Raw genomic sequence first — 230,686 nt, forward strand, 5'->3', positions numbered from 1 at the left:
CTAGGACACCGCCCTTTCACGGCGATAACCGGGGTTCGAATCCCCGTGGGGACGCCAGATTCGATGGCGTTGCAGTAGAGCAGCGTTAGCAGTGCATGGGTTTGAGCCACTGGCTCGAATCATGGAGTGGTAGTTCAGTTGGTTAGAATACCGGCCTGTCACGCCGGGGGTCGCGGGTTCGAGTCCCGTCCACTCCGCCAATATCAAAAGCCGCCTTCGGGCGGCTTTTGTTTTTTGTCTGCCCGGATGACTGTCGCCTCCAGTTTTTACTGCATGTGCCGTAGTCTCTGCATTGGGGCGTACTGTAGAGTGTTGCCGCGACAGGAGCGGACATGGTGAAACCACAAAAATATCGTCTAGGCGAGTTGCTGGTGCAGCAGGGCCTGATCTCGCCGGTGCAGCTTGAAGCGGCACTTGTGCAGCAAAAGGATAGCGGTCGAAAACTCGGCAGGGTGCTCGTTGACAGCAACATCGTTACCGAGGAAGGCATCTCGACCGCGATTGCCAATCAGCTCGGGATTCCTTTCCATGATTTGCGCGAGAAGGATGTTGATCCGGCGATCGTGAATCTGTTGCCTGAAACCATGGCACGGCGCTTCCGGGCTATCGTGCTGGCCGATCAAGGCAAAGGCTATCTGGTCGGGATGGCCGATCCGTCGGACGTGTTTGGCTACGACGAGATTGCGCGGGCTCTCAAAAAAGACGTCGAACTTGCCGTGGTGACCGAGGGGCAACTTCTCTCGGCCATTGACCGTCTGTATCGGCGCACTCAGGAAATCACCGGTCTGGCGCATGAGTTGCAGAAGGATCTTGGCAACGCGTACGTGGATTTCGGCGGACAGGGACTCGATGCCAGCGCCGAAGATGCTCCGGTGGTCAAGTTGCTGCAGTCGATCTTTGAAGATGCCTACCAGATCAAGGCATCTGATGTTCATATTGAGCCGCAGGAGCTGAGGTTGCAGATCCGCTTCCGGATCGATGGCGAGATGCACCTGCAGACAGAGGTGGACAGCCGCATCAGCCCTGCACTGGTGTTGCGCCTGAAACTCATGAGCGGGCTGGATATCTCAGAAAAGCGCTTGCCGCAGGATGGTCGTTTCAACGTCAAGATCAAGCAGCAGAGTGTCGACATCCGCCTGTCGACAATGCCGACCCAGTACGGTGAATCGGTCGTCATGCGCATCCTGGCGCAGAACAGTGGCTTGCTTGATCTGAACCGGATCGGCATGCCTGATCATATGCTGGAGCAGTACCGGCGCATGATTCGCCACTCTTTCGGCATGATTCTGGTGACCGGGCCGACTGGCAGTGGCAAGACCACCACGCTGTACGCCTCGCTGGCTGCGCTGAATGCGCCGAACACCAAGATCATCACCATCGAGGACCCGGTCGAATATCGCTTGCCAGGCATCAGTCAGGTGCAGGTCAATGACAAGATCGACCTCAGCTTTGCACGGGTGCTGCGTTCAACCCTGCGTCACGATCCGGACATCGTGCTGGTTGGCGAAATGATCGATCAGGATACGGCGCAAATCGGGGTGCGGGCGGCAATGACCGGGCACCTTCTGCTTTCCACGCTGCATACCAACGATGCGGCCAGCACACCAGCGCGTCTACTCGACATGGGTGTGCCCCAGTACCTGCTGTCGACCACTTTGCTGGGGATTGTTGCCCAGCGTTTGGTGCGGGTCATCTGTCCGGCCTGCAAGACCCATTACACGCCCGAGGCGATCGAAACCACATGGCTGCGACAGGAGCTTGGCGATGCTGCGGCCGAGGCCCCGTTGTGGCACGGGCGGGGCTGTTCGCAATGCAACATGTCCGGCTATGCAGGGCGCGAGGCGGTGTATGAGCTGCTTGAAATGACACCTTCCCTGGCTGACGCACTCAATCGCGGCAATGCCGATTTCTCGCGTGCTGCCCGCCAGCAACTGGCGGGCAAGACCATGCGTTCACATGCTGTGGCGCGTGTTCTGACCGGCAGTACCACGATCGCTGAAGCCATGCGCGTCAGCGCCCAGATCGACGAGTAAGCCGCCATGCCCAGCTACGCATACAAAGGACGTGATGCCCAGGCCAAGCTGGTGCAGGGCGTGGTCGACGCACTGGATAGCCCTGCGGCGGCGGATCTGCTCATCGGACGTGGCATTACCCCTGTAGACATTGTCGAAGACCAGCCGCGTGAATCGATCTTTGCGGGCTTGTCCGTGGGCAGAACGCAGATCAGTGCTGAGGACATCATGTTCTTCAGCCGTCAGATGCACACCCTGATCAAGGCCGGGGTGCCCATGCTCCAGGCATTGGGGGGGCTACGGGATTCGGCGACCCATCCTGCGTTTGGCGAAATGCTCGGGCAACTGCGTGAAAGCCTCGACAGTGGTCGCGAGCTTTCCATCGCCATGAAAGATACCGGCGCTTTCGGTAATTTCTACATCAGCATGATCCGTGTGGGCGAGATGACGGGACGCCTGGACCTGATCTTTCTCCGCCTGTTCGAGCATCTTAATTTCGAGAAAGAAATGCGCGCCAAGATCAAGGCCGCTTTGCGGTACCCGATATTTGTGGTGATTGCCCTGACGGCAGCGTTGCTGGTGATCAACTGGCTGGTGATTCCTGCATTCTCCGGCGTATTCAAATCGCTGCACACAGAACTGCCCCTGATGACCCGCATCCTTATCGGGTTTTCGGAGTTCTGTACCAGCTACTGGTACGTGCTGATAGGCGTCGCACTGGCCGCGGCATTCGGCGCCCGCGCATTTGTTCAAACGCCGGGAGGGCGCCTTGCATGGGATCGCTGGAAACTGCAGCTGCCCATTGTCGGGGAGACCGTGCGCAAGGCCACGCTGGCCCGGTTTGCCCGCAGTTTCTCGCTCTCGTTCAAGAGTGGGCTGCCGGTGATTCCGACTTTCGGCGTGGTGGCTGACGTGATCGACAACGCTTTCATCGCGGCCAAGCTTGACCAGATGCGGATCGGTGTCGAGCGTGGCGAAAGCATCCTGCGTACAGCGGCATCTGCGCGCATTTTCACGCCGGTGGTACTGCAGATGATTGCGGTGGGCGAAGAGTCGGGCTCCATCGATGATCTGTTGATGGAGATCGCCGAGATGTACGAGCGCGAGGTTGAGTACGAGATCGACAACCTGTCTGCGCGTATCGAGCCGATCCTCGTCGTGTGTCTGGGGGCGATGGTGCTGGTTCTTGCACTGGGCATCTTCCTGCCGATCTGGGATCTCAGTTCCGCCATGCTTGGCAAACACTGAAGAGCACGCCATGCGCAAGGGCCTCTTTGGTCTGCCGCTGTACGAAGTCGCGGTATTGGCCGTGATTGCCGCGGTGATTATCGGCGTGCTGGCCGAGCGGGCTGACAGTTTGCTGGAACGCGCGGAAAAAACCGCCGTTGATACGGCCGTGATGAACATGCGCAGCGGCCTGCGTCTGGAAATGGCGCGCCGAATTGTGGCCGGCGAGCGCTTGCGTGATCTGGCAGGGACAAATCCGTTGAGTTTTCTGGAGGCGCCGCCTGTCGGACATATTCCTGCAAATTTGCCAGATTTGGCAAAAACGGTAAAATCGGGCTTGTGGCAGTACAAAAGCGACGAAAACGCACTTTATTACGTACCGCAGCGGCGACGACATCTCAAGATGCAGCAGGGCAATGTCGATAAGACACTGGTCTGGCAGGTGCTACCGTCAACGTCTGATGGTGAACAGGTGGAAGTCGTGCTCATGACGCCCTATTGGTGGTTTTGAAACAATTGAATGTTGTTCTGTGAGGAGAGTGGATCATGAAAAAGCAAAGCGGTTTTACCCTGATCGAACTGGTCGTCGTGATGGTTATCCTGGGCATTCTGGCTGCTGTGGCCATGCCGAAATTCATCGACATGTCGGCTCAGGCGCGTGAAGCCAAGTTGAAGGGCGCTCTGGGAGCGGTCAATTCCGCCATGGCCCTGACTCATGCCAGTTCACTGGCTAGCAACAAGGCGGGCGATGCTACCAGCACGGTGACGGCCGAAGGCCAAAGCATCAACATGGTCTATGGTTACCCCGCATCGAGCGCCACTGGCATTCAGCTGGCGGCAGGCCTGAGCACGACCGACTACACGATCACCCCTGGGGCTACCACGACCATCGCCGTTCCCGGCGCGACGACGGCAGCCAACTGCCAGATTACCTATACGCCGGCCTCAGAAGCGGCTGGTGTGATTACTGCTGCTACGGCCACCATTCCGGCCACTCCGGACTGTAAGTAAGCATCTTGGGGGCGTCCGTGGGCATATTGCCCGCGGACGGCTTCTTGCGGCCTTACGTGTGCCTGCCTTGTCCGGAGAAAAACCAAGCGGAGACGTTCACAGTGCGCACCAGTTCCGGATTCACCCTTCCTGAACTCGTCGCCACCCTCGTCATCATCGGGATCATGGCGGCGGTGGTTGTGCCGCGTTTTGCCAGCCAATCCGATTTCGATGCCTTCGGTTTTGCCGAGCAAACGCGTGCAGGCCTGCGCTTTGCGCAGAAAACCGCCATCGCCAAGCGTCGTCAGGTGTGCGTGGTGATTGCCGGCAACAGCCTGAGCCTGAGCTTCGCAACGAATTTCAACGGTGCCTGCGACCGGGATGTGTTCGGTCCGGCCAGCAATCAACGGTATGTGCTGGACGCGACCAACGGCATCGCCATCACGGCAGCCAATTTCAGTTTTGATGCCCTTGGGCGGCCCAGTGCCGGCCAGGCGCTGAGCGTGACCGGCGGCAGCGCCGCAAAGCTCATTACCGTCGAGGCGGAGACCGGCTATGTGCACTGAGCCACGCGCCTCGCACGCCCAGCGCGGGATGACGCTGGTCGAACTGGTCGTGTTCATCGTGATTGTTTCGGTGGGGCTGGCCGGGATTCTGGGGGTGCTCAATCTCACCACGCGCACCAGCGCGGATCCGATGCTGCTGAAGCAGCAGGTGGCGATCGCGGAGTCGCTGCTGGAGGAGATCGAAAGCAAACCCTTCACCTGGTGCGATCCGGATGATGCCAATGTCACCACGGCAGGAAGTGCTACAGATTGCAGCTTGCCTCAGGGCCTTGGCTCGACGACAGGAGATGCCCGCTACGACCAGCTTTCACCCTTTGACAACGTGGCTGACTATGACGGCCTGGAGATGAAGGAGGACGGCATCCTGAATCCGTCTGATGGCACGCCCATTGCGGGTTTGGGCAGCTACAGGGCAAAGGTTTCGATCAGCACGGCAGGGGCCGCCCTGGGTTTGCCCGCGGATGCCGCCCTGCAGATCGACGTGACGGTCGGTGCCGCCGGCATGCCCGACATCACGCTGACCGGCTACAGGCTTCGCTATGCGCCCAATGTACCCTGAGCGCTGCCTGAAGAGCCGCACCCCGCCTGCCTCTTCAGGATGCAGGCTGGAGAGGCCCGCCCGGCGCGGGTCTGCGGGCGGCTTCACGCTGATTGAAATGGTCGTGGTGATGACCATCACCGGAATTCTAGTGGCGATTGTCGCCGTGTTCATCCAGCGCCCTATGCAGGGGCTGGTCGACAGCACCCGGCGCGCCGCGCTGACCGATGCGGCGGATACCGCCGTGCGCCGGATGAGTCGCGACATTCAGCGGGCACTACCCAACAGCGTGCGCGTCGTGCAGAGCAAGGCGAGCTGGTACATCGAATTCCTGCCCGTGCTGGCGGCCGGGCGCTACTGTGAGGCCGCCGATTGCGGTGCCGCGCCGCTGACGGCCGGTGTGCCCCTCAACAGTTTCAGCTTTGCCAATCCGGCGCCGGTCCTCAATCCTGTTCCGGCGAATGCCGAAGTCGCGATCTACAACCTTGGCAGCGATCCCCTGAATGCCTATGCCGGGGGGAACTCGGTGGCGCTGGCCAGCATCGCCGGCAATCTGATCACGCTGGGCGGCAGCAAGGCCTTCCCGTTTTCCTCGCCGGGCAAGCGTTTCTTCATCATCGGCAGCCCGGTCAGCTATGTGTGTACCAGCGGCGGCACGCTCACGCGGGTGAGCGGGTATGTCAAACAGGCCACTCAGCCGACCACTGCCTTGCCTGCTGGAAGTCTGCTGAGCGGCAATGTGGCGAGCTGCGCGGTGAACTACCAGCAAAGTGCCATCGACCAGTACGGCCTGCTTTATCTCTCCTTGCAATTGAGCCAGAACGGCGAAAACGTGACGCTGACCCATGCGATCCAGATCAATAACACGCCCTGATGGAGGGCCGCTTGTGGCGGACCTCTGCAGGCTGGCTGGCTGCAGGGCAGTGCTGCGCGCGGCTATGCGGGGTGGCAACCTGAAGATGCCCGCCCAGCGCGGCTTCGTACTGGCCAGCGCGATTTTTCTGCTGGTGATCATGGCGGCGCTGGGCGCCTTCATCGTGCAGGTTTCGGTCGCCAGCCAGACTGCCAGTGCACAGGACGTGCAGGGCGCCCGCGCCATGCAAGCGGCACGCCTGGGGGTTGAAGCCGGCCTGTATGCCGTGCAGATCAATGGCAACTGCCCCGGCGGCACCCTGGCGAATGTTCCGGGGCTGACCGGCTTCAAGGTTTCATGGGCCTGTGCCGATAACCTCTTTGTCGAGAACGGCGAGACCAGGCATCTGTGGCAGATCACCGCAACGGCATGCACGACAAATGGCGCAATTTGCCCCTCGGCCACGCTGGCCGAATTGCAGAGCGCCGATTACACCGAACGCCAACTGGTGGTGGTGACCGAACGATGATCTACCTGCGACGCTTCGTGCTGGGATGTCTGCTGAGCCTCGTGCTCGGCAGCGCACCGCTGTGGGCGGCGATCAGTGTTTATCCTGGCGTAGCCGAGAACCTCACCGGCAACGGCAGCGTCACGCCGTCGCCTTCCGGCAGCGCTCTCAGCGGAGATGTGCTGATCGCCCAGATCGTGACCAAAGCGGCGGCAAGCATCACTGCGCCGAGCGGCTGGACACAGGTGAACAGCGCGAGTACGAGCCAGAACGGCGTCCAGCAACGCATCTATTACCTGAACCTCGGTTCGGCGCCGGCTGCCAGTTATACGTGGATTATTGCCGGTAACTCCGCCAACAGCACGGCTGCCGTGATTTATGCCGTGCGTGGGGCGGAAACCGCCAATTGCGGCACAGCCAGCACGACCAACTGCGCGGGCAGCCTTCAAAGTGGTGGAGGCAATCAGATCATTGCGCCAAACATTCAGTCTCAACCACCGACCTACCCGGCGGGCAGCCTGCGTATGGCTTTCTTTGCCTCGAATGATGGCAGCACTTCCATTTCGCCCAACAATGAAGGCGGATCGACCGACGGGGTTTATTACCGTCCGGGAGCCGGTTCAACCGGCGTCGGCATACATGCCAGCTATTACTTGCTCACTTCCGATTCCAATGGTGGTCAGCAAACCGCCTCCCTTGGAGGAAACGAGGGCAATATCGGCAGCACCTTCATCCTCAAGGCCATGTCTGCGCCAGTCCTGACCTGCGTCAGCGACAACTTCAACCGCAGTACCGGACTGGGCAGCGATTGGGTGACGGCCCGCATCTCTGGCAATTTCACGCCAGCAGTGGTCAGCAACCGCTTGCGTCTGACCGACACTGCCGTCAATGAGTCAACGGCCGTCAGCTTTCAGCGCCTGTTCCCGGGAGCCGGCAACTATATCCAGCTGACTTTCAAGTATTACGGTTACGGAGGTTCGACCGCTGACGGCATCGCCATGATCCTCTCCGACAGCAGCGTCACGCCACAGCCAGGAGGTTTTGGTGGTTCGATGGGTTATGCGCCCAAAGGAGCTACTCCGGGCTTTGCCGGCGGCTGGCTGGGGGTGGGGCTGGATGAGTATGGCAATTTTTCCAACAGTACCGACAGTGGCGCTTGTGCCCCCGGGGTTACGTCCTGTGCGACGGGGCGTGTTCAGCAATCGGTAGGTATTCGTGGTTCGGCTTCGACCTATTACTGGCTCGCCGGGACCAGTACTTTGAGTCCGACGGTGAGCAACAGTACCGGTCATCTCTACCGCGTGACGGTGGACTCCCGGATTTCCGGGCGGGCCATGCTGAGTGTGGAGCGGGATACGAGTGGAGCGGGGACCAGCTACACGACCTTGATCAACGCCTTCAACGCTGCTGCCGCCAGTGGTCAGGCAGCGATTCCGGCGAACTTCATCCTGTCGCTGACCGGCTCTACCGGGACATCCACGAACAATCACGAAATCGATGATCTGCAGGTTTGTGCCCAGAGCATGAACCCGATGACGCCGCAGATCGACCACTATCGTTTTACTGTGACAACCACACCGCTGACCTGCACCCCGGCCAGCGTGACCGTAACCGCCTGCATGGATGCTGCGTGCTCGACGACCTACAACGGCAACGTGACTGCCACGCTCACGCCCACCGGCTGGGTCGGTGGCGATACCCAGACTTTCGCCGGTAGTGGCGCCAGTCTGAACCTGTCGAAAACCACTGCCGGAACCTATACGCTGGGGGTGAGCGGTTCGACTCCGCAAGTCAAGGCATTCAGTGCCTCACTGTGCTCGATCAATGGCAGTGCGTATTCAAGCAATTGCGCGCTGACCTTTGCTGACGCCGGCCTGCTGTACACCGTACCGGCACAGACTTCCGGAGTGACATCGGCATCTGTTACCGTCACCGCGGCGAAGACCGACGACGTCACGAGAAAATGTGTGCCAGCCTTCACCGGCAGCAGAAACATCAAGTTCTGGTCGAGCTATGTCAGCCCTGACAGTGCTGCGATCACCGGTACGCCACAGATCACGCTGAACTCGAGCGTGCTGTCGACCAGCGCAGCCAGCCCCACTACAGTGCCCCTGACGTTTGATGCGGGTGGGCAATCGAGCTTTACGCTGCGCTATCCCGATGCCGGACAGATCTCCTTGAATGCGCGCTACGACGGCAGTGTAGCGACTGTTGATAGCGGGCTGGTGATGCCTGGCGGCAGTACGTTCCCGGTGGTGCCTTTTGCGCTGTGTGTCGATAGTCCGGATGCCAGCTGGAACTGTAGTGCCACAACCCAGGCGCTGGCCGCGAGCTGCAGCAGATTCACTTCTGCCGGAACGGGGTTCAATCTGCGTGTGACGGGCAAGGCCTATGGTAGCGGGGCGGATAGCTGTAGTTACCCGAGTACGCCCAACTACAAGCAGAGCAGCATTCCCCTCAGCTCCAGCGTGTTTGCTCCCAGCCCCGGCATGGATGGCGCTTTGAGCGTGGCAAGCATCAACATCGTCAGCAATGGCACAGCGACAGTCAGTACCAGCGAAACAGAGGTGGGTGTATTCAATATCGTCGCCACGCCTGCGGCGGGAAACTATTTTTCTCAGACCGTGCCGGCAGGTAGCGGCCGCTTCGGGCGCTTCACGCCAGCAGGGTTCACGGTCGGTGGCACGCTGACCAATCGCAGCGATATCGCCGCCTGCAATGCGGTTCCGGCGGACAACACCTTCACCTATCTGGGCGAGCCGATGAGCGCGACGGTAACCCTGAATGCCGTGAATGCGGCGGGTACCATTACTAAGAACTACGTCGGCAACTTTGCCCGCCTGAATCTCGCTCCTGTATCCAGCATGGGTAGCAATGGTCTGGCCTTCGGAGCGCAGAGCGGAGCAACATTGCTCAATTCACGCCTTACCGCGAGCTGCACGAATTGCCCGGCGTTCAGCGACGGAAGTACGACTCTGAGTACCAGACTGATTGTTCAGCGGGCCAGCGGCAGCGCGGTCGACGCTCCCTTTGATCCGGCCCGCATCGGTCTGACCATCAGTGATGCCGACAGTGTTGCCGTTCGCAGCCCCGACTACGACTGGGATCTGAGCGGGACCAGTGAAGGCACGCTTCTGGGCACGACCAAGCTGTATTTCGGCCGCATGCGAGTGGAAAATGCCTACGGTTCTCCCTTGCTCAGCCTGCGTGTTCCGGCACGGGCGCAGATCTGGAATGGCACGACCTTCGTGAAGAATCTGGCCGACAGTTGCACGCCGCTCACTGTGCCCGCAAGTACGGCGGTTACCACTGCGACGGCGCCTGCGCTGTACTGCGCAGGAGGCGTTGGACTTTATGGTGGTTTGAGCGGTGTGAATGGCAGCGTCAGCGGCGGAGCGCTTTTGAATGGTGAGGCCAGCACTTCCGGGAATCCGGGCATCCTGTTGTCCAAACCGTCGAATAGCGGAGGCGGTTACCTTGATCTCGTGCTTTCAGTTCCGGACTATCTGAAGTACAACTGGGATGGAGTGGATCAGGCTCTGCCTGCCTGCAGTACGCCGGGGGACGGTTATCTGCATGACGACAATCCGCGTGCCCGGATCCGTTTCGGTACGCGACGCAACGACAACATCATCTACTTGCGGGAGGTCTACTGATGCTTGCCGCGAAAGAAAAGGAAAATGGTCGTTACATGAAGCTCGGAAAGCTTTTCGGCCGCAGCCGCCGATCCAGCCAGTCTCCGGTGAACCTGGCAAGCCTGCCGGGGTGCGCGGTGGCCGTGCAACTGGCGGCTGTTTCTGCCGGTGACAAACCCCGGCTGAGTCTGGCGCGTTACCTTGCGAGCAATGCTGCGCCAGGAGTGCGACTGGATCAGATGGTCCGCGAGGTGCGGCTCAAGGACGCAGACCTGAACATCCTGCTCGACGGGATGGATTACCAGTTCCTGCAGATCGAGCTTCCTTCCGTACCGGAAGAGGAGTTGCGTACCGCCGTGCGCTGGCAGGTGAAAGACATGCTGCGGCATCCTCTGGATGCGACGACGCTGGATGTGCTGCCGCCACCCGATGGTGGCGTGGCGGGCGGACGGCGCCTGAGCGGCTATGCAGTTGCAGCGGCAGACAATCTGATACGCGAACGCATGCTGCAATTTCGTGCTTATGACTCGGATGTCGCCGTGATTGATGTGCCGGAAATGGCCCAGCGCAATCTGGCCGACAGCCTGGAGGAGTCAGGCCGGGCGACTGCGGTCTTGTCAGTCACTCCTTCGGGTTGCCTGCTGACGGCGAGTCGTGCGGGGGAGTTGTATTTCACCCGCAATTTCGAGTTGTCTACGCAGAATCTTGCCGCTGCTCCGTTGCCACGACGTGATCAGTTTGATCGCCTCGTACTTGAATTGCAGCGTTCGCTTGATGTGCTGGAGCATCAGCTCTCGTTCCTGTCGGTGTCGGCGCTGTGGATTGCTCCGTTTGCGCATAGCGAGGAGTTGTTGAGTCTGTTGATCGAAACACTGTACGTGCCGGTCAAGGTCATCAACCTGGCCGATATCTTCGACTGCAGCTACTGTCCCTTGCCTGCAGAACCGGATCAGCAGGCTGCGCTGGTGCATGTTCTGGGCATGGCGTTGCGTGGTGTGGAGATGGCGTCATGAAACGGCAGATCAATCTCGTCAATCCGGCCCTGCTGCCACCCAAACCATTCTTCCAGTTCAGAAGCATGATGCTGGCGCTGGGTGTGCTGGCGGCAGGCTTGCTGCTGCTCGGGACATTCATGCTGTCGCGGCTGGGGGCTTACGAGGCCGCTGCCGCGCAGGCGCAGGAGCGCCTGCTGGCCAAGCAGGAGCAGATGAAGCAGCAGGAGAAGGTACTGGTCAGGCGGCAGCCAGACCCGCAAGTCGCTACGCGTCTGGAGGGTTTGCGCACCGAGCAGGAGGACTTGCAGCGCATCGATCAGGCGCTGCAGGCCGATGGTTTACCGGGGCAGGGTACCGACAAGGCCGCGAATGCGTCGGCATATCTGTATGAGCTGGCGCGTCAGCCTCTGCCGAATGTATGGCTGACGGATATCCAGCTGCGCGGCAAGGACATCTCGCTGCAAGGCATGGCGAGCAATGCGGCTGCGATTCCTGCCACACTGAGTTTGCTGAACCGCCTGCCGGCATTTCAGGGGCAGAACTTTGCTGCCTTCGAGGCCGGACGCAAATCGCTCACCACGGCAGATCCGGCCAAACCGGTTGAGGTGTTGAGTTTCCGGTTGGAATCTGCTGCAGCCAGGGAGACTGTGCGATGAAAAAAGCCTGGCTCTATTTAGCGGATCATTTCGATGCGCTCAAGCCGCGCGAGCGTGTTGCGATCTTCCTTGCACTGACGGCCATGCTGGTCGGGCTGTTCTTTGTCCTGGCCTTCAATCCGGGTTATGCCCGTTATCAGAAAGCGCGTGCCAGCCTGCAGCAGAGCGAGCAGGAGCTGCTGGCGATGAGGGCTGCCGAGCTGGGGCTGCTGCAAGGGGCAAGTGCGGATCCGGATGCCGATGCCAAACGCCAGATCAGCCGCCTCAGTGAGGAAAATGCGACGTTGCGGAGTTCGCTCGCCAGTACCCAGGCGCGTCTGGCCAGCCCCGAAAAAATGACCGGGATGCTGCACGACCTGATTGCGGCACAAAAGGAACTGGAGCTGGTTTCGCTACGCTCCATGCCACCGGAAGATTTGCTGAAGGCGGCAAGTGGAGACAAACCGGCGGCTGTAGCGGCGCAGAGTGTGTACCGCCATGGCATTGAACTGAGTGTGCGTGGCGACTATCAGGCGCTGGCCAACTATCTGCGCAAGGTCGAGAGCCTGCCCTGGAAAATTCATCTGGCGGAAATGAGCCTGAAGGTGGACAAGCACCCGCACGCCATCATGACGCTGACCCTCTACACCCTCAGTCTGGAGCGCGCATGGCTAAGTTTCTGAGCGCCTTCCTGTTGCTCGCCGTGCTTCCTGCGGCGGCACAGACCGGGCCATTTTTTGACCCGACCCGCCCGCCCGCGTCCGTGCTGGCGCCCCAGGCAGAGGTGACCAGCCCGCAGGAGGCTCCATTGCTGTTGCAATCCGTGCTGCTGTCCCCGCAGCGCCAGGTCGCTGTCATCAGCGGCCAGAGCGTGCTCGTGGGGCAGGCCATTCGCGGTTACCGGCTGCGCATGCTGACGAACCGTCAGGCCGAGTTGCAGGGACCGCAAGGGCGCCTGACCTTATGGCTGATTGCCCCTCTTGATTCCAATCCCTCGCCTGCCGTGGCGAAAGTGCCCCCTTCTCAGGGAGACCGAAAATAATGAATACCCGAAACCTGCTCTGGCTGTTGTTGCCTCTTATGGCGGCGTGTGCGTCATCGTCCGCTCCCTACAACAAACCCAAGGATGCGATTCGCGCCGAGATGGCTGCGGCGGCGCAGGCGGCAGCATCTGCTCCGGCCCCGGCCGGCCCCGGTTCCGAGCTGTATCCATCCATGCGTCTGGACATGCCGCAGGCGGTACAGAAGGCACTGGAGCCGCGCTTCGATCTGGTCGTCAACGATGCTCCGGCACGTCAGGTATTCCTGAGCATGGTGGCGGACACTCGTTACTCGATGCTTCTGCCCAATGATCTGGAAGGCAGCATCACCGTCAGCCTCAAGGACGTAACCTTGCCGGAAGCGCTGGCTGCCCTGCAGCAGCTCTATGGTTATGAATACCGCATCCAGGGCAATCGGGTTTTCATCCAGTCGCGCGGGCTGCAGACGCGGATCATGAAGGTCAACTACCTGAATGCGGTACGCAGGGGCGGCTCGGATATTCGCGTGATCTCCGGCTCGGTCGGAGACTCGACGACCACGACCTCAGGCAGTCAGAGCGGTTCGACCAGCAGTAACCAGACTGCCTTCGTGACCAGCAAGATCAGCACTACGGGGCAGAGTGATTTCTGGTCCGAACTGGCGCAGGTGGTGAAATCCATCGTGGGCGATCAGGATGGGCGCAGTGTGGTGGTCAGCCCGCAAAGTGGCGTGCTGGTGGTGCGTGCCACACCCGGCGAACTGGCGCAGGTTGAAAGCTTTCTGACGGCTTCACAACTGTCGCTTGAACGCCAGGTGATCATCGAGGCCAAGATTGTCGAGGTGACCCTCTCCGATACGTTCCAGGCCGGCATCAACTGGGCCGCCTTTGGTGGCAACCGCATCACGGTTGGCCAGCTTACCCCGGGCAGTCGCATCACGCAGAGCGGCAGCATCACGACTGCGCCAATCTCCAGTAACCCGCTGCGGACCCTGGAGAACGCCAGTGATGCCGCTGGAGCGATGTTCGGTGCGGTACTGCATGCTGCTGATTTCTCGGCCGTGATCAATCTGCTGGAGCAGCAGGGGCAGGTGCATGTGTTGTCCAGCCCGCGCGTGGCGACGCTGAACAATCAGAAAGCCGTGCTCAAGGTTGGTAACGATGATTTCTTCGTGACCGAGGTCAGTACCAATTCCTCGACCAACTCGAACGGGTCTACCAATGTCTCCCCGAAACTGACGCTGCAGCCATTTTTCTCGGGGATCTCGCTGGATGTGACACCGCAAATTGACGAAGTAGACCAGATCACCTTGCACATTCATCCGATGGTCAGCAAGGTGAAAAGCGTGACACAGGAGATCGATCTGGGCTCGCTGGGCAAATTCAAGTTGCCACTGGCCTCCAGTCAGATCAGCGAGATGGATAGTGTGGTCAAGGCTCTGGATGGTCAGATGGTCGCGCTGGGTGGCCTGATCCGGCAAACTTCCGGCAATACCGATTCGCAAGTACCCGGTGTGGGTGAAGTGCCGCTGGTGGGCAACCTGTTCAAGCAGCAAAGTCGCGATTCCGAACGGCGGGAGCTGGTGATCCTGCTGCGCCCGACCGTGATCCAGGCCGCTTCAAGCTGGGCAGACGACATCACCCGGAGTGACACGCGTGTGCAGCGTCTGCTTGATGAACGCGGCACCTCGGGGAGCCGCGCGCGATGAGCTTCTTCAGCCATGTCGCCCTGAAAGCCTTGCTGCTGGCCAGTTTACAGGTTGGCATCGCGCAGGCTCAGACCCCGCCTGCCTCTGCGACAGACGAGAAGGTTCAGGCTCCAGCGTCTGCCAAAACCAGAAAAGCTCGCAATCAGCAACGTGTGCGTCTGCCCCAGACGCCGGCCATAGCACCGGTAGGCGATATTCATGAACAGGTGCTTGCCCGCCTGCGCAATGGCCGGGTCAGCGAAGCTCACGCCTTGCTGCGCGAGCGTTTGCGTGTTGCCCCGCAGGATCTTGTTGCCTGTCGCTTGCTGGCGTCCCTGTTGCTGGATAGCGGGCAGCAACATGAAGCGATTCAGGTGCTGGCTGCAGGTCAGGCACAAGCTCCGCAGAGCACGGATATCGCCCAGGCGCTGGCGCGCCTGCAAGCAGGACAGGGGCAGTATGGTGCTGCCGTGCAGACGCTGGAACGCAGCATTACGCATGCACAGCAGAACGCAGAGTATCTTGCCTTCATGGCAGTCTTGACGGCACAGGCAGGGCAACCGGGGCAGGCGATATCGCTGTATCAGCAAGCCCTGCAGCTCTTGCCGGAGCAGGGAAGCTGGTGGCTGGCGCTGGCGGCAGCACAGCAAGCCAGCCAGGACAGGGCCGGCGCGCGCAACAGCTACGAAATGGCGCTCAACACGGTTCTGGACGACGGGCAGCGTCTGCAGGCACGCCGTGGTTTGCGACAGTTGACGCCCACGTTGCCTTGATCTCGATTAAAGCGGACTTATACCAATAGCAAAAACTCGAATTGGTCAGGCTATGTCTGAAGGCATAGGATTCGGTCAAGCACTCGGTTTGAGTGTCTCACCCCCAAAACCAGACACAGAGAGGCTGAATCATGGTACCCACCTTTGGATTGTTCGAATTCGAATCCGCGCGCAAGGCTTTTGTTAGCCTGGAAGATCAGGAACGCTCCGGCTATCTGTCCGAAGTCGTGCTGCAAAGCACCGAGTTTGGCGCCGGCAACCGGAACGAAAGCGAAGCCAGCAAGATCGCTGCGCAGTCGCTGTTCAATATGTTCTGAGCCTGTTGCAATCGTCGAAAAGCCCGCTCGCAGCGGGCTTTTTTTATTGCCGATCATCACGCAAGGCCGACTTTTCCTGCCGTGCAGCGAAAAAAACCGCGGCAGTCATCAATCTGGCTGCCAACACGGCGAAGTTCCGATCTATACTCAGCGCACCGTTGCAGGCGCTTCATTTCATTTTCACTTCCACTTTCCAAGAGGAGATTTGCATGAACAAGTCCGAACTGCTGGCAGCTATTGCCGAAAAAACCAATCAGTCCAAGGCTGCCACCGGTGAGTTCCTTGACGCAACCATCGCTGTGATCGAAGCAGCTGTTGCCTCCGGCGACCCGGTTGCCCTCGTTGGCTTCGGCACCTTCAAGGCCGCTCCGCGCGCTGCTCGCGAAGGCAAGAATCCGAAGACCGGTGAAAAGATCAAGATCGCCGCAACCACCGTGCCGCGCTTCACAGCCGGCGCTGGCTTCAAGGCCCTGGTTGCCGCTGGCAAGGCCAAGAAGGCTGCCAAGAAGTAAGCTTCGCTTTACCTGCTTACCCGAACGGGGCGCCTCTGGCGCCCCGTTTGTTTTGGTCTTCCCATTCCGTTCTGGCTACTGGCAGACCTGCCCAAAGGGGCAGTAAATGCCTCGTTGATCAAGTCAATTCTCTGCCTTGCCGTTAAGCCTGACACCTACCGGATGAAGTGGGTACGTCAACCTCTTGGGTTTGACGTAATGACCAACACGCGGCGCATTGCAGCCTGGCGCCCAGGGAGTGATGCGCGATGCATGAAGTTCCCGGAAAGTCGGGGCGTACCACCGGTTTGCCTCTTGCTGGCGGCCTGATTCTGGCCAATCTCCTGCTGATGTGTGTGCTGGCTCGGCACTGGGGATGGGGTTTGTTGGCAGGGCTGGTGATAGGCGCTTTGTTGCTCTGGCGTCTGTGGCCGAAAACCTCCCGGGCGGAACCGCCGCGAGTCGAGCCTGGGCTTGAACCACCGCAGACTGATTCAGCGCACCGGTATTTCAGCATTGTGCATGGCGTGGTGCCTCTGTGGCGGCGGCATGTCGTGTCCGTTCAGGAGCAGATCCGTGAGGCTGTCGAAGCGTTGACGACCCGGTTCGCCAATCTTTCTACACAACTTCGCCAGGTGGCTGGCGGCGACGCTGGGAGCAGCGCCGCACTGTCCGCAGTGACGCGTGCTGAAGACGGCTTGCAGCAGATATCTGTCACGCTGGGCAAGACCCGTGAGGTGACCGATACGCTGGTGCGCGAGATCGGGCTGGTCGCTGCTCACATGGACAGTTTGCGGCAGATGGCCGAACAGGTCGGAGCGATTGCCAAACAGACCAACCTGCTGGCCTTGAACGCGGCGATAGAAGCTGCCCGGGCTGGCGAGGCCGGACGCGGATTTTCTGTCGTGGCTGACGAGGTGCGCAAGCTCTCATCGCAGTCGGCCGAGGCCGGCAACAGCATCAGCCAGACGGTAAGAACAGTCGAAGACTCAATGCGGCAAGCCCTGGAGCAGTCCCGCCGGGTGGCGGATGAACAGCAGGAGATGGTGCACGAGTCTGAGGTGACTGCCCAGCGGATCGTCAGCGAATTCCAGAGCGTTACCAGTGCCATGCAGCACGACATGGCAGCTTTGCAGCAGGAGCGCCAGACCGTGCAGGCTGATGTCGAGCAGGTACTGATCAGCTTGCAGTTCCAGGACCGTATCAGTCAGATCATCGAGCATGTCAGTGCCGACATGTCGCGCTTTGATGAGTTGTCGCAAAGCGTAGCGGACCGCGGTTTTGCTGAGGTGGAGATGACTTCGGCAGAGGACTGGCAAGCACAGCTGGCGGCAAGCTACACCATGCTTGAGCAGCACCAGGTGCATCGCGGTGAAACCGGGGCGAGCAAAGCCGTTCCCGCAGCGAACTCGATCACATTTTTCTAGTTTCATGGAAACCACTTGTCATGGCAAAGACCATTCTGATAGTTGATGATTCGATGAGCTTGCGTACCACGCTGGGGATTGCCCTGAAAGGCTCCGGCTACGATGTCGTTGAGGCGGTGGATGGCAAGGATGGACTGGCCAAGCTGGATGGCCGCAAATACAACCTGATCATTTCCGACGTCAACATGCCAAACATGGATGGACTTAGTTTCGTCAAAGCGGCCAAAGCCATGGCGGGTTACCGCTTCACACCGGTGCTGATGCTTACGACCGAGGGCGACGCGGGCAAGATGGCCGAAGGCAAGGCGGCCGGTGTGCGTGCCTGGGTCATCAAGCCCTTCCAGCCCCCGGCTTTGCTGGATGCGGTTGCCAAACTGGTTTCAACATAGGGAGACGGAAATGGCTCTTACCACCCTGGCGCCAGGACCGGCTATGCACATCGGCTTGAGCGGCGATCTGACCATTGCAGAGGCCGCCGAAACGCGTGATGCGCTGGCTCTGGCACTCACTACCTCCGAAACCCTGGATCTGGATCTGGGGGCTCTGGAGAACATAGATGTGGCCGGTTTGCAGGTACTTCTGGCGCTGCTGCTCGAGAAGCATCCTGTACGTCTGACCAATCCTTCCGAGGCGCTGCGCAAAGTGGTCGGGTTATTGCATATCGAGGCCTTGCAGAACCGCCTGCCAAATTGATGATCCTCTTGCCGGGAGACTGTTCATGATTGACATGAAGGCGGCGCGAGGCGCGCTGATCGAAGAGTCGCGCGAGCTGCTCGACGCCATGGATGCGGCCTTGCTGGAACTGGAGCAGGGCGGGCGCAGCTCCGAGCATATCAATGCCGTATTTCGAGCAGCACATACCATCAAAGGGTCAGCGGGGCTGTTTGGTCTGGACCTGATTGTCGGCTTCACTCATGTGATGGAAAGTCTGCTGGTTCGCGTGCGCAATGGCGAAATTCCGCTGGACCCGGATCTGCTGTCCCTGTTGTTCGATTGTGGCGCTTATATCCGCAGCCTGATTGATTCACTGGCGGACAATGATGACCCGACCGATCCAGACCCCGTGCAGCGTGCGGGTCTGCTTGCAGGCTTGCACGCTTGTCTGGGCGATGCTCCGGCGCTTGCTGACAAGAGCGGTGATGCGGAAGCAGTGACGGGTGGAGTGAACCGCTGGCGTGTCCATCTGGATTTTTATGCCGATGCACTTCGCGACGGAATGGACCCCCTGTCGTTCATCCAGTACCTTGGGCGTCTTGGTGAAATCCTCTCCGTGCGTACCGATAGCAGCCAGTTACCGGCCTTGGCTGATCTTGATCCGGAGCGTAGTTACCTGCGCTTCGAGGTCGAGCTGGAGTCTGCCGCGAGCCGCGATGAAATTGCGGCCACCTTTGAATTCGTGATGGATGGCAGCGACATCCGTATCGAACAATTACCTGCGCAGACGGAAATTCCGCTGCCTGTGGCTGGCGAGGTGCACCTGGCTGACATTGATCGGGCTCCGGTCGTTGAGCGCCGCTTGGGCGGGCGTCAAACGCTGGTCAAGGTGGAAGCACGCAAGCTCGATGAACTGATCGACACCGTTGGTGAACTGGTGATTGCTGCAGCCAGTGGGCGCATGTTTGTAAGCAAGAAGCAGTTTGATTCCGTTCACGAAGTGATGAGCGAGATCGAAAAACTGGTTGAACAGATCCGCAACAAATCACTGAACCTGCGCATGACGCCGATTGGTGATGTCTTCCAGCGTTTCCCGCGCATCGTGCGCGATGTGGCCAAGGATCTTGGCAAGAAGATTGATCTGCAGATCAGTGGAGCCGATGCCGAACTTGACAAGGCCATGATTGAAAAACTGGCTGATCCTCTTTTGCATATCGTGCGCAATGCTATCGATCATGGCATCGAACCGGTCGATCAGCGTCTGGCTGTTGGCAAGGCGGCTGAAGGCAAGTTGCGCCTGCACGCCTATCAGGACTCCGGCAACATCGTTATCGAAGTCAGCGATGACGGACGTGGCCTCAACCAGACACGGATTCGTGCCAAAGCCGTCGAACAGGGTCTCATTGCTCCGGACGCGGTGCTGGACGATCAGGCGGTCTTCGCGCTGATTTTCCATCCCGGCTTCTCGACAGCGGAAAAAGTCAGTGATCTGTCCGGGCGTGGTGTCGGCATGGATGTGGTCCGGCGCAACATCGAGCAGTTGCGTGGCGAGATCGAGATCGAATCTGATCCCGGGCAGGGCAGCATTTTCCGCATCCGCCTGCCGCTGACGCTGGCAATCATCGATTGTTTCCAGGTTGCGGTGGGAAGTGCCAATTTCGCGATTCCGCTGGAGCTGGTCGTCGAGTGCATCGATCTTGAAGATGAGCTGGATGACTACAGCATCGTCAATCTGCGTGGTGAGCCGCTGCCCTACATCACCTTGTCCGAAATATTCGGCATAGCCCCCCTGCCATCCGCCACTCGCTGCATGGTGGTGGTGCAAAGCGGGCGGCGGCGGGCCGGCATCCTTGTGGACCGCTTGGTGGGCGAACTGCAAGCCGTGATCAAACCGCTGGGCTATCTGCTGCAAGGTGTGCGTGGGCTTGGTGGTGCAACGATTCTGGGCGATGGCAAGGTCGCCCTGATTCTGGATGTTCCTGCCTTGTTGGACCTGACTTCGCAACAGGAGGCCGGCAAGGTGCGTCAGGCTGAACGTGGCGGCGAAAACGTTTCGATTTCAATTCAGTAGTGGGAGAACAACATGAAACTCATCTACAAAATGCTGCTCCTGGTCATTTCGGCACTCGCAGGGATCGCATTCCTGACTTGGTTTGCCTCCAACGAGATGGGCAAGATCTATACCGCCGCAAATTATGCCAATGAAAATTCTGTTCCTTCACTGCAGACCACGAATGATGCAATAGACCCGTACGCCAAGAATCGCGTCCTGCTGTGGCGTCTGGCCATTTCGACCGACCAGAAGGATCGTGACAGCCTGCAGAAAGACATGCTGGCCAACGAGCAGAAGATCAACAAGGCGCTCGACGAGTACGAGAAGATGATCTCGGACGCCAAGGACGGGGAGAACTTCAAGGCACTGAAGAGCGCTTTTGGTGAGTACTTCGGTTTCAAGAACAAGGTTGTCGAACAGGTCAAGGCGACCAATGCCGAGACCCTTAACAAGACCGAAAAGCTGGTGGTCCTGATGAAGGAGCATTCCATCTACACAGCCAAGCTCTCCAAAGCCTTCGACGATTTGCAGACCTACAATGCGGCGCTCGGCAAGAGCATGGCGGAGGAGGCGCAGAGTGTGCGCTCCCGTGCCGGAACGGTTTCGCTGTTGGTCTCGGGGATATGCCTGCTGCTGGTTTTCGGGGTCGGGGCTTATGTGATTGTCAGCGTATCGCGTCAGCTTGGTGGTGAGCCGGGTTATGTGGCTGAGATTGCGCGTCAGGTTGCGCAAGGAAATCTGGCCCTGGATGTGAAAGCCAAGCACAAGGCCAGTGCATTGGGCGCCATGAAAGTAATGGTTGAGCGCTTGTCGATCGTGATGAATCAGGTGCGTGCGTCGGCGGACGCGCTGGCTTCCGCTTCCGAGGAACTGGCGTCTTCGTCGACCTCGCTGGCGCAGAACTCCGGTAACCAGGCCGCGAGCGTGGAAGAAACCAGTGCCTCCATGGAGGAAATTTCGGCAACGGTGATGCAGAACGCTGAAAACGCCAAGGTGACTGACGGGATTGCTTCCAAGTCCGCAGACGAGGCCAAGCAGGGTGGTGCTGCCGTGGCGGATACGGTGGCCGCCATGCGTCAGATCGCCGAGAAGATTGGCGTGGTGAACAGCATTGCCTACAAGACCAATCTGCTGGCGCTGAATGCTGCAATTGAAGCCGGGCGTGCCGGCGAACATGGCAAGGGCTTTGCCGTGGTGGCGTCCGAAGTCGGCAAGCTGGCCGATCGCAGTCAGGCCGCCGCCGAGGAAATCAGCGCCTTGGCAGGCAAGAGCGTATCCCTGGCCGAGCGGGCCGGTACCTTGCTGAACGAAATGGTGCCATCCATCAGCCGTACCTCGGATCTGGTGCGCGAAATTTCTGCGGCGTCTGGCGAGCAGCAGAATGGCGTGACCCAGGTCAATCAGGCAATGAGTCAGCTGGCGCTGACCACGCAGTCGAATGCAGCAGCGTCCGAGGAACTGAGTGCGACGGCCGAATCCATGAGTGCCCAAGCGCAGGAGTTGCAACAGGCCGTGAAATTCTTCCGTTTGCGTGCGACTGGCGGAGAGCCCTTTGCTGCGCCAGGTGAGACCGGCAAAGCTGTACAGCGGCCGTCGGTCGAGTCTGCGGTGACAATCAAGAACAGCCATCCGGGCGAAATCGACGAATCCTCCTTCACCAACTTCTGAGGTGCACCATGGCTGCAGACGAACTTGCTTCGCGCCGCTATCTCACCTTCAGTCTGCACAAGGAGGTGTTTGCGGTGCCGGTCGGCCCGATACGCGAGATCATCGAGTATCCCGGTGTCACCGAAATCCCGCTGGCCCCCGATTTCCTGCGCGGGGTCATCAACCTGCGTGGCTCGGTGGTGCCGTTGATCGATATTGCTGCGCGTTTCGGGCGTGGTGCTTCGGAAATCACCTGGCGCACCTGTGTGATCATCTTTGAGACTTCACAGGAAGACGCCCTGCATCAGATGCTGGGCATCATGGTGGATACCGTGTACGAAGTTGTTGATGTGCCGGCCGCCCAGATCGAGCCGCGTCCTGAATTCGGGACCGTGATGCGTACCGAATTTGTCGATGGCATGATCAATCGTAACGGCAAATTCATCATCGTTCTCGATATCGACAAGGTGCTGAATGCACAGGAACTCAAACGCCTGATTGAGTCCAGTGCTCCGGCAATCGCGCAAGAGCCGCCGCTTGTAACGGAAGCCTGACGGAGAACGGCTTTGGATATGGCCCTGGACGTGCCCGTGCTGAGATTGTCCGAACAGAGCTTCGGCACCCTGCGGATGCTTTTCGAGCGGGAGAGCGGCATCCGTTTGCGTGACGAAAAGCGCACGCTTGTCGTGAGCCGTCTGCAGGCCCGGCTTGAGCAGCGGGGCATGCGCTCCATGGAGGATTATTGTGCCCTGCTGTTGCGCCCGGCGGAGCAGGAAGAGCGACAACGGATGGTGGATGCGCTGACGACTCACGAAACCTATTTTTTTCGTGAGCCACGTCATTTCGAGCATCTGGCACAACAGGCCTTGCCTGCACTGACCCAGCGTCCCTTGCGGATCTGGAGTGCGGCCTCCTCCACCGGAGAAGAGGTCTACAGCCTGGCCATGACGCTTGCGGAAACCCTCGGGCCGGCAGGCTGGGAGCTGCTGGGCAGCGATATTTCCACACGCGTGCTGGACGTGGCGCAGCGTGGTCTGTATGTGCTCAACCGGCTTGAATGCATGCCCCGGATGTTTTTGCAGAAATACTGCCGGCGCGGTTTCGGCCAGTACGAAGGGCAATTGCTGATCAACAGCAGCTTGCGGGCGCGCACACGATTCCTGCGTCACAACCTGCTGGATGCCAGCAACCCTCTTGGCTCGTTTGATGTGATTTTTCTGCGCAATGTGCTGATCTATTTTGATCCGGAGCGCCGTCGCTATATCGTGCGCAACATGATCTCCCGCTTGAATCCAGGCGGTTTCATTTACTTCGGCTCGTCCGAGTCGGTAAGTGGCAGCACGGAAGGGCTGGAGTCTGTTGCTTCCTCCGTGTTTCGACGCCCAATGCAAAGGATGAAACCATGATCCGTGTAATGATCATTGATGATTCAGCGGTGGTGCGCTCGGTACTGCAGGAAATCCTGCAGAAGCATCACGGCATTGAAGTCCTGGGGACTGCACCGGACCCCATCTTTGCATTGCAGCGCATGGAGCGGGCCTGGCCTGACGTGATCGTGCTGGATGTCGAGATGCCGCGCATGGATGGCATCACCTTCCTCAAGAAGATCATGGCCGAGCGGCCGACGCCTACCGTGATCTGCTCCTCGCTGACCGAGGCTGGAGCGGAAACCACCCTGCAGGCGCTGGAGGCTGGTGCCGTCAGCATCATCACCAAACCCACCACGAAACTGACGGAATTCCTGCGTGATTACGAGGAGGAATTCATCAATGCGGTGCGTGAGGCCTCCGTTGCCCGGCTCGGAAACATCCGTCCGATAACTCGCAGGTCTGCAGCCCCGACGGCGCCGCCGCGCCCGGCCCCTGTGGCCAGCGGCGGAGCGGGGGCACGCGAAAAACTGACGGCGGATGCGGTCCTGCCTCCATCGGTCGGGCGTACGGCCATGGTCCGCACCACCGAACAGATCGTTGCGATCGGCACCTCGACAGGCGGCACCCAGGCGCTGGAGTATCTGTTCACGAATTTGCCGGCGACGACGCCCGGCATTGTCGTCGTGCAGCACATGCCGCCGATGTACACCAAGAGCTTTGCCAATCGCCTGAATCAGCTCTCGCAACTCACCATCAAGGAGGCAGAGACGGGCGACCGGATCCTGCCCGGACATGCCCTGATCGCCCCGGGCGGCAAACACATGCTGGTTCGGCGCAATGGTGCGCAGTATGACGTGGAGGTGGTGGACGGGCCCTTGGTCTCGCGACACAAGCCTTCTGTTGACGTGCTGTTCCGTTCGGTCGCGAAATCTGCCGGTGGCAATGCGCTGGGGGTGATCATGACCGGTATGGGAGATGACGGCGCGCGTGGCATGAAGGAAATGTTCGATGCCGGTGCCCGCACGGTGGCGCAGGACGAAGCCAGTTGCGTGGTTTTCGGCATGCCCAAGGAAGCCATCAAGCACGGTGGCGTGCACGAAATCATGGGGCTGGAAGACATTCCGGCCCGTCTGCTGGGGCGTGGCGGATCACACTGAGCAATGGGCGTTCATCTGCATCCCCTTCTTCAATTGCATGGCGCGCTTGTCGTGGATGACAGCGCGGTACAGCGCATGAACGCAGTGGAGGTCCTGCGCCAGGCCGGTATCCATCGCGTCTATGAGGCAGCGGATGGTCTGGCCGGACTGGAGGCGATTCGCAGCCTGTTCCCGCCGCCGGCCCTGCTGGTGGTGGATCTGGAGATGCCCGGCATGGATGGCATCGAGATGCTGCAGACCCTGGCGACTGAAAACTACCGGCCTCCCGTGCTGATCGCCAGCGCCACGCATGCTTCACTGGTGGCGTCGGTGGAAACCATGTGCCGCGAACTGGGCCTGCCGATCCTGGGAGCGTTTGAAAAGCCCTTCACGGCCGAGGTGCTGCAGCGTGCGCTGCTGTCTTTTGATCATATTCTGGATGTGCGCCAGCAACATCGCCGCACCGAAACCGAGATCAGTGCCGACGAGGTCAGCGACGCACTCGCCGCCGGCCAGATCCAGCCACACTATCAGCCCAAGATCTGTCTGCAGACGGGACAGGTGCTGGGGCTGGAGGCGCTGGCACGCTGGACCAGTCCGAGCCGGGGCATCGTGTCACCGGCCGCCTTCATCCCGGTGGCGGAAGACAATTGCCTGATCACCGCGCTGACCCTGAGCATGCTCGGCGCCGTCCTGCCGCAGAGCGTGCAGTGGCAACATCAGGGATTCACGCCCAGCATCGCCGTGAATCTCTCGGCCTTGTCGCTGACCGAACGCAATTTCGTCGATGAAGTCATCAAGCGTACGCGCGAGGCCGGTGTCGCTCCGGAGAAGATCGTTATCGAAGTGACCGAGTCCGCCCTGATCTCCGACATGGGAGCAGGTCTGGGAGCGCTGGGGCGCCTGCGCCTGAAGGGTTTCGGTTTGTCGATGGATGACTATGGCACCGGCTTTTCCACCACCCAGCAGCTCTCGCGCCTGCCGCTGACCGAACTCAAGATCGACCGCTCTTTCGTGTCCAACGCGCCGGACAAGGCCAGCCTGCGCACCATTCTCGCTTCGGTGGTCCGCATGGGGCTGGATCTGGGCCTGAATACGCTGGCCGAAGGTGTGGAAACCGAGAGCGAATTGCGCCTGCTGCAGAGTCTGGGCTGCCAGCAAGTGCAAGGCTTCCTGCTGGCCAGACCTATGCCCGGCGATGCTGTGCTGCCCTGGCTGGAGGAAAACGGTGAGCGTGTCCGGGCCCTGGTTGCCGCAGGTTCAGGCGCGGTCTGAGTGAGCGTGCTTAGCCGGATCTCACACGGCTTTAACTCGTTTTTCCTCAGTACGACAAGCCTTCACGCACGATCTTGATAGCCTTCCGGCGGTGGTTCGGGCCAGCCTGTTGCTACCCGCCACTCCCTCTGGAGGCGTATCAAATCATGAGTCTGAATTTCCACACGGCCCGCCGGGCATTCCTGAATCTGGGCCTGGTGACGGGGCTGGCGCTATTGACGGCCTGCGGTGGCGGATTGGGGAGCACCAGTGACGATGAGCTCAGTATCGATACGCTGACCTGGTCGCCTTCTGCCCCCACCAGCGGAGTTCCCGTGTCCGCCGTGGCAACGGTCAGCTATTCCGGCACGATCACCTCCAGCGACATCAGCTACGCCTGGACCCAGACCTCCGGCCCCAGCGTCACCCTGGTCAACAGCACTGCCGCCACGGTCTATTTCACCGCGCCGACGGTGAGCACCAGTTCTGAGATCGTCCTCACCCTGACCGTCAGTGCCAACGACGTGAGTGCCTTGAAGAGTGTGACCATCACGGTCAGCCCCTGATTCGGGATTTTCACCCGGTATCGTGAAGACCCGCTTCTGGCGGGCTTCTTCAAGGCATGGCCGCGCACAGTGGCGTCGGGCAAGGCTGAGCGCCGGTGCATGCTGAAGAGTGAGGCGGGGTGCGGGTGTTCAGGCATGTCCGCTGCGCCTCTCGATCAGGTTGAGATCGTCTTCTGATAACGCCGGATCGCTGCCAGCGAGCCGGCCGCGCTGTGGCGGATCTGGCTGTCGTCGTAACGATGCTCTGCGCCCACCGGGCAGGCACTGCGTGCCGTGCAGCCCAGCGCGCAGGTGGAGTCCGGCGCGAGTCGGCCGGCGTTGCAGGCGGCCAGATTGACCGTGCCACCCGCCAGCGCATTGGCCGGGCAGGCGGTGATGCACGGCTTGTCAGCACAGCCGTCGCAGGGGTAGCCGTTGTCGACCGGTGCGGATGCAGGCAGATCCGTATCGGTCAAAATCACCGCGCGATAGGCAAACCAGCTGCCCCACACCGCATCAATGCCGACCATGAAAGGCGCAGCCCGATGCCAGCCGGCAATCTTGCCCAGGCGTTGCAGGCCGATGTGCTGCGAGCCGAGGCTCTGCGGAAACACGAAGCGCGCGCGTGTCGCCGGCAAGGCTTGCGCCAGCCAGCGCTCCACCGTGCGCACGCTGTATTCGTCGATCGGGTGTGCGCTGCGGATGCCCTCGGCCTGCACGCATTCCCACAGGCGTCGCCCGGCGTGGCCAAACAGGATCAGCTGGCGCTCATGTGCGGCGGGTTGCAGCGGCGCGAGCAGCTCGGCGGGCAGGTCGGCGAGATTGAAAACATGCTGGCGATTGAGGCCGGCGTTGTTCAGAAAATCTGCGCCGGGAAGCGGCTGATTCATGTCGCCGGGCCGCGCCGGATGCCTTCCAGCACCATGAGCGCGGCATAGGCATCGTTGGCGGCGTAGAGCAATTGCGCTGCTGAAAGCTCGCGCAGCGCCCAGTTTGTGGTGGTGATTTTTTTCGATTTGTGAAAGCGCTGGCCGAGGACCAGGCCGACCGCCGCGCGCACGCCCATGTCGCCGCTGTAGCCGCCCTTGCGGAAGATGATGTCCAGATCCAGCACGCCCGCCAGCGTTACGCCGAATTTCTGGCGCATCTGGCTGTTGTCCGACTTCAGGCCAAAGCCCGCCTTGATCAGCGCGGCCGATTCGAGCAGCGGCGTCACGGCTGCGCGGCATGCTGCGTGATGCGTCTGGAAGATGAAAGCCTTGTCGGCCAGCGCGAACTGCAGCACGTGCGGCCCGTCGCTCACATCGCCCACGCGGAAAGTCGGGCGCGATTCCGTATCAAAGCCCGCGCTGCCTGCGGCCAATATCTCCGCACACGCCGACGCAAATTCCTCCTCCGTGGCGGGCACGACGATCTGCGCCAGCGTCAGCGCCGGGAAAGGCGGCAAGAGCGCGGTTTCTTCTTTTGACGGGCCTTTTTTTTTCATCGACATTCCCGCTCAGATCGCCTTGCGGCCGATGAACTGGATGACCGAAGCGTGCCCCGTGTGGTGCGAACCTTCGATCACCTCGCGCTCGATGTGCTGCAACAGCACCGGCTCCAGTCCCGCAAAGCCTTGCGTGATCTTGGCCAGACTCATCAGCATGTCCACATCTTTCGGCCCGCCACTGGCGTAGGCCAGCTGCTCCTCGGCATAGGCTTCCAGCTGCACCAGGCCGCCGGGCACCAGACTGTCCACCAGCAGCGGATAGAGTCGCCCGCGAATGCTGCCCGGCAGGTGGGCGAAGATCGATACCACCGCGCCGTACTGCGCCGGGGCGGGGGTGAATTGTGCGAGATCGGCCACTTCTGTGTGAATCTCGACATTCCGCGCACTGGCCAGCGCCTGCGCCTTGCGCAGCCCGACCGCTGAAGCATCCACGCCCAGCACCTGCAGCCCCAGCCCGGCGAGGAAGACTGCATTGCGTCCTTCTCCCTCGGCCAGCGACAGCACCGGCCCGCTCAGGCGATGAGCATGCTCGGCAAGAAAACTGTTCGGCGCAGTGCCATAGACATACTCGGTGGCGGCGTAGCGTTCATCCCACATGGTGGTCTCCGGACTGGGGAAACGGGGTCATCAGCGTGCTCCTTGTTGCGGTGGGTGGGGGTTGCCGGATTATGACCGAAACCTCAGGAGGCGCCGAGATCATGTCAGGTCCACTGACAAGCGCAGACCGCTGCTGCGATCGCTTGGCCTGCCGGTTCGGTCTGTCACGCGCGAGGCTTCATTTTTCCGGATGAATCTGCAAGTTTCAGGATGAATCAGGAAGCTGAAATGGCATGAGACTGACATAGTCCGAATCACCTTCAGCCGCTTCAGTGGCAGCCAGGAAGGGATTTCTGCAGCAAAGATCATCGTTTCCAAAATCACTCTGGTGAGGGCCGGCAGACCGCTGCCGTGGCGCTTGCCTTCCTGTCAGGAGTATTTCAATGATTCCCTTTAAAAAAGCGGCAACACCGCTGCTGGTATTCGCCATGCTGGCAACAATGGCGGCGTGTGGCGGTGGATCCAATGATGACGACGACCAGAGCGGCGTGTCCGGCCGTCCCGGCAGCAGCTCGTCGTCTTCGAGCTCTGGAGGCTCATCCTCATCCAGCTCCAGCAGTTCGTCGTCGAGTTCGAGCAGTTCCTCCTCGTCGAGTTCCAGCAGCTCCTCGTCTTCAAGCTCCAGCAGTTCCTCGTCTGGTGGTTACACCCCCAACGGAGGTGAGGTGGCGTACTACATCAAGATGAATAATGCGGGAGGCGATCTGCCGTTCTCTGCCACGACCTGGTATTGCGTGCGGGACACGCGGACTGGCTACGTCTGGCTGAGCTATCCACTGGAAAAACTGGTGACCGGTATTTCCGACAGCAAGGGACAGCTGACAAACTACACGGCCAAGTATCCGGGTGGTAGCGGGGCCGGAGCATATGGCGACGCCAACGATGCCACCGGCGTGGCGGCGAAGGTCAATGCGCTGCATCCCTGCGGCAAGAGCAACTGGGCGCTGCCGACGCCGCTGGAAGCCGACAGTCTGTGGCAGATCATGGGCTCGGGCCCGGCGATCAATACGGCCTATTTCGAAGGTCTCCGGGACAGTATCCAGAGCGGTACTCTGAGCAACGGCACCGCGTTCAGTGAGGTTGATATCTGGACCAACTTTGAAAACACGGGAACCGATGAGACGTCGCTGGGCTCTGGTGGTGCAGAAATGTATTACTCGGCAGAGACGCGCCCGGCGGGTTACCACGGCACCGGGGTGTCACGTGGCGGAACATACGAAGTCATGTTCCTCGCCAAATAAGGTGCGGCTGAAAGCCTGATGCCGTAATGCAGTTCTGTCGCACGTCCTGCATGGGCTGAACCGGGTATCAATGGTATTTTGCTGTGACGACGCGGGGGCATTTTGCCCCCGCCGTTTTTCCCATGATGACCTTTGGATGGGGCTTGGCCAAGCGCAGGTGTGCCAGACATTCCGGCCTCCGGCTTGCGTGGCAGACTCAGTGTTCGTCGTGTGCGCAGATGTGCTTCGGCGTGGTGTTGAAGCCGCTGTTGGCCGCAACGAATTTGCCTTTGTCCGCCAGAAAGTCGACCAGTGCGGCCGCGTCCATCCCTTCGGCGCTGCAGGTGTGAAAGCGTGCTTCACGGCCAAAGCGCTCGACGATTGCCGCGCACAGGCTCTGGCGGGTGTAGGCCTCGGCCTGATCGAGCATCATGTGCAGGACGGCGTGACCATGAATGGATTCAGACATTGCTTCGGACTCCGGATTGAATGTGGACAGGCCGAAACTAGCATGAAGCGTTCCCGGCTTTTGCATTTACGAGTGCAAGCCTGAAGCTTTCCGGGGGTTTAACCCCGCCTTTCTGCACTGCATGCTGCAGAGCCGCTTCTGGCAAGGCGCGCAGGGCAGTGGGCCGCAAGTGCCGCTTGCAGTCTGGCTCGCAGGGTGGGCCTCCTGAAGAAGCCCGCCGGATGCGGGTCTTCAGAAGGGGCGGGGGCGTGCAGCAGCAAACAGGGCGAAATGCCGACGGCCATTTCGCCCTGCAAGGGTCCGGAAATCCGGTTGACGTGCCAGACGGGTTTCTGCCTGCGTCAGCAGCGGAAGCGGCTCACCAGCTCGCTCAGCGTGCCGGCGATTTTCTCCATGCCCTTGGCCGTGTTGGCGGCTTCCTGAATCGCACCGGCGTTGGTTTCGACCATGCTGGCGATCTCTTCGACTTTCTGCGCGATGCTGTTGCTGGCCATGCTCTGCTCGCGGGTCGACACGCTGACGTCGCGCACGCGCTCCAGGGTCAGGCGGGTGCCATCCTGAATCAGGCGCAGCGAGGCCGCCGCCGCTTCCGCCGCCTGCACCCCGGCTTCCACCTGGGGCAGGGCGTCGTTCATGACTCCGACCACGCTCACAGTTTCCGTCTGGATGCCGGCGATCATGGTCTCGATCTCCAGCGTGGCAGACGCCGTGCGTTCGGCCAGCTTGCGTACCTCGTCGGCCACCACGGCGAAGCCGCGTCCGGTTTCGCCCGCCCGCGCCGCCTCGATGGCCGCGTTGAGCGCGAGCAGATTGGTCTGCCCGGCGATTTCCTTGATCACGCCGGTGATCGACGAAATCTGTCCGGCCCGCTCCTCCAGTTTGTGGATGCCATCGGAAGCGCCGCTGACGCTGCCGGCAATATCCCGGATCCGCCCGGCGGCGGTTTCCACGCGCGACACGCCTTCCTCGGCCATGCGCACGGACTGGATCGAGTTCTCCTCCGAGTCGCGGCTATTGTCCGAGATGTGATTGATGCTGACCGTCATTTCCTCGATCGCCGCCGCCATTGAAGAGGTCGCTTCGGCCTGGCGCTGCGAGGCGTCGGCCACGTCGTTCGATACCGTGCTGATGCTGTCAGCGTCCTGCACGAGTTGTGTGGCAATCCGGCCGATGTCGGCCACCATCTTGCGCAGCGCCGCGACGGTCTCGCCGATGGAATGCAGCATGCTGCCGCGTGGCGCATCCGGCATGTGTCCGCTCAGGTCACCTGCCGCGACACGATTCATGAAGGCGATCGCCTCGGTCGGCTCGCCGCCCACCTGGCGCATCACGCCACGCGCGATCACGTAACCGAAACCGCCCAGCGCGAGCAGCAGCACGAACGCGAGTGACAGGTCGATCCACAGGCGCTGGGTCAGCTCCTTCTCCATCTTGTCGATGTAGATGCCGGTGCCGATCATCCAGCCCCAGGGCTCGAACTTCATGACGAACTGCAGCTTGGGCACCGCCACGTCGCTGCCCGGGCGCGGGAAGGACGATTCCACAAACGCGTGTGGCTGACTGGCGATGGCCGCCAGCAGATCCTTGACCGGATAGCCGCCCTTGCCATCGCGGATCTTCTCGCGCAGATCCTGGCCGATCAGTTCCTTCTTGATGTGGAAGAGATTCACCCCTTCCAGGTTGTAGATGTAGAAATACTCGGTCTTGCCATCCGCCCCGCCGTAGCGGAAGCCGGCCGCCGCCTCCAGCGCAGCGGCCTGGGCCTGCTCGCGGCTGAGCTTGCCGGCCGCCTCCTGCTCCTGCAGCCGGGCGATCGTGGTGTAGAGCGCTTCGGTGACGGAGCGGATCTCCAGTTGGTGCCCCGCCGTCAGGTTGCGGCGGGCGTCCATCATCGAATAGGTGATCAGGACCAGTGTGCCGATCACCGAAATGGCGACCAGCAGCATGATCTTGGTTTTGAGTTTCATGTGCTCAAGCATCGGTTTGCCTCTTTTATTGGCCGATCAGGCCTTTGTTGATACGCGCTCCGGAAAGGAGCTGTGCGATTCAGATCGGCAATTTAACGGCAAGCGGATACCCACTCTTGCGTCAGGGTAAACAGGGCTGGACGCTGGTGTCTTGCAGAAGAGGGCTGGAGAGTGGCTTGTGGCAATGGTCTCCGGCATGCCTGTGCGGAGAGGCTTGTCAGCAAAGGATTCCAGCGAAGGCTGTCTGCAGAGTAAGGCTGCTGGCGGCTCTTCAGGCACTCTCGGGATGGCGGGCGCGTGATCACGCCCCGGAACTTTTCAGGAGCCAGGCCGCTGGGCAGCCCGCGCCGGGGTCATGAGGAAGCCGTCAGCGGCCTTCTGCTGCGCGCTTTGCGGCGCCAGATCGCGTAATAGATCAACCAGACCGGGAAGATCACCAGATTCATGACGAGAAAGGCACGCCAGCCTTCCGCGAAACCCTGGTTCAGGGTCACCGCCAACGCCACAAATTCCGCCCAGACCAGTGGCCCGATGATGAACATGACGAACCAGGTCTTCCTAACCCAGGGCTTGTGCTCCGTGCTGATGCTGGCCACCGCGTGCGCCTGGTCGATCGACGACTGAAAAGGGTCGCTGGGGCGATAAATGTAGGGCGTTTCATCCAGCGGCTCTGGCGTCTCCGGCTTCTCCGCCACCCGTGGTTTCGATGGCGTCAGGAAATCGGCCTGCGGGCCGTCGCCGGGCATTTCGACATAGACGTTACCGACCTTGATGCGCTGACTCATGGTGTCTGGAGGCAGAGTTTTTCGGAAAGGAATGATAGGCGCAAAAGCCCGCCGGAAAACAGCCGGATCATCGGGAAAGCGGCGGCGCCGTTGGCATACCGGAATGCGGCGGGTGCAACGCATTGTCGCGTGGATGCGTTTCTCGCCAGCCAGCCGAAGACCCGCATCCAGCAAGCCTCTGCAGGCAAGCATTCTGCGAGAGCGTATGCAGCAAGGCGGGTGGCGTGGCAGGGCTGGAGAAGTCCGTCGGGAGCAGGTCTTCAGGGGGCTGGGGACTCTGATCGTTTCCACGCCCTGCGTGGAAAGGTGACGCGCGGCGTTTTGTGCTTGAGTTTGTTGGGCGCCAGTTCGGACGCAGGTGCGATCAAAAAAAGCGCCCACTGCGTGAGCAGTGGGCGCCGTTTCCCCGAAGCTGACAACACACTAAGAAGCCACTGCGGAGGAACCCTTGATCAAGGCTTGGCAGCGATCCAGTCGCTGGCCAGACCTTTTGCGCAATCTTCTTTCTTCTTCGCGGCGGCTTTTACCTGTGCCGGCTTTGCGTCTTTGGTCAGAGCAGGAACAGGACAGGTATAAAGTGGTTTGCCCTTATATGTCCACTGGCTCATACCGTCCTCGCGCTCGATGATTTGGTAGTCTCCCCCTGTCCTGTCTTCCGGCGCTGCAAAAAGGGGGCTGAATACTTTCAGGCAATCACGTACGCAAGCACTCTTGTTGGCCGCGTCTTTCTTGTATAGATAGGTTATGTCGCCGGAATTTGTGACCAGTGCATCCCCCTTGATTACCACAGGAGCGCTTGATGCCGGAATGCTGGGAGCGGAGCTGCAGGCCGCCAGAACAGCAAGACAAAGAAACGAGGCCGCGACGCCGTAGAATTTCTTCATGATTCTCCTCCTTATGTTGATGGTATTTTTCTGACCATAACCAGAAGCAATGGTTGGCCGTATTATTTCCCCAACAGGAGCGGTGCGCGTTATCGATTTTTTTTAACAACCATAATTAAAAAATTCAGATACGCCAGATCAATGTTCGGTGCCTGCTTGAGCTGCAGTGGGAAACCGGACGCAGGAGCGCCCAGCAAAGCGCTTCCACGCGGAGCGTGGGTGCGATCAAAATGTTTTTTAGCCCGCAGGCCGAAGACTCTCATCCAGCAAGCCTCTGCAGGCAGCCTTTCTGCGAAGGCGCATGCAGAAAGACGGGGGGCACGGCAGGGCTGGAGAGGTCCGCCGGGCGCGGCTCTTCAGGCTGTGGGAACGATCATTGGTCGTCAAACGGGAGCTGATGCCGATGGATAAGGCACCGGCTCGGGCGTGACTTGAGGCTCCTTGAACTCGCCTATGTAGTAATCGAAGCCAGGTGAGGCGATGATGTTGATCAGCAACTGCCCTTTCTTAAGGGTTGCCTCGCGCGTAAATATCTTGCCTGTCTTGATTGTACGTTCCTGCTGCACCTGTTCGATGTTGATGCTGGCTGTGACGTGAACGCCGTCGTTGAACTTGCAGTTGATCAGGGCGCCGTCTTCTTTGGTGAAGCCACCCATGCAATTGTATGTCGAGTATGCGGAGTGAGGTTTGATGGCGTCCTTCATGAAATAGCGTAGCCCCGAATAGTCGAGTTCGAGTTCCTGAAATGGAGCAGGAAAGTTCTGCATGGACTGCACCAGAACAATCCGGTGGCCCAGATGCGCCATGGCTTGCGCCTGCCTTGCGTTGATGGCTTGCTGCTGTTCTGGGGTCCGCTTGATTGGTGTGGCACAGCCACCGAGCATGATGGCTATACAGGTAAAAAGAGCCAGTTGGCGCACGTCGACCTCCTTATTGATAGGGGAATTGAAAGGCCCAAAAAACAAGGCGCCCTCGGCGCCTTGTTTCGTTTCAGCGATGGATCACCCGCAGGTTCCGACCGCCCCGCAAGCGGTGCAGAAGTCACACCCATCCTTGCGGATCATGGTGTGGTTGCCGCACTCGGGGCAGGCCTTGCCTTGCATGACCTGGGCTTCTTCCTTGTCGCGCGGGGTTTCGAGGATGCCCATTTCGCGGATCGGATAGCCTTCTTCGTCCAGCACGCCGAGCATGGCGTAGCGGTGGATGACGAGGCGGGCAAGATAGGCGACGGTGCTGGGCCAGTTCTGTTGCTTCTGGCTGCCCGGCACGCGGGCCATGAAATCGCCAAGGGGTTCCGGGTAGTTCAGGAGCTTGCGCAGCTTCATGCCGATCCAGGCCGGGTCGACGACGCGCATGTCGAGCGAGAGCAGGCGGGCCAGCCCATCCAGAGCGCGCGGGTAGTTGCCCGAGAGCCACATGGAGTAGGGGCGGGTCTGGGACTGACCTCCGGGGCCGTCCGGCAGGGTGATTTCTTTCAGGCCGAGTACGAAGTCTTCGCCGGTGGCCGGATTCTGGATGTCGACCGTCCAGGACAGGGTGCCGTCGGCGCCGGTCTTGGGCTCGGTGACGCTGAACACGGCATCGCGCACCGGGGTTTCGCCTTCACCTTCGAAGGTGCCCAGGGTTTCGCAGCGGTAGCGGATGATCTGGGCGAAAGCAGCCACAACGCCGGGCATGCGCTTGTGTTCGCCATGCGGGGGGAAGGGCAGCTCGAAGGAGTTTTCGCCGACGGTATGGGCGAGCATGTCGAGCTTGAGCTTGAGCCAGGCGCGGTCGTTGGCGCGCATGTCCATCGACAGGGTCTTGGCGACGGCTCCCAGACCGCGCGGCTGGTCGGCGCCATTGACCCACACTTCGAAGGGCTTGTCGTGGCCGGGGCGACCGTTTTCGGCCTGACCGACGAAGATCGCGAACGAACCTTGCGGGCTGTTGAGCATGTAGGTCCACGACAGGTTGCCGTTGGGCAGCTCGGGGCGGTTTGGCCAGCGCAGGCTGGAGAGCACGGGAGCCGGCAGGTGCGGGATGGTCAGGCGGCGGTTGGCATCGCTTTGCAGGGAGCCGAGCTGCACATCTTGCGGGGCTTTCTTGTCTTCGCCACCGGCCGGGGTGCTCGGGCCTACCGACAGGACGGAGCCGAGGATGCTGTTCGGACGATAGGTGGCGAGCCCCTTCAGGCCGGCCTTCCAGGCGCCCATGTAGAGGTCTTCGAAGTCTTCGTACGGATAGTCTTCCGGCACGTTCACGGTTTTGGAGATGGCAGTGTCGATGCACGGGGCCACGGCGGCAACCATGTCCTTGTGCGCGGTGGCGGAGAGTTCCAGCGCGGTGACGAAGTAGTCCGGCAGCTTGCTGGTGTCGCCACCAAGGTGCTTGTACAGGCGCCAGGCGTAGTCTTCGACGGCGTATTCCTTGTGGGTGCCGTCCACCATGCGTTTCTTGCGGGTGTAGGTCCAGGAGAAGGGCGGCTCGATGCCGTTCGAGGCGTTGTCCGCGAAGGCCAGCGAGATGGTGCCGGTGGGGGCAATCGACAGCAGGTGCGAATTGCGCAGGCCGTGCTTGCGGATTTGCTCTTTTACCTCACTCGGCAGGCGCGAGGCGAAGTTGCCGCCGGAGAGATACATGTCGGCGTTGAAGAGCGGGAAGGCGCCGCGTTCCTTGGCCATCTCGACTGAAGACAGGTAGGCCGCATCGCGCATGACTTCGCTGATCCGGGTAGCCATGGCGCGCGCTTCCTTGGTGTCGTAACGCAGGCGCAGCATGATCAGGGCGTCGCCCAGACCGGTGAAACCGAGACCGACGCGGCGCTTGTTGGCAGCCTCTTCGGCTTGCTGCGGCAGCGGCCAGTGGGTGACGTCCAGAACGTTGTCCAGCATGCGCACCGAGGTGGCGACGACCTTGCCGAAAGCGACTTCGTCGAACTTGGCCTTTTTGGTGAACGGGTGCTGGATGAAGCGGGTCAGGTTGATCGAGCCCAGGCAGCAGCAGCCGTACGGCGGCAGGGGCTGCTCGGCGCAGGGGTTGGTGGCCTCGATGGTTTCGCAGTAGTTGAGGTTGTTGTCCTTGTTCATGCGATCCAGGAACAGGATGCCCGGCTCGGCGTGATCGTAGGTGGAGCGCATGATCTGCTCCCACAGATCGCGGGCGCGCACCTTGCGGTACACCCACTGACCGTCTTCGCGCTGGTAGGCGCCAGCGGCCTTGAAATCGGCGGCTGGCTCGGCCTTGTGGGCGAGTTCGACGTCGCCGTCCACTTCCACGGCCTGCATGAAGATGTCGCTGACACCGACCGAGATGTTGAAGTTGGACAGGTCGCCGGAATCCTTGGCGTGGATGAAGGCTTCGATATCCGGGTGGTCGATGCGCAGTACGCCCATCTGGGCGCCGCGGCGGGCACCGGCGGATTCGACTGTTTCACACGAGCGGTCGAACACGCGCATGTAGCTGACCGGGCCGGAGGCGCGGCTCTGGGTGCCACGCACCTGGGCGCCGACCGGGCGGATCGAGGAGAAGTCGTAACCCACGCCGCCGCCGCGACGCATGGTTTCAGCGGCATGCGAAAGAGCGGTGTAGATGCCGGGGCGGCCGTCGACTTCTTCGGTAATCGAATCGCCCACCGGCTGGACGAAGCAGTTGATCAGCGTAGCGGCCAGCGAGGTGCCGGCGGCGGAGTTGATGCGGCCGCCGGGCACGAAGCCGGCAACCTGGGCGTCGAAGAAGCGTTCTTCCCACAGGGCGCGCTTGTCTTCAGCCTCTACTGCCGCCAGTGCGCGGGCGACGCGACGACGCACATCCGTAACCGAGGCTTCATTCCCCTTGGCGTATTTTTCCAGCAGGATTTCACCGGAAATTTCCTGTTCTGCGAGGGTTGAAACGGCTTCGTCGCGGATCACAGCGTCCATCGTAATGACTCCCTTGGTGGTTTTGTTAGTCTGCGGCGCCGTGCTCAGAGTGGGTAGCCCGGCCTGTGGCGTCGCAGCGAGATGATCGTGTGAGAATACTACATCTAGTTGAAGAACTCTAGATTGATACTATAGGTAGGTGGTCTGCCCCAAAGGGAAGGCGTGCGCAGCGGCTGCTGGCGCGGCTTGCGGAGGAGGCTGCCCGGCAGGTCGCGCCGGGCAAGGCTTGGCGAGGGTCGGGTAAAACCCGTACGCACCCGGGCGCTCTATTGGATGCGCTGAAGCTGGTAAGGGTTCAGGCCAGACCGAGGGAACCCATGACGGATTCGAGCTGGGATTCGCAGTGTTCGCCGAATACCGGCATCAGGGCCAGATCGACCCCGGCAAGATCCGGGGCGATATCGCTGAGCAGCGGGCAGGCGGCTCCGGCCGCTTCACCGCGCTCCAGACATTCGGATGCCGAAATGGCGAGATTCAGGCGGGCGGCTTCGGCGGTGTGCTCGCCGCCTTGTTCAGGGGTCAGCTGGCACCCGATGATGGTGCCGATGCCTGCGGGCAATTGCCAGGCGGCACACAGGGCGGCGCCGACTTCGCTGAAGTCGCAGCCGACGATGCTGCGTTCTTTTTCGGCCTGGGCAAGGATGCCTTCGCCCGCCGTATCGAGCACGATGCCCATCAGGTCCGGCACGGCGTGATACATGACCAGATGGCCCATGTCGGACAGCAGGCCGATCACGAAGGCACGCTCGGCATCGCGTTCGCCGAGACTGCGGGAGAATTGCCGGCACATCAGGGCGCGGCGGATGCTGCCACGCCAGAAGCGCCCCATGTCCATGCGGTGCGGGCGGATGCCTTGAAAGGCTGTGGCCAAGGTGCTGGCCAGCACGATTTCGCCAACCTGATCGAGCCCGATCAGGCTGATGGCGCGGGAGAGGGTTTCTATCTTGCGTGGAAAACCGTAGAAGGCACTGTTGGCCATGCGCAGCAGCGAGGCCGTCAGGGAAGGGTCGCTGGCGATCAGGTCGGCGAGGTCGCCGATGTCGAGATCCTGATCAATCAGGGCCTGGCGGACTTTGTAGTACAGGTCGGGCAGACTGGCCAGATGTTCCTGGCTGGCAACGAGTTCCTGTGCAAGACGCATGAATGCCTCCCCTGTGTGCCTGCGCTGGGTGGCAGACTTGGTTTGAGCGGGGCATTATGGACCGGAAAGTTCGTGTCTGGAACAAAAGCCTGCGTCCGGACCGGCGCGGCGGTTTCGGGCGCAAATGCGCCAGGCCGCCTCAGGCGTGGGTTTCAGGGCCGAGCATGCGTTCGATGATGGAGATCCGGTCCCTGACGATGAGTTTGCGTTTCTTGAGCCGGCGCACGACCAGTTCGTCTTCATCCGGGGCCAGGCACAGACGCGAGATGGCATCGTCCAGCTCGCGGTGCTCGGCGCGCAGAGTGTCCAGACGGTGATTGAGGTTCATCGCGTTTTCGAACATGTCGCTCATCGGTTTGCTCCTCGGTGTTTTTATTTTTCTGAGACTGCCTGACTCTGATACAGCCTAACTCAGGGGACAGCATGAAGCACTGAATCGAAAGGGCACAGACACAACTCTTAACACCGCGCACTTGAGAAATGCCTTCGCAGCGCCGATATGAAGCTCAAGGGCAGGCATTTCCCGGCCCGACTTCCGTCCGAAATATCAACGTTGGAAGGAGGGTTACCATGCATATCGTATTGAACAATCCAGCGCTCTATGTCGTGGCCTACCCTTCGGTCGGGGCCATCGAAGTCATCGACAAACGCAGGGCCCGTGGCGGTTTGCTGGCCGGGGATACCGCCTTGCGCTTTCGTCGTGAACTGGAAAGCGCAATGAGTCAGGGAGACGACTCCAGCGAGTTCGATCTGTGTCTGGATGGTTACGATGCCCTGCTGACACAGCCGGCGATTTATCAGTAAAGGCCCATTCCACGCATACCGCGCCTGTGGCATCCTTGTTTGCATGAACAAGGCCTTTGTCAAAGAAGGCAGTGACGACGATGAAGACGACGTTGCTGCCGCTGCACCTGCGCTGCCGCCGGGCAGCAAGTATTACATCACCCGGCGCGGTTTCAACCGCCTGAAGGCGGAGCTTGACCATCTGGTGCGTGTGGAGCGCCCGGAGGTGGTTTCGATCGTGTCCTGGGCGGCGTCGAATGGTGATCGCTCCGAGAACGGTGACTATATCTACGGCAAGCGCCGGCTGCGCGAGATTGACCGGCGCATCCGCTTCCTGATCAAGCGGCTGGAGTCGGCGACCGTGGTCGACCCGGAAGCACAGGAGAATCTTGATCAGGTATTTTTCGGTGCGACGGTCACGGTCTGCGATCAGGAGGGCGAGGAAGCCACCTACCAGATCGTCGGTGTGGACGAGACGGATGCGGGCAGCGGACTGATCAGCTGGATTTCGCCACTGGCGAAGGCGCTGATGAAGGCGCGCGAGGGCGACACAGTGCGTTTTGCCAGCCCGGGCGGCATGCGGGAGCTGGATATCCTCGAAATCAGATACGTCTGAGCATGAGTCACCGGCGAGGCCGTGCTGCGCTGGCGGCAAGGCTTGAAGAGCCGCGTCCGGCCTTGTTCTTCATGTAGGTGTTCTGAAGAACCGCTCCTGATCTTGCTGTGCAGGCATGTGCGCTGAAGACGCTTGCCAGGTGCGGCTCTCCGGCCGTCATGCGGACGCTCCCGGCTCAGCGCCTATTTTCGCCGTCGCCGGATCACCTGGGCCCGCAGCGGCAGTGCGAAGATGAATTGTGCCCCTTCGCCGGGCGCGGCCTCTGCCCAGATCTGGCCGCCATGGCGTTCGATGATGCGGCGTACCGAAGCCAGCCCGATGCCCGTGCCGCCGTAGCCTTGATCGCCGTGCAGTTGCTGGAACGGCTGGAACAGGCGTTTGGCGTGTGCCATGTCGAAACCGATGCCGTTATCGGCCAGGGTGAAGCGCAGGAATTCGCCTTCTTCCCGGGCGCTCAGGCGGATGATGGCCGGGCGTCTGGCGCGGGTGAATTTCCAGGCGTTGTGCAGCAGGTTGGACAGCGCGTTGCGCAGCAGCGCTTCATCGCCCTCGGCGCGCATGCCTGGCTGTGCTTCAAAGATGACTTCGCGCCCCGGGCTGTTGATGCGCAAATCGTCCACGATTTCCTGGGCCATGCCGGACATGTCTACCTCACGCACGGTCAGCGGTGCGCGCGATACGTTGGCCAGACTGAGCAGTTCATCGATCAGCTCGCCCATGCGCACGCTGGCGCGATAGATGCGGTCCAGATAGTCGCGGCCCTGTGCATCCAGCTGTGCGCCGAAATCCTCCCTGAGTGCGTGGGCAAAACCGTTGATGGCACGCAGCGGCGCGCGCAGATCGTGTGAGATCGAATAGCTGAAGGCGATCAGCTCGCGGTTGGATTGTTCCAGCTCGGCAGTGCGGCGGCCGACACGCGCTTCCAGATTGCTGTTGAGCCGGCCCAGTGCGGTGCGCGCCTGCTCATGACGCTTTGCATCGGAATGGATGAGCCAGGAAACCAGTGCGAGCAGGATCGCCAGTGCGGCCACCCCCATGACCAGCCGTTGCTTCATGGCCAGAAAACCGGCGCGGGCCACATCGGTAGGGCGTGAAACGACGGCAATCAGCGGCAGGTCGCGGAGCAGGCGGAAGACCCCGATGTGGCGGCTGTCGCCGAACTGGTAAGTGGTTTCAAAGGTGACCGTGTTGCGGTCGCGCGAGGCCTGGGCGAGCAGGCTGGCGAAGTCTGGCGGAGCTTCGTCGCTCTGGGCCGGGAAGTGCAGCAGCAATACGCCGTTGAGGCTGAGCAGGCTGAAGCGATCCTGGGGGGTAAGCTGGGTTTCGCGAAAGAACTCATTGAAATCCTGGGTGGCCAGCAGTGCAAATGCGCTGCCCAGCACATCGCCTTGTGCGTTGCGGGCGCCCTGTTCGATGGGGATGAACCAGTTGCCGGAAGCATCACGGACCGGCGGGTGGATGAAAATGCGCGAGTCGGTGTTTTGCCGCCAGTACGCGAGTGAGGCTTGTGGCAGGGCGGGCAGGGAGGCATTGCCACGCTGGCGCAGGCTGAACAGCTCGGTGCCGGCGGCGTTGTAGGCGGCAAACAGGCGTAACTGCGGCGTGCGCAGCATGTCTTCGGCGGCTTGCTCCTGCAGACGTTTGGCCAGCAGGGCAGGGTCCGTTTTCTCCTGTGCAATCAGGGTGGCGAGGTTGCGCAGGGCCTCGCCGGCCTTGCTGAAGGTGTGAGCGACGTGTTCGTTCTGGGCGCGGGCCAGGCTGGCCAGCTCGGTTTCCTGGATGCGCTGCTGGCGTACCCAGTCCTGAGTGATCAGGGCCCAGGCGCCAGCCAGGATGATGGCCATGATCAGCAGATATACGCCGGCAATCGTGAGGGCTGAGCGGAAGAGCGAACTTGTCTGCTCCGCGCGGTCTGGCGAAGCTGAAGAGGAAGGAGCGCTGTGGCGAGAGTCGGTCTGGGTGGTGTGCAAAGACGAGGCCCCGTGGATGGATAATGAGATCGCCCGCCAAAACGGACGGACTTGAAATTGCACGGGTCGCCTCAATATCCCCGGATGTTAACAAAAGCCTTACCGGAGGATAGCAAGCATGACTGATCGGGCAGCATTTACCGCTGAAAAACGTGGTTTCCAGACCGAAGTGAAGCAACTGCTTCATCTGATGATCCACTCGCTGTACTCTAATCGTGAAATCTTTCTGCGCGAGCTGATTTCCAATGCGTCAGACGCCTGCGACAAGCTGCGCTTTGAGGCCCTGGACAACGCCGCGCTGTTCGAGAGCGATTCGGACCTGAAGATCCGCGTAGCTTTCGACAAGGCTTCGCGCACCCTGACGATTTCGGACAACGGCATCGGCATGAACCGCGAGGAGGCGATCAACCACCTCGGCACCATTGCCAAATCCGGCACCAAGGAGTTCTTCTCGCGTCTTTCTGGCGACCAGCAGAAGGATGCCAGCCTGATCGGCCAGTTCGGCGTGGGCTTCTATTCGGCCTTCATCGTCGCCGACAAGGTGACCGTGCTGACCCGCCGCGCCGGTGATGCGGCGGAGGCCGGCGTGAAGTGGGAGTGCTCGATGGCCGGTGACGAAGCTGGCGAATACTCGGTCGAGCCCTATATCAAGGCGCTGCGCGGCACCGACATCATCCTGCATCTGCGCGAGGATCAGGATGACCTGATCTCCGGTTACAAGCTGCGCAGCATCATCCGCAAGTATTCGGACCACATTGTCCAGCCCATCCTGATGCAGAAGGAGGAGTGGGACAAGGACAAGGCCGAGAACGTCCTCAAGGATGAAGACGAGACCATCAATCAGGCCAACGCATTGTGGACCCGCTCCAAGAACGACATCTCGGACGACGACTACAAGGCCTTCTACAAGCACGTCTCGCACGATTTTGAGGACCCGACCGCGTGGACGCATTCCAAGGTGGAAGGCCGTCACGAATATACGCAGCTACTCTACATTCCCAAGCGCGCGCCCTTCGATCTGTGGGACCGCAATCCGCGCCACGGCCTGAAGCTTTACGTGCGCCGCGTGTTCATCATGGATGATGCCGAGAAGCTGCTGCCGCACTACCTGCGCTTCGTGCGCGGGGTGGTGGACTCGGCCGATCTGCCGCTCAACATTTCGCGTGAAATCCTGCAGGAGAGCAAGGACGTCGACACCATTCGCGGTGGCTGCGCCAAGAAGGTGCTGGGCCTGCTCGAAGACATGGCCGCGAACAGGGCTGAGGATTATGCTGCCTTCTGGCGCGAATTCGGCCGCGTGCTCAAGGAAGGTCTGGGCGAAGACCACGCCAACAAGGACAAGCTGGCCGGCCTGATGCGCTTTGCCTCCACGCACACCGATACGGCGGATGAAGGCGTCTCGCTGAAGGATTACATCGGCCGCATGAAGGAAGGCCAGGAGAAGATCTACTACGTCACGGCCGAGAGTTTCAACGCCGCAAAGAACAGCCCGCACCTGGAAGTCTTCCGCAAGAAAGGCATCGAAGTGCTGCTGCTGTCTGACCGCATCGACGAGTGGGCGATTTCCTATCTGACCGAATTCGAGGGCAAACAGATCGTTTCCGTGGCCAAGGGCGGCCTGGATCTGGGCGCGCTGGAGGACGAGGAAGAGAAGAAGAAGGTCGAAGAGCAGGCTGAAGAGTTCAAGCCGCTGCTGGAGAAGGTCAAGGCTTCGCTGGGCGAGCGCGTCAAGGAAGTGCGCGTGACGCACCGTCTGACCGACAGCCCGGCCTGCCTGGTGGTCGATGAAGACCAGATGGGTGCCAACCTGGCGCGCCTGCTCAAGGCGGCCGGACAGAACATCCCGACGGCTGCGCCGATCCTCGAGATCAACCCGGAGCACCCGGTGGTGGCTCGCCTGAAGCGTGAGGATGCAAAGTTTGACGACTGGGCCGCCGTGCTCTTCGATCAGGCCTTGCTGGCCGAAGGCGGCACGCTGGATGATCCGGCCAGCTTCATCAAGCGCATGAATCAGCTGATGCTGGATATGAGCAAGTAATCTGCGTCTTCCCGCTACAAAAAAGGCCGCTTGCGCGGCCTTTTTTTACGTCTGGCTGTCTGGAGACCCGATTCTGGCGGACCTCTCCGGCATGCCCTGCCGAAGAGGTCCGCGGGACGCGGGTCTTCAGGCAGGTGCTTACCAGTCGTCTTTCTCTTTGGCTTTGGCCGCCGGAGCTTCGGTGCTGCCGGCGGCGGCTTTGCCGGCGCGGGCCGGAGCGGCTTTCTGGCCGGCCGGAGCAATGGCGGCGGCGACATCATCAGCCGCCTTCGCAGTGCTGGCAGCGAGGGCTTCGCGGATCTGCAGGGCGCCTGCCTGAATGCCGTCGAGTTTGACCTGCACGTTTTCCAGGGTGGCGTAGGAAACGTTCGGGGTGACACGCTTGATAACCAGTTCGCAGCAGTCGTATTCCATGTTGCCGAGCGACTGACCGGTCTGCGGGTCCTTCAGTTCCTTGCCCAGCAGGTAGACGCGGTAGCGACTCTTTTCCTTCAGTGCGGCACCGCCCTGGCTGAGCACGACCTCGTTGCCATTGCGTTCGACGATGGAGATCGGGAAGCTGCGCAGCAGGATTGCTTCAACTGCTTTCTTCACGATATCGGCCTGCATGTCGGCCAGCGTCTTGTTGGCGTCGATGCCCGAGCCCAGCGTAGTCGGCGCGATGGAGGGGGCGCTGCCTTGCAGGGTGCTCGATTGCTGGATCTGGCGCGTGGCGACATTCACCATGCGTTGCGAGACCGACCAGCCGCCGGAATAGCTGACCAGCTCACGATCAGAAGTCTGCAACTGGCGAGCGTGGCGTTCATAGGCCAGCGAGTTGATCTCGCCGATCCAGATCAGGTCGGCGCTGAGCGCCTGACCAAGCTTGGCGATATCGGTATTGACGGTCTGTCCGGAGCCGATCATCTCCAGCTCGTTCTGGATCTCGTCGTCAAACTGGCGGTCCAGCACGGTGAAGCGGCCGGTCTGAGCCAGCGCGTCGATGATCTGGCGCTGCAGCGGCTCCAGCACCTGGCCGGCGGGCACCGCGCGGCCACCGATGTTGAAACTGCCCTGCTTGCTGCGCAGCGGGGCAACCACGATCTTGATCTTGCCCGCGTCAGCCGGCGCCTTGAACTTGGCGATCTTGGCCTCGATGTCGACGGTGTAGCTGCCACCCTTCTTGTCCGGAGCGGTGACGTTGAGCACCTTGAACGAGGACACCAGCCCGCTGGACTGGGTGATGATCTGTTCGGCGAAGGCCTGACCCTGCAATTGAGCGGTAGCCTTGGCGCTGTCGTGTCCTTGATCGGAGTAGACATCCACTTGTGCCGTCGCCTGGGCAATGACGTTGAGGTTGGCGCTGGACGCATCAACGGCGACACCGTTGACCTGCATGACGGCAGATTTCAGTGCTTCATTGACGGCGGCGCCGGGCGTCATGCCCACGCCTTTGGTGGTGACGGCAACGTGCTCGACGCGACCGACATCCGGAATGTTGCCGGTGGTGCTGGCCGCTGCGGCGGGAGCGGATACGGCAGGTGCCGGGGTGCCGGCATTCTTGTCACCGCAGGCGCTCAGCGCGCACAGCAGCAGGGCGGACAGAAGAAGGCGTTTCATGTCTGGAAATCCTTGGGGAAAATGAAAAACGGGGCGCGACGCAGTGGTCGGAGCCCCGTTCTGGCCTGGGCGCTTACGCTCAGATCATGCTGGTGGCGTCGCTGGCTTCTTTCGGCACCGGGATGTTGTTGGTCTTGGCGAAATCGATCGAGCTCTTCAGGGTGCTGCCCAGATTCTTGATCGAGTCCGGCAGGCTCTTGACGATGAACAGGGCCGAGTTGGTCGAGGCGCCGATTGCCGTCGGGCTCGGTTTGAAGCCTTGAGCCTCCTTGCCCATGCCGACGTACTTGATGATGCCGCGGCCCAGATCGGCCATGCCATCGCTGAATTTCTTCTTGCTGGCGGCGTCCATCTCGACCTTCTGATCCTTGAACTTCGCTTCCAGCGCCTTGCTGCTGTCTGTCTGCACCTGGCTCGACTCTTTCAGCGAGTCAGTGGTCGCACCTTCGGTCAGGTTCTTGCCGGCCAGCTCGGCCTTGGCGGCTTCATCCTTGAGGCCCACGGCGGTGAGCATCTTCACATCAGCCGAGTTCACGTCGCGGGCGCCGCCGACGTAGCTCTTGACGATCTGTTCGGAACTCACGCTCGAAGCGGCGCTGTCGCCGCCGATGCCGGGCAGCTTCATGCCGCCGAATTGGGCACAGGCCATGCCGGATGCTGCGCTCAGGGCCACACCGACCATCATCGCCAGAAATTTGCTTTTCATGTCACTTTTCCTTGTTTGCTAGTTAGCTCAAACACCGGCACGGTAGTCTGACGGGGATGCCGGCACATGCCCCGTCAGCAGATCCGGATTCTCGATTCTCAGCGAATGCCGGCAGCGTTCAGGCGGCTGACGACTTCACGGGCGGCCGCCAGCGAAGCATCCTTGAGAGCCTTGCCGGAGGCGCTGGCGTTGTCTGCGCCCAGGCCCGCGTATTGCACGGCCGGCACCGAAGCGACTTCGCGCGGCAGCTTGCCGGACACGTCGAGGACGCGACCGGTGACGGTAACGGCAACACGTTGCATGCCGGTAGCGTCGTCCTGCATCGGTGCGCCAACGTCGAGCGTGGCCAGCACCAGATAAGGAACCTGAGCATTGCGCAGGGCAGCGACAACACCGCGCAGGGTGCCCGGGGCGAGGTCATTGCCAGTCGAGAAGTCCTGGTTCACCGCCTTGATGTCCTTGTCTTCGAGCACGAATTCCGGCTCGGCAACCTGGAACCCGCCTTGCGAGAACACGCTGGTGATCGAGGTCTTGGTGTTGTTCATGGACAGCAGGCGATAGCTGGTGTCGTCTGCCTTGCGGGTGGTGCTGCCGCCGGTTTCGACCTTGATCGAGGCCTTGGCCGTGACGCTTTCCGACGATTTCTTGTTCGCTGCGGTGGCCACCGCGTTGCCGCGCACGACTTCACCTTCGGCGCCCTTGACGGACTTGGAGCGATCCACCGAGGCTTCACGCTCGACTTCGGCACGTTTCACGACGCGGTCGTCAAAGGAACGCACGCTCGATACTTCGCGACCGACGAACACATAGACGAGCTGGGAGCGCTCGGCCTGAGCTGTCTTGGATGTGGCACTGGAGCCGCGGATGGTGCTGCGCAGCTTGGCAACGTTGATCTCGACGCGGACTGCGACCGAATATTTCTTGGCGCTTTCCTGGTTCTGTTCGTTGATGATGGTGGTGCTGAGGAGGAACTTGTCGAGATTGGCTTCGATCTTCGGCTGGATGGCTTCGAAGTTCTCGGATTCGGCTTCCCCGGCTTCGGCGAAGTAGCGTTCGACAGCGGAGACCTGGGCGGCCTTGTAAGCCTTGTCCTTGTCACCGGCGGAGAGGCTCCAGCCATAGGTGGCGGTGCCGGTGCCCTTGGAGGTCACTACCTGGGCCAGACATTGGGTGGACAGGATCAGCCCGGCAAGGGCCACGAGAAGCTTCTTCATTTGCATTTCCTCAGAATGTCACGAGCGGTTTCGACTTGCGATTTGATGTCCTTGGCGGAGGCGGCGGCCACCAGCCATTTCTGGTCGGTTTGCGCGCCTTCGATCAGGAAGGGGGTGAATTTCTTGTACAGGCCATTGATGGCGTCGGAGTAGGCCGGGAAGTCGTCGGCACTGACCTGGGTGGCCGGCACCACGCTGGATTCCCCATTCTTGATGTCGGTATTGATGAATTCAGTGCCCAGTGACGGCTCGTAGAAGCGCAGGCTGGAGTAGACGCCATACACATAAGCAATGCCGACATTGGTTTCGTCGGTCTTCTTTTTCACGAAACCGTTGAGCTTGAGGTCAAACAGGTAATCGCCTTCCGCGACCTTGAGCTTGAAGTCATCGCCATTTTCCAGCCGCATCATCATCACGCCACCCACGGCACCAATGCTGTTGGGCAGCAGCGGCACGCCGGTACGGGCGGACAGGATGGAGGCGTAGGCGTCCGCCATCAGCGTCGCGGCAGCCTTCGGGTCCTTGCGCAGAGGCGCGGGGAATTGAGCCAGGGCTTCCGGCGACACTTCAACCTTCTTGACCTGCAGGCTCTTGGTGCCTTCCTTCGGCAGTTCGGCCGTGGCAAGGCGTTTGGTGAACAGGCTGATCAGACTCTGACCATCCTGACCCGCGAGCTGGGTTTCAACGAAACTCTGCAGCCGGGCCTCCGACGGTGCGGACGGCGTGGCGTCAAAGATGACCGTGCTCAGGGGGTAGGTGCGGATGACCGCCTGTGCCTTGTAATCGAAAATCAGCAGGTTGCCGCGCAGATTGACGAAGGTTTTGTAGTAGCTGCCGTAGTTCTCACTCGAAACGATTTCATCGGTGAGCACCAGAACGGCCATCAGGGCCTGATCGCTGTTCTTGAGATTGACCAGAGAGCTGGCAGGGCGCAGTTCCAGTGCAGGATTGCTGATGCCCTGACTGCGGCTGATGACCTGTGCGGAGAGGTTGTTGCCCGCGCCGGCTGCTTTCAGTTTTTCGAATACCTTGAAACTGTAGGGGAAGCGGGCGGGAGCGGTCTTGAAGTCGCCGGCGAAGGCAAAACCGGCAAGAGTGGCTTCAGCGGCATGAACCGCGGGTGAGGAGAGAACAGACAAGGCGCAGGCGAGCGCCATAACAGCAGACAGGAACTTGCTCATAAACCACTTTGCAGGAGGGTTGGTAAGTGGGGCGCCATGCCTTGGACATGGGCGAGGCGTGGATCATACCGGGCGGATACGGGAAAACATGTAAAGAAATGCCTGCCCAAAAGGGCGGGCGTATGGCGAGCATGGGGAGCGGCACTATTCCATGCCGCGCCGGACGATAAACATGAAGAGTCCGGCAGGCGAGATTTTGGGGATAAAAGGCGGGATTGGGCCGCCCGGAGTCTGGGCAAAGGGCGAAGCGATCAGCCTAGGCGCAGTTTCATGATCAGAATGAAAAGCGCCAGTATCAGGGTGATGAGGTTGGCAATGATGATGGGCCAGGCCTGCAGCAGGATTCCGTACGCCAGCCAGAGAAAGACACCAAAGGTGAAAATGCTGTACATGCCCAGCGAGACACCATGAGCGGAGCGGGTTTTCCAGGTGAGCCAGGCTTGCGGAACGAAGGCAAGGGTCGTGCAGAAGGCGGCGAGATAGCCGATCAGGTCAGTCATGATGCGCGGGACGGCAGGATGGGCGCTGATTCTATCAGGCCCGACGCCAGCGGCTCTGGGCGGGCAGGTGATGGGCGAGAAAGTCCATCTGGTCGGCCAGGATGTTGCGGTTGGAGAGGATCAGGTATTCGGCCTTGTTGGGTACATAGGGGGCAAAAAGCAGCATCATCCGCGCCTGTTCGGGGGTGTTGCCGCCCTTGCGCTGGTTGCAGGCCCGACAGGCGGTCACAACGTTCATCCAGGTATCTGCGCCGCCCTGGGATACGGGCTTGACGTGATCGCGGGTGAGCCGCGTACCGGTCAGCTCGTGGCCGCAATACGCGCAGATATGGCGATCGCGGTGGAAAAGCTCGCGGTTGGTCAGAGGGGGCGTCTGGAGCAGATTGCGCGTGCTCAGGGCCTTGCCCTTGATTGCGATGATGCTGTTGGCTGTAATGACGGAGCGGTTGCCGGTCTTGCGCGAGGTGCCACCGAGGAAGGTGAAGCAGGCATCGCCGGCGTCCCAGGCAACCATGTTGCGGGAGTAGTAGAAGATAGCGTGCTGCCAGGTTACCCAGCGGTGCGGCTGGCCTTGGGCATCAAGCGTGAGGATCAGCGGGCGACGCTCGCGGTGGAGAGGACGGACTTCGGGACGATGCTCGGGCGTGCGCATGGGTGTGTCGCCTGGTTGGGGCCTCGCTTGACCACATATCAACAGCACTATTCATTGCATCCTGCAACCGACAAGCTAATCGCCTTGAACCGAATAATCAATCCTCTTGTTGTCCGCATGTCACGCCCGTGGGCTCCCTGGCAGCGCGTGCTGCTGGCTGGCGTGGCGGCGTCCGTTCTGCTGCATGGCGTGGCAATGGATTTGTGGCGTGGCAGTGCAGGTCTGAAAGCGGCATCTGGCGGGGCTTCCGGGCTGGCCCCTCTGCAGGGCCGCTTGCACAAAGGATCTGCGGATACGCTACCTGCAGAGCAAGCTCCGACGCGGCTTGTGGAGGAGTCGGACATGGTGCGTGCGGCTGCCGGGCATGAATCGCCGACCTTGGCACAGAGCCCGCGCGAAAACTCTGCGGCGGGTGTGATGAAGCAGACCGCAACGCCTGATGCGCCACTTCCGGTGATGCCGGGCGTGCGTCCGCTCTCGGTGACGGAGGGGCTGGTTGCCTATCGCCTGGATCTGCTTGAGGTGTTGGCTCCCTCAACGGAACTGCCGGCGCCTTTGCGGGTGGGGTTGTCGGTACCGGCCGGGCCGGGCGTTGCTCAACTGACGTTGCGGCAGTCGTCTGGCGATACCCGGGTCGATCAGCTCTGGCAGGATGACATCATGAAGGCCTTGCCCGAAGTCGAGGTGCCTGCCGTACTGGCCGGCCGGGCGTTCGAGCTGGAGCTGGTGTTCGAGCCTTGAGAGCGGCGATCAGCTCAGGGCGCCCAGGGTCTCTTCGCGGAAGTGGAAGCTGCCTTGTGCCCGATCCTTGAAATAGTGACGCAGGGAAAGGCTGATCGAGCGGAAGGAGAGTTCATCCCACGGGATCTCGTGCTCGGCAAAGAGCCGGGTTTCCAGCGACTCCTCCCCGGGAGCAAAGTCCAGATCAAGCAGGCGGGCACGGTAAAGGATGTGGACCTGGCTGATCTGCGGGATATTGATCAGCGTATACATTTCGTTCAGTTCGATGCGGGCGCAGGCTTCTTCCCGGGTTTCGCGCACGGCGGCTTCGCCGGTGGATTCACCGATTTCCATGAATCCTGCGGGCAGGGTCCAGAAACCCATGCGTGGCTCGATTGCACGGCGGCACAGCAGGATCTTGTCTTCCCATACAGGCAGGGCGCCTACAACCAGCTTCGGATTCAGGTAGTGGATGCTGCCGCAGGCAATGCAGACATGACGCGGGCGCTGATCCCCTGCCGGGATGCGCAGGCTGACTTCAGCGCCACAGGCAGAACAGTATTTCATTGCAGGCGATCTTCTGACCGGACGGAATGGTTACATTCTATCTCAGGCGTTGGGTGAGGCCGACAATCGAATATGATTGGCACCAATTTGGGATTTGGAGCAAAGTCCCGCAAATTTCTGTTGCTGATAACCTTATTGCATCTTCGGATGCCGCCATGATCAACCGTCTCGAAATTCACAACACTTGGAACGACGTGGTGCCAGCCTGGAAAATGGTCTGGCAGGATTGTCACGACCTTGAGCGCTGGGCCGCTTTCATGCTGCAGTGCGATCGTCTGCTGGCGCTGGCCAAGGAAGAGGGGCTGACGGAGCTTGAAGACGCCTTGCGTCCGCTGGCCGTATTGCTGGCGAATGTGAAGGAGCCGGGGGAACAACAGAAATCGGCGGTTGATTTGCTGCTGCCCCATATCTTTGCCGTTGTGCGCGATGCCTGCAGCCTGGCTCCACGCCGTTTGGCGACAACCAGTCCGATCGAGGATGATGCCCTGCCGCTGGTGGTGATGCTGACTCCCGAACCGGATTCGGTGCAGGATCTGCTCCTGCAGATGGAGCATTATGGCTATGCCTTCAAGGTCTTTTCGAATTATCGGGAAGGCTTGCAGGCCGCGTTAAATCTGCGTGCCGTGGCGGTGGTGATGGAAATCGGCAATGGGCTGAACGCCAGCCTGGCACAATTTGCGGATCAGATCTGTCGTAAAGGCATCAAATGGTTTGCGATGTCGCGCAAGGGCGATTTTGCCCTGCGTCTGCAGGCCGTCCGACATGGCGCTCAAGGCTTCTTTCTGGAGCCGCTGACCATCAATGCCCTGGTTGATGCGGTTGATCCGCTGGCCTATATGGCCAAGGAAGACCCTTATCGGGTGCTGGCGCTGGATGACTCGGCTACCGTGCTGGCATCGATCCAGAAAGCGCTGGAGCAGATTCCCAATCTCAGTTTGCGCACCATTCGCCAACCCGACCTGGTGCTGGAAACCTTGCTGGATTTTTCTCCCGATGTGCTGCTGCTGGATTTCCACATGCAGGGCTGCAACGGGCTGGAAGTGGCGAAAATCATTCGCCAGAACAAGGCTTTCGAGTCGATACCGATTGTCTATCTGACCAGTGAGACAAGCGAGGACGTACAACTGGAAGCGATGCGCCATGGTGGTGATGACTTCCTGACCAAGCCAATCAGTCAGGCGCAACTGGTCAATACCGTCATCAGCAAGGCAGAGCGTTATCGTGGCTTGCGCAAGCTGATGGTCGAAGACAGCCTGACCGGTCTGTTCAATCACATCAAGACCAAGGCGCTGCTGCAGCAGGCGCTGCTGCAGGGGGAACGTCAGCAGTTGCCGGTGTGTTATGCGATTCTGGATCTGGACCATTTCAAACGCGTCAACGACACCTATGGTCATACCGTGGGGGATCGGGTCCTGAAAACCCTGGCGCGCTATCTCAAGCAGCGCTTGCGCCGTGCCGATGTGGTGGGCCGCTATGGTGGTGAAGAGTTTGTCGTGGTGTTCTTCGAGGCATCCCAGGAGCAGGCGCTGGAGCGTCTGAACAGCATCCGCGAGGGATTTGCCCAGATCTATCATGCCTACGATGAGGGTATTTTCTCGGTTACCTTCAGCGCCGGGCTGGCGGCCTTCCCCGGCTACACCAACATGATGGAACTGATGGTAGCTGCCGACAACGCGCTTTACGCTGCCAAGCGCGCAGGGCGCAACTGTGTTGTGCCGGCCAGCCGTTCCGGCGCCTGAAAGGGCTGCATAGGCCAGGCCCCGATCAGTGGTACTTGCTGCTGGTCAAGTCTCCTCACGCCATGCCGTAAATGTCGCAAAGGGGGCGTCGTCTGCCGCGGCAGAGCGCCCCGCGTCGTGGCATGAAACTTCCCTGAACACTTCCGGCTTGCAGCATATGGCGCCTCCTATTGACGTTTCCCGTTTTGAGCAGCTCAAGGCTTCTGGCGATCTGCCTTCTCCCAAAGGCGTCGCGCTGGCCATCATGCGTCTGACCCAGCAGGACGATGCTTCAATGGCCGATCTTGCCCGGGTCATTCGCTCCGATCCTGCCTTTGTCGGCCGCCTGATCAAGGCTGCGAACGGCATCATTGGCTACGGCCGGCGCCCCATCGCGTCGGTGCAGGATGCCCTGACCATCCTTGGCCTGCCTGCCGTGCGCAACATGGCGCTGGGTTTCTCTCTTTTGTCGCATTACCGCAGTGGCGCTTGCGAAGGGTTTGATTACACCCGCTACTGGTCATTTTCGTTGCTGGCGGCGGTCGCAACCCAGACGGTCACACTGCGTACCCGTGTTGCCGCCCCGGATGAGACGTATTGTCTCGGTCTGCTCGGGCGTGTGGGGGAACTGGCACTGGCCACGCTGTATCCGCATGATTACACCAAAATTCTGGGTGATGCCCGGCACGAACCACAGCGGCTGGCCGAACTCGAGGCGAAGGTCTTTGCGATGACCAATGCCGAGCTGGGGGCGGCTATGCTGGCGGATTGGGGCTTGCCACGCCTGTTTACCGATGCGGCGTACTGCATGGCGGCCGGGATTGAATGTCCGCAGCCTGAGGGTTCGCGTGATGCCACGCTGACCCAGACGCTGATGCTGGCTCGTCAGTTGGGCGATCTGTGTCTGGCCTCAGAGCCGGAGCGCCCGGCCTTGCTGCGCAGGGTGCGCCTGGCGGGCTCCCGCTTGTCCTTCGATGACGAAACGCTGGCAACCCTGTCCGATGGTGTTGTGGCTGAATGGGTTGAATGGGGCTCCCTGCTTAATGTGCATGCTGAGAAGTTGCCTCCCTTTGAACATCTGGCCCGGGAGGCCGAATCCTCCTCCCCGGTGCCAACGGAGCCGGCCGGAGAGCCGCCGGTGACGGAGGTCAACGAGGGCGCGGTTGAGGATGCCCATCACGAACGGTTCTTGCGGGTGCTGGTGGTTGAGAGTGATGCCGCTGTGCGCAGCAATCTCAAGCAGACTCTGCTTGAAGGCGGTTACGACGTGGCCGAGGCCGGCGATGGCTATATGGCCGCCGAAATGGCCCTGGACTTCCATCCGGACATGATGTTGCTGGGCTGGAAACTGCTTGATATCCAAGGTGGGGAGCTCTTGCGAACCTTGCGCAAGACGCGGATTGGCCGTTCGATCTATGTGGTGGTAATGGGGGAAGATGCTTCCGAAGAAACCGCCATTGCCGCTTTTGACGCGGGCGCCGATGATTTGTTAGCCAAGCCGGTCAACCCGCGTTTGCTGCTGGCAAAGATCCGTGCCGGTCGGCGCCTGGCCGCACTGCATTACGAAATCGAGCGCGATCGTGAGGAAATCCGTCATTTTGCGGCCGAGCTTGCCGTGAGCAACCGGCGCTTGCAGGAAGTGGCACTGATGGATCCGCTGACGGCATGTCCTAACAGGCGCTTTTTCACGGACCGCCTGGCGCAGGAATGGGCGGTGGCTGTGCGCAGCTCACGAGCCTTGTCCTGCCTGATGCTGGATGTTGATAATTTCAAGGCGATTAATGACACCTATGGCCATGATGTCGGCGATTCGGTGCTGCGGCAGGTGGCGGCAGCGATTCGTAGTGCGCTGCGCGGACACGATCTGGTGGCCCGGACCGGAGGCGATGAATTTGTTGTGCTGTGCCCGGACACTGCGATTGAGGCCGCAATGACCTGTGCGGAGCGGGTACGGCGTGCCGTGGAGGATGCTCAGATTTCTTCAGGGCTTTTGCATCTGAAGGTAAGCATCAGCGCAGGGGTGGCTTCGCGAGACCAGAGCGTGGTTGATGCGGATAGCCTGCTCAAGCGCGCCGATCAGGGACTTTATAGGGCCAAGCAGGATGGCCGTAACCGCGTGGCCGCCGTTCAGTTAAAGCCTCATGCGGCCGGGGTTGCATGAGGTCGCAGTAGTTCCGGGGTCAGGGGATAAAAAAATATTGGTGAAACCCTAAAGTTTCCAAAAACCTGTCCGTTAGGGTAGGACATACGATCCTGATCCACTTCCTGCTGCCCTTTAATCTGGTCTTCATGTTTGGCATGTAAGAGGCTTTCTTACGTGCTGTTCGTCGTTCACTGCTACATCTTTTTCCGACGCCGCCTGATTGGTTGTCGCCCCCTTGCCGTGGAGAATCCACTCCCATAGAGCCCGGAAACAGGGCTTCCCCGCAGGGCGTAGAGGAGGTGGATCATGAAGATGGATATCGGCAATGAAATTCGGGAACTCAATCTGTCCTATTTGATGCTTGCGCAGCAAATGATCATGGCTGACCACGCGGGCGCCATGTTCAAGCTGGGCATTGGTGAGGATGTGGCGGAAATCATCGAGAACCTGTCTCCGGCGCAAATTCTGCGTATGGCTTCCAGCGACATGTTGCTGTGCCGCTTCCGTTTTGACGACACCTTGCTGCTCAACCTGCTCGGGAATCATGGCCGTGAAAATGCAGCAGCCCGCATTCACGCTACCATTCTTGCTGCAACCAAGCCTGTTGAGCATCTGGCCTGAGAGTCGGGAGCACATCATGCGAATGAAAAGTCTTGTTCAGGATGCGCAGGAAACCCGGCTGGCGATTGAAATGATCGAGTTGGGTGCGCGCATGCAGATGCTGGAATCGGAAACGGGTCTGTCGCGTGAGCGCTTGCTCAAGCTTTACAAGGAAATCCGCGGAGAGTCGCCACCCAAGGGCATGCTGCCCTTTTCGACCGACTGGTTCATTCCATGGCAGCAGAATGTGCATGCTTCGCTGTTCATGTCCATGCGCGGGTTTGTGACCCGTAACACAGAACTGAAGGGGCTGGATGCGACATTGCAGGCTTTTCGCATGTACCGTGAACAGGTCGAGTCTATGCAGCTTGATCAGGTTCTGAGCCTGACCCGGGCATGGACGCTGGTTCGCTTCTTTGATGCAAAAATGCTGCAACAAACACGTTGTACCTGCTGTAGCGGGGAATTTGTTGCGCACGCTTACGACCCGACGGGCAGCTATGTGTGCGGGCTTTGTCACGTGCCGGCACGCGCTGGCAAGGGCAAGAAACCGATGCGCGAAGATGTGGTTGGAGCTGTGGCCTGAGAATTGCGGTGCGGTTTCAACGGGAAAACGCCGGTATTGACCGGCGTTTTTTTTGCTGCTTCGGGCAGTCAAGTTTTCTTGGTCGGGGCCGATACCTGTAATGGTTCGAGACAGTTTTCCGGTTTGAAGCGGGTCTGTCACGCGAAGGATACGGATCGGGTTACATGCCCGGTTCACAGCACGGGGTTTGAGCAATGCTCCTGATTGTCGGCTACGTCATCATTCTTGCGGCTTCGGTTGGCACTTACGCGGTGCACGGAAGCCTGGCGGCACTGTTTGTGCCGATGGAGTACTTGGCCATAGTTGGGCTGACCATTGGCGGGCTGGTGGCCGGCAACTCGACAAAAAATCTCAAGGCCGCCATCGGTGCCTTGCCGACGTTGTTCAAGTCATCTCCCTACAACAAGGCTTTTTACGTTGAAGTCCTGGCAATGCTTTTTGAAATTCTGGCCAAGGTACGCAAGGAAGGTCTGATGTCGATCGAAAATGATATCGAGAATCCTGAAGCGAGCCCGATTTTCACCAAGTACCCGGCTTTCCTGCATGATCATCACGCTCTCGAATTCCTGTGCGATTACCTGCGCATGATGGTGGGCGGCAACCTGAATGCTTTCGAGCTTGAAAACCTGATGGACGTCGAGATCGAGACCCATCACCACGAGGCGCATGCCCCGGCCCATATCTGGGCCAAGACCGGGGATGCTACGCCGGCCTTCGGTATTGTGGTCGCGGTGATGGGGGTGGTGAATGTGATGGGGTCGGTCGGGGAACCGCCCGCCGTGCTGGGAAAGATGATTGGTGGGGCGCTGGTGGGTACCTTCCTGGGGATCCTTGTTTCATACGGGTTCGTGTCGCCAATTGCCTCGCAGTTGGAACAGAAATCCGACGAAGGGAGCAAAATCTATCAGTGCATCAAGACCGTCTTGCTGGCAAGCATGAGCGGTTATGCGCCACAAGTAGCGGTGGAGTTTGGGCGCAAGGTGCTGTTTTCTACTGACCGGCCAGGTTTTGCTGAACTCGAGAGCGAAATCAAGAGCCGTAAGAAATAAGCGATGCGATGCAATAACTCTCTGCTTCCAAGGGATTAATGTTCCGTCATGGCCGATAACCAGCAACCCATTATCGTCAAGCGCATCAAGAAAGGCGGCGGCGGCGCACACGGCGGCGCCTGGAAGATTGCCTATGCAGATTTCGTGACGGCGATGATGGCCTTCTTTCTGCTGATGTGGTTGCTTGGGTCGACCACCAAAGGGGATCTGAAGGGGATTGCCGATCACTTTCAGTCGCCACTCAAACTGTCCATGGCCGGCGGACCGGGTACCGGATCGTCCAATTCACCTTTGTCGGGCGGCGGCACGGATCTGACCAAATCAGTGGGGGATGCGGCGCGTGGAGACTACAAGGAGCCGCGCAAGATCAGTGAGGTCAAGGTGATTCCAGCGGACTCCACCATGTCGCCTGGGGAGGCCAAGAAGCTGACTCCCGAGCAGCAGGCCGCGCTGGAGAAACAGGCTGCGGCAAAAATGCAGCAGGAAAAAGCTGAGCGTCTGCTGCTGCAGGATGTGAAAGCCAAGGTTGAAGCAGTGATTGAAGCCAGCGTCAACTTGCGCCAGTTCAAAAGTCAACTGCTTCTCGACCTGACCTCTGAGGGCTTGCGGATCCAGATTGTGGACGAAAAGAATCGTCCGATGTTCGACACCTCCAGTGCCGACATGAAGCCTTACACCAGAGAGATTGTGCGAGCGATCGGACAGGTGCTGAATCAGGTGGAAAACAAGGTCAGCATTTCAGGGCATACCGATGCTGCCCAGTATGCGGGCGGTAGCCGCGGGTTCTCGAACTGGGAGCTTTCTGCCAATCGAGCCAACGCCTCGCGCCGGGAGTTGATTGCTGGAGGGATGGATGAACGCAAGATCATGCGTGTGGTTGGCCTGTCTTCGACCATCCCGCTGGATCGGAATGATCCGTACAGTCCGATCAACCGGCGCATTACCCTGATCGTCATGAACAAACGTACCGAAGAGGCCATTCTGCAAGAGGGGCGTGATCTGGATGTGAATGCCAGTACGCCGGTTGAACCGCAGCCCATCGTGGATGGCGCGCGGGAGGAACTGACTCGTCCTGTGCTTGCGCTGCCTCCACGAGCGCGGTGAGAGAGGCCGGGAATGGGGATTGACCTGAGTAAATTCCTGCAGTTGTATTTCGACGAAAGCACTGAATGCTTGCAGGTCCTGGAGTGCCAGTTGCAAGGCGCGTCGCAGTTGTCGCCGAGCGCGGCAAGCATGCGTCAAACGATACGTGCAGCTCATTCGATCAAGGGAAGCAGCGGAGCTTTTGGTTTTGATGACGTGCTCGAATTGGCACAGGCGCTGGAGCTGGCATTGCTGCAGGTTGAACGACAGGAAACCGTCATGAGTCTGGCGCGCCAGACCCTGTGCCTGGAAGCGGTTAATGGATTGCGGCAGCTGCTGCAGCGGCGTCAGCAGGGGCTTTGCGGAGATGCTGCTCTGGCAGCCGCGATTGGCGGGCGTCTTGCGGCATGCCCGGTGGACAGGGCCGCTGCATGCGGCTGAGCGAGCAGGGGCTTGAAAGGGATGGGACGAAATGGATAACAGCAAACCAGGTTTGCGCAAGCCTTTGCCGGTGGGAACTCCTGTGCGGGCAACGACAGGCGTTTCATCGCCTTTGCCGTCGCGTTCTGCTTCCGGCATGACGGGCTCAGGTACGCCGAATCCGCGTCAGGGGGTCATGGATGCCCTCAAGCGTATCGATACAGGGCTGCGTGAATTCGAGTTCACCCCTCAGGATTTCGAGAGGGTGCGCAGCCTCATTTACAAGCACGCCGGAATTTCCCTGTCGCCAGTCAAGCAGGATATGGTCTACAGCCGTCTGGCGCGACGTTTGCGCGCGCGTGGGATGAAGCGCTTTGGCGAGTATCTCGACCAGCTTGAGCGCAGTGGCGACGCCGCGGAGTGGGAGGCTTTCGTCAATGCGCTGACAACCAATCTCACTTCGTTCTTCCGCGAATCACATCATTTTGATCTGCTTGCCGAACAGATGCGCAAGGCTGCGGATCGGCGTCCATTCAAGATCTGGTGCTGCGCGGCGTCTACAGGCGAAGAGCCTTATTCGCTGGCAATCACCGCCTGTGAGGTCTTCGGCAATAATCCGCCAGTGCAGATCACCGCCTCTGATCTGGATACGAATGTGCTGGCGCAGGGACAGAAAGGTGTCTACACCGCTGACAGGGTTGAGCGCATGGAGAAAGAGCGTGTGCAGCGTTTCTTTTTGCGCGGAACGGGTGATCAGGAAGGTCATGTGCGGGTACGCCCCGAGTTGCAGCGTCTGATTACTTTCAGGCAGATCAATCTGCTTGAGCCGGCTTGGCCCTTGCGGGAGAGTTTTGACGCGATATTTTGTCGCAACGTGATGATCTACTTCGACAAGCCTACGCAGTACAAGATTCTCGAACGCTTCACCGGGCTGCTCCAGCCTCAGGGGCTGTTGTATGCGGGACACTCCGAAAACTTCATCCATGCCGTCAGTCTGTTCAAATCGCTGGGGCGTACGGTGTACGCTAAGGCCGACTCGGGCTTGACGGCGGTCGGACGCAAGCCCTGAGGTTCAAATCGTGACAACCCGGGTTCTTGTGGTGGATGATTCTGCGCTGATGCGGGCCGTGCTGGTTGAGGTCATCAATGCGGCACCGGATCTGCATGTCGCGGGAACCGCTTGTAACGCCCTTGAGGCCCGGGAATTCATCAAAACCCTGAATCCAGACGTGATGACGCTGGATGTCGACATGCCGCATATGGATGGGCTGGAGTTCCTGGCTCAGGTGATGCGCTTGCGGCCAATGCCGGTTGTAATGGTTTCGGGTCTGACCGAAAAGGACTCGGAAACTACCTTGCGTGCTCTGGAATTGGGGGCGGTAGACTTCGTCTCCAAACCCAGAACCGATCCGGTCGGGAATATTCATGCGTACGCTGACCAGATCTGCGAAAAGATTCGGGCGGCTGCTCTGTCTCGCAAGCATTTGGGCCAGGTGCCAAGCCAGCTTCGGTCCCCCGTCCTGTCGAGCATTCCGGGAGCTCCGCTTACCGCTAAAGTTTTGCAGGAAAAGCTTGTGCTGATCGGTGCTTCAACCGGAGGGACTGAGGCAATTCGTGAGGTGCTGATACGTTTTCCGGAAAGAATGCCGGGCATCCTGATCGTTCAGCACATGCCGGAAATGTTCACGACCTCTTTCGCTCGCCGGCTGGATGGTTTGTGCAGTCTGCATGTAAAGGAGGCAGAGCATGGCGAGCGGGTCAAACCAGGGGTTGTCTATCTCGCTCCGGGGCATTCGCATCTGATGGTTCGACGGGTGTCCGGGGGATTTCAGTGTGAGCTGTCGCGTGAGAACCCAGTCAATCGTCACCGTCCCTCGGTAGAGGTGTTGTTCAACTCGGCTGCTGCACAGGTCGGACGCAGTGGTGTAGGGGTGATGTTGACGGGGATGGGGAAGGATGGTGCTCAAGCCATGCTGAACATGCGTGAAGCGGGCAGCTACAACATCTGCCAGGATCAGGAAAGTTCGGTTGTATGGGGGATGCCGCGAGAGGCGACAATCAATGGTGCTGCGCATGAGGTGGCCTCCTTGCGCGAGATTGCAGGACGGGTGATGCACTCTCTGCGGGGTGTCTAGAGTTTCCTGCTGGCGTGGATACCCGATGTGCCCGAGAGTGCGGCTGGCGGCTGGTGCCGGGAAGCGCGAGTATGCTGACAAAAGCCTGTGTCCGACTCCTTAACGTAGTCGAGTGAAAGATATTCACGCGCGCAGCAAGCGGCAGATGACGGATTTCAGGATAATGTCGCCTGTTCAAGCAGATTGCTGCGATGTCGTAATTCGTATGGAAGCGTGGAAGCGCTTGCGAACGCCGGCATCACTGTCCGAATACGTTTTGCAACTGGAGGTTTTCGATGGATGCTCAAGTCACGATGAATGACGCACACGCTGTGCTGCGTCTGGCTGGTCGCTTCGATTTCAAGGCGCACCGCGAGTTTCGCGATGCTGTCGATTCACTGCTTGGGCAGGCGGGAACCCGGCCGCTACAGGTGGATCTGAGCGAAGTTTCCTATCTCGACAGCTCGGCATTGGGCATGCTGCTGATGCTGCGTGACAAGGCAAAGGCTGCCAACAAGGATGTTGCGCTGATCGGAGTAAAAGGCAGTGTGCGACAGGTACTGGATATTGCCAATTTCTCCAAATTGTTTGCAATCAGCTGATTCTTGTTCCCATGCGTCCTCCCTTGTGCTGTACACAGGGGAGGTCGGGGCATGCGATCCTTGATTGCATGCATCGTCTCCGGCCGGAATTCTTCGGCCATATGAGTTTGCCCGGACGGGCTGACTTCCTCTGCGCTCCATTCGTTCGATCCGGCCCAATAAGTTTTGTTGATTGGTGTTGGCCTCTGCCCTCAAGTTGCAGCCGTTACTTACCGTTATCCGTTCGGGGTGTCGGTGTTGTACACATGGTTTCCTGAGCTTGCCTGCAAGGCGGTAATCCTTCTGCAAGCAAAGCGTGATGGGTGCTGGCGAGGCCTCAAGTTTGCAAAACAGGAGCCGTAAAATCATCAGGGGCTGCGCTCTGCGGGTCAGCACCTGACTGGGAAGAATCAAATAGCGGAGAACACCATGTCGGAATTGCTGAAAAACATTGATGCGAGAACCCGCCTGGCCGGGACCAACAAGCTTGAGATCCTGCTGTTCTCTCTGGGAACAGACGTGCGTACCGGGCGCAAGGAAAGTTTCGGAATCAATGTATTCAAGGTCCGCGAGGTGATGCGGACGCCTCCGATTACGGCTGCGCCAGACATGCAGCCCGGTGTGGAAGGCATGGTGTCATTGCGTGGTCAGTTGGTGCCGATCGTGGATCTGGCCAAATACAGTGACATAGACCCCGAGGGTAAGCGCGAAATCATGATCGTGACCGAATACAACGGACACACACAGGGATTTCTTGTTGAAGGGGTGGATACCATCCTGCGCCTGGATTGGTCTCAGATGCGAGTGCCGCCGGAAATGATGACAACCAAGCTTGGCGGATTGGTGACTGCGGTGACCGAACTGGATGATGGCCGCCTGATCATGATGCTGGATGTTGAACGTGTGTTGGCCGAGACATCGCGCTATGACGATGATTATTTGTTCAAGGACATTCCACCCATCGGGCGCGATTTTTCCGTGCTGTTTGCCGATGACTCATCGGTAGCGCGAAAACAGATCGAAAAGACTCTTAATGTTCTGGGTGTGCGCTATGTTTCAACAGTCAATGGTCGTGCTGCATGGGATGAACTGGAGCGAATTGCCAGGCACGCCGAAGCGACGGGTCGCAAGGTATGGGAAGTTTTGCATCTGGTGCTGACGGATGTCGAGATGCCAGAAATGGATGGCTACATCCTGACCAAGAAAATCAAGAGTGATCCCCGTTTTGATGGAGTGCCGGTGCTGATGCACTCTTCCTTGTCCAGCATGTCCAATCAGACTTTGGGCAAATCGGTCGGAGTGGATGGCTATGTGCCGAAATTCGAACCGCATCGGCTGGCTGATGCCATACGCAGGATGCTGGCACCGGATCAGGTTATTGAAACCATCTCCTGAAGCAGCGAACAAGGGGTAAACATGGAACATGCAAACACAAATCTGCTGGAGTCGGTCGACGCGCGGACCAAGCTCGCCGGATCGAACCGCATGGAGATTCTGCTGTTTTCGCTGGGGACCAGCGAAACATTCGGCATCAATGTTTTCAAGGTGCGTGAGGTGTCAAAGACTCCTTTCATCACCAAAGCTCCGAATATGCCAAGCGGGGTCGAAGGCTTGATTTCCTTGCGCGGCAATGTGATTCCGGTTTTGTCGCTGGCCAAGATAATCGGCATAGCCAAGCCCGGTCAAGGGCTGGGCAATTCGATGATGGTTACTGAGTACAGCAAGCGGACATTGGGGTTTCTGGTGCATGACGTCGACCGGATCATCCGTGTCGAGTGGGACAAGGTACGTCAGCCGGAAAACATGGCAGGCTCAACCCAGAATTACATTACGGCGATAACCGAATTGTCAGATGGAAAGCTTGTATCCATCCTGGATGTTGAGACCATCCTGTCGCAAACTTTTGGTGAGGCGCCGGTGGGGCAGATAGCTGCGCTGGAAAGAGATGTCGAAGCGAATCTTTTCTTTGTGGATGACTCTGCTATTGCGCGTAAGAAAATCGCTGAAGTGCTAGACAAGCTTGGCGTACGTCATAAGCATGCACTCAATGGTCTGGAGGCATGGACGCGACTGGATGGAATGGCAGCACATGCACAGCAGCAGAAGCGCAAACTGTCAGATGAGATAAACATGATCCTGGTGGATGCAGAGATGCCGGAGATGGACGGGTATGTCCTGACGCGCAACATCAAGAGCGATCCACGCTTTGACGGAATTCCTGTGGTAATGCATTCATCATTATCTTCCGAGGCCAATAGATCCATGGGGAAAGCAGTTGGTGTTGATGCCTATGTGGCAAAGTTTGATGCGGAAATACTGGCCGAGACCTTGCGCCCGTATCTTTTGAAGGCCCACAAGGATTAATCCGGAGAATACAAATCATGTCGGATCCAAAAATGAAATTCCTGGTGGTGGACGATTTCTCGACGATGCGTCGCATCGTCCGGAACCTCCTCAAAGAGTTGGGATATACCAACGTGGATGAGGCGGAGGACGGAGTCGTTGCCATGCAGAAGCTTTCTGCCGGAGGCATTGATTTTGTCGTCACGGACTGGAATATGCCAAACATGACGGGAATCGAACTGTTGCGTGCAATTCGGGCCAATGCGCAGATCGCTCATCTGCCCGTGCTGATGATTACGGCTGAGGCCAAGAAGGAGAACATCATCGAAGCCGCCCAGGCCGGGGCTAGTGGCTATATCGTCAAGCCTTTCACGGCAGCAACGCTGGCAGAAAAAATGGCCAAGATTTTTGAAAAAATGGGCAAGGGTTGATCTGCGCGAATTGCAAGAATGAGATTGCGCGGGCGATAGCCCATTGAAGCAAAGGCATTTACAAGACTTAGGAGCCGATACCATGGCCAAACGCCTGAAAGCGGACGAATCTGGCGACAATGATGATTTGCAGGCGCTGTTTGATTCCATTGCAGAAACTGCAAATACTCCAGCACCGGTGGCAAGCCCGGTGGTGGTAAACGCGGTTGCAGCCGTGGTGCAAGAGGCAGGAGACTCTGATGAGTTGCAGGCGTTATTCGACAGTGTTGTCGGTGGCAAGCCTGTGGAAGCTGAGGCTCCGGCAGTGAATGAGCAAGGCGTCAATATCAAGGAAGCCGTTGTTGCTTCATCTCACATGTCGGCAGAGGAGCGTCATCAGCAGGCCTTCCTGCAGATCGGTCAGCTGACTCGTCTTCTGCATGACACGATCCGTCAGCTGGGCTATGACCGCATGCTGGAGGAGACGGCAGAGAAGTTGCCGGATGCGCGCCAGCGCCTGTCTTATATATCGCAGATGACTGAACAGGCAGCGAGCCGCGTTCTTAATGCGACGGATATAGCCAAGCCGATTCAGGACCGGATAGAGGAACGAGCGACTGAACTGGCTACGCGCTGGGATAAATTGTATGACCGGAAGCTGTCGGTGCTTGAGTTCAAGGAACTGGCCGGCGAAACGCGAGCTTTTCTCGGACAGTCTGCCAAGGACAGCAAGATGGTTAACGAGCAGTTGCTCGAGATCATGATGGCGCAGGACTTCCAGGATTTGACCGGACAAGTCATCAAGAAGATCGTGGATATGGCCTCCAAGATGGAGGACGGATTGCTCAAGGTTCTTATTGACATCATGCCGGAGAGCAAGCGCGTTGCCGCTGAGGACGGATTGCTCAATGGACCTGTAGTCAGTTCGGAAGGACGTGATGATGTGGTGACCAGTCAGGAGCAGGTTGACGATCTGCTCGATAGTCTGGGGTTCTGAATGGGGCCGGGGTTACCCGGAGTGGCGCAGTGAAGTAACTACGGTACCGGAGTCTGCTATGAGCGATTTCGCGGGAATGGAAGACCTGCTTCAGGATTTCCTTGTTGAAGCGGGAGACCTGCTGTCTGGTGTGGATAACAAGCTGGTCGACCTGGAGCGCAATCCCCATGATCTGGCGCTGCTGAACGAAATATTCCGGGGATTTCACACCATCAAGGGTGGCGCTGGATTCTTGAATGCCAGTGAACTGGTGACTTTGTGTCATCTCACGGAAAACCTGTTCGACAAGTTGCGTACCAATGAAATGCAGGTGACGCCAGACATGCTGGATGTCATCCTTGGTGCGACGGCAACGGTACGGAGCATGTTTGGCGATTTGGAGCGATCCTTGCAGCCCGGGCCTGCGACTCCGCAGCTGATTGAGCAGTTGAAGCAGGCTTTGGCAGGGCAGCTTAAAGGGAATTCGGCTGCTCCCAAACAGACCGCTGCGCAGGCTGCGGTGTCGGTGCCTGCTGTTGCAGGCGGTGAGACAGAGCCGGACTGGAATGCGTATTACCAGGCTGTGACAGGAGTAGAGCCTGTCACTGGCAATCTGCCTGTTGTGGATACAACGGCAGAATCCGATGAGCCGCATCTGAATGAAACGGTTGCAGAGCAAATCATTCAGGCGGCAGTCGGGCGCCGGACTACAGACAAGCCGGGTTACCAAGGCCCTGCCGGCGGACGTCGTGAGGGTGAGCGTCAGCGTGATAACTCGATCCGCGTGGATACCTCGCGTCTGGATCAGGTTCTGAATCTGTCGGGTGAAATCGGTCTGACCAAAAATCGCCTGACTGCTCTGCGTAGCGACATCCTTAACGGCAAGAATGATACGGATACGCTGCACGCACTCGATTTGGCGGTGAGCCAGCTCGATTTGCTGGTGTCCGATTTGCAGAACGCGGTCATGAAAACGCGGATGCAGCCGATTGGCCGTCTCTTCCAGAAGTATCCCCGGATCGCGCGTGATCTTGCACGCTCGTTGGGTAAAGATGTCGAAATGGTACTCGAAGGTGAAGAGACCGAAATCGACAAGACCATGATCGAGGATCTGTCCGATCCAATCATCCATCTGATCCGTAATGCAGTTGATCACGGGATCGAATTGCCGGGTGAGCGCATGACCATGGGCAAGGGCGAGAAATCCTTTGTCAAGCTTGAGGCACGCCAGGAGGGCGATCACATCGTGATCGTAGTGGCGGACGATGGGCGTGGCATGAATCCTGAGCGCTTGCGCGCCAAGGCATTGGAAAAGGGCCTCATCTCTGATGAAGAGGCCAATACGATGGACGAGCGCCAGAGCTTCAACCTCGTCTTCCTGCCCGGCTTCTCGACGGCCAATGTCGTGTCAGACGTATCCGGTCGTGGTGTGGGCATGGATGTGGTGCGGACCAATATCCAGAAGCTCAATGGTTCGATCGATATCCGCTCTGTGCAGGGCAAGGGGACCGAGTTCATCATATCGTTGCCGCTGACTCTGGCAATTTTGCCGGTGCTGCTGGTGTGTCTGGAGGATCAGCCTTTTGCTGTGCCGCTGTCGATGGTGCGCGAAATTCTGCCTATCGATCCCAAGGAGGTGCAGGAGCTTGGCGGACGCGCCACCATGGTGGTGCGTGGCGAGGTTTTGCCGATAGTTACTTTGGCTGCTTTGTTGGGCTGGCCGCAACAGCGGGTGCCAGAGTATGGCGTGTTGATGCAATCGGCTGAGCAAAGCTTCGTGCTGGCTATTGACTCCTTCGCCGGCCGCGAGGATGCCGTGATTAAATCACTCTACGACTTCCGCCCCAAAGGCGTTGCGGGCGTTACCACACTGTCCAATGGTCAGATCGTTCTGATTCTCGACATGAAGGAGTTGCTAGGCAGCATGGGCGAGCAACGCGTGGCTACCCGCGCCCAACTCTTGCTGGAAGGGCAGATCGCCGCCGCGGCCTGACGGGGTTGCGCTACATGCGGAAAAGGCGGGAGCGATCCCGCCTTTTTGCTTTTCTCATCCTCCGGGAGCCGCATGCAGCAAGCCTGTGCAAGCATGTGTGCCGGGAGGCCGCGCCCAGAGCGGGTCTTCAAGGACCTTCTGGTTTGTATCAGTTTGATTCATTGAGCCTGTTTTGCCTGCCTAGCGTGCTGTCGTTGTCTTGCTAGCGGCCTGTTTCTTGCATAGGATCGAAACAGAACGCTTGTACTTTAGTTATACGAGGCTGGCTGTGGCACCGTTTGAATTTGACTTTGATTTTGAGCACTGGCGGGGCTTGGCCGAAGCGGATCCTCGCGCTTTTTTTGCTGCCCGTGAAGAGGTCCTGGCGCGTTTCATGGCTGCCGCGCCAAAGCGTTTGAGTGGCGAACTGCACGCATTGCAGGCGCTGATTGATCATTCGCGTGCCGAAGCAGGATCACCTGTTAATTCATCCCGCCTGCTTTTGGGCATGATGGCGGAACACTTGGCGGCCTTGTCAGGCCACATGACCCAGTTGCATCGACAGTCGACGATCCTGACCGCCAGATTGCCACCTGTCGTGGGCGAGTAGCGAGGACACGGCCGGGGTCGCTCCGGTATCATTGGTGGCAAACCAACAGCCTGCCATTCCGATGCTATTTCCCAGTCTTGATGATTATGTGGGCCATACTCCGCTGGTGCGTCTCAAGCGCCTGCCGGGGGAGCTGGCCGTTCAGAAAAACAATGTGATTCTGGCCAAGCTTGAGGGCAATAATCCTGCCGGATCGGTGAAAGACCGACCCGCGCTGTCGATGATCATGCATGCCGAACGCCGTGGTGACATCAAACCTGGCGATACCCTGATTGAGGCGACGAGTGGCAACACGGGCATTGCGCTGGCAATGGTTGCGGCAATGCGCGGGTATCGCATGATTCTGGTTATGCCTGAGAATCAGAGTGTGGAGCGCCGGCAGAGTATGCGTGCTTTTGGTGCGGAGTTGGTGTTAACTCCGCGCGCGGGAGGCATGGAGCTGGCCAGAGACATGGCTAACCGGATGCGTGATGAAGGACGTGGCACGGTGCTTGACCAGTTTGCCAATTCTGATAATCCGCTGGCTCATTATGAAGGAACCGGTCCGGAGATCTGGGAGCAGACGGGGGGCAAGGTGACCCACTTCGTCAGCAGCATGGGAACTACTGGCACCATCATGGGCGTCTCAAGATTTCTCAAGGAGAAAAATCCTGCGATCCAGATCGTCGGTTGCCAACCGGAGGAGGGTGCTCAGATTCCCGGTATCCGCAAGTGGGCAGACGCCTATCTGCCCAAAATTTATGATGGACAGCGCGTTGACCGTATCGAATCGGTAGCCCAGTCCGCTGCTGAGGAGATGACCCGCCGGCTGGCCAGTGAGGAAGGTATTTTTGCCGGAATTTCCTCCGGAGGTGCCATGAGTGTGGCTGTGCGCATTGCCCAGGAAGAGCGCGATGCCGTGATTGTGAGCATTGTGTGTGACCGGGGCGATCGCTACCTGTCGACCGGCGTGTTTCCTGCCTGAGCCTTCTGATCGTGAAGCCTGCCCTGATTTTTTCTTTGACGGCGGTGCCTGATGTTGACGGATTACGACGTCTGCACTCTTTGCCTGCCGAGCTGTCTGCTCATGAAGTTGCCGAGTTCGCGTATCAGCGTCGTCGTGCCGCTGACGTCGGAGACTGTTTGCCGCCACACCAGCAGCGAATAGTGCATATTTCCATGATCCTGCGGGAAGGTGGTCTCTTGCGCCTGATCAGCCTCTCAGGAGAAGAATCAAACATTCTGCAGTCTTTTTACGACCTGGCGAGTAATGTCGGGCAAATTCTGGAGTGGTCTGGCGTAACAGGACAGGAGGCGTTGCCGGCGGCGACCATTCTGCGTTGCCGGGCCATGCAGCGGCATCTTCCAGCCATTCCAGGAGGAGTTCCAGTTATTGATCTGGCTGCGTTGCTGGCCAGTCCGCTGTCGCCTGAAACATTGCCACTGTACGAGATGGCGACGCTGTCTCAGCTGCCATTTCCCAAGGAAAAGAGCCAAGAGGATGTCTGGCAGGCTTTCCTCAGCGAAGGGGTGGAGGGCGTTGAGGTGTCCAATGAAATCCGGGCTCTCACGGTCTATCAACTCTGGTTGCGTTACAGATGCATGTGTGGCGAACTGGATGCAGCGGCCAGCTTGCAGGAACTGGCTTTGCTTCGCCAGACTTTGCGAGACTGTGCAGCCCCGCATCTGCATGCTTATCTGGCAGCCTGGTCTGCCTGTGCCGACTGAGGCAGCTGTTTCCGATACAACCCGAAGCGCTCAAGAAGACGTCCTCGTCCTCGCTGGGTCTGCCAGACGTTCTCCCATGCAGGCCCCGCTTCCGGAAGCGAGCGTTTGCCGGTGGAGTAGGCTAGCAGCAAAGAGCAGCGTGAGCGTGCCGCCGAGCCTGTTTCCAGTTTGATGTCGGTGAAATAGTAGAGAGCAGCTCGCTGGGCGTCACCGGCATCCAGGCTAGCAACACAACCATTTCCGTAGTGTCGGATCTGACGGGAGATCTCATTGGCGATCGGCCGATAATTTTTGTCGTAATCAAACCAGTTCAGCCACAGCGTGGTAGCCAGACCCCAACTTAGAGTTACCCCCAGTGCCCAGTGAACTGCTCCGCGTAACTGAAAAAACGGGATGCGCAAAATCGCAACGATCCAACCCACGGACAAAAGTGCTGCCAACAGCAGTTCATGCCAGTGCCAACTGGGCTGAAAGCCTGGTAGCAAGCGTAGTACGTTGCGTGAGAGTGGTACCGGCCAGCCGAAATTCAGGGCACTCCAACTCAGCCACAAGGCAATGCCCAATAGCGAGAATGTGATCAGACCGAACCAGTCGAAAGCATTGGCGGCGCCACGACGAAGACGGCACAGCTCACCTGCTGCCATCAGGATAAGGGCTGGCAATAGAGGAACTACGTTGGCCGGGCGCATTGCGCCGGTTGTTACAACCAGGGTCAGCGCCAGAAGTGCCGCCGTGAGTGGCAAGGCATGACCGAAGGCCAGAATGCGGCCACGGCGATGCCAGAGAGACCACAGCACCACCGGCCATAGTGGCCAAGTGAACCAGCCGATCAGATTGGACACTGCACCAGCCCGCTGCAGATGACCCGCATGCGGACTGATGGCTGCCAGTTCCCGTCCCCACCATATGGCAAGATAATCGGCTTGCCAGACTGACAAGGCCAGTGGCCATAGCAGCAGCAGCAGGGCGAGCGGCCATATTGCGTGCCGATAGGCAAACAGAAAAGCGCGCGAGCGACATTCTGCTTCAGTCGCGGGGAGTATGGCCCAAAGCGGCAAGCATAGTGCCAGCCCTGGCAGTCCTCCGGCGAGGAAGGCTGCCCCGCTTGCCGTGCCTGCGATCAGAGCCCCTCGAAACGGCGCCGTGCGCATATGCGCCAGACCGTAAATGGTGGCCGCCAGGCTGGCCGCCACCAGAACCTGTGGCTGCATTTCATGGGCATGAATCAGCAGTCCGAGTGAGCCTAATGCCAGCATGGCTGCTGCTGAGGCGGCTTCGCGACCATAGAGTTCGCGAGCGGCAAAGCGCAGGAATACAAGCAGCAAGGTGAGCGCGATCACTCCCCCCAGACGGATTGCGTCATGCAGAGGAAGTAGCCAGCCGAGCAGGCTGCCGCTGAGAGCTCCCAGCCAATGCAGCAGTGGTGGCCAGTCGAAGTAAGGCACACCGGCGATCTGCGGAATGAGCCAGTTGCCTTCGCGCAGCATGCTATAGGCGACGCCTATATGCAGTGCGTCATCACCTCGCCATGGTGCATGGCCGAGATTGCCGGGCAGCGCATAGGCGATGAACAGCAGGATCAAGGCCCAGTTGGGGACATGGATCGCGGGTTTGCTGCTTGGGAACTCGGTAAATGGCGTCGCTCGCATGGGTCCGGACGGTGACGAGAGTATTTGGACGGGATTGTACGGCTTCGGCGGGTCTCAGGTTGGCTGAGAAGGCCTGAAAAAAAAGGCAGCCACAGGGCTGCCCTTTTCTGCAAAGTGCGCCGGATCAGGCACGCTTGCCGTATTTCTGCTTGAAGCGCTCGATGCGGCCTGCCGTGTCCATGACCTTTTGCTTGCCAGTCCAGAACGGGTGGCACTCGGAACACACTTCAACGTGGTAAGCGGGTTTGCCAAGGGTGGAGCGGGTGGTGAAGGAATTGCCGCAGGAGCAGGTAACCTTCACGTCAGCGTAATTCGGGTGGCCTTCTGTTTTCATGTCGATTCCTTGTTGCGCGGATGGCGGATGTGACCACCCTTGAAAAATAAGACGGCGATTGTCGCAGGAAAAGCCTGTGACTGCAAGCTGATCAGCGGCGCATGGCGTCGAAGAACTCGCCGTTGTTCTTTGTCTGGCGCATCTTGTCGAGCAGGAAGTCCATTGCATCAAGGTCATCCATGCCATAGAGCAATTTGCGCAACACCCAGATCTTCTGCAGGTTGGCGGGCTCAATCAGCATTTCTTCGCGCCGGGTACCGGAGCGATTGACGTTGATTGACGGGTAGATGCGTTTCTCGGACATGCGGCGATCCAGATGGATTTCCATGTTGCCCGTGCCCTTGAACTCTTCGTAGATCACTTCGTCCATGCGGCTGCCCGTGTCGATCAGCGCAGTGGCGATGATGGTCAGCGAGCCGCCTTCTTCGATATTGCGGGCGGCGCCGAAGAAGCGCTTGGGCTTCTGCAGGGCGTTGGCATCCACGCCACCCGTCAGAACCTTGCCTGAGGCTGGCACCACGGTGTTGTAGGCGCGAGCCAGACGGGTCAGCGAGTCGAGCAGGATGATCACATCCTTTTTGTGTTCGACCAGGCGCTTGGCCTTCTCGATGACCATTTCGGCCACCTGCACGTGGCGCGTGGCAGGTTCATCGAAGGTTGACGCGACAACTTCGCCCTTCACCGAACGCTGCATTTCGGTCACTTCTTCCGGGCGCTCGTCGATCAGCATGACAATCAACACGGCTTCCGGGTGATTGGCGGTGATGGCATGCGCAATGTGCTGCAGCATCACGGTCTTGCCGGACTTTGGGGGAGATACGATCAGACCGCGCTGGCCCTTGCCAATCGGCGCGATCATGTCGATCACGCGGCTGGTGATGTTCTCTTCACCGCGCATCTCGCGTTCCAGTTTCAATGGCTGGTTCGGATGCAGCGGGGTCAGGTTCTCAAACAGGATCTTGTGCTTGGACGCTTCGGGCAGCTCGCCGTTGATCTTGTCCAGTTTCACCAGTGCGAAATAGCGCTCACCGTCTTTCGGCGTGCGGATCTCGCCTTCAATGGTGTCGCCGGTATGCAGATTGAAACGGCGAATTTGCGAGGGCGACACATAGATGTCATCCGTGCCGGCCAGGTAGGAAATGTCGGGCGAACGCAAGAAGCCGAAGCCGTCCGGCAGGATTTCCAGAGCCCCGTCGCCGAAAATCGGCTCACCTTTTTTGGCGCGATTGCGCAGCAGTGCAAAAACGAGTTCCTGTTTGCGCAGGCGGTTGGCGCCCTCGATGTCGTTGGCTTGCGCCATTTCGAGAAGCTGGCTGACGTGGAGAGCCTTGAGCTCTGACAGATGCATGGACAAACCCTGAAAAGAGATGTGCGGGTGAAATGGTGGCGTCGATCAGGACAGCCTGAATACCGGAACGGAGGGGGAGGGTAATTTCTCGGAGTCGAGAGCCGTGATTTACGCGCAGAGGGAGAAACCCTGAGTGAAACGGCGCGTTACGGCTTTAATTGGCCGGAACTGTAGCGATTCAGTTCCGGCCTGTCAAACGTTAATGTCAGAGATTTGCGTCGATGAAAGCCGTCAGTTGCGACTTTGACAAAGCGCCGACTTTGGTGGCTTCCACATTGCCGCCTTTGAAAATCATCAGGGTCGGAATGCCGCGGATGCCAAATTGTGCTGGCACAGCCTGATTTTCATCCACATTGACCTTGGCGACCACCAGTTTGCCAGCGTATTCCTTGGCAATGTCGTCGAGCAGTGGAGCGATCATCTTGCAGGGGCCGCACCATTCGGCCCAGTAATCGACCAGCACGGGCAGCTGGGATTGCAGCACGTCGGCTTCGAAGCTGCTGTCGGAGACGTATTTGATTTGCTCGCTCATGATTCCTCGCAATGAATGTCTGGCCATGGGGGACGCGGGGTTGGGGAATTGCGTCAAGGTTTGGCCGATGAGGTTCAATCCTATCCAAATTGCCCCCCTGATGGAAGCTTGAACGGCCTATCGGGCTGATAGATCAGGACTCTGCCCAGCCACGGCTGCGGGTCACGGCTTTGTGCCACAGCTGTATCCGGCTGGCTGCTTCGTCGCGCGAGATGGCTGGGCCAAACACCCGTTCTGCCTGCCATTGCCCGGCTACTTCACTTTCGCTGGCCCAGATGCCGGACGTGATGCCAGCCAGATATGCGGCGCCCAGTGCGGTGGTCTCAGCCACGCGTGGCCGGATTACCGGCACGCCGAGCAGGTCGGCCTGGATCTGCAGCAGCAAATCGTTGCTGATGGCGCCACCATCCACCCGCAGGGCCTCGACGCTCTGACCTGCATCGGCCTGCATGGCTTCGATCAGTTCAGCCGACTGGAAGGCGATGGCATCCAGTGCTGCACGGGCTACGTGAGCACGAGTGCTGCCACGGGTGAGGCCGAACAGGGCGCCGCGAGCCTGCGGGTCCCAGTGTGGCGAGCCCAGACCGACGAAGGCAGGTACGATGACCACGCCGTCGCTGTTTGGCACGCTGCGCGCCAGCGGCTCGATCTCGGCGGCGCTGCGGATCATCCCCAGGCCATCGCGCAGCCATTGCACAAGCGCGCCAGCGATGAATACGCTGCCCTCCAGTGCGAAGGCCGGTGTGCCGCTGGTTTGCGCTGCCGCCGTGCCGAGCAGCCCGTGTGATGATGTTTTCAGGGTACTTCCTGTGTGCATCAGCATGAAACAGCCGGTGCCGTAGGTGTTCTTGACCATGCCGGGTTTGTGACATGCCTGGCCAAACAGGGCCGCTTGCTGGTCGCCGGCAACGCCACCGATGCGGATGGATGCGCCCAGCCACTCCGTGTCGGTCTGGCCGAAATCGCTGGCCGAAGGCTGCACCTGTGGCAGCACGGCACGCGGTACGCGCAACAGATCCAGCAATTCGTCGTCCCATGTGTTGCGGTAAATGTCGAAGAGCAGGGTGCGGGCGGCGTTGCTCGGATCCGTGGCGTGCACGCGGCCGTGAGTCAGGCGCCAGACCAGCCAGCTGTCAACGGTGCCAAAGGCCAGTTCTCCGCGTTCGGCCCGTTTGCGGGCCCCCGGTACGTGATCAAGAATCCAGGCGAGTTTGGTACCCGAGAAATAGGGGTCCAGCAGCAGGCCGGTGCGCTTGCGGACCAGCGCCTCGTGCCCCTCTGCCTTGAGTCGTGCGCAGACGTCGGCCGTGCGGCGGTCTTGCCATACGATAGCGTTATGGATTGGCCGACCGCTGGAGCGTTCCCACACCAGCGTGGTTTCGCGCTGATTGGTGATGCCGATTGAAACCATCTCGCGTGCCTTCAATCCGGTCTTGCTCAGGGCCAGACGAGCTGTTTCAAGCTGGCTGTTCCACAGAGTTTCCGGGTCGTGTTCCACCCACCCCGGTTGCGGATAGAGCTGCGGAAACTCCTGTTGGGCCATGCCAACCAGATTGCCACGGGCATCGAAAATCACTGCGCGGGAACTGGTGGTGCCCTGGTCAAGTGCGAGGAGGTAGCTCATCCGTACATTCTTTCTGCGTGGCGGGATGCCGGATTATGCCGTCAGGGCGCGGAGTAGAATACCCGGCTCTGAAAGAGCCCGCGCGTGAACCGTTACTTCATCATTCCGCGCGCCGAACTGCAGCCCTATGTTGATCGTCTGTGGGGCTGGGAAAGTGAGGCGCAGCTGCAATTGCCGCCAATGCTGCCAGGTACGGGCGCCGAGTTGCTATTCCACTACGGCACGCCGTTTACGCTGCAGAGCGCCGGAGCCGAGTGTCTGGACCTCGGCCCGGCTCATCTGCTGTGTGCCCGTCGGGCGCCACACAGACTGCTGCCACAAGCGGGGTTGGGCTTCATTTCGGTGCGTTTTCGTTCCGGCGCCCTGCGGCATTTCTGCCCTGTTCCGCTGCAGGCGGTGCAGGATGAGGCCGTCCCGATCCGGGAGCTCTGGGGGCACGCCGGGCTGGATGTAGCCTGTCGCGTGGCAGAGGCCGCCGACAGGGCATCTCGCGTGAGCATCCTCGAAGACTGGCTACTGGCCTGCCTGCGCGAGCATGGCAAGGCGCAACCGGCCATGGAGGCGGCTCTGCGACAGCTCTACTATCAGCATCGCAGCGTGCGGGTAGAGGCACTGGCGGACCAGCTGGGCATGAGCCGGCGCCATTTCGAGCGGGTTTTTCGCGAGCAGATCGGCATGACGCCGAAGGCCTTCCAGCGTACTGCGCGCTTTCACCTGACGACACGCGATCTGCTGCTGAGCACACCGGCCGATTATCTGGCTTCCGCGCTGGATCACGGCTACTACGACCAGGCTCATTTCATTCACGACTTTCAGGCTTTTGTGGGGGCTTCGCCGGTCGCGTTCCTGAAGTTCGCCAGCACTGTGGCGCATTTTTACAATCCGCCGCTTTTTACCCCCGATACAGTTCCTCTGCCGCGCTGAAAGGCGTCACTGAGAGAGGTCGAAATGATTGTGCTGAGTGCTGTATTCCAGGCAAAGCCTGGGCGTGAATCGGACTTGAAGGCAGCCCTGTGCGCCATGATCCCCGAGGCCCGCAAGGAGGCCGGGACACTGGTGTATACCGTGCATCAAGCCCATGACGATGCCGGTAAGTTCTTCTTCTACGAACAGTTTCAGGACCAGGCCGCGCTGGACCTTCACATGGCTGCGCCCTATCTGAAATCCCTGCTGGATCGCGTGCCGGAGCTCTGTGCCAGTGCCCCTGTGGTCACGGCTTATCAACGCCTGGCTTCGCTTCAGGATTGAATCGTGCGCCGCTCAGGCGGCGGCCAGTTTTTTCAGGATGCGCCGCCGCGCCATGCGCGCGGTGGTGGTCCAGCCAAGCTGGTACCAGCGCCAGGTCATGATGATGCCGCGCGCCCATTCGTCGGCGATGTAGCCGATCCAGATACCCGGCAGACCCATGCCGAAATGCACCCCCAGCAGCCAGGACAGACCGGCGCCGAACACGAAGTTCGAGACCACGCTGAACTTCACCGGGAAGCGCACGTCGCCTGCCGCGCGCAATCCGCCCATCAGCACCACATTGAGGCAGCGCCCGGGCTCCAGCAGCAATTCGAGGATCACGATGGTGGTGATCAGGCTCACCAACTGCGGGTCGTTCGCCAGCCAGCCGATGGCGGCCGGCGTGATGAAGCAGCTGGCCATTGCACCGGCGACGGTGATGCCCATCGCAATCCACAGGGTTCGCCACAGCGTGGCGTTGGCCTCCTTGAGCTTGCCGGCGCCGACCAGGTGACCAATGATGATTTCCGAGCCGAAACCCAGCGACACCATGTACATCGTTACCCAGCTTGCCGCCTGCATGCCGTACGCGTGCGAAGCCAGGGCACTGGTGCCCATACCGGCCGCCATCGACACTGTCATCAGGAAGGCGACCCGGAAGGCTATCTTCTCTCCCGCACTGGGCAGGCCGATATGCAGGATGCCGGAGAGTGGTCCGCGTGCCAGCCGGAACAGATCCACAGGCGCCAGCCGGATATGCAGACGCCGCAGCCACAGCATGCCGAGCAGGGCGATCACGACCACGCGCGAGAGCACCTGCCCCCAGCCCAGCCCCATCAGCCCTTGTGCCGGGATGCCGGCAAAACCGAAGACCAGCGGAAAGCTGATGGTGACCTGCAGGACGTTCATCGCCATCGTCAGGCGCATCGAATCCTTGGTGAAGGTATAGGCGCGGAGCACCGAGACCATGGTGATGAAAATGGAATCCAGCGCCAGCCCTGCTCCGATAAGGACGAAGAAGGGAATGGCCAGCTCGAACAGCTCCGGTGGCAGGCGCAGCACCTTGAGTGCCTGCGCAGGCGCAAAACCCACCAGGGCCATCGCGATCAGGCCTGTCCACACCGAAGCGGCCAGTCCGGCGCGCGCTACATCGCGCGCGCCAGCATCATCACCGCCGCCCTTGTGCTGGGTCACCACCACACTGGTACCGATGCCGACCACGCGGAACAGCCTGTCGAAGATACCGCGCAACTGATTGGCCAGGCCATACACCGCCACGGCCGGGGTGGATACGTGGCCGGCCATCCATAGCCCCAGCGTGCCAATGGCCATCATCAGCAATTGTTCAATGAACATTGGCCAGGTGATGGCGAACAGATCGAGTTTGTTTTTATGCTTCATGGGTGAGTAAAGAAGGAGGGCGATGGCGCGCGCGACGCAGTTGCTGGTCGGAGGAAAAACCTGCGATTTCGGCTGCCCGCACCCGGCTTGCACCCTGCTTGATGGCGCGTTCGGCAACGGTCAGACGGATATTGCGCAGGTAATCGAGTGGCGAGACCCCGGTATGTTGCGAAAAGATTCGCGTCAGATGGCGAGGCGACACGCAGCCGGCCGCGGCCATGGTTGTGATGTTCCACGGCTGTTGCGGGTCGGCACAAATCGCATCCTGCACACGATGCACTGCTGCATGCAGGTGGTTGCGGTGGGCGAGAAAAGGAGAAAGTTCCGGGTCCAGCGGTCCTCGCCGCAGGTAAACCACCATGCTTTGCGCCACTCTGGCGGCGCAGGCGGGGTCGATGTGCCGGGCTATCAGATGCAGGGCCAGGTCGATGCCCGCTGTCACACCGGCACTGCTGGCAACGCAGCCGTCCTCCACGAAAACATGGTTTTCGAGCACTTCTGCGCGCGGAGCCAGCGCGCGCAGACGCTCTATCTGCCCGTGGTGAGTCGTGCAGCGGCGTCCGTCGAGCAGGCCGGCCGCTGCTGCATACAGTGCGCCCGCGCAGATCGTGATGACCTGTTGCAGATTCGGTTTGACGGCCTGGCGCAGCCAGCTGACGATGCTCCTGTTCTCTTTGTCGGCACCCACGCCAAGATCTCTCGCCCAGCCTCCCGGCAAGACGATCCAGGCGTTGTCTGGCAGCACCCCGGGCAGCGCTTCCAGCCCGGCGAACTGCAGACCGACCGACGATTTTCCGCAGGCGTGTGGCGCGACAAAATGCATATCGAAGCGCGCCGTTTCGCCTCGCTTGATGAGCTCCTGATTGGCAAAGCGCAAGGCGTCGGCCGGCCCTGCCACATCGAGCAGCAGACAGTCCGGCATCATCACGAAATAGACCGGGATGGTCTCAGGCAAACAGGCTCTCCTGGGCGCGCTGCAAGGCTTGTGTCACGGTGGTGATGGTAGCAAAACGCCCGGCCAGCACTGTTTCCGTATGGCGGTAGATATCGGCCGGGCTGAGCGTTTCGTTGCTGAGCGGATGCTGCATGGCGAAGGTCAGTGTCGCTTCGGTTATGAAGTCCACGCGGAAGCCTTCATCGCTGGCGTGGCGCGCTGTCGTTTCGCAGCATTGCTCGGTGCGGATGCCCGCAATCATAAGCCGGCTGATCTCCTGCTGGTGCAGCCAGGAGACAAGATTCGTGCCCACCAGCGAGCTGTGGCGCGATTTGTGCAATTCGATGGCCGGTAACCATTGGGCGAACTCTTTCATGCAGCGCACATGAGGCGAGGTTGGCGAGAACGGGCTGTCGGCTGGAGCATCGAACGGTGCGTGAAGAATCCGTACCAGCGGAATGCCCTGCGCTGCGCATCCGTCGAGCAGGGCCGAAGCCCGCTCGACGAAGCGGGGCAGCTCAGCCTCGCTCCAGAAAGGCCGCTGACGGAACGATTCCTGAACGTCGATGAATATGAGTGCGGATTTCATGACTGGGTCTCCTGTAACGGGAGCGTTCATTTTTGCTTTTGCGGGGCGCGCTCGCCATCCTTCAAAAGACGGCTTCCGGTCAAAAACGGCCATTAAGGCAACTGGCGCAGCCGCTGTGATGGGGCTACGCTTGGCATGGACTCATTCGTATCGTCTTGGGGGAAATCATGAAAAGTTGCGTGCTGGTTTGTGGGACCGCTTTGAGCCTGCTGAGCGGAGCAATTTGTGCCCAGAATTTCGACATGCCCAAGCGCAAGCCGGGGCAATGGGAAATCAAGATGGAGTCCGCCATGATGCGCGGCATGGTGACGACCATGGAGCAGTGCATCGACGAGAAAACGGATGCCGAACTGCAGAAACAGAGCATGCAGGGGCAGGGCAAGAATGACTGCAAGCTGACGTCCAGCAAGAAGACGGCCAGCGGCTGGGAATTCGATACCGTCTGCAAGCAGGAGCAGACCACCATGACGGCGCATTCGGTGATGAGTGGCGATTTCCAGAGCGCTTACCAGATGGATAACACCACGACCTTTACCCCGCCACTGCAGGGCATGAAGGAAATGAAGAGCACGATGAAGGTGCGTTATCTGGGCGCCTGCAAGGCTGACATGAAGCCGGGCGACATGACCGTGAATGGCATGAAGATCGGGCCGGCCGGAGCAGCCGGGCAGCCGAAGATGAGCCCGGAAGAGATGAAGAAGATGATGGAGGCCATGCAGAAAATGAAGCAGTGACGCGCCTCGGCCCTGCACCGCAAACGGCCCGCCTCTGCGGGCCGTTGTGTTTGCTGGGGTGTCAGCTTTGTTGCGGACTGACCTTGGCCAGCCAGTCGCCTTCCGGCGGGCGATGCAGACGCATCGCGGCGATCAGCTTTTCCGGGTCGTCCGAAACGTGCAACTGGTCCAGATGCACCTGCTTCACGAAACCGGCGTCCACCATGTGCCGGATCAAGCCCAGTAGTGGGTCGAAGAAACCGTTCACATTGAGCAGGCCGATCGGCTTGCGGTGAATGTGCAATTGCGCCCAGGTCATGATCTCGAAGAGCTCATCCATCGTCCCCAGCCCGCCGGGCAGGGCGACGAAGCCATGGGCGCGATTGGCCATGGCCGCCTTGCGCGTGTGCATCGAATCCACGATGACCATTTCGGTGGCAAACGGATGCGCCAGCTCGCGCTCGGCCATGAATTCCGGGATCACGCCATAGCTCTTGCCGCGATGGGCATGCGTGGCATCGGCCACCACGCCCATCAGGCCGACATGACCGCCGCCCCACACCAGCTCGATCTGATGCTCCGCCAGGGTCTGGCCAAAGGCCCGTGCAGCTTCGCGGAAGGCCGGGTTGTGGCCCGCAGAGGCACCACAGAAAACGCAGAGAGATTGCATCGTGGAGAGGCGCGCAGGAAAAAGGAGTGGGGAGCGTAGCGGCGCAGGTGCCGGGGCGCAAGTCTGATGATGGGTTGCCCGGATAAGCGCATGCGGCGGACCTCTCCGGCAGGCTTGCCCTGACAGGTCCGCCCCTTGCGGCTCGCCAGAGAGCCTGCCTGCAGAAGCCCGCCAGAAGCGGCTTCGCAGGAAGGGTACTGCGCGGGCTCAAGGCATCGGAAAACGGGCGCACAGCGCCTGTGTTTCGGTGGCGACCTGCGCGATCACGGCGTCGTCCAGCCCGGCGTCGACCACGCGGGCAATCCAGTCGGCGATGCGCCGGAACTCGGCCTCACGGAAGCCGCGGGTGGTCATGGACGGCGAGCCCAGACGCAGGCCGGACGGATTCTGCGGCGGCTGGTCGTCCCAGGGCACGGCGTTGTAGTTGGTGACCAGGCCGGCGCGATCCAGCGCTGCCGCCAGGGGCTTGCCGGCAATGCCCTTGTTGCGCAGGTCGACGAGCACCAGATGATTGTCGGTGCCGCCGGTCACGATCTCGAAGCCATGCTCGATCAGGCCCGCTGCCAGCGCGCGGGCGTTGGCCACACATTGCGCGGCGTAGTCCGCAAACTCGGGGCGCAGGGCTTCGTGCAGGGTGGTGGCGATGGCGGCGGTGATGGCGTTGTGCGGCCCGCCCTGCAGGCCGGGGAACACGGCCTTGTCGATTTTTGCGGCGTGCTCGGCGCGACACAGGATCATCGCGCCGCGCGGCCCGCGCAGTGATTTGTGGGTGGTGGTGGTAACCACGTCGGCATACGGCACCGGCGAGGGATGTGCGCCGCCAGCGACCAGCCCGGCAAAGTGGGCCATGTCCACCATCAGGATCGCGCCGACTTCATCGGCAATCGCCCGGAAGGCAGCGAAATCGAGCTGGCGCGAGTAGGCCGAGTGGCCGGCGATTAGCAACTTCGGGCGGTGTTGCAGGGCCAGTTCGCGGATGGTGGCGTAGTTGATCAGGCGGGTTTCCGGGTCGAGCCCGTAGTGCACCACGTTCCAGTACTTGCCGGTGATTGAAGCCTTCGAGCCATGCGTGAGGTGGCCGCCGTGGGCCAGTTGCATCGCCAGCACCGTGTCGCCCGGCTTGAGGAAAGCGAGGTAGATGGCGAGGTTGGCCGGCGAGCCTGAGTGCGGCTGCACATTCACATGCTCGGCGCCGAACAGCATCTTGGCGCGGGCGATGGCCACGCGCTCGACCTGATCAACCAGCTGCTGGCCTTCGTAATAACGCGCGCCGGGGTAGCCCTCTGAATACTGGTTGGTGATGCGCGAGGCACTGGCTTCGCGGACCGCAGCGGAGGCATAGTTTTCCGACGCGATCAGGCGGATCTTGTCGTGCTGGCGCGCGTCTTCGGCGGCAAGCAGGGCGGCGAGCTGCGGATCGGTGCTGGAGAGTGAAGCAGCTGCCGGAGTGGCAGTGATGACGGGATATTGCATGGCGACCTCCACAAGGAGAGTTCGCTGGTCAGGGCGGCGGCCGTTCAGGGGCGCATCCCGCTTGACCAGCAGGAAAGCGCCCAGACGCACGGCTTCTGCAGGCCTGAGCCTGCGTCCGCACTTCCTCGGGGTGTCGCCTCCCCTGCGGATCAGTCGATCCGGTTTGCGTCAGTCATGCGGATGGGCAGAGTGTGGCCGATGGCGCGGCGGGAGGCAAGGGGGCCGTGCTGACGCCGGGCGTTCCTGTTCAGCGACAAGGCAAGTGTCTGATTACACGGCGTCTGGCCGGAATGCAGGGGATGACTGTCGCCGTCAGGCGACGCCAGGAATTCGGGTGGATTTTTCAAGACATTGATTTGTAAGTGAATTGTTGTTTGGCACATGCCTTGCAATATGTGGAGCACCCCGCAGCCTGACGCGGGGCTCCCTCAATAACCAAAAGGAGTGCCCAATGTCTGATCAAGACTTTCGCAAGAACATCCGTGCCGTGCTGACCGTTTCGGCGTTCGCCCTGCTGACCGGCCCGGCCCTGGCGGCGAGTCTGGTGGCTTTGAATCAATCGGATTTCAAGGCGCTGGATGCCAATCAGGATGGCTATATCGACATGAAAGAGGCGGAAGCCATGCCGCAGCTGAAGGCGCTGATGAAAACGGCGGACAAGAATCGCGATGGTCGCCTGTCCGAAGCCGAGTTCCTAGCCATGGCGAAGGGCGAGGAGCCGCGCAGCTAGCCTTCGCAATCTGTGCTGGTGGCTCTCCGGTGCAACGGTATTGCCGTGGAGCCGCCTGCAGCGGCGCTGTCCAGCCTGCTCCGCGCCAGCGCAAGCGGGCATGCGGTGTTACGGGCAGCATGGCTGGAGAGGACCGCCCCATGCGGCTTGCAGGCAAATCGTTGGCGAAATAATCGCCAGCGCTGGGCGCCGGCGAGCAAGCGTGGGCGTTATTGCGTGATGATGCCCGCGCCGGCAGAGGCTTCGCTCGACGCGGTGCTTGAGCTTGCGCCGATGCACGAATTGGCTGCGCCTCCTTGGGATATGCCAATGCTGTTGCACGTCCAGTTGTGGTGGCCGTAAGTCCCGCCCGAACTCGAAACGAAGGCTTCGCTGTAACGATCACCTGCGACATGCGTTGCCACCCCCGACTTCCATTGCTGTAGCTTGATGCTCAGCGCCGTGATCCGGGCGTTTGCATCGGTCGTGACCTGGAAGTAGAAAACCCGCACGGAACTATCGGTGCTGGCGTAGGTGTTGATGCCGTCGGAGAAGGAGAAGGATTCCAGGCTGGCGCTGATGTCTTGATTGGTCAGGTTTGCGGCCAGGGGAGAGGCAGGCTTGAAGCTGCCGTTTACGCCCATTGTCGTGCTGTACAGTGAGCAGGTGCCGGCGCTGCAAAAGGTGTAATTGCTGACGGAGGTATATTGGCTGGCAACGCTGACAGTGCTTGCCGAGCCCGAAGTCGGGGGGATGCCGGAGCTGCTGCTGCCGGTGCCGCCATCACTGCCGCCGCCTCCGCCTCCGCAAGCGGTCAGCAACAGGCTGAGAAGGAGAGCGCTCAGGGCGGTTTTCAGGGTGTTCAGCGCGGTGTGCATGGCATTCCTTGAGCAAGGGGTGAGCTATCCGGGCTTCTGGCCCGGCGCGGGTCTGCAAACCGACCCTGTTTCGAGCGTGGATGTTAACCGCGGCAGCTCGGGCAGGGCAAGGTGAATTCCGCGGGCATTTTCCGTGTGTCGTTTGCCATGCCGCAGCATGGCAGGGACGGGCTCAGATCAGGTCGGCGTTGATGACGGTCTTGAGCACCGTCTGCAACTCGCCTTCGCGCTCGCGCAGCTGGAACCACCACAGCGCGCCCTTCTTGAACGACAGCGCGCTGTCGTCATCACGCAGCAGGATCGAGGCGACCTGACCGAGCGTGGGCTGATGGCCGACAACCAGCACGGCGCCGCCCACATCGGGCCAGCCAGCGGCGTCGAGCAGGCTCTGGGGCGTTGCGTCCAGCCCCACGGCGGGGCTGATTTCGTAGCTGTGGCCCCAGGCTTCGGCGGTCTGGCGTGTGCGCGTGGCCGGGCTGACAAGGATGCGCAGCTCGGCAGGCGCATGTGCATCAAGCCAGTGCGCCATGCGCTGGGATTGCTTCAGTCCGCGCGGGGTGAGGGTACGGGCATGGTCCGGACTGCCTTCGCCGGCATCGGCGTGTCTCCATAACAAAAGATCCACTTCATTCTCCTGGCGCAGAGGGCGCTGTAGGCCGGCTTCGGCCCGAACTACGGGACCGGCGTTTGCTCGGGTTGCGTCATTGCTTCAGCAACTTCGCACAGCGCGGCAGGATACGGTGGCGAAGTTTCAGGCTTGTTGCGGCCTGCCAGCCGGCGACAAAGGCTACAGCTTCGCCCAGGCATGGATCCTCGGTGGCCCAGGCGCTCAGGCGCGGCATGGCCTCAGTCAGATCGTGCAGCCGACCCAGTGCGGATTGCAGACGGGCCAGTTTTTCCAGCTGGCGCGCGTTGGATTTGGCTGGAAAGAGTGGTGCGAAACTCTCGGCCGCGTGGCGGATGCGTTTGATCGCGATGCGCAGGGCGTGCAGGCTGGCCGGGCTGCGTTCGGCTTGCGCCGTGGCCAGGCAGTCGCGCCCCTGTTGATAGAGTTTGAACAGGGCCTTGGCGGCCAGATCGGCCAGCTCCGGCTGCCTGGCTGGGGCGGGCAAGGCGTGTAGCGCACGGCTCAGGTTCAGCAAGGCGACTCCCGCACCGGGCGCGGCCAGCGCCTGCTTGACAGCTGCCGTAGCGGCGCTGGCTTCATGGCGGGCACGGGCCAGCAAGGGCGGCAGGCGGCGATCGGCATCGCCTTCACAGGCGGCGAGCAGGACGTCATCGTAGAGTACGCTCAGGTCGCGCGCAGTCGCCAGCTGGCGGGCTTGCGCGCCCAGCGCGGCGTGCCAGTGGGTGACGAAATCGGCCGGCAGCACCGGGGCGAAAATGCGGATCAGGCTGCGCAGCCGGCGCAGGGCAAGACGCAGCTGATGGATGAATTCCGGGTCATCGTGTTCAAGCGCGCCATGCTGATTGGCGGCCCAGACGGTAAGGGCCTGGAAAGCCGCGTCCGTAAAGGCTTGCAGGGGGGCTGTTTGCAGATCCGGGTGGAGCGCGGTTGCGCGGACAGGCTTGATGGTTTCGCCGCGAAACAGCGCATAGCCGCGTGCGGCCTTGCTCGGGTCATAGGGCAGCAGGGGCAGGCTGGCGGCCAGCTCACAGGCAATCGCCAGCAGGTCGTCGGCACTGCCGCTTTCCAGCTCCAGCTCCAGTTCGCTGATGGGGTCGTGACGCCCGTTCGCGCTGACTTCACCGCTGTCGATCATCGCCAGCACGCGCACGCCCTCGCGCGGCGTCAGCACAAAAGTCTCACGCCGGAAATGGGTGGTGAACAGCGGCACGATGGCGTCGCGATGTTTTTCAAGCAAGCGGCGCGGGGTTTCGGCATCGACGGCGGAAAAATCGAATTCCTCCGTGAAGGCCTGTTCCCATTCCGGCCGCGAGGACAGCCCGCCCAGCGACTCGGCCGCGCATTTCACCGTCTGCAGCCACTGCTTGCCGGCCTTGCGGGTGCGCAGCGCAACGCGTTTGGCCGACAAGGCCAGATCCGGCGTGTCGTAATAGGTGTTGATCAGGGGCTGCGCACGGCCGAGCCGCTCGGCCTTGAGCAGCAGCGGGTGGCGCAGGACCGCCGCGCGGGCGGCAGGCGGGAAGGCGAGCTTGAGTTCGATTTCGTTGGCCATGGCGAGGAGCCTGTAAGCAGAGGCCGCGAGTCTAGGCCAAAGCCTGGAGCTGCGCCATTCGGGCGACTGCGGGGGGCCGCAGGGCCGCCTCCCGCCTTGTTCTGCGGCATATCCGCCGGGAGAGCCTTGTCTGGCGGACTTCTCTGACATATACGGCTGAAGATCAAAGCCAGACGCGGCTTGCCGGGCCTCAGTCTGCTGCAATCCAGTGCCCGCTCTTGCCGCCTTCCTTCTCCAGCAGGCGCACGGATTCGATCACCATGCCACGATCCACGGCCTTGGCCATGTCATAGATGGTCAGCAGGGCCACGCTGGCGGCGGTCAAAGCCTCCATCTCCACGCCGGTGCGGCCCACGGTTTCGGCGGTGACGGCGCAGTCGATAGCGCTGGCTGTTTCGTCAATGCTGAATTCGACGGCCACACGGGTCAGCGGGATCGGATGGCACAGGGGGATGAGCTCCGAGGTGCGCTTGCTGCCCTGGATCGCGGCGATGCGGGCGATGCCCAGCACGTCGCCTTTTTTCGCGTTGCCACTGCGGATCATGGCCAAGGTTTCAGGCTGCATGCGGATGCGCCCGGTGGCCACGGCGCGGCGAGCGGTTTCAGTCTTGGCACCGACATCAACCATGTGGGCCTGGCCGTCAGTGTCGAAATGGGTGAATTCGGTGGTCATCGAGGTGGCCTGGTGGTGGCTCCGGCTTTGCTGGTTTTTACCCGGCAGAGCGGGGAGGGCTGTTGAACGAATCCTTGCGGGCATTATCATAGCCGGATGCATAGAATTCTTCCGATAATGCGGCGCGCGCTGGCAGGCGGGCTGATTCCCGTCCTGCTGCTGCAGTCGGTCGCAGCGCAGCAGTTGCCGGATCTGGGCGATCCGGCCCAGGCCTCCCTGACACCGGCGCAGGAAAAGCGCATTGCCGAGGAGGTGATGCGCGAAGTCCGCTTCCGCGAACCCAGCTATCTGGATGACCCCGAGGTGGAGGAGTACATCAGCTCCATCGGGCGCCGGCTGGTCGCCGGGGGCGTGCCGCAGAATCAGGACTATCAGTTTTTTGTGTTGCGCGATGCGACCATCAACGCCTTTGCCATGCCGGGCGGGGTGATCGGCATCCATACCGGGCTGATCGTGACCTCGCAGGCCGAGTCCGAACTGGCCGGGGTGATGGCCCACGAAATCGGTCACGTCGAGCAGCACCACATGGCGCGCATGCTCTCGCGTCAGGGCAACACGACGGCGATGCTGCTGGCGTCGATCCTGATTGCCGTGCTGGCCGGACGCAGCAGTCCGAATGCCGCAGGGGCGGTGCTGGCGGGCGGTCAGGCCGCCGCCATCCAGAGCCAGTTGAACTACTCGCGCGATTACGAGCGCGAGGCGGATCGTGTCGGCTTGCAGATCCTGAGCGCCGGCGGTTTTGATCCGCAAGGCATGCCGAATTTCTTCGAACGCATGTTTCAGCATACCCGGATCGTGGAGAACAATGCCCCGGCCTACCTGCGCACCCACCCGCTGACGCAGGACCGGATTGCCGACATCGCCGGCCGGGTGCGTCAGATGGGGGCCCGGCCGCAGACCGATTCCGTTGATTACGTGCTGGTGCGCGCCAAGATCGAGGCACTGCAATTCGGTCCGCAGAACGCGATTGCCCGCTTTTCTGCGCGCCCGGCCAAAACCGTGGCAGAGCAGGCCGCGCGCGGGTATGGTCTGGCGCGAGCCTGGCTGGCGGAGCACAAATTTGCCGAGGCACGCAAGGAGCTGACCCAGTTGCAGGCGCTCAAACTGGATACCTCGATGATCGCCATGCTTGCCGCGGACCTGGCCCGCGCCGAAGGTCGCCCCGACGAAGCCGCGCAGGCGTGTCATGCGGCGATTGCCCGCTACCCGGCGCGTCAATCCCTCGTATACTGCGAGGCCGAATCCTGGCTGGCAGCGGACAAGCCACAAGAGGCGCTGAAAGCCGTGGATGGTCCGTCGCGTTACAACCGCCAGGATTACCGCCTGTACATGCTGCAGGCCAAGGCCAACACCGCGATGGGGCGTGATACCCAGGCGCACCGCGCGCTGGCTGAAGCCTATCTGCTGCAAGGGGATCTGGGCGGCGCCATTGATCAGCTGGAACTCGCCCAGCGTGGTGGTGGCGGCGACTTCATCGAACAGGCCTCGATTGACGCGCGCCTGCGCGAATTGCGCGCTTACATGAGTGCGGAAATGAAAAACCGGGAGCGCTGAGACGCATCCCGGAGAAACAAGGGGAAAGAAGAGCATGGATTACTCCGATACCGAGCTGGATGTGCGCGGCCTCAAATGCCCGCTGCCCATCCTGCGCACCAAGAAGGCGCTGGCGGCGATGCAGTCCGGCCAGGTGCTCAAGGTGCTGGCCACCGACCCGAGTGCCGTGAAGGATTTCGAGGCCTTCACGCGCCAGACCGGCCACGAAATGATCAGCTCGACGACCGGCGAAGGCGAAGAACTCGTTTTCCTGCTGCGTCGCAAGTAAGGCGTACCCCTTGGCTCTGAAAGCAACAGTCTTCAAGGCGGACGTCGGGATTGCCGATCTGGACCGCCACTATTATCAGGACCACGCTCTGGTCCTGGCCCGCCACCCCTCCGAAAACGACGAGCGCATGATGGTGCGCCTGCTCGCTTTCATGTTGAACGCTTCCGAAACCCTTGAGTTTGGTCGCGGCATCTCCACCGATGATGAGCCCGCCTTGTGGGATCGCGATCTCACTGGCTCGGTGCAGCACTGGATCGAAGTCGGCCAGCCCGACGAGCGTCTCATCCGTCGCGCCTGTGGCAAGGCCGACAAGGTCAGCGTGTACGCCTTCGGGCGCGGCGTCGATCAATGGTGGCAGAGCAATGCCGCCGCCCTGGGCAAGCAGGACAAGCTCACCGTCTGGCGTCTCACGCCGCAGGAGTGTGCCGACATGGCCAAGCTTGCCGAGCGTGGCATGAAGCTGCAATGCACGGTGCAGGATGGCCACGCGATGATCGCGGCAGATAGCGACACCCTGCACATCCAGCCGCAGCGGCTGACCGAGGAGCGTTGAGATGGAGATTGCGATTCTCGGCGCCCTCGGGCTGTTGATCCTGATGGTAGTCTGGCTTGGCCTGCGGCTGGGCAAGCAGGCGGCGACCCAGCAGACCCAGAGTGATGCGCTCATCCAGCGCATGGAGGCGGCGCAGGGCAACAGTCATCGGGCCATGCTCATCGATTTTGCCGCCGGGCTGGATCGTCTTGGGGATCGCATGATCGCCGCGCATACCGACAGTGCCGAGCGCCAGCGTGCGCTGGTGGCCGAAGAGTTGCGCGCGACGCGCGAGGCGATGCAGGCGCTGAACGTGGCCCTGCAGGGGTTGGTGACGAAGCAGGGCGGCGAGACCGCGCAGAAACTTGCCGAGCTGGCCGCCACCCTGATCGCCAGACAGGAGCAGCTCAAGACCGAGATGCTCACACAAACCCTCGAAAAACTCGCCGAAGCGGCGCGGGCCGACCGCGAGCTGCTGCAGGACGGCTTGCGCAAGGCTTCGTTGCAACAGGCTGAAACGACCGAGACGCTGACCCGCACCATGAACGAGCGGCTCGATGCAATTACCGGGGTGGTCAATCAGCGGCTCGACGAAGGCTTTGCCAAAACCAATGAGACCTTCACCAACGTGATGACGCGGCTGGCGGTGATTGACGAGGCACAGAAGAAAATCGGCGACCTGACCGTGAATGTGGTCAGCCTGCAGGAACTGCTGGGCGACAAGAAAGCGCGCGGCGCCTTCGGCGAAGTGCAGCTTGAAGCGCTGGTGCAGAATGCGCTGCCGCCGGACGCTTATGAATTCCAGTGCCAGCTCGCCAGCGGCGTGCGTGCCGACTGCATGCTGCGTTTGCCCGAGCCGACTGGTCGGGTGGCGGTGGACTCGAAGTTTCCGCTGGAGAATTACCACCGCATGTTCGAGCCGGGGCTCGCCGAAACCGACCGCAAGGCGGCCGAAAGCCTGTTCAAGCAGGACATCAAGCGGCATGTCGACGCGATTGCCGGCAAATACATCGTGGCCGGCGAAACTGCCGATGGCGCGGTGATGTTCGTGCCGGCCGAAGCCGTGTTTGCCGAGATCCACGCCTACCACCCGGATCTGGTCGGTTACGCCCAGAACAAGCGGGTATGGATCGTTTCGCCCACCACCCTGATGGCGGTGCTGAACACCGCACGCGCGGTGCTCAAGGACGTGGAAACCCGCAAGCAGATTCACCTCATCAAGGATGCCTTGGGCAAGCTCTCGAAGGACTTCGGCCTGTTTGATCAGCGCATGCAGAAGTTGGCCGACCACATCCGCCTCGCGCACAAGGATGTGGAAGATGTGCACATCTCCAGTCGCAAGATTTCCAGCCACTTCCAGAAGATCGAGAAAGTCGAGCTGGACGAGGTCACGCAGCTTCTGACCGCTCCCGACGAAGGCTAGATCTTTCAGCAGCCCCAGTTGCTCAGTCCAGGCTGGCGTTGAACACGAAAGGGACACGCACGGCGTCGCCGGCTTCGCCACTGGGCAGGCAGCGCCATTGCATGGCTGCGGCGCTGGCTTCGGCTTCAAAGTAGCCGCGCGGACTGGCTTCCACGATCTCCACGGAACGTACCCTCCCGTCAGCCTCCAGATGGAGGCGCAGCAGTACGCGTCCGTGATCGATGTCGTCATCGGATGCGCGCCGCGGGAAGATGGGTTTGATCTGCTGCGGGCAGCGCTGGCGAAGAGGCATGTCGGCCAGAGGTACCTGGCCGGACAGCGGCGCCGCGCCTGAGCCTGCAGGCAGGGTGGCGGGAGAAGTAGACGCGGCGGGCGTTCCCGGCATGCCTGCCTCGACAGGTCCGCCGGATGCGGCTTGCGGGGCAGGGGTCTGCGCTGCAAGTAGCGCGACCGGGGCTGGATGACTGGGGGCCGGTGTGGCAGCAGCACGGGCGTGTGCCGGTGGTGCCGGCGGGGGCGTGGGGTTGGTCGCCGGTGGAGCCGCCGCGGCAGCGGCAGGCGGGTTGCCATGCAGGGCCACGGCCAGCCGCTCGGGCGGAGGCGTGCGCACCCAGGGACGGGTGATGGCGGCCAGCGCGGCGAGCATGCCGAGCGTGATGGCAATCGAGACCGACCATGCGATGGGCCAGCGCAGCCAGCCGCGCTGCCACAGGGCAGGGCGATGCGGCCGGACGTGTTCGGATGGGGCAGGCAGGATGAGCATGGCAGGCGCCGAGTGTAAGATTCGGGGGCTGATAATTCCATCCTGACCGACAAGTAATTCCAGTCTGCAAGAAAATCGAGGCTTTGCCTTGCCGTGCTCCAGCTGTGTCTGCGCCCGGTCTTCGCGTCCCGTTTCATTGCAGGCTGGAAGAATCGCGCACAAGCCGGACTCCGCCATGCCCATCATTTCTGAAATTGCTGCCCGCGCAGCGACCCTGACCGAAATCCGCCGCGACATTCATGCTCACCCCGAACTGGCTTTCGAGGAGATGCGTACCGCCGATCTGGTGGCTTCGCTGATGGAGCGCTGGGGCATCGAAGTGCATCGCGGCATCGGCCAGACTGGCGTGGTGGGGGTGATCAGCAAGGGCAAGTCGGGCCGCGTCATCGGCCTGCGTGCGGACATGGATGCATTGCCCATCGAGGAGGCCAACCGCTTCTCCCATCGTTCGCGCCACCCCGGCTGCATGCACGCCTGCGGGCATGACGGGCACACCACGATGCTGCTGGGGGCTGCCGAATACCTGGCCGAACACCGCAACTTCGACGGCACCGTGGTGCTGGTGTTCCAGCCGGCCGAGGAGGGCCGCGGCGGCGCGGCGGCGATGATTGCCGACGGCTTCTTCGAGCGCTTTCCGGTCGACGCCATCTTCGGCATGCACAACTGGCCGGGCATGCCGGTCGGGCGTTTCGGCATTACGCCAGGCCCGGTGATGGCCAGCGCGGACCGCTTCGACATCCTCATCAAGGGGCACGGCGGTCACGCCGCCATGCCGCATCTGACCATCGACCCCATCGTTGCCGGGGCGGCGCTGGTCAGCGCGTTGCAGACGATTGCCGCACGCAGCATCGATCCACTGGATGGCGCGGTGGTGTCGGTCACCCAGTTTCACGCTGGCGAAGCCTACAACGCCATTCCCGGCCAGGCCTTGCTGCAGGGCACGACGCGGGCCTTGCGCCCGGCGGTGCGCGAGGCCACCTGGGCGCGCATGCAGCAGATCTGCGACGGGATCGCTGCCGCACAGGGAGTGAGCATCGAGCTCAAACGTTTCGAAGGCTATCCGCCGACCATCAACACTGTGACCGAAGCCGAGCTGTGCCGCGCCGTGGCGGGGGAGCTGGTCGGTGTGGAGCAGGTCGACTGGGCCTTGCGGCCGAGCATGGGGGCCGAGGACTTCTCGCATTTCCTGGAGCATCGCCCCGGCTGCTATGTGTGGATTGGCAACGGCCCCGGCGAAGGGGGCTGCACCTTGCATAACCAGCACTACGATTTCAACGACGACAACCTTGTGCTGGGCGCCAGCTACTGGGTGCGGCTGGTCGAAAAACTGCTGGCAGTGGGGTGAGCTCAGCGGCGCCGGACTGAGCAGACTGACGCGCCGACCGTTCGTCGGTAATGAACGGCGCGGGTGACGACAGGGCGTGCCGGAAAGCCTTGCAGCTTCTCGTTGGCGCTGCCTGTAGACCCGCTCTGCGGCTGGCTTTGCCGGCAGGATGGCTGAAGAGGCCCACCAGGCGCGGGTTTTCATCAGGTTTGCTTATAAAACCATCCCGGGATTTGATTGGGGTTTACCCTTGGTCTGTTGCACCATCATGGCGAGCGTGCGGAACCAGGGACTACCTTGCGCGCGCTGATCCTGAATGATTCATTACCCCAGTGTGCACGCCATGATCCGACGTCTTGTTTCCCTCGCCCTCATCCTGTCTTCGCTGAGCCTTGCCGCCCGTGCTGCCGATCTGGCCGCCTGGTCGCCGCAGCCTGAAGAACACCCCACCACGATTGCCCTGCAAGGCATGCTCAGCCGCGTCAAGGAAAGCATCGGCCGTTTCCAGCCGAATCTCCTGCCGGTGGCAGCGGCATCGAACCAGAACAAGCTGATTGCGGGGCTGCAAAGCGGTGAAATCGGTGTGGCCGTGCTGACGTCCAGCACTGTGTCGCGTCTGGCGCCACAGGCCAAGATGCTGGCATTGCCGTTCCTGTTCCGCGATGCGAAGCAGATGTTCAAGCAACTCGATGGCGAGGTAGGTAAGGAACTTGAGCAGGCCATGGCCGACAAGGGCATGATCGTGCTCGGCTGGTACGACGGCGGCTCGCGTTCTTTCTACATGCGCAATCGCCCGACGCGTTCGGTGAGCGATCTGGACGGACTCAAGGTGCGCATTCCCAACCGCGCTGATCTGCGCGAAACAGTCAGTTCGCTCGGCGGTCAGCCGCAGACCCTGGCCTACCACGAAGTGAATGCGGCGTTCGAGTCCGGCGCCATTGATGCGGCCGAGAACGACCTGCTGTCCTACGAAGCCGATCAACACTACAAGCGCGCCAAATTCTTCATCACCAGCAACCACGCCGTGCAATACGAAACCTTGGTGGTTTCCGCCGTGATCTGGAACAAGCTCAGCGACGCCGAGCGTGCCGGCCTGCGCGAAGCAGGGCATGATTCGGCTCTGGCCGATCGTGAAATCTGGGCCAAGCGCATGATCGCCGCGCGCACCCGTCTGGAGAAGGAAGGCGTGAAATTCATCGAGCAGCGCGACAGCACCGCCTTTGCCTCACGCGTCGCTGCCGCCTACAAGCCCTGGATGGAAAATCCGGCCACCTCGCCGCTGCTGCTCAAGCTGATGACCGCCAGGAGCTGATTCCTTTCCGGGCTTCATCGTGTTGCCGCCTGAAGGGGTACTGGCACACGGAGGACATGGCCCCGCATGCAGTCGCATGGCGGGGCTTTTTCTTGCTGCATTGCGGAACTCTTTGGCGATGAATGTATCGGAGCAGGAGTAAAATCGCGCCTTGCTCATGTTTCAAGCCTGTTCAGGCTCATCGCCCGGAGTTTTCATGATTCGTCGTTTGCTGCTGGCAGCCAGCCTTGCCCTGCCTCTTTGCTCTTTTGCCGCCTTGCCGGTCCCCCCCGAAGTAGCCGCCCGCAGTTACGCCTTGTTCGATGCACAAAGCGGTCAGACTCTTGCCGGCGCAAACGCCGATACGCGCATCGAGCCGGCCTCGCTGACCAAGCTGATGACCGCCTATCTGAGCTTCAAGGCGGTCAAGGAAGGCCGTCTCAAGGAAGATCAGCTGCTCACCCCTTCTGTGCGCGCCTGGAAGATGCAGGGCTCGCGCATGTTCGTCGACATCAAGGTGCCGGTGAGCGTTCATGAGCTTCTGCGCGGGGTGATCGTGCAGTCTGGCAACGACGCCTGTGTGGTGCTCGCCGAGGCAATTGCCGGCAGCGAGGAAGCCTTTGCCGGGATGATGAATGCCGAGGCAAAACGCCTGGGCCTGCTCAATACCAACTATGCCAACAGCACCGGCATGCCGGATCCGCAGCAGTACACCACGGCCAATGATCTGGTGAAGATTTCGCAAGCCATCATTCGTGATTTTCCCGAGTTCTACCCGATCTACTCGATCAAGCAGTTCACCTACAACAAGATCAAGCAGGACAACCGCAATCTGCTGCTCTACCGCGACCCGGATGTCGATGGCCTGAAAACCGGCCATACCGAATCGGCTGGCTACAACCTCGTGGCTACCAGCAAGCGTGGCGGGCGCCGGGTGATTTCGGTGGTGACCGGCACTACCGGCATGGAGGAGCGTGCTCGCGAGTCCGCCAAGCTGCTCGACTGGGGCCTGCTCAACTTTGAAACCCCGCGCGTGTTCAATGCGGGTCAGGAACTGCTCAAGGCGCCGGTCTACAAGGGCGCGGCGCCGGAAGTGACCGTGGGTTTGATGGCTGACCAGTACGTCAGCGTGCCACGTGGCAAGGTGGGCGAAATCCGTCAGGAAGTCACCCTGCGCAAACCGCTGATCGCGCCGCTGACTGCGGGTCAGGAAATCGGTGTGATGCGTCTGACGCTGGATGGGCAGGCGCTGGCCGAATATCCGTTGAGCGTGATGCAGGCCGTCGAGCAGGGCAGCTGGTGGCGCCGTCTGATCGACACCATCCGTTTGTGGTTCGCCTGAAATAGCGCGTGAGGTGCGGCCTGCGGGCGACACTTCACGCACGTTTTCAATCCGCCCCGGGAACGCGTCGCGAGTCATGAACTGCGCGCGCTTCCCGTTGCGGGCATCGTGTGCTGCACGCCTCTTGCATCCGTGACTACGTAGCCCCTCGTACAGCCCCGCCCCGCCTGCCTCTCCGGTCAGGCTGCCGGCACAGGTCCGCTGCACGCGGCTCTGCAGGCCCCCCTCCTGCAAACCCTTATGGCGGGCGCGTAGCGGAACAAATCGGGCTATCCTGCGGTCTGCCTGACATCTCTTTGCTTTCTCCTCACGTCTGCCCGCCATGCACACCCTCCGCCTTGCTTTCCAGATGCTGCGCCGCGACCTGCGCGCCGGTGAACTCAGCCTGCTGGGGATCGCCCTCTTTGTGGCGGTGCTGGCGCTGACCAGTGTCAGCTTCGTCACCGGGCGTGTCGAACAGGCGCTGGCGCGTGATGCTACCCAGCTGCTCGGTGCCGACGCGCTGATCTCGGCGGATCATTCCGTGCCCGCGAGCATTGAAGCCGAAGCTGCGCGGCTGGGCCTGCGCATGGCGCACAGCATCACTTTCAACAGCATGGCCACGACCGAAGCCGGCGCCCAGCTGGCTGCCGTCAAGGCCATCGAGGCCGGACACCCGCTGCGCGGCAGCCTGCTGATCGCCAATCAGCCCGGCGAGCCGGGGCGCGAGGCCGGGCGCATCCCGGTGCGGGGCGAAACCTGGGTTGATGAGCAATTGCTCAACACGCTGCAACTCAAGCCCGGCGACATGCTGGAGCTCGGTTACCTGAAGCTGCGCATCGGCGCACTGGTGACTTACGAATCCGACCGCGGCATGGGCTTTTCGAGCTTCTCGCCACGCGTGCTGATCAATGCGGCCGATCTGCCGGCCAGTGGCTTGCTCGTTGAAGGCAGTCGTGCGCGCTATCGCCTGCTGCTGGCGGGTGATCTGCCGGTCGTGAAGGCCTTCGAAGCCTGGGCCAAGCCAAAGCTTGGGCGCGGTGAAGAACTTGAAAGTCTCGACAACGCGCGTCCCGAGCTGCGCAGCGGGCTGGACCGCGCCGGCCGCTTCCTGCGTCTGACCGCCATGCTTGCCGTGGTGCTGGCCGCAGTGGCCATCGGTCTGTCGGCACGGCGCTATCTCATGCGCCATCTGGATGGTGCGGCAGTGATGCGCTGCGTCGGTGCGCGGCGTGGCCAGCTGCTGGCCCTTTATCTCTACGAATTCCTTGGCTTTGCAGTGCTGGTTTCCGCATTCGCCTGCCTTGCCGGCTTCGGCGTGCAGGCGGTGCTGGCGCAACTCGCCCTGAGCCTCGTAAAAACCGCCTTGCCTGCGCCGGGCTGGCTGCCGGTGCTGCACGGCCTGCTCGTCGGCTTGGTGCTCACGCTGGGCTTCGTGCTGCCGCAACTCCTGCGTCTGACCGGCGTGCCGCCGATCCGCGCGCTGCGCCGCGAATGGGGCGAGATGGGCGCGGGCAGTTCCGCCTTGTGGGCCATCGGTGCCGCCGCGCTGGCCGGCCTGCTGCTGTGGATGGCAGGCGACTGGAAACTGGGGCTGGCGGTGGTCGGCGGCTTCAGCGTGGCGATTGCACTGTTCGTGGGTGTGGCCTGGCTGCTGCTGGGGCTTTTGGGGCGAACCCGGGCGATGTCGGTCAGCTGGGGCTTGCGCTATGGCATCGCCGCCTTGTACCGGCGCCGCGCCAGCAGCGTGATCCAGGTCGTTGCCCTGGCGTTGGGCCTGGCCTGCATCCTGCTGCTCGGGCTGGTCAGCCAGGATCTGCTGGCCGGCTGGCGCAAGCAGCAGGCGCCGGATGCGCCAAACCGTTTTGTCATCGGCATCCAGCCCGAGCAGCGTGTGCCGCTGGCTGACACACTGGTCAGAAACGGTCTGCCGGCGAATCTGCAGCCGATGATTCGCGGGCGCCTGATGAGCATCAACGGCCGCCCCGTGTCGGCCAGCGACTACCCGGAAGAGCGCGCGCGCAATCTGGTCGAGCGCGAATTCAACCTGTCGCAAGGCAGCGCCTTCCCTGCCGGTAACACGATTGTCAGCGGTGCCTGGCATGGCGAGGCGAAGGAGCCGGTGTTCTCGATGGAGCAGGGCGTGGGCAAGACGCTGGGCATCCAGCAGGATGATCGTGTCGAGTTCCAGATAGCCGGCCAGCGTGTAAGTGGCCGCGTGGGCAGCGTGCGCAAGCTGGATTGGGATTCCATGCGCGTGAATTTCTTCTTCATCGCCGCGCCCGGCCTGCTCGACCAGATGCCAGCCAGCTATATCACCAGCTTCCATCTCGCGCCGGAAAAAACCGGCGTGGTGCGCGAGCTGGTGGGAGCTTTCCCGAATATCAATGTCATTGATGTGGCTGCCGTGCTGGCGCAGATCGAGAGCTTCGCCGGCCGGCTGGCGAGCATGGTCCAGTTCGTCTTCGCTTTTGCGCTCTGCGCCGGCATCATCGTGCTGCTCGCCGCCCAGCAAAGCACGCACGACGAGCGCAGCTACGAGATCGCCATCCTGCGTGCCTTGGGCGCTCGCAATCATCAGGTGCGCAGTGCGCTGCTGGCCGAATTCGCCGCGCTGGCCGGGCTCGCCGTGCTGCTCGCCGGTCTTGCCGCGCTGGGCATCGGCTGGGGGCTGGCGCATTTCGTATTTGAAATGGATTTCGCCCCAAGGCTGGGCCTGCTTGCGCTGAGTGGCGTGGCCGCGCTGGCCGTGATCGTCGGCTTCGGCTGGCTGGGCGTGCGCGGCGTGTTGCGCCAGCCTGCGCTGGAAGGGATTCGTGCCGCTTTGTAAGGGAGTCAAATGAGTTCGATACTGATCGCGGCTGGGCGTGCCCTGCGCAGCCTTACCGAACCCGGTGTGCTCTGGCACCTGCTGTGGCCCGCGCTGCTCTCTGCCCTGGTGTGGGTCGTGCTGGGGGCTCTGTTCATCGACGATCTGGCTGCAGCGGGCGAGGCCTTGCTGCCGGGCCTGCCGCTGCTGGGGAAATGGTTTGTGGCCGGTGGCGCCTGGGCGCATCTGGCGGTGAGTGGTCTGCTGCAGATACTCTTGTGGCTTCTGCTGCTGCCGCTGATCTATGCCAGTGCCTTGCTCTTGATCGCCACGGTGGCCCTGCCGCTGATGCTGGAGCGGGTGTCGGCGCGTGATTATGCCGGGCTGCAGCGTCGCGCCGGCGGCTCGCAATGGGGCAGCCTGCGCACCAGTTTGCAGGCCGCGCTGTCCTTCATCGTCTTGCTGCTGCTGAGCCTGCCGCTGTGGCTGATTCCCGGCGCCGGGCTGGTGATTTCGGTGCTGCTTTCGGCGCGCCTGAACCAGCGCTGCTTCAGCTACGACGCGCTGATGAATCACGCCGACGCCGATGAGCTGGTATTGCTGCCGCAGCGCTGCAAGACGGATCTGCGCCTGCTGGGCATCTGTGCAGGGGTGCTGGCTTTCGTGCCGGTCCTGAACTTCGTGGTGCCGGCCTGGAGCGGTTTGAGCTTCGTGCATTACCTGCTGGAGGCGCTGCGCCGCGAGCGGGCACGGCCGCTGAAAGACATTCCACAGGAGTAAAAGCATGGCATTCGGCGCAATCATCATCGGCGATGAAATCCTCTCCGGGCGGCGGCAGGATAAACATTTGAGCAAGCTGATCGAGCTGCTGGCGGTGCGTGGCTTGCAGCTCTCCTGGGCACGCTATTGCGGTGACGAGCGCCCACGCTTGATCGAGCTGCTGCAGCAGAGCATGGCGACCGGCGACATCGTTTTTTCCTTCGGCGGTATCGGTGCCACGCCGGATGATCACACGCGGCAGTGCGCGGCCGCTGCGGCGGGCGTGGAACTGGCCCTGCATCCGGACGCGGAAGCAGCGATCCGCGCGCGGTTTGGTGCCGAGACTACGCCGCTGCGCCTGCGTCTGGGGGAATTTCCGGTGGGCAGCCGGATCATTCCGAATCCCTACAACCGCATTCCCGGCTTCGCGCTGGGCACGCACCACTTCCTGCCGGGTTTCCCGGAGATGGCCTGGCCAATGGTGGAGTGGGTGCTGGACAACTGGTTCGCCGGATTGCATCACACCCGGCCGCACAGCGAGGAGTCGATTCTTGTGTTCGAGGCCCGCGAAGGCGAGCTGATCAGCTTCATGGAGGCGTTGGAGGCGCAGCACGCGGTGACGATCTTCAGTCTGCCCAGCCTGAGTACGCCGAGCCAGCGCGGCCACATCGAGCTGGGCGCCAAGGGTGAGCCCGCCGTGGTGGCGGCGGTGATGGGCGAGATTCGCGCCGAGATGACGCGGCGCGGCTTCGAGTGGGCGGCGGCGCAGGATACGCGGCCGGCGGCCTGATTTTTATCGATCAGTCTGGAGAGCCGCTTCCGGCGGGCTTGTACGGGCAGGGGTGCTGGAAAGGTGCGCCGGTGGCGGGTTTTACGGCATGCATGCCGCAAATGCTTGTCAGAGGCTGGTCTTGGGGTAGCGCCGCCTTTTTCGCCTTTTATGTTCCTGCCCGCTCTGCCGCGGTGCTTTCCAGCTGGGTCTTGAGCTGGGGCCAGAGCAGTTCAAGGCTTTGCATGTCCTGCTGGTCGGCGTTGGCTTCGAGGACGGTGGCGAGCTCCAGCAGGTGGGTGTCGCCGGTGTAGTGGGCGCCGCCGCGAATGCTGTGGAACTGGCGGGCCAGCGTGACGAAATCGGCAGCGCTCAGTGCGCGCTCGATGTCGCTGATGCGGCTGGGCAGTTCGGCGTCGAACATGGCCCGCAGATGGGTCTGGAAATCACCCTTGCGGCTGCCCGGGGTGTAGCTGCCGTCCGTTTTCCCGAGTTTGCCGGCTTCATTCTGGCGTGCGATGTGGGCGGCCAGCATGGCGTGCAGCTTGCGCTCTTCGATGGGCTTGGTGAGGAAGTCGTTCATGCCGGCGGCGAGGTAGCTCTGGCGGTCTTCCTCGCTGGCGTTGGCGGTCAGCGCGATGATGGGGATCTGCGGGTTGCGCACCTGCAGGCCCTCCACGCCGCCAGCCCGGATGGCGCGAGCGGCCTCGCCGCCGTCCATGCGTGGCATGCGCCCGTCCATGAGGACCAGATCGTAGTCGCGTTGCGCCAGCGCGGCGACGGTGTCCAGTCCGTCTTCGACGATGTCGACGTGGTGCCCCATCTCTTCGAGCAGATTCTGGATGATGAGCTGATTGGTGGGCGAATCTTCGGCACACAGGATGCGCAGTTCGCGGCTGTGGCGATCCAGCGGCGCCAGTGAGCTAGCGGTTTTCTGGCGGCTGATCGGCATGGGCAGGGCGAAGATGAAACTGCTGCCGACGCCGAGCGTGCTCTTCACGCTGATCTTGCCGCCCATGGCTTCGACCAGTTGCCGGCAGATGGCCAGCCCCAGACCGGTGCCGCCGTATTTGCGCGTGGTCGAGCTGTCGGCCTGCTGGAATTGCTGGAACAGGCGTGGCAATACGTCGGCGGCAATGCCGATGCCGGTGTCTTCCACGGTGAAGCGCACCGTGCACAGTTCGGCGGTGTTGATCACGTTCTCGACCCGCACGCAGATCTCGCCGTGTTCGGTGAATTTGAGGGCGTTGCCCACCAGATTCATCAGGATCTGGCGCAGGCGGGTCGGGTCGCCGCGCACGCCTGGCGGTAGGGCCGGGTCGAACTCCAGGCGGAACTGCAGGCTGTGGGCCTGGGCGTGTTCGTGGAAAACCTGCAGCGCTTCGCTGACGATGTCGCGCAGATCGAAGTCGATATTTTCCAGACTGAGCTGACCGGCTTCGATTTTCGAGAAGTCGAGGATGTCGTTGATGATCGCCAGCAGGTGCTCGGCGTTGGCCAGACAGATCATCAGCTTGTCGTGAGCGCTGGCGTTCAGGGTTTCCTTGCGCAAGGTGATGCGCAGCATGCCGATCAGGCCGTTCAGCGGCGTGCGGATCTCATGGCTCATGCTGGCCAGAAACACGGACTTGGCTTCGCTGGCCCGCGCGGCGCGCTCCTCGGCCTCGCGCCAGCTGGTGATGTTGAAGTTGGCGCCGACGATGACCGGATGGCCTTCGGCATCGATGCTGCTGCGTTTGGAGATCAGGCGGTAGGTTTCCTTGCCGGTCACCGAATGACGGCGTTTCTCTTCCTTGAGAATGGTGTCGCCCGCCAGAACCTGGCGGTCTTCGGCGTAGACCATCTGCACGTGTTCGTCTTCGGCGCGGAACATCTCCGGAGTGGCGCCGATCAGCTCGGCAGCGGGGCGCTGCTGATCCTGCGCGAAGGCCTCGTTGACCATGATGTAGCGGCTGGCGGCGTCCTTCACGTACATCGGCTGCGGGATCACGTCGATGAGGCGCTGGGTGAAATTCTGCACGCGCTCGCGCAGCTCGCGTTCGCGCTGCAAGGCCCGCTGCAGGCCGCGCTCGGCAATCTTCCAGCGGGTCAGATCGAAATGCGCACCGACGATGACGGGCTGACCGGAGGTGTCGGTGGACATGCGTTTGGAGACGATGCGGAAAACCTCTTTTCCGGTGAGCGGGTGGGTGCTGTGCTGTTCCTTGAGGACTTCACTGCCCGCAAGCACCTCAGTATCTTCGCGGACCGACGTTTCGCGTGCCTCCGGGTCGTTGGAGAGTTCGCGTGCGGTCAGTCCGAGGATGGCCTCCTGCGGCTTGCCGCGTTCGGCCGCAAAGGCCGCATTGACCATGATGTAGTGACCCGCCGCATCTTTTACGTACACCGGGTCGGGAATCATGTCGAGGATGCGCTGGATGAAGACCCGCGTGTCCTGGTGGAAGGATTTTTCGCGTTCCAGGGCGGCCTGCAGTTCGTGTTCGGCGCGCCGCCAGGGGGTGATGTCGAAATTGGCGCCGACGATGACGGTCTGCCCTTCGGTATCCTCGCAGGCGCGTTTGCTGATGATGCGGAAGCGCTCCTGGCCGGTGTCCGGATGGGGGATGTGTTCTTCCTTGTACACATCCTGTCCGCTCAGGACGCGTGCATCTTCGGCCTGTACCCGGTCGGATGCGTCGGTCGTGGCCCAGGCGCGGTGGTTCAGCAGTTCCTGCATCGAGCGGCCGCGTTCGCGGGCGAAGGCTTCATTGACCAGCAGGTAATAGCCGTCTGGCTTGCGCACATATACCGGGCTGGGAATCACGTCGATCAGGCGCTGGGTGAAGGCTTGCACGCGCTCGCGCAGATTGCGTTCGCGCTCGGCGGCGGCAGCCAGATCGTGCTGCGCCTGACGCAGCTCGGTGATGTCGAAATGCGATCCGACGATGACCGGCGTGCCCCCGGCATCCAGGCAGGTCCCCTTGGTGATGATGCGGAAGACCTCCTGACGGGTGATGACATGGGTCTTGTGCTCTTCTTTCCACAGCGGCGTGCCCGCCATCACAGCCTGGTCTTCTTCGTATTGCTGGCGCACCGATTCCGGGTAGCCTGGGGCGATGCCGTTGCTGCCCACCAGTTCTTCCCGCGAACGCCCCTTGTCGCGGATGAAGGCTTCGTTGACCAGCAGGTAGCTGCTCTCGCTGTCTTTGAGATAAACCGGATGCGGAATGACATCCAGCACGCGCTGGAAGAAAGCGTGAGTGGCGCGATGGGCAGCCTGTTCCGCCTTCAGGGCCATCTGACCCTGCCGTGATTGCCGCTGCAGGATCAGCAGGGCGGGCAGTACGCAGACCGCCACGCAGATGAGGAGTGCCAGCCATGTCGGCGGGGCGAGCAGCAGCAAGCCGCTGACCGTGCCGGCAACACAGGCTGACCACAGCAGAAGGGCACGCAAGGGACTGTTCATGTTCTCCGGGTGAGGCGGGCTGCACGCCCAGGCGTGGGTGCTGACTTGATTCTACGGCAGTCGGGAGCCAGTCGCCCTCAGGGGAAACAGAAGTTTTGAAAGCGTCTGGTGAGGTCTGGTCAGAGGCTCTGGATAAGGGGTGTCCGGAGCCCCGCTCCCGGTGTTCTTCTTCGGGCAGGTGTGCGCAAGAGTGGCGTGAATGGCGGGTCTCGCGGCATGCTGGCTGGAGATCCTTGTTGGAAGCGGCTCTTGGGGCATGCCGCCAGTGCCGCTGTTCAACCCTCCAGCAGCTCGATGGTCCGGGTCAGCGCCGCGTGAAGCTGAGCTTCGCGAATGGGCTTGGTGAGGTAATCATCCATGCCGCTGGCCAGATATTGTTCGCGGTCTTCGTTGCTGGCGTTGGCCGTCAGGGCCACGATGCGGACGGCCGGATTGCGCACCGGAGCGTCGGGCAGGCCGCCGGTGCGGATGGCGCGGGTGGCGTCGGCGCCGTCCATTTCGGGCATGCGTCCGTCCATGAGCACCAGATCGTAATCTTTCCCGGCCAGGGCATGGATAGCGGCCAGACCAGATTCGACCATGTCGACGCTGTGGCCCATCCTGAGCAGCTGGGTGCGGATGATGAGCTGATTGACGCGGACATCCTCGGCGCACAGCACATGCAGCTTGCGCTGATGCGGCGGCAATTCAGCGTTGATTGCGGCGGGTGGGGCCTGGCCGGGCGCCAGCTGCAGGTCGAATTCAAACGTGCTGCCTGCTCCCGGAGTGCTGAACACGCTGATCCGGCCGCCCATGGCCTCGACGAGCTGGCGGCAGATGGCGAGCCCCAGGCCGGTGCCGCCAAAGCGCCGGGTGGTGGAGGTGTCAGCCTGCTGGAACATCTGGAACAGTTTCGGAATTTCTTCCGCAGCGATGCCGATGCCGGTGTCACGGATGCTGAAGAGCACCTGCTGGCGCCCGTTGCACGGCGGATTGGCGCGGACACCAACGCTGATCTCGCCCTGTTCGGTGAATTTGAGGGCATTACCGATCAGGTTGATCAGCACCTGACGGATACGCGTCGGGTCACCGCACACGTGTTGCGGGATCTGCGGGTCCAGCTCCAGGGTCAGGTGCAGGGCGCGTTGTTCGGCCTGTTCGCGGAAGCTCTGCAGCACCTCGCGAACCGTCGCCTGCAGGTCGAAATCGATCTGCTCCAGCTGCAGCTGGCCGGCTTCGATCTTCGAGAAATCGAGGATGTCGCTGATGATGGCCAGCAGCGATTCCGCGCTGGACAGGCCGGTTTCCAGTCGCTCGCGGGTTGCCGGCTCCAGTGTCCGGTCCGTGATGGCAAGTTGCAGCATGCCGATCACGCCGGACAGCGGCGTGCGGATTTCGTGGCTCATGGCTGCCAGGAACTGCGACTTGGCGGCGCTGGCATGCTGCCAGCGCAACTCGGCTTCGCGCCAGGCGGTGATGTCGAAATTCGCGCCGACGATGACCGGGTGACCATCCGCATCTTCGCAGCTGCCCTTGGAGATGAAACGGTACACGTCTGCGCCGGTCACCGGATGCTTCATGCATTCTTCCTTGGCAATGACCAGTCCGTTGAGGATTTCCAGGTCTTCATCCACAACGCGCCGGGCATGTGCCGGGTCTTTGGACAGATCGAAGGGAGACTTGCCGATCAGCTGTTCGGCGCTGAGCAGACGATGCTCGCAGAAGGACTGGTTGACCAGCAGATAGCGGCTGTTGGCATCCTTCACGTAGACCGGTTGCGGGATCACGTCGACGAAGCGCTGCATGTAGGTCTGGGTGCGCTGGCGCTGGGCAACTTCGCGCTCCAGGGATTCCTGCATGCGGATCTCGGCCTGGCGCAGGCGGGTGATGTCGAAGTGCGCACCGATGACCAGAGGCTTGCCATCGGGAGCGTGGCACAGGCGTTTGGACACCAGGCGGAAGCACTCTTCGCCGGTCACCGGATAGGCTGTGTGCTGTTCCTTGGAAACGATGCCGCCTTTCAGGACTTCGGCATCCTCACTCGAGATCAGACTGGAGGCCTGCGGGTTCGGCGAGAGATCGTAAGAACTCAGGCCGATGATTTCGCTGGCCGGGCGGCGGCGCTCCTCGGCGAATGCGTGGTTGACCCACAGGAAACGGGCCTGCGCATCCTTGATGTAGATCGGTTCGGGAATCGCGTCGATCAGGCGCTGGATGAAATCATGCACCTCGGCCGATTCGACAGATTTGGCCTTGCGGGTCTGGCGCGCCAGGCGCAGGCCGGGCAGCACCAGCGCGCCCGCCCCCGTGAGGCACAGCGCCAGCAGCGGCGGCAGGCCCAGCAGGTGGATGCCGCCAGCCAGTAGCAGGGCGATTGAAAAAGACAGGGCAAGCCAGGGCCATTCCGTTTTCATGTCTGGGCAGCAGGCTGGTTGAGGGGGAGGGGGCGTTGCAACTGTTCGCTGGTGCGCCTCAACAGCTCTTCGAGGCGCGCTTCATCAATCGGCTTGGTCAGGAAATCGTTCATGCCGGCAGCCAGATATTCGTCGCGATCTTCCATGCTGGCATTGGCGGTGAGTGCAATGATCGGGATGCCGGGGTTGCGCACGTTCATGCCCGGCAGGCCGCCCTGGCGGATGGAGCGGGTGGCGTCTGCGCCATCCATTTCAGGCATGCGACCATCCATCAGCACCAGATCGAAATCCGTTTCAGAGAGGGCCTGAACGGCCGCGATGCCGTCTTCGGCAAAGCTGACCACATGCCCCATGTTTTCCAGCATGGCGCGGATGATCATCCTGTTGATGGCCGAGTCTTCGGCGCACAGGATGTTCAGGTGCTGCGCGGTGCGCGGCGCAGCGTGCGTTGCCGGAGGCTCGGCCGCACTGCCGGCAAGCAGCGGCAGGGTGAAGCGGAAGGTGGTGCCGACGCCTTCTTCGCTTTGCACGCCGATCACGCCGCCCATGGCTTCCACCAGCTGACGGCTGATGGCCAGCCCCAGCCCGGTGCCGCCGAATTTGCGCGCGGTGGCGGTATCGACCTGCTGGAATTTCTGGAACAGGCGACCCAGTGCTTCGGGCGGGATGCCCATGCCGGTGTCACGCACGGCAAAGGCGATACGCCCATCGCCTTCGTCATGGTCGACGTCAACGATGACTGTGATGCGCCCGCTCTGGGTGAACTTGATTGCATTGCCGATCAGATTGGTGAGCACCTGACGGATGCGTACCGGGTCGCCCTTGACCCAGCATGGGACCTGCGGGCCCATGTCCAGACCGAAGCGCAGGCCTTTGCTCTGCGCGGTGTGACGCATGATCCGGGTGGTGTCGTCGAGCAGCTTGTGCAGGTCCAGATCGATCTGCTCGATCTTGAGCTGACCCGCCTCGATCTTCGAGAAATCCAGAATGTCATTGATGATGCCCAGCAGCGACTCGGCGCTGGATAGCCCGGTCTCCAGATAGTTGCGGGTGCTGTCGGACAGTGTTGTGTCACGCATGGCCAGACGCAGGGTGCCGATCACGCCGGAGATCGGCGTGCGGATCTCATGGCTCATGTTGGCGAGGAAGGCTGATTTGGCCGAGTTGGCGCTCTCGGCGGCTTCCTTGGCCTGTTGCCAGCGGGCTTCTGCCTCGCGCAGCGAGGTGATGTCGGAGAGCACACCGATGCGCACCGGCTCATTTTCGGCGCCTTCGCTGATCGTATCGAAGAGCACGAAATGCCGGATCTGGCCCATCTCGGTGGGCAGGCTCAGACTGCGGTGATGGATCTGCATATCCTGACGGTTGCGGGGCAGATCTTCGAGTGGAATTGTCTCGGGCAGCGGCGGCAGGCCCATGCCTGTGCTGCTTGCCCCGATCAGGCGTTCTGCCGGAGTGCCGAGCAGGCGTGCGAGGGCACGGTTCACCATCACGAACTGGCCGTGCAGGTTTTCGACAAAAAGTGGCGTGGGCAGTGCATCGAATACGGCCTGCAGGAAATCCAGCAGGCGGGTCTGGTTCTGCAGGGCGCTTTGCAACGCATTCTCGGCCCGGCGCCAGGGGGTGATGTCGAAGTTGGCGCCGACGATGACCGTTTGCCCGTCGGCATCCAGACAGGATGTCTTGGAAATCACACGGAAAGAGTCCTGCCCGGAGTAAGGATGCACGATGTGCTCTTCCTTGCTCACCACTGCGCCGTCGATGATCTGCTGGTCTTCGCGCTTGACCAGGGCTGCATAGTCCGGCGTGGCGCCGAGCTCTTCCGGCGTGCGGCCGAGGAGTTCAAAGGCGGCTTTGCCACTGTCCCGGACCATGGCTTCATTGACCATGAGGTAGCGGCTGGCGGCATCCTTCACATAAACCGGCTGCGGGATCACGTCGATCAGGCGCTGGTTGAAGGCCTGGGTGTTCTGGCGCAGGGCCTGTTCGCGTGCCAGGGCTGCCTGCAGTTCGCGTTCGGCAAGCTTCCACTGCGTGATGTACAGGTGCGCGCCCACGACCACCGCATGACCGTCGGCATCCACGCAGCGACGCTTGCGCACGATGCGGAAACATTCTTCACCGCTCACCGGCAGGGTGGTGTGCTGCTCCTTGTTGACCTCGCCGCCGGCCAGCACAGCCAGATCCTCGCGCGCGGCCAGTGCAGCAGAGTCGGTATCGCTGGCGAGATCATCCGAGGTCAGGCCGAGCAGGCTGGCCTGCGGGCGGCCGCGTTCGCGCGCGAAGGCCTCGTTAACCATCACGAAACGGCGATTCTCGTCTTTCACGTAGACCGGATCAGGGATCACGTCGATCAGGCGCTGGACGAAATCCTGCACGCGCTGACGCAGGTTGCTCTCGCGCTGCAACGCATCCTGCAAACCATCCTCGGTCTGCAGCCAGTGGGTGGTGTTCAGGTTGCAGCCGACGATGATGGCGCTGCCGTCGGGAAGGTGGCACAGGGTCTTGCTTACCCGCAGGTGACGCTCCCGCCCGGTGACCGGATTGGGTTCATGCACTTGCTTGATGGCCGGTTCGCCCGCCAGCACGCGCTGGTCTTCGGCGCGTACCCGGGCGCCGTATTCCTGGCCAAAGACTTCCTCCGGGCTGTGCTGGATGATCTGTTCTGCCCTCAGGTCATGCTCGGTCAGAAAAGCCTGGTTGACCAGCATGTAGCGGCTGCTCCGGTCCTTCAGATAGACCGGCTCGGGGATCAGGTCCAGTACCGTCTGCAGGCTCGTCCAGACATCGTCCGCCGGCCGGCGGCGGAGCACCGCCAGCAGCAGGGGCGCCAGCGCCGCACCCGTGCCCAGCAGCAGTGCAGGAGCAGGTGCCAGCCCGAGCCCCAGTGCCAGTGCGCCGCCCAGCGTGGCACCGGCAGCGGCCTGAAGCAGGCGGAGCAGATCGATATTCATGGGTTCGGAAAACCTTGTGCGCAAAGTCGGGTCATCTTTCTGCTTATCGGCAGGAGGCGGCCCGGTCTTGACCACTGCGGGGCCAATCCATGCTGCCCGGAAGGGTTGTTACTCGCAGATGACGGAAGTATCTGAAGAGCCGCGTCCGGCGGCCCTGAGCCGGCTGGCATGCCGGAGAAGCCCGCCAGTCAAGCGTCTTGCGGCATATGTGCTGGAAAGTCTTGCCCGAAGCGGCTTCCGGAGCATGCCTGCGGACCTTTCCTGGCCGGTCTCTGCATACCTCAAGAATTACCGTCACCCTGACGATAAGCGTGAGAGAACCTGGCTGGCAGCCTGCCGCCGCTTGTGCGAGAGAGCGTTTGATGGACTTTTCTGACTCCCGGCGTGAAGCCAGGATCCTGATTGTCGACGATTCGCCTACCAGCATCCGTCTGGTCAGCCATTTCGTACGGGACATGGGCTCGGTGCACTTTGCCACCAGTGGTGAGGCCGGGCTGAAGATGGCCATCGATCTGTGCCCGGACCTGATCCTGCTGGATATGGAAATGCCCGGCATGGACGGTCTGGAAACCTGCAGCCAGATCAGGAAAAACGCCGATCTGCTGGATGTGCCGGTGATTTTCATCACGGCGCACAGCAGCGTCGATCAGGAAGTGGCCGGTTTTGCCGTCGGCGCCGTGGATTTCATCGGCAAGCCCTTGTCCGAGCCCATCGTGCGGGCGCGGGTGCGGACCCACCTGACGCTGAAGCAGCAGAGCGATCTGCTGCGCGAACTGGCCATGCGCGATGGCCTGACCGGCATTCACAACCGGCGGGCCTTCGATGAGCGCATGGTGCTGGAGTGCCGGCGCCACCGGCGTACGCCCGGCTCGCTGGGGCTGGCGATCATCGATATCGACAATTTCAAGGCCTACAACGACTTCTATGGGCATCAGGCGGGGGATGCCTGCCTGCGCGAGGTGGCGCAGCTCATTGATGCCAGTGCCCGGCGTCCCGGTGAAATGGCGGCACGCTACGGCGGCGAGGAGTTCGCCGTGATCATTCCCAGTTGCAGTGTGGAGGAGGCGCAGCGTTACGGCGAATACCTCGCCGCCCAGGTGCGGGCGCTGGCCTTGCCGCACGAGGCTTCGCCGCCGGGCGTGGTGACCGTAAGCATTGGTGTGGCGGCGGGGGCGCCAGAGTCCGAGCAGGCCGATCAGCAGCTTCTGGCGTTTGCTGATGCCGCCCTGTATCGCGCCAAGGACGCCGGACGCAATCGTGTGATCGTTGCGGGGGATGCGCAGTGAAGCCCCCGCTGCCGGAGGCTTCGCGCGAAGTGCCTGCCTCCGGCGCGCGCAGCGAACGTCTGCGCCATGGGCTGCCCTGGCTGGTGCTGGCGCTGTGCCTGCTGGTGACGCTGCTTGGCTGGCGCGTAGCGCTGCGCTATGTGCAGCAGCATCGTGAAAGTGCGTTCCATGAAGCCGTGAGCGGAGCACGTCACGACATCGAGCAGCGCATGGAAAGCTATCGCCAGATCCTGCTGGGGGCCGGCGGACTGGTGCGGGCCAGTAACGATGTGAGCCGCGAGGAATTTCGCGCCTACTATCAGACCCTGCAACTGGAGCACCGCTATCCGGGGCTGGTCGGGATCGGTTATGCCATCGTGTTCGGACCGGAAGAGCTGGCCGCGCACGAGCGGCGCATGCGCGCTGAAGGCTTCGCCAATTACCGGGTGTTGCCGCCGGGGCGGCGTGAGCGTTACAGCGCGATCATCTTCGGCGAGCCGATTGACGTGGGTGACAATCAGCGCGCACTGGGGCTGGACATGCTGACCGATGAGTCCCGCCGGCAGGCCATGGAGCGGGCACGGGATACAGGCAACACCGCACTGACAAGCAAGCTGCGCCTGTTTCTGGGCGCGGACGCAGCCAACCAGACCAGCGTGATCATGTACGTGCCGGTGTATCGCACCGGCGCACCGGTGGCGACTGTCGAGGAGCGCCGCAAAGCACTGATCGGCTACACCTTTGCCGGATTCCGCATGGATGAACTGATGCTCGGCATCTTCGGCCAGCAGCAGAATGCCGATCTGGACCTGCGACTCTATGACGGTGATCAGATCGAGCCCGGCAAGCTGCTCTACGATTCTGTCGTGCATGCGCAACCGGACCTGCCGGACGCCGGGAAGACCCTGCATTCGGAGGTATTGCTTGATCTGCCTGGCGGAATGTGGACTGCCGCGTTCAGTGCCCGGGCACGCCTGATCGAAAACACCTCCAGTCGCCTGCCGGACCTCACGCTGTATGGCGGCCTGCTTCTGGACGCAATGCTGTTTGCCCTGCTGCTGCTGTACGGCCGCTCCGAGCGGCGCATTCTGGCCAAGGCACAGGAGAAGGCCGACGCGATGACATCCGAGTTGCGCGCCAGCGAGGGGCGCTTCCGCCTGGTGGTGCAGGCCAGCCCGGGCGGCATCCTGCTGGTTGACCGGAGCGGATGCATCGAGATGGCCAATGTCCAGGCCGAACGCATGTTTGGCTATGAGGAGGGAGGCCTCACCGGCGTGGCAGTCGAAGCCTTGATGCCTGCCGAACTGCGTGGCGGACATCAGGCCCTGCGCGAATCCTACATGCTCTTTCCGACCAGCCGGGCCATGGGAGCAGGGCGGGAGCTCAGCGGTGTGCGCCGTGATGGCAGCGAACTGGCGCTGGAAATAGCCCTCAGCCCGGTGCAGACGGAGCGCGGCCAGATGGTGCTGGCCGCGCTGACCGACATTACCGAGCGGCGTGCCGCCGAGCAGCATGTGGTGGCGACGCGCGCCTTGCTGGAGGGGGTGATCGATTCAGCCAGCGAATTCTCAATCATCGCGACCACCATGACGGGGCTGATTACCGTCTTCAATACCGGCGCGCAGCGCATGCTGGGCTACTCTGCCGAAGAAATGGTGGGCAAGCAGACGCCGGCAATCATCCATGATCCGGATGAACTGCGGGAGCGGGGTGAAGTGCTGTCGGCCGAATCGGGCGAGCGCATCGAAGGGTTTGAAGTGTGCATGCATGCGGCCCGTGCCGGGCGTACCGAAGCGCGCGAATGGCGCTACATCCGCAAGGATGGCAGCGCTTTGCCGGTCAATCTGACCGTCAGCCTGATTCATGGGCCGGGGGGTGAAGCGGTGGGCTTCATTGGCATTGCCTATGACATCAGTGCCCGCCGGCAGACTGAATGGGCGCTGGCTGCCGCACGTGATCATGCCGAGGCGACCAGTCGTTCCAAGAGCGAATTCCTCTCCAACATGAGTCACGAGATCCGCACCCCGCTCAACGCCGTGCTGGGCATGGCGCAGCTGCTGGGTTTCAGCAAGCTTGATGGCGAGCAGCGCGAGTATCTGCGCATGATCGAGGTGTCCGGCAAAACCCTGCTCGGCATCCTCAACGACATCCTGGATTTCTCCAAGATCGAGGCTGGCCGGCTCGATCTGGCGCCTGCGCCGTTCTACATGCAGGACATGACCGACGCGCTGGCCGACATCATGCAGTCGAGCACGGTCAACAAGGATCTGGATCTGTCCATCGACATCGATCCTGCCGTGCCCTCCAGCCTGCTCGGTGATCAGTTGCGCCTGCAGCAGATCCTGATCAATCTGCTGGGCAACGCGATCAAATTCACCCAGCAAGGCGAGGTGAACCTGCGGGTGCAGCTGGTCGAGATCCGGGGCGACGATGTGCAGTTGCGCTTTACCGTGCGCGACTCCGGCATCGGCATGAGCGAGGAGCAGATCGGACGCCTGTTCATCCCGTTCTCGCAGGCCGACAGTTCGATGACGCGCAGGTTTGGCGGTTCCGGTCTGGGGCTGGCGATCTGCAAACGCCTGGTCGAGATGATGGGAGGCCAGATCGGGGTGAGCAGCATGCCGGCACGCGGCAGCAGTTTCCGGTTTACCGTCTGGCTCAAACGCGTGCCGCAGGAGCAGGGCATGCTGTCACAGTCACTGGCCGGGCTGGAGGTGCGCGACCTGTTGCTGGTCGAAGCCAGCTCGACTGCCGTTGGCTCGATCGCCTCGGCCGCCGGAGCGCTGGGAGTGAGCTGCGAGAGCTGTGCCAGCGAGTCCGAAGCCATGGCATGCATCATCACGCGTGGCCGGGTGCACGATGTGGTGCTGATCGACTGGAACATGCCTGATCGTGGCCGCGATCTGCTGCTGTCGCAATTGCGTGGCAAAGCTTCGACGCGTCATGCCATCGTGCTTGGAATTTCTTCGGTGTATGGGCGTGAGGCCATGAGTGGCGATCCGCTGGCCGTGTCGCTCGATGGTGTACTGATCAAGCCGGTTACCAGCTCAACCCTGCTCGACAGCGTCATGCAGGCCTGTGCCAAACGTGACAGTGCGCGGGATCTGCGCAAGCTGATGCAGGTGCCCGAGCTGCAGTTGCGGGCCCGCTCGCTGCGCGGCGCACGCCTGCTGCTGGTGGAAGACAATACGATCAACCAGATGGTTGCGCGCGGCATCCTGCAGCAGGCCGGCGCCATCATCGATATAGCTGGCAACGGGCAGGAAGCCGTTGAACAACTGCGCCGCCACCCCGGCCTGTACGTGATGGTGCTGATGGATGTGCAGATGCCGGTCATGGATGGCTGCACGGCGACCCGCCTGATCCGCAGCGAACTGCAGCTGAGACTGCCCATTGTGGCCATGACTGCCGGGGTGCTGCAGTCGCAGCGCGAAGAGTGCATGGCGGCAGGGATGACGGATTTCCTTTCCAAACCGCTGGATGCCCAGCTGACCATCGACACGCTGGAGCGCGTGCTGCTTGGCGCGGGGTATCGTCCCGCCGGTGTGCCGGAGACCGATCCATCTGCCCGCGCAGCGGTGGGCGCGGCGCTTGCCGCAACGCCCGTCGAAACCGTGCTGGAGGAGCCCATTGAAGGCGTGGATCAGGCGACTGCGCTGGCACGCATTGGCGGGAACCAGGCCTTGTATCGTGAATTGCTGCTGCAGTTCCGCATCGAGGCCAGTGAGGTTTTCGCGGCCACCCGGCGTTTTCTGGATGAAGGCGCGCTGCGTGACGCAGGGCGGGGCTTCCATACCCTCAAATCCACCGCTGCCAGTGTCGGGGCGCTCGCCCTGGCCGAACTCGCGCGTGGCGCTGAAGCGGCCGTGCAGGCCGGCGACATCAGGCTGGCGCAGCAGCATCTGGAAACAATCCATGATGAGCTGGAACGCCTGTTGCCGGCCATTTCGCGCGCTCTGGAGCAGAGCCGGCTGTCGCCGGCACAGGCCTCTTCTGCGGTCATGGGGGTGGATCGGGTGGCCTTGCAGCAGTTGTTGCAGCAATTGCTCAGTCACGATCTGGACGCGCTGGACGCCTTTGAATACCTGCGTGCCGGTCTGCCTGGCGTCTTCGGCGCGACCGATGCCGAACGCCTGACCCTGCTGATTAGCGGGCTGGATTTCGATCCGGCCGCCGCACTGCTGGAGAAGCTGATCAGTCAGAGCTGAACGCGGGCTGCAGAGCCGCGACGGGCAAGGTTTTTCGGCATGGTACGCGCAAGACTATTGTCTGGCGCTGGTTTTCAGCATGCCTGCCTGCAGAAACCCGTCAGATGCGGCTTTCCGGGCAGGCCACAGAAACTGGCAAAACCCGCGATCATCAGGCAGCCCTCATGGCAGGCCCATCGCTCCTTGCGCGGGCCCCGCAGGTCTGCGCTGGCAAGGTCGGCCGAAACTTTTCCTCCGCACGCCGTCCTTCTTTAAAATGCGCGCTCACCTCTGACGCGTCGCCCTCATGTCCAAGCTGCTCGAAAACCTCAACGCCGAACAACTCGCCGCCGTGACCCTGCCGCCGCAGCCGGCACTGATTCTGGCCGGGGCCGGCTCTGGCAAGACCCGCGTGCTGACCACCCGCATCGCCTGGCTGCTGCAGACCGGTCAGGCCAGCCCGGCCAGCCTCCTTGGCGTGACATTTACCAACAAGGCGGCGAAGGAGATGCTCACGCGCCTGGGCGCAATGCTGCCGATCAACACCCGCGGGATGTGGATCGGCACCTTCCACGGCCTCTGCAACCGCATGCTGCGCGCGCACTACCGCGAAGCCGCACTGCCGCAGACCTTCCAGATTTTGGACACGGCCGATCAGCTCGCCGCGATCAAGCGCCTGCTGAAAACGCTTAACGTCGATGACGAGAAATTCCCGCCGCGCGAGCTGCAACACTTCATCAATGGCAACAAGGAAGCCGGCCATCGCCCGCCGCACGTCGAGGCCTGGGATGACTACACCCGCCAGCGCGTCGGCCTCTATGCCGAATACGAGGCACAGTGCCAGAAGGAAGGCGTGGTCGATTTCGCCGAGCTGATGCTGCGCTGCTACGAATTGCTGGAGCGCAACGAGCCGATCCGCCGCCATTACCAGAACCGCTTCCGCCATATCCTCGTTGACGAATTCCAGGATACCAACCGCCTGCAGTACCTGTGGTTGAAGATGCTCGCGGCCTATGGTGCGGAGAATCAGAGCGCGGTGTTCGCGGTGGGCGACGATGACCAGAGCATCTACGGCTTCCGTGGTGCGGAAGTCGGCAACATGCGTGACTTCGAACACGAGTTCAAGGTGGCCGCCGTCATCCGTCTGGAGCAGAACTACCGCTCGCACGGCAACATCCTGGATGCGGCCAACGCCATCATCGCCAACAACAGCGCACGCCTGGGCAAGAATCTGTGGACCGATCAGGGCAGTGGCGAGCCGATCCGCGTGTACGAGGCGGCGACCGATCTGGACGAGGCGCGCTGGATTGTTGAGGAGATCCAGCAGCTGATCCGTGATGGTGCTAGCCGCTCGGACATCGCTCTGCTCTATCGCAGCAACGCACAGTCGCGCGTGCTGGAACACCAGCTTTTTTCCAGCGGGGTGGCCTACAAGGTGTATGGCGGCCTGCGCTTCTTCGAGCGTCAGGAAATCAAGCACGCACTGGCCTATCTGCGCCTCCTGGCCAACCCGGATGACGACACTGCCTTTCTGCGCGTGGTGAATTTCCCCACGCGAGGCATCGGCGCCCGTTCGCTGGAACAATTGCAGGACGCCGCGCGCAGCTTCAATACCAGCCTGTATGCGACGGTGCCGCATCTGGCCGGCAAACCGGGCGTGGCCATTGGCGCCTTTGTGCGCCTGATCGAGGAGATGCGCCAGATCACCAGCGAATTGCCGCTCTACGAAATCGTCGATCACATTCTCGACGCTTCAGGCCTGCGCAAGCATTACCAGGCCGAGCGCGAGGGTCAGGAACGCCTGGAGAATCTGGACGAACTGGTGAGCGCGGCACGCTACTTCATCAACGAAGCCGATCAGCCGGTGGCTGAAGGTGAAGAGGCGCTGCCGGGCGATCCGCTCTCGCGCTTCCTGGCGCACGCCTCGCTGGAGGCCGGCGATCATCAGGCCGAGGCCGGGCAGGACGCGGTGCAGCTGATGACCGTGCACGCCGCCAAAGGGCTGGAGTTCGACGCGGTGTTCATCACCGGCGTGGAAGACGGGCTCTTCCCGCATGAACAGAGCATGAATGACGTGGCGAGTCTGGAAGAAGAGCGCCGCCTGATGTACGTGGCGGTCACCCGCGCGCGTCAGCGTCTGTACCTGACGCTCGCCCAGAGCCGCATGCTGCACGGCCAGACGCGTTATGCGATCAAGAGCCGCTTCTTCGACGAGATTCCCGAGCAATTGCTGAAATGGCTGACCCCGCGCGTGCAGGCCTGGAGCGCGCCTTCACGTTTTGGTGGCGCTCAGGGCTCCACACCGACGTATCAGAGCGAATCGGTGTTCTCCGCTGCGCAGCGTACGCCGCCGCAGAAGAGCCGCGATCTGGATGGCTTGCGCATCGGCCAGCTGGTGCGCCACGCCAAATTCGGCGAAGGCGTGATCGTGGCGGCGCAAGGTAGCGGCGAGGATGCCAAGGTGCAGATCAACTTCGGCGCCGGTGTGGGCATGAAGTTGCTGATGCTGAGCATCGCCAAGCTCGAAGCGGTTTGACGCCGCTGCAGTTTGCGCAGACCGATCTGTGAGGGTGGCTGGAGAGCCGCTTGCAGCGGTCTTCTTCAGGTGGGTGGTCTGAAGAAGCTTTGCCTGTCTGAGTTTTCCGGGGTTGAGGCTGGAGAGCCTTGCCAGAAGCGGGTCTTGAGCGACCCTTCCGATCTATTCAGCCTTCCGCTGCGCGCAGTGCGTTCCACAGCGCTTCCAGCGCCGTGGCGGCGCCGCAGCGCCAGGTAACATCGGCGAAGCGGCTGACTTCGGTGGGAGTCGGATTGATTTCCACTGCCAATGCGTCGAACTGTCTGGCCGCCACGAAGGGCTGGGCGATGTAGGGAAAGACGCTGGTCGTGCCGATCGAAAACACCAGGTCGTAGCCCTCATCCAGGATCTGTTCCAGTCTCTGCACGGCGGGCTTGGGCAGGGCCTCGCCGAACAGCACCACGGCCGGGCGCAGATGGCCGAGGCAGTGCGGGCAGGGCGGCGGCAGCGTTTTCAGCCCGCTGTAATCGCTGCGCGTTTCATGGTGACCGCAGTGCGGGCAGTAGAGTTCGAACAGGTCGCCGTGAATCTCGATCAGATCGGTGCTGCCGGCCTGCCGGTGGAAACCGTCGATGTTTTGCGTAAGGACGGTGGTGGGCACGCGCTCCTGCAGGGCGGCGATGATGCGGTGGGCGGCATTCGGCCTGGCGCCGCGGCAGGTGGCCTCGATCTGCGCCAGATGCTTCCAGGTGATTTCCGGCTGGATCTCCATCACCTCGCCGGAGAGCGCGACTTCAATGGGCAGGCCGTCATCGGTGTGCTGATCGTTGTACAAGCCGCCAATGCCGCGATAGGTGGGCAGGCCGGAGTCCGCTGAAATGCCTGCGCCGGTGATGAACAGCACCCGGCGGGCGCTGGCGAGGCGGGTGGCGACTTGGTCGAGATCAGGCAGGTCGGTCATGGCGTGCTCCTGAAGGTGTTGCCCTGCGGTAAAAATTCCGGTTTCAAACGGTGGCTGGTCGGCGCAGCGTCGCCCACAGCAATCCTGTAAAGAGTAGCGCAGCCACGCCCGAGGAGGCGACGCCAGCCTGCCAGAAACCGGCCAGCCCCTGCGCGGAGATGCCGAATGCATCCACGCCCCGGTAGCACAGCCACCAACCGCCGGCCAGGCCCACTCCCCAGAAGCTGAATACATGCACGAGCATCGGCAAGGTGGTGATCTTCAGCCCGCGCAAGGCTTGTGCGGCGATGGTCTGAGCCGCATCGAAAAGCTGGTAGAACGCGATCAGCCCGACCAGACCCCAGGCGGCGTTGCGCACCGCCGGGTCCGGCACGCTGGCGTTGATCAATGGGGTCTGCAACAGCCACAGGGTGATGCCGACCAGCATCGAAATCGTGCAACCCAGCGCCATGCCGGCGCCTGCGGTGCGGCGCACACGTGCCCAGTCCCGCGCGCCGGCAGCCTGACCGACCAGCGACAGGGTGGCAATCGAGATCGACAGCGGCAGCATGTAACAGGTGCCTGCGAAGTTGCCGAGCAGGCGATTGGCGCCCACTGCCTCGGCACCCAGACCGGCAACGAGCAGGCCGATCAGCGCGAAACTGCTCATCTCGACAAAGGTGGACAGCCCGATCGGCAGACCCAGCTTGAGGTGCTCGGCGAGCAGTGACCAGCGTGGCCCGCTCCAGTGACGCAGCAGTTTGAACTCGCGGCTGACGGGCGAGCGGGCCAGATACACGAGCCCGATGATGGCCAGCAATGTGGTGTTGAGCGCCACTGACGCCGCGCAACCGACTGCGCCAAGTGCGGGCAGACCCAGCCACCCGAATGCCAGCGCTGGCGCCAGCAACACGTGGCTGCCGGCATTTGCCAGCCCGAAGAACATCAGCATGCGCGGGCGGCCCAGCGCGTTGAGCATGCCCCCGCAGGCGCGATACACCAGCGTGCCGGGCAGGGCCAGCGCCAGCACGGCGAGATAGGCGCGTGTACGCTCGGCCACGGCCGGGCTGACATCGTTCATGGTCAGCAGCCAGTCCGGCGTAGCGAGGATCAGGCTGCCAACGAGAGCCAGCGCGAGACACAGCCACAGGCCTTGCTGCAGCGTAGCCGGCAATTGCTCGAAGCGTTTTGCGCCGACGTGATGCGCGGCAATCGGGGTGAGCCCCTGCACCACCCCGGCGCCGGCGAGCATGACGGACATGTAGAGCCCCGCACCGATGCCGACAGCGGCCAGATCGATGGTGTCGACGCGGGCCGTGATCAGGGTGTCGACAATCGCCGTGCTCATCGAGGCGAGCTGGGCAATCAGGATCGGGCTGGCGTGTTTCGCGATGGCCCGGAGGATGGAAAAATCTGGCACACCCGAAGTGCGTGCGGGGCTCAAGCGGCCCTCTCCACGACGCTCTCTGCCTCAGGCGGGGAGGTCTCGGCGCATCGGGCTGCCTTGCTGCTTGCACACTGATGCCATTTGGCGCGCCAGTACAGCGTGGCCAGTGTTGCCAGGACGGTGGCGCCCATCAGCCAGGACGCCACGGCCTGCCAGAAGCCATGCGGATCGCCTGCCAGCGGGTATTGCTGACCAAGGCCGCGGAAGGCGATGTAGCCCGTGAGGACGGCTTTCACCGGCGGGTATAGCGCAGCGATGGCGGGCGTGAAGCTGATCAGCAGGCCGCCGCCAATCGCCAGGACATCGCCAAAACGGCGCACGCGCGAGCGCGGTGCGAAGCCGGCTTCCACCCGCAGGAACAGCGCGACAATGGCGCAGACCAGTGCAGCGACCGGGCCGGCAGCCATGACCAGTGCCCAGGCGGCTGCGGCAAGCATGAAGGCACCGGAACCGAGCGTGATCAGCTGGTACCACAGGGGCTTGATGAAAATGATGGCGGGCAGGGTGATCAGGAGTGCAATCAGCGCGGCCACTGCCCAGCGACGGGATTTGCGGTGCAATACATCGCCCTTGAGCAGGACGGCAACTTCAGAAGTGTTCATGGGGTGAGAGTGTACGGGGGCGGATGGAATGTGGGAAGTCGCATGTTGGGGATTGGAGCGGGCGATGGCGGCGAAGTTTCCGGCTGTGCGCCCTTATTCTGTTGCTGCCCGCTCAGTCGCATGGGACGGACTTCTTCCGCATGCCTGCCTGAAGAGGTCCGTGGCAAGCCAGTCTTCGGGGCGTCACCCATGCGGGCGCTGCCTGAGCGAAGTACCGACCTCGCCTGTAGCTTGAGGTACCGATTGCCATGAACTATGCAGACCTTGTGATTTTGGTATTGGATCAAAAACCACTTTTGCGATAGTGTCACGATATGGGCGCTGACAGCTTTGCTGGAGGCCCTCTCTCCCCGTCCAACCACTCAGGAGTGTTCTCATGAAAGCCAAGAAAGCCGTCTCCGCCAGCAAGATCGATATCGGGATTTCGGAAAAGGACCGTGCGGCGATTGCAGGTGGCCTGTCCAGGCTGCTTGCCGACAGCTTCACCCTCTACCTGATGACCCACAACTTCCACTGGAACGTGACCGGGCCGATGTTCAACAGCCTGCACGTGATGTTCATGGGCCAGTACACCGAGCAATGGAACGCGCTGGACATCATTGCCGAGCGGATCCGCGCGCTGGGCGTGAAGGCCCCGGGCAGCTATGCCGAATACGAGAAGCTCACCACCATCGCGCCGGTCAAGGGCGAGCCGAAGGCTCTGGAAATGATTGCCCTGCTGGTGTCCGCGCAGGAAGCCACCGCCCGCACCGCACGCGGCCTGCTGGAGCTGGCTGACAAGGCCAACGACCAGCCAACCATGGACCTGCTGACCCAGCGCCTGGACGTCCATGAAAAAACGGCTTGGATGCTGCGCGTGCTGCTCGAAGAGTGATCCACGACGCTTCCACACAACGGCACATCCCTCCGGATGTGCCGTTTTTCTTTTCCCCCTTGCCCGTCAGGCGCAGCTTGGGCATAGTCAGCGCCCGCTTCGCTTTCCGGTTTCCCCTTCCCGAACATGCTGCCCTCGATCGAACTCCGCATTGCCACCGAACTCGCCGCCCAGCCGCGTCAGGTCATCGCCGCCATCGAACTGCTCGACGGCGGCGCCACCGTGCCCTTCATTGCGCGCTACCGCAAGGAAGTCACTGGCGGGCTGGACGATACCCAGTTGCGCACGCTGGAGGAGCGCCTGGGTTATCTGCGTGAGCTGGAAGAGCGACGCAGCGCGGTGCTCGCCAGTATCGAAGAGCAGGGCAAGCTGACGCCGCAATTGCGTGCGGATGTCGAGAATGCCGAATCCAAGCAACGCCTCGAAGATTTGTACCTGCCCTACAAGCAGAAGCGCCGCACCAAGGCGCAGATCGCCCGCGAGGCCGGCATCGAGCCGCTGGCCAATGCCTTGCTGGCCGACCCGACTTTGAAGCCGGAAGACGTCGCCGCGCAGTATCTGAATGTGGACGCCGGCTTTGCTGACGCCAAGGCCGTGCTCGATGGCGCGCGCCAGATCCTGATGGAGCGCTTCGCCGAAGATGCGGCACTGGTCGGCAGCCTGCGTGAATACGTCAGCGAACATGGCCAGGTGCGCGTGACGGTGGCTGAGGGCAAGGAGAACGACCCCGAGGCCGCCAAGTTTCGTGACTACTTCAACTATTCCGAGAAGCTCGGCAACATTCCCTCACACCGTGCGTTGGCCTTGTTCCGTGGCCGCAACGAAGAATTCCTGCGTGTGAAGCTGGCGCTGGATACCGACCCGGAAGATGGTTCGCGCCCGGCGGAGCCGAATCCCTGCGAGCGCAAGATTATGGTCGCCGCCGGCATCAAGGACCAAGGCCGCGCCGCGGACAAATGGCTGGTCGATACCGCACGCTGGACCTGGAGCGTGAAGCTGGCACTCTCGATGGATCTGGACCTGATGGGCAAGCTGCGTGAGCGTGCCGAGGAAGAGGCGATCCGCGTCTTCGCCCAGAACCTCAAGGCTCTGCTGCTGGCCGCGCCGGCCGGCGCCAAAACGACGATGGGCCTCGACCCCGGCATCCGCACCGGCGTGAAAGTGGCGGTGGTGGATGCCACCGGCAAGCTGCTGGAAACGGCGACGGTCTACCCGCACGAGCCGCGCAAGGACTGGGACGGCTCCCTGCATACGCTGGCCAAGCTGGTTGAGAAGCATGGCGTGCAACTGATCGCCATCGGCAACGGTACGGCCAGCCGCGAGACCGACAAGCTCGCGGGCGAGGTGATCAAGCGTGTCGGCCAAAACGCCAATGCGGCGAAGGTCACCAGCATCGTCGTGTCCGAAGCCGGTGCCTCGGTGTATTCGGCCTCCGAACTGGCCGCCAAGGAATTCCCCGAACTGGACGTGAGCCTGCGCGGCGCGGTGTCCATCGCTCGTCGTTTGCAGGACCCGCTCGCCGAGCTCGTGAAGATCGAGCCCAAGGCCATCGGCGTCGGCCAGTACCAGCACGACCTGAATCAATCGAAGCTCGCCAAGTCGCTCGATGCGGTGGTGGAAGACTGCGTGAACGCCGTGGGCGTGGATGTGAATACCGCGTCTGCCGCATTGCTCACGCGCATCTCGGGCCTGAACACCACGCTGGCGCAGAACATCGTCGCGCATCGCGATGCCAACGGTGCTTTCGCCAGCCGTGCCGCGCTGAAGAAAGTGCCGCGCCTCGGCGACAAGACTTTCGAGCAGTGCGCGGGCTTCCTGCGCGTGACCGACGGCAGCAACCCGCTCGATGCTTCGGCGGTGCACCCGGAAGCCTATTCGGTGGTCGAGAAGATCCTCGCCGACGTGCAGAAGAAAGCACGCGAGCTGATTGGTGATTCGGCCACCCTGAAAAATCTGGATGCGCGCAAATACACCGATGAGCGCTTCGGCCTGCCGACGGTGCAGGACATCCTGCGCGAGCTGGACAAACCCGGCCGTGATCCGCGCCCCGAATTCAAGACGGCCTCATTCCGCGAAGGTGTGGAAGCGCTGAAAGATCTGGAAGCCGGCATGCTGCTCGAAGGCGTGGTCACCAACGTCACTGCCTTCGGCGCCTTCGTCGATATCGGCGTGCATCAGGACGGGCTGGTGCACATCTCGGCGCTGTCCAACCGCTTCGTGAAAGACCCGGCCGAGGTCGTGAAGGCTGGCGACATCGTCAAGGTGAAGGTGGTCGAGGTCGACCTGCAACGCAAACGCATCGCGCTGACGATGCGGCTGTCCGACGAGGTCGTCCGCAAACCTAATACTGATGCGGCTGGGCGAGGCGCTGCCCCGAGAGGCAAGCCACAGGCGGCTTCCCGGGCACCTGAAAAGGCGCCCGCCAACAATGCTTTTGCCGCGGCGTTTGCCAAGGCGAAGCGCTGAGCCGCTTGCGGCGGGCTTCTTCAGGCATGCCGGCTGGACAGGCTTGTCCTGCGCGGACTTTGCGGCACGTGCGCTGAAAAGCCTTGTCCGGTGCGGGTCTTGAAGCGCCTTCTGTTTCGTCAGCCTGGCTGGCCTAGCGTGAAAAGCCCTTCGCGTGCCGTGCGGGCAATCGCTTCGGTGCAGGGGTGGGTGATGCGTTTCTGGACCGTGATGGCGTAGTAGGCCTGTTCGATCTCCTGTGTGCGACCGATTTCCTGCACTCCGAACTGGTTGCAGGTTTCCGCGCTGAGTACCGAGGGAGCCATGAAAATGCCGTGACCTTCGCGGCCGAAGGCTTTCATCAGACCGCTGTCATCGAACTCGGCGACGACACGCGGACGGATCTGCCAGGAGCGGACGAGTTCCTCGCATTGCCTGCGCACGGCCGAGTCTTCACTGAGCAGCAGCATGGGCGCGCCATGCAGACATTGCGGAAAGGGCTTCTCCGCGCAGCGTGCAGCCAGGGCGGGCGCGGCGAAGAAGGCCATCGGTGAGGCTCCCAGCCGATGGCTGAAGGCTTTTATGCTGTAGCCGGACGGGACCGGGCTGTCGGTCAGCACGAGATCCAGACGATGCACCGCCAGTTCGGACAGCAGGCGGTCGATGCGCCATTCGCGGCAGATCAGGTGGACCGGAGTGTCCAGTGCCAGCACCGGCATCAGCAGACGCTGGACGATCGCATTGGGCAGGGCATCGGCCACGCCGACGCGGAACTCCATGGATTGGCCTGCCGCGCTGTCGTTGGCGAGCATGTCCTCCAGCTCGTTGCCCAGCGAGAAAATCTCCCCGGCATAGTCCAGCGCCAGCTCACCGGCTTCGGTGAGGGCCAGCGTGCGCCCGGCCTTGCGAAACAGCGGTTTGCCAAGCTGCTCTTCCAGCAGCTTGATCTGGCCGGAGAGGGTCTGTGGCGTGGTGTGCAATTGCTCGGCCGCGCGTAACACCCCGCCGGAGGTGGCGACTTTCCAGAAATAGAAGAGGTGTTTGAAGTTCATTGAATGTTCGCAAAAAACGAAGTGTTGAGTGTTTTTATTCGAATATACACGATGATATCCAGGCCTTAAAGTGAGCCTGTCGCTGCGGGATGTGCGCAGTGCGGCGTCACGTAACTTTGAGGAGACAGATCATGAAACTTGCCATTCAGACATCCGGAATTCCCATGGACGTCGATGTGATCGGCCATATCGAGCGTCGCGCCGAATTTGCCTTGTCGCGTCTTGGTTTGTACGTGCAGCAGATCAAGGTCAGCCTGATCGATCTGAACGGCCCGCGTGGCGGAGTGGACAAGCGCTGCCAGTTGCAGGTTCAGCTTGCCGACGAGACGCCGGTCATCGTCACCGAAACGAGCGCTGATACCTATGCCGCGATCAATCGGGCTTTCAGCGTAGCCAGTCGTCTGGCATCACACCGCATCGCGCGGCGTGTGATGAGGGCACGCCGGAGTGATGTCATCCGGCGGGAGTTTCCGCAGATCGTCAGCTGAACGAACCCTGCGGAGCCGGCCCGGTCATTCCCTTGCACCGGGCCGGTTTGTCAAAGCGCCGGGCGACGCTGTCGTGCCGCGCAACAGTTCTGGCCAGGCAGTGCGGATTCATCCGGCGGACTATGCTGAAAGCAGGCGACACGCTTGGCGTGCCGGTGTTTGACTCACTTACAGGAGAACATCATGCGCAAGATCCTGCTCGCGGTGGATGGCTCGGAGCATTCAGACAAAGCTGTCCAGTTTGTGGTCGATTTCTGTCGTGAACACGGCCCGCTTGAAATCCATCTGCTCACCGTTGAACCCAAGCCAGAAGGCTGGCAGACGCATGGCATGGAAGCAGAGGCGATCAAGGCTCAACTCAAGATGCATTGCCATGCCGTACAGCAATCCGCACATGCCTTGCTCCAGGATGCCGGGCTGAATGCACAGGCGCATTTTAGGGAAGGCAATGCGGCCGAGACCATCGTGCTGGAGGCCGGCAAACTCGGTTGCGATGTCATCGTGATGGGCTCTCGTGGCCTGGGCGCCTTCTCCGGCATCACTCTGGGTTCGGTGACGCGCAAGGTGCTGCATCTGGCGCAGACCCCGGTGGTGTGTGTCAAATGATTGCAGGATCCCGGAACGTGGCCCGGCCTGAGTGAAGCCCCGGCTTGTCTTGCGATAGGAGCATGTTTGCAATACCGCGCCGGTAAAGAATGAAAAAGGCGGAGGTCTTTCGACCACCGCCTTCAAGTTTTGCTTCCATTGATTACTGGCTGATGGAAATGTTGGTGAATGTGACAGTGCTGCCAGGAGAGGCAATTCCTGATGCTGCGAAGACTCCAACGCTTACCGCGTCCGGAAGATTTGTGAAGGTTGTGGTTGGCGTACTTGCAGAACTCGCATACGTAACGCCTCCGTCAGTGGAGTAGTACGCAGTAACGGCCTGACCTGTGCGAACCAGTTTCAGTACCAGCAAGGCGCCTGGTGTTACAGCGGTTGTTGTGCCGTTGAAAACGTTCTTGGACACAACGCCACTTGATCCGCTGGTTCCCACGGTGGTGCGTGCAGCATGGATAGGCAGATAACTTCCAGCTGTCACGACTCCGATTGAAGATTGTGCGTAGAGCGGCGCCGTTGTCGAACTGCCGCTAGCACAGTCGCACAGCATGATGCCGGTGCGGTACTGATGGCTGGTACTTGCCTTCAACTCTGTGCTAATGCTTGATACGACCGCAGTCATGGTGAAGTCGCCAGTGATGCTTTGTCCGGCAAAGGAAAATCCATCCATGCTGCTTTCGAGTTTGCCCTTGATGGAGGTAAGCGTGACGTCAGAGCCATTGATTACGGCGGAGCCGCTTGGAGCCGAGGTCGTGCCACCGAAAGTATTGGCTTGATACGTCAATGAGAGAACAACAGGGCTTCCGCCGGAAGAGCTGCTTGAGGAAGTGCCACCTGACGAACTGCCACCTGACGAACTGGACGACGAACTACTTGAAGAGCTGCTCGACGACGAGCTGCTCGAAGAACTGGAGCTTCCGGCAGGTGGGGTGATGCTGAGCTTGCCGACGCCGGCGCCGTTGGGGACGAGGGTCGGAACGTCGGCGGCCGCATCCAGCGTATAGGCGTAGGGGATGCTGACCGAGGTGGTCGAGGTCAGGACGGGGCCGGCCGGATGCATTTCGTTGGCCTCCGCGGACCAGGTGACGCCGGCTCCGAAGATGTTGCCGCTCAGGTCCCAAAAACCCATGTCGTTCGTGTAGAAGGTGCCGATCGGGTTCTTGGCGTTGGTGAAGTAGTTGTTTTCCGCCTTCAGCTTGCCGCCCATGCGCGGGTTCATCCCCGATTCATTGAGGCCATCGAAGTAGTTGTTGTACGAGTGTGCCGTGGCGCAGCGCAGCAGTGGGGTGCGCGAATCGATGTTCTGATAGTAGTTGTGGTGATAGGTCATCGGGCCGTTGTCGCAGTCCGTGTCACTGGAGCCGACGAGGCCGCCGCGCCCTGAGTTTTTGAGAATGCTCCAGGAGAGCGTCACGTACTTGGTGCCGGCTTTCATGTCGAACAGGGCGTCATAGCCTGCGGATTCGCCGCCTGAGGCTTCCAGTGTGACGTGGTCGACCCAGACGTTGGAGACGGTACTTTCCATGCCGATTGCGTCGCCTCCGTTGGAAAGGGGCGTGCCGGATTTCTTCACGTTACGCACATGTACGTTCTGGATGATGATGTTCTTCGCATCGCGGATGTGGATGCCGATCTGGTCGAAGATCGCGTTGCTGCCTACACCGATGATGGAAATGTTCTGGATGCCCTTGAGCTCGATGACATCCGCAGCCGTGTTGCATTGACCGCTTTGCGCAGTGGTGTTGCCGTGGTTGATGGTGCCGTTCACATAGATGATGCGCGCTGCAGTCTTGCTCGTGCGGGAGCAGAGCGCGGCATTGAGTTCGCTGCCGGTGCTGACGGTGACGCTGTCACCGCCGGCTCCGCCCGTTGTGCCACCGTTTTCCGTTGAGAAGCCAAGCTGCTGATTAACGATGCTCGTGCCGCCCGATGAGGAGCTGGAGCTGCTGGAGGACGTGACGCCCCCGGAGCTGCCACCTCCACTGCTGCCCCCGCCGCCGCAGGCGGCGGTCAGGGTGAGGGCGATACATAGGGCCGAAAAGCCCAGACCGTGTGTATGTTTCATGACTCCTCCTTGATTTGTTTGTAAGACAAAAGCCGGTTTTGATACCGATCTCAATGGAGGAGACTATATAGGTGTTTGTCCTACAAAAGAACTGGTTTGTCAGGAAAATCAGTGGTTTGGGAGCTATTTTTTTACATTGAAAAAGAGCATGTGGAGGCAGCGTGAATGTCTTGATCAGAATTGCTGTTTTTGTTGCTGCATGAGCGGCGGGGCTGTATGAATTGGCAGGACAGGGGAGGTCGGCAGGGTAGGCCTGAAGATCCCCGACTGGCGTGCTTCTTCGGCATGCCTGTCTGTTGAGTGGGGTTTCAAGACCTTCTTCAGCTCGCCTGTCTGGAGAGCCTTGCTGGATGCCGCTCTCCAGGTGCCGTTAGTACACCCCGCCGATTATCAGGCAGGGGCTGTGCTGCTGATCAGCGTCCGGGTGTAGGCGCTGCGTGGCGCGGTGAGGATTTCGTTGAGCGGGCCGGATTCGATGACCTGGCTGTCCTTCATCACCATCACCGTGTGGGCCATGGCGCGGATCACGTCGATGTCGTGGGTGACGAGGATGTAGGCGAGCCGGTAACGGCGCTGCAGATCGGCCAGCAGCTTGAGCACCTGTTGCTGGATGGTCACGTCCAGCGCGCTGGTGGGTTCGTCCAGCACCAACACCTGCGGCCGCAGGATCAGGGCGCGGGCAATCGCGATGCGCTGGCGCTGGCCGCCGGAGAATTCGTGCGGGTAGCGGGCGAGCAAGGGTTCGACGCGTCCGGCTTCCTGCAGACTGACGTCTTGCAGTGCGGCCACGATGCGATTGCGGCGCTCGGCTGCAGTGAGTTTCGGGAAGTGGATTTCCAGTCCCTCGCCGACGATCTGCTCGATGGTCAGGCGTGGCGAAAGCGAGGACAGCGGGTCCTGGAACACGACCTGCAGACGCTGGCGCAGGCTCTGTTCCTTTTTACGGTCGGTCCAGCTGTCGCGACCCAGACGCATCGTGCCAGTGGCCGGAATCAGGTTGAGCAGCGCAAGTGCCAGCGAAGTCTTGCCCGAGCCGGATTCGCCGATCACGCCCAGGGTTTCGCCAGGGGAGAGCTGGAAGCTGGCAGGCGCTACCGCACGGAATGAGCCCTTGCGCAGCCAGCCCCGGATGCCGGGGATGGGTACCGGGTAATCCACGCAGATGCCCTCGGCGGAGAGCAGCGTCCCGCGGGCCGCTTCAGCCACATCCCTTGCAGGCCGGCTCTGCACAAGCTTCTGCGTATAGGGGTGCTGCGGATCGGCCATCAGCGCGGCTGCCGGGCCTTGCTCGACGAGAATGCCGTGTTCCATTACCGCCACCTTGTCGGCAAAGCGGCGCACCAGATTCAGGTCGTGGGTGATCATCAGCACGGCGAGCCCGCGCTCGACGCGCAGCTCGTCGAGCAGATCGAGGATCTGATGGCGGATCGTCACATCCAGCGCCGTGGTCGGCTCGTCGGCGATCAGTAGTTTCGGCTCGCAGGCCAATGCCATGGCGATCATGGCCCGCTGGCGCTGACCGCCGGAGAGCTGGTGCGGATAGCTGTCGATGCGCCGCGCCGCTTCGCTGATACCCACGCGTTCCAGTGCGGCAATCGCGGCGCTGCGCGCATCCCTGGCGTTGAGGCCTTTGTGCAGCTGCAAGGTCTCGATGATCTGGCGGCCGATGGTGAGAACCGGGTTCAGCGCGGTCATCGGCTCCTGAAAGATCACCGCGATTTCGCCGCCGCGCACTTGCTGCAGCTCGCGCGCTTGCATGTTTAAAACTTCTCGGCCTTCGAACTGGATGCTGCCTTCGAGGCGTGCGGATTCCAGCAAGCGCAGGCAGCTCATGGCGGTGACGGTCTTGCCCGAGCCGGATTCACCGACCAGCGCGAGTTTTTCACCCGCAGCGAGGCTGAAGCTCGCCTTGTTCACCACTTGGCGCGTGCCGAAGTGGATGGAGAGATCGCGGACTTCGAGCAGGTTCATTGCGCGTCCTCCACGACCTTGCGCGGGTCCAGCGCATCGCGCAGGGCATCGCCGATCAGCACCAGCAGGAGCAGGGTCAGTACCAGTACGCCGATGGTGGAGAGCGATATCCACCAGGCATCCAGATTGTCTTTCCCCTGGGCGAGCAGGGCGCCGAGACCGGGGGTGTCCGGCGGCATGCCGAGGCCGAGGAAATCCAGACTGGTCAGGGCGCCGATGGCGCCCGCCATTTCGAAGGGCAGCAGGGTGACAACAGGGGTCAGGCTGTTCGGCAGGATGTGGCGGAAGATGATCTTGCGCTTGCTCTGGCCGAGTGCGCGGGCAGCGCGCACGTAGTCCAGCGTGCGGTTGCGCAGGAATTCGGCCCGCACATAGGCGGCGATGCCCAGCCAGCCAAAGGCGGCTATGAGGAGCACCAGCAGCCAGAAGCTGGGAGAGAACAGCGCCGAGAAGATGATCAGCATGTACAGCGTGGGCATGGCGCCCCAGATTTCTGCGCCGCGCTCCATCGTGATGTCGGTCCAGCCCGCGAAGAAGCCCTGAATGGCGCCATAGCACAGGCCCATCAGGGTAGTCAGCCCGCACACCAGCAGGGCGAAGCACACGGACAGGCGGAAGCCGTAGAGCAGGCGTGCGATCATGTCGCGGCCACGGTCGTCGGTGCCGAGCAGATTGTCGCTATCCGGCGCTGCCGGGCTGGGGGAGTTGGCGAAATAATTGATGCTGCGGTGGTGATAGGGATTGAGCGGGAAGATTGCGAAGTTGCCCGCTTTCTCGAATTGCGCACGGATGAAGGGGTCGTGGTAATCCGTGTCGCTATCGAAATCACCGCCAAAAGTGGTTTCCGGCAGGTTCTGGACGATGGGGAAATACCACTGGCCCGCGTAGCGCACCAGCAGCGGTTTGTCGTTGGAAAGGACTTCGGCCGCTAGGCTCAGGGCAAACAGCAGGCTGAACAGCACGAGGCTCCAGTAGCCGACGCGATTCGCCCGGAAACGTTGCCAGGCGCGGCGGGTGGGGTTTTGCGAGGTGGCTTTGCGGGTCTCAGTCATACTTCACCCGCGGATCAACCCACAGATAGGCGAGGTCACGAATCAGGGTGGTGACAAGGCCGATCAGGGTGAACAGGAAGAGGCTGCCCAGAACTACCGGGTAGTCCCGGCGGATGACGGATTCGTAGGAGAGCAGGCCGAGCCCGTCGAGCGAGAACAGGGTTTCGATCAGCAGCGAGCCGCCGAAGAAGGCACCGACAAAGGCCGCGGGAAAGCCGGTCATGATCGGGATCAGGGCGTTGCGGAAGACATGCCGCCACAGCACCGTGCGCTCGGAGAGCCCCTTGGCGCGGGCGGTGAGGACGTATTGCTTGCGGATTTCTTCGAGCATCGAATTCTTGGTCATGATGGTGATGACCGCAAAGCTGCCCAGCACCATGGCGATGACCGGCAGGGTGATGTGCCAGAGGTAGTCGGCGATCTTGCCCGCAAGGCTCAGCGTATCCCAATCGCTCGAGACCAGTCCGCGCAGCGGGAACCACTGCACGAAGCTGCCACCAGCCACCAGCACCAGCAGGATCACGCCCATCACGAATCCGGGGATGGCATAGCCGAGCAGTACGGCGAAGGTGCTGGCCAGATCAAAGCGGCTGCCCGCGCGGATCGCCTTGGCTATGCCCAGCGGCACCGAGATGCCGTAGGTGAGCAGGAAGGTCCACATGCCGAGGCTGATCGAGACCGGCAGCTTTTCGCGGATCAGCTGCCAGACGCTCTTGTCGTGATAGAAGCTCTTGCCCAGATCGAAGCGCAGGAACTGTCCGAGCATCTGCACGTAGCGTTCATGGGCTGGCTTGTCGAAACCGTAGAGCTGCTTGATCTCGGCAATCCGCTCGGCATCCACGCCCTGCCGGCCGCGATAACCGGCTCCGCCTTGCGACGGACCTTCGCTGGCCGCGTTGCGCCCTTGCAGCTGCGACACCATCTGCTCCACCGGCCCGCCAGGCACGAACTGGATCACCACGAAAGTGATGGTCAGCACCCCGAGCAGGGTGGGGATCATCAGCAGCAGGCGTTTGAGGATGTAGGGCCACATAAGGCGGTGAAGGCTGAAAGGTGAAGGGGCGTGGGGTTATTTTGTACTCAGTCCTTTTGGGACGAGGCCCACCAGCTCGATACCACCCAGCTGTCTGCCTGATAGTACTTCGGCATCACGGCGGGTTGTGCGAACTTGCCGGCGCGCCAGCTTACTCGGTAGCTCTGGGCGTACCAGTGTGGCACGAAGTAGTGGCCGAAGCGCAGCACGCGGTCCAGGGCGCGCACGCGGGCGACGAGATCCTTGCGCCGGGTGCTGGCCACGATCTGGTCGACCAGTGCATCGACAGCAGGGTCGCGCACCCCCATCAGGTTGCCGGAGCCTTCCTGGTCGGCCGAACTGCTCTTGAAGCGATCCTGCAGTTCGGCGCCCGGCGCCTCGCTGCCCACCAGACGGATGCTGGTGATGTCGAAGTCGAATACATCCAGACGTTTCTGCAGCAGGGCGAAATCCGCCAGCTTGTATTCGGCCTGCACGCCCAGCTTCTCCAGCGCCTGCATGTAGGGGGTAACGATGCGGCCCAGACTGCCGCCACTATCCAGAAATTCCAGTGTGAAGGGCTCACCCTGGGCATTGCGCAGGGCGCCGTCACGGTAAGTCCAGCCAGCTTCGGCGAAGAGGCGGCGGGCTTCGCGCAGATTGTTGCGCAGGCTGCCCGGCGGCGTGGTGCTTGGCGGTACGGGCACCGGCTGGGTGAATACCTCAGGCGGCAGCTTGCTGCGCAGGGGCTTCAGAACGGCCAGTTCGTCGGCGTCGGGCAGGCCGCTGGATTCAAAATCGCTGGCGTTGAAGAAACCACGCACACGGGTATAGCTGTTGTAGAAGAACTGGCGGTTCATCCACTCAAAGTCCATGGCCAGAGCAATGGCCTGGCGCACGCGCGGGTCGCGCAACTTGTCGCGCCGGGTGTTGAAGAGGAAACCCTGGAAGTCGCCGGCGTTGCCATGCTTGAGTTCCTGCCGGATCAGCGTGCCCTGATCGAAGAGCTTGCCGGTATAGACGCGGGCCCATTCGCGTGCCGAGAAGACCTGGATGTAGTCGAACTCGCCGGCCTTGAAGGCCTCAGTCTGGGCGGTCGTGTCCTTGTAGATCTTGTAGGTGACGCGATCGAAGTTGTAGAGCCCGCGCCGCACGTTAAGATCCTTCGCCCAGTAGTCGCTGCGGCGCTCGTAGCTGATGTCGCGGCCGAAATTCATTTTGCCGATCCGGTAGGGGCCGCTGGCGATCGGCAGGTCGGTGACGATCTTGTCGAAAGCCTTGCCCGCACCCCACTGGCGCGAGAACACCGGCAGACCTCCCACCATCAGCGGCAACTCGGCGCTGGGGCGTTTGAAATCGAAGCGCACCAGACGCTCGCCGAGCACCACGGCTTGCTTCACGTCGGCATAAATGTTGCGGAACTGGGGGGCGGCCTGCTTGCTCATCAGGCTGTCGAAGCTGTGCTTCACATCAGCCGCCAGCACTGGCGAGCCGTCGTTGAAGCGCGCCGCCGGGTTGAGGCGGAAGGTGGCCGACAGGTGATCCGGCGCCACGCTCACGTCTTCGGCGAGCAGGCCATAGGCGGTGGTCGGTTCGTCCAGTGTGCCGGTGAGCAGACTCTCGAACATCATGTCCGACAGTGCCGGGGGCGAAGTGCCCTTGAGCGTGAAGGGGTTGTACTTGTCGAACTGGGTGACGCGGGTGGGAGCCACCAGCGTAATCTCGCCGCCTTTCGGTGCGTCCGGATTGGCCCACTCGAAGTGCTTGAAGCCCGGTTTGTACTTGATGTCGCCGAACTGGGCGTAGGCGTGGGCAGCGAGCGCGCTGCTGCACTCCACTGCCGCCAGCAGTGTGATCAATGCCAGTCGGGTGATGTGCAGCAGTTGCATTTCAGCGTTTTGCCAGTTTGTACTCGATGGCATCCACCAGTGCGCGCCAGGAGGCATCAATCACGTCGGTGGATACGCCGATGGTGGTCCAGGAACTGTCACGGTCGGCCGATTCGATCAGCACACGCACCTTGGCGGCAGACGCCTGGTTGGAATCCAGCACGCGCACCTTGTAGTCGGTGAGTTTCATCTCGCGCAGCTCCGGGTAGAAGCGGTCGAGTGCCTTGCGCAGGGCCTTGTCCAGCGCGTTGACCGGGCCGTCGCCTTCGGCGGCGGTGAGCTCGTCTTCGCCGTCGACATGGATCTTGATCATCGCCGACGAGTTGTTCACCCCGTCCAGTGCGGGCTCGTTGACCATGACCCGGAATTGTTTGAGATCGAAGGAGGGTTTGAACTTGCCGAGCATCTTGCGCACCAGCAGCTCGAAACTGCTTTCGGCACTCTCGAACTGGTAGCCCTCGTGTTCAAGTTCCTTCAGGCGTTCGATGATCGTGCGGGTCTCGGGTGAGTCCTTGCCCAGCGCCGGGTCGATTTCATTGATCTTGCCGAGGATGGTGGCGCGCCCGGCGACTTCACTCATCAGGATCTTGCGTGCGTTGCCCACCGTATCCGGCGTGATGTGCTCGTAGCTCACCGGATTCTTGTTGACCGCATCGACGTGCATGCCGCCCTTGTGCGCAAAGGCGTCACCACCCACGTAGGCGGCCTTGTCGTTGTGTTCCATGTTGGCCACTTCGGAGACGAAGCGCGCCATCGGCGTGAGCGTGGCCATATTGGCCGACGGGATCACCTCGAAGCCGAGCTTGAGCTGCAGGTTCGGGATGATCGCGCACAGGTTGGCATTGCCGCAGCGCTCGCCAATGCCGTTGATGGTGCCTTGCACATGGGTGGCGCCGGCCTGCACGGCACGCACGGAATTGGCGACCGCCAGTTCGCAGTCGTTGTGGCAGTGAATGCCGACCGATGTGCCGGGGAAGCGGGCGACCACGGTCTGGGTGATCGCGAAAATTTCGTCGGGAAAACTGCCGCCATTGGTGTCGCACAGGGCGAGGTTGTCGGCACCGCCTTCCACTGCTGCGCCAAGCGCTTGCAGGGCGTAATCCGGGTTGCTCTTGTAGCCGTCGAAGAAGTGCTCGGCGTCGAAGATCACTTCCTTGCCCTTGCCCTTCAGGAAGGCAATGGTCTCGCGGATCATGCGCAGGTTCTCATCCAGCGTGGTGCGCAGGATGGCGGTGGCGTGGTAATCCCAGGTCTTGCCGAAGATCGCCACGGCAGGGGTGCCGGCTCCCAGCAGCGAGGCCAGTTGTGTGTCTTCCGCCGGATTGGCGCCGACCTTGCAGGTGCTGCCGAAAGCGGTGATCTTCGCGTTGCGCAGATTCAGTTCGCCCAGACGGCGAAAGAACTCCAGATCCTTGGGGTTGGAGCCGGGGTTGCCAGCTTCAATATAGGCAATGCCCAGCTCGTCGAGCTTGCGCACGATCTTGAGCTTGTCTTCCACCGAGAAGGAAATCCCTTGCGCCTGACTTCCGTCGCGCAGGGTGGTGTCGTAGGCAAAAACCTTGGTATTCATGATCTTGAGTCGAAAAGTTCGGGGCTCGCCGCAGGCTGCGACGGACCCCGAAATTACCACAAAAGCCTCTGTTTCCGAAGGCAGGCGGAGCTATTGGGTTTATAGGCGGGAAGGGCTTTCTGACGCCCTTCCTGAAGCCGTGCTGGCTCTTTCAGATGCCATTCATAGGTCGTGCAGTGCTTCAAGTGCCGCGCAGGCTGCCTGACGACAGGCCGGCGTGGCGCGGGTCAGGGGCAGGCGCAGCCGGGCGCTGCACCGCCTCTGGCGGGCCAGGACAGCCTTGACTGGCGCCGGGTTGGGTTCGGCAAAACAGGCGCGGATCAGTGGCTGCAACCTTGCCCCAAGGTTCCGTGCCTCGTCCAGCTGCCCACTCTGCAGCAGCCGGTGGATGCGAACCCACAGATCAGGGCGCAGGTGGGCTGACGCCGCAATGGCTCCGTGCGCACCCAGACACAGTGCGGCGAAAAACTGGCTGTCCTCGCCGATCATCACGCGCAGCGGGGTCTCGTGGATCAGGCGCATCAGGTGGTCCACGCTCGCGCCACACACCTTGATACCGGTGATGTTCGGGTGGCGGGCCAGTGTTTGCAAGGTGTCCAGCTCGATATTTACACCGCTGCGATACGGGATGTCGTAGATCATCAGAGGCCGCTCGCTGGCCTCGGCGATCGCTTCGAAGTGTCGTCGCAACCCCTCCTGGCCGGGGCGCAGGTAAGGTGGTGCGGTGACCAGCAGGCCGGCAGGCTCCAGTCGGGCCAGCTCGCGCGCTTCCTGCACGGCGCTGCGGGTGTCGCTGTGGCAGAGGCCGGCCATCAGCGGATAGTCCGGACCGAGCTGGGCTCGCAGGGTTTCAAAAACCGCGATGCGCTCCGCCGGCGAGAGCGAGCAGCCCTCGCCGGTGGTGGCGCCGCTCACCAGACCGGTGATGCCCTGATCGGCCAGATGGCGGGCAAGCTGTGCCAGCGCAGCGTGATCGATGCGTTCGCCGGAAAACGGCGTGACGATGGGAACCCAGATACCTTGAAATGTGTGCTGCATGATGACCTCGCATGAACGTTGAAAAGAAGCGTTCCGTCGATCGGGTGACCGGGCGAGGCTTGTGGGGAAAACAGCGATGGTGCATCAAGACCCGTCCGGCATCCGCCCGACGGGTTGAAACAGCCCCGTCAGTGGCGGAGTTGTTTTTTTGCTTTCAGACCGGCATGGCGTGTCTGCAGCACACAGGCGGCCAGCGCACGCGGGGAGCGGGCGGGCAGGCTGGGTGTGATGGATGCAGGCATGGGACGTTCCGGGCAGAAAGTGTGTTCATGGTGCACTGCACTTGTTCGAAGCGTCAACAGGGCCGGCTTCCGGGTAAACTCCAGGCCATGCCAGAAGCGTTATCGCCCCCTGCCGAAGACTTCTCCCGCCGCGCCCGTCACGAGCGGTTGCTGGTGCTTGGCGTGTGCGTGCTGATGTCGCTGCTGTTGCACCTGATGCTGGTCTGGTTGTGGTCCGGCTATGGCGGAGCCGGGGTGAAGGTGGCGCGCCTGCGAGCGACATTCCGTTCGATGCCGGCCGCTCCCTTGCCCGAACCGTTGCCAACGCCCGTTGCTGCAAAAGAGCCGGTGCCAGAGCCTGTCCGGAGAGCCGCTTCTGACAAGGCTCTTCAGGCTGGCAGGCCGGACATCCCCTCACCGCAAGCATCTCCGGATGTATTGCCTGAAGATCAAGGCGGGGGGCGGCTCTCCGAGTATGTACCGGTGGAACTTCTGAGCGTGAAGCCGCGCTTTCTGGTTGATCTGCGAGAGTACATTCCCGCCTCGCTGGATGCCAGCGAAGCAGGCAGCATCGTGTTGCAACTCCTGATCGGTGCGGATGGCGAGGTGGACGGCGTGCAGGTCGAAAGCTCTGAACTCAGCCCGCGCGGCACCCGGCGCTTCATCCAGCGTCTGGATGCCCTGAAGCTTCAGCCGGGTCTGCACGATGGTCAGCCGGCCAAGGCGCGCTGGCGCATGGAGTTCAGTTTCAAAGCCCCGACGGAGTGAGCGGTATGAAACAGGTTCTGATGGTGCTGACTCTGGTCTTCATGCTGACGGGCTGCGCCACGTTCGATCCGCACGGTGTGCTTTCGCGCCATATCGGCAATGCGGCTCCGGCCAGCGGCAAGCTCGATTCCGTCGGTCGTGCCGAGGCCTTCGACTTCGTGTGGAATACCATCAACGCCGGCTACCTTGATCCCACATTCAAGGGCGTGGACTGGAAAGCGGCGGGTGAGCGCCATCGCCCGCTGGCGCTGAATGCCGCCGATGACGCGGCGTTCTGGAAACAGCTTGACCTGCTGACGGCGGAGTTGCGCGACGCGCATACCCGTGTGGAGTCGCCGCAGCGCTTCAAGGAAATCCGCGAACAGGCCGGCATCAGCCTCGGCGTGTTGCTGACCGAGATGGATGGGCAACTCGTCGTCGAGCGTGTGGGCTCGGCCTCTGAGGCCTGGCTGGCCGGCTTGCGCCCCGGCGCGAAAATCCTGCGCATCCAGAATGAAATGGCCATCGACTGGTGGCGGCACACGCTGGCTGCCGCACGCGAAGGATCAACACCCTGGAACCGTCAGCGCCATGCCAACAACGAATTCAACACAGGCAAGGCGGGCGAGGCTGTCGCCATCGAGTTCGAGCGCCCGGACGGCAGCCGCGTTTCTACAACGCTCGCGCGCAACCGCGTTTCCGGCAAACCCGGCGTGCTGGCGCTGAAGCTTTCCAGCGGCCTGGGCTATCTGCGCTTCTCGGCCTTTCATGAATCCATCCGTGGCGAAACCCTCAAGGCGCTGGAAGGCTTGCGGGATACCCGCGGCATCATCCTTGATCTGCGCGACAACGGCGGTGGCTCGACCTTCTTTGCCCGTGCGCTGGCTGAGCAATTCGTCAGTGGCAAACATGAGGTGGCCCGTGTCAGCACCCGCTCTGGCCGCCCGGTCACTCTGCTGTTCGGCATGCTGGATCTGATCAAGCCTGAATTCATCCTCGAAGGGCCTGAAAAACCGCTCAGCCAACCGCTGGTGATCCTGATGAATCCGGCCAGTGCCAGCGCCAGCGAACTCACCGCGACCGCGCTGCAAAGCCTCGGTCGGGCGCGCATCATTGGCGATACGTCCTGTGGCTGTCTGCTGGGTTACCTCGGCTATGCCAAGGTGCCCGGCGGCGGTGCACTGGCTTTCAGTGAAATCGGTTTCGAGTTCAGGGATGGCCGGCGCATCGAAGGCATCGGCCTGATTCCGGATGAGGTTGCGCGTCCCACGCTGGCGGATCTGGCCAGCGGGCGGGACGCGTCATTCGAGGCGGCGGTGGCCTGGCTTGCGCAAAAGCAGGGCGGCTCCGAATTGACCCCGCCGGCGTCACCAGAGCCTTTGCCTACATCCCGAGATCCCTGAGCAGATCGTCGTGATCGTTTGACTGTGTCTGCTGCGTGGCTTGTGCGGGCTTTGCGTTGGCTTGGGCAATCAGCTCGTCCGGGTCCGGAGCGTCCTGGGGTTCGAAGTCGTAGAGCTTGATGAATTCGGTCTGGTCGATGGCCAGTTCGAGATAGAAAATGTTGTTACGGCCCGTGAAGAAGGTCGCGCGGCGGCTCTGGGGGGTGTCCAGATTGGTGTCCACCGCCAGCATCACCTGTTTGTTGATGACCAGCATCTTGGGCTGGTTCTGCGTGAGATGGGTCTGGAAGTCACGCGCCACCTTGCCGGTAAATTCGCCGACGATCTGGTTCATCAATTCACCCATGACATTGCTGACATCATCCGAGGTGTGCGAGCTGGCCAGTTCCTCCCTCGCCATGCCCATGTTCAGCATGTAGTTCTCGTACAGTTCCATGGCAGCCTGAGCCGAGAAATTGATGACGACGAGACCTGAAAAACCTCCATCCAGCAGCACGAAACAGCCGATGTCCGGTTTCAGACTGGTCTTGGTGATGCGCTGGACCATGCCGGAGTAGTGGATCTGGCTATGTGTTGCGGCGGTCAGAACCTTGCTCACCGAATTGCACAGGATCATCAGAATGTCTTCGGTCCCGAATACAACGGAATAATCTTTGGCGCTCATGATTTCAGTGGTCCTGAAGTGAAAGGGAGCCTGTGCCATACGCCAGGCATGGTTCTTTATCGGCCGTGAATGCCAAGAGTTGAGCCGCCTTGCGCGGCATGGCGCAGCGCGCGCTGAACCGCCGCCTGATACGCTAGTATGGCCGTGTCCCTCCCTTTGCATCCGATCCATGCCATTTCCCTTCCTCGTCCGCAGAGCATTCCCGACCGTCAGGAAATCGAGCGGGTCGGCCTGGCTGGCCGTGGGTGTGCTGGGGTGTCTGGGTCTGGGCGTGCTGCTGATCGGCTTGATCCCGGCGGTAGAGGGCAGCTTGTACTTCCATCCGGGACAAGACCCTCTGTGGCGCGGGTTGCTGGCGCAACTGGTGCATGTAAATCTGGCGCACATGGTCCTGAATCTGGTGACGCTGCTTGGCGTGGGCGGCATGGCGCTGGCTATCGGCCGGCTGTGGGGGCTGCTGGCGTGCCTGATGCTCAGTGCGTTGGCGGTCTGTTTCGGGCTGCAGGCCGAACAGCCGCCGCTGGCCTGGTACGCAGGCTTGTCTGGAGCCTTGTACGGGGCAGGGGCCTGGTTGCCGCTGGCCGTCGCTGAGCGTGCCGCGTCGCGTTCGATCCAGGCGCTGGCGGTATTGATCTGTCTGGCAATCGGCGCCAAGGCCTGGCTGAGCCTCAGCGCGGGCGGTCTGCTGGCGGGGGTGTCGGTTGCGTCCAGCTCCCATGTGTATGGTTACCTTGGCGGCCTGTGTTACGCCGTCTTCCGGGGCGTGCCTGTCATATACCGGCGTTGGCACATGAGGGGCGATGTGACCGATCAGTGAGATTGCGCCAGTGCCGTCAGCTTTGCGCTCAAGGCTTTGGTGTAGGCCGGGAATTCATGCACGTCGTTGTGGCTGGCTTCCGGCAGGATCAGCAATTCGGCCTCCGGGCGCAAGGCCTTGATCTGCTGGCTGTGTTTCACATTCACCAGCGGGTCGCGTGCGCCGTGGATCAGCAGGATCGGCTCGGATACCTGCGCCAGCCATTCATCGCTGCGCATCGGGTAACGCGTGGCAAATGACGGTACCCACGGGAAGTGGTCGCGGCCCAGTTGTACGAAACTGCTGTAGGCAGACACGAGAATGAGCTGCGCCGCATCGACTTCGGTGGCAAGTTTGACGGCCAGGCCGCTGCCCAGCGAGCGGCCGTAGATCACGATGGGTTTGCCGGCGTATTCGGGAGTGATGCTGTTCCAGGCAGCGCGCACGTCGGCATGCAGCTGGGCTTCGCTTTCGATCCGACCCGTGCTCTTGCCGAAACCGCGGTAGTCGATCATGAACAGATCGTAGCCTGCACGCCGGTAGAACTCGGTGCTGGGCAGCCAGATATCCAGATTGCCGGCATTGCCGTGCAGGAAGAAGATCAGGCCCTTCGCATCCGGCTGACGAAAATGCAGGGCTGACAGCGTGGCGCCGGGCACCTCGATCTGGCGTTCGATTACATCCGGCTTGTTGAAGCGGAAATCCGCGGCGAGTTTTACCGGATAGAACAGCAAGGCCTCTTGCCGCACCAGCATTGCTGCAATTGCCGCGGCATACAGCAGAAACAGCCCGAGCAGCACCAGCAGCGCGTTGCGCAACCAGACATGGCGGAGTTTTCCGGCGAGCTCGCTGGCGATGGTCATGGCTGATTCCGGCAGGATGAAAACCGCCATGGTACGAGCATTGCTCCGGATCTGCTTCCGCTATCGGGTGCTGGCATCCGGTCCGTATTTGATGCCTGGGCGTTACGAGGGCTTGCGACTGCGAGCAGGCTTGCGCGGTTTGCCGATGGTGGCTGCGTCCTGATGTGCGCGTTCCAGGGTGCGCAAGCGCTCGTCATCATCGTGTTCGATGAAGAAACCGGCTTCCTGCGCATCCATCACCTGCCTGATCGCCACCTCATCGGTGGTGCCGTATTTCTCGGTGATGAGCGTGGTGACTTCGTCCAGATATTCTTCGTAGCTCATGGGCATGGGATTGATCTCCGGAATCAAAGACGGCGGACCTTTACGGTCTTGCCCTTGATGCGCCCGGCGCCGAGTTTGCGCACGGCATCACCCGCGAGGCTGCGTTCGACCGCGACGTAGGTGGTCTGATCGGTCACATTGATCTTGCCGACCTGTTCGCGCGTCAATCCCGCTTCGGCGGCCAGCGCGCCCATCACATCGCCGGGGCGGATCTTGTCTTTCTTGCCGCCGAGGATCTGCAGCGTGCTCATCGGTGGCAGCAGTGGCGCTTCGTCGGTGACGACCAGCGACTCCAGTGTATGCCATTCGGGAGTGATGCCGCTCAGGCGGGCGATGTCGCCGACGCGGCGCTTGTCCGGCTCGCTGGAGAGGCTCAGCGCCCAGCCGTTCTGGTCGGCGCGGCCGGTGCGGCCCACACGGTGGATGTGCACCTCGGGGTCCGGCGTGATGTCGACGTTGATCACGCATTCGAGCTGGTCGATATCCAGCCCGCGCGCGGCCACGTCGGTGGCGACGAGTACCGAACAGCTGCGGTTGGCGAAGCGGATCAGCACCTGATCGCGCTCGTGCTGCTCCAGCTCGCCGTGCAAGGTCAGCACATGAAAGCCTTCGCTGCGCAGTTGTTCGAACAAGGCCTTGCACTGTTGACGTGTGTTGCAGAAGGCCAGCGTGCTGGTCGGTCGGTAGTGGCGCAGCAACTGGCCGACCGCTTTCAGGCGGTCGTCATGCACGACTTCGTAGAAGCGCTGGCGGATCTTCTCCGGCTCGTGGGTCTCGGCGAGCTTCACTTCCTGCGGATGACGCAGGAACTGCGCGGCCAGCTTCGCGATGCCGTATGGATAAGTTGCGGAGAAGAGCAGGGTCTGGCGGCCGGGGGGGCAGTGGCTGGCGACCCAGCTGATGTCGTCGAAGAAGCCCATGTCCAGCATGCGATCGGCTTCGTCCAGCACCAGGGTCTTGAGGCCGTCGAGCTTCAGGCTCTCGCGCTGGATGTGGTCCATCAGGCGGCCGGGTGTGCCGACCACGATGTGTGCGCCGTGTTCCAGGCTGGTCATCTGCGCGCGCATCGGCGCGCCGCCGCACAGGGTCAGCACCTTGATGTTGTCCTGCGCGCGGGCGAGGCGCCGGATTTCCTGCGCGACCTGCTCGGCCAGTTCGCGTGTCGGGCACAGCACCATGGCCTGTACGCCGAAGTGGCGTGGATTGAGGCGGGCGAGCAACGGCAGGGCGAAAGCGGCAGTCTTGCCGCTACCGGTCTTGGCCTGCGCGATGAGGTCGTGACCGGCCAAGGCCAGCGGCAGGCTGGCGGCCTGGATCGGCGTCATCTCGAAGTATTCAAGCTGTTGCAGGACGGCGAGCTGTTCGGCGGAAAGCGGCAGATCGGCGAAGGCGCGGCTGAGTGGCGCCGGCGGCGTGAGGGCGTCGCTCATGTTCAGTGCGTGGTGCGCGGGCGACCCGGGCGACCGAATTGCTTGTTGTTGGCGCGGGCGATCTCGCGTTCCTTTTCCTTGCGCGCTTCGAACTTCTCCGTTTTGGTCGGTGCCGGCAGGCTGGCGCGCCAGGCGATGATGGCTTTGCTCAAATCCAGCGCGGCGGGCTGCACTTCAGGGTGATCCGTGCCGGTGTCGAAGCTGGCGAGTTTTTCCTTGATGCGGTAGGCCTGCTCATTGGTGTCACCCTTCTTCGAGGTGCCCGCCAGCAGGCGTTCGGCATCGACGCTGAGGGTGTAGCCATCGCCTTGGGCGACGATCAGACCATGGCTGGACAGACGCGCGAAGGCGCCGAGCAGTTTGCTCTCGGAGGGCAGCTGAGGCTGGATCATGGCGACGGCGACCACGATTTCATCGATGACTGCCGGCTTGCGTTTGGAGGCGAGAGTAATGGCCTGAAGCAGGAGCACATCGGCGTCGTGGATCTGTTGCATGAGCGGTTTCCGGAGAAGGGTTCTGAAAGTTGACATGCGAGGGTAGCCGATTCGGCGTTGTCGCGCGGAAATTTATCATGGCGGCGGCAGATGTAAAACGGTGCAATGGCGCGTTGGTCCAATGCGGCAAGGCGCTATTCTTCAGGAGAAAGCTGCGGTTCAAATGTATGGAGTCTTCCTTTGCGTGCGTTGATAAGTCTGTCTGTGCTTGGCATGAGTGGCTGCGTGATCATGACGCCGAGCGCCGAACTCAAGGCGCTCGAATTGGTGAGTATCGTCGTGACGAACGCTGCCGTCACGGCGCCGTCGGCTCCTGGAAATGCGGTGGTTCATCCTTACGAACGTTTTGATGGTGCCTGTATCGAGCTGAATCCGAGTTCTAATGTGGCCGATTTTGTCCCTGCCGTGCAGGTTGAATTGGCCAGGCATGGTGTGAGTAGTCGGGTGTATGGGGCGAATTTCCCTGAGACTTGCCGTTATTCAATTCACTATGTGACCCAACTGGAGTGGGGGCGGCACTGGTTCAGCCCGGAGTACGTCGCCTATATGAGCGCAGCACGGATTGAGCTGCGTGAGCATGGTCAGGTGCTGGCGGCGGCAAGCTACAAGCCAAGTATTCTGGGCTATGACAAGTGGGCGAGCACGCAGGAAAAGATCGCTCCAGCGGTACGTGTCGTTGCTTACGGAGTTGCCGAGGTGAGCGCATCGCCGGCGGGGAGTGGTCGGAGGAAGATCGTAAAGAACTGAGTCTTGGCGAGCCTGAAATGGCGGGAGTAATTATTTATGAACATTCGTTCCGTGAATCACTACGTGCCGCGCAGTGATGTGCAAAATGCGGCGGCCACCATTGAATCCCGGGTACAGAAGTTCGGGGATGCGGTGGTTGACACCCTGGCGGTAGGAGCTGGCGTGGCGGTAGGTACCGTTAGCAGTGGTGCGCAGCTGGGTGTAAAAGCGGTAGGCAAACTCATCGACACCTGGATCTAGCCGTCTTCGCAGATCGTTCGGCCTACCACACAACCAGTGAATCGGTGAGCATTCGCTGCAGCCAGCCGCGTGACGCTGTGTCCGAGACCATGCCGGTGCTTATCTGTTCGAGTCGGGCGTCGATCACGTCTGCCGAGGCGACCGTGCGGCCGGTCTTTATATCCGCCGGGTCAACCACGCCCGAGAAGCGCAGGGTATTGGTCGAGCCGTTGAAGGCGATACTCTTTTCGCCGGCGACAACAAGGTTGCCATTGGGCAGCACATTGATGACTGACGCGGCCAGCTTTCCCTTCAGCTTGTTGGTGTTTTCCGTGTTGCCCTTGCCTTCGAACGAGTCGCTGCCACTGGCCGAGGCGTCGGCATTGATGATGTCGTTGAGCAAGCTGCTGATCGTTTTTGCTCCGCCCGGCCCCTTGGTGGCGACCTTGTTGGCGCGGCTGGTAGAGGTGCCCGACTTATTGGTGGCGCTGAGGGTTTCAGAGATGTCGATCTTCAGCGTGTCACCAATGTGACTGGGTTTGCTTTCCGCCTGGAACATCACCATCAGCGAAGGGTTGCCGGGTTGGTAGATCGAGCCGGAGTTGGCCTCCCGTTCAATGCTCGCAAGCTGCTGGATCGGGCGGTTGGAGGTTGGGCCGCGTACCAGGTTGGCGTCGCTGGAGCATGCGCCCAGGATAGAGGACACGATGATCATGCTTGTCGGAGCGAAGTCTCTGAAGAGGCCCGAAGCCACATTCGCCCTGCACATGCACCTGGAACTCAAATGGCTACCCTTTTTCTTGCTGGATTCTTGATGATCCGATTGTGTGGGCAGGCAATGTTAAAAGATGTACGTGAATTCAATTTCCTGCAAAGGTGGTGTTGTCCTGCTTGGCAGCGTAGGCCGGGCGCTCAGTGGGGGGCGGGTGGCGGGATGATGCGTAGAACATCTGGCGGCCCGTCCTTCCTGATGATCTGGAAACGGCCCGGGCGATAGCTGGCGGGGATGCTCAGACGCAGGGCTTCGACCCAGGCATGTAGCTCGGCACGCTTTGGCGTTGAACTGTAAACCACCCAGCGTTGCCCCGCCGGGCGCGCCGGCAATCTGGCGGCAATGCTTGCGGGCTCATCCGTAAGGTGGGCCGTGAATACGTCGTCCGTGGCTGCCTGACGGGCGAGATCCTCAGGCGGCAACTCACGGGACGGTGCTGCCGGAGCTGGCATGGTTGCAGCAGGTGCGGGCGCCGCAGCCTTGGCCACGGCCGGGGACGGTGCGGTGGTGGAGGGGGCCGCATACTCATGTGTTTCAGCCAGCCTGCCGCGTGCCTCCGGTGAAACAGGCTGCTGTCGCTGTTCAGAGCGGTCCTTGTCGCTGGAGGCGATGGATTTTTTTGCGGCCAGATGGAGGGGCTCGTTTCGGCGCTGTTCTGCCGGCGCCGCTTCGCCAAGGGCGCGCTCACGCCGGGGGCTGACTTCTTCCTTGATGAGGGGGGCTGGAGGCGCGCTTGCGACGGGCCTCTCCAGACTGCCTGCCTGCGCAGGCGCCACGGGTGCGGCTGACGGGGATGGAGGGGCGGAGAGCAAGTCTGCATGCGGCTGTGCGGAGAACTCTCCGGCAGCGATGCTTGCCGGGACGGGCGCGACCAGATGCGCGGGCGGACCGATTTCGGCAGCAGGATCGGCCGCATTGGCGCGCTTTGCTTCCTCGATTGTCTCCGTCTGTGAATCAGTGAGAGGACGGGCCCGGGCTTTTTCGAGCGCGCGCTGCTGATCGAGTGCGTTGGCCCGGTCAAGCGCCCTTTGTGCTTCAGCCAGCGAGTCCTTGGCTGTTTGCGCAAGATCGGGTTCTGGCGTGACGGGTGGGCGCGAGCGTGATTCAAGCGCCGAGCGGAAGGCTTCCTGCACCGCGAGTTGCTGCGTGTCCGGCTGGTGTTTGAGAACGAGCTGGGTGCCCACTGCAGAAAGGATAAGTGCCAGCGCCGCCAGACGCAGATCAAACCAGCTGAAGCCCAGAAAAACGGGTTTGCGGGCGGGTTTCACGGGCTTGGCCGGCGTGGCGGACCCGGCCTGTTGCTGCAGCCATTCTGCGGTGGCCGGCTGGAGATCCGCTCCCAGCGTGGCTTGCGGGCTCTCCCCTCTGGAGATTTGCGCCAGTATTGCTTCACGGCGGGGGGCCTGTGCAGCATCAATGCTGGCGGCCATCTTCAGGAAGCTGGTTTCGAGGCTGGCGGGAGGCTCGAAACCTGTAATCGCGGCCTCGGTAGTGCTCGCTGCGTTATCTGCGGAGGCTTGCGCGGCGCTGGCGGCGGCGGCGAAGCTGGCTTCCAGCGAGGCTGGCGCTGCGTACTCGGGCAGCGCGCGCAGCAGCGCGACCAGCCGCCCCGACCCGGCGAGGAAGTCGTCGACGGCGTGGCTCACGCCGCCTCCTCCAGCTCGCGACGCAGGCGTGTGAAGGCGTAGCGCAGGCGGCTCTTCACCGTCTCGAAACCTTCGCCGACCGTGTGGGCGACCTCTTCCAGGCTCATGTCGGAGAAAAAGCGCAGCACCACCACCTCGCGCTGGCTGGCAGGAAGCTGAAGCAGGGCTTGATGCACGCGGGCGAGATTCTGGCGCAGGTCCAGCTCGGCCTCCGGAGTCAGGTCCTCCGCGGGTGCTTCAGGCCGGGTTTCATCCAGCTCCGTGCGCAGGCTCTCGCCGGCCGAGCGGCGCAGGTCCAGCCACAGATTACGCGCGATCTGGAACAGGAAGGTGCGGAAGGCAGCTTGTGGTTTGTAATCGGCACAGCGCGTCATGAGCTTCTCCCAGGTGCGCTGGGCAATGTCCTCGGCTTCAGAGGTATTGCCCTGGCACTGCCAGGCGATGAAGTTGAACAGCGCCCGGTTGTGGCGGCGGAACAGTTCGGTAGCCGGCGCTTCGATGATGCCGCTGGCCACCAGCAGCATCAGGTCTTCGTCAGGCAGCGCGCTGATGGCGCCCCCGGTCTGGCCCGTTTGGGCCAGACCGCCCCCCGGGGGGGCGATGCCGTTCTTGGGGCGGCCCGGCGAATGGCTTGTAAGCTCGGCGGCATTCTTCATGCCGCGAAGTATAGCTCTCGGCTCTGCCGCCAGAAAATCCGTCCGGTCCGGGTGCCGGCAAAGCCGGCTACACGACCCGAACGGTTGATGGCCTGTACGTCTGCCGCGTCACTTCACCGTTTTCGTCTCCAGCGCGCCGGCCAGATCCACCAGCCGCAGGAACTCGCCGCGGTAGCCGTAGCGATCCTTGCCGATATTGGTGGCGGCCAGCTCGCGCGCATCACCGAGTTTCCACGAGCCGGTGTATTTGCCGCCACGCAAGACCTGCCCGAAACCAGCCACCGCGGTGGCGAAGCGGAATTCGCTGCTGGCCTTGTCCAGCGGCTGGATGGCACTGCGCTGCAGGGCGAAGTCGATCAGCTGGCTGGTGCTGGCTTCAGGCTGTTTGTAGCGCAGCTTGAGGTGGCCGAGTTCGCTGGCGAATGCCCCATCGCTGCTTGCCTGCGGGGCGTAGCGCAGGGCATCCACGCTGCCCCTGGCGCCGGCCAGCGTCAGCTCATAGAGGGCAGTCACGGTGTGGCCCGCGCCGATGTCGCCGGCGTCTACCTGATCGTTGTTGAAATCCTCGCGGGCGAGCTGGCGGTTTTCGTAGCCGATCTGACGGTACTCCCTGACCACCGCCGGGTTGAACTCGATCTGTACCTTCACGTCTTTGGCGATCGTTGCCAAGGTTGAAGTCATTTCATTGACCAGCACCTTGTGGCCTTCCATCAGACTGTCGATGTAGGAGTAGGCGCCATCGCCCACATCGGCGATCTGTTCCATCATGCGTTCGTTGTAGTTGCCGGTACCGAAGCCCAGCGTCGAGAGCGAGATGCCGCTCTTGCGCTTCTCCTCGATCATGCTCTTCAACTGGCGGTCATCCGACACGCCGACGTTGAAGTCGCCATCGGTGGCGAGCAGGATGCGGTTGATGCCGCTCTTGATGAAGCTTTGCTGAGCTGCGCTGTAGGCGAGCTGGATGCCGGAGGCGCCGGCGGTGCTGCCGCCCGAGCGCAGCGCGTCGATGGCCGCATTGATCGTGGCCTTCTCTGCGCCGGAGGTGGGCGGCAGTACGATGCGTGTGCCATCTGCATAGGTCACCAGCGAGATGCGGTCCTGCGCGCGCATCTCGTTCACCAGCAGCTTGAGCGAGGATTTCAGCAACGGCAGCTTGTCCGCACTGTTCATCGAGCCGGACACATCGACCAGAAAGACGAGATTGGCGGGCGGCAGGTCCTGCTTTGCTATGTCCTGCCCCTTGATGGCGACACGCAACAATACGCGCTCATGGTTCCACGGAGCGGGAGCCATTTCCGTATGGACGGCAAACGGCCGACCATCCCTGGGCAATGCGTAGTCGTAAGGGAAATAGTTGATCAGTTCCTCCACGCGCACTGCATCGGCAGGTGGCAAGCGCCCGGCATTGAGCATGCGGCGCACGTTGCTGTAGCTGCCGGTATCCACGTCGATGCTGAAGGTCGACACCGGCGCTTCGGCGACGAGTTTGACCGGGTTGTCCTTGATTTCGCCATAGCGTTCGCGGTCTTCGCGCTGCTGCTGGAGGATTTCGTATGTGACGGGGGCCGGCATGGTGGCGTAAGCCAGCTTGTCTGCAGCGATTTCGCGCTTCATCTCGTGCATCCTGGCGGGACTGCCCGGCGCTGGTGCAGTCACCGCGCGGGCAGGATATGGCGTGGGTTTGGCGACGGCTGGCGCTACGGTTTCGATACGTGCGGCTGGCGTTTGCGGCGGAGGGCTGGATTGGCCCGGGGTGGCATCCTGCTGGGTCACGGCACAGGCGGCGAGCAGGGCGGCCAGCAATGCTGCGAGCAGACGTGGAAAGGTGCGAGGTTTCATGTTCAGTCTCCATCTGGGTGAAAGCCGCTGCGCGGCTTCTGGACGCCTGCCCCATTCCCCGCGGGAAGTGCAGGGAGAGCGCAAAGCGTTTGCGTGGAACTGAAACGGGTGAGGGCGGGAAAGTGGGTTGTCGGGTTATCGGGTTATGGATCTGCCGCAAGCAGCAAGCCCCGGATCGGCCCGAGGAACGGGCTTGTCACCTCAGGCTGCTTGCCGCCAGAATCCCGGCTCTGCTTCTGCTACCGGAGATGTGTCGTGCGTATCCTTTCCCTGATCGCTTTGGGCCTGGCCCTGAGCCTGCAAGTCGCCCAGGCGGCTCCCGAGATCCGCCCCGAGAAATGGGCGCGGCCGGTGATCGATACGTCGGTGGGCAACCTTTTTCAGGTGGCGCCGGACCTGTTTCGTGCCGAACAGCCCGGCAAATCGGACATCGCCGATCTGAAGGCGCTGGGAGTGAAGACCTTCATGAACCTGCGTGAGTATCACAGCGACTCTGTCGAGTTCGAGAAGCAGGGCTTCACCCTGCTGCGCCACCCGATGGCGGCGGGCTCGGTGAAGGCTGATGATCTGGTGACCGTGTTGCGGCAGATTCGCCAGGCACCGAAACCGGTGCTGGTGCATTGCTGGCATGGCAGTGACCGCACGGGTTTCGTGATTGCCGGCTATCGTCTGGTGTTTCAGGGCTGGAGCAAGGCCGAGGCGATTGACGAGTTGCGCCGCGGCGGCTTCGGCTACCACGAGCGGACCTATCCGAACGTGAAGAAAACCATCGAAGCGCTGGATGTGGAAGCGCTCAAGCGCGCGGTACTGGAAGACCGGACTGCGGCGGCTCGCTGAAGAGCCCTCCGCAGGGCTCAGTCGACGGTGATGCTGAGGTTTTCGCTGTCGGACAGCCCCTTGGCCTCCACCTTGACGGTGAAAGATACGGTGGTGTTTTCCGACGGCGCCTTGAACCGCAGCACCGAGCTGTTGCCAACCTTTTCAATGCTCAGGTTGCTGACTTCCTTGCCGCTGTTCTGGTGCCAGGACCAGTCCATGTCGTCGTCGCTGATGTTGCCAGTGCTGGAGGCGCGGGCCGTGACGGTGACGTCGGCGTCATTGTTCGCATGGCTTGGGGCATCGACCGAGTAGATCCACAGACTGTTGAGGATGTTCTCGACGCCGCCACCGCCGCAGGCCGCCAGCAGACTGATGGAGGCGAGTAGGGCAAGGCGGCGCAGGGTGCGACGCAGATTCGGGTTTGCAGGATTCTTCATGATGGGCTCCTGAGGATCAGGGACGATCCGTGATGACTATGCCCTGATTATGTCAGACGTGTCGCAATGTTGCCGGGTATCATCACGAACTTGCCCGGAAAGCCTTGTGTGACAAGGGTTTCAAGCGAGGCCTCGTGTCATCTGGCTTCAGCGCTCGATCTGCCGGCAGAGGGGCTGCAAAACAAGGTCCGGTGCGGCTTTCCGGGCAGCGAAGAAATGGCACGGGAATCTGCTGTATCTGTGGCTGGCGTCGCGCTGCAAAAAACCGCACACTTGGTGCGAAACCACAACCAATCTCTCTGGACTTCAGATGCTTCCCCGTTGGCGCGTCATTTATCGCTGGTATCAGGACCATCAGGTCGGCGTGCTTGATCTGGTGGCGCTGGCGATCGCCTGCGTGCTGGTGTGCGGGCTGTACTTCTCGACAGAGGTGGCGGCAACGATGCTGCAGTTTGCGCGGGCACATGCGTCCTGGCGGCTTGAGCCGATCCTGCTGTGTCTGGCGACGACCTGGGGCTTTCTGGCGATTTTTGCCTGGCGCCGCTGGCGTGATGTGACCAGCCTGCTGGAGGCGGCCGATACGGATCCGCTGACCGGGCTGGAAAATCGTCGCAAGACGGTGCGGATACTGGCCCACGAATTCGATCGGGCCGTGCGCTATGGGCGTCCGCTGTCCTTGGTGATCTTCGATATCGACCACTTCAAGCGCGTCAATGACAATTTCGGTCATCCGGTGGGGGATGAAGTGCTCAAGGCCGTGGCACGGCGCATCAAGCGCAAGATGCGGCTATCCGATCATCTTGGCCGATGGGGGGGAGAGGAGTTCATCCTGATCTGCCCGGAAACCGATGAAGCCGGGGCGACCCGCATTGCTGAACGCATGCGCCGGGCGATCAAGCAGCGCAGCATGGGACGGGTCGGACGAGTGACGGCCAGTTTCGGCGTGAGCACCTATCGCGGCAATGGCGATTACGAAAACCTCATCGAGCAGGCCGATCACTTCCTGTATGTCGCCAAGCAGGGCGGCCGGGATTGCGTGATGAGCGCCCACGCGGTCACGCGGATAGCCAGCCCCGGCGAAACGGGCGCGACGGATCGTCTGGCGCGACGCCAGGCTTGAGGCGGTGCCTCCCCCGGCTGTCAGGGGCGTTGGTCGGGGCGCGGGCGCGGCATCCCGGAGAGGATGCGTTCCCAGTAGGCGGCGCGTTGCACAGGATTTTCTACTGGCTCCAGCCAGACCAGTTTGCCGTTCTCGCTCATGGATGTGCGTGGCGCGTCTTTCAGTGTGTTGGCCAGGCCCTGTTCCTGTGTGAGCTGGGTCGCGACCGATGGGCTGAGCATGTGATTGATCCAGGCTTCAGCGAGTGAACGGTCGGGGGTGCGGCGCATGATGGCCCAGCAGTCCAGCCAGGCCAGCGCACCTTCATGCGGAACGATGTAACCGATATCGGCGCCCGCGCGGCGCAGTTCCTGAATCTGCTGATCACCATAGTTGGCGAAGATCAGGGCGACCTCGTGCTCCTGAAACAGCTTCACGGCCTCTTCCGGTGTGCTGTAGAACTTCAGCACGTTATCGCGCAGCTGCAACAGACGTTCAAGCACCCGGCGGAACTGTTCCGGATTCAGGTGGAAGGGGTCACGGTAACCCAGCGCCAGTGCGGTAAGACTGAAATTGTGAGCGCCACCGTTGTAAGCCAGCACCTTGCCGCGATAGCGTGCATCCCACATGGCATTCATCGAGGTGGGCGGGGGCGTGACAAGCTTGCGGTTGTAGATCAGCCCCATGCCGGCATAGGTGTAGGGGATGGCGTAAATGCTGCCATCCATGCTGATGCCGGGGATGTTGGCAAGCTTGCGGAAACGCGCAAGCTGTTTGCGGGTGTTCGGGATTCTGTCTGCGCGGATCGGGGCGACCAGATCAGCGTCGATGTAGCGTTTCAGTTCGGCCGTATTCACCGCCAGCAGATCGAAGCCGCCACCGGCGTCGCTGCGAGCTCGCTCCCAGAGTTCGTCATCAGAGCTGATGACGGTGACTTCCACCGTGGCAGCGTGCCTGAGTTCAAAGGCACGCACGGCTTCCTGGCTGACGTATCCCGGCCAGGCCAGAATGCGCAGAGTCTCGCCGGCCTGAGCCAACGGCATCAGCAGTGCAAATGTCGCAAGCAGCAGGATTCTGGGCATCTTCAAACCGGTATCTGACATGGCGGGGCTGAGGATTCAGCCCCTTGAACCGTGAATCTTATACGCTGAAGCGGCTGACTGCCGCTTGCAGCGAGTGCGACAGCTCCTCGAGCTGGCGTGCCGTTTCGGCCGAGCCTGCGACGGCAAGGCTGGTTTCCTCCACCATCTGGGCGATGCGTTCGACCTGCTGGGCGATGCTGTTGCTGGCCAGGCCTTGTTCACGGGTGGCGTCTGCCACCTCGCGGATGCGATCCAGGGTCATCTCGGCACCGGCGCGCATTTCGCGCAGGGATTGCGCGGCGGCTTCGGTCGAGGCAACTCCGGAACGCGCCTGCGGCACGGCGGACTCCATGACCTGCACTGCGTCTCGGGTTTCATGCTGGATAGTCTCGACCATGCCGGTGATGTCGGCCGTAGCCTGGGTCGTGCGCTCGGCCAGCTTGCGCACCTCGTCGGCGACCACGGCAAAGCCACGGCCCTGTTCGCCGGCGCGTGCAGCTTCGATGGCGGCATTCAGGGCGAGAAGATTGGTCTGCGCGGCAATTTCCTTGATCACGTTGGCGATCGAACCGATTTCGTCTGTCCGTTTGACCAGTCCGCTGATGCGCTCGCCCGCCTGGGTGACGGTGGTCGAGATGTCCGAGATCACGCCGACGGCACTGTTAGCGCGTTTCTCGCCTTCGATGCCGAGCTGGGTGGCATGTTGCGACTCGCGCTCGGTCTGGTTGGCGTTGTCGGCAATGTGATTGACCGCGACGGTCATTTCCTCGATGCCTGCCGCCATCGAACTGGTGGCCTCGGATTGCTGCATGGCGGCATCCGACACCTGCTGTGATGTTTGTGCGACCTTGCTGGCGTTGCCGTTGAGTTCGGTCGAGGTGGTATGGATGTCGTGGATCAGTACGCCAAGTCCGCTCAGCATGTTTTTCAACTGGGCCAGAACGCTGTCCGGAGCGCCGTTCACCTGGAAACGGGTACTCAGATCGCCATCGGCGGCCTGCTGCATTATGCCCATCAACTGCACCGGCTCGCCGCCGAGCTGGCGCACGATGCTGCGTGCGGCGAATGTACCGATGCCGCCCGCCAGCAGCACGGCCAGCAGACTGACCAGCCCGTAGCGCAGTGCCTGGCGGCGCAGTACGACATTCACGTCATCCACATAGACGCCGGTGCCGACAATCCATTGCCAGCCCGGTACCGCGGCGACATAAGCGAGTTTCGGATGTGCCTCGGTTTGTCCGGCACGCGGGAAAACGTAATTGATATAGCCGCTGCCTGGCCCCTTGCCCGTGCTGACGATGGCATCCCAGAGCTTGAAGCCGGCCGCGTCGGTCTTGCCAAGCATGTTGTGGCCTTCGATCTTGGTATTGCCGGCCACCATCACGCCATTGCCATCGAAATCGTAGATAAAGAAGTAATCGTCCTTGGCAAAGCGCTGATGGATCAACGCTTCCTTGACCTGTTTCTGGGCTTCGGCGCGCGAGAGTTTGCCCTCGGCTTCGAGCTTCTGATAATTGCCGACAATGCCGCTGGCGACCTCGACCAGATGCTTGATACGTTCCTGGTGGCCGCTCATGACCGTGGCGCGGGATTCGATCAGGGCAAACGCGGCGAGCAGCAGCAGGCCGAGCAGGGCCGCCGCGATCACGAGGGCAAGACGGGTTCTGACGTGCAGCTTTTCCAGCGAGATCATGATCTTCTCCGCGTATGGGATGCCATTCATCTTTTACGGTGGCCGACGTGAAAGACTTGAATGTCTGTGTGGGCATTCTGAAACGTGGCGTGCAGCAAGCCTTTTCAGGCATGCAGGCTGAAAAGCCCCGCCCATGGAGGATGTACAGGCACGGGTGTTGCAGACCGAGGCTGGATGCGGCTCTTCGGGAGGTGCGCTTGCGGATTGCTTCAGGTGAAATGTAACGGGGGGGGCAGCGGGCGGGGCATCACACCCCGCCTGTTTCCTGTGCTCAGACGCTGAACCGGCTGACGGCGGCCTGCAGTGAGTTCGACAAGGTTTCGAGCTGGCTCGCCGTTTCGGCTGAACCAGCCACAGCCTGGCTGGTTTCTTCCACCATCTGGGCAATCCGTTCGACTTCCTGGGCGATGCTGTTGCTGGCCAGCCCCTGCTCGCGGGTCGCATCGGCGACTTCGCGGATGCGCTCCAGTGTACCTTCGGCACTGATGCGCATTTCGCGCAATGACTGGGCGGCGGCGTTGGTCGAGGCGACTCCCGCCTGGGCCTGTGGTACGGCAGATTCCATGACTTGCACGGCATCCCGGGTTTCATTCTGGATGCCTTCAACCATGCCACTGATCTCGGCAGTGGCCTGGGTGGTGCGTTCGGCGAGCTTGCGCACCTCGTCGGCAACTACCGCAAAGCCGCGCCCTTGCTCGCCAGCGCGGGCGGCTTCGATGGCAGCGTTGAGTGCCAGCAGATTGGTTTGCGCAGCGATTTCCTTGATCACACTGGCGATCGAGCCGATTTCATCGGTGCGTTTGACCAGCCCGCCGATACGCTCCCCAGCCTGGGTGACCGTGCTGGATATTTCCGAAATCACGCTGACGGCACTGGCTGCCCGTCTCTCGCCTTCGATGCCAAGCTCTGCGGCACGTTGCGATTCGCTTTCGGTCTGGCGGGCGCTGTCAGCAATATGATTGACCGCGACGGTCATCTCTTCGATGCCTGCAGCCATCGTACTGGTGGCCTCGGATTGATGCGTGGCGGCATCTGAAACCTGATGCGAGGTTTGTGCGACCCGACCAGCATTGGCATGAAGCTCTCCGGCCATGATGTGGATCGTGCGGACAAGTCCGGAAAGCCCATCCAGCATCTGCTGGAGGCGGCGCAAGACGCTGTCTTGATGAGATGTGGTGTCGAATTTCTGCCGCAGATCGCCGTTGGCTGCCCGACCCATGATCTCCATCAGGCTGGCGGGCTCCGCTCCGAGCTGGCTGACGATGCTGCGCGAAATAACGAAGCCGGCGGTCAGCATCAAACCAAGGATCAGCAAGGCCAACAGGCTGTAGCTGATGGCTTCGCGCCTCACGGCAGCAGACACATCATCCACATACACGCCGGTGCAGACCAGCCATTCCCAAGGAGCAAAGGCCTTGACATAGGAGAGCTTGGGAACCGGTGTCGTGTCCTTGCCGGGTCGTGCGAAAACGTATTCGGAAAATCCGGCCCCCCGGGTGGTGCCAGCCTTGACCATTTCGTCGCGGAACAGTTTGCCGTTGGCATCCGGCTTACCCGTCTGCAACTGACCTTCCAGTGAGGGATTGGTGCCGTGAGCCACCATGACGCCTTTGTAGTCGTAGACGAAGAAATAGTCTTCTTCACCGAAACGCAGCGCCCGCAAGGCTTCTTTGGCTTTGGCCTGAGCCTCTTCACGGGACAGTTTTCCGCTGGCTTCCTGCTTCTGATAATGGTCGACCAGACTGACTGCGGAACTGACCAGATGCTGGATGCGTTCGCGGTGACGCTCCATGGCAGCCTGCTGTACACCGATCACGACGAGGATGGTAAAGATCACAAAACCTGCCAGCGCAATGGCTGTCAGCAGGGCCAGACGGGTGTTAACCTTCAGGCGGCTTAACAAAGCAAACATTTTCTTCTCCGGGGAAACGCCTCTTGTGCTGGCCGGCAAGATTGGCAAGTCATGACCAATGGCCGAAGAAGAGGCATTCCCTTTTATCGGATAGGGAAAACACTTACTTGAGTCAATTCGTGTGTCAGGACAACTGCAAGGCAATCCTGTTGTCGCGAGCAGGAAAACGGGCTTTCGCTTCAGCGGCTGCGTATGCGCAGGGCAAGCTGCAGGAATTCGTCCCACACATCCCCTTTGCCCAGGCCCTTGGCCAGACGGTCGACGCGAGCGGCGTGCATCAGGGCCGCGCGCAGGCTGCCGCTCTTGAGGCGCTGCACAGCGCGTTTGACCAGATTCTGGCGTGGGCCGAAGACGCGCTCGGCCTTCAGTGCTGCATCCACGCTCTGGCCTGCATCCATTGCGGCGCGCACATTCGCCAGCGTGCGGATCTCGTTGGCCATGGTCCATAGCACCAACGGCGTTGCTGCGCCTTCGCCCTTGAGGCCTTCGAGCAAACGTGCACAGCGTGGCGCATCACCTTCGAGCAAGGCGGTGCGCAGTTTCTCGGTGTCATAGCGCGCTACGTGCAGCACGGCGTCTTCAACCTGTTCCAGCGTCAGTTCGCCCGGGTTGTAGAGCAGACCGAGCTTCTGGATTTCCTGATGCGCAGCGAGCAGATTGCCTTCAACGTGGCCGGCGATGAATTCCAGGGCATCGCGTGCAGCGCTCTGCTGCTGGCGCGCCAGCCGGCCGGCGATCCATTGCGGCAGCTGGGCAAGCTCGGGGGCATTGCATTCGATGACGGTACCTGCCTCGCTCAGCGCCGTGAACCAGACCGCCTTGCGCACCGTCCAGTCCAGCAGGGGCAGGGTGATCAGGGTGATGTCGGTGCCGTGCGGATCGAGTTCGCGCGCCAGGCGCGTCAAGGCTTCGCCCCCCTGTTTGCCGGGTTTGCCATTGGGAATGCGCAGGTCGATCAGCTTGCGCTCGCCGAACAGCGAGAGATTGCCGGCGGAAAGGCCGAACTCGTCCCACTTGAAGTACTGGTGGGTTACCTGCACCTCGCGCTCTGTGACTCCCTGCTGACGGGCTGCGGCGCGGATCGCGTCGGCCGCCTCGATGACCAGCAGCGGTTCGTCGCCGTGCAGCACGTAGAGCGGCGCCAGATCCCGTTGCAGGTGGGTGGCCAGTTGTTCCGGACGCAGATTCATGCGTCAGCTCAGGGAGTCGCCGGAGCAGGCTTCGCAGAGGCCAGACGGCGCATCAGCTGCTGCACCAGATCGTTTTCCATGTCGCGATAGAGCAGGGCTTCTTCCTGCTCCTTGGCCAGTTCCTGGCCGGTGGCGAAGGTCACGCTACGGTAGATGTAGATCTCGTTGAACGGCATGACTTCCTTGCCTTGCTTGTCCAGCAGGCGGAAACCGAAACGCTGGCGCAACTCGTATTCGCGCACCGTCCCTGTCGAGGACAGTGACAGGATGTGTTTCTCCTTGGCATCCCTGACCACGACCATGCGCACCTCGGCGTCAGTCACTTTGTCGACCACTTTGGTACTGCCGCTGGTGGCGATCTGGCGCTTGATGGCTGCGGCCAGATCCGAGTACTGGTTCATTTCCAGATACAGCGTGGCAAATGGCAGCGGTTGCGGGCCGCGCAGGTGGAAGCCACAGGCGGAGAGCGAGACCAGCAGGACTGCGAGCAGGATTCGGCGGAGCATTTTTTTCCTTCGGTAGTAGCCCGGATAAGCGAAGCGCCATCCGGGAATCTGCCTGAAACCCCGGATGGCGGCTGCGCCTTGTCCGGGCTACGGATTACACAACGATATTAACAAGCCGGCCCGGCACGACGATGATTTTCTTCGCCGGCTTGCCTTCCATGAATTTCTGCGCGGCTTCGGACGCAACCGCGAGGGCTTCGATCGTCGCCTTGTCGGCAGCAGCCGGTACCTTCACCGAGCCGCGCGTCTTGCCCAGCACTTGCAGCACCAGCTCGATTTCGTCCTGCACCAGCGCGGCGTCCAGCGGCTCCGGCCATTGGGCGGAGAGAATGTCTTCGCCATAGCCCAGCACGGCCCACAGGCTGTGGGTGATGTGCGGGGTGATCGGCGAGAGCACGCGCAGCAGGATGCCGAAGCATTCCTCAATGACTTCGGCGGCAATACCCGTGTCGCGAGGCGCTTTTTCCAGTGCGTTGAGCATCTTCATGCACGAGGAGGCCACCGTGTTGAACTGTTGCTTGCCCAGATCGTAGTTGGCCTGTTTCAGGTTCAGGTGGATTTCGCGGCGCAAGGCGGCGAGATCGTCCGGCAGCTTGGTGTTGGCGAGTTTGCGCTGACCGGGGATCTGCGGCTTGATCTGGCTGGCGAAGACATGGCCGAAGGCCCACACGCGTTTGAGGAAGCGGTAGGAGCCTTCGATGCCGGCATCCGACCATTCGAGCGTCTGCTCGGGCGGCGCGGTGAACATCATGAAGAAGCGCGAGGTGTCGGCGCCGTACTGCTCGATCATCGCGTTCGGGTCGACGCCGTTGCGCTTGGATTTCGACATGGTGCCGAAACCGCCGTAATCGACCGGGTTGCCATCGCGCACGGCCGTAGCGCCCGTGACGCGACCCGCCTCATCCTTCTGCAGCGTGACTTCTTCCGGCGCGAACCACTCGATGCCGGTCTTGTCGGAGCGGCGCGAGAACAGGTGGTTCAGCACCATGCCCTGGGTGAGCAGGCGCTTGAAGGGCTCGCGGTAATTCACGAGCTTCAGGTCGCCCATCACCTTGGTCCAGAAGCGCGAGTAAAGCAGGTGGAGGATGGCGTGTTCGATGCCGCCGATGTATTGATCCACCGGCAGCCAGTAATTGACGCGCTCATCCACCATGGCGCCGTCATTGCCGGGCGTGGCGAAGCGGGCGTAGTACCAAGAGGAATCCACGAAGGTGTCCATGGTGTCCGTCTCGCGGCGGGCAGGCTTGCCGCAGCATGGGCAGTTCACATTCAGGAAGTCCGGGCGCTTGTGCAGCGGATTGCCGGAGCCATCCGGCACGCAGTCTTCGGGCAGCACCACCGGCAGTTGGTCGTCCGGCACTGGCACCGAGCCGCAGTCGTCGCAATGGATGATGGGGATCGGGCAGCCCCAGTAACGCTGGCGCGAGATGCCCCAGTCGCGCAGGCGCCACTGGGTCTTCTTCTCGCCTGCACCCTTGGCGGCGAGGTCATCGGCAATTGCGTTCACCGCGGCTTCGTAGCCGAGGCCAGCGTACTTGCCGGAGTGGATGCAGGCGCCGTCCTTGCTGCCGTACCACTCTTGCCAGGCGTCCGTCGAGAAACTCTTGTCTCCGACTGCAACGACCTGCTTGATCGGCAGGCTGTATTTCTTGGCGAAGCCGAAATCGCGTTCGTCATGCGCCGGCACGGCCATCACCGCGCCATCGCCGTAGCTCATCAGCACGTAGTTGCCGACCCAGACTTCGACTTGTTCGCCGGTGAGCGGATGCGTGACGAAGAGGCCGGTCGGCAGGCCTTCCTTCTCCATGGTCGCCATGTCGGCTTCCATGACCGAGCCGGATTTGCACTTGGCGATGAAGGCGGCGAGTTCCGGGTTGTTCTGGGCGGCGTGAGTGGCGAGCGGGTGCTCGGCAGCGACGGCGCAGAAGGTCACGCCCATGATGGTATCGGCGCGCGTGGTGAATACCCACAGCTTGCCGTCACCGATCAGAGCACCGCTCTCGTCCTTGATCTCGTGCGGGAAGGCGAAGCGCACGCCGGTGCTCTTGCCGATCCAGTTGGCCTGCATCAGGCGCACGCGCTCGGGCCACTGGTCCAGCGTGTCCAGATCGTTCAGCAGCTCGTTGGCGTACTGGGTGATGGCGAGGTAATAGCCGGGGATTTCGCGCTTCTCGACCACGGCACCGGTGCGCCAGCCGCGGCCGTCGATGACCTGTTCGTTGGCCAGCACGGTCTGGTCGACCGGGTCCCAGTTCACGGTCTGGGTCTTCTTGTAGGCGATGCCCTTTTCGAGCATGCGCAAGAAGAGCCACTGGTTCCACTTGTAGTAGTCAGGCTTGCAGGTGGCGAGCTCGCGGCTCCAGTCGATGGCAAAGCCCAGCGACTTGAGCTGGCCCTTCATGTATTCGATGTTGTCGTAGGTCCACTTGGCAGGCGGCACCTTGTTGGCGATGGCGGCGTTCTCGGCGGGCAGGCCGAAAGCGTCCCAGCCCATGGGCTGCATCACGTTGTAGCCGCGCATCTTGTGGAAGCGGGTCAGTACGTCGCCGATGGTGTAGTTGCGCACATGGCCCATGTGCAGCTTCCCGGACGGGTACGGGAACATCGACAGGCAGTAGTACTTGGGCTTGCTCGCATCCTCGACGGCCTTGAAGGCGGCGGTGCGTTCCCAGAATTGCTGGGCGACTTGTTCGGTGGCGGTGTGATCGTACTTTTCCTGCATGGACGACATGGCGGACCCGGTCTGTGATTTTTTGCGAATCGCGCATTTTAGCAGGCCGGCGCTGCGCTCAGGCCATCGATTCTGGCCTCACATCAAGCATTGCCTGAAAAGCCGCACGGGGCGGACTTCTTCAGCATGCCTGCCTGAAGAGGTCCGCCCCATGCGGATGCGAAGAGAGGCGTTTTAGCTGCCGCTGATCAGGCGGAAGGCGAGTGCTGGCACGAAACTGCCGGCGCTTCCCGCGCAGCCGTCCGATTCGCCGGGGGCTTTGAGCCACAGCGACATTTCCGGCTGGCCGCCCAGCGTGTGCACCTGGCTCACGCTGCCGATCTTGCGTCCGGCCGGATCGCACCATTCACTGCCTAACGGGCCGTTGCCGTTGCGGCTGGTGTCGAGCACGAAGGGGCGCGTGCTGACGCCTTTGCCGACCAGCGCGGTATTGATGGCCTGACCGTGCGAGGTGAGCTCGCTGCTGGCGCGGTAGTTCGACACATTCAGAGCAAAGCCACGGGCGCGGGCCACACCGGCGTTGACCAGACGCGTGGCGGTTTCGTCGGGGGTTTTCCAGTTGGAGTGGCCGGCGTCAATGTACAGCCAGGCGCCCTTGGCGTTGGCGGCGAACTGGTCGACGGCGTAGTTCAGCAGGACCAGACGTGCCGCGCGATCGGCGTCCGAGGGCAGGCAGTCGAGCTGCATCAGTGCGTCCGGCTCCAGGATCACCAGCGCCGGCTTGGTTCCGATGGCGCTGGCGAAGGCCGAGATCCAGGTCTTGTAGGCATCGCCACCGCTGGCACCGCCGGCGCTGTAAGAGCCACAGTCGCGGTTCGGGATGTTGTAGGCGATCAGGATGGGCAGCTTGCCGGCGCTGCTGGCGGCGGTCACGTAGCTGCTCACGGCAGAACCGATGTCGCCGCTCCAGCCGCCGAACCATTTGCCGGTGGCCTGGCTGGCGATGGCGCTGTTGATCGACGCGGTGCGCGAATCGCCGGAATTGGCCGCCACCCAGACCTTGGCCTGCGAGTTCGGGTCGACATAGAAACCGCTGGTGAGCGAAACCGGGTTGCCGCTGCCGGAGGAACTGGACGAGGATGAGCTCGATGAAGAGGAGCTAGAGGAACTCGACGACGAGCTCGACGACGAACTTGAAGATGAAGAGCTCGAAGACGAAGAACTGGAGCTTGAGGATGAACTCGACGAGCTGCTGGAAGAGGACGAGCTTGACGAAGAGCCAGACGCAGCACCACTGCCCGACGAGCTACCAGAACTCTCGCCTCCACCACCACCACCACCGCCGCAGGCGGCGAGCAACAGACACAGGAGCACCGGCAGGGCGCTGGAAACGGATCGGAGACGGGGTGCGTGCATGAGCGGGCTGCAAAAATGGCTGAAGACCCGCAAAGTGTGATTTATTTAACAACTAAGTAGGTGTTTGTCCGACAACTGGCCTGCTGCCGAGGCGTGGCCGGCATCCATTTGGCGTGGTCTTATTGACCGGCACTTGCTTGCAGACCCGCTTCCGTACTGCATTTCAGAGCAGGCATGCTGAAGAGGTTGATCGGACGCCAGTCTGCAGGGGGATGGTCTGAAGATCCTGTTCAGGCGCGGGTCTTGACGGGGTTGTCCTCAGGCCTTGTTCTTGAGCGTCTGCAGTTCCCGCTCCGCCAGACGCAGTGGGGTGATGTTGAAGTTGGCGCAGACGATGACTGGACGGCCTTCGGCGTCTTCGCAGGCGGTTTTGGCCACCAGGAAGAAGCGTTCCTCGCCGGTGTGCGGCAGGATGTGGTGGTCTTCCTTGAGCAGATTCTGACCGGCCAGAACGGCCAGGTCTTCCTCGCGGGATTGTTGGGCGCGCAACCGGTGGTCGGCAATGGCACCGGCCAGCAGTTCCGGCTGATCATGGTATTCGGGGTTGGCTTCGCACATGGCGATGGCGACCTCTTCCATGCTGCGGCCGATGATCTGGTCCAGCGAGTGCAAGCGGCGGTGGTTCAGGAAGGTCTGGTTGGCCAGCAGATAGCGGCTGTCCGCGTCCTTGACGTAGAACTCGTCGGGAATCAGGTCGATCAGACGCCGTGTGAAGGCCCGGGTGCGTTCAAGCAGGGCTTTTTCGCGTTCCAGTGCCTGGCTCAGGTCGCGCTCTGCCAGACGCCATTTGGTGACATCAAAGAAGGCCGTGACAATCGCCGGCTGGCCTTCGGCATCAAGACAGCCCCCCTTGTAAACGGTGCGAAAGCGCTCGGCTCCGGTGATGGAGTGGAAATTGTGTTCTTCCTTGACCAGGGTTTCGCCGGCGAGCACTTCGCGATCCTCCTGCAGCGATAGCAGCGCCCGCTCGCGCTCGCCATCCTGTGTTCCCAGGCGGGCGCCAATCATCAGCTGGGCCACCTGGACCGGGTCCTTGCCCAGCAGCTCTTCGCGCGAACGTCCGCGTTCGCGCACGAAGGCTTCGTTGACCATCAGATAACGACAGTGCGAATCCTTGACGTGTACCGGCTGGGGGATCACGTCGATCAGGCGCTGAACGAAAGACTGGACCCGCTCGCGATGATCTACCTCGCGCTGCAGGGCCAGTTTGAGATTGCGCTCGGCCATGCGCCAGGGGGTAATGTCGATATTCGTGCCGACGATGACGGCGCGGCCTTCGGCGTCTTCGCAGGCCTGTTTGCAGACGATGAAGACACGCTCCTTGCCGGTCTGTTCGTCAGTGATCTGCTCCTCGCGGAAAACCGACATGCCGTCGAGCACGCGCAGATCTTCCTGATTGGCCATCGAAGCACGGGCCGGGTCGCTGAACAGGTCAAAGGTGCTGATGTCGACCAGATCTTCACGCCTGCGGTTGTACAGGGCGCAGAAAGCAGTGTTGAACTGTGTGTAATGACTGCCGCCGTTCTCTACACGTTTGATGTAGACGGGCTGCGGGATGACATCTATCAGCGTTTGCACAAAGGCCTGGCTGCGGGTCAGGAGGATCTGTTCGCGCGCCAGCAATTGGTCCAGGCTCTGGTTGTTGCCGCTCAGGTTCTCCCACTGCAGCAGTATCTGGCGAGCCCCGTCGGGCGCACGCAAGGGCTGTGCATGAACGCGCAGAAGGACCGAGCCTTGCGTACGGGGCAGCAGGGTCTCGGTGCTGTGGCCAGTGCCGGCGAGTGCTTGCTGGTGCTGCGTGCTGATGAACGCTTGCCAGGTTTGCGGTAGTGCAGACCAGAGTGCGCCAGGGAGGCAGTCCGGAGGCAGCCCGGCCAGCGCCAGAAAGGCCGGGTTGGTTTCCTGCACGTGACCCGTGGAGTCCAGCAACAGAGCGGGCAGGGCGCTGCCGAGCAGTGCCTGGCGCGCTGCCGCCAGGCTGTCCTGCAGTGCCTGCTCCTGCTGCTGCAGGATGTGCCGGAGAAGCAGGAGCATGAGCAGCGCAGTGAGCGGGGCTGCCAGCCAGCCCGGCAAGGCCAGCAGCCATGCCAGAACGGCCACGCCGAACGCAATCAGCCCTCCTGCCAGTATTCGCTGTCTGTTCATGAGGCCTTCCCGTTTTTATCCTTCCATCCACACTGTTACACAAACCTGCCGGCAGGTCACGGCGCCTTATTTCAGGGCGCAGAGCTGCCATGCCGGGGCAGGTTCAGAACTTCATTCATTTCTGTCAGATCATGACTGACGCAGACGATGACCTGCCGCCCGCTCATGTCGGTACATGCCGTCTTGGCGATGACAACGCTGTGATCTTCTGCGTCGCCAGGTCTGCGACGTCGAACTTCCTTGACGACGGCCTTCCCGGCCAGAGCCTCAAGATCTTCCGCGCGGGCTTCTGCCCAGCGTTGCTGCAGCGCAGCCTTTGCTTGGGCAAGGTCTGCCGGATGCTCGCGCAGCCAGGGGTCGAGGTCGAGATGAGCGTCGCCAATTTCCGGTGCGGTGCGACCGATGACTTCGGCCGCATCATGCAGATGACGGTGGCGCAGATAGACCGGATTGACCAGCAGGATGCGGCTGTCGGCATCCTTGATGCACAACTCCTGCGGGATCATGTCAATCACGCGCTGCAGGAATTCGCGCATGTGTTCCATCTGCCGGCTTTCACGTTGCAGGGCGCGATCCAGTTCGCGCTGGGCATTGCGCATGTCGGTGATGTCGAACATCGAAACGACGATTATCGGGTGTCCGTCCGGGTCTTCGCAGGCGGTTTTGGTCACGATGCGATCGTGGAGGACGCCGTTCTGGTCGGGGCTGTTGTTTTCTTCCTTGCGCAGCGGGGTGCCGGCGAGTACGGCCTGATCTTCCTGAAGTGATCGGCTGGCGCGCCGCTCCGCTTCGGGCAACAGACCGGAGCTGAGGGAGACTACCGCCTGTGCGATCTGTGCGGCGTCGTGGTTCAGCAGTTCTTCGCGGCTCTTGCCCCGGCTTTGCACGAAGGCTTCATTGACCATGACATAGCGGCTGTTGGCATCCTTCAGGCAGACCGGGTTGGGGAAAACGTCGAGCAGGCGTTGTACGAAAGTCAGGGTGCGGTGGTGTTTTTCCGTCTCGCGTCTGAGGGCGGCCTGCAGATCGCGCTCGGCCAACCGCCAGGGCGTGATGTCGATGTGGGTGCCGACCAGCACCCGACGTCCTTCCGGGTCGACACAGCTTTGCTTGCTGACAATGATGTAGCGGTCTTCTCCGGGTTTCTCCGGGCTGGCCGTGAATTCCTCCTTGAAGATCGGGGCGCCTGCCATGACCCGCGCGTCCTCCAGCGCTATCGTCTGGGCATTCAGGCTGCTGAGTCCGACTTCATCTGCCCGGTGGCCAAGCAGTTTGTCTCTGGAAATGCCGTGTGCGGCGCAGAAGGACTCATTGGCCAGCGTGTAGCGACCCGTGTCGTCCTTGACATAAACAGGGCGCGGGATCACATCAATCAGGGTCTGGATGAAGCGTTGCGAGCGGGTGCGCAGGGTGTGTTCGTGTTCCAGTGCGGCACTGACGCTTTCGTTGCTGGCGGCCAGGTTCTCGCACCATAGCAGTACGCCGGACTTGCCATAGGCATCGCGCAGGCGGGTGGCGCTCAGGCGCAGGAGCATGGCCGGCGCATCTTCTGCGGGAGCGAAGAGGCGCTCTTCCGGAGTGGATTTGCCGTGCTTCAGCGCCTGGTGGGCATGGCTCTCCAGCCAGCCTTTCCAGGCGGGAGGGAAATCGCGCAGGCTGTGTACATCGGCTGGAATACCCACCAGTGCACGGAATGCGCTGCTCAGACTGCGGATCTGTTGCACGTCGTTCAGCGTCATCAAGGCCAGACCGACGACATCAAGGGCCGCTTGCTGAGCCGCGTCTGCCTGTTTGCATCGCCACAGGCGCCAGACCAGTGCGACGAAGAGCAGCAGTCCGGCGGCGACAAGGATATGTGGATCGCCGTCGACCAGCAGCTCCCCGGCCGCGCCAGCGTTGGCTGGCTCCGCCGAGATCAGGGCGAGCAGCAGAGACAGGAGGAGAAACCGAGAGGGCATGCAGACCTCGCGCAAGGCATTGCCAGGGGGCGGCGGGTGTGCAGGTTAACGTCGCCGGGCGCACGGGGCTTGAGTGCGAAAGCGGCGTTCAAGAGGGCAGGGCCGCAACCGGTTACCAGGAAGTCGTCAGGGCCTGGCTGGAGAGCGGCTTGGGGCAAGGGTCTGCAGGCTGGCTTGCTGCAGAACAAGCATGGACAAGGCTTTCCCCGATGGGCGGCTGAAGAGGCTTGTCAGGAGCGGGTTTTCAGGCTGATGCTGCGGGACGGCTTTCAACGCAAGACGAGATTGTCCCGGTGGATCAGCTCTGGCTCTTCAACGTAGCCGAGCAGGGTTTCAATCTCGCTGCTGGCATGACGGGCGATCCGCCGCGCCTCTGAACTGGCGTAGTTGGTGAGCCCGCGCGCCAGCTCGGCGCCAGTCTGGTCGCGACAGGCAACCGCAGCGCCACGACCGAATTCGCCTTCCACACTCACTACGCCGATCGGCAGCAGACTGGCGCCGCCTTTCAGTGCTTTGACCGCGCCTTCGTCAAGCACCAGCGAGCCGGCCAGTTGCAGGTGGTCTGCCAGCCACTGTTTGCGGGCGGCCAGCGGCGTGCTGCTGGCGTAGAGCAGGGTGCCGAGGGCTTCGCCCCTTGCCAGACGCAGCAGCGGATCGGTTTCGCGTCCCGACGCGATCAGGGTGTGCGCACCGGAGCGGGCGGCGCGTTGCGCCGCGCGGATCTTGGTGATCATGCCGCCGCGCGAGATGCCGCTGCCGGCGCCGCCGGCCATGGCCTCATATTGACGGTCTTCGGCCTGACCTTCACTGATCAGCGTGGCGGCCGGGTCGCGGCGCGGGTCGGCGGTGTACAGGCCTTTCTGGTCGGTGAGGATGATCAGCGCATCGGCTTCGATCAGATTGGCAACCAGCGCGCCCAGCGTGTCGTTGTCGCCGAACTTGATTTCGTCGGTCACGACCGTGTCGTTTTCATTGATGATCGGCACCACGCCCAGTCCCAGCAAGGTGGATAGTGTGGAGCGCGAATTCAGGTAACGCAGGCGATCGGCCAGATCCGCGTGGGTCAGCAGAAGCTGCGCGGTCTTCAGGCCGTACTGGTTGAACGCACCTTCGTAAGCCTGCGCCAGCCCCATCTGGCCAACCGCGGCGGCGGCTTGCAGGGCGTGGGTTTCAGCCGGGCGCTCGCTCCAGCCCAGACGCTGCATGCCAGCGGCAATCGCTCCGCTGGACACCAGCACGATCTCGCGGTCTTCGGCGCGCAGGGCGGCGATCTGCCGGGCCCAGTCGCCGATGGCGGCCAGATCCAGACCGGCACCGTTGTTGGTGACGAGGGCGGAGCCTACTTTGACGACGAGACGGCGGGCGTTGCGAATGGCGTTGCGCATGGTGTTCAGGGTGCGCACCGCGCACCGTCGTGCAAGGGTTGAGAGCAGGATGGTGCGCAGTGCGCACCCTAAGGTTTCAAACGATCAGCGAGCGTAAATGATCTCGCCGTCGTAATCATCATCCTCGTCGTCGTCCTCATCGTCATCATCATCCGAGCCGATGGGGAAGGCTTCCGGGCCGCCATTGATGGCCGCCAGTTTTTCTTCTGGCGTGAGCTTGGGCTGAGCGTCGAGGAAGTCCTGAATCGCGAAGATCAGCTTTTGGCAACCTTCGCCATTGATGCCAGCGATGGCAAACCAGCGTTCCGGCTCGCCGTAGGCATCGAGGAAGGCGCGGATGCGGGTCTCGCGTTCTTCCTCGGGAATCAGATCGAGCTTGTTGAGAACCAGCCAGCGGGTCTTCTGGTAGAGCAGTTCGTCGTACTTGCGCAGTTCTTCGACGATGGCTTTGGCTTCGTGAACCGGATCGACTTCCGGATCGAAGGGCGCGAGGTCGACGAGGTGCAGTAGCACGTTGGTGCGTTGCAGGTGGCGCAGGAAACGGTGGCCGAGGCCCAAGCCTTCGGCGGCGCCTTCAATCAGGCCGGGGATGTCGGCGATGACGAAGCTGCGACCTTCGCTGGTACGCACAACGCCCAGATTTGGCGCGAGTGTGGTGAAGGGGTAACCGGCGACCTTGGGCTTGGCTGCCGAGACGGCGCGAATGAAGGTGGATTTGCCGGCGTTGGGCATGCCGAGCAGGCCGACGTCCGCCAGCACCTTGAGTTCGAGGGCGAGGCTGAACTGCTCGCCCGGCTCGCCATTGGTTTTCTGGCGCGGGGCGCGGTTGGTGCTGCTCTTGAAATGGATGTTGCCCAGACCTCCCTTGCCGCCTTGGGCGATCAGCACGCGCTTGCCGTCTTCATCCAGATCGGCAATCAGTTCGCCGGTCTCGTGATTCTTGATCAGCGTGCCGACCGGCATGTGCAGCGTCATATCCTCGCCGCCCTTGCCGTAGCAGTCGGTGCTGCCGCCTTTTTCGCCGTGTTCGGCACGGAAGGAGCGGGTGTAGCGGAAATCCACGAGGGTATTCAGGTTGCGGTCGCCCACGGCGTAGATGCTGCCACCACGGCCACCGTCACCACCATCGGGGCCACCGCGGGGGATGAACTTTTCGCGACGGAACGAGGCATTGCCGTTGCCACCATCGCCGGCGAATACTTCAATGCGTGCTTCGTCGTAAAACTTCATGTTGTGTAGTCCGGAATGATTACTGCGGGTGAGCCTGCGACAGGCTCAAAAACAAAAAGCCCCAACGCGGCGCGAAGGGGCTTTCCTGCAATCGCGCGGAAGCTGATTAAGCCTGGACTTCCGGAACGATCTGAACCGTGCGACGGCGGTTGGCGCCCTTGATTACGAACTGCACGCGACCCGTCTTGAGTGCGAACAGGGTGTGGTCCTTGCCGATGCCGACGTTTTCGCCCGGGTGGTATTCGGTACCGCGCTGGCGAACAAGAATGTTGCCTGCGAGGACGAGTTGACCACCGTAGCGCTTGACGCCGAGTCGTTTCGATTCTGAGTCGCGGCCGTTACGTGAACTGCCGCCTGCCTTTTTGTGTGCCATGGCGTATTAGCTCCTGCTTAGGCCGAAATCACGTCGATGCGGATTTCGGTGTAGTTCTGACGGTGACCCTGGTGCTTCTGGTAGTGCTTGCGACGACGCATCTTGAAGATCTCGATCTTCGCGTGACGACCTTGCGACAGAACAGTAGCCTTGACACTTGCACCAGCAACCAGCGGCGCGCCGATTTTCACGGAATCGCCTTCGCCGACCATCAGAATCTGGTCCAGCGTGATTTCAGTGCCAACGTCTGCAGGTATCTGTTCTACTTTGATTTTTTCGCCAGCGGCAACGCGATACTGCTTGCCACCGGTTTTTATGACCGCGTACATGTTGGACTCCAATTACAAAGAGCGTGGAAAACCAAGGATTATGTTGATTCAGAAGGGGAAAGTCAAGGCTAATCTGCTTGCGTCTTGACGGTGCTGCGGCGCTCCTCATACCATCGCGCCTTTCCCCAAGCCCCTGCGTGCCCGCCTTGCAACTCGAACAACTCTACGCACCGCTCGCCGCCGACATGGAAGCGGTCAATGGCGTCATTCGCAAGCGTCTGCATTCTGACATCGTCCTGATCCGTCAGGTCGCCGAATATATCATCAGCGCCGGAGGCAAGCGCATGCGCCCGGCGCTGCTCCTGATGGTGGCAAATGCACTCGGCTATCGGGGCACCCATCATCATGAACTGGCGGCTGTAATCGAATTCATCCATACCGCCACACTGCTGCATGATGACGTGGTGGATGAGTCTGACCTGCGCCGTGGGCGCAGCACGGCGAATGCCATGTTCGGTAACGCGGCTGCTGTCCTAGTCGGCGACTTCCTGTATTCGCGCTCCTTCCAGATGATGGTTGAAGTTGAAGACATGCGTGTGATGCGTGTCCTGGCTGACGCAACCAATGTGATTTCGGAAGGGGAAGTGCTGCAGTTGATGAACGTTCACAATGCCGATGTGACGGTTGAAGCCTATCTGCAGGTTATCCATTACAAGACAGCGATGCTGTTTGAAGCGGCGACGCGTCTGGGCGCCATTCTTGGTGGTCAGGATGTTGCCGGGCAGGATCGCCTGGCTGCATTTGGCCGGCATATCGGAACGGCGTTCCAGTTGATCGACGATGTGCTGGATTATTCCGGAGACGAAGAGGCGACGGGCAAGCATCTGGGTGACGATCTGGCTGAAGGCAAGCCGACCTTGCCGCTGATTCATGTGATGCAGCACGGCACGACGACGCAGGCTGCATTGGTGCGCCAGGCGATTGAAGAAGGGGGGCGCGAAGCTTTTCCCGAGGTGATTGAGGCGGTCAAGAGCAGCGGTGCGCTGGAGGCCACCTGCATGTTTGCTCAACATGAGGCTGATCAGGCGGCTGAGTTGATTTCTGATTTGCCGGCTTCCATTTTCAAGGATAGCCTGCTACAATTATGTTCTTTCGCAGTTGCGCGAAAATTTTGATGTGCCGCAGCAACAGCAAGAAATAACGGGGTGTAGCTTAGCCTGGTAGAGCGCTACGTTCGGGACGTAGAGGCCGGAGGTTCGAATCCTCTCACCCCGACCAGAATACGGCTGAATTGCCGACAAAAAAGCCACGCAAATGCGTGGCTTTTTTGCTTTCTGTCGGGTCTGCTAAGCGGTGCGTACGATGCTGAAAGGTCCACACCCTTGGCTGGTCGGCATCAACTCGATGAAGTTGATGTTTACATGGGCAGGCAGTGCGGTACTCCAGTAGACCGCTTCGGCGACATCATCGGCGCTCAGCGCAACGGTATTCGCATAGACGCCGGCGGCTTTGGTTTCGTCGCCGTGAAAGCGCACCGTCGAGAACTCGGTGCCGCTGCACATGCCGGGCGCAATATCGGTGACGCGCACGGGCATGCCAACGAGATCAGCACGCAGATTCAGGCTGAGCTGGCGGACAAAAGCTTTGGTTGCACCATACACATTACCGCCGGGGTAGGGGTAGTGACCTGCGACTGATCCGAGATTGACTATGTGCCCGCCTCCACGCTCGACCATGCCGGGTAACAGCGCGTGGGTCATGTACATGAGCCCTTTTACGTTGGTGTCCACCATCTGTTCCCAGTCGTCGAGCGAGGCGCGCTGAGCGGGCTCCAGCCCAAGAGCCAGCCCGGCATTGTTGATCAGGACGTCAATGGCGGTGAATCCGGAGGGCAGATCGGCGAGCACTGCATTGACGGCGTTCTTGTCGCGCACATCAAGTACTGCAGTGTGTAGTGGCAATCCGGAAAACTCTTCCTGTAAAGCTTGCAGGCGCTCGGCGCGACGGCCAACCGCAATGACGTGATGGCCCTCACGTAGATAGCGCCGGGTGATGGCTGCGCCGAATCCGGCGGTGGCGCCGGTAACAAATACGATCATGGAGTGCTCCTGTGAACCTTATCCAGAGAAGAGGATGAAGCCTAACGCAATCGGGTGTCAGGTATCCAGCTGGGTTGCAGCAAGGTCAGGTGGATTGCAGGCCTGGCTGTTGCCAGCCAAGCGTGATGAGAGCCTGGGTCAGTCGGGTAATGGCTTCGGCGCGACTGACATTGCCGGACAGGCTGAATTCCGTAGTGGAGACCAGTGCTTCCCGGTTGGGAGCGTGATTGGCGTGATGATTGAACAAATACAGACCGTAGCCTTGCTCGTCGGTGCCAACAATACCGTAGCGCCGACTGCCATGGATGCCGCGGATCCACCAGGACCAGCGCGGCGCGAGGCCGCTGGGGCAGTGGCTGGTTGATTCAATCTGGAAGCTCATGTCGCGGAGTAAGTTCTGGCTGCAAACCAAAAAGAATGAATCTAGGGTAAACCTGTACTTTGTTGCCAGTGTTAAATTGCAAACTAGTGCAAGTTGTTGATCTGCAACAAATTCATCTGGTGACGCGACGCATGGCTGATGTGCGTGCTATTCTCCGCGCTCGTTCAATCCTCGCCGGTACAGGCCGGCGAAGCATATGAGTCTGGCCTTGGCCTTGTTGTTGCTGGTCGTGCTGAATGGCGTTTTCGCCATGGCCGAGATAGCTGTTGTGTCTTCACGCAAGGCGCGTTTGCAGAAGCTGGCCGATGACGGCACGCATGGAGCCAAAGCAGCTCTGCGTTTGCATGACGACCCGTCCAGCTTCCTGTCGACCGTTCAGGTCGGCATTACTTCAATCGGGATTCTCAGCGGTGTAGTGGGGGAAGATGCTCTTGCCACCCCGATAGCTGAGTGGTTGAACACCTTTGCCGTGCTTGAACACTATGCGCGCCCGATGTCGGTAGGTTTGGTTGTCGTGTTCATCACCTATCTGTCAGTGGTGATCGGCGAGTTGGTTCCCAAGCGTCTGGCCCTGCTGGCTCCGGAAACCATCGCTTCCATCATTGCTCCACCGATGACTGCGCTGGCCCGTGCAACGCGTCCTCTGGTTTGGTTGTTCTCCTTCTCGGGAGATCTGATCCTGCGGCCCTTCAATGCCCGGCGCTCCGGCGAGCCGCCAGTTACCGACGAAGAGATCAAGGTGCTGATGGAGCAAGGGGCCGAGGCTGGTGTGTTCCATGAGAGCGAGCAGGAAATCGTGTCCAACGTTTTGCGTCTGGATGAGCAGCGTATCGGCACGATCATGACTCCGCGCAAAGACGTGATGTTTGTTGATCTGGATGAGCCGGAAGAGGTTCGCCGGACGATCGCAGACAGCGAATACGGACGTCTGGTTGTATGCCGGAGTGGCCTGGAAAACGTACTCGGTGTGTTGCATGTGGCTGATTTGCTCAAACCTGCGCTCAAGGGCGATGCCCTGGATGTCGAGGCGGCCATCCGCCCCGCATTGTTTGTGCCGGATACGGTTACAACCTCACAGCTGCTCGAGAATTTCCGCAAGACTCGCGGTCAGTTCGCGCTGGTTGTTGACGAGTATGGCGATATGGAAGGGGTGGTATCCCTGACGGATGTGCTGACCTCCATCGTTGGCGAACTGCCTGCTGACAACGAAGAAATCGACTCCGATGTGGTGCAGCGTGAAGACGGCAGCTGGCTGCTGGATGCTTCCATGACGGTTGAGCGTTTTTGTGACACGTTCGACGTGGACGAATTGCCTGGCTCCGATACCGGGGGATTTCACACCATTGGTGGCTTCGTGATGCATCAACTTGGCCGCGTCCCACGCGTTGCAGATCATTTCGAATGCTTGGGCATGCGCTTTGAGGTTATGGATATGGATCGTCACCGGGTCGACAAGGTACTGCTGACCGTGCTCGCCATCCCCACCTCCAGGGACGAACAGAGCAGCGACAGTTAGGGTTTGCATTCTCCGCCTCTGGTTGCTGCCATTGGCGTGTTTTTCTCCCTTTCTCCTCGAAGAGCCACGCCAGACGTGGCTCTTCTTCTTTTTGTCCGGCTTCGCAGGGCAAGCCTGCCCGCATGGGCAAGCGCTCCGTAATTGTGCGATGACACTACAAAACTGGCTTTAGATACGGCGGAGGATGTCGTTACGGTGCTGGTATGTGTAGCGCCGGCAATGCCGCCGCGTCGACAAGCCAAGTAGCGGGGGAATTCATGAAATCGATACTGCTGGTGGATGATTCGGCCACCGTACTGCTCAGTACTTCGAGCATTCTTGGCAAAGCGGGCTACGAAGTGCACAAGGCGGCTTCGGGTGATGAAGGGCTCAAACTTCTCAAGGACACACTACGTCCCAATCTGATCATCACTGATCTGAACATGCCGGGCATGAACGGTATCGAGTTCATCAAACAGGTTCGCTTGCTGCCCATGCTCAAGTTCGTGCCGATCCTGTTCCTGACCACTGAGTCGCAGCAGGCCAAACGGGCCGAAGCCAAGGCTGCTGGTGCTTCTGGCTGGCTGGTCAAACCGGTTACGGCTGATGAACTTACCTCCACCATCAAGCTGGTCATGAAATGAACACACAGCCGCTTGATTGCCATCGCTGCTTCATTTTGCGTGTGTCGCTGGTTTCTCTGGGCACTGCCGCAGTGATCGGCTTTTGTGCCTGGCTGGGCTTCGACTGGCTCAACCCCAGACTGCAGAACTGGTTTAGCCTTTCTTCCAGGGGGGCTGCTCTGCTGGTGGTCGAGCTGGCTGTGTTGCTGGCTTTTGCTGTGCAATTTGCTGTGTCGCTGATTCTTTTCCGTGATCCCGCTTTTGGTTTGACCTCACAAGGCAAGAAAACCGAGACTGACCTGCTGCAGACCTGGCAGAAACGAGTTTTGCCGGTCCGCGAGGAATTACTCCGTTTTCCTTCGTTCCAAGGGGTGGTGCGCCAGCAATTGGGGGCTGTCAGCACCGCGACCGAGGCTGCAGCGATGCGTATCATGGAGCGCTTGCAAAAGGTGGATGCAAAACTGAGTGATCTGAACGATTACATCGCGGGCTTCCATTCGGAATCTGAGCACCTGATGAGTACCTCGCGTGAGGGAATGGCACAGAACCAGAGCCGGGTTGATCAGATGCAGCGCTATATCTCGGAGCGCGTGGATGAGGCTTCTGAAGAGCAGCGCAAGATTGCCGAGATCGTGGCAGATGCGCGCGGGTTGGGCAGTCTGGTTGATCTGATCAAGCACGTTGCCGGCCAGACCAATCTGCTGGCGCTGAACGCGGCGATCGAAGCCGCGCGTGCCGGTGAGGCCGGACGAGGCTTTGCCGTAGTTGCCGACGAGGTGCGCAAGCTTTCCGTGCAGACCGAGCAAGCCGTGGTGCAGATCCGTGATGGCATCCTCAAGATGGCCAATAGTGTCGAGGAACAGTTTGCCGAGGCTCTCTCACACGACGTGCAGAAGGAAGAGGTTGTCACGCTGAAAGATTTCGAAAGCCAGCTCACCGAAATGGGGGTGCGCTACAACTATCTGGTCATGCGCGAGTGCGAGACGGTGGAACTGCTGCGGACCACCAGCGAGGATTTGACCCGTACCTTCATGGATGTGATGGCAGACATTCAGTTTCAGGATGTGACACGGCAGCAGGTCGAACATGTGGTTGGCGCGATGCAGGGGTTGGCGGGGCATCTGGCGCAAATGGCCGGAATACTTGACCCCTCAAGTCAGGAGGCGCCACCGCTAAAACCCCTGGCTGAAACCCTGGACCAGATGTTCTCCGGCTATGTGATGGATGGGCAGCGTGATGCACATGTTCAGGCTCTGGGACAAGGAAGCCCGACATCCAGTAGCGGGCCCAAAGTGGAGTTGTTCTGAACGATTCAGGCAGGAGCTGTGGACATGACAGAAACGGCAAGCAATCCAGTTGAACGCATCGTCCTCGCGGGCGGCCTGAACATCTACAGTGCAGCGGGCATCAAGACCCAGCTGCTTCAGGCGGTCGAGACTGCCAGCCAAGTCGAGCTGGACCTGCTCAAAGTCGAGGAGCTGGATACGGCGGGACTGCAGGTTCTCGTGCTCGCCAAGCGCGAGGCCGCCAGACGCGGGCATGAACTCCGGCTTGTGGCGCACAGCGATGAGGTGCGGGAAGCTCTGGATTTGTGCGGCATGGTGGGCTGGTTTGGCGATCCATTGCTGATTCCGGCTGATACCGTTGCAACAGGGAGCTAGCCATGGACCCGGTACGTGAAGCCTTTATCGCCGAATGCAACGAGCTTCTCACCGTGCTTGACGAGAGCCTGCTGGCGCTGGAAAAGGATACCTCCAATCCTGATCTCATCAATGCCATTTTCCGTGCCGTGCATACCATCAAGGGAGGCGCCGGCATCATCGAGTGCCGCTTCATTGAGAGTTTCGTACACGTTCTCGAAAACGTGCTGGATGACGTACGTGAGGGGCGTCTGGGAGTCGAAAGTGCTTTGCTTGATCTGATGTTCAGCTGTATTGATCAGGTACGCGCACTGCTGCCTTTTGTCGTTGATGAAACCAGTCAGCCTTCGCAGGCCTTGCTGGAGCAGAGTGCAGCCTTGCACGCGTTACTGCACAAGGTGACGGGAAGCGAAGCTGTGCCGCCTGCCGGCAGTGCTCTGGTTGCTGTGGATGAAGCCGTGCGTAGTGCGCGGGGCAGCCTGATTGGCCACGACTGCTGGCACGTTTCGATCCGTTTCGGCGAGAACGTGCTACGTGAGGGCATGGATCCACTGTCTTTCATCCGTTATCTCGCCAGCTTTGGCGAGATAGCCCATATCACGACGCTGACCGAGGCATTGCCACCTGCCGCCGAGATGGACCCCGAGAGCTGTTATCTCGGTTTCGAGATCGATTTCCGCTCCGATACCAGCAAGGAAAAGATCGAACGCGTGTTCGAATTCGTACGTGACAGTTGCCTGCTGCACATACTGCCACCAGACAGCCGGATCAATGATTACATCGATCTCATCATGAGCTTGCCGGAAGACAATCTGCGTCTGGGCGAAATTCTCGTGAGGGCAGGGGTGCTTACCGAGCAGGAATTGCGTGCCGGACTTTCCTTGCAACAGCAGGACATTACCGACGAACCGGCTCCGGCGCCGCTCGGGGCGATCCTGGTTGGGCAGCAGGTGGTGCAGAAAGAGCTGGTCGAGGCTGCAGTCAGCAAGCAGGCACAGATCAGCGAAAAGAAGGCCCAGGAAGCACAGCTGATTCGAGTGCACGCCGACAAACTTGATCACCTTATAAATCTGGTCGGCGAACTGGTGATTGCCGGCTCAGCGGCCTCGATGCAGGCCCAGCGTTCGCACGATCCGGTGATGAGCGAGGCGACATCGACCATCTCGCGCCTTGTTGAAGAGGTGCGTGATAGTGCCCTGCGCTTGCGCATGGTGCAGATCGGCGATGTATTCACGCGGTTCCAGCGTGTGGTGCGCGACGTGTCGAAGGAAATCGGCAAGGACATCGAACTGCAGATCCGCGGCGAGGACACCGAACTCGACAAAAGCGTGGTCGACAAGATCGGTGATCCGCTCATGCACCTGGTACGCAATGCCATGGACCACGGCATCGAAAGTGCCGGGCAGCGTCTGGCGCGGGGCAAACCTGCGCGTGGTCAGCTCGGTCTGAATGCCTATCACGAGTCAGGCAGTGTCGTGATAGAGGTCTCTGACGATGGTGGCGGGCTCAATCGGCAGAAAATCCGTGACAAAGCGATTGCGCGCGGCCTGATCGCGGCGAATGCCGAGCTATCGGACGCCGATCTCTGCAGGCTCATTTTCGAGCCCGGTTTTTCTACGGCAGAACAGGTCAGCAGCCTCTCCGGCCGTGGCGTTGGCATGGATGTGGTGCGCCGGAATATCGAAGCCCTGCGTGGCACTGTCGACGTCGAGAGCCGTGAGGGTGAAGGCAGTCTGATCCGCATTCGTTTGCCTCTCACGCTCGCGATCATTGATGGTTTCCTGATGGGGGTGGGGGGCTCGGCCTACGTCGTACCACTGGAAATGGTCGAGGAATGTATCGAGCGTGGTCATGAAAGCGTCGGGCGCAATTACATCAATCTGCGTGGCGAGGTGTTGCCCTGTATTCGTCTGCGTGAATTTCTGGAGATTGGCGGGCAGGCCGGACGGCGTGAAAACATCGTCGTCGTGCGCTATGGCGGGCGCAAGGCCGGCCTGCTGGTGGATGAATTGATGGGTGAATTCCAGACCGTGATCAAACCCCTCGGACGCATCTTCAACAAGCTGCGTGGAGTGGCCGGGTCGACGATTCTGGGTGGTGGAGAGGTCGCACTGATTCTGGATGTCCCAGCGCTGATCGGGCTGGCCGTCGATCAGGAAAAATCAAGCAGAGCTCTGGGCACGGCCAGTCACTGAGCCGGAGCAAAGAAGTTCAAGACGGATTCATACGAAGGAGCTGCATCATGTTCAAGAACCTGAAACTGGGGGCCAAACTGTCTGTCGGGTTTGGTCTGGTCGTGGCACTGATGGGAGTGATTGCAGTCGTCAGCTATACCCGGCTGAATACCCTGAATGAGCATATCCACAGCATCATCAACGACCGCTACCCGAAGACCGTGTGGGCTCAGGATGTTGTTAATGGCCTGAACGAGGTAGCCCGGATCGTGCGCAATGCAGCCCTTGTCGACAAACCCGAAATCGCCCAGAAGGAGCTCGCGCGCATTCCACCGATTCGCAAGGCTGTCGGTGAAGCGCTGGAGAAGCTGGACAAGACCATTACCAGTGACAGGGGGCGCGAGTTGCTCAAGAGTCTGGTCGAGGTGCGTACGGCCTATGGCGTGCAGCTTGATCTGGCAATCAAGCTGGCGGCTGAAGGCAAACGCGCCGAACTGACGGCGCTGCTGCTGGGTGACATGCGCGACAAACAGAATGCCTATTTCTCTTCTCTGGGGGCGATAACCGAGTATCAGAACAAACTCATGGAAGATGAGGGCAAAGAAGCCGAAGTGCTGGCCAAGAATGCGATCGTGCTGATCGTCAGCCTGTTTCTCGGCGCCTTGATTCTGGCCGGGGCCGCAGCCTGGCTGGTTACCCGCAGCATTACCCGGCCTATCGGCGCTGCGCTGGATGTCGCCAGCCGGATCGCCGAGGGTGACCTGACCGCTTCGGTCAAGATCGACAGCGCTGATGAAGTGGGGCAACTGCTGACCGCCATACAGGCCATGACTGACAAACTGTCGCAGATCATTACTGAGGTGCGCAGCTCGGCTGACAGCCTCTCCGGCGCAGCCGGCCAGATCAGTGCGACCTCGCAATCGCTGTCGCAGGCATCCAGCGAACAGGCCGCCAGTGTCGAGGAAACCTCGGCGTCGATGGAGGAAATGAGCAGCTCGATTGCCCAGAACGCCCAGAACGCCAAAGTCACCGACAGCATGGCGCTGAAAGCCTCGACTGAAGCCAACGAAGGCGGTGCGGCGGTCAGCCAGACCGTGCAGGCGATGAAACAGATCGCTGGCAAGATCGGCATCATCGACGACATTGCCTACCAGACCAATCTGCTGGCGCTGAATGCGGCCATCGAAGCAGCGCGTGCCGGCGAGCATGGCAAAGGTTTCGCGGTGGTGGCGGCCGAGGTGCGCAAGCTGGCCGAGCGCAGTCAGGTCGCGGCGCAGGAGATCGGCGAACTGGCCGGTGGCAGTGTCGAACTCGCCGGCAAGGCAGGCAGCTTGCTCGACGAAATCGTGCCATCGATTCAGAAAACCGCCGAGCTGGTGCAGGAAATAGCCGCAGCCTCGACCGAGCAGTCCGGCGGTGTTGGCCAGATCAATACTGCGCTGGGGCAGCTTTCACAACTGACCCAGCAAAACGCTTCAGCGTCCGAAGAGCTTGCCGCTACGGCCGAGGAAATGAGCGGGCAGGCCGAGCAGCTGCAGCAGCTGATGGCTTTCTTCAAGGTGACGGGTGGCAGCGCTACGCCGGGCGTAGCCGACAAGGCCATGCGTTCCACGCGCCGCACGGTGCGGACTGCTTCAGGCATCGAGCCCTCAGAGGGCGATTTCGTGCGCTATTAGGAGACGACCATGAGCAATCTCGTTCCGGCAGCTGCGGTGCGGGCCGCGGCGGAGGACAACGCCCAGTACCTCACCTTCATGCTGCGCGGTGAGCTGTTTGCCATCGGCATTCTGGCGATCAAGGAGATCATCGAGTACGGCAAGCTCACCACCATCCCGATGATGCCCGAGCACATTCGTGGGGTGATCAATCTGCGCGGCTCGGTCGTTCCGGTTGTCGACCTGTCCGCCCGTTTCGGGCGCGGTGGCAGCGAGATCACCCGGCGCAGCTGCATCGTCATCATCGAAATGCTGGCCGAAGGCGAGCGTCATGATATCGGCGTGGTGGTCGACGCAGTCTGTGAGGTGCTCGAAATCCCTGACGCGCAGATCGAGCCGCCACCGAGCTTTGGCGCCAACATCCGTACCGACTTCATCTCCGGAATGGGCAAGGTGAATGAGCAGTTCGTCATCATCCTGAGTGTCAATCATGTGCTGTCGCTTGACGAACTCGCGGCTCTCGGAGCCCTGCACGGCAGCCTGCAGGACAATCGGGAAAGTGAAGCCGTGGCCGCTTGAATGCCTGAGAGGGCTGCATGCATCTGCTTGATGGAGAGCCGCCTGCATGGTCGGTCTTCGATGGGGTGCCTTGAAAACCTGCGCCGCACGGACGTCTGCAGAGGTAGTTGTTGAAGATCAAGGCTGGATGCGGCTTTGCAGGCAGGAGATCCGGATGCCCGGGTGATGTGACTGACAATGAATTCGTGTGGTGAAGCATGCCAACCCTCATCCTGCCTGGCCTGAATGAGCGCCCCGAGAGCATCCAGGAAGTGTTTCTCAATCCTGGCGGTTTTCATTTTGGCCCGGCCGAGACGCGCATCGTGACCCTGCTGGGCTCCTGTGTTTCCATCACCCTGTGGCACCCGAAGTTGCGCGTGGGAGGCATGTGCCACTTCATGCTGCCTTCGCGCGGCGTGATTCCCGAGGGCGCCAGCTACGACGGGCGCTATGGCGACGAAGCCATGAAACTGTTCACCAGCCACATCATGCGCGTAGGGGCTGAGCCCGAAGAGTTCCATGCCAAGCTCTTCGGTGGCGCCAACATGTTTGCCGACATCAGCCAGCGTCAGGAAGCCAACGTTGGTGTCCGCAACATCGAAATGGGACTGCTCCAGCTGGATCGCTACGGCATCCCCTTGCTGGCCAAGCACCTGGGCGGTGAGGGGCATCGCAAGCTCATGTTCGATGTGTGGACGGGCGATGTGTGGCTCAAGCAGGCCGAGCCGGCGCGAGGGGAACGCAGGAGACCGCGATGAAACGGATCCGCGTGGCCGTTGTCGACGATTCGGCCATCGTGCGTCAGGTTGTCGCCGAAGTGCTGGCCCGGGCTGCAGACATCGAGCTGATCTTCACTGCGGCAGATCCCATCTTCGCAATGGGCAAGATGCAGGACAACTGGCCTGATGTGATCGTGCTGGATATCGAAATGCCACGCATGGACGGGCTTACCTTCCTGCGCAAGATCATGGCCGAGCGCCCCACGCCGGTCGTCATCTGCTCCTCGCTGACCGAACGGGGTGCCCATGTCACCATGGATGCGCTGGCTGCCGGGGCATTTGCCATCATCACAAAACCCAAGCTCGGTGTGCGCCAGTTCCTGCAGGATGCCTCCAGTGATTTGCTGGGTGCCGTGCGTGCTGCCGCTGCCGCCAATATCATCTGTCTGCATCAGGCCGTGACGCATGCCGTTCAGCCCGCACCGGCTCTGCCCGCCAGAGCACTGAGCCTGCCGCCTCGTACCCTCGGTAAGCGCCTGGTTGCCATCGGTACGTCCACTGGTGGCACGCTGGCGCTGGAACGCATCCTGCGCGAACTGCCAGCCGAAAGTCCTCCGCTCCTGATCGTGCAGCACATGCCGGAAAAATTCACGGCAGCCTTCGCCGAGCGCCTCGACTCGCTGTGTGCTCCCGAAATACTGGAGGCGCGGGATGGCGATCGCGTTCAGCCCGGTCGCGCCCTGATCGCCCCCGGCGCACGCCACATGCAACTGGTCCGCTCCGGTGGCGGATTTGCTGTGGCCGTGGCGGACGGTCCGCCGGTGAATCGTCACAAGCCATCAGTTGATGTGCTGTTCCGGTCAGTGGCCCGCGAAGCTGCCGCCAACGCGGTGGGCATCATCATGACCGGCATGGGCGATGATGGTGCGCGCGGTCTGCGCGAGATGAAAGATGCCGGCGCACACACGATTGCGCAGGATGAAGCCAGTTGCGTCGTTTATGGCATGCCTAAAGAGGCTGTGCGCCTGGGCGGAGTGGATGAACAGATCGCGCTGGACCAGATCGCCAGGCGCTTGCTGGAGCTGGCATGAAAGAGTCGCCGCCGATGCTTGATGAGAGCGCCGAGCTTGTGTACCAGATCGACCAGGATGACCTGCTGATATTTTTTAACGCGCAGCGGGATGCTTTTGCAGAGGACAATGACTGTGCGGATCTGGTCAGCAGGAATATATGCAGAACGTCGATCTGGCAGTTCATCCATGATGCTGAAACCCGCCATTTGCATCAGATCCTGCTCAAGAAAGTGCGCACGGAAGCGGTCATGCTGGATCTGGAATTTCGCTGCGACTCGCCAGTTTTGCGGCGTTTCATGCGCATGCAAATCTGCGGGAAGGAGAGTGGCCGGGTCGAGTATCGCTGCCGCATCATCAGGACTGAGCCGCGCGAGCCGGTGGTGATTGCGTCTGCCCCCGTGACGGGGTGCGGTCCGCTGTTACGGCTGTGCAGCTGGTGCAAGAAGATGGATGTTGGCCGCGATTCGTGGATGGAAATCGAGGATGCCGTGAATTTTCTGGGCCTGTTCTCTTTGACGGAAATTCCGCCGATCACCCACACCATCTGTGCCGACTGTTTCAATGCGCTGGAGGATGCCTGAGCGCGGCGCACTGCCTTCCTGTGCGAGTCGATGCCGCAAAGAAAGATACGGGAGTGGTTCTCCGGAGTGCAGGCTTACTCGCCGTTTTTCAGGCTGGCTGGATCTAGGATGACCGAGCCGTCAGGCCCCCAGTGGACCTTGGTGATGCCGGGCTCGATGCTTTCAAGCAGATGCGCCTCCATGTCTGCAGGGCTCAGATCGCCACAATCCAGCCGCATCAGATCGGCCAGACGCTTGTTTTCCAGCAACAGTTCGCGGTGAGCCAGCGACTGGGCGATGGCGGAGACCAGTTCGTAGTCATTCCATGGTTTGGCGATGAAACGATCAATGCCGACTTCATTGACTGCGCGCAGCAACGCATTCAGGTCCGCATAGCCGGAGAGGATCAGACGGCAGGCATCGGGTTGGCAGGCCTTGGCCGCCTTCAGGAAACTCACGCCATCCATCTCCGGCATGCGGTAATCGCTGATGAAGAGATCGAAGGGCGTGTGCTCGATGCGGGCCAGTGCCGCTCGCGCCGAACTGAACGCTTCAATTTCCAGTTCGAAAGACTGATTGCCATAGGAGCAGGGAACCATGCGCAGCAAGCGGCGCAGCGATTGCAGGATGGCGGGCTCATCGTCGAGGATCAGGATCTGGCTCATGGCGACACCTCATCGGAAGGGGTTGGCTCCGGTTGGTGAACCGGCAGCACAATACGGAATGTGGTGCCATGCCCCGGCTTGCTGGTGACGTCGATGCGGCCGTGATGGCGGTTGATGATGCCGAAGACCAGTGAAAGGCCCAGACCTGTGCCCACGCCGACTGGCTTGGTGGTGAAGAAAGGCTCGAAGATGCGGTTCATATGCTCGGGGTCAATGCCCTTGCCCGTGTCCGTGATGCTGATCCACACCTGATCAGATCCTTCCAGCCCGCTGCGCAAGGTGATTTCTCCCTGCGTCTCGATGGCCTGTGCGGCATTGACCAACAGGTTCATGAAGACCTGATTGATCTGTGAAATCACGCAATCCACTTCGGGCAGCTGACCATATTCCTTGCGAACCGTGCATTTGTATTTCAGTTCGTTGGTCACGATGTTCAACGTGGAGTCCAGCCCTTTGTGGAGGTCGGCGCAGCTCCATTCCTGATTGCCGGTACGCGAGAAATCACGCAGATCCTGCACGATCTTGCGCACGCGCAGCAGGCCTTCGCGCGATTCATCGAGCAGCGGGAAAATATCTGCGCGCAGGTAGTTGTAATCCTGATCCTGCTTGATGCGAACGATTTCTTGCGCGCGCGGGTCGTCTTCTGCCTTGTCATCGTTCAGCAGAGTGTAGGCATCGCACAGATTGACCAGCGCCGTGATGTATTCGGTCAGGGTTCCAAGATTGGAGGTGACGAAGCCGATCGGGTTGTTCAACTCGTGGGCGACACCGGCAGCCAGCTGGCCGATGGCGGCGAGTTTCTCTGACTGCAACAGCTGGTTATGAGCCTCTTCCAGTTTCTTGTTGAGAGCCTGCTGGGCGGCGAGATTTTCTGCAAGCAGCAATTCGTGGGCTTTGCGCTCACTGATGTCGGTGAGCACCCCGTCGATGAAAACCGGCTTGCCGCTGTCGTCAAGCGTGACACTGCTCAGATCCGAAACCCACAGCTCCGTGCTGTCGGCGCAAAGCAAACGATATTCCTGTGTGTAGGTGCTGCGTTCGTCGGCCAGATAGGCGCTGACTTCTGCGCCGATGCGAGCCAGATCGTCAGGGTGGATCATGGCGACAAACGCCGGGCGACCGGCGAGCAGATCGGCCGGTTCGTAGCCCCAGCGACGGACATTGTCGGAAACAAAGAGCACTGGCCAGCCATCCCCGGTACTCCAGCGGAAACAAACTGCCGGGCTGGCCTCTACCACCTGCACAGCCTGCTGCAAGGCCCGCTCGGCACGCATCTTCTGCATGATGCGCCAGGTGTCGTTGGCGATCAGTTGCACACTCTCGACATCCAGATCGGTGTAGTCCGTGCCCTTGTTGCCTACCCCCGCGATCATGCGGACCTGACCGCTTTCAATAACGGGGACGCTGATCAGGCGCTGCAGGTGAGAGTGTCCTTCTGGCAAGCCCTTCTTGCCGGTGACGCTGGCGTAATCGTTGATGACAACAGGCTGTTTGCTGCGTGCCGAATCGGCCCAGATGCCGGCCTGGCTGATCGGATAGTGTTTGTCGTATTTGGCCGTGCAGTAATGTGCCAGCGTGTTGCGCGACCAGGCGACCAGTTCGATGCTCTCCTGGTCTTCGTTCACGCAATGGATGAAGGCAATCTGGCTGCTGGTGAGGCGTTCGGCGACGTCCTGGGCATATGCCATGAAGGCCGGTTCATCCAGCTGTTCGGCCTGCAAGGGCAGATCAAGCAAAGCGCTGGCCCGCTGGGTCTGCAAGGCGAGCATCGTATCGACCTGGTGTTTGGCGGTGACGTCGGTGGCCACTCCGTTCCAGACGATTCTGCCCTGGTCGTCGAGCTCTGGCTGGCGGCGTGAGCGGAGGTTGACCCAGCCCCAGTGCTGGTCAGCCCGGAGGACGCGCAGATCGATATCCAGATCTCCGTCGGTGGAGGCCAGTGCAGTGCGCAGTGCGGGAAGCTCTGCCGGTTCCAGGCGGGCATAGAATCGGTCGGTGTTGCCGAGCAGTTCGGCTGGGCTGATACCCAGCAGACGCTCCACGCCGGAGCTGACATAGAGAATTTCACGCGTGCCATCTGGTCGCTGACCCACCTGATACAACACGCTGTCAGGGAGATTGTCACCCAGCGTACGCAGGCGTTCCTCGCTCTGACGCAAGGCATCTTCGGCCAGATGGCGCGCAGTCACATCCAGGGTAATGCCACCCAGCGCGGGGGGGGCGTCGTCGCGCGGGATGATGAATTTGGTGGACTCATAAACGTGACCGTTGAATTCCTCTTCGATGGTTTCTGTGCGGCCGCTGGCGAGTACCCGCAGGTCGTCGGCCACAATGCTTTCGCCGAACCTGCCAGGGAATATCTCGCTGGATAGCTTGCCAATCATGCTGGCCGGGTCGATGCCCAGCAGATCCTTGAAGCCCCGGTTGGCGATCAGAACACGTGATTCGCTGTCTTTTACATAGGCCGTACCCGGCAGGTGATCAATGAAACCCTGCAGGGTGCGAACGGCTTCGCGCTGGGCTCGTGCATCGGCATTGCGCTGGGTGATATCGGTGGCGAGCAGTACGGCATGCTCGCCATCGCCCAGCGGGTAGAGCATGCTGAGGTATTCGACGCCATTGCGGCTGTCCGTCAGCGTGACCGGTTCATGGCTGGTACGGGCGCAGGCTTCTTCTACTGCGGCTTTGCGCTGTGGCAGGACTTCCGGCGGAAGCCGTCTGAAGACGTTGCTGCCGACAAGAGCTTCCGGGGTGCTGCCCAGACGCGTTGCGCCGGTCTGGTTGATGAGTTTGATCGTGCCGTCCCGGCTCACCATGTGCAGGGTTTCCGGCACCGCATCGATGAAGGCCCGCAACAGCTGCATGTCCTGAGCCTGCTGGGCGCGGCTGGCTGCGTCCATGGCCTGCTTGCGCCCTTGCCGCAGCAAGAGTGTCAGTGTGCCCAGCAGTATCAGCAGGAGCAGCCCGAAAGCCAGACTCTCGCGGCGGGCCTCGGCATAGACTTCGTCCGCATCAAGTTTGGCGATCACGCGCCAGGGGCTGTTGCCGACAGGGTGAATGGCGCGCAGGACTTCGACATTGCGATAGTCGAGGCCGGAGGCCAGAACGGTTTTCTCGGTATCGAGCTGGATGGCTCGTACTTGCAGACTGCGAATCGGGAGCCGCAGCCGTGGCGGAGGCGTCGGGTCGTGAAGCAGTGGTGCGAGGAATTCCACTTCGTCCCCGGCTGGCCGGAACAGCAGGGTTTCGGCACTGGAGCTGATGCCCGGCCAGGTCTGGATGAACGGGTAGAGATAGCGGTAAGGGTCGATCTCCAGCAGCATGAAACCGATACCCTGCGTGCCGTTGGCAACGTTCAGGCTCAGCGGAGAAACAAAGGCCAGGCGTGCCTGACCGCTGCTGCCGGAGTAGAAGTCAATCAGACGGGCGCGCTGATCTGGCGTAGGTCGGGTATCCAGTGGTTGCGGAACCGCGGGTGACTTGCCGTCGGTACTCAGGGCAAAGCGGCCCTGTTCATCGTAGAGGGCAATCCGCAAGGCTTCCGGATGACGGCGCAGATAGAAGCGCATGCGCTCCAGCAGCAGCTCTCCCGCTTTTTCTCGCGTGGCCGGGCGGCTCTGTTGCCACGCCGCGAAAGCACTGCTTAATGAGCTGGATGGGGGCTGAATCATGCCGCTGCGTTTGTCGTCGAGCCAGCGCTCGATTTCGTGAGCCTTGAGTTCGGCAATGACAGCCAGGTTGGCCTGGGCGGCTTCGCGGGTTTCGCGGTAGAAATAGGTGCAGACGAGAGCGATGATGAGCGACGTCGCGAGAACGCCCAGCAGCGGCCATCTCCAGACATGCAGGCTGGAGAAGAAGGCGGGGCGCGGCTGTGCGGGCAGGCTCATGACTCTGCTCCTGAATCACCTTGCCGGCCTGCGATGCGAAAGGCTTCGCGCACCTGTTCGCGCAGCTGGTCGTCTTCCCATGGTTTGGTGAGGAATTTGTACACCGCACCGTGATTGACCGCATCCATCACGGCTTCAAGTTCGGTGTAACCAGAGAGGATGATGCGCAGGCTGTCGGGGTAGAGCTGGCGCACACGGGTAAAGAATTCGGTTCCGGTCATGCCGGCCATGCGCTGATCCGAGATGATGACCTGGGCGGGGGTGCGGGCAAGCAGCTCAAAGGCATCGTTGCCATTCTGTGCGGTGATGATGTTGTAGTTCTCGTGGCGGAACAGACGGTGCATGGCGTTGAGGATCGCCGGTTCATCATCCACGATGAGCAGGGTCTGCTTGCTGGCTGCGGTGGCAGTCGCTCCCAGATGCAGCCTGGCTTTCTGTGCGAGCAGCTGGGCGATGGCGTCTGGCGCGGCAGGGCGACTGAACAGATAGCCCTGCATTGCGTCGCAGCGTCGGTTGCGCAGGAAGATCGCCTGCGCCTCGGTTTCCACGCCTTCGGCCAGCACCGACAGGTTCAGGCCGTGGGCAATCGCAATGGCGGCGGTGGCAATGGCGGCGTTGGCGGGATTGTGGGTGATGTCGCTGACAAAGCCCTGATCAATCTTGAGTTTGTCGAAGGGGAAACGTGCCACGTAGGCCAGCGAGGAATAGCCGGTGCCGAAATCGTCGAGCGACAGCTTGACCCCTAGTGCCTTGAGTTTGCGACAGGTAGCGACCGCAGCATCGATATTGTTGATCAGCGCAGATTCGGTGACTTCCAGCTCCAGCAGCTCGGCCGGCAAACCGGTTTCTGCGAGCACGGCCGCAACCTCATCAACCAGCGTGTCGCCGCGGAACTGACGGGTCGACAGGTTGACTGCCACGCGCATGCGGCCTAGCCCCTGATCAAGCCATTCCTTGTTCTGTGCGCAGGCCTGACGCATCACCCAGCTGCCGATGGGTATGATCAGGCCGGTTTCTTCCGCCACCGGAATGAATTCGCCGGGACTGACCATGCCCAGCTCGGCGTTGTGCCAGCGCAGCAGGGCCTCGGTACCGATGATGTTGCCGGAATCCAGATTGTTCTGGGCCTGGTACACCACGCTCAGTTCGTTGCGTGCCAGTGCGCCGCGCAGCTGGGCTTCGATGGCCTGACGACGCCTGGCATCGGCGTCCATGCTGGGCGAGTAGAAGCTGACGCAGTTGCCGCCTTCAAGCTTGGCGCGGATCAGCGCCGCGTCCGCCGCCTTGAGCAGGGTCTCGCCATCTTCTCCATCGCGTGGCGCGACGCTGATGCCGATGCTGGCGGTGACGATCAGGGGGTGGTTGTCGTGCTCAAGGGGGCGGGCGATCACGTCCTGCAGACGCTGGGCCAGCAGGATGGCATCTTCGGCTGCATTCAGGTTGCTCAACAGGAAGCAGAATTCGTTACCGGAAAGACGGGCGACTGTATCGCCCTGGCGGATTTGCTTGGCAAAACGTCGTGCCATGTCGACGAGCACGCGATCCCCGGTGGCCTGACTCAAGGTGTCGTTGATCAGGCGGAAACGGTCCAGGTTCACCAGGATCGCCGCCGAGCAGCGCCCGCTGCGTCTCGAGGCGACCAGGGATTGCTCCATGCGGTCGAGGAACAGGCTGCGGTTGGGCAGGCCGGTCAGCGGATCGAACTGGGTGAGCTGGTTGATGCGGTCGACCAGACGTTTCTGTTCGGCAACGTAGCCGAACTGGCCGACGTAATGGCTTGGCTGACCAGCTTCGTCAAGAACGCTGCTGATGCGCAGCCACTCGGTATAGGTGCTGCCATCCTTGTGCCGGTTGATGATCTCACCTTGCCAGCAGCCGTTTTCAACAATGGCCTGCCACATGGCAAGGTAATACTCCGGGTCTTGCTGGCCGGATTTGAGGATGCGCGGATTGTGGCCCTTGACCTCGGCCAGCGTGTAGCCGGACATCTGGGTAAACGTGTCGTTGACCAGCAGGATGTTGCCGGCCGCATCGGTGACACAGATCCCGTCCCGGCTGCCGCGCAGGACTGCCAGCGCAAGCTGGAGCTCGTTGTCGGGCGCCTGGTAACTGGCCATCGTGGCGTGGTACTGGACGGCAATCCTGATCGCCGCGGGCAGACGCAGCAAGGCTTCGTCACACAGACAGTCAGCAGCGCCCTGCCACATGGCCTGGGCGGCAAAACCGACCAGTTCTTCAGCGCAGCACAGCATGATCACAGGCAGTGATCCGGGGTGGCGGCGCACCCGCTGCAGCAGCATCAGGCCGGCAGGCCCGGAGTCTTCGCTGGCGATGCTCAGATTCGGGTGCTGTGCGCACAGCAGACAATCCGCATCGGCATGTTCCAGCGCCTGCTCCAGTTCGCCGAGCTGGTTGAGTGGGGTGAGGTTGAATGCTTCTCCCGAGGCGTGCAGCACGGCACTGATGGTGTCATACAGCGGCGGATCAGCATCGATCAGCAATACCTGAATGGGAGAGGTGGATGCAGGTCTGTTCATGTTCATGCCCGCACGCAAACCACCAGCGGCCTGCCGTAAGAATGTTCGTAATCGCGGATCTGCCGGATCAGCAGCTCATCCAGCACGTACTCGGTGGCCAGCAAGAGCATGCCGTCCGGGCTGTACAGATCGCGTGAGAGCACCATGCCCACTTCCAGCTGGGCGCCACCCATGCGCTTTTCGAGCACGGGTTTGCGCGGGGCGCGGCCAACCAGCGTACCAAAAGCCTCGACCACTGCCGGGTCGTAGCGGAATCGGCTGCCCTCGAGCACCCAGCCTTTGGCCTCGTCCACACTCATGCGTTTGATGCTGAGGGTGCCGAGCTGGGCCGCGTCGTAGTCATTGGCCAGGGCGAGGATGCGCGCGCCCAGCGGGATCTTGTCACCGGCCAGACCGTCGGGGAATCCCTGTCCATCCCAGCGCTCATGATGGCTGCGGATGATCTCGGCGACCCCGCGCAACTCGGGCATCGACATCAGGGCGGCGGCGCCGTTGAGCGGGTGTTTGCGGGCGACGCCGATTTCATCTGCGCTCATGTGGCTGATGGGTTTGGTCAGCAGCGGGTCCGGATAGCCGATCTTGCCGATGTCGTGCAGCAGCCCGGCGAGCAGTATCTCGTGGGTCTCGGCGGGGGGCACCTTCATCTTTTCGGCCAGATGGCGGGCGACGTCGGCAACGCGGCGGCTATGACCGGCCAGTGCCGGCGCACGCATTTCGATCAGGTTGGAGAGGATCTGCACCGAGGTGAAGAAGGTCTTCTTGAGCTTCTCCATGGCCAGCGAAATTTCCTGATTGGCGATCTGCAGTTCTTCCGTGCGGATGCGAACCTTGTCTTCCAGCGTCGCGTTGAGCTCGCGCAGGCTTTCGTTCTGGGCCTGTGTCAGGGCTTCGAGGCGGTTTTTTTCGCGCTGCAGGCCGCACAGCTCCAGCGCCTGGGCCAGGGTCTTGAGCAGCTCGGTGTCGTCCCAGGGCTTGGCAATGTAGCGGTAGATGCCACCTTCGTTGATCGCGGCAATTGCCGAACTGACCTCGGCATAGCCCGTGAGCAGCAGGCGCATGGTGGCAGGCCAGCGTTCGCGTGTCAGGGCCAGCAGTTCGGCCCCATTCATGCCGGGCATGCGCATGTCGGAAATGATCAGGTCGACCGGCTGGGCTTCGAGCAGCGTCAGTGCGGCGCCGCCGCTTTCGGCCGTGAGCACGCTGTAGCCGGACGGGCGTAACAGGCGGCGCAGGGCACTGAGCACGTTGGGCTCGTCGTCGACGAGCAGGATCACGGGGGCTACGGAGAAGCCGGGAGGATAGGTCGGGGCGAAGGTCCCGGGTTCAGTCATGTCGCCTGCCTCGTGAAGGTATGGGGGTGAATTCTGACCTGCCCGAACAGCCGCGCGCAGCCTGCCTGTGCGGGCAGGGTGTCTGGAGAGACACGCCAGAAGCGGCTCTTGACGATGCTCTTGCAGATGATAGCCACCATCGAATTCATGGCGCCCCCTCGCCGGTATGTGGCGGGTGACGGGGCTTGATCGGCAGGATGATGCGTACGGTGGTGCCGGCCCCGGGGGCGCTGTCGATCTTGATGTCACCGCCGTGGCGCTGCACCGTACCGTAGGCGACCGACAGGCCCAGACCACTGCCGGCGCCTACCGGCCGGGTGGTGAAGAACGGGTCGAAGATGTGGGGCATGTTATCGGCGGCGATGCCGCATCCCGTGTCCTGGATTTCGATGACAACAAACTCGCCGTCGCGTTTCGTCCGCAGCGTGATGCGGCCGCGATCTGCGATGGCTTGCGCGGCATTGAGCAGCACGCTCATGAGCACCTGGTTGATTTCGGAGGCCAGGCAGAACACGCCGGGAATGTCGCCGTAGTCGCGCTGCAGCTCGCAACGCCCACTGAACTCTCGGCTGAGTACATCCAGTGTGCTTTCCAGACAATGATGCAGGTCGATCTCGGACCACTGGTATTCATTGCCCTCGCGTGAGAAGTCCTTGAGGCTTTTGACGATCTTGCGCACGCGCTCGACACCCTGGCGCGATTCGCTGAGCAGATCCTGCACGTCGTCACGCAGATAGGCATAGTCGATGGATTGCTTGAGCAGAGCCAGTGGCGCCAGTCGTTCGGCGGGAATGCTGCCGTCCTGCTCCAGCGCTTCGTAGTGTTCGATCAGGCGTAGCAGGGCATGAACGTGTTTTTCCAGACTGCTCAGGTTGGAGGAAACGAAGCCGATCGGGTTGTTGATTTCATGGGCCATGCCCGCGGCAAGCTGGCCGACCGAAGCAAGTTTTTCGTTTTGCAGCAACTGGCCATGGGCCTTGTCCAGACGCAGATTGAGGGCGTCCAGATCCTGAAAGGCTTTGAGCAGTGCTGCCTGACTGCCCTTGCGCTCGGCGATGTCGCGGAAGATGACGATTGCGCCACCCTGCGCGGGCAAAGGGTTGGCGGTGAGCTCAACGTCCAGCGCGTGACCATCCTTGTGCCAGAACACGTCTTCGATGAAGCAGAAGGCGCCGCCACGGGCGAGCCAGGCGAAGGGGCTTTCCGCCGCCGGGTAGGGCGAGCCGTCGCGACGCCGGGCTTGCAGGCAGGTGTGAAGGTTTTGCGTGATCAGTTCATCCGCGCCGTAGCCCAGCAGATAGCACGCGGCACGATTGGCATAGGTGATGGCGTGTGTGGCATCCAGTGCCAGAACACCTTCGGTGATGGTGTCGAGGATCTGCAGCATGAAGGACTGCATTTCAGCCGTGACGGGCGCCTCCCTGTTCATGTGGAGACCTCCGGAGGCTGGCGCATGTGCTCAACCATGTCGAGAAAAGTGCGGGTGCGTGCTTCACCGAACCGTGTCGCCAGATGGTGCCGGGCACCCGTCATGGCCTGGCGGAAGGGCGCCCGCTCCGGCAACACGATCTGCATGCCGAAACCAAGCAGCTCCTCCAGTTGTGCCGCTTGTTGCGACCGTACCAGCGAACACATGGCCCGGGCTGCGTGATGCGACTCTTCACTGATGATCTGCTGGTGCTCGGTGCTGAGTGATTCGAAGTTCTTGCGGTTGACGATGTGCAGCATGGCGCCGTAGCTGTAGTCGAGCAGTGTGAGGTGACACTGGTTTTCGTAAAGCCGGTAAGCGCGGATGATGGCGACCGGATTCTCCTGGCCATCGACCAGGCCTTGGCGGATGACCGAGGCGAGCTGGGCGAATTCGACGATGACGGGCACGCAACCCAGCGCAAGCATGGCCTCTTGGTATTGCAGGATCGGCGGCACGCGGATGCGCAGTCCGTGCATGTCATCCGGGTTCAGGATGGGGTGGCGGTTGTTGCTGATCTGGCGAAAGCCCCATTCCCAGCTTGAAAGGCTGTGCAGGCCGCGCTGTCGCAGATCGGGCATGGCCCAGTCGGCAAACGGGCCATTGAGCACGCGGTCGGCGTGGGCCAGATCGTCGAACACGAAAGGCATGCCGACGCAGCCGAATTTGGGCAGCAACTCGCACAGGCGATCCATGGGCGCTAGTGCCATGTCGGCCTCGCCGGCCATGACCATGCGTAGCATGGCCGGGATATTGCCCAGCGCACTGCCGGGCATGTCGGCAATGTTCAGCAGGCCGCCGCTGCGCTGGGCAACGCGTTCGCCAAACTGCTGGATGGCAAAGCGGGTGGCCGGATCGTCGCCTGTGTGGTGCGCGAGCAGAAGGGTCTTGAAGCTGCTCATGACGGGCTGGCCTCCTCAGGCGCGGTTTCGGGCTGGCAAACCGGCAGGGTGATCCTGAATGTGGTGCCTTCGCCGGGCGTAGAACACACTTCAATCTTGCCGTGGTGCTTGTGCACGATGCCGTAGGACAGCGACAGGCCAAGGCCGGTGCCTTTGCCCACCGGTTTGGTGGTGAAGAAGGGGTCGAAGATGCGGCTCATCACCTCCGGTGACATGCCACAGCCGTTGTCGCTGATCTCGATCCAGACATGTTCGTTTTCAGCTCCGGTACGCACGCGGATCGTGCCGCGCGCCTCGGGCTTGATGGCATGCGCTGCGTTGACCAGCAGATTCATGAAGACCTGGTTGAGCTGCGAGGGCAGGCACTGGATCTGCGGCAGCACGCTGAACTCGCGTACCACATCGGCCTTGTATTTGATCTCGTTGTTGACCACGTTGAGCGTGGACTCCAGACCGCGGTGCAGATCAACCCATTGCCAGTCGGCGCTGGCATCGACGTGGGAAAAGTCTTTCAGATCCTGCACGATCTTGCGTACCCGTTCGATTCCCTCGCGCGATTCGCGCATCAGGTCAAGCAGGTCGGTTTTCAGGTAGTCCAGATCGATGCTCTGGCGTAGCGTGGCGAGTTCTGCGCGCAGGCTGTCATTGCAGATGTCCGGCTCGGCCTGGACGTAGGCGTCGATGAGCCTGAGCAGGTCGGCGAGGTAGGTCTGCAGGCTGCCGAAATTGGAGAATACGTAGCCGATGGGATTGTTGATCTCGTGCGCCACGCCGGCGGCAAGCTGGCCGATGGACGCCAGTTTTTCGTTCTGTACCAGCTGCTGCTGACTCTGTACGAGGCGATCCTGGGTTTCGTGCAGCTGTGCATTGAGCGCGGTGACTTCCATCAGATGCTGCTGCATCTCGCCTTCGATCTGTTTGCGCCGGGTGATGTCGAATTCGAGTGCGGTTTTGGCTTCGCGCAACTCGCGGGTGCGCTCGGTGACCAGTTGTTCGGCGGCCTCGCGGGCGTTGCGCAATTCCTTTTCGGCGGCTTTGCGATCAGTGATGTCGATCAGGGTTTCGATGGCGCCGATGATCTCGCCGCCCGCATCGCGCAGCGGGGTGGCCGCCACATGCATCCAGCGCGCCGGGATATTGCCATGCTCTGCAACATACAGTTCGGCCTCGAAAGCGCCGTCCGTGGCGGGCGATTTCCACAGGCGCCCGTTGAATTTCTGGCGCAAGCCGTCTTCGTCAACCGGATTCATGACCCAGTCTGCGAGCAACTGGCCCTTGCCTGCGCCCAGAGCGCTGCCGGCGTCGTCGCTGCCGATCAGATGGTTGGCCGGGATGCCGGTGATCACTTCGCAGGCGCGATTCCAGTGCGTGACGCAGTGGTCCTTGTCGAGAACAAAAGTGCCGACCGGATAACCTTCGATGATTTCGGTGAGCAGTTGCAGCATCGATGCTTCGGCGCCCTCGGCGCGCATGCGCGAAGTGACATCGGTACAGGTGGCAATCTGGACCGTGCGGCCTTCGAAGTCGGTGGGCTGCATGCTGACTTCAAACCAGCGATCGCTGCCGTCCTTCATCGGCCAAGGCAAGGCGTCGGCCCAGCTCTGGCCGAGGGTGAAGTCGATCCACGCATCGCCACCGAGTTCGCGCAGGCTTCTGGCCTGCAGTTCGCGCAGGTTCATCCCGACTATGCGGGAGAATTTGGTGTTGGCAAACAGCACCGACTCAGCGTCGATCACGAGGATGCCGACATCGACCAGATCCAGCAGCAGGAAGCTTTGCCAGTGCAGGGGCTCCAGATTCTTGATCATGTGTGCGGGCCCGGATAAATGGCGATGAGCTGCCCCTGCCTGCGGTGTGAAAGGGTTTGCCGCTGCACGACATACGTCTGATCCTGCAGCGCGACGGTGATGCGCTCCGGGCTCGGGGCGTCGAGCAGGGCCGCTATCGGTGCCGGCAGCATGGGGGCGGCGGGTTTGCACAGGGTCAGCGGTCCTGGCAGCAGTCCCAGTGCAGCCCGGTTGGCGAATACGAGCAGGCCGCTGTCATCAATGCCGAGAAGCGCTACAGGCAGGTCGTGAACGATTTCCTGCAGGTTCTGCAGGGCATCCTGGGTAAAGTCGGCGCGTTCGGCGAGTTGCTGGTTGGCGTGGGCAAGCTCTTCGTTGACCTCGACGAGCATGGCCTGGAGCATGCGGTTCTCGTCCTGCACCCACTTGTGGCTCAAGGCTTCCTTGATCGACAGGCGCAGGATTTCGTCGTCCCAGGGTTTGGTCAGGAATTTGTAGACCGCCCCGTCGTTGATGGCGGCGGTGACGCTGTCCAGATCGGTGTAGCCGGACAGGATGATGCGTACGCTGTGCGGGCTCAGTTCGCGCGCCTTGCCCAGAAATACGGTGCCGACCATGTTGGGCATGCGCTGGTCGGAGATGATGACGTCGACTTTCTCGGTGGCCAGAATGTCCAGCCCGGCCTGGCCACTGCCGGCACACAGGAGGTGATAGCCATCCTTGCGCAGCAGGCGGCGCAGGGCGGCAAGAATGTTTTCTTCATCATCGACCAGGAGCAGGGTGCTGGGCTTGATCTCGATGCTTGAGTTTCCCGGCCCTTGAATGGTTTCCATGAAGCCCTCGCTGAACTGGATTTCATCGGGGCGACGACCCTTCACCGGGCATTCCCCTGTGGAGGTTTATCGGCTCAAGCGGCGGGGACTTGAAGTCCCGAAGAGGCAGGCCTGCCTGAGCGGACAGGGTTGAATCCGAGGGGCGTCAGATGCCCCCGCGGCATGCCCGGAAAGCCGCTTCTGGCGGACCTCTCCGGGCTGAGTGGCTGGAGAGTGTTGTCAGAATGGGGTCTTCAGGCATGCACGCTGAAGGCCCAGTCTGGATGAGGGTCTCCAGTCAGGGCGTGTTGAACATAGGTCTTTCTGGACTATTCCCCGAACACCTCTCGCCATAAGTTCTGTACGGGGATGCGTGCGCCTTCCAGGCTGTCGTCAAAGACCCGACTGCGCTGCTGGTTAAGACGCAAGCCGTGCTGGGCGTGGCGCATCGCACGATAGGCGTTGGCACTGCCGCTGGCGAGCGCCTCCGGGATCAGGCCGGCCGTGGCCGCGCGGCCGAGCAGGGCGATGTTGCCCTTGTTCTCGGTCAGCTCCGGATGGGCGTGGGCGTGGGCCAGCACGAGGTACTGCACGATGAATTCCACGTCGATCAGGCCGCCGGCGTCGTGTTTGAGCTCGAAGCCCGCGCCCTTGTTGGCAAACGATTCGCGCATTTTCTGGCGCATCGCCAGCACGTCGCTGCGCAGCTTGTCGGTATCCCGCTCCTCGCGCAGCAGGGTGGTCCGCAGGGCTTCGAATTTTGCGCCCACCTCAGGGTTGCCGGCGCAGAAGCGGGCGCGGGTCAGCGCCTGCAGCTCCCACATCCAGGCTTCCTTGCGCTGGTAGTGTTCAAAGGCTTCGAGCGAGACGACGATCAGGCCCGATTCGCCGTTCGGGCGCAGGCGCATGTCGGTCTCGAAGAGGTGGCCGGCCGCGGTGCGGCTGTCCAGCCAGGTGTTGATGCGCTGGCCCATGCGGGCGTAGATCACCTGGCATTCCGGATCGGGGTCGTCATGCACGAACACCAGATCGAGGTCCGATGCGTAGCCCAGCTCCTTGCCGCCGAGTTTGCCGTAGCCGAGGATGGCGAAACGGTGCTCGGACGTGTGGCGTTTGGCGCGGCGCCAGTTGAGCCGGAGGGTTTCTTCGAGCACGGCATCGGCCGCCGCCGAGAGGTGATCAGAAAGCCGTTCGACGCTGAGCTGGCCGGCCAGGTCCTGATTGAGCAGGCGGAATACCTGGGCGTGGTGGTGTTCGCGCATCACGTCCATCTGGCGCTCCACGTCGTCACCGAGGCTGTCCATCGCCGTGCCGAGCTCACGGGCAAATTTTGCCCAGTCCGGCTCTTCGTTCAGCGAGCGGTTGTCCAGCAGTTCGTCGAGCAGCAGGGGGTGGCGGGTGACGAAGGTGGCGGCCCAGCTGGATGCTGAGGCCAGCTCGACCACGCGGGCCAGCGCCTGCGGATATTGCTGCAGCAGGGCGAGGTAGGCCGAGCGGCGGCACACGGCTTCGAGCAGATCGACCATGCGGGCCAGCGCTTCGTCGGGATTGGGGCGGGCGGCGGCGAGCTCGAGGATGCGCGGCATCAGCGCATCCAGCCGGCTGCGGGCTTCGTCGCCCATGCTGCGCAGGCGGGCGCTGGTGGAGAAGGCCTCAAGGCGGGCCGCACTCTCCTTGGGCTGACGGTAGCCAAGCTCGCCCAGGCACTCGCAGGTCGGGCCGGCATCGCAGGCCCCCAGCCAGATCGGTTCGAGCCGGTGCTCCTGGGCCACCGGATCGGCGAAGACTTCATCAAAATGCAGACCAACCCGCTGGCGAATGGCGTCCAGCGCGGCTTGCAGGGCAGGCACCTCGGAGAAGCCCATGGCGCGCGCCAGACGCAGCATGTCCTCTGCAGAGTCAGGCAGGCTGTGGGTTTGCGCGTCGTCCAGATACTGGATGCGGTGCTCCAGACGGCGCAGGAAATCGTAGGCAGCATTCAGTTCAGCCACCGTTTCCGCGCTTAGCTGGCCACGCTGGACCAGCGCATCGAGCACGCGCAGGGTCGGGCGGATCTGCAGGCCGGAGTCGCCGCCGCCACGGATGAGCTGGAACACCTGGGCAATGAACTCGATTTCGCGGATGCCGCCCGGGCCGAGCTTGATGTTGCCGGCCATGTCGCGGCGCGCGACCTCCCGGCGGATCTGGGCGTGCAGGTCGCGCATGGCGTTGATGGCACCGAAATCGAGATACTTGCGGAAGATGAAGGGGCGCGCGATGGCCTTCAGTTCGTCGTGGCGGCTGCCGGTGAAGGGGCGCGCCTTGATCCAGGCGTAGCGCTCCCATTCGCGACCCTGGGTGATGAAATAGTTCTCCAGCATCTCGAAGCAGGCGACCAGCGGGCCGGAGTCGCCATTCGGGCGCAGGCGCATGTCCACACGGAACACATAGCCATCCCCGGTGAGTTCCGAAATCGCGCCGATGAGCTGGCGGCCCAAGCGGGTAAAGAAATCAAAATTGCTGATGCTGCGAGCTCCGTCAGTATCGCCGTCTTCGGGATAGGCGAAGATCAGGTCGATATCCGATGAGACATTCAATTCCCCGCCACCGAGTTTGCCCATGCCGATCACGATCAGCTCCTGCACCTCGCCAGCCGCATTGCGCGGCAGGCCGTGACGGCTCGCCAGATGGGCGGTGAGCACGCGCTGGGCGGTGGCAACGGCCACCTCGGCGATCAGGGTCATGGCGCCGGTGACCTCGGCCAGCGGCGCCAGCCCGGCCAGATCACGCACCATGGTGTGTGCGGCGACCCAGGTTTTGAGCTGACGCAGGCGCGGCGCGAGGGTGGTTTCGTCGAGCAGGCTTTCGCTCAGGAAGGCCTCGAGATCCGCACGACTGAGTGCCCGTTCAAGGCTGTCGGTCAGGCGCCCGGTCAGCCAGGGGCGGGCGGCGAGCAGGCGTTGCAGATAGCGGCTGTGCGTGGCGGCGGCGTCGATCAGGGGATGGTTTTGGCTCATCGTGTGGAAATTCGCGTGCAAGTTCTGGTGACAAGGGTCCGAACGGCAGGTTTCTGAGCGGACCATGGGGTAAAATCGCGACCTGTTTCATCATGCCGCTTCGTCGCGCGCTGCGTCCAGCCCTTCATGGCCGACAATCCCGCTGATTCCCGCAAACTGTCTGATTGGCGTACGCGCCTTGCTGCTGCCTGTCATTGGCGCAGCCTGGGGCGCGCTTGCCTGCGCTGGCCATTGCATCTGCCGCGCCTGGCCTGGCGCGGCTTGTGGCTGGGTTTCTTTGTCCTGGCCATTGGTTTCCTGTTGCTGCGCTACGTTGCTGCACCGCAGATCGCTCAGCAACGCGATCGCATCGAGCAGGCCATTTCGCAGCAACTCGGGCTCAAGGTCGAGATCGCCGCGCTGGACGCCAACTGGAATGGTTTGCGTCCGGAATTGTCGATTCATAGCCTGCGCGTCTTCGATCATGAGGATCGTGTGGCACTGGAATTGCCCCGGGTCGAGGTGTCGGTGGCCTGGTCTTCACTGCTGTACCGCCGCCTGCGCCTGTACCGGCTGGAGGTGGTGAGCCCCGAACTGGATCTGCGTCGCGAGGCGGATGGGCGCATTTTCATTGCCGGTCTGCACATCAACAGTGGTGGCAGCGATTCGGGGTTTGGCGATTTTGTGCTCGACCAGCGCCAGATCGTGATCCGGGAGGCGCGTCTGGTGTGGACCGACGCGCTGCGCGAAGCACCGCCACTGGCGCTGGATCACGTCAATCTGCGCCTGGAGAATTCCGGCAACGAGCATCGCTTTGCCTTGCTGGCCAGCCCGCCGGCAGCCTATTCGGCGAACCTCGACATTCGCGGCGATCTGCGTGGCGAAGGCTTCAAACGGCTGGAAGACTGGCGCGGTGATCTGTACCTGTCGCTGGACGAAGCCGATCTGGCGGTGTGGCAGAAATGGCTGGATTACCCATTGGCCTTGCCACGCGGGCGCGGTGGCATCCGCACCTGGCTGAGCTTTGACGGCAAGCGCCTGGAAAGTCTGAGCGCCGATGTGGCGCTGGCCGATGTGGCGCTGCGCTTCGGCAAGGATCTGCCGCAGCTCGATCTGGTTTCGCTGCAGGGACGAGTGATGCTGAACGCCAGCGCGGATGAGGTCAATTTCAGCGCCGAGCGCCTGAGCCTGGCAACACATGAGGGCCTGCGCATCGGGCCGACGAAGATTGGCTTCCGCTATCTGGCCGGGGATGAAAAACGTCCGGCACAGGGCAGTTTCTCTTCTGGCGAGCTGGATGTGCGCGTGCTCTCGCAACTGGCCGCCTATCTGCCCTTGCCGGAGGACTCGGCCCGTCAGCTGGCCGAAGCCGGGCCCAGCGGGCGCATCGTGGACATGAAGCTCGACTGGCAGGGGCCGGCAGAGAAAATCGCGCGCTTTGAAGTGAAGGGCCGGCTGGATGATCTGGCGCTCAAACCGATGGGGCATTTGCCGGGATTTTCCGGCCTGTCGGTGCAGCTCAATGGCAATGAACGCAGTGGCGAGTTCCGCCTGAACGTCAAGGATGGGGCGCTGCACCTGCCGACGGCCTTGACCGAGAGCATCGAACTGGGTCGCCTTGATCTGGCCGGGGGCTGGTCTTACGAAAAGCCCAAAGGCAGTGCTCAGGAAGCGCTGACGGTGAAGATCGGCAGTGGCCATGCGGTCAATCCCTACGTGAGTGCCGATGTCTCGGGTTACTGGCAAGCCCGCCCGACCGGGCCTGGTTATCTGGATGTGCGTGCCCAGGCCAAACGTGCGCAGCTGGATGCGGTGTGGCGTTACATCCCGATCGTGGCGACGGAATATGTGTCGACCTGGCTGCATGAATCCCTGACCAGCGGACGCGGCGAGGATCTGCACTTCCAGCTGACAGGGGATCTGACCCAGTTCCCTTTCAACAAGAGTCCGGGCGTTTTCCGTCTGGAGAGCAAGCTGGTGGACGCGAAGCTGGAGACCTTTGCGCCGGGCTGGCCGGGGGTGTCCGCCATCCAGGGCAGTTTCGTGCTGGACCGCCAGCGCATGACCATCCGCGCCGAGCGCGGCCGCTATCAGGGCGCTGCGGTGCGCGATGTGAAGGTCGAAATCCCCGATCTGATGGAGCACGACAATCCGGTCTTGACCGTGGATGGCAAGGCCAGCGGCGCGACGACCGACTTCCTGCACTACGTGAATGCCAGTGCGCTGGCGCCCATGACGGGCGGCTTCACGCGTGACTTGCGCGCCAGTGGCAATGGCAATCTGGATCTGCATATCGAGATTCCTCTCAAGGATCCACTGCATACGCGGGTCAAGGGCGACTACCGCTTTGCCGGGAATACCTTGCGCCTGATTCCGGCCTTGCCCGAATTCAGCGAAGCCACCGGCACGCTGGGTTTCAACGAAAAAGGCGTATTCCTGCCGGGGGCTGACGCAATCTTTCTGGGCAAGCGGGTACGTGCCACCGGCGTGACCGAGGCGGATGGCAGTCTGCGCTTCGACGGTCAGGGCCAGATCACGGTAGCTGGGCTGCGGCGGCTGGTGCCCAACCCGACCTGGGATCACCTGAGGGGTGAAACGGCGGCCACGGCATTGATCCGCGTGCGCCACAATCTTGTCGATGTGACAGTGGACAGCACGCTCGCCGGCGTGAGCAGCGAATTGCCGCCGCCGATGGTCAAGGATGCCCCCGAGCGCTGGCCGCTACGCTTCAATGTACGCGCCGAGGGGCGCGACGGCAGCAAGGAGAGCACGAATACCTGGCGCGTGAAGCTGGATCAGCGCGTCGATGTTGCCTGGGGCGAGCAGTGCCACGAGCAGTGCGTGCTGACCCGTGGCGCTGTCGCCGTGGGTGAGGACGCCGTGCTGCCGGCGCAGGGCTGGCGTTTCTCGGCCATCCTGCCCGCTCTGGATGCGAGCCGCTGGGAGCCGGTGGTCGAGGACATGCTGAGCGGATTCGGTGAGAGTGCGACCCCCGGCACCTTGGCCATCGCGGCACGCATTGGCGATCTGGTCGCCGCCGGCCACCGTTTCCGCGATGTCAGCGGCAAGGCGTTGCGCCGTGATGGCAACTGGACCTTGCGGCTGGACGGGCCGGACCTGGCAGGGGATCTGAGCTGGAGCGAAAAGGGCAATGGCAGCTTGCGTGCGCGCCTGTCGCAGCTTTCCTTGCAACCGGTCAGTGGCGGCTTTGAACCGGAGTCGGTGATCGTGACCGGCAGCGGACGACCTTCGCGTCAACCGCCTGCGTTGGATGTGGTCGCCGAGCATTTCCGTCTGGGCAGCATGGATCTGGGCAAGCTCAGCCTGCAGGCGGTGTCTGACGACAAGAACTGGCAGCTCAGGAACATCAGCCTGAGTGCGCCGGACATGAATATCACCGGATCTGGCAGCTGGCAGCGCAGCGCGGGAACGCGGATCGAGTTCAAGCTCCATAGCGAAGATGCGGGCAGCATGCTCGGGCACTTCGGTCAGCCCAATGTGCTGCGCCGCGGCAGCGTGGATTTTGAGGGCAATCTGATGTGGGCCGGCTTGCCAACCACGCTGCATTACCCTTCGATGAATGGCAGCATGAAGCTCAAGGCCAGCGACGGGCAGTTCCGCAAGATGGAGCCGGGCGCCGGGCGCCTGATCGGCATCCTCAGCCTGCAGTCACTGCCACGACGCATCACCCTGGATTTCCGAGACGTATTTTCCGAGGGGTTTGCCTTCGACAATATATCGGGCGACATGAAGGTGAATGCCGGTGTGCTGCATACCGGCGACCTGGAAGTGCGTGGCCCGGCAGCCAAGGTTTTCATTACCGGCAGTACCGATCTGGCGCGCGAAACCCATGATCTGCATCTGCGCGTGCAGCCCACCCTGTCTGAAACCGTGGCCGTGGGTGTAATCGTCGGCCAGGCGGCGGTCGGCATTCTCAACCCGGCGGTCGGGGCCGCGGTATACCTCGGGCAGAAGCTCCTGCGGGACCCGGTCGAGAAGATCTTCAGCTACGACTATGCCGTGACTGGTTCGTGGGCTGACCCCAAGGTGGAAAAGCTTGAAGGGCGTTTTGATCTGCGGATCGACAGGCCCGGCGATTCCATGCCGACTGCTGATGAAAGCAAACCGAAATGAATGCCAAAGCCTGCAAAGTCGCCGCGGTGCAGTTGATTGCCGGTCCCGACGTAGCCGCCAATCTGCGCGAGGCCGCGAGTCTGATTGCCGAAGCCGCTGCGCAAGGTGCGCAACTGGTGTTGCTGCCGGAATACTTCGCCCTGATCAGTGCCGACGAAACGGCCAAGATCGGCATTCGCGAAACTCCCGGCACAGGCCTGATCCAGACCTTTCTTGCCGAAACGGCACGCCGTCACGCCATCTGGCTGATTGGCGGCACCCTGCCACTGGCCGCCAGTGACGCGGACCACGTTCTCAACACCAGCCTGGTCTTCAATCCGCAAGGCGAGCAGGTCGCGCGCTACGACAAGATCCACCTGTTCGGCTTCACGCGCGGCAGCGAAAGTTACAACGAGGCGCGCACCATCGAAGCCGGACGCGAGATCGTCACCTTCGACGGCCCCTGTGGCCGCGTCGGTCTGTCGGTATGCTACGACCTGCGTTTCCCGGAGCTGTACCGGCGCATGGGCGAAGTCGACCTGATCGTGGTGCCTGCCGCTTTTACCGCCACCACGGGCAGCGCACACTGGGAAGTCCTGTTGCGCGCACGAGCCATCGAAAACCAGTGCTACGTGCTGGCCAGCGGGCAGGGCGGTACGCATCCGTCCGGCCGTCAGACCTGGGGTCACAGCATGCTGATCGACCCCTGGGGCGAGATTGTTGCCAGCATGGCGAGCGGTGCCGGCGTGGTTGTCGGCGAGCTGGACCCTCAGCGGACTGCCAGTGTGCGTGAAAGCCTGCCGGCCCTCAAACATCGTATTTTTGACTGATTACAGGAAGCATCCCCCGCATGAGTCTCACAGCATCGCACGAATCTTCAACGCATAGCGCCCTCGACATCGCCAGTCAGACCCTGCTGGCGCCTTATGGTCTTACCACCAGCACGCTGGACAAGACCCTGGGCAGCATCCTCGGGCACGACCTGCATTACGCCGATCTGTACTTCCAGTACCAGCGCACCGAGAGCTGGAGCCTGGAGGAGGGCATCGTCAAATCGGGCAGCTTCAACATCGAACAGGGTGTGGGCGTGCGAGCGATTGCCGGCGAGCGCACCGCCTTTGCCTATTCGGACGACATCACTGCCGCTGCGCTGGGTGAAGCAGCCAGTACCGTGCGTTCGATTGCTGCGCAGGGACAGGCGCGCAAGGCAAAAGTAAAAGCCCGCGTGCAACCCGCGCCGCTGTATGCCGCGGTTGATCCGTTGCCCTCCCTGGCAGATGCCGACAAGATTGCCCTGCTGGAGCGCCTCGAACAATTTGCCCGCGCCGAAGATCCGCGTGTGCTGCAGGCCATGGCCTCGCTCGCTGCGTCTTGGGATGTGGTCATGGTCGCGCGCAGTGATGGCGTACTGGCCGCTGACGTGCGCCCGCTGGTGCGCCTGTCGCTCACCGTGATCATGGAGGACGGCGGTCGCCGCGAGCAGGGCTCCTCCGGTGGTGGTGGACGCAGCGATTACCGTCTGTTCACTGATGCCGTGCTGCGCGACTACGCCCAGCGTGCCGTGCATCAGGCCCGCACCAATCTGGCAGCCAAACCGGCGCCAGCGGGAGCGATGACCGTGGTGCTCGGCTCCGGCTGGCCCGGCATCCTGCTGCACGAAGCCATCGGTCACGGCCTGGAAGGCGATTTCAACCGCAAGGGCAGCTCGGCTTTCGCCGGGCGCATTGGCCAGCGCGTGGCTGCCAAAGGTGTCACCGTAGTCGATGACGGCACGCTCGAAGGCCGGCGTGGCTCGCTGACCATCGATGACGAAGGCAATCCGACGAAGTGCACCCCGCTGATCGAGGATGGCATCCTCGTCGGCTACATGCAGGACATGCACAACGCCGGCCTGATGGGCGTGGCGCCCACCGGCAATGGCCGCCGCGAATCCTTCGCCCACCTGCCCATGCCGCGCATGACCAACACCCTGATGCGCGCCGGTGACAAGGACCCGGTCGAGATCATCGCCTCGGTGAAGAAAGGCCTGTATGCCGTGAATTTCGGCGGCGGGCAGGTCGACATCACCAGTGGCAAGTTCGTGTTCTCGGCGGCCGAGGCTTACATGATCGAGAACGGCAAGGTCACCTATCCGGTGAAGGGCGCCACCCTGATCGGCAACGGCCCGGATGTGCTCAACCACGTCAGCATGATCGGTAACGATCTGGCGCTCGACCCCGGTGTGGGCACCTGCGGCAAGGACGGTCAGAGCGTGCCTGTCGGCGTAGGTCAGCCGACGCTGCGGATTGATGGTTTGACCGTGGGCGGAACGGGCGGCTGAGGTGCTGCGCGCAGTGTTGAGCAATGGAAGCTGAGGGCTGAGTGCCTGAAGAGCCGCGCTGCGCCTTGCTGTGCAGGCAGCTGGCCTGAAGAGGTCCGCCCCATGCGCTTCTTCAGGTGCCGAGTTTTGTGCTGCAACAGGAGGTGCTGATGGACTCTTCCGGCTGGTTGGTGTGGGCACTGCTCTCGGCCGTGTTTGCAGCAATGACTGCTATCTTCGCCAAGCTCGGGCTCGAAGGTGTGGATTCCGACTTCGCCACCCTGATCCGTACCGGCGTGATCCTCGTCGTGCTCTCTGCCTTCGTCTATGCCCTGGGCAAGTGGAGCAGCCCCTTCGCACTGGGGCGGCGCACCTGGCTGTTCCTGATCCTCTCCGGGCTGGCGACCGGCGCCTCGTGGCTGTGCTATTTCCGCGCGCTGAAAATCGGCGAGGCCTCCAAGGTCGCGCCGGTCGACAAGCTCAGCTTGCTGCTGGTCGCGGTGTTTGCGGTGATCTTCCTGGGCGAGCGCCCCTCCGTCACGTCCTGGTTCGGCATCTTGCTGGTGGGGGCCGGCGTGGTGGTTCTGGGTCTTAAGCGCTGAAGCCGGGGGCCGCCGCCTGCCCGGAGAGCAGCGCGGGGCGTAGGTTTTCAGGATGGGCTTGTGAAGAGGCCCGTCACGCGCGGCTCTTCAGGCAGTCCCCTCAGAAACCCTTGACCATGAAGCGTGCGCTGGCGTAGTGCCCTTGGGCGTCCATGACGGTGATCATGTGTTCGCCGTTGTCACGCAGTTCGATGCGCTGGCCCTGATCTGCAGGAGCGCTACGCAGCAATTTGCCATTGAGCAGCCAGTACAGGCTGCCGCTGCCGCCTGCTGCGCGCACATCCAGTTGCGCCACGGTCTTGCCAGGTGCAGGGCGGATCTGTGCGCCGACTGCGATGCCTTGCAGCTTGATGCTGCCAGTAGTGCTTTCTTCGTGCTGACAGCCGGGGCGCCAGGCGGGGGCACTGCGGGCCCGCTCGTCAGCACTCAGCCAGGGTTCCAGATAGGTGGGCCAGCGGGCGATCGCATGCTGCTCTGCATGTGGTGTACAGGTCGGAGTGGTGCGCAGGCCGCTGACGGGATCAAGCCAGATCGTGTCGTGCAGGCTGCGTTCGCTGGCGCGATCCGGCAGGGTGGGCGGAATGGCGCCGTTGAGTGCCCAGGCGCTGCGTTTTTGAGCGCATAGTCCGGCAGGGGTGGTCTCGACGGAGGTGCCCAGCGGCCAGCAGATCTGGGCGCTGGTGACGCTAGCGGGGCGGGTCCGGACCGGTGGATTGCCCGCGGGCAAGGCGGCCACGATGTCGTGAAGCAGTGGTGCAGCAATGTTGGCGCCGAAGAAGCCGGGGTTCGGCGTGCCATCGGGGCGGCCGATCCATACGCCGACGGTGTAATTGCCCGCCACGCCGACCGCCCAGGCGTCGCGGAAACCGAAGCTGGTACCGGTTTTCCAGGCGATGCGGCGGCCTCCGTCTTCAATGAAGGGACGGTCCGGATGCCCGCCACTTTCCAGAATGTCGCGCACGATCCAGGCCGCGCCCTCGCTCATCATGCGACTCTCGACCTTGGGGGCGGCCGGGTTCAGTCGTGGCACGCCGCTCATGCCCTTGGCGGCGAGACTGCGATAGGCACCGACCAGCTCTTCCAGTGTGGTGCCGGCGCCGCCAAGAATGATCGAAAGATTCGGCTCGCCACCTGCCGGCAGGCGCAGGCGCAGGCCGCCGCTGCGCAGGTGGGTGGCAAAGCGATGGGGGCCGAGGCGGTCGAGCAGATCCACCGCCGGCACGTTCAGCGAGCGCTGCAGGGCTTCGGAGACACTGACCGGGCCGGAAAAATTCGCCTGGAAGTTGCCCGGCTCATAACCGGCAAAGGATTGTGGTGCGTCGGCGAGCAGGCTCTCTGAATGGATCAGGCCTTCATCCAGCGCCAGGGCATACAGGAAGGGTTTGAGCGTGGAGCCGGGAGAGCGCACGCCGCGCACCATGTCGACATGGTTGAAGCGTTTGCCGTCGCGAAAGTCTGCCGAGCCGGCGTAGGCCCGGATGGCAAGGCTGTCGCTTTCCATCACCATCACCGCCATCGAGACTTTCGGGGGCAGTTGCTCGATGCGATCAAGCAGCATGCGCTCGACCGTGCTCTGGATTTCAGGGCGCAGCGTGGAGCGCACTACCGCAGGTTTGCCATGGCTGTCTGACTGACGCACCTGCTGGCGCAGGCGCTCGGCGGCCAGCGGGGCCAGCAGTTGGGCCCGCAACGGGTTGGCACCGACGGGCTCCATGCGTGAATCCTGCACGGCCACCGGTCCCCAGATGCCCAGTTCGACCATGCGTAGCAGCACCTTGTCGCGCGCCAGCTGGGCGCGTGCTGCCGCGCGGTCGGGACGCAAGCGCGAGGGCGCCTGGGGCAGTACCACCAGCAGTGCCGCTTCGGCCTGGGTCAGGTTGGCAGAGGGTTTGCCCAGATACATGCGGCTGGCCATCTCCACGCCTTCGACAATGCCGCCCATGGGCGCATGATTCAGGTAGAGGGTGAGGATTTCCTGCTTGGACAGACGGGATTCCAGTTGCAGCGCGCGCAGGATCTGACGCACTTTGCCGGGAATCGAGCGCCCGGGCGGATCAATGATGCGTGCGACCTGCATGGTCAGGGTGGAGCCGCCGGAGATGATGCGCCCGTGACGTGCCCACTGCACGGCTGCGCGCAGCAGGGCTGATGGATTGACGCCGGGGTGGCGGTAGAACCAGCGGTCTTCGTAGGCCAGCAGGGCTTGCAGATACAGGGGCGAGACCTGCTCGGGCGTGACCGGGTAGCGCCACACGCCATCGGCACTCGGCCAGCTGCGCAGTGGCGAGCCATCTTCGGCGGCAACCACCAGGCCGGGCTCGTCGCGCGGAATGGGGGGCGGGAAACACTGGTCCAGCAGCAACGCCAGCGTGAGCACGCAGGCCAGCCCGCCCCGTATGGGGTGGCGGCGCAGCCAGCTGCACAAGGACCGGGCGAGATGGAAAAGGCGTTGCTTCATCTTGAAATGCAGAATGCCGGCTGGGCCGGCATTCGATGGCTGGGTTTCCGCTTATTGCAGCCGCAGGTCAACGCGGCGCGCTTCCTGCAGATCCTCGTTGCCTGCGATGACCTCGGGCTTGCGCAGGATGATGCGCTCTGCCGGCACACCGGCGGCGATCAGGGCGTCGCGTGCGGCTTCGGCGCGCTGCTTGGCCAGTTCGGCGTTCTGCGCCGGGTCACCGGAAGGATCGTGATAGCCGGAAATCAGCACATTCAGGTTCGCCACGACCATGGCGCGTTCCTTGATCGTTTCGATGGCTCCGCCTGCTTCGGCGGGCAGCTCGGCGCTGTTGATCTCGAAATAGATCCGGGCCATCGCTTCGCCTTTGGGGGCGGGCGCTTCCGTACTTGGTGCTGACGGGGTTTCAGGCAGGGTGGAATAGATTCCGATGCCGATCACGCCGAGCACACAGACCAGGATCAGGCCGCCCAGCAGCAGGCCGATTCCGCCAATACCGATTTCCTCGTCGCCTTGCATGAAATTCCTTTCCTGATCCGTTTTCGGGCAGTGCGCAAGGATACGCGCTTGTCACGCGGTGCGCACGTTTTCAGGCCGACGTGGTTATCTGCGGGCTGAGCAATGGCGGTGTGGATTTCACCGGTGTCCGGCAACGGTTTTTCGCCCAGGCCGTGACTCCTCACCAGGAGGTCTGCAGCCACCGCCTGTCGGATCGGACGTGGCACTGGCGGGAGCCACGACCGCGGCGCATTCGCGTGTATCACTCCGCCCATGAAGCACAGGCCAGTATTCCGGCCCGGCGTCTCCGGCAGGGCCCCCGCCGGTTGATCCGGATGTGCTGCCAGGGCATGTCTTGTGTGTCGGGGAAACTGGCAAAATAGCGGCGGTCCACGTTCGGGCTGTGCAGGAAAACTGGGATGGGGTTCATGCGAATGGCAAACAGGATGTTGCGTGGCGGGGTCGGTCTGGTTGTGGCGGCCTTTGCTCTTATGGCTCAGGCGGAGGACGTCTCGGTGGTCGGTCTGTTTGCCGACAAGGCGGTGCTGGTGATTGATGGTGGCGCGCCGCGTACGGTGCGGGTGGGCCAGGCCGTCGGCCGGGTCAAGCTGATCGAGGTCGGCAAGGATTCGGCAACGCTGGATATCAACGGACAGCGTGCTCGGATCGGCATCGGTGAGCCGGTCAGTGTCGGGGCCACCACGGGCGCCCAGCGCCAGGTCACGCTGGTGTCGGATGTCCGCGGGCACTTTCTTACCAATGGCACGCTCAATGGCAGCAGCGTGCAGTTCATGGTGGATACGGGGGCGACGGCGGTGGCCATGGACCGGGCTACGGCGATGCGCGCCGGGATCAACCTGAGCAAGGGCGAGGCGGGCATGGCCGGAACCGCCAATGGAGTCGTTGCGACCGTCAGGGTCAAGATTGCCAAGATCAGCATCGGCGACGTGACGCTCTATGATGTGGATGGCACTGTGGTATCGGCACCCATGCCCCAGGTACTCCTCGGCATGAGCTTCCTGAACCGCATGGAAATGCGTCGTGACGGCAGCACCATGGTGCTGACCCAGCGTTATTGAGGTGTTGTGATGGATGATTCGCCGGCTGCCCTGCGGGCGCGTTTCGCGCAGCTGGCGGACTTTGCCTGGCAGAGCGACTGGCCGCTGGACTCACGCCAGGTGCCGGCGGCGGTGCTGGTGCCGCTGGTGCCCCGTCCGCAGGGCATGCAGGTGCTGCTGACCCGGCGCACCGACCACCTGCATCATCACGCCGGCCAGATCAGTTTTCCGGGCGGGCGCATGGAAGAGGAGGATGTCTCCCTGAGCGCCACCGCTCTGCGTGAAGCCTCCGAAGAAGTGGGGCTGCTGCCGGAGAGCGTCGAACTCCTTGGTGTGCTGCCGGACTTCGGCACGCCCAGCGGCTTCCGGATCACGCCTGTGCTTGGTCTGCTGCATCCTGATGTGTGCCTGCGCCCCGATCCGTTCGAGGTGGCCGAAGCCTTTGAAATCCCGCTGCAATTCCTGGCCCGGCACAGCAACTACCAGAGCCATCGCATCCGCTGGCAGGCGGGTGAGCGGCATGTATATGCCGTGCCCTACCCGGGCCGTTTCATCTGGGGGGCCACGGCGGGCATCCTGCACATGCTGGCTGCCTTTCTGGCCGATCGTCCGGGCGGCGAATAGACCTTCCGGTCCGCGCCCGGAAGGGGGCGCTTGTGCTATCTTCCTCCCTTGCTCGGCGGCCTTTCCGCCCTTAATTTTCCGATCGTTCCGATGACCCTGCTCGCGCTCATCCTTACCCTCGTTCTTGAACAGTTCCGCCCGCTCAATGCGGCGCGCTATCTTTATCCGCCGCTGGCCGCCCTTGGCCAGTATTTCGAGGATCGCTTCAATGACGGTCAGGCGCACCACGGCACGATTGCCTGGTGCCTGATGGTGCTGCCGCCGGTGGCGCTGGTGGCGCTGCTGTATTTCCTGCTGTATGCCCTGCATCCGGTCGCTGCCTTGCTGTTCAACGTGGTGGTGCTCTATTGCACGATGGGATTTCGCCACAGCAGCCATTTCTTCACGCGCATCCACGCCAGCCTGCGTGCGCAGGATCTGCCGCATGCCCGCAAGCTGCTCGGCGAATGGCGCGGCCACCTGCATGAGCAGAGCAGCAGCGAGGAAGTCACCCGCCTGACGCTGGAGCAGGCTATCGTCGGCTCGCACCGCCAGGTCTTCGGCGTGATCGTGTGCTTCATCCTGTTGCCCGGCCCCTGCGGTGCCGTGCTGTACCGCATGGCGGATTATTTCGCGCGCGAATGGGGCGCCCGCAGCGATCCGGAAGCTGGCGATTTCGGCCACTTCGCGCGGCGTGCTTTTGCCGTCATCGAATGGTTGCCGGCCCGCGTGACGGCCATGGCTTTCTCCATCGTCGGTGATTTCGAGGACGCCGCCTACTGCTGGCGCACCCAGTCTCCCGCCTGGCCGGATCGCAACGAAGGCATCTTGCTGGCTGCCGGCGCCGGTGCGCTGGGCGTGCGTCTGGGCCAGCCCATCCTGCAAAGTGGCGAACCGCTGGAGCGCCCTGAACTCGGTACTGGCGACGAGGCGGCGGTTGAATATCTGCAGAGTTTTGTCGGTCTGGTGCGGCGCACCCTCGTGCTCAATGCACTGGTTCTGCTGTTGTTGAGCCTGAGCCGGTTGGCGGCCTGAGCGCTGCAGGCCCGGATGAAAAAGCCCCTGCCGGGTTAGATCGGCCGGGGCTTTTTTTCATGGTCGGGCTGGATAGCCGCACCCAGTCTTCGTTTTAAGACGGTGAGGCTGAAGACCCGCATCCATGCTTGATGTAGAGCATGGCAGCCTGAAGAACCTTGCTGCAGGCGGCTCTGCAGGCATTGCCGGATTCATTCGCCAAGCCAGACCTTTGCGGCGTCTTCAATCTGCCGCACATGCTGCGGATCCAGACAATCGAATTCCTGCAACCCTGACCAGCTCTCGCGGAACTGGCGCAACCAGGTCAGCTGACGCTTGGCGAGCTGGCGGGTGGCGGCAATCCCCTTGAAGTGCAAGCCGGCCGCGTCGATGTCACCATCGAGGTACTCCCACATCTGGCGGTAACCCACGCAACGCATCGAAGTCATGTCGAGGTCGAGCCGATACTGCGTGCGCAGGTGGCGCACTTCATCTTCGAAGCCGGCCGCGAGCATCGCGTCGAAACGCTGAGCGATGCGCGCGTGCAGCACGCTGCGGTCTGATGGGGCGAGCGCCAGCAGCAGGTAATCGACTGCCGGGCCAGCCTCTTCCTTGCGGGCGTAGCTCTCGGCGAGCGGCCGGCCGGTGACGCGCACGATTTCCAGTGCGCGCTGGATGCGCTGGGCATCATTGGGATTCAGGCGCGCCGCCGCATCGGCATCCAGACGGGCGAGTTCCGCATGCAGCGCCGGCCAGCCCTGTGTTGCCGCCTGTGCCTCGATTCCGGCGCGCAAGCTTGCGTCGGCCTGCGGCAGATCCGACAGCCCTTCGAGTAGCGCCTTGAAGTACAGCATGGTGCCGCCGGCCAGCAGCGGAATCCTGCCACGGGCGCTGATTTCGCCGATCAGGCGCAGCGCATCGGCGCGAAAGCGTGCAGCGGAATAAGCCTCTTCCGGACTGATGATGTCGATGAGATGATGCGGGCAGGCGGATAATTCGGCCGGGGACGGTTTGGCCGTGCCGATGTCCATGTCGCGGTAGACCAGTGCCGAATCCACGCTGATGATCTCGACGGGCAGCGCTCGGGCCAGATGCAGGGCCGCCGCAGTCTTGCCGCTGGCAGTGGGGCCCATCAGGAGAATGGCGCGCAATCTTGAATCAGTCATGTGATTGAAAAACCATGCAGATGAATCCAGGCAGGATGTTCTTGCTCGTGTTGCGTTGGGTGCTGGCCGCCTGTTGTGCTCTGGCTGCCGGCCTGGCGCTGGCCGCCGGACCGAAATTGCCACTGTGGGAGGCCAGCAAGCCGGACGGGGCCACAGTGTATCTGTTCGGCTCGATCCACGTCTGTAATGCAGGCTGTTTTCCCTTGCCGGAGAAGGTGCTGCGCCGGCTTGAAGCCAGTCAGGTGCTGGTGGTGGAACTTGATCCGAAGCGGCCGGAGGCGCAGGGCAAACTGCTGGCGGCGGCCATGCTGCCGGCAGGGCAGCGCCTGGGGGATCTCCTCTCCGCAGCCGACTGGCAGGCGCTGGTGGGGGCGGCACGCGAGCTGGGCCTGCCCGCCGAAGCACTTGCTCCGCTGCAGCCCTGGATGGCCGGCATGCTGCTCAGTGTTGCCAGTGCCCAGCAGGCAGGCTACGAAATCGCACAGGGCGTGGATATGGCACTGATGCAGCGGGCCGCACAACAGGGAATGACGCTGGAAGAACTCGAGAGCATCGAAGAGCAGATTGCCGCGCTGGGTGCCGGCAGCCTCCGTGAGCAGCAGCAGGCCTTGCGCCTGACCGTGGATCTGGTGCGTGGCGGGCGCGCGTCCAGCTATCTGGCGGCGATGATCAGCGCTTGGCGCAGTGGTAACGCTGCACAGGTCAATCGCCTGCTGAACGAGGGCCTGCCCAAGGGATCGACCCAGACGCGGGCGCTGATCGACGAGCGTAATGTCGTCATGAGCCAGCGCATCGTGCGCAGCATGCAGGATGGCCGCAGCCGTTTTGTGGTGGTGGGTATGGCCCATCTGGTTGGCCCGCAGGGCGTGCCTGCCTTGCTCGGCAGACAGGGCTATCGGGTTCGCCAGCTTGGCGTGGAAGAGTGAGCCTGAAAGGCCCGGTTCATATCGGGAAATCACGCCCATATTGAGACAGGCCCGGCACGAACGGGTTTTTGTCGGTTCTTCAGGAGAGCGCGGACCCTGCCGGGGTCATTTGCCCTGAGCCTGCAGGGAATGCCGCTTCGCGGAGTGTCCGCCGGGTTTCCTGGATGAAAAAAAGCCCCATCCGCAGATGGGGCCCTGATGCAGAGGAGTTGAACCTCAGGCGGCCTCGGCCTTGGGATCCGGACCATACTGGTTGTCGCCCTTTTCACCTTCTGTTACGAGGAACACGAGCAGGACGATTGCACCGATCAGCGGAAGGAAGCTGATCAGCAGCCACCAGCCACTGCGGTTGGTGTCGTGCAGACGACGGATCGCCACGCCAAGTGAAGGAAGAAGGAGTGCCAGGCTGTAGATGAGCGCAAGAACCATGGTTCCAACCACTGCATCGATGACTGCGAGCACCACGTAACCAATGATGTAGAACAAGGTGAACATCCAGTATTCCTGGCGGCGTGCGCGGCCACTGAAGGTTGCGTACTTGTTCTTCACAACATCGAGAAACCAATTCATTTTTCGCTCCCTGAAAGTTTGAGTTGTACTGCGCTGAAACCTGCTATCCCGGATAGCCGGATCGTTTTCATGCCGGCCATGCCTGTCATGCAGAACGCATCATAACAAAGCCCCGCACATGGCGGGGCTTCGTGGGCGCGCTACCGCTGCCGTCTAGCGGCGCGTGGTGGTCTGCGAATAGATGAAGCTGTCGTAGGCACGCTCGGCGACCTTGAACCACAGATTCTGGTCGTCGCGGAATTTCTTCCACTGAGCGTAGACCTTCTTGAACTTCGGATACTTGGCGGCGAATTCGTCGTAGAGCTGGAAGGTTGCCGCCTGTGCGGCGACCATCACTTCCTTCGGGAATTCGCGCAGCTGCGTGCCGCCGGCTACCAGACGACGCAGGGCTGCAACGTTCTTCACGTCGTAGTCGGCCTGCATCTGGGCGTGAGCAAAGGCACAGGCGTCTTCCAGCATCTGCTGGTATTCCTTGGGTAGCTCGCCCCATTTCTTCAGGTTGATGTAGACGGAGAGCTGCGGGCCGGCTTCCCAGAAACCCGGGTAGTAGTAGTACTTGGCCACACGGTTGAAGCCGAATTTCTCGTCATCATACGGACCCACCCACTCGACGGCGTCGATAGTGCCTTTTTCGAGTGCCGGGTAGATGTCGGCCGGGCCCATCTGCTGGCCGACCACACCGAGTTTGCCCATGACCTGACCCGCGATGCCGGCGATGCGCATCTTCAGGCCCTTCATGTCACTGATATTCTTGATCTCCTTGCGGAACCAGCCGCCCATCTGCACGCCGGTGTTGCCGCAGGGGATGTTGTGGATGTTGTAATCCTTGAACAGATCGCGCATCAGATCCAGACCGCCACCAGACCACATCCAGGCTGATTGCTGACGGCTGTTCAGGCCGAAGGGCACGGCACAGTCGAAGGCGAATGTCGGATCCTTGCCCACGTAGTAGTAGCTGGCAGACTGACCCATCTCGACGGTGCCGTCCTTGACTGCATCCAGCACGGCCGCGCTGGGCACGATCTCGCCGGCGGCGAAAAGCTGGATCTCGAACTTGCCGCCCGAAGCGGCTTTCACGTGGGCGGCCACTGTTTCGATGGCATGAAAGAGGGTGTCCAGACTCTTCGGGAAGCTTGAGGCCAAACGCCATTTGATCGTTGGCAGCGCAGCGGTCTGCGCCAGGGCCGGCGTGGCCGCAACGCTGGCGGCGGCTCCGGCGGCCAGACCGACACTGGCTTGTTTCAGGAATGAACGACGTTGCACTTTGTCTCCCCCTCGTGAATGAACAAAAAATCGCCCTTGATTATCAGAGGGCGTCTGAAACCCCAGCAGGAGGGAATACCCTTACCCGCCGGGATGGTGTCCTATTCCCCGGCAATGGTCATCCTGCCGATGACCAGTGACGGGCACTGCTTGCCGCCACGGATGATCGTGTCATTGCCGGTGGCAACGATGTTGCGGAACATCTCGCGCAGGTTGCCGGCAATCGTGATTTCGTGCACCGGATGGCTGATTTCGCCATTCTCGATCCAGTAGCCGGCGGCTCCGCGCGAGTAATCCCCCGTCACGTAATTCACGCCCTGGCCGAGCAGATCGGTGACCAGCAGGCCGCGGCCGACTTCACGTGCCAGTTCTACCAGGCTCTTGTCGCCGGGGCGCAGGATCAGGTTGTGGCAGCCGCCCGCGTTGCCGGTGCTCTGCATGCCGAGCTTGCGTGCCGAGTAGCTGCCCAGGAAGTAGCCCTGCAGCACGCCGGCGGAAACCACTTCGCGTGCCTGGGTGGCGACCCCTTCGTCATCGAAGGGGGTGCTGCCCATGCCCTTGGGAATGTGCGGCAGCTCGTCGATGTGGATTGTGTCCGAGAAGATCGGCTGGCCGAGTGCGTTGAGCAGGAAGCTGGCCTTGCGGTAGAGGCTGCCACCGCTGGCGGCATTCACGAAACTGCCGAGCAGACCGCAGGCCTGGGGTGCTTCGAAGATCACCGGCACTTCCCCGGTCGGTGCGCGGCGCGAGCCCAGACGGGCCAGAGCACGGCGTGCAGCGTAATCGCCGATGGCCGCCGGATCGGCCAGTTCGCGCGGGTCGCGCTTCGAGCTGTACCAGTCGCCGGTCTGCATGGCATCGCCTTCGCCGGCGATCACACCGACCGAAATCGAATGGCGCGAGGTGGCGAAGCCGGCGCAGAAGCCCAGGCTGTTGGCCGACATGAATTGCGATTCCTGCACATACACGCTGGCGCCGTCGGAATTGGTGATTTGCGGGCTGACGTCAAACGCAGCGGCTTCGCAGCGCTGGGCGATCTCGGTTGCGGCTTCGGGCGAAATTTTCCAGGCGTGGTGCAGGTCCAGTTTGCTGGCCGCGCTGGCCTTGCCGTGCCACAGGCGCTCTGCGTCGGGCAGGCCGGCGGCCGGATCGGGAGCGGTGAAACGCGCAATCGACAGGGCGGCATCCACGCAGGCACGCAGGGCGCTGCGCGAAAAATCGGACGAGCTGGCGTGGCCGCGCTGCTGGCCGAGGTAGACGGTGACGCCGATGCCCTTGTCGCGGTTGTATTCGATGGTTTCGAGCTGGCCACGGCGTACGCTGATGCTGCGACCAAAGCCCTCGGAGATGTCGGTTTCGCACGCGCTGGCGCCGCTGGCCCTGGCGTAGTCGAGGATTTCCTGTGCGAGATCGTGCAGTGCGGACTGGGAATAACTGAAACTGTCTTGCTTCTTGGCCATGAGGGGAGGTGGAGATGATGCGAAAGGCTATAATCTTAACGTCTTGAGACCCGCATGGCGCGGGCGGGTGCCAGATATCTGCGCGCCGGCCCCGCCTCACACAGGCAATGACCCCAAAACACGAAATCGACGACGACTCCTACTTTGTCAGCAAGTCGCAGAAAAAGCGCGACATGGACGCCCTGCAGGATCTGGGCAAGAAGCTTACCGAGCTGGGCTCGGGGAGCCTGAAAAAAGTCCCGATGTCCGACTCCCTGCGCGAAGCGCTGGCCGAGATGGCACGTATTACCTCGAACGGCGCACGTGCCCGTCAGCTGCAGTACATCGGCCGGCTGATGCGCAACGAAGAGGTCGAGCCGATCCACCGGGCGCTGGAAGCCATTGCCGGCAAATCCAATGTCGAGATCGCCAAGATGCACCGGCTGGAGAGGTTGCGCGAGCGCTTCCTCGAAGACGAAAGCATGCTCACCGAGATCGGCAATCTGTATCCGGCCGCCGACCTGCATCGCATGCGCCAGCTGCGTCGCAATGCCATCAAGGAGCGTGCCGAGAACAAGCCGCCGAAGGCTTATCGCGAGCTGTTCCAGATCCTGCGGGAATTTGAAGAGGTGGGTGCACGTACCGAACATCCGCATCACAACAGCGAGGATGACGGCCATCACGGACGCCATCACGGCGGGCCGGCGGATGAGTGATCTGCTGCGAGTGGACGCAATGCTGCGCATCGGGGTCGTCTCCATCAGCGACCGTGCCTCTGCCGGCGTGTATGCCGATCAGGGCGTGCCGGCGCTGCTGGAGTGGTTCGGCGCGGCATTTGCCAGCCCCTGGGAGGCTGTGCAGCGCCTGATCCCTGACGAGCAGGGGGTGATCGAAGCGACCCTGATCGAGCTGGCCGACGTGGCGGGCTGTCAGCTCATCGTTACCACCGGCGGTACCGGCCCGGCGCCGCGCGACGTGACTCCGGAAGCCACGCTCGCCGTGGCGCATCGGGAGATGCCAGGCTTCGGCGAAGAAATGCGGCGCATCTCGCGCCATTTCGTACCCACCGCCATCCTCTCGCGCCAGACCGCTGTCATTCGCGGGCAGAGCCTGATCATCAATCTGCCGGGCCAGCCCAAGGCCATCCGCGAAACGCTCGAAGGCCTGCGCGATGCTGACGGAAAATTGCTGGTCGAGGGGATTTTCGCCGCCGTGCCGTATTGCATCGACCTGATTGGCGGGCCGTATGTCGAAACCCATGCCACCGTGAGCAAGGCCTTCCGGCCCAAGAGCGCGGTGCGGGTGAAGTAATCTCGGCACTGCTGCCTGTAGAGCCGCTGCTGGCGGACTTCTCCGCCAGGCATGCCCGGCGTGCCGCATGGCCCCTGCATTGCCAGCATGCCTGCTTCTCAAGCCACGTCACATGCGGTTCTTCAGGCAGGTGCAGGCTGGTTTCTTTTCCGGTACTCGCTTATGCTCGCAGAGCATGCTGCAGGCATTGATCTGCCTCGCGCCTTGAAACCCTTTCGCTTCCGTCGCCCGATGAAACCGATGCGCACGATTCTCTGCTGTCTGCTTGCCATGCTTGGGGCGCACGCCAGTGCGGCCGAAAGTCCGCCGCGTGTTGCCCTCGTCCTGGGCGGAGGGGGGGCTCGCGGGGCGGCGCACATCGGCGTGCTGGAAGTGCTGGAGCGCGAACACATCAAGGTGGATTGTGTGGCCGGCACCAGCATGGGGGCGCTGGTGGCGGGTGCCTATGCCGCCGGCCTGACGCCGGCGCAGATGCGTACGCAACTGGGTGAAGCAGACTGGAACGACATGTTTCAGGACAATCCCACCTCGACCGAACTGCGCTATCGCAATTACCTGATCTCGCAGCAATTCCTGCCCGGCTCGGAAATGGGCTTCGGCAAGGCTGGCGTGCAGTATCAGTCCGGCGTGGTGGTCGGACAGAAGATCAAGCTGTTCTTCAACCAACTGGTGCATGCCGAGCGGGGCGATCCGCAGATCGAGGCTTTGCCCTTGCCTGTCGCGTTGATTGCAACGGACATCGGCACAGGCGAGCGCGTGGTGTTCCGTGATGGCAGCCTGACTCAGGCCATGCGCGCGAGCATGTCGGTGCCCGGCCTGCTCGCGCCGCTGGAGTATCGCGGACGCAAGCTCGTCGATGGCGGGCTGGTCGACAATCTGCCGGTACGCGAGGCACGGGAGCTCTGCAAGGCCGACGTGGTGATCGCGGTGAATGTCGGCTCTCCCTTGCTCAAGGCCGAGGAGGTTGGTTCGCTGCTGACCGTGTCGGCGCAGATGGTCAACATCCTCACCGAGCAGAATGTCACCCAGTCCATTGCCAGTCTGGACAAGACCCGCGATATCTATCTGCGCCCCGATCTGAATGGCATTTCGGCCGGCGATTTCGCGCGCAACGCCGAAACCGCAGACCGGGGCCGTGTGGCCGCAGAAGCCATCGTGCCGCAATTGCGTCGTCTGGCTGTGGACCAGGCGGCCTATCTGGCTTGGCGTCAGCGCTTTGATGACGCCGCTTTGCCGCCCCGGCGCATTGATGCGATTGAAATCGCCGGTCTGAAGCATGTGAATCCCGAAGTCGTGAAACGCCACATCACCGTCAAGGATGGTCAGGCGCCCGACACCAGCCAGATCAGGCGTGATCTGCTGCGTGTGTACGGCGACGGCGATTACGAATCGGTGGATTACAGCGTGATCAATGAGCACGACAAGAGCGTGCTGCGCATCACGCCCATCGAAAAGCCCTGGGGGCCGGATTACCTGCGCTTCGGTTTGAAGCTGGAGAGCGTGATCGGCAAAAGCGCCAACTTCGGTCTGCGCGGTGGCCTCCACAAGACCTGGCTGAACAGTTATGGCGGCGAAATGCTGCTGCTCGGCGAGCTGGGCCAATCCTCCGCGCTGGGGCTGGAACTCTACCAGCCGCTGGATCCTGCGCAGCGTTTCTTCTTCCAGCCGCAGATCAGTTATCGCCGCACCCAGCAGTCGCTGTACGTGGACAACTGGAATCTCGCCGAATACCAGGTGCGCAAGGGTGAGATCCTGCTCGCAGCGGGCACCTCCTTTGGCAGCTCCGGGCAGATTCGCGCCGGCTGGAGCGGGCGCGAATACGTCTACACGCTCGAAACCGGCGTGCCCCTGCTGCCCGAGGAGCGCAAGTGGAGCAGCGGACCGGAGGTGCGGCTGGATATCGACAATTTCGACCGTCTGTATTTCCCGCAGAAAGGCTGGTCTTTCAGCGGGCGCTATTTTGATTCCGCGACGTATCGCTACAGCAAGCTGTCGGTTGAGGCCAAAGGTGCCTGGACCTGGCGTGATTTCGTGCTCAACGGTCAGGCGCGACACATCAGCTCGCCGCAGGGGCGCCTGCCGTATTACGACGCCGCCACGCTGGGCGGCTTCAGGAATCTCTCCGGTTACGTGAACGACCAGATCATGGGCGACTCGCTCAGTTTCGGCAGCCTTGGCGTGGAGCGCATCATCGGCCGCATGCCGCTGGGGCTGCGCGGCGACATGCGACTGGGGGCGACCATGGAGGCCGGGCGCGTCGATGGGCGCATGACCGAACTCAACCGGCAGGGCTGGTTGACATCCAACGCCCTCTACCTTGGCGGTGAGACTCCGCTGGGCATCATGTACCTCGGCTGGGGACATGCGCGCAATTCCTCCTCGCACTGGTACCTGTTCATTGGTACGCCGTGATGCAGGTGGCTGCAGAGCCGTATCTGGCGGGCTTCTATGAGGTGCATGCCCGGAAAGTCATGTCCCGCAAGAGTTTCACGCATGCCTGCCTGCATACGCTCGCCAGCAGAGGCTCTGCGGGCAGGGGCTGCTGATCGTGCCTAGCTGATCGCAGCTTGCTGCCAGCACATCCGGACGCACGGCACGGAAAACCCGCTTGCCGCTCGCCCGGCTTCCTTGCGCCTTCATCGGCTGGTGACCGGAATGCGTTGTGGCAAGTCGTCTGCGCTGATTAAATTGGCAGTATGAACAAACCCGGTTCCCCCTTGCTGCGCTCCACCCTTCCGTTCGCCGGAATTCTGCGCGGCAGCATCCTGATGCTCGCCCTGAGCCTGTGCGGTTGTGCGCCGCTGGCGCTGAGCCTGGTGGGGGCGGGGGCTGGCGCGGGTATCAGCCATCAGGTGAATGGCGTGGCGGCGCGGACCTTCAGCGAGCCCTTGCCGCGGGTCAAAAAGGCCTCGTTGATGGCGGCACGGCGCATGAGTTTCCAGTTCGAAGCGACCGATGCCACCGAGAAGGGCCAGGTTCTGAAAGGGCGCGTGGCCGATCTTGATATCGATGTCGAGCTTGAAATCCTGTCGACGTCCGTGACGCGGGTCAGCGTCAGCGCCCGCAAGAACATCCTGCGTCTGGACGGAGCGACCGCTCAGGAAGTCATCGTCCAGATCGAGCGGGCACTCGTGAGCACCGAGATGGCCGAAACGGGAGACACCAAGGACGCCCAGGCCCGGGTGACTCGTCTGGAAAACAGCAGCCCGGCGCGGAATCCGAAGACGCGGGGCAAGACCAAGGGCGATCCGATCTAGGCTCAGGCATCCTGAGGGCTTGCAAACAGCAGGCCACCGCCACTCGCCTTGATTGCATACATCGCCGCATCAGCCGCCGCCATCAGGGTTTCGAGCTGTCTGCCATGCTGCGGATAAAGCGCGATGCCCAGGCTGACCCCCAGTTTCAGTTCCAGCCCTTCAACATGCAGGGGCGCTTCAAACTGACCGATGATGCGGCGGGCCAGAGCCTCGGCCTGATGCGGATTGTCGGCATCAAAGGACACCAGAAACTCATCGCCACCGAAGCGGGCCAGCAGGTCATTCTGGCGGCACACCTGCTGCAGACGCCGGGCCATGAGTTGCAGCACCCGGTCGCCGATGGCATGACCGTACCTGTCGTTGATCGCCTTGAAACCATCAAAGTCGAACAGGATCAGCCCCGGCGGCGTGCCACCATGCCGGGCCTGTTCCAGCCTGCGTGTCAGACAGGGCAGGATGAAGGCGCGGTTGGCCAGCCCGGTCAGCACATCCGTGTTGGCAATCAGGCGCAGCTCACCTTCGAGCTGTTTGCGCCGTTCAATGTCCAGAGCCAGCTCGCCATTGACCCGCTCCAGCTCGGCGGTGCGTTCGCGTACCGCAGCTTCCAGCTGTTCGTTCTGCGCCAGCAGCTCGCGCCGGGCCTCCAGCAGGCGGTGCATCAGGCGCGAGAACGCCAGATAGAGCCGGCCGATATCGTCATTCCGGCCATCCGGCAGTGTCGGCAACTCCTGCAGTGTGTCCGGCTGAATGCTGTCCGCCGTGCGCACCAGCTCCGCCAGTGGCCGCCCCACGGAACGCCAGAAAATGGCCTGCTGGATGAGCAGGCCGACTGCAAACAGCAGCAGCCCGCAGGCCAGCAGCCAGCCTATCCGGCCCAGGGTCGAGGTAATCAGCGCGGCATTGTTGATGAGCACCAGGGTGTAGCCACGTACCGCGCCCGATGGATGCAGAATCGGACTGGCAAACAGGCGTCCTGCTGCGGAATTCACCGCATGTGAAGCATCTGCATCCGGCAGCTCCGCGCCTGCAGGCCAGCCCAATGGCTCCGGTCCGCTGTGATACAGCACCTGCCCCTGCAGACCAAGGATGGCCGCCCCGCGCAGCAACGGGTCGTTGTGGATGACCTCTGCGCATTGTTCGTCGAAGTCGACCAGATCCTCCAGCCGCATCTCCAGGGCCACCAGACGTCCGGTACGCACGGCCAGCTCTTCACTGGCCTGTCTGGCGCGCAGATGTGCGTTTTCGTACTGTTGTTGATACAGGAACAGCCCTCCCAGCGCACTCAGCACCAGCGTGACCGCCGCGGCGAACACCATCGAGATCAGGCTGATGCGCAAGGGCAGGGAAATCGTCATCGAGACTCCGTAGCGTGCATCGGGAAGCCGGGTGGATTCCCTTGATGGAACACCGGAACGACCTTGTGATGAAGTGGTCTTGCCAGCCTAGCGTATCGCACGGTCTTCTTGAGTTGGAACAGATCAAGGGAATGGCTTCTGTTTGCCGGACCGGGCGGGCTGGTGGATGTGAGCAAGGCGCCTGTTGCTGCAAAGCAAAACGCCCACTCCTGGCGGAATGGGCGCTTCGCGGGAAGACGGGGCTCTTGCTCCTTACTTCATCTTTTGCAGCTTGGCATAGGCCGCCAGCAGCTTGCCGTGCATCACGCAGCCGTCGAGATTCATGCCCGGCGAAGGGGTGCCGAAGAAGCGCAGTTCGCCGCTGAGCGTACGCATGGCGAGATCCAGCGTTTCCTTGCCGTAGAGGCCGAGAAGCGCCTCCATGTACATGTGGTCGTCGTCCAGTCGCAGCAGGTTTTCAATGCAGCTGTATACGCGGCGCCGTGCCGGGTTGAGCTGGCCGAAGTTGCCGACCCATTGCAGGCCGGCATCCACCGCATCTTCGTCGCCGATGGCGAGCGCCAGCAGGCATTTGAGTTCGCCCACGCGCAGGTCTTCCCACAGGGTGCCTGGGTCGGCAGCCAGACCGATAAGGGCAGCGACCGGCTTCTGCTCGTCCAGATCGATGTCGTTCAGCGCTTCGAGCAACTCGGCGCATTGCGGCTCGCTCATTTCCTGCCACTGCAGGATGGAAGGGCGCAGGTCGTTGCCAACGCTGTTGTTGTCGAAATCGAGCTCGTCGATTGGGTAAATTTCAGACATGCCGGGCACGAGGATGCGGCAGGCATACACGCCCAGGTGCGTGAAGTCGGCAATCAGGATGTCGTGGCCAGCGGCATGGATGATGTCGGCGAGGCGCTCGAAGTCTTCGGTGGTGGTGCCGGCGAAGTTCCAGTCACAGAACTCGAAATCCGGTTCGTTGCCGAGGAAATCCCAGTGCACGGTGCCGGAAGAATCGACGAAGTGGATCTCGATGTTCGGCACCGAGGCAACGTCTTCCAGATCATGGCTGGCGGGTGGGAAACCATCCAGCGCGGCGAGCGCACGACCTTGCAGGAGCTCGGTGAGCGCGCGCTCCAGCGCGACTTCAAACCGCGGGTGGGCGCCGAAGCTGACGAATACGCCCTGATCGTGCGGATTGAGCAGGGTGACGTTCATGACCGGGAATTCGCCGCCAAGCGAGGCGTCGCGCACCAGAATGCCGAAACCGGCGTCGCGCAGACCCTTGATGCCGGCGGCGATCGCCGGGTAGCGGGCGATCACATCTTCTGGCACTGCCGGCAGGCACAGGCCTTCGCGGATGACCTTGAACTTCACATGGCGCTCCAGCACCTCGGAGAGTGCCTGAGCACGGGCTTCCGGTGCTGTATTGCCGGCTGACATGCCGTTGCTCACATACAGGTTGCTGATGATGTTGACCGGCACATGTACGGTCACGCCGTCGCGCTGGCGCACGTAGGGAATCGTGCAGATGCCGCGTTCCAGATTGCCGGTGTTCAGATCGACCAGTGCCTCCGCGTCGATCTCACCGCCGGGGTTGTAGAACTTCTGCAGCTCGGGCGTCAGGATGCCCTCGGGCCAGTCCCATTCGTCGTTGGTGGCGAACCACTTCTCCTGCGGGTAGTGGGCAAACTTTCTTGTGGCGTTGGTCTCGCCGAGGTAGTAGTGCGACCAGAAATAGTTGCACGAGAGGCGCTCAAAGAATTCGCCGAGTGCGCTGGCGCGTGCCGCCAGCTGCGTGGCGCCCTTGCCGTTGGTGTAAAGCAGCGGGCAATCCGCGTCGCGCAGATGCACCGACCAGACGTTGTCGACCGGGTTGAGCCAGCTGTGCTCTTCGGCGCGGAAACCGATGGCGGCGAGCTTGCCCTGCAGGGTGGCGATGGTGGCTTCGAGGGAAGCATCCTTGCCGGGGATGAAATGTTCTTGAGTCGTCATGGACGTGCGCCGGTCGGATGGGGGAGGCGCATTCTACGGGGTAAACCGCAGGTAGTCCGGAGTTCAGACGGCTGCGAGGCATGCCTGAAGAGCCGCTCCCCGCCTGCCTTTGCCGACAGGCTGGCCGGAGAGGCAGGCGGGGAGCGGATGTGCAGGGCGCTGTGTTCAGCTCTGAGTTCGCACCATCAAGGGGCCGGACTGACGTTGCTGAAGGTGTTGTTCGATGAGTTCGAGAACACCCACGGCGTCGTGTCACCGGTGACGTTGGTGATGGTCACATTGCTGAACGCGCTGTTTTTCAGGCGGCTGATGCTGGTGGGCTTGGCTCCGGTGATTTTCAGGTTATCGAAGGTGAAATACTCCTCGAAGGTCTCCGTGTAAGAAGGCAACGCGGCGTCGGTGCCCGCGTAGCCGTCGATGGCGATCGGGGCTTTGGTATTGCTGCTGGAGGCATTGTCGATCGTGATGTTCTGGACGGTGATGTGATGGAACTGCGCGGCAGTACTGGCATTGGTGAAAACGTTGCTGCCTGCGTTATAGGCCACTGTCGCAATGATTGCGTTGGTGGTGGCATCCTTGATCGCATTGTCACGGAAAGTGACGCGCCGCACCCCGCCACCGGTTGCCGGGGTGCTCTTCATGCGCAGGCCGTTGTCCGTGTGGTACAGCACGTTGTCTTCGTACAGGATGTCCTGAATCCACGCCGATGTATGGCTGCCCATGGCCAGACCACCGTGACCTTCGCGCAGATAGTTGTTGAAGATCCAGGCGTTCTGCGCCGGGTTGCCGGATTCGTAATTGAGCCCCTGGCCTGCGGCGAAGTTGATGTCATCGTCGCCGGTGTCAAAGAAATTGTTGTAGACGGTGATGTTTTCGCTGTTGCCGAATTCCACCCCGTCGCCGTTACTGGTGTCATAGGTCTGGCTGACCGTTCCGGCAAAGACGATGTTCTGACACTCGACGAACATGACCCCGTGGTAGGCAGGGTTGCGGAAAGTCAGTCCGCCTACATAGATGCCATTGACGCCACGGAAGGTGGTGAGGCTGGAACGGCGGTTGCTGTACAGGTATCCGATGGTGGTGCTGTTCGGGCTGGTGAATTCGGCCACCGCTGCCGCCATCTGGTCCTTGGCCAGCAAGCCAAGGGTGGCGTAGGTGTTCTGGCTGCCTGAGGAGTATTGAGGCAATGCGTTGCCTTTTTCATCGGTAATGTCTGTCAGACGGTTCCAGCCACTGCCATCCAGAACGCCCTTGCCGGTGATCCGGATATTGCTGAATGCGCCGCGGGTGTCGTCGTAGCCGGTGCGGGCAGCGGCCGTCGTGTTGCGGTGCGAACTGCTCAAGGCATTGAGAAGGGATGGCGGGCGACGGTCGTCAACGCTGTTGGTGGCAAAGTTGTAGAGCTGATAGCCACTGGCCAGCGGGAAGTCGGTGGTGGATGTGGATGCCTTTAGCGTGGCGCCTGCCGCAATTTCCAGCGTCATGTTGCTGCGCAAATACAGGGCGCCGGTGACAAATACTGCACCGCTGGCGTCATTGGCGGGCACCAGTACCTTGCAGCCATAGGCCGAGCTTGAGCTTGCCGCGCAGGTATCGATGGCATTCTGGATAACGGTCGTGTTGACGGTGCTGCCGTCGCCGAGGGCGCCGGCCGTGGCAATGTTGACGACGTTCGTAAACGCCGGAGCTGTCTTGTGTGTGAAAGAGGTGCTGTCGGTCGATTCGTTGCCACTGGCATCTACTGAACGCACCGTGAAGCTGTAGCTGGTATTTGGCGTCAGTCCGGTGACCGTATAGTTGTGAAACGTGATCTTGGTGTGGAACCCGACTGTGTCTGCCGCATAGAAGGTGTCGATATAAGGTTTGGCAGGCGAGTTCGTGGTGTTGTTGAGCGAGGCGCTTCCGATCTTGCTGCCGTTCATGTAGACGTTGTAGTCGGTAATGCTGGCGTAACTGGCTGGCTTCTTCCAGACCAGATGGATACTGGTGTCGTCGTACGCCAGGGTTGGCACGGCAAGATCTGTTGGCGCGGCGAGCGTGCTGCCCCCCGAACTTGAAGAGGAACTGCCTGACGAAGAGGAACTGCTCGAACTGCTGGACGAACTTCCCGAAGAGGAACTGCTTGACGATGACGAAGACGTACCGCCTGAGCCAGCATTGCCACCTCCGCCACCACTTCCCCCGCAGGCGGCAAGCAGGCAGGCGATCAGCACGAATGCGCCGCAACGGGCGCTGAACAGAGCATGCGACATTTTGTATCCCCCGGTTTCTGGCGACTGTCGGGCAAGGGACGAGTCGGCAGAGGACTCTGCTTGCACGATCTGCGCGGTTGTTGTGAAGTGATTGTGTGTGGGTGACCAAGAGGCCGCAACCGTTTTTTGTTCGAATGTTGTATGAATGCACGGTTGCATGTATGTGCCGAAAGAGGGTTTCAGGCGATAATCCGGCGCAAATGACGACTTCTGGGGACGGCGCAGTCATGGAGTTCCGGATTTCCCCGTGAGTGCGTAACAGGAACCGTCGCCAGGCCGTACTTGCGGCTGGTCAGAGTGAAATGTGTGGGCGATCCGCCGAGGGAAATCAGACGTGGCAAACAACTTGAGTAGCGACAAGCGGATAACGCTCGCCGATGTGGCCAAGCTGGCCGGTGTTTCCAAACAGACCGTGTCGCGCGTGATCAACGACAGCGAGCACGTGACCGAGGAAACCCGCGTCAAGGTGCTGCAGTGCATCGACGTGCTGGGCTTTCGCCCCAGCGCGCTGGCGCGCCAGCTCAGCACCGGGCGCAGCTATACGCTGGGCATCGTCGGCTGCAGCGGGGTGGGTTACCTGACTTCAGGCGTGGCGTATATCGGCATGGTGCGTCAGGCCGACAAGATGGGCTATGCGCTGCTGATCAAGGAGCTGACGGACTTCAGCCCGGCGGCGATCCATACCATGCTGGATTACCTGATCGAGCGCCAGGTGGATGGCGTGATCTGGGCCGGCCCGGAAGTGGGCGACAGCCATGCCTGGCTGGACACCTTCGATCTGAATGCCCTGCCGATGCCGGTGGTGCAGGTCAACGCCAAGGCGCGGGCCGGCGTGGACACGGTCGCCTACGACAACTTCGACGCAGGTCGGGTCGTGACGCGGCACCTGATCAGTCTGGGGCGCAAGCGGATCGGCCACATCTCCGGACCGATGGATCGCTGGGTGGCGCAGGAGCGGGTGAAGGGCTGGCGCGCCGAGCTGGATGCGGCCGGTTTGCCTGAATGCAAGGAGTATTTCGCCGAGGGCGACTGGGAGCCCGGTACCGGCGGCCCCGGCCTCAAGCGTCTGCTGGAGATTTGCCCGGATCTGGATGCCGTGTTTGTCGGCAGCGACCGCATGGCGCTGGGCGTGCTCTATGAAGCGCATCAGATGGGCCTGCGCGTGCCGGAAGATCTTGCCGTGATGGCCATCGACAATTTGCCTGAAAGCGCTTTCTTCATCCCGCCGCTGTCGACCATGAACCAGAACACGCCGGAGATGGCCGAGCGGGCCCTGCGCCAGCTGGTGCGGCGCATCTGTGAGCGGCGCGGTGAGCCCTATCCGGCCGCCTGCGCTCAGCCCGAAGAGTCGCTGATGCACCACGAGATGGTGCTGCGCGAGAGCTCCTTGGGGAAAAACGCACCGAAGTGACCGGAGGCGCGCCCGGGTGAAACAACAACGCCGGCGAGTGCCGGCGTTGTTGTTTCAACAGACTCTGCTCGCAGAGCCGCTTGTGGCGGACCTCTTCAGGCGGGGTGCCCGGAGATCTGCGTTGCTGTTGCCTCTCCAGCCATTCTGCCTGAAGAGCCTTGCCACAGGCGGCTCTTCAGGCATCTTGTTGTGGCTTACAAGAACCAGGGGCGCTCCGGTACGAAGAGCAGGCGCTTGGCGCCGTTGCGCCAGTTGGTCGGTGCCTGCTGGCCGAGCAAGATGACGCCCATGCCCCAGGTCTGTCCGAGCACCTGCGGCTCCAGTCCCACAAGTGCCTGTTCGGCCTCGGCGATCCTGCCGGCCTGGGCGTTGAGCAGAAAGCTCAGCATCTTGTCCGCGTATTCGGGCTGGATGCGGCGCAGGGTTTCCGCATAGGCACGCGTGTCGGCTTTCTCGCGCAAGGCCAGGGCCAGGGTGAAGGGCAGGCTGGTTTCATCCAGCCCTTCGCCATCCGGCAGGCTCAGGGCGCGGCTGACGAGGGCGGCGCTGGCCTTGTCCGAACTGGCCGCCAGACGCAGCAGCAGGGCTTCGGCCGGGGTCTTGCTGACCCGTTGCAGGGCCTCCTCCAGCTTGCCTTGGGCCAGCAGGGCGTAGGCCTTGGCGGGGCCTTCCAGCTCAGGGCTGTCTTTTTCCAGCATCAGCATCTGGCGCAGGCCAGGCGAGTTGCGCGCCAGATCGCCCAGATCGGCCTGCGTGCCGGATTGCAGGCGGCGCGCCCGCGCCATGTCGATGCTGACGATGCTGGCCAGGGCGGGGTCGGCCGCGCGGGCGATGCCCCAGGCTTCCTGTGCCTGTGCCCAGCGCTGCTGCTCGGCGTGGGTATAGCCGGCGGCATAGGCCAGCCAGCCGTTTTTCGGCCATTTCTGCTGGGCCGTGATGAAGGCCTCGGCTTTGGCGGTCTTGTCGGCGAGGCAGCGCGCGGCGAGATAGTGCAGATCCGCATTGTCCGGTGTGGCCTGCAGCAGTGCCGTGTGGGCTGCGCAAACGCGGGCGTGGGCGGCCGGATCGGTGGCGGCATCCTGCTCGAAACGCCGCGCGATGACTTCGGCCGGATCGTCCTGCAGACGGGCGGTGATGATCTGCGCCTGCTCGCCGGTCTGCGCTGCGAGGGATAGCCAGTGCATCAGGTAAGGCGTGTGGGCGCCGTCCCAGCGGGCGTGGGCCTTGATCAGCGCGCTGCGCTCCGCGTCGCTGCTCAGGATGCCCAGCATCTGGCTCGGCGTGGCGTCTGCCGGAGCGGCAGACAGGGCGCTGCGCGTGCCGCCACCGCTCTTGCTGGAAATCTGGCTGGGCGGATCGGTAAACACGTGGTCGACACTGCTGGTGCTCCAGCGTGGCGCACCGAGCGGACGTTCCGGAATGGGGCCGACGTTGCCGTAGTTGGCCGTCCATTCCACCAGCGGCGTGGCACTGGCAACGTTGTAGATATGGGTCGCAAAACTGCTGCTCAGATCGACCTCGAAACGCTCGATTTCGGCGCCTTCATTGGTGCGGGCGCTGATGGTGTAGTGGCCCTTTCCGGGCGAGTCGGTGGAGCTGAAACTGTGTGCGGCCAGCTGCAGAACCTTGCCGCCGGCATCGACGCGCACGCTGCGATCCAGCCCGTTGTACACGGTGATCGTGCTGCTGCCGACGGCGCCACCCAGGGTGAGGACTGCGCCGACAATGGCCCCGGCGGCGCCCAGACGGGCCAGCGTCGGAACGATGCCGTCAGCGGTCTGGAAGCGGCCCCACCAGTCCAGACGGCTTTTCAGCTTGCGTTCCTGCCCCGGCAGCAAGACCGGGAAGGCGGCCGGTACGCTGGATGCGGCCGGTGCGGTCTCCGGCGTGCTGCCTGCGCGCAGCCAGGTGGCGAGCTTGGCCTCGGTGATCAGCAGTTCCTCCAGCGCATGGCGGCGCAACGCGCCAAGAATGCCGGTGGCGTGGTCGACCCAGCCGTCGACGACCTTGATCCATTCACCGATATTCTCGCCGGTGGCGCCGAGCAGGCCGAGTTCGCCAATTCCTTCGGCCCAGCTGGCAATTTCGAGCCGGGCGAGCAGGGCGGCATCCAGCTTCACTTCACTGCTGCGCGAGAACAGCTGGTCCAGCAGGTTGTACAGGCTGTTGGCTTCGGCAACGATGCGGTTGCGATCACTGGAGCTGACCCGGCGGGTCGCCGTGGCCAGCGCGATCACGTTGTTGAGGCTGCGCCGCGCATCCTGCAGGTTGGCTTCATTGTGATCGGCGTAGTGCAGCACGCTGGCCAGGCCGACCACGTAATCCTCCCAGCCATTGCCCAGCTGTGCGGCGGCGGCCCGGTGAGCCGTGCGGCAGAGGCGATCATGGGCGCTGATGCGGGCCTGCACGGCGCTCAGCTCGGCTTGCACTGCTGCGATGGCTGCGGGCAGCTCGTTTTTCTTGAGGCTGCGCTCGCGGTGGCGGATCACATCTCCCGGCGCCTTGAGGCTCCCTTCGTGCAGGCTTTCCAGCAGGGACTTTTCCTTTTCGAGGCTGCTGGCCTGTTCCAGTTCGGCGGAGATCGATTCGGGATACAGCGCATCCAGCTGCGTCGCTGCACCGTCCAGTGCGTCGTACAGATCAGCGGGTTTGGCGGCTGCGCGCACCGGCGAGCGGCCGTAATAGACGCCGCGATAGGCGCGGTTCAGGTGCTCGCGGCTGAAGTGTTCGTCCAGACGGGCAATGGCTTCTTCGCTCGGAACCGGTTCAAGGTCCGGCGCGGTGAACAGACTGGCGCTGACGTTCTCGCGAACCGATTCGACTTCGTCAAACAGCTGCCAGGCGCTGCGGGCATCGCCCTCGGCCGCCAGGTAGTTGCGCTTGGCATTCTCTTCGCGCTCATGGTTGAGCGGGTGGGTCGACCACATGCGTGGCGGCTGGGCGATCTCGGCCTTGAACAGGCGGTGCGAGGCCGGGTCGCCAGCGGGGCGTGGCGGCTCCTGGCCGTAATCGGCCACATTGAGCAGCGCACCCATGCGCGTGATGATGTGGCTCTGGATGGCAAACGCATCTTTTGGCGCGCGCTTGTTGGCGAGCTCGCCGTTGAGGAAACCCAGGGTCCGGTCCCAGGCATCATCGGCGACCTGCAGGCGGTGCAGGGCGTGGATCAGGGCGTCGCTGCCGGTGAGTGATACGGCGACCAGATCGGCCTGCATTTCCATCTCGCGCGACAGTGAGCGCTGCGCCAGCACGACCAGCATGAAGGCGGTGTCCAGCAGCGAGCGCAGGGCCCACACGATCAGGCGCAGAATCCAGCCGACCCAGGCGATGCGGATGTCCACGCGCGACAGGCCTTCGAGAAAGCTGTCCAGCGCATCGCGTTTGGCGATGATGTGACCGGCGATCTGCTGGGCGATATAAACCCAGCGGCCCACCGCCATCGAGCGCTGGGCAAAGTGGCCGAATTCGTGGGCGCAGACCGCCTTGAATTCACCGATGTTGAGCACATTGACCAGGCCGAGACCGATCTCCAGATTCTTGCGCGAAGGCAGGATCAGGTTCAGCACCGACAGGTCGT

Annotated in this window: 194 protein-coding genes, 2 tRNA genes, 1 pseudogene and 1 riboswitch (1 of these 198 cut by a window edge); of the genes and pseudogenes, 105 read left to right on the plus strand and 92 right to left on the minus strand. The window is 61.8% G+C overall.

The features are described from left to right. The first annotated feature begins 123 nt into the window (after positions 1–123). From Q9Q94_RS11875 to Q9Q94_RS12010, 28 genes are all read left to right on the plus strand, one after another. A tRNA-Asp gene (locus Q9Q94_RS11875) sits at positions 124–200 on the plus strand. A 132-nt stretch (positions 201–332) separates the two neighbouring features. Then, positions 333–2,033 (plus strand): GspE/PulE family protein, encoded by a 1,701-nt coding sequence (locus Q9Q94_RS11880; protein WP_305980295.1) that lies wholly within the window; start codon positions 333–335, stop codon positions 2,031–2,033. Positions 2,034–2,039: 6 nt separating this feature from the next. Beyond that, the gene (locus Q9Q94_RS11885) at positions 2,040–3,260 is read left to right on the plus strand and encodes a type II secretion system F family protein (protein WP_305980296.1); all 1,221 of its coding nucleotides are present in this window, start codon (positions 2,040–2,042) and stop codon (positions 3,258–3,260) included. A gap of 10 nt (positions 3,261–3,270) precedes the next feature. Then, positions 3,271–3,750 carry a hypothetical protein gene (locus tag Q9Q94_RS11890; RefSeq protein ID WP_305980297.1) on the plus strand — a complete coding sequence of 160 codons (480 nt, stop codon included), beginning with the start codon at positions 3,271–3,273 and terminating at the stop codon, positions 3,748–3,750. Between the two features lie 35 nt (positions 3,751–3,785). Next, positions 3,786–4,250, plus strand: coding sequence for a type II secretion system protein (locus tag Q9Q94_RS11895; protein WP_305980298.1), 465 nt, complete (start codon positions 3,786–3,788; stop codon positions 4,248–4,250). 101 nt (positions 4,251–4,351) lie between these two features. Further along, positions 4,352–4,795, plus strand: a complete 444-nt coding sequence (locus tag Q9Q94_RS11900; RefSeq protein ID WP_305980299.1) for a Tfp pilus assembly protein FimT/FimU — start codon at positions 4,352–4,354, stop codon at positions 4,793–4,795. Beyond that, complete coding sequence (locus Q9Q94_RS11905; protein ID WP_305980300.1) at positions 4,785–5,354, plus strand: prepilin-type N-terminal cleavage/methylation domain-containing protein; 570 nt, start codon at positions 4,785–4,787, stop codon at positions 5,352–5,354. The genes Q9Q94_RS11900 and Q9Q94_RS11905 overlap by 11 nt, the downstream gene beginning before the upstream one ends. Continuing rightward, positions 5,335–6,207 (plus strand): type II secretion system protein J, encoded by an 873-nt coding sequence (locus tag Q9Q94_RS11910; RefSeq protein WP_305980301.1) that lies wholly within the window; start codon positions 5,335–5,337, stop codon positions 6,205–6,207. Before Q9Q94_RS11905 ends, Q9Q94_RS11910 begins: the two co-directional genes overlap by 20 nt. Positions 6,208–6,256: 49 nt before the next feature. Continuing rightward, positions 6,257–6,715: a hypothetical protein gene (locus tag Q9Q94_RS11915; RefSeq protein ID WP_305980302.1), complete on the plus strand. Its 459-nt coding sequence runs from the start codon at positions 6,257–6,259 to the stop codon at positions 6,713–6,715. Continuing rightward, complete coding sequence (locus tag Q9Q94_RS11920) at positions 6,712–10,350, plus strand: DUF6701 domain-containing protein (RefSeq protein WP_305980303.1); 3,639 nt, start codon at positions 6,712–6,714, stop codon at positions 10,348–10,350. The genes Q9Q94_RS11915 and Q9Q94_RS11920 overlap by 4 nt, the downstream gene beginning before the upstream one ends. Continuing rightward, a complete protein-coding gene (locus Q9Q94_RS11925) occupies positions 10,350–11,342 on the plus strand; it encodes a hypothetical protein (RefSeq protein ID WP_305980304.1) in 993 nt (330 codons plus the stop codon). The genes Q9Q94_RS11920 and Q9Q94_RS11925 overlap by 1 nt, the downstream gene beginning before the upstream one ends. Next, positions 11,339–11,980, plus strand: a complete 642-nt coding sequence (locus Q9Q94_RS11930; protein WP_305980305.1) for a PilN domain-containing protein — start codon at positions 11,339–11,341, stop codon at positions 11,978–11,980. Before Q9Q94_RS11925 ends, Q9Q94_RS11930 begins: the two co-directional genes overlap by 4 nt. Next, positions 11,977–12,642 (plus strand): hypothetical protein, encoded by a 666-nt coding sequence (locus Q9Q94_RS11935; RefSeq protein WP_305980306.1) that lies wholly within the window; start codon positions 11,977–11,979, stop codon positions 12,640–12,642. The genes Q9Q94_RS11930 and Q9Q94_RS11935 overlap by 4 nt, the downstream gene beginning before the upstream one ends. After that, positions 12,627–13,001, plus strand: a complete 375-nt coding sequence (locus Q9Q94_RS11940; protein WP_305980307.1) for a hypothetical protein — start codon at positions 12,627–12,629, stop codon at positions 12,999–13,001. Before Q9Q94_RS11935 ends, Q9Q94_RS11940 begins: the two co-directional genes overlap by 16 nt. After that, positions 13,001–14,686 (plus strand): pilus (MSHA type) biogenesis protein MshL, encoded by a 1,686-nt coding sequence (gene mshL, locus Q9Q94_RS11945; RefSeq protein WP_305980308.1) that lies wholly within the window; start codon positions 13,001–13,003, stop codon positions 14,684–14,686. Before Q9Q94_RS11940 ends, mshL begins: the two co-directional genes overlap by 1 nt. Continuing rightward, positions 14,683–15,438 (plus strand): M48 family metallopeptidase, encoded by a 756-nt coding sequence (locus Q9Q94_RS11950; RefSeq protein WP_305980309.1) that lies wholly within the window; start codon positions 14,683–14,685, stop codon positions 15,436–15,438. The genes mshL and Q9Q94_RS11950 overlap by 4 nt, the downstream gene beginning before the upstream one ends. 131 nt (positions 15,439–15,569) lie before the next feature. Further along, entirely contained in the window at positions 15,570–15,755 is a 186-nt protein-coding gene (locus Q9Q94_RS11955; protein WP_305980310.1) for a hypothetical protein, read from the plus strand. Positions 15,756–15,964: 209 nt separating this feature from the next. Further along, positions 15,965–16,267, plus strand: coding sequence for an HU family DNA-binding protein (locus Q9Q94_RS11960; protein ID WP_305980311.1), 303 nt, complete (start codon positions 15,965–15,967; stop codon positions 16,265–16,267). A gap of 533 nt (positions 16,268–16,800) precedes the next feature. Beyond that, positions 16,801–17,673: a methyl-accepting chemotaxis protein gene (locus Q9Q94_RS11965; RefSeq protein WP_305980312.1), complete on the plus strand. Its 873-nt coding sequence runs from the start codon at positions 16,801–16,803 to the stop codon at positions 17,671–17,673. Between the two features lie 20 nt (positions 17,674–17,693). Beyond that, complete coding sequence (locus tag Q9Q94_RS11970) at positions 17,694–18,062, plus strand: response regulator (RefSeq protein WP_305980313.1); 369 nt, start codon at positions 17,694–17,696, stop codon at positions 18,060–18,062. A 10-nt stretch (positions 18,063–18,072) separates the two neighbouring features. Next, on the plus strand, positions 18,073–18,366 hold the full coding sequence (locus tag Q9Q94_RS11975) for an STAS domain-containing protein (protein ID WP_305980314.1): 294 nt from the start codon (positions 18,073–18,075) through the stop codon (positions 18,364–18,366). Positions 18,367–18,391: 25 nt separating this feature from the next. After that, positions 18,392–20,398, plus strand: a complete 2,007-nt coding sequence (locus Q9Q94_RS11980) for a chemotaxis protein CheA (protein WP_305980315.1) — start codon at positions 18,392–18,394, stop codon at positions 20,396–20,398. 12 nt (positions 20,399–20,410) lie between these two features. Beyond that, positions 20,411–22,048 (plus strand): methyl-accepting chemotaxis protein, encoded by a 1,638-nt coding sequence (locus Q9Q94_RS11985; RefSeq protein ID WP_305980316.1) that lies wholly within the window; start codon positions 20,411–20,413, stop codon positions 22,046–22,048. Positions 22,049–22,056: 8 nt separating this feature from the next. After that, on the plus strand, positions 22,057–22,581 hold the full coding sequence (locus Q9Q94_RS11990; protein ID WP_305980317.1) for a chemotaxis protein CheW: 525 nt from the start codon (positions 22,057–22,059) through the stop codon (positions 22,579–22,581). 36 nt (positions 22,582–22,617) lie between these two features. Continuing rightward, positions 22,618–23,433 carry a protein-glutamate O-methyltransferase CheR gene (locus Q9Q94_RS11995; protein WP_305980318.1) on the plus strand — a complete coding sequence of 272 codons (816 nt, stop codon included), beginning with the start codon at positions 22,618–22,620 and terminating at the stop codon, positions 23,431–23,433. Then, the gene (locus Q9Q94_RS12000; protein ID WP_305980319.1) at positions 23,430–24,554 is read left to right on the plus strand and encodes a chemotaxis response regulator protein-glutamate methylesterase; all 1,125 of its coding nucleotides are present in this window, start codon (positions 23,430–23,432) and stop codon (positions 24,552–24,554) included. Before Q9Q94_RS11995 ends, Q9Q94_RS12000 begins: the two co-directional genes overlap by 4 nt. 3 nt (positions 24,555–24,557) lie before the next feature. Beyond that, on the plus strand, positions 24,558–25,808 hold the full coding sequence (locus Q9Q94_RS12005) for an EAL domain-containing protein (protein ID WP_305980320.1): 1,251 nt from the start codon (positions 24,558–24,560) through the stop codon (positions 25,806–25,808). A 146-nt stretch (positions 25,809–25,954) separates the two neighbouring features. Further along, positions 25,955–26,353 (plus strand): hypothetical protein, encoded by a 399-nt coding sequence (locus Q9Q94_RS12010; protein ID WP_305980321.1) that lies wholly within the window; start codon positions 25,955–25,957, stop codon positions 26,351–26,353. 155 nt (positions 26,354–26,508) lie between these two features. On the opposite strand, the gene Q9Q94_RS12015 is transcribed toward Q9Q94_RS12010, so the two are convergent. Genes Q9Q94_RS12015 through Q9Q94_RS12025 form a run of 3 tightly spaced genes read right to left on the minus strand, consistent with a single transcriptional unit; the run spans position 26,509 to position 28,418 of the window. Then, positions 26,509–27,222 (minus strand): hypothetical protein, encoded by a 714-nt coding sequence (locus Q9Q94_RS12015; RefSeq protein WP_305980322.1) that lies wholly within the window; start codon positions 27,220–27,222, stop codon positions 26,509–26,511. Further along, positions 27,219–27,818, minus strand: coding sequence for a 3'-5' exonuclease (locus Q9Q94_RS12020; protein ID WP_305980323.1), 600 nt, complete (start codon positions 27,816–27,818; stop codon positions 27,219–27,221). Before Q9Q94_RS12020 ends, Q9Q94_RS12015 begins: the two co-directional genes overlap by 4 nt. Positions 27,819–27,830: 12 nt before the next feature. Then, positions 27,831–28,418: a cyclopropane-fatty-acyl-phospholipid synthase family protein gene (locus Q9Q94_RS12025; protein ID WP_305980324.1), complete on the minus strand. Its 588-nt coding sequence runs from the start codon at positions 28,416–28,418 to the stop codon at positions 27,831–27,833. A 383-nt stretch (positions 28,419–28,801) separates the two neighbouring features. Here Q9Q94_RS12025 and Q9Q94_RS12030 point away from each other — a divergent pair, with 383 nt between their 5' ends. Continuing rightward, positions 28,802–29,659, plus strand: coding sequence for a DUF1566 domain-containing protein (locus tag Q9Q94_RS12030; RefSeq protein ID WP_305980325.1), 858 nt, complete (start codon positions 28,802–28,804; stop codon positions 29,657–29,659). Positions 29,660–29,855: 196 nt separating this feature from the next. On the opposite strand, the gene Q9Q94_RS12035 is transcribed toward Q9Q94_RS12030, so the two are convergent. The 8 genes from Q9Q94_RS12035 to Q9Q94_RS12070 form a co-directional block, all read right to left on the minus strand. Next, positions 29,856–30,107 (minus strand): YecH family metal-binding protein, encoded by a 252-nt coding sequence (locus tag Q9Q94_RS12035; protein ID WP_305980326.1) that lies wholly within the window; start codon positions 30,105–30,107, stop codon positions 29,856–29,858. A 341-nt stretch (positions 30,108–30,448) separates the two neighbouring features. After that, positions 30,449–32,074 (minus strand): methyl-accepting chemotaxis protein, encoded by a 1,626-nt coding sequence (locus tag Q9Q94_RS12040; RefSeq protein WP_305980327.1) that lies wholly within the window; start codon positions 32,072–32,074, stop codon positions 30,449–30,451. 353 nt (positions 32,075–32,427) lie between these two features. Further along, a complete protein-coding gene (locus Q9Q94_RS12045) occupies positions 32,428–32,859 on the minus strand; it encodes a hypothetical protein (RefSeq protein WP_305980328.1) in 432 nt (143 codons plus the stop codon). Positions 32,860–33,311: 452 nt separating this feature from the next. After that, entirely contained in the window at positions 33,312–33,743 is a 432-nt protein-coding gene (locus tag Q9Q94_RS12050) for a hypothetical protein (protein ID WP_305980329.1), read from the minus strand. A gap of 383 nt (positions 33,744–34,126) precedes the next feature. Further along, positions 34,127–34,663 (minus strand): hypothetical protein, encoded by a 537-nt coding sequence (locus Q9Q94_RS12055; protein WP_305980330.1) that lies wholly within the window; start codon positions 34,661–34,663, stop codon positions 34,127–34,129. A gap of 81 nt (positions 34,664–34,744) precedes the next feature. Further along, complete coding sequence (locus tag Q9Q94_RS12060; RefSeq protein WP_305980331.1) at positions 34,745–37,642, minus strand: adenosylcobalamin-dependent ribonucleoside-diphosphate reductase; 2,898 nt, start codon at positions 37,640–37,642, stop codon at positions 34,745–34,747. Between the two features lie 295 nt (positions 37,643–37,937). Further along, on the minus strand, positions 37,938–38,783 hold the full coding sequence (locus tag Q9Q94_RS12065; RefSeq protein ID WP_305980332.1) for an HDOD domain-containing protein: 846 nt from the start codon (positions 38,781–38,783) through the stop codon (positions 37,938–37,940). Between the two features lie 139 nt (positions 38,784–38,922). Continuing rightward, complete coding sequence (locus tag Q9Q94_RS12070; protein WP_305980333.1) at positions 38,923–39,135, minus strand: YdcH family protein; 213 nt, start codon at positions 39,133–39,135, stop codon at positions 38,923–38,925. A 218-nt stretch (positions 39,136–39,353) separates the two neighbouring features. Between Q9Q94_RS12070 and Q9Q94_RS12075 the strand changes: the two genes are divergently transcribed. After that, positions 39,354–39,587 carry a DUF3567 family protein gene (locus Q9Q94_RS12075; protein WP_305980334.1) on the plus strand — a complete coding sequence of 78 codons (234 nt, stop codon included), beginning with the start codon at positions 39,354–39,356 and terminating at the stop codon, positions 39,585–39,587. Between the two features lie 43 nt (positions 39,588–39,630). Continuing rightward, positions 39,631–40,182, plus strand: a complete 552-nt coding sequence (gene greB / locus Q9Q94_RS12080; protein WP_305980335.1) for a transcription elongation factor GreB — start codon at positions 39,631–39,633, stop codon at positions 40,180–40,182. Between the two features lie 182 nt (positions 40,183–40,364). Here greB and Q9Q94_RS12085 read toward each other — a convergent pair whose 3' ends face one another. Then, on the minus strand, positions 40,365–42,215 hold the full coding sequence (locus Q9Q94_RS12085) for an ATP-binding protein (RefSeq protein ID WP_305980336.1): 1,851 nt from the start codon (positions 42,213–42,215) through the stop codon (positions 40,365–40,367). Positions 42,216–42,270: 55 nt separating this feature from the next. Between Q9Q94_RS12085 and htpG the strand changes: the two genes are divergently transcribed. Further along, positions 42,271–44,190 carry a molecular chaperone HtpG gene (htpG, locus tag Q9Q94_RS12090; RefSeq protein WP_305980337.1) on the plus strand — a complete coding sequence of 640 codons (1,920 nt, stop codon included), beginning with the start codon at positions 42,271–42,273 and terminating at the stop codon, positions 44,188–44,190. Between the two features lie 138 nt (positions 44,191–44,328). On the opposite strand, the gene Q9Q94_RS12095 is transcribed toward htpG, so the two are convergent. From Q9Q94_RS12095 to Q9Q94_RS12120, 6 genes are all read right to left on the minus strand, one after another. Continuing rightward, positions 44,329–45,789: a CsgG/HfaB family protein gene (locus Q9Q94_RS12095; RefSeq protein ID WP_305980338.1), complete on the minus strand. Its 1,461-nt coding sequence runs from the start codon at positions 45,787–45,789 to the stop codon at positions 44,329–44,331. 79 nt (positions 45,790–45,868) lie between these two features. Continuing rightward, positions 45,869–46,495, minus strand: a complete 627-nt coding sequence (locus Q9Q94_RS12100) for a hypothetical protein (RefSeq protein WP_305980339.1) — start codon at positions 46,493–46,495, stop codon at positions 45,869–45,871. A gap of 98 nt (positions 46,496–46,593) precedes the next feature. Next, on the minus strand, positions 46,594–47,709 hold the full coding sequence (locus tag Q9Q94_RS12105; protein WP_305980340.1) for a hypothetical protein: 1,116 nt from the start codon (positions 47,707–47,709) through the stop codon (positions 46,594–46,596). Further along, the gene (locus tag Q9Q94_RS12110; protein WP_305980341.1) at positions 47,706–48,890 is read right to left on the minus strand and encodes a hypothetical protein; all 1,185 of its coding nucleotides are present in this window, start codon (positions 48,888–48,890) and stop codon (positions 47,706–47,708) included. Before Q9Q94_RS12110 ends, Q9Q94_RS12105 begins: the two co-directional genes overlap by 4 nt. 251 nt (positions 48,891–49,141) lie before the next feature. Beyond that, positions 49,142–49,390: a SemiSWEET transporter gene (locus tag Q9Q94_RS12115; protein ID WP_305980342.1), complete on the minus strand. Its 249-nt coding sequence runs from the start codon at positions 49,388–49,390 to the stop codon at positions 49,142–49,144. 34 nt (positions 49,391–49,424) lie between these two features. Next, on the minus strand, positions 49,425–50,042 hold the full coding sequence (locus Q9Q94_RS12120; RefSeq protein ID WP_305980343.1) for an HNH endonuclease: 618 nt from the start codon (positions 50,040–50,042) through the stop codon (positions 49,425–49,427). Between the two features lie 117 nt (positions 50,043–50,159). Here Q9Q94_RS12120 and Q9Q94_RS12125 point away from each other — a divergent pair, with 117 nt between their 5' ends. Beyond that, complete coding sequence (locus Q9Q94_RS12125) at positions 50,160–50,783, plus strand: hypothetical protein (protein ID WP_305980344.1); 624 nt, start codon at positions 50,160–50,162, stop codon at positions 50,781–50,783. A 9-nt stretch (positions 50,784–50,792) separates the two neighbouring features. Here Q9Q94_RS12125 and Q9Q94_RS12130 read toward each other — a convergent pair whose 3' ends face one another. Next, on the minus strand, positions 50,793–51,329 hold the full coding sequence (locus Q9Q94_RS12130) for an NUDIX hydrolase (RefSeq protein WP_305980345.1): 537 nt from the start codon (positions 51,327–51,329) through the stop codon (positions 50,793–50,795). Positions 51,330–51,484: 155 nt separating this feature from the next. On the opposite strand from Q9Q94_RS12130, the gene Q9Q94_RS12135 reads away from it, so the two are divergent. From Q9Q94_RS12135 to Q9Q94_RS12220, 18 genes are all read left to right on the plus strand, one after another. Further along, on the plus strand, positions 51,485–53,068 hold the full coding sequence (locus Q9Q94_RS12135; protein ID WP_305980346.1) for a diguanylate cyclase: 1,584 nt from the start codon (positions 51,485–51,487) through the stop codon (positions 53,066–53,068). 157 nt (positions 53,069–53,225) lie between these two features. Continuing rightward, positions 53,226–55,208 (plus strand): diguanylate cyclase, encoded by a 1,983-nt coding sequence (locus Q9Q94_RS12140; protein ID WP_305980347.1) that lies wholly within the window; start codon positions 53,226–53,228, stop codon positions 55,206–55,208. Between the two features lie 288 nt (positions 55,209–55,496). Then, on the plus strand, positions 55,497–55,811 hold the full coding sequence (flhD, locus tag Q9Q94_RS12145; protein WP_305980348.1) for a flagellar transcriptional regulator FlhD: 315 nt from the start codon (positions 55,497–55,499) through the stop codon (positions 55,809–55,811). Positions 55,812–55,827: 16 nt separating this feature from the next. Next, the gene (gene flhC, locus Q9Q94_RS12150; RefSeq protein ID WP_305980349.1) at positions 55,828–56,376 is read left to right on the plus strand and encodes a flagellar transcriptional regulator FlhC; all 549 of its coding nucleotides are present in this window, start codon (positions 55,828–55,830) and stop codon (positions 56,374–56,376) included. Positions 56,377–56,570: 194 nt separating this feature from the next. Continuing rightward, positions 56,571–57,425 carry a flagellar motor stator protein MotA gene (gene motA / locus Q9Q94_RS12155; RefSeq protein ID WP_305980350.1) on the plus strand — a complete coding sequence of 285 codons (855 nt, stop codon included), beginning with the start codon at positions 56,571–56,573 and terminating at the stop codon, positions 57,423–57,425. 48 nt (positions 57,426–57,473) lie between these two features. Beyond that, the gene (motB, locus tag Q9Q94_RS12160) at positions 57,474–58,529 is read left to right on the plus strand and encodes a flagellar motor protein MotB (protein ID WP_305980351.1); all 1,056 of its coding nucleotides are present in this window, start codon (positions 57,474–57,476) and stop codon (positions 58,527–58,529) included. Between the two features lie 12 nt (positions 58,530–58,541). Continuing rightward, positions 58,542–58,949 (plus strand): Hpt domain-containing protein, encoded by a 408-nt coding sequence (locus tag Q9Q94_RS12165; protein WP_305980352.1) that lies wholly within the window; start codon positions 58,542–58,544, stop codon positions 58,947–58,949. Positions 58,950–59,124: 175 nt separating this feature from the next. Next, positions 59,125–59,997, plus strand: a complete 873-nt coding sequence (locus Q9Q94_RS12170; protein ID WP_305980913.1) for a CheR family methyltransferase — start codon at positions 59,125–59,127, stop codon at positions 59,995–59,997. A 10-nt stretch (positions 59,998–60,007) separates the two neighbouring features. Beyond that, positions 60,008–61,063 (plus strand): chemotaxis response regulator protein-glutamate methylesterase, encoded by a 1,056-nt coding sequence (locus tag Q9Q94_RS12175; protein WP_305980353.1) that lies wholly within the window; start codon positions 60,008–60,010, stop codon positions 61,061–61,063. A gap of 275 nt (positions 61,064–61,338) precedes the next feature. Then, complete coding sequence (locus Q9Q94_RS12180; protein WP_305980354.1) at positions 61,339–61,644, plus strand: STAS domain-containing protein; 306 nt, start codon at positions 61,339–61,341, stop codon at positions 61,642–61,644. 408 nt (positions 61,645–62,052) lie between these two features. After that, positions 62,053–63,018: a chemotaxis protein gene (locus Q9Q94_RS12185; protein WP_305980355.1), complete on the plus strand. Its 966-nt coding sequence runs from the start codon at positions 62,053–62,055 to the stop codon at positions 63,016–63,018. A gap of 21 nt (positions 63,019–63,039) precedes the next feature. Next, on the plus strand, positions 63,040–63,987 hold the full coding sequence (locus Q9Q94_RS12190) for a chemotaxis protein (RefSeq protein ID WP_305980356.1): 948 nt from the start codon (positions 63,040–63,042) through the stop codon (positions 63,985–63,987). Between the two features lie 17 nt (positions 63,988–64,004). Further along, complete coding sequence (cheY, locus tag Q9Q94_RS12195) at positions 64,005–64,397, plus strand: chemotaxis response regulator CheY (RefSeq protein ID WP_305980357.1); 393 nt, start codon at positions 64,005–64,007, stop codon at positions 64,395–64,397. An 82-nt stretch (positions 64,398–64,479) separates the two neighbouring features. Then, a complete protein-coding gene (gene cheZ / locus Q9Q94_RS12200) occupies positions 64,480–65,373 on the plus strand; it encodes a protein phosphatase CheZ (RefSeq protein WP_305980358.1) in 894 nt (297 codons plus the stop codon). Between the two features lie 58 nt (positions 65,374–65,431). Continuing rightward, entirely contained in the window at positions 65,432–67,345 is a 1,914-nt protein-coding gene (locus tag Q9Q94_RS12205; RefSeq protein ID WP_305980914.1) for a chemotaxis protein CheA, read from the plus strand. Between the two features lie 217 nt (positions 67,346–67,562). Continuing rightward, positions 67,563–67,934 carry a DUF3135 domain-containing protein gene (locus Q9Q94_RS12210; protein WP_305980359.1) on the plus strand — a complete coding sequence of 124 codons (372 nt, stop codon included), beginning with the start codon at positions 67,563–67,565 and terminating at the stop codon, positions 67,932–67,934. A 55-nt stretch (positions 67,935–67,989) separates the two neighbouring features. Beyond that, on the plus strand, positions 67,990–68,898 hold the full coding sequence (gene cysM, locus Q9Q94_RS12215; RefSeq protein ID WP_371929855.1) for a cysteine synthase CysM: 909 nt from the start codon (positions 67,990–67,992) through the stop codon (positions 68,896–68,898). Between the two features lie 11 nt (positions 68,899–68,909). After that, positions 68,910–69,641 carry a hypothetical protein gene (locus Q9Q94_RS12220; RefSeq protein WP_305980360.1) on the plus strand — a complete coding sequence of 244 codons (732 nt, stop codon included), beginning with the start codon at positions 68,910–68,912 and terminating at the stop codon, positions 69,639–69,641. Here the strand turns inward: Q9Q94_RS12220 and Q9Q94_RS12225 are convergent. The 5 genes from Q9Q94_RS12225 to glpK all read right to left on the minus strand — a co-directional run bounded on the left by Q9Q94_RS12225 (position 69,608) and on the right by glpK (position 75,128). Next, positions 69,608–71,290, minus strand: a complete 1,683-nt coding sequence (locus Q9Q94_RS12225; protein ID WP_305980361.1) for a glycosyltransferase family 39 protein — start codon at positions 71,288–71,290, stop codon at positions 69,608–69,610. The genes Q9Q94_RS12220 and Q9Q94_RS12225 overlap by 34 nt on opposite strands. A gap of 124 nt (positions 71,291–71,414) precedes the next feature. Further along, a complete protein-coding gene (gene rpmE / locus Q9Q94_RS12230) occupies positions 71,415–71,624 on the minus strand; it encodes a 50S ribosomal protein L31 (RefSeq protein ID WP_305980362.1) in 210 nt (69 codons plus the stop codon). 91 nt (positions 71,625–71,715) lie between these two features. Next, entirely contained in the window at positions 71,716–72,972 is a 1,257-nt protein-coding gene (gene rho / locus Q9Q94_RS12235) for a transcription termination factor Rho (RefSeq protein WP_305980363.1), read from the minus strand. Between the two features lie 205 nt (positions 72,973–73,177). After that, entirely contained in the window at positions 73,178–73,504 is a 327-nt protein-coding gene (gene trxA / locus Q9Q94_RS12240) for a thioredoxin TrxA (RefSeq protein ID WP_305980364.1), read from the minus strand. 133 nt (positions 73,505–73,637) lie between these two features. Next, positions 73,638–75,128 (minus strand): glycerol kinase GlpK, encoded by a 1,491-nt coding sequence (glpK, locus tag Q9Q94_RS12245; RefSeq protein WP_305980365.1) that lies wholly within the window; start codon positions 75,126–75,128, stop codon positions 73,638–73,640. A gap of 84 nt (positions 75,129–75,212) precedes the next feature. Here glpK and Q9Q94_RS12250 point away from each other — a divergent pair, with 84 nt between their 5' ends. Continuing rightward, positions 75,213–76,052 (plus strand): helix-turn-helix domain-containing protein, encoded by an 840-nt coding sequence (locus Q9Q94_RS12250; protein WP_305980366.1) that lies wholly within the window; start codon positions 75,213–75,215, stop codon positions 76,050–76,052. A 24-nt stretch (positions 76,053–76,076) separates the two neighbouring features. Further along, positions 76,077–76,376, plus strand: coding sequence for a putative quinol monooxygenase (locus Q9Q94_RS12255; RefSeq protein ID WP_305980367.1), 300 nt, complete (start codon positions 76,077–76,079; stop codon positions 76,374–76,376). 12 nt (positions 76,377–76,388) lie between these two features. Here Q9Q94_RS12255 and Q9Q94_RS12260 read toward each other — a convergent pair whose 3' ends face one another. Genes Q9Q94_RS12260 through Q9Q94_RS12270 form a run of 3 tightly spaced genes read right to left on the minus strand, consistent with a single transcriptional unit; the run spans position 76,389 to position 79,279 of the window. Continuing rightward, on the minus strand, positions 76,389–77,756 hold the full coding sequence (locus tag Q9Q94_RS12260) for an MATE family efflux transporter (protein WP_305980368.1): 1,368 nt from the start codon (positions 77,754–77,756) through the stop codon (positions 76,389–76,391). Next, positions 77,746–78,711: a GlxA family transcriptional regulator gene (locus tag Q9Q94_RS12265; protein WP_305980369.1), complete on the minus strand. Its 966-nt coding sequence runs from the start codon at positions 78,709–78,711 to the stop codon at positions 77,746–77,748. The genes Q9Q94_RS12260 and Q9Q94_RS12265 overlap by 11 nt, the downstream gene beginning before the upstream one ends. Further along, a complete protein-coding gene (locus tag Q9Q94_RS12270; RefSeq protein ID WP_305980370.1) occupies positions 78,704–79,279 on the minus strand; it encodes a cysteine hydrolase family protein in 576 nt (191 codons plus the stop codon). The genes Q9Q94_RS12265 and Q9Q94_RS12270 overlap by 8 nt, the downstream gene beginning before the upstream one ends. A gap of 242 nt (positions 79,280–79,521) precedes the next feature. Here Q9Q94_RS12270 and Q9Q94_RS12275 point away from each other — a divergent pair, with 242 nt between their 5' ends. After that, complete coding sequence (locus Q9Q94_RS12275; protein ID WP_305980371.1) at positions 79,522–80,013, plus strand: DUF3617 family protein; 492 nt, start codon at positions 79,522–79,524, stop codon at positions 80,011–80,013. Between the two features lie 61 nt (positions 80,014–80,074). On the opposite strand, the gene Q9Q94_RS12280 is transcribed toward Q9Q94_RS12275, so the two are convergent. Continuing rightward, entirely contained in the window at positions 80,075–80,662 is a 588-nt protein-coding gene (locus Q9Q94_RS12280; RefSeq protein WP_305980372.1) for a TIGR00730 family Rossman fold protein, read from the minus strand. 207 nt (positions 80,663–80,869) lie between these two features. Then, positions 80,870–82,135 carry a serine hydroxymethyltransferase gene (glyA, locus tag Q9Q94_RS12285; RefSeq protein WP_305980373.1) on the minus strand — a complete coding sequence of 422 codons (1,266 nt, stop codon included), beginning with the start codon at positions 82,133–82,135 and terminating at the stop codon, positions 80,870–80,872. A 71-nt stretch (positions 82,136–82,206) separates the two neighbouring features. After that, positions 82,207–82,321: riboswitch (ZMP/ZTP riboswitch) on the minus strand. Between the two features lie 265 nt (positions 82,322–82,586). Between glyA and Q9Q94_RS12290 the strand changes: the two genes are divergently transcribed. Then, positions 82,587–82,865 (plus strand): EF-hand domain-containing protein, encoded by a 279-nt coding sequence (locus tag Q9Q94_RS12290; RefSeq protein WP_305980374.1) that lies wholly within the window; start codon positions 82,587–82,589, stop codon positions 82,863–82,865. A 209-nt stretch (positions 82,866–83,074) separates the two neighbouring features. Here Q9Q94_RS12290 and Q9Q94_RS12295 read toward each other — a convergent pair whose 3' ends face one another. From Q9Q94_RS12295 to moaC, 4 genes are all read right to left on the minus strand, one after another. Beyond that, positions 83,075–83,722: a hypothetical protein gene (locus Q9Q94_RS12295; RefSeq protein WP_305980375.1), complete on the minus strand. Its 648-nt coding sequence runs from the start codon at positions 83,720–83,722 to the stop codon at positions 83,075–83,077. Between the two features lie 172 nt (positions 83,723–83,894). Continuing rightward, a complete protein-coding gene (locus Q9Q94_RS12300; protein ID WP_305980376.1) occupies positions 83,895–84,347 on the minus strand; it encodes a histidine phosphatase family protein in 453 nt (150 codons plus the stop codon). A gap of 76 nt (positions 84,348–84,423) precedes the next feature. After that, positions 84,424–85,902, minus strand: coding sequence for a CYTH and CHAD domain-containing protein (locus tag Q9Q94_RS12305; protein ID WP_305980377.1), 1,479 nt, complete (start codon positions 85,900–85,902; stop codon positions 84,424–84,426). 190 nt (positions 85,903–86,092) lie between these two features. Continuing rightward, positions 86,093–86,575, minus strand: coding sequence for a cyclic pyranopterin monophosphate synthase MoaC (gene moaC, locus Q9Q94_RS12310; RefSeq protein WP_305980378.1), 483 nt, complete (start codon positions 86,573–86,575; stop codon positions 86,093–86,095). Positions 86,576–86,671: 96 nt separating this feature from the next. Here moaC and Q9Q94_RS12315 point away from each other — a divergent pair, with 96 nt between their 5' ends. The 4 genes from Q9Q94_RS12315 to rmuC are packed head-to-tail and all read left to right on the plus strand — an operon-like array spanning position 86,672 to position 90,352. Continuing rightward, positions 86,672–88,129 (plus strand): M48 family metalloprotease, encoded by a 1,458-nt coding sequence (locus Q9Q94_RS12315; RefSeq protein ID WP_305980379.1) that lies wholly within the window; start codon positions 86,672–86,674, stop codon positions 88,127–88,129. Positions 88,130–88,163: 34 nt separating this feature from the next. Next, positions 88,164–88,397: a sulfurtransferase TusA family protein gene (locus tag Q9Q94_RS12320; RefSeq protein ID WP_305980380.1), complete on the plus strand. Its 234-nt coding sequence runs from the start codon at positions 88,164–88,166 to the stop codon at positions 88,395–88,397. Between the two features lie 10 nt (positions 88,398–88,407). Then, positions 88,408–88,950, plus strand: coding sequence for a YaeQ family protein (locus Q9Q94_RS12325; RefSeq protein WP_305980381.1), 543 nt, complete (start codon positions 88,408–88,410; stop codon positions 88,948–88,950). A 1-nt stretch (position 88,951) separates the two neighbouring features. Beyond that, positions 88,952–90,352: a DNA recombination protein RmuC gene (rmuC, locus tag Q9Q94_RS12330; RefSeq protein ID WP_305980382.1), complete on the plus strand. Its 1,401-nt coding sequence runs from the start codon at positions 88,952–88,954 to the stop codon at positions 90,350–90,352. A 22-nt stretch (positions 90,353–90,374) separates the two neighbouring features. On the opposite strand, the gene Q9Q94_RS12335 is transcribed toward rmuC, so the two are convergent. Then, positions 90,375–91,115 (minus strand): energy transducer TonB, encoded by a 741-nt coding sequence (locus tag Q9Q94_RS12335; RefSeq protein ID WP_305980383.1) that lies wholly within the window; start codon positions 91,113–91,115, stop codon positions 90,375–90,377. A gap of 175 nt (positions 91,116–91,290) precedes the next feature. Between Q9Q94_RS12335 and Q9Q94_RS12340 the strand changes: the two genes are divergently transcribed. The 6 genes from Q9Q94_RS12340 to Q9Q94_RS12365 all read left to right on the plus strand — a co-directional run bounded on the left by Q9Q94_RS12340 (position 91,291) and on the right by Q9Q94_RS12365 (position 99,409). Then, on the plus strand, positions 91,291–92,460 hold the full coding sequence (locus tag Q9Q94_RS12340; protein ID WP_305980384.1) for a M20 aminoacylase family protein: 1,170 nt from the start codon (positions 91,291–91,293) through the stop codon (positions 92,458–92,460). 322 nt (positions 92,461–92,782) lie between these two features. Then, on the plus strand, positions 92,783–93,751 hold the full coding sequence (dctP, locus tag Q9Q94_RS12345; RefSeq protein ID WP_305980385.1) for a TRAP transporter substrate-binding protein DctP: 969 nt from the start codon (positions 92,783–92,785) through the stop codon (positions 93,749–93,751). A 196-nt stretch (positions 93,752–93,947) separates the two neighbouring features. Further along, positions 93,948–95,072, plus strand: coding sequence for a D-alanyl-D-alanine carboxypeptidase family protein (locus Q9Q94_RS12350; protein ID WP_305980386.1), 1,125 nt, complete (start codon positions 93,948–93,950; stop codon positions 95,070–95,072). Between the two features lie 322 nt (positions 95,073–95,394). Continuing rightward, positions 95,395–97,881, plus strand: a complete 2,487-nt coding sequence (locus tag Q9Q94_RS12355; RefSeq protein ID WP_305980387.1) for an ABC transporter permease — start codon at positions 95,395–95,397, stop codon at positions 97,879–97,881. 9 nt (positions 97,882–97,890) lie between these two features. Beyond that, positions 97,891–98,640, plus strand: a complete 750-nt coding sequence (locus Q9Q94_RS12360; RefSeq protein ID WP_305980388.1) for an EI24 domain-containing protein — start codon at positions 97,891–97,893, stop codon at positions 98,638–98,640. Between the two features lie 4 nt (positions 98,641–98,644). Further along, positions 98,645–99,409, plus strand: coding sequence for a molybdopterin-binding protein (locus tag Q9Q94_RS12365; protein ID WP_305980389.1), 765 nt, complete (start codon positions 98,645–98,647; stop codon positions 99,407–99,409). A gap of 148 nt (positions 99,410–99,557) precedes the next feature. Here the strand turns inward: Q9Q94_RS12365 and Q9Q94_RS12370 are convergent, their stop codons facing one another. The 3 genes from Q9Q94_RS12370 to Q9Q94_RS12380 all read right to left on the minus strand — a co-directional run bounded on the left by Q9Q94_RS12370 (position 99,558) and on the right by Q9Q94_RS12380 (position 108,180). Continuing rightward, complete coding sequence (locus Q9Q94_RS12370) at positions 99,558–102,833, minus strand: PAS domain-containing protein (protein WP_305980390.1); 3,276 nt, start codon at positions 102,831–102,833, stop codon at positions 99,558–99,560. A gap of 275 nt (positions 102,834–103,108) precedes the next feature. Then, entirely contained in the window at positions 103,109–105,226 is a 2,118-nt protein-coding gene (locus tag Q9Q94_RS12375) for an ATP-binding protein (protein WP_305980391.1), read from the minus strand. Further along, complete coding sequence (locus Q9Q94_RS12380; protein ID WP_305980392.1) at positions 105,223–108,180, minus strand: PAS domain-containing protein; 2,958 nt, start codon at positions 108,178–108,180, stop codon at positions 105,223–105,225. The genes Q9Q94_RS12375 and Q9Q94_RS12380 overlap by 4 nt, the downstream gene beginning before the upstream one ends. A gap of 362 nt (positions 108,181–108,542) precedes the next feature. On the opposite strand from Q9Q94_RS12380, the gene Q9Q94_RS12385 reads away from it, so the two are divergent. From Q9Q94_RS12385 to Q9Q94_RS12395, 3 genes are all read left to right on the plus strand, one after another. Next, a complete protein-coding gene (locus Q9Q94_RS12385) occupies positions 108,543–109,466 on the plus strand; it encodes a diguanylate cyclase (protein WP_305980393.1) in 924 nt (307 codons plus the stop codon). Continuing rightward, positions 109,463–113,653 (plus strand): CHASE domain-containing protein, encoded by a 4,191-nt coding sequence (locus tag Q9Q94_RS12390; protein ID WP_305980394.1) that lies wholly within the window; start codon positions 109,463–109,465, stop codon positions 113,651–113,653. Before Q9Q94_RS12385 ends, Q9Q94_RS12390 begins: the two co-directional genes overlap by 4 nt. Positions 113,654–113,939: 286 nt before the next feature. Further along, positions 113,940–116,168, plus strand: coding sequence for a UvrD-helicase domain-containing protein (locus tag Q9Q94_RS12395; RefSeq protein ID WP_305980395.1), 2,229 nt, complete (start codon positions 113,940–113,942; stop codon positions 116,166–116,168). Positions 116,169–116,334: 166 nt separating this feature from the next. Here Q9Q94_RS12395 and Q9Q94_RS12400 read toward each other — a convergent pair whose 3' ends face one another. Genes Q9Q94_RS12400 through Q9Q94_RS12410 form a run of 3 tightly spaced genes read right to left on the minus strand, consistent with a single transcriptional unit; the run spans position 116,335 to position 119,136 of the window. Next, entirely contained in the window at positions 116,335–117,108 is a 774-nt protein-coding gene (locus tag Q9Q94_RS12400) for an NAD-dependent deacylase (RefSeq protein WP_305980396.1), read from the minus strand. 43 nt (positions 117,109–117,151) lie between these two features. Next, positions 117,152–118,531 carry an MATE family efflux transporter gene (locus tag Q9Q94_RS12405; protein ID WP_305980397.1) on the minus strand — a complete coding sequence of 460 codons (1,380 nt, stop codon included), beginning with the start codon at positions 118,529–118,531 and terminating at the stop codon, positions 117,152–117,154. Beyond that, positions 118,528–119,136, minus strand: a complete 609-nt coding sequence (locus Q9Q94_RS12410) for a hypothetical protein (protein ID WP_305980398.1) — start codon at positions 119,134–119,136, stop codon at positions 118,528–118,530. Before Q9Q94_RS12410 ends, Q9Q94_RS12405 begins: the two co-directional genes overlap by 4 nt. Before the next feature lie 376 nt (positions 119,137–119,512). On the opposite strand from Q9Q94_RS12410, the gene Q9Q94_RS12415 reads away from it, so the two are divergent. Both Q9Q94_RS12415 and Q9Q94_RS12420 read left to right on the plus strand, forming a co-directional pair. Next, the gene (locus tag Q9Q94_RS12415) at positions 119,513–120,010 is read left to right on the plus strand and encodes a Dps family protein (protein WP_305980399.1); all 498 of its coding nucleotides are present in this window, start codon (positions 119,513–119,515) and stop codon (positions 120,008–120,010) included. 126 nt (positions 120,011–120,136) lie between these two features. Then, on the plus strand, positions 120,137–122,476 hold the full coding sequence (locus Q9Q94_RS12420) for a Tex family protein (protein WP_305980400.1): 2,340 nt from the start codon (positions 120,137–120,139) through the stop codon (positions 122,474–122,476). 119 nt (positions 122,477–122,595) lie between these two features. On the opposite strand, the gene nhaR is transcribed toward Q9Q94_RS12420, so the two are convergent. After that, positions 122,596–123,507 carry a transcriptional activator NhaR gene (nhaR, locus tag Q9Q94_RS12425; RefSeq protein WP_305980401.1) on the minus strand — a complete coding sequence of 304 codons (912 nt, stop codon included), beginning with the start codon at positions 123,505–123,507 and terminating at the stop codon, positions 122,596–122,598. 131 nt (positions 123,508–123,638) lie between these two features. On the opposite strand from nhaR, the gene Q9Q94_RS12430 reads away from it, so the two are divergent. Together Q9Q94_RS12430 and Q9Q94_RS12435 are read left to right on the plus strand one after the other, a co-directional pair. Then, positions 123,639–123,995, plus strand: coding sequence for a hypothetical protein (locus Q9Q94_RS12430; protein WP_305980402.1), 357 nt, complete (start codon positions 123,639–123,641; stop codon positions 123,993–123,995). Positions 123,996–124,178: 183 nt separating this feature from the next. Next, positions 124,179–124,601, plus strand: coding sequence for a universal stress protein (locus tag Q9Q94_RS12435; RefSeq protein WP_305980403.1), 423 nt, complete (start codon positions 124,179–124,181; stop codon positions 124,599–124,601). A gap of 142 nt (positions 124,602–124,743) precedes the next feature. Here the strand turns inward: Q9Q94_RS12435 and Q9Q94_RS12440 are convergent, their stop codons facing one another. From Q9Q94_RS12440 to dapA, 7 genes are all read right to left on the minus strand, one after another. Beyond that, positions 124,744–126,660 carry a hypothetical protein gene (locus Q9Q94_RS12440; RefSeq protein WP_305980404.1) on the minus strand — a complete coding sequence of 639 codons (1,917 nt, stop codon included), beginning with the start codon at positions 126,658–126,660 and terminating at the stop codon, positions 124,744–124,746. 390 nt (positions 126,661–127,050) lie between these two features. Further along, positions 127,051–128,631, minus strand: a complete 1,581-nt coding sequence (locus tag Q9Q94_RS12445) for an ABC transporter ATP-binding protein (RefSeq protein ID WP_305980405.1) — start codon at positions 128,629–128,631, stop codon at positions 127,051–127,053. Next, complete coding sequence (locus tag Q9Q94_RS12450) at positions 128,628–129,683, minus strand: ABC transporter permease (protein WP_305980406.1); 1,056 nt, start codon at positions 129,681–129,683, stop codon at positions 128,628–128,630. Before Q9Q94_RS12450 ends, Q9Q94_RS12445 begins: the two co-directional genes overlap by 4 nt. Beyond that, positions 129,676–130,716, minus strand: coding sequence for a microcin C ABC transporter permease YejB (locus Q9Q94_RS12455; protein ID WP_305980407.1), 1,041 nt, complete (start codon positions 130,714–130,716; stop codon positions 129,676–129,678). The genes Q9Q94_RS12450 and Q9Q94_RS12455 overlap by 8 nt, the downstream gene beginning before the upstream one ends. A gap of 47 nt (positions 130,717–130,763) precedes the next feature. After that, on the minus strand, positions 130,764–132,584 hold the full coding sequence (locus Q9Q94_RS12460) for an extracellular solute-binding protein (protein WP_305980408.1): 1,821 nt from the start codon (positions 132,582–132,584) through the stop codon (positions 130,764–130,766). Between the two features lies 1 nt (position 132,585). After that, on the minus strand, positions 132,586–134,154 hold the full coding sequence (gene cimA / locus Q9Q94_RS12465) for a citramalate synthase (protein WP_305980409.1): 1,569 nt from the start codon (positions 134,152–134,154) through the stop codon (positions 132,586–132,588). 162 nt (positions 134,155–134,316) lie between these two features. Then, the gene (gene dapA, locus Q9Q94_RS12470; protein ID WP_305980410.1) at positions 134,317–135,192 is read right to left on the minus strand and encodes a 4-hydroxy-tetrahydrodipicolinate synthase; all 876 of its coding nucleotides are present in this window, start codon (positions 135,190–135,192) and stop codon (positions 134,317–134,319) included. A gap of 329 nt (positions 135,193–135,521) precedes the next feature. Here dapA and Q9Q94_RS12475 point away from each other — a divergent pair, with 329 nt between their 5' ends. Both Q9Q94_RS12475 and Q9Q94_RS12480 read left to right on the plus strand, forming a co-directional pair. Next, positions 135,522–136,181 (plus strand): hypothetical protein, encoded by a 660-nt coding sequence (locus Q9Q94_RS12475; RefSeq protein ID WP_305980411.1) that lies wholly within the window; start codon positions 135,522–135,524, stop codon positions 136,179–136,181. A 5-nt stretch (positions 136,182–136,186) separates the two neighbouring features. Beyond that, positions 136,187–137,563, plus strand: a complete 1,377-nt coding sequence (locus Q9Q94_RS12480) for a S41 family peptidase (protein WP_305980412.1) — start codon at positions 136,187–136,189, stop codon at positions 137,561–137,563. Here Q9Q94_RS12480 and Q9Q94_RS12485 read toward each other — a convergent pair. Further along, complete coding sequence (locus Q9Q94_RS12485; protein WP_305980413.1) at positions 137,544–138,227, minus strand: DUF3334 family protein; 684 nt, start codon at positions 138,225–138,227, stop codon at positions 137,544–137,546. The genes Q9Q94_RS12480 and Q9Q94_RS12485 overlap by 20 nt on opposite strands. 169 nt (positions 138,228–138,396) lie before the next feature. Here Q9Q94_RS12485 and Q9Q94_RS12490 point away from each other — a divergent pair, with 169 nt between their 5' ends. Then, a complete protein-coding gene (locus Q9Q94_RS12490; protein ID WP_305980414.1) occupies positions 138,397–139,044 on the plus strand; it encodes a rhomboid family intramembrane serine protease in 648 nt (215 codons plus the stop codon). Here the strand turns inward: Q9Q94_RS12490 and Q9Q94_RS12495 are convergent. The 4 genes from Q9Q94_RS12495 to Q9Q94_RS12510 all read right to left on the minus strand — a co-directional run bounded on the left by Q9Q94_RS12495 (position 139,038) and on the right by Q9Q94_RS12510 (position 142,134). After that, positions 139,038–139,916, minus strand: a complete 879-nt coding sequence (locus tag Q9Q94_RS12495; RefSeq protein ID WP_305980415.1) for an alpha/beta hydrolase — start codon at positions 139,914–139,916, stop codon at positions 139,038–139,040. The genes Q9Q94_RS12490 and Q9Q94_RS12495 overlap by 7 nt on opposite strands. A 72-nt stretch (positions 139,917–139,988) precedes the next feature. Next, the gene (locus Q9Q94_RS12500; protein WP_305980416.1) at positions 139,989–140,216 is read right to left on the minus strand and encodes a hypothetical protein; all 228 of its coding nucleotides are present in this window, start codon (positions 140,214–140,216) and stop codon (positions 139,989–139,991) included. Positions 140,217–140,233: 17 nt separating this feature from the next. Then, positions 140,234–141,640, minus strand: a complete 1,407-nt coding sequence (gene dbpA, locus Q9Q94_RS12505; RefSeq protein ID WP_305980417.1) for an ATP-dependent RNA helicase DbpA — start codon at positions 141,638–141,640, stop codon at positions 140,234–140,236. Between the two features lie 2 nt (positions 141,641–141,642). Further along, positions 141,643–142,134, minus strand: a complete 492-nt coding sequence (locus Q9Q94_RS12510) for a hypothetical protein (RefSeq protein ID WP_305980418.1) — start codon at positions 142,132–142,134, stop codon at positions 141,643–141,645. 225 nt (positions 142,135–142,359) lie between these two features. Here Q9Q94_RS12510 and Q9Q94_RS12515 point away from each other — a divergent pair, with 225 nt between their 5' ends. Beyond that, on the plus strand, positions 142,360–142,881 hold the full coding sequence (locus tag Q9Q94_RS12515) for a hypothetical protein (RefSeq protein ID WP_305980419.1): 522 nt from the start codon (positions 142,360–142,362) through the stop codon (positions 142,879–142,881). A gap of 36 nt (positions 142,882–142,917) precedes the next feature. After that, the gene (locus Q9Q94_RS12520) at positions 142,918–143,121 is read left to right on the plus strand and encodes a hypothetical protein (RefSeq protein WP_305980420.1); all 204 of its coding nucleotides are present in this window, start codon (positions 142,918–142,920) and stop codon (positions 143,119–143,121) included. A gap of 22 nt (positions 143,122–143,143) precedes the next feature. Here the strand turns inward: Q9Q94_RS12520 and Q9Q94_RS12525 are convergent, their stop codons facing one another. From Q9Q94_RS12525 to Q9Q94_RS12540, 4 genes are all read right to left on the minus strand, one after another. Beyond that, the gene (locus Q9Q94_RS12525; RefSeq protein WP_305980421.1) at positions 143,144–143,806 is read right to left on the minus strand and encodes a flagellar basal body L-ring protein FlgH; all 663 of its coding nucleotides are present in this window, start codon (positions 143,804–143,806) and stop codon (positions 143,144–143,146) included. A 206-nt stretch (positions 143,807–144,012) separates the two neighbouring features. After that, positions 144,013–145,518, minus strand: coding sequence for a hypothetical protein (locus tag Q9Q94_RS12530; protein WP_305980422.1), 1,506 nt, complete (start codon positions 145,516–145,518; stop codon positions 144,013–144,015). Beyond that, a complete protein-coding gene (locus Q9Q94_RS12535; protein ID WP_305980423.1) occupies positions 145,515–146,174 on the minus strand; it encodes a sigma-70 family RNA polymerase sigma factor in 660 nt (219 codons plus the stop codon). Before Q9Q94_RS12535 ends, Q9Q94_RS12530 begins: the two co-directional genes overlap by 4 nt. Positions 146,175–146,282: 108 nt before the next feature. Next, positions 146,283–148,013 carry a von Willebrand factor type A domain-containing protein gene (locus Q9Q94_RS12540; protein ID WP_305980424.1) on the minus strand — a complete coding sequence of 577 codons (1,731 nt, stop codon included), beginning with the start codon at positions 148,011–148,013 and terminating at the stop codon, positions 146,283–146,285. A gap of 255 nt (positions 148,014–148,268) precedes the next feature. Here Q9Q94_RS12540 and Q9Q94_RS12545 point away from each other — a divergent pair, with 255 nt between their 5' ends. Continuing rightward, positions 148,269–148,850, plus strand: coding sequence for a tyrosine-protein phosphatase (locus tag Q9Q94_RS12545; protein WP_305980425.1), 582 nt, complete (start codon positions 148,269–148,271; stop codon positions 148,848–148,850). Between the two features lie 17 nt (positions 148,851–148,867). Here Q9Q94_RS12545 and Q9Q94_RS12550 read toward each other — a convergent pair whose 3' ends face one another. Next, complete coding sequence (locus Q9Q94_RS12550) at positions 148,868–149,269, minus strand: hypothetical protein (protein ID WP_305980426.1); 402 nt, start codon at positions 149,267–149,269, stop codon at positions 148,868–148,870. A 310-nt stretch (positions 149,270–149,579) separates the two neighbouring features. On the opposite strand from Q9Q94_RS12550, the gene Q9Q94_RS12555 reads away from it, so the two are divergent. Next, the gene (locus Q9Q94_RS12555; RefSeq protein ID WP_305980427.1) at positions 149,580–150,389 is read left to right on the plus strand and encodes a GGDEF domain-containing protein; all 810 of its coding nucleotides are present in this window, start codon (positions 149,580–149,582) and stop codon (positions 150,387–150,389) included. Between the two features lie 20 nt (positions 150,390–150,409). On the opposite strand, the gene Q9Q94_RS12560 is transcribed toward Q9Q94_RS12555, so the two are convergent. The 7 genes from Q9Q94_RS12560 to Q9Q94_RS12590 form a co-directional block, all read right to left on the minus strand. Beyond that, a complete protein-coding gene (locus tag Q9Q94_RS12560) occupies positions 150,410–151,450 on the minus strand; it encodes an extracellular solute-binding protein (protein WP_305980428.1) in 1,041 nt (346 codons plus the stop codon). Between the two features lie 58 nt (positions 151,451–151,508). Continuing rightward, the gene (locus Q9Q94_RS12565) at positions 151,509–153,143 is read right to left on the minus strand and encodes a methyl-accepting chemotaxis protein (protein ID WP_305980429.1); all 1,635 of its coding nucleotides are present in this window, start codon (positions 153,141–153,143) and stop codon (positions 151,509–151,511) included. A 271-nt stretch (positions 153,144–153,414) separates the two neighbouring features. Beyond that, the gene (locus tag Q9Q94_RS12570) at positions 153,415–155,055 is read right to left on the minus strand and encodes a methyl-accepting chemotaxis protein (protein ID WP_305980430.1); all 1,641 of its coding nucleotides are present in this window, start codon (positions 155,053–155,055) and stop codon (positions 153,415–153,417) included. 179 nt (positions 155,056–155,234) lie between these two features. Further along, a complete protein-coding gene (holA, locus tag Q9Q94_RS12575; RefSeq protein WP_305980431.1) occupies positions 155,235–156,245 on the minus strand; it encodes a DNA polymerase III subunit delta in 1,011 nt (336 codons plus the stop codon). Between the two features lie 8 nt (positions 156,246–156,253). Further along, positions 156,254–156,751 carry an LPS assembly lipoprotein LptE gene (gene lptE / locus Q9Q94_RS12580; protein ID WP_305980432.1) on the minus strand — a complete coding sequence of 166 codons (498 nt, stop codon included), beginning with the start codon at positions 156,749–156,751 and terminating at the stop codon, positions 156,254–156,256. A 94-nt stretch (positions 156,752–156,845) separates the two neighbouring features. Continuing rightward, on the minus strand, positions 156,846–159,473 hold the full coding sequence (gene leuS, locus Q9Q94_RS12585; protein ID WP_305980916.1) for a leucine--tRNA ligase: 2,628 nt from the start codon (positions 159,471–159,473) through the stop codon (positions 156,846–156,848). Between the two features lie 183 nt (positions 159,474–159,656). Next, positions 159,657–160,475, minus strand: coding sequence for a glycoside hydrolase family 6 protein (locus Q9Q94_RS12590; protein WP_305980433.1), 819 nt, complete (start codon positions 160,473–160,475; stop codon positions 159,657–159,659). A gap of 43 nt (positions 160,476–160,518) precedes the next feature. Here Q9Q94_RS12590 and Q9Q94_RS12595 point away from each other — a divergent pair, with 43 nt between their 5' ends. After that, the gene (locus tag Q9Q94_RS12595) at positions 160,519–160,878 is read left to right on the plus strand and encodes a hypothetical protein (RefSeq protein WP_305980434.1); all 360 of its coding nucleotides are present in this window, start codon (positions 160,519–160,521) and stop codon (positions 160,876–160,878) included. Positions 160,879–161,096: 218 nt separating this feature from the next. On the opposite strand, the gene Q9Q94_RS12600 is transcribed toward Q9Q94_RS12595, so the two are convergent. The 6 genes from Q9Q94_RS12600 to rplU form a co-directional block, all read right to left on the minus strand. Further along, on the minus strand, positions 161,097–162,983 hold the full coding sequence (locus tag Q9Q94_RS12600) for a PAS domain-containing protein (RefSeq protein ID WP_305980435.1): 1,887 nt from the start codon (positions 162,981–162,983) through the stop codon (positions 161,097–161,099). Positions 162,984–163,054: 71 nt separating this feature from the next. Next, positions 163,055–164,941, minus strand: coding sequence for a PAS domain-containing protein (locus Q9Q94_RS12605; RefSeq protein ID WP_305980436.1), 1,887 nt, complete (start codon positions 164,939–164,941; stop codon positions 163,055–163,057). Between the two features lie 269 nt (positions 164,942–165,210). After that, entirely contained in the window at positions 165,211–166,326 is a 1,116-nt protein-coding gene (gene proB, locus Q9Q94_RS12610) for a glutamate 5-kinase (protein ID WP_305980917.1), read from the minus strand. A gap of 84 nt (positions 166,327–166,410) precedes the next feature. Continuing rightward, positions 166,411–167,556 (minus strand): Obg family GTPase CgtA, encoded by a 1,146-nt coding sequence (cgtA, locus tag Q9Q94_RS12615; protein WP_305980437.1) that lies wholly within the window; start codon positions 167,554–167,556, stop codon positions 166,411–166,413. 106 nt (positions 167,557–167,662) lie between these two features. Beyond that, on the minus strand, positions 167,663–167,929 hold the full coding sequence (gene rpmA, locus Q9Q94_RS12620) for a 50S ribosomal protein L27 (protein ID WP_305980438.1): 267 nt from the start codon (positions 167,927–167,929) through the stop codon (positions 167,663–167,665). A gap of 17 nt (positions 167,930–167,946) precedes the next feature. Next, positions 167,947–168,258, minus strand: coding sequence for a 50S ribosomal protein L21 (gene rplU / locus Q9Q94_RS12625; protein ID WP_305980439.1), 312 nt, complete (start codon positions 168,256–168,258; stop codon positions 167,947–167,949). Positions 168,259–168,404: 146 nt separating this feature from the next. Here rplU and Q9Q94_RS12630 point away from each other — a divergent pair, with 146 nt between their 5' ends. Then, positions 168,405–169,373, plus strand: coding sequence for a polyprenyl synthetase family protein (locus Q9Q94_RS12630; protein ID WP_371929856.1), 969 nt, complete (start codon positions 168,405–168,407; stop codon positions 169,371–169,373). Positions 169,374–169,399: 26 nt separating this feature from the next. Then, a tRNA-Pro gene (locus tag Q9Q94_RS12635) sits at positions 169,400–169,476 on the plus strand. 68 nt (positions 169,477–169,544) lie between these two features. Here the strand turns inward: Q9Q94_RS12635 and Q9Q94_RS12640 are convergent. Beyond that, a complete protein-coding gene (locus Q9Q94_RS12640; RefSeq protein WP_305980440.1) occupies positions 169,545–170,297 on the minus strand; it encodes an SDR family oxidoreductase in 753 nt (250 codons plus the stop codon). Positions 170,298–170,382: 85 nt separating this feature from the next. Beyond that, complete coding sequence (locus Q9Q94_RS12645; protein ID WP_305980441.1) at positions 170,383–170,679, minus strand: hypothetical protein; 297 nt, start codon at positions 170,677–170,679, stop codon at positions 170,383–170,385. Between the two features lie 196 nt (positions 170,680–170,875). On the opposite strand from Q9Q94_RS12645, the gene Q9Q94_RS12650 reads away from it, so the two are divergent. The 10 genes and pseudogenes from Q9Q94_RS12650 (at position 170,876) to Q9Q94_RS12695 (ending at position 181,197) form a co-directional block, all read left to right on the plus strand. Beyond that, positions 170,876–172,195, plus strand: a complete 1,320-nt coding sequence (locus Q9Q94_RS12650) for a hemolysin family protein (RefSeq protein WP_305980442.1) — start codon at positions 170,876–170,878, stop codon at positions 172,193–172,195. A 257-nt stretch (positions 172,196–172,452) separates the two neighbouring features. Then, positions 172,453–172,818 carry a response regulator gene (locus Q9Q94_RS12655; protein WP_305980443.1) on the plus strand — a complete coding sequence of 122 codons (366 nt, stop codon included), beginning with the start codon at positions 172,453–172,455 and terminating at the stop codon, positions 172,816–172,818. Positions 172,819–173,456: 638 nt separating this feature from the next. Further along, positions 173,457–174,104 (plus strand): annotated as a pseudogene (locus Q9Q94_RS18040) (methyl-accepting chemotaxis protein); the annotation flags it as partial. A 24-nt stretch (positions 174,105–174,128) separates the two neighbouring features. Further along, the gene (locus tag Q9Q94_RS12665) at positions 174,129–174,458 is read left to right on the plus strand and encodes a lipid asymmetry maintenance protein MlaB (protein ID WP_305980445.1); all 330 of its coding nucleotides are present in this window, start codon (positions 174,129–174,131) and stop codon (positions 174,456–174,458) included. 2 nt (positions 174,459–174,460) lie between these two features. Beyond that, a complete protein-coding gene (locus Q9Q94_RS12670; RefSeq protein WP_305980446.1) occupies positions 174,461–176,632 on the plus strand; it encodes a chemotaxis protein CheA in 2,172 nt (723 codons plus the stop codon). A gap of 47 nt (positions 176,633–176,679) precedes the next feature. Continuing rightward, entirely contained in the window at positions 176,680–178,287 is a 1,608-nt protein-coding gene (locus Q9Q94_RS12675) for a methyl-accepting chemotaxis protein (RefSeq protein ID WP_305980447.1), read from the plus strand. Positions 178,288–178,296: 9 nt separating this feature from the next. Then, positions 178,297–178,845 carry a chemotaxis protein CheW gene (locus Q9Q94_RS12680; RefSeq protein WP_305980448.1) on the plus strand — a complete coding sequence of 183 codons (549 nt, stop codon included), beginning with the start codon at positions 178,297–178,299 and terminating at the stop codon, positions 178,843–178,845. Positions 178,846–179,042: 197 nt separating this feature from the next. Next, positions 179,043–179,582, plus strand: a complete 540-nt coding sequence (locus Q9Q94_RS12685; protein ID WP_305980449.1) for a chemotaxis protein CheD — start codon at positions 179,043–179,045, stop codon at positions 179,580–179,582. Then, positions 179,579–180,634, plus strand: coding sequence for a chemotaxis response regulator protein-glutamate methylesterase (locus Q9Q94_RS12690; protein ID WP_305980450.1), 1,056 nt, complete (start codon positions 179,579–179,581; stop codon positions 180,632–180,634). The genes Q9Q94_RS12685 and Q9Q94_RS12690 overlap by 4 nt, the downstream gene beginning before the upstream one ends. After that, the gene (locus Q9Q94_RS12695) at positions 180,631–181,197 is read left to right on the plus strand and encodes a hypothetical protein (RefSeq protein ID WP_305980451.1); all 567 of its coding nucleotides are present in this window, start codon (positions 180,631–180,633) and stop codon (positions 181,195–181,197) included. The genes Q9Q94_RS12690 and Q9Q94_RS12695 overlap by 4 nt, the downstream gene beginning before the upstream one ends. 74 nt (positions 181,198–181,271) lie before the next feature. Here Q9Q94_RS12695 and Q9Q94_RS12700 read toward each other — a convergent pair whose 3' ends face one another. From Q9Q94_RS12700 to glnE, 9 genes are all read right to left on the minus strand, one after another. Beyond that, positions 181,272–181,841, minus strand: a complete 570-nt coding sequence (locus Q9Q94_RS12700; protein ID WP_305980452.1) for a response regulator — start codon at positions 181,839–181,841, stop codon at positions 181,272–181,274. Then, positions 181,838–185,728 carry a PAS domain-containing protein gene (locus tag Q9Q94_RS12705; protein WP_305980453.1) on the minus strand — a complete coding sequence of 1,297 codons (3,891 nt, stop codon included), beginning with the start codon at positions 185,726–185,728 and terminating at the stop codon, positions 181,838–181,840. Before Q9Q94_RS12705 ends, Q9Q94_RS12700 begins: the two co-directional genes overlap by 4 nt. Further along, positions 185,725–188,265, minus strand: coding sequence for an EAL domain-containing protein (locus Q9Q94_RS12710; RefSeq protein ID WP_305980454.1), 2,541 nt, complete (start codon positions 188,263–188,265; stop codon positions 185,725–185,727). Before Q9Q94_RS12710 ends, Q9Q94_RS12705 begins: the two co-directional genes overlap by 4 nt. 2 nt (positions 188,266–188,267) lie before the next feature. Continuing rightward, positions 188,268–189,596: an HD domain-containing phosphohydrolase gene (locus tag Q9Q94_RS12715; RefSeq protein ID WP_305980455.1), complete on the minus strand. Its 1,329-nt coding sequence runs from the start codon at positions 189,594–189,596 to the stop codon at positions 188,268–188,270. 145 nt (positions 189,597–189,741) lie between these two features. Continuing rightward, the gene (locus Q9Q94_RS12720; protein ID WP_305980456.1) at positions 189,742–191,025 is read right to left on the minus strand and encodes a nitrogen regulation protein NR(II); all 1,284 of its coding nucleotides are present in this window, start codon (positions 191,023–191,025) and stop codon (positions 189,742–189,744) included. Beyond that, complete coding sequence (locus tag Q9Q94_RS12725) at positions 191,022–191,966, minus strand: TRAP transporter substrate-binding protein (protein WP_305980457.1); 945 nt, start codon at positions 191,964–191,966, stop codon at positions 191,022–191,024. Before Q9Q94_RS12725 ends, Q9Q94_RS12720 begins: the two co-directional genes overlap by 4 nt. Further along, a complete protein-coding gene (locus tag Q9Q94_RS12730) occupies positions 191,963–193,774 on the minus strand; it encodes an ATP-binding protein (RefSeq protein WP_305980458.1) in 1,812 nt (603 codons plus the stop codon). Before Q9Q94_RS12730 ends, Q9Q94_RS12725 begins: the two co-directional genes overlap by 4 nt. After that, complete coding sequence (locus Q9Q94_RS12735) at positions 193,771–194,631, minus strand: response regulator (protein WP_305980459.1); 861 nt, start codon at positions 194,629–194,631, stop codon at positions 193,771–193,773. The genes Q9Q94_RS12730 and Q9Q94_RS12735 overlap by 4 nt, the downstream gene beginning before the upstream one ends. 263 nt (positions 194,632–194,894) lie before the next feature. Beyond that, on the minus strand, positions 194,895–197,582 hold the full coding sequence (gene glnE / locus Q9Q94_RS12740) for a bifunctional [glutamate--ammonia ligase]-adenylyl-L-tyrosine phosphorylase/[glutamate--ammonia-ligase] adenylyltransferase (RefSeq protein WP_371929850.1): 2,688 nt from the start codon (positions 197,580–197,582) through the stop codon (positions 194,895–194,897). A 105-nt stretch (positions 197,583–197,687) separates the two neighbouring features. Here glnE and Q9Q94_RS12745 point away from each other — a divergent pair, with 105 nt between their 5' ends. From Q9Q94_RS12745 to Q9Q94_RS12760, 4 genes are all read left to right on the plus strand, one after another. Beyond that, the gene (locus tag Q9Q94_RS12745) at positions 197,688–201,674 is read left to right on the plus strand and encodes a YhdP family protein (protein WP_305980461.1); all 3,987 of its coding nucleotides are present in this window, start codon (positions 197,688–197,690) and stop codon (positions 201,672–201,674) included. Beyond that, the gene (locus tag Q9Q94_RS12750) at positions 201,671–202,483 is read left to right on the plus strand and encodes a carbon-nitrogen hydrolase family protein (protein ID WP_305980462.1); all 813 of its coding nucleotides are present in this window, start codon (positions 201,671–201,673) and stop codon (positions 202,481–202,483) included. The genes Q9Q94_RS12745 and Q9Q94_RS12750 overlap by 4 nt, the downstream gene beginning before the upstream one ends. Positions 202,484–202,503: 20 nt before the next feature. Next, positions 202,504–203,973 carry a metalloprotease TldD gene (tldD, locus tag Q9Q94_RS12755; RefSeq protein ID WP_305980463.1) on the plus strand — a complete coding sequence of 490 codons (1,470 nt, stop codon included), beginning with the start codon at positions 202,504–202,506 and terminating at the stop codon, positions 203,971–203,973. Positions 203,974–204,122: 149 nt separating this feature from the next. After that, positions 204,123–204,554 carry an EamA family transporter gene (locus Q9Q94_RS12760; protein ID WP_305980464.1) on the plus strand — a complete coding sequence of 144 codons (432 nt, stop codon included), beginning with the start codon at positions 204,123–204,125 and terminating at the stop codon, positions 204,552–204,554. Between the two features lie 100 nt (positions 204,555–204,654). Here the strand turns inward: Q9Q94_RS12760 and pbpC are convergent, their stop codons facing one another. Both pbpC and Q9Q94_RS12770 read right to left on the minus strand, forming a co-directional pair. Further along, a complete protein-coding gene (gene pbpC / locus Q9Q94_RS12765; protein ID WP_305980465.1) occupies positions 204,655–207,012 on the minus strand; it encodes a penicillin-binding protein 1C in 2,358 nt (785 codons plus the stop codon). A gap of 51 nt (positions 207,013–207,063) precedes the next feature. After that, complete coding sequence (locus Q9Q94_RS12770; protein ID WP_305980466.1) at positions 207,064–207,531, minus strand: OmpA family protein; 468 nt, start codon at positions 207,529–207,531, stop codon at positions 207,064–207,066. A 398-nt stretch (positions 207,532–207,929) separates the two neighbouring features. Between Q9Q94_RS12770 and Q9Q94_RS12775 the strand changes: the two genes are divergently transcribed. From Q9Q94_RS12775 to Q9Q94_RS12785, 3 genes are all read left to right on the plus strand, one after another. After that, on the plus strand, positions 207,930–208,589 hold the full coding sequence (locus Q9Q94_RS12775; protein ID WP_305980467.1) for a TIGR02281 family clan AA aspartic protease: 660 nt from the start codon (positions 207,930–207,932) through the stop codon (positions 208,587–208,589). A gap of 9 nt (positions 208,590–208,598) precedes the next feature. After that, positions 208,599–209,192: a CoA pyrophosphatase gene (locus tag Q9Q94_RS12780; protein ID WP_305980468.1), complete on the plus strand. Its 594-nt coding sequence runs from the start codon at positions 208,599–208,601 to the stop codon at positions 209,190–209,192. A 90-nt stretch (positions 209,193–209,282) separates the two neighbouring features. Beyond that, a complete protein-coding gene (locus tag Q9Q94_RS12785) occupies positions 209,283–210,206 on the plus strand; it encodes a CobD/CbiB family protein (RefSeq protein WP_305980469.1) in 924 nt (307 codons plus the stop codon). Between the two features lie 191 nt (positions 210,207–210,397). Here Q9Q94_RS12785 and miaA read toward each other — a convergent pair whose 3' ends face one another. Further along, entirely contained in the window at positions 210,398–211,351 is a 954-nt protein-coding gene (gene miaA / locus Q9Q94_RS12790; RefSeq protein WP_305980470.1) for a tRNA (adenosine(37)-N6)-dimethylallyltransferase MiaA, read from the minus strand. Positions 211,352–211,398: 47 nt separating this feature from the next. On the opposite strand from miaA, the gene Q9Q94_RS12795 reads away from it, so the two are divergent. Beyond that, complete coding sequence (locus Q9Q94_RS12795) at positions 211,399–212,277, plus strand: TraB/GumN family protein (protein ID WP_305980919.1); 879 nt, start codon at positions 211,399–211,401, stop codon at positions 212,275–212,277. A gap of 216 nt (positions 212,278–212,493) precedes the next feature. On the opposite strand, the gene Q9Q94_RS12800 is transcribed toward Q9Q94_RS12795, so the two are convergent. The 3 genes from Q9Q94_RS12800 to pmbA form a co-directional block, all read right to left on the minus strand. After that, a complete protein-coding gene (locus tag Q9Q94_RS12800) occupies positions 212,494–212,847 on the minus strand; it encodes a DUF805 domain-containing protein (RefSeq protein ID WP_305980471.1) in 354 nt (117 codons plus the stop codon). A 153-nt stretch (positions 212,848–213,000) separates the two neighbouring features. Then, on the minus strand, positions 213,001–214,110 hold the full coding sequence (locus Q9Q94_RS12805; RefSeq protein WP_305980472.1) for a TRAP transporter substrate-binding protein: 1,110 nt from the start codon (positions 214,108–214,110) through the stop codon (positions 213,001–213,003). A 101-nt stretch (positions 214,111–214,211) separates the two neighbouring features. Then, positions 214,212–215,570: a metalloprotease PmbA gene (gene pmbA / locus Q9Q94_RS12810; protein ID WP_305980473.1), complete on the minus strand. Its 1,359-nt coding sequence runs from the start codon at positions 215,568–215,570 to the stop codon at positions 214,212–214,214. 107 nt (positions 215,571–215,677) lie between these two features. Here pmbA and yjgA point away from each other — a divergent pair, with 107 nt between their 5' ends. The 4 genes from yjgA (at position 215,678) to Q9Q94_RS12830 (ending at position 220,117) form a co-directional block, all read left to right on the plus strand. Beyond that, positions 215,678–216,265, plus strand: coding sequence for a ribosome biogenesis factor YjgA (gene yjgA / locus Q9Q94_RS12815; protein WP_305980474.1), 588 nt, complete (start codon positions 215,678–215,680; stop codon positions 216,263–216,265). Continuing rightward, positions 216,258–216,860, plus strand: coding sequence for a molybdopterin adenylyltransferase (gene mog, locus Q9Q94_RS12820; RefSeq protein WP_371929851.1), 603 nt, complete (start codon positions 216,258–216,260; stop codon positions 216,858–216,860). The genes yjgA and mog overlap by 8 nt, the downstream gene beginning before the upstream one ends. Positions 216,861–217,100: 240 nt before the next feature. Next, positions 217,101–219,272 (plus strand): patatin-like phospholipase family protein, encoded by a 2,172-nt coding sequence (locus Q9Q94_RS12825; protein WP_305980475.1) that lies wholly within the window; start codon positions 217,101–217,103, stop codon positions 219,270–219,272. Between the two features lie 284 nt (positions 219,273–219,556). Next, on the plus strand, positions 219,557–220,117 hold the full coding sequence (locus tag Q9Q94_RS12830; protein ID WP_305980476.1) for a DUF3568 family protein: 561 nt from the start codon (positions 219,557–219,559) through the stop codon (positions 220,115–220,117). Between the two features lie 2 nt (positions 220,118–220,119). Here the strand turns inward: Q9Q94_RS12830 and Q9Q94_RS12835 are convergent, their stop codons facing one another. The 3 genes from Q9Q94_RS12835 to Q9Q94_RS12845 form a co-directional block, all read right to left on the minus strand. Then, positions 220,120–221,472, minus strand: a complete 1,353-nt coding sequence (locus Q9Q94_RS12835; RefSeq protein WP_305980477.1) for a diguanylate cyclase domain-containing protein — start codon at positions 221,470–221,472, stop codon at positions 220,120–220,122. A 252-nt stretch (positions 221,473–221,724) separates the two neighbouring features. Beyond that, positions 221,725–223,446 carry a 30S ribosomal protein S12 methylthiotransferase accessory factor YcaO gene (ycaO, locus tag Q9Q94_RS12840; RefSeq protein WP_305980478.1) on the minus strand — a complete coding sequence of 574 codons (1,722 nt, stop codon included), beginning with the start codon at positions 223,444–223,446 and terminating at the stop codon, positions 221,725–221,727. A 185-nt stretch (positions 223,447–223,631) separates the two neighbouring features. Continuing rightward, positions 223,632–225,698 (minus strand): glycoside hydrolase family 28 protein, encoded by a 2,067-nt coding sequence (locus Q9Q94_RS12845; protein ID WP_305980479.1) that lies wholly within the window; start codon positions 225,696–225,698, stop codon positions 223,632–223,634. 334 nt (positions 225,699–226,032) lie between these two features. Here Q9Q94_RS12845 and Q9Q94_RS12850 point away from each other — a divergent pair, with 334 nt between their 5' ends. Further along, positions 226,033–227,109, plus strand: coding sequence for a LacI family DNA-binding transcriptional regulator (locus tag Q9Q94_RS12850; RefSeq protein WP_305980480.1), 1,077 nt, complete (start codon positions 226,033–226,035; stop codon positions 227,107–227,109). Positions 227,110–227,303: 194 nt separating this feature from the next. Here Q9Q94_RS12850 and Q9Q94_RS12855 read toward each other — a convergent pair whose 3' ends face one another. Then, positions 227,304–230,686, minus strand: the 3' portion of a protein-coding gene (locus Q9Q94_RS12855) for a M48 family metallopeptidase (protein ID WP_305980481.1). It continues 418 nt past the right edge of the window; 3,383 of the gene's 3,801 nt are visible here — the last part of the coding sequence; its start codon lies beyond the right edge, outside the window — the gene reads right to left on this strand; the stop codon is at positions 227,304–227,306.

This window comes from Uliginosibacterium sp. 31-16, from assembly GCF_030730865.1.
Taxonomy (GTDB): domain Bacteria; phylum Pseudomonadota; class Gammaproteobacteria; order Burkholderiales; family Rhodocyclaceae; genus Uliginosibacterium.

Bases quoted from the DNA above. Each gene is read 5' to 3' on its own strand.
- Q9Q94_RS12445 (WP_305980405.1), bottom strand. From the start codon at position 128,631: ATGAACCTGCTCGAAGTCCGCGATCTCTCCATCCACTTCGGCACGCGC.
- Q9Q94_RS12205 (WP_305980914.1), top strand. From the start codon at position 65,432: ATGAGCGATTTCGCGGGAATGGAAGACCTGCTTCAGGATTTCCTTGTT.
- Q9Q94_RS12135 (WP_305980346.1), top strand. From the start codon at position 51,485: ATGATCAACCGTCTCGAAATTCACAACACTTGGAACGACGTGGTGCCA.
- Q9Q94_RS12655 (WP_305980443.1), top strand. From the start codon at position 172,453: ATGAAATCGATACTGCTGGTGGATGATTCGGCCACCGTACTGCTCAGT.
- Q9Q94_RS12600 (WP_305980435.1), bottom strand. From the start codon at position 162,983: ATGAACAGACAGCGAATACTGGCAGGAGGGCTGATTGCGTTCGGCGTG.
- yjgA (WP_305980474.1), top strand. From the start codon at position 215,678: ATGACCCCAAAACACGAAATCGACGACGACTCCTACTTTGTCAGCAAG.
- Q9Q94_RS12520 (WP_305980420.1), top strand. From the start codon at position 142,918: ATGAACATTCGTTCCGTGAATCACTACGTGCCGCGCAGTGATGTGCAA.
- Q9Q94_RS12800 (WP_305980471.1), bottom strand. From the start codon at position 212,847: ATGAATTGGTTTCTCGATGTTGTGAAGAACAAGTACGCAACCTTCAGT.
- Q9Q94_RS12190 (WP_305980356.1), top strand. From the start codon at position 63,040: ATGGAACATGCAAACACAAATCTGCTGGAGTCGGTCGACGCGCGGACC.
- Q9Q94_RS12320 (WP_305980380.1), top strand. From the start codon at position 88,164: ATGGATTACTCCGATACCGAGCTGGATGTGCGCGGCCTCAAATGCCCG.
- mshL (WP_305980308.1), top strand. From the start codon at position 13,001: ATGAATACCCGAAACCTGCTCTGGCTGTTGTTGCCTCTTATGGCGGCG.
- Q9Q94_RS12570 (WP_305980430.1), bottom strand. From the start codon at position 155,055: ATGTTTGCTTTGTTAAGCCGCCTGAAGGTTAACACCCGTCTGGCCCTG.
- rpmE (WP_305980362.1), bottom strand. From the start codon at position 71,624: ATGAAAACAGAAGGCCACCCGAATTACGCTGACGTGAAGGTTACCTGC.
- pmbA (WP_305980473.1), bottom strand. From the start codon at position 215,570: ATGGCCAAGAAGCAAGACAGTTTCAGTTATTCCCAGTCCGCACTGCAC.
- glpK (WP_305980365.1), bottom strand. From the start codon at position 75,128: ATGAGCTACCTCCTCGCACTTGACCAGGGCACCACCAGTTCCCGCGCA.
- Q9Q94_RS12280 (WP_305980372.1), bottom strand. From the start codon at position 80,662: ATGCAATCTCTCTGCGTTTTCTGTGGTGCCTCTGCGGGCCACAACCCG.
- Q9Q94_RS12370 (WP_305980390.1), bottom strand. From the start codon at position 102,833: ATGAACAGTCCCTTGCGTGCCCTTCTGCTGTGGTCAGCCTGTGTTGCC.
- rpmA (WP_305980438.1), bottom strand. From the start codon at position 167,929: ATGGCACACAAAAAGGCAGGCGGCAGTTCACGTAACGGCCGCGACTCA.
- Q9Q94_RS12340 (WP_305980384.1), top strand. From the start codon at position 91,291: ATGCCCATCATTTCTGAAATTGCTGCCCGCGCAGCGACCCTGACCGAA.
- cheZ (WP_305980358.1), top strand. From the start codon at position 64,480: ATGGCCAAACGCCTGAAAGCGGACGAATCTGGCGACAATGATGATTTG.
- Q9Q94_RS12400 (WP_305980396.1), bottom strand. From the start codon at position 117,108: ATGACCGACCTGCCTGATCTCGACCAAGTCGCCACCCGCCTCGCCAGC.
- Q9Q94_RS12775 (WP_305980467.1), top strand. From the start codon at position 207,930: ATGGGGTTCATGCGAATGGCAAACAGGATGTTGCGTGGCGGGGTCGGT.
- Q9Q94_RS12045 (WP_305980328.1), bottom strand. From the start codon at position 32,859: ATGAGTCAGCGCATCAAGGTCGGTAACGTCTATGTCGAAATGCCCGGC.
- rho (WP_305980363.1), bottom strand. From the start codon at position 72,972: ATGCATCTGTCAGAGCTCAAGGCTCTCCACGTCAGCCAGCTTCTCGAA.
- Q9Q94_RS12105 (WP_305980340.1), bottom strand. From the start codon at position 47,709: ATGAAGAAGCTTCTCGTGGCCCTTGCCGGGCTGATCCTGTCCACCCAA.
- Q9Q94_RS12100 (WP_305980339.1), bottom strand. From the start codon at position 46,495: ATGAAAAGCAAATTTCTGGCGATGATGGTCGGTGTGGCCCTGAGCGCA.
- dapA (WP_305980410.1), bottom strand. From the start codon at position 135,192: ATGCAGCACACATTTCAAGGTATCTGGGTTCCCATCGTCACGCCGTTT.
- Q9Q94_RS12475 (WP_305980411.1), top strand. From the start codon at position 135,522: ATGCCAGAAGCGTTATCGCCCCCTGCCGAAGACTTCTCCCGCCGCGCC.
- Q9Q94_RS12460 (WP_305980408.1), bottom strand. From the start codon at position 132,584: ATGCAACTGCTGCACATCACCCGACTGGCATTGATCACACTGCTGGCG.
- Q9Q94_RS12745 (WP_305980461.1), top strand. From the start codon at position 197,688: ATGGCCGACAATCCCGCTGATTCCCGCAAACTGTCTGATTGGCGTACG.
- tldD (WP_305980463.1), top strand. From the start codon at position 202,504: ATGAGTCTCACAGCATCGCACGAATCTTCAACGCATAGCGCCCTCGAC.
- Q9Q94_RS12645 (WP_305980441.1), bottom strand. From the start codon at position 170,679: ATGAGCTTCCAGATTGAATCAACCAGCCACTGCCCCAGCGGCCTCGCG.
- Q9Q94_RS12270 (WP_305980370.1), bottom strand. From the start codon at position 79,279: ATGAAATCCGCACTCATATTCATCGACGTTCAGGAATCGTTCCGTCAG.
- Q9Q94_RS12565 (WP_305980429.1), bottom strand. From the start codon at position 153,143: ATGATCTCGCTGGAAAAGCTGCACGTCAGAACCCGTCTTGCCCTCGTG.
- Q9Q94_RS12710 (WP_305980454.1), bottom strand. From the start codon at position 188,265: ATGAACAGACCTGCATCCACCTCTCCCATTCAGGTATTGCTGATCGAT.
- trxA (WP_305980364.1), bottom strand. From the start codon at position 73,504: ATGAGCGAGCAAATCAAATACGTCTCCGACAGCAGCTTCGAAGCCGAC.
- Q9Q94_RS12015 (WP_305980322.1), bottom strand. From the start codon at position 27,222: ATGAATCAGCCGCTTCCCGGCGCAGATTTTCTGAACAACGCCGGCCTC.
- lptE (WP_305980432.1), bottom strand. From the start codon at position 156,751: ATGCTCCGCCGAATCCTGCTCGCAGTCCTGCTGGTCTCGCTCTCCGCC.
- Q9Q94_RS12715 (WP_305980455.1), bottom strand. From the start codon at position 189,596: ATGACTGAACCCGGGACCTTCGCCCCGACCTATCCTCCCGGCTTCTCC.
- Q9Q94_RS12375 (WP_305980391.1), bottom strand. From the start codon at position 105,226: ATGAAAACGGAATGGCCCTGGCTTGCCCTGTCTTTTTCAATCGCCCTG.
- Q9Q94_RS11890 (WP_305980297.1), top strand. From the start codon at position 3,271: ATGCGCAAGGGCCTCTTTGGTCTGCCGCTGTACGAAGTCGCGGTATTG.
- Q9Q94_RS11885 (WP_305980296.1), top strand. From the start codon at position 2,040: ATGCCCAGCTACGCATACAAAGGACGTGATGCCCAGGCCAAGCTGGTG.
- greB (WP_305980335.1), top strand. From the start codon at position 39,631: ATGAACAAGGCCTTTGTCAAAGAAGGCAGTGACGACGATGAAGACGAC.
- Q9Q94_RS11950 (WP_305980309.1), top strand. From the start codon at position 14,683: ATGAGCTTCTTCAGCCATGTCGCCCTGAAAGCCTTGCTGCTGGCCAGT.
- Q9Q94_RS12350 (WP_305980386.1), top strand. From the start codon at position 93,948: ATGATTCGTCGTTTGCTGCTGGCAGCCAGCCTTGCCCTGCCTCTTTGC.
- Q9Q94_RS11960 (WP_305980311.1), top strand. From the start codon at position 15,965: ATGAACAAGTCCGAACTGCTGGCAGCTATTGCCGAAAAAACCAATCAG.
- moaC (WP_305980378.1), bottom strand. From the start codon at position 86,575: ATGACCACCGAATTCACCCATTTCGACACTGACGGCCAGGCCCACATG.
- Q9Q94_RS12750 (WP_305980462.1), top strand. From the start codon at position 201,671: ATGAATGCCAAAGCCTGCAAAGTCGCCGCGGTGCAGTTGATTGCCGGT.
- Q9Q94_RS11990 (WP_305980317.1), top strand. From the start codon at position 22,057: ATGGCTGCAGACGAACTTGCTTCGCGCCGCTATCTCACCTTCAGTCTG.
- Q9Q94_RS12720 (WP_305980456.1), bottom strand. From the start codon at position 191,025: ATGAACAGGGAGGCGCCCGTCACGGCTGAAATGCAGTCCTTCATGCTG.
- Q9Q94_RS12360 (WP_305980388.1), top strand. From the start codon at position 97,891: ATGAGTTCGATACTGATCGCGGCTGGGCGTGCCCTGCGCAGCCTTACC.
- Q9Q94_RS11925 (WP_305980304.1), top strand. From the start codon at position 10,350: ATGCTTGCCGCGAAAGAAAAGGAAAATGGTCGTTACATGAAGCTCGGA.
- Q9Q94_RS11880 (WP_305980295.1), top strand. From the start codon at position 333: ATGGTGAAACCACAAAAATATCGTCTAGGCGAGTTGCTGGTGCAGCAG.
- Q9Q94_RS12305 (WP_305980377.1), bottom strand. From the start codon at position 85,902: ATGGCCAACGAAATCGAACTCAAGCTCGCCTTCCCGCCTGCCGCCCGC.
- motA (WP_305980350.1), top strand. From the start codon at position 56,571: ATGCTCCTGATTGTCGGCTACGTCATCATTCTTGCGGCTTCGGTTGGC.
- Q9Q94_RS11920 (WP_305980303.1), top strand. From the start codon at position 6,712: ATGATCTACCTGCGACGCTTCGTGCTGGGATGTCTGCTGAGCCTCGTG.
- Q9Q94_RS12065 (WP_305980332.1), bottom strand. From the start codon at position 38,783: ATGCGTCTTGCACAGGAACTCGTTGCCAGCCAGGAACATCTGGCCAGT.
- Q9Q94_RS12040 (WP_305980327.1), bottom strand. From the start codon at position 32,074: ATGAAACTCAAAACCAAGATCATGCTGCTGGTCGCCATTTCGGTGATC.
- Q9Q94_RS11975 (WP_305980314.1), top strand. From the start codon at position 18,073: ATGGCTCTTACCACCCTGGCGCCAGGACCGGCTATGCACATCGGCTTG.
- mog (WP_371929851.1), top strand. From the start codon at position 216,258: ATGAGTGATCTGCTGCGAGTGGACGCAATGCTGCGCATCGGGGTCGTC.
- Q9Q94_RS12690 (WP_305980450.1), top strand. From the start codon at position 179,579: ATGAAACGGATCCGCGTGGCCGTTGTCGACGATTCGGCCATCGTGCGT.
- Q9Q94_RS12455 (WP_305980407.1), bottom strand. From the start codon at position 130,716: ATGTGGCCCTACATCCTCAAACGCCTGCTGCTGATGATCCCCACCCTG.
- Q9Q94_RS12535 (WP_305980423.1), bottom strand. From the start codon at position 146,174: ATGAAGAATGCCGCCGAGCTTACAAGCCATTCGCCGGGCCGCCCCAAG.
- Q9Q94_RS11940 (WP_305980307.1), top strand. From the start codon at position 12,627: ATGGCTAAGTTTCTGAGCGCCTTCCTGTTGCTCGCCGTGCTTCCTGCG.
- Q9Q94_RS12830 (WP_305980476.1), top strand. From the start codon at position 219,557: ATGAACAAACCCGGTTCCCCCTTGCTGCGCTCCACCCTTCCGTTCGCC.
- Q9Q94_RS12025 (WP_305980324.1), bottom strand. From the start codon at position 28,418: ATGTGGGATGAACGCTACGCCGCCACCGAGTATGTCTATGGCACTGCG.
- Q9Q94_RS12730 (WP_305980458.1), bottom strand. From the start codon at position 193,774: ATGATCAAGAATCTGGAGCCCCTGCACTGGCAAAGCTTCCTGCTGCTG.
- Q9Q94_RS12295 (WP_305980375.1), bottom strand. From the start codon at position 83,722: ATGCACACCGCGCTGAACACCCTGAAAACCGCCCTGAGCGCTCTCCTT.
- Q9Q94_RS12450 (WP_305980406.1), bottom strand. From the start codon at position 129,683: ATGACTGAGACCCGCAAAGCCACCTCGCAAAACCCCACCCGCCGCGCC.
- Q9Q94_RS11905 (WP_305980300.1), top strand. From the start codon at position 4,785: ATGTGCACTGAGCCACGCGCCTCGCACGCCCAGCGCGGGATGACGCTG.
- Q9Q94_RS12725 (WP_305980457.1), bottom strand. From the start codon at position 191,966: ATGAGCAGCTTCAAGACCCTTCTGCTCGCGCACCACACAGGCGACGAT.
- Q9Q94_RS12835 (WP_305980477.1), bottom strand. From the start codon at position 221,472: ATGACGATTTCCCTGCCCTTGCGCATCAGCCTGATCTCGATGGTGTTC.
- dbpA (WP_305980417.1), bottom strand. From the start codon at position 141,640: ATGAGCGACGCCCTCACGCCGCCGGCGCCACTCAGCCGCGCCTTCGCC.
- Q9Q94_RS12540 (WP_305980424.1), bottom strand. From the start codon at position 148,013: ATGAAACCTCGCACCTTTCCACGTCTGCTCGCAGCATTGCTGGCCGCC.
- Q9Q94_RS12115 (WP_305980342.1), bottom strand. From the start codon at position 49,390: ATGACTGACCTGATCGGCTATCTCGCCGCCTTCTGCACGACCCTTGCC.
- Q9Q94_RS12845 (WP_305980479.1), bottom strand. From the start codon at position 225,698: ATGTCGCATGCTCTGTTCAGCGCCCGTTGCGGCGCATTCGTGCTGATC.
- proB (WP_305980917.1), bottom strand. From the start codon at position 166,326: ATGCGCAACGCCATTCGCAACGCCCGCCGTCTCGTCGTCAAAGTAGGC.
- dctP (WP_305980385.1), top strand. From the start codon at position 92,783: ATGATCCGACGTCTTGTTTCCCTCGCCCTCATCCTGTCTTCGCTGAGC.
- Q9Q94_RS11970 (WP_305980313.1), top strand. From the start codon at position 17,694: ATGGCAAAGACCATTCTGATAGTTGATGATTCGATGAGCTTGCGTACC.
- Q9Q94_RS11910 (WP_305980301.1), top strand. From the start codon at position 5,335: ATGCGCCCAATGTACCCTGAGCGCTGCCTGAAGAGCCGCACCCCGCCT.
- Q9Q94_RS12290 (WP_305980374.1), top strand. From the start codon at position 82,587: ATGTCTGATCAAGACTTTCGCAAGAACATCCGTGCCGTGCTGACCGTT.
- Q9Q94_RS12180 (WP_305980354.1), top strand. From the start codon at position 61,339: ATGGATGCTCAAGTCACGATGAATGACGCACACGCTGTGCTGCGTCTG.
- Q9Q94_RS11980 (WP_305980315.1), top strand. From the start codon at position 18,392: ATGATTGACATGAAGGCGGCGCGAGGCGCGCTGATCGAAGAGTCGCGC.
- Q9Q94_RS12510 (WP_305980418.1), bottom strand. From the start codon at position 142,134: ATGCAACAGATCCACGACGCCGATGTGCTCCTGCTTCAGGCCATTACT.
- Q9Q94_RS12315 (WP_305980379.1), top strand. From the start codon at position 86,672: ATGCATAGAATTCTTCCGATAATGCGGCGCGCGCTGGCAGGCGGGCTG.
- Q9Q94_RS12000 (WP_305980319.1), top strand. From the start codon at position 23,430: ATGATCCGTGTAATGATCATTGATGATTCAGCGGTGGTGCGCTCGGTA.
- cgtA (WP_305980437.1), bottom strand. From the start codon at position 167,556: ATGAAGTTTTACGACGAAGCACGCATTGAAGTATTCGCCGGCGATGGT.
- Q9Q94_RS12650 (WP_305980442.1), top strand. From the start codon at position 170,876: ATGAGTCTGGCCTTGGCCTTGTTGTTGCTGGTCGTGCTGAATGGCGTT.
- rmuC (WP_305980382.1), top strand. From the start codon at position 88,952: ATGGAGATTGCGATTCTCGGCGCCCTCGGGCTGTTGATCCTGATGGTA.
- Q9Q94_RS12060 (WP_305980331.1), bottom strand. From the start codon at position 37,642: ATGGACGCTGTGATCCGCGACGAAGCCGTTTCAACCCTCGCAGAACAG.
- Q9Q94_RS12760 (WP_305980464.1), top strand. From the start codon at position 204,123: ATGGACTCTTCCGGCTGGTTGGTGTGGGCACTGCTCTCGGCCGTGTTT.
- Q9Q94_RS12785 (WP_305980469.1), top strand. From the start codon at position 209,283: ATGACCCTGCTCGCGCTCATCCTTACCCTCGTTCTTGAACAGTTCCGC.
- Q9Q94_RS12420 (WP_305980400.1), top strand. From the start codon at position 120,137: ATGCTGCCCTCGATCGAACTCCGCATTGCCACCGAACTCGCCGCCCAG.
- Q9Q94_RS11895 (WP_305980298.1), top strand. From the start codon at position 3,786: ATGAAAAAGCAAAGCGGTTTTACCCTGATCGAACTGGTCGTCGTGATG.
- rplU (WP_305980439.1), bottom strand. From the start codon at position 168,258: ATGTACGCGGTCATAAAAACCGGTGGCAAGCAGTATCGCGTTGCCGCT.
- Q9Q94_RS12695 (WP_305980451.1), top strand. From the start codon at position 180,631: ATGAAAGAGTCGCCGCCGATGCTTGATGAGAGCGCCGAGCTTGTGTAC.
- Q9Q94_RS12130 (WP_305980345.1), bottom strand. From the start codon at position 51,329: ATGAAATACTGTTCTGCCTGTGGCGCTGAAGTCAGCCTGCGCATCCCG.
- Q9Q94_RS12415 (WP_305980399.1), top strand. From the start codon at position 119,513: ATGAAAGCCAAGAAAGCCGTCTCCGCCAGCAAGATCGATATCGGGATT.
- Q9Q94_RS12095 (WP_305980338.1), bottom strand. From the start codon at position 45,789: ATGAAACGCCTTCTTCTGTCCGCCCTGCTGCTGTGCGCGCTGAGCGCC.
- Q9Q94_RS12685 (WP_305980449.1), top strand. From the start codon at position 179,043: ATGCCAACCCTCATCCTGCCTGGCCTGAATGAGCGCCCCGAGAGCATC.
- nhaR (WP_305980401.1), bottom strand. From the start codon at position 123,507: ATGAACTTCAAACACCTCTTCTATTTCTGGAAAGTCGCCACCTCCGGC.
- Q9Q94_RS12170 (WP_305980913.1), top strand. From the start codon at position 59,125: ATGGATGCCCTCAAGCGTATCGATACAGGGCTGCGTGAATTCGAGTTC.
- Q9Q94_RS12550 (WP_305980426.1), bottom strand. From the start codon at position 149,269: ATGAAGAATCCTGCAAACCCGAATCTGCGTCGCACCCTGCGCCGCCTT.
- Q9Q94_RS12435 (WP_305980403.1), top strand. From the start codon at position 124,179: ATGCGCAAGATCCTGCTCGCGGTGGATGGCTCGGAGCATTCAGACAAA.
- Q9Q94_RS12670 (WP_305980446.1), top strand. From the start codon at position 174,461: ATGGACCCGGTACGTGAAGCCTTTATCGCCGAATGCAACGAGCTTCTC.
- Q9Q94_RS12410 (WP_305980398.1), bottom strand. From the start codon at position 119,136: ATGAACACTTCTGAAGTTGCCGTCCTGCTCAAGGGCGATGTATTGCAC.
- Q9Q94_RS12030 (WP_305980325.1), top strand. From the start codon at position 28,802: ATGATTCCCTTTAAAAAAGCGGCAACACCGCTGCTGGTATTCGCCATG.
- Q9Q94_RS11955 (WP_305980310.1), top strand. From the start codon at position 15,570: ATGGTACCCACCTTTGGATTGTTCGAATTCGAATCCGCGCGCAAGGCT.
- cheY (WP_305980357.1), top strand. From the start codon at position 64,005: ATGTCGGATCCAAAAATGAAATTCCTGGTGGTGGACGATTTCTCGACG.
- Q9Q94_RS12640 (WP_305980440.1), bottom strand. From the start codon at position 170,297: ATGATCGTATTTGTTACCGGCGCCACCGCCGGATTCGGCGCAGCCATC.
- motB (WP_305980351.1), top strand. From the start codon at position 57,474: ATGGCCGATAACCAGCAACCCATTATCGTCAAGCGCATCAAGAAAGGC.
- Q9Q94_RS12770 (WP_305980466.1), bottom strand. From the start codon at position 207,531: ATGCAAGGCGACGAGGAAATCGGTATTGGCGGAATCGGCCTGCTGCTG.
- Q9Q94_RS12440 (WP_305980404.1), bottom strand. From the start codon at position 126,660: ATGAAACATACACACGGTCTGGGCTTTTCGGCCCTATGTATCGCCCTC.
- miaA (WP_305980470.1), bottom strand. From the start codon at position 211,351: ATGACTGATTCAAGATTGCGCGCCATTCTCCTGATGGGCCCCACTGCC.
- glyA (WP_305980373.1), bottom strand. From the start codon at position 82,135: ATGCAATATCCCGTCATCACTGCCACTCCGGCAGCTGCTTCACTCTCC.
- Q9Q94_RS11935 (WP_305980306.1), top strand. From the start codon at position 11,977: ATGAAAAAAGCCTGGCTCTATTTAGCGGATCATTTCGATGCGCTCAAG.
- Q9Q94_RS12275 (WP_305980371.1), top strand. From the start codon at position 79,522: ATGCCCAAGCGCAAGCCGGGGCAATGGGAAATCAAGATGGAGTCCGCC.
- Q9Q94_RS12050 (WP_305980329.1), bottom strand. From the start codon at position 33,743: ATGAAGAAATTCTACGGCGTCGCGGCCTCGTTTCTTTGTCTTGCTGTT.
- Q9Q94_RS12480 (WP_305980412.1), top strand. From the start codon at position 136,187: ATGAAACAGGTTCTGATGGTGCTGACTCTGGTCTTCATGCTGACGGGC.
- Q9Q94_RS12490 (WP_305980414.1), top strand. From the start codon at position 138,397: ATGCCATTTCCCTTCCTCGTCCGCAGAGCATTCCCGACCGTCAGGAAA.
- Q9Q94_RS12035 (WP_305980326.1), bottom strand. From the start codon at position 30,107: ATGTCTGAATCCATTCATGGTCACGCCGTCCTGCACATGATGCTCGAT.
- Q9Q94_RS12560 (WP_305980428.1), bottom strand. From the start codon at position 151,450: ATGCCCAGAATCCTGCTGCTTGCGACATTTGCACTGCTGATGCCGTTG.
- Q9Q94_RS12185 (WP_305980355.1), top strand. From the start codon at position 62,053: ATGTCGGAATTGCTGAAAAACATTGATGCGAGAACCCGCCTGGCCGGG.
- Q9Q94_RS12020 (WP_305980323.1), bottom strand. From the start codon at position 27,818: ATGAAAAAAAAAGGCCCGTCAAAAGAAGAAACCGCGCTCTTGCCGCCT.
- Q9Q94_RS12010 (WP_305980321.1), top strand. From the start codon at position 25,955: ATGAGTCTGAATTTCCACACGGCCCGCCGGGCATTCCTGAATCTGGGC.
- Q9Q94_RS12005 (WP_305980320.1), top strand. From the start codon at position 24,558: ATGGGCGTTCATCTGCATCCCCTTCTTCAATTGCATGGCGCGCTTGTC.
- Q9Q94_RS11985 (WP_305980316.1), top strand. From the start codon at position 20,411: ATGAAACTCATCTACAAAATGCTGCTCCTGGTCATTTCGGCACTCGCA.
- Q9Q94_RS12120 (WP_305980343.1), bottom strand. From the start codon at position 50,042: ATGCGCACGCCCGAGCATCGTCCCGAAGTCCGTCCTCTCCACCGCGAG.
- Q9Q94_RS12780 (WP_305980468.1), top strand. From the start codon at position 208,599: ATGGATGATTCGCCGGCTGCCCTGCGGGCGCGTTTCGCGCAGCTGGCG.
- Q9Q94_RS11930 (WP_305980305.1), top strand. From the start codon at position 11,339: ATGAAACGGCAGATCAATCTCGTCAATCCGGCCCTGCTGCCACCCAAA.
- Q9Q94_RS12485 (WP_305980413.1), bottom strand. From the start codon at position 138,227: ATGAGCGCCAAAGATTATTCCGTTGTATTCGGGACCGAAGACATTCTG.
- Q9Q94_RS12125 (WP_305980344.1), top strand. From the start codon at position 50,160: ATGTCACGCCCGTGGGCTCCCTGGCAGCGCGTGCTGCTGGCTGGCGTG.
- Q9Q94_RS12500 (WP_305980416.1), bottom strand. From the start codon at position 140,216: ATGCCCATGAGCTACGAAGAATATCTGGACGAAGTCACCACGCTCATC.
- Q9Q94_RS12555 (WP_305980427.1), top strand. From the start codon at position 149,580: ATGCTTCCCCGTTGGCGCGTCATTTATCGCTGGTATCAGGACCATCAG.
- flhD (WP_305980348.1), top strand. From the start codon at position 55,497: ATGAAGATGGATATCGGCAATGAAATTCGGGAACTCAATCTGTCCTAT.
- Q9Q94_RS12110 (WP_305980341.1), bottom strand. From the start codon at position 48,890: ATGAGCAAGTTCCTGTCTGCTGTTATGGCGCTCGCCTGCGCCTTGTCT.
- Q9Q94_RS12395 (WP_305980395.1), top strand. From the start codon at position 113,940: ATGTCCAAGCTGCTCGAAAACCTCAACGCCGAACAACTCGCCGCCGTG.
- Q9Q94_RS12225 (WP_305980361.1), bottom strand. From the start codon at position 71,290: ATGCGAGCGACGCCATTTACCGAGTTCCCAAGCAGCAAACCCGCGATC.
- Q9Q94_RS12825 (WP_305980475.1), top strand. From the start codon at position 217,101: ATGCGCACGATTCTCTGCTGTCTGCTTGCCATGCTTGGGGCGCACGCC.
- Q9Q94_RS12680 (WP_305980448.1), top strand. From the start codon at position 178,297: ATGAGCAATCTCGTTCCGGCAGCTGCGGTGCGGGCCGCGGCGGAGGAC.
- ycaO (WP_305980478.1), bottom strand. From the start codon at position 223,446: ATGACGACTCAAGAACATTTCATCCCCGGCAAGGATGCTTCCCTCGAA.
- Q9Q94_RS12255 (WP_305980367.1), top strand. From the start codon at position 76,077: ATGATTGTGCTGAGTGCTGTATTCCAGGCAAAGCCTGGGCGTGAATCG.
- Q9Q94_RS12605 (WP_305980436.1), bottom strand. From the start codon at position 164,941: ATGCCCTCTCGGTTTCTCCTCCTGTCTCTGCTGCTCGCCCTGATCTCG.
- cimA (WP_305980409.1), bottom strand. From the start codon at position 134,154: ATGAATACCAAGGTTTTTGCCTACGACACCACCCTGCGCGACGGAAGT.
- Q9Q94_RS12355 (WP_305980387.1), top strand. From the start codon at position 95,395: ATGCACACCCTCCGCCTTGCTTTCCAGATGCTGCGCCGCGACCTGCGC.
- Q9Q94_RS12385 (WP_305980393.1), top strand. From the start codon at position 108,543: ATGGACTTTTCTGACTCCCGGCGTGAAGCCAGGATCCTGATTGTCGAC.
- htpG (WP_305980337.1), top strand. From the start codon at position 42,271: ATGACTGATCGGGCAGCATTTACCGCTGAAAAACGTGGTTTCCAGACC.
- Q9Q94_RS12075 (WP_305980334.1), top strand. From the start codon at position 39,354: ATGCATATCGTATTGAACAATCCAGCGCTCTATGTCGTGGCCTACCCT.
- Q9Q94_RS12365 (WP_305980389.1), top strand. From the start codon at position 98,645: ATGGCATTCGGCGCAATCATCATCGGCGATGAAATCCTCTCCGGGCGG.
- leuS (WP_305980916.1), bottom strand. From the start codon at position 159,473: ATGCAGGAAAAGTACGATCACACCGCCACCGAACAAGTCGCCCAGCAA.
- Q9Q94_RS12495 (WP_305980415.1), bottom strand. From the start codon at position 139,916: ATGGCGGTTTTCATCCTGCCGGAATCAGCCATGACCATCGCCAGCGAG.
- Q9Q94_RS12260 (WP_305980368.1), bottom strand. From the start codon at position 77,756: ATGAAGCATAAAAACAAACTCGATCTGTTCGCCATCACCTGGCCAATG.
- Q9Q94_RS12665 (WP_305980445.1), top strand. From the start codon at position 174,129: ATGACAGAAACGGCAAGCAATCCAGTTGAACGCATCGTCCTCGCGGGC.
- Q9Q94_RS12070 (WP_305980333.1), bottom strand. From the start codon at position 39,135: ATGAGCGACATGTTCGAAAACGCGATGAACCTCAATCACCGTCTGGAC.
- Q9Q94_RS12430 (WP_305980402.1), top strand. From the start codon at position 123,639: ATGAAACTTGCCATTCAGACATCCGGAATTCCCATGGACGTCGATGTG.
- pbpC (WP_305980465.1), bottom strand. From the start codon at position 207,012: ATGAAGCAACGCCTTTTCCATCTCGCCCGGTCCTTGTGCAGCTGGCTG.
- Q9Q94_RS12705 (WP_305980453.1), bottom strand. From the start codon at position 185,728: ATGAGCCTGCCCGCACAGCCGCGCCCCGCCTTCTTCTCCAGCCTGCAT.
- Q9Q94_RS12380 (WP_305980392.1), bottom strand. From the start codon at position 108,180: ATGAATATCGATCTGCTCCGCCTGCTTCAGGCCGCTGCCGGTGCCACG.
- Q9Q94_RS12335 (WP_305980383.1), bottom strand. From the start codon at position 91,115: ATGCTCATCCTGCCTGCCCCATCCGAACACGTCCGGCCGCATCGCCCT.
- Q9Q94_RS12700 (WP_305980452.1), bottom strand. From the start codon at position 181,841: ATGAGCCAGATCCTGATCCTCGACGATGAGCCCGCCATCCTGCAATCG.
- Q9Q94_RS12140 (WP_305980347.1), top strand. From the start codon at position 53,226: ATGGCGCCTCCTATTGACGTTTCCCGTTTTGAGCAGCTCAAGGCTTCT.
- holA (WP_305980431.1), bottom strand. From the start codon at position 156,245: ATGAATCTGCGTCCGGAACAACTGGCCACCCACCTGCAACGGGATCTG.
- Q9Q94_RS12675 (WP_305980447.1), top strand. From the start codon at position 176,680: ATGTTCAAGAACCTGAAACTGGGGGCCAAACTGTCTGTCGGGTTTGGT.
- flhC (WP_305980349.1), top strand. From the start codon at position 55,828: ATGCGAATGAAAAGTCTTGTTCAGGATGCGCAGGAAACCCGGCTGGCG.
- Q9Q94_RS12165 (WP_305980352.1), top strand. From the start codon at position 58,542: ATGGGGATTGACCTGAGTAAATTCCTGCAGTTGTATTTCGACGAAAGC.